Consider the following 230,686-nt stretch of genomic DNA (forward strand, 5'->3'; position numbering starts at 1 on the left):
GATCGCCGACGCGCCCTCGACCACGACCCCGTCGGTCGCGATCCTCTCACCCGGGCGCACCACGAACTCGTCGCCGACGGCCAACTCACCGATCGGAATCCGACTCTCGGTGCCGCCTCGTCGGACGACGACGTCTTTGGCGCCGAGGTCCATCAGCGCACGCAGCGCGTCGCCGGCGCGACGCTTGGCCCGCTTCTCGAAGTAGCGGCCTGCCAGCAGGAAGGTCGTCACGCCCGCGGCAGCCTCTAGATAGATGTGCGACGCCCCGTCGGCGCGTTGGGGCAGCAGGTCGAAGCCGTGAGTGAGTCCGGGCGTGCCGGCCGTACCGAGGAAAAGGGCATAGAGCGACCAGCCGAACGCGGCGAGCGTGCCGACCGAGACGAGGGTGTCCATGGTCGTCGCACCGTGACGCAGATTGATCCACGCCGCGCGGTGGAACGGATAGGCGCCCCACACGACCACCGGCGCGGCCAACGTCAGGGACAGCCACTGCCAGTAGGTGAACTGCCAGGCCGGGATCATCGCGAGCGCAATCACCGGGACCGACAGCACCGCGGACACGATCAGCCGCTGACGCAGCGCGTCGAGTTCCGCGTCGGCGGTCGTCGCGGTGCCCGCCACGTTCGCGTCCGTCGATCCGGCCGGCGGTTCCGGGAGGATCGGGGACGCGTCATAGCCCGCGGCCCGAACCACCTCGACGAGGTCGTCGGCGGCGAGCCCGGTGGGAACCTCGACGTGGGCACGTTCGGTCGCGTAGTTCACCGACGCGGTGACACCGTCGAGTTTGTTGAGCTTCCGCTCGATGCGGTTCGCGCACGACGCGCAGGTCATGCCGGAGATGTCGAGGTCGACCAGTTGCAGGCCAGGACTCGCAGACATCAGTGATCGCCCCCATTCGTCATGTCACCGTGGGTGTTGCCGCCGGTCGTCTCGACGACACCGTGCGAGGGCGCGTCGTGGGTCACCGGTTCGGATTGTGGTCCCCATGCCCGGCCGACGCCGAAGGCGATCACGAACGCGGCGATCAGCGCGACGACGTAGGCCAGGGGACCCTTGGGGATGCTCATGTCACACCAGTGAGTACCCGGCGTCGGCGACCGCTCGGGCGATCTCCTCCCGCGGGATCTCACGGTCGGCGACGACGCGTACGGCTCCGTCTTCGAGGGTCACGTCGACGCTGGTCACCCCGGAGATCTCGGCGATCTCCTCGCGGACCGAGGCGACGCAGTGGCCGCAGGTCATGCCGGTGACGGTGTAGGTGCTGGTGGTGCTCATGCGTACTCCTCGTGGTCGGTTGATGTCGTGCGCGATGACGTGGGGGCGACGTCAGGACTTCACCAGGCGGGCGATCGCGGCCATGGCCTCGTCCACCTTCTCCTTGCCCGCAGCGTCGCTCTCCTGCGCCGCGTGCACGACGCAGTGGGCCATGTGCTCCTCGAGCAGACCGAGGCTGACCGCCTGCAGAGCCTTGGTCATGGCCGACACCTGGGTGAGGATGTCGATGCAGTACGAGTCCTCCTCGACCATGCGCTGCAACCCACGTGCCTGGCCCTCGATGCGACGGAGTCGCTTGAGATAGTCGTCCTTGCGGCCGATGTAGCCGTGCTGGTGCTCGTCCATGTCGCTCCTGTTGTACGGGTACCCCTCAGGGGTATGCCACTCAGGTATACCAGCATCCGCCCGCCAACGGTACCCCCCTACCGTACTGGCGGCGGGGTGGGCTGCAGACGACTCGGGCGGCACTGAACGCACCGACGTGAGCGCGTCGAACCGAGAGAACCGCGAGTACTAGGCCCGCAGAGCTGCCGCGAGACGCGCGAGGGCGACGGCGACCTCGTCGAGGGCCGCGCTGATCGCAGCGCGGCGGGCGGCTTCGGACTCCGAGTGTTCGTCGGCGGCATCCACCCGCGGACTCGGGCCTGCGGTTCCCGCCCGCGGTGGGACGCCGCCCTCCCCGGCCCTCGCCGGTGCGATCTGCGGCATGTCCGGAAGTGCCGGTGCGGCGTGCGCCGAGGCCACGGGGTTCGGTGCCGGCGGGTTCGGGATCGCGGTGTTCTGTGCCACCCGTGCGGGACCGCCCGGATCCGGTGCGCCGGACCGGTGCCGACGACCGTGGTAGTCCTCGGAGACGAGCGGTTCGGCGTTCGTGGAACGACGCCCTCCCCGATAGGCCGGACCCGGAGCCGACGCTGGCGAGGACCCGTGCACGGGTTCTGGCGATGGTGCCTCGGCCGGAGTCGGGGATGGGGCCGGTTGGTGGGAGTCGGGTAACCGGTGAGACCCCATCCGCTGCGATTGCGGGTTGGGCGGCTGTGAACCCGTGGTGCGCTCGGGTCCGGGAGTCGGACGCTGCTGGTTTCCGGCGCCGGACATCACCGACGGGGCGTGACCGTTCGAGTGCGCATAGAAGTGGGGTCCGCCGTGACCGACGAAGAAGACACAACCAGCACCTTCCGGCGACGGGACCGGACAGGGGTTGCGTTCGATGAGGGACTGGGCGCGATCGTCGAAGTCGTTCCACTCCAGCCACAGGCGGCGGTCATGCCTCGGATGCGTACTCGCATCCGTCGCGTGGTTGCCACGGTGGCCGATCGCGAGACGGCACTGCAGCAACCAATCGGACTCACCCGACAGTCCCAGCGCCGCCCGTTCGGTCGGCCGGCACACCACCGTCGACCAACAGCCTTCGCCGTTCATACGGACTCCCCTTCATACCTGCACAAGTTCACGTCTTCTGCGCGCCATCCCGCCATGCCACGCCGGTCTTCGGAGTGTTTCTCGAGTGCTCGTGCCTACCTCGGCGCGCCCCCCGGCAAGCGCCACGGCGTCCCCCATGCCCGCGGTGCTGTGAAGATCCCGGGCGTCAGTCTACGAAGGAGGCCGGTTCGGTGCCACCCTGTCCGCCTCCGCGCGTCTGGGCGAGAAACATCACGATCCTGCGATGCACCTCCTCCGGGCGATCGAGGTGGAGGAAGTGTCCGGCACCCGCGACGACCGCGGTGGCACTGCCCTCGGGCAGCACGGTGCGCACGTGATCGGTGAACCTCGACTGCATGCACCCGTCGTCGGCGCCGTGTAGATACAGGGTGCGGCAACGGGGTTCACCCAACCAGTCGTCGCGGAGGTCGGCGTAGCGGGCATCGGTGCGTGGGCGGCGCACCGCGCGGTAGTAGCCCAGGGCAGCGGATCGATGCGCGCGGGTCGGCAGCGCGGCGAGCGCATGGTCGATGTCGCCGTCGTAATCGGGCCGCGGGTCGCCGGCACGCCGCAGACGCCAGCGTCGCCACAGCAACGGGATCAACCAGCCCAGACTCCGCTCCGGCAGCCACGGCAATTGATTGAACCCGATGTACCAGCTCATCGTGGCCTGCCGCGCCAGCAGACGGACCGCACCCGGACCGTCGGCGATCGCGCGCCGGATCGCGGGTATCGGCGGCACCGACATCGCGACCACAGCCGAGTACGGATTGTCCGTGCGGTGTGCGAGAGCGTTGACCGTCAGCGCACCCCAGTCGTGCCCGATGAGCACCGCATCCCGCCCGGCTCCGACCGCCCGGTGAATCGCCCGGGCGTCGTAGGCGAGGGCCGCGACGTGAAAGTCCTTGTCCAGCGGTATGTCCGACGGCGAGTATCCGCGGGTGAACGGCGCGACGACGCGATAGCCGGCGGCGACGAGTTCGGGGGCGAGCAGACGCCACGTCCACGCCGAGTCGGGAAAACCGTGAAGACACACCGCAACCGGTCCGTCGACCGGGCCCCACACCAGTGCACGGAGGGTGATGTGCCCGAGGTCGATGGCCTCGTGTCGCGGAGCGTCCGGGGTACCGGCGGCGCGGCGCTCGGTGTCGCGTGGGTGTCGTGAGCTCTGGGTCATCGGCGTCAATGTAGCGCCCGGGTCCGACGAGCGCATCGACTTGCACGCATCGCTGCGCGTGCATCGGGTCAGACCGCGATGCCGGCGAACCCCGTCTCGCGGATCTCGCCGTCGACGAGTCGGAACGTGTGGGATTCCCCGACCTCGGCGGTCTGCGGGAAGTCCGTGCGCACATGCGCGCCGCGCGACTCGGTCCGGGCGGTGGCCGCCGCGATGACGGCCGACGCGGTCAGCGTGAGCGCCGCATCCTCGACCTCGCGCACGGTCCGGGGGACACGCCGCGGCGCGTTCGCGACCACCTCGGCCGCGACCGCCAGTCCGTCGGCGGACCGGCGGAGCGCGACCCGGCGCGACATCACGTCCTGCAGCAGGTCGCGGTCGAGGACCGGCATCGGTCCGGGCGCCTGCGGGGCGGCCGCGGTGGCCGGCCGCAGAGCACGCCGGCCGAGGGCGACCGCGGCAGCACGACGACCCATCACGAGCCCCTCGAGCAGGCTGTTGGACGCCAGCCGGTTGGCTCCGTGCAGGCCGGTCCGCGCGACCTCGCCGGCGGCGAGGAGGCCGTCGACGGCGGTGCGCGCCTCGTCGTCGGTCACCACTCCGCCACAGAGATAGTGCGCGCCGGGCACGACGGGGATGCGGTGGTCGGCCGGGTCGAGGCCGGCCGCTCGGATTCCGGCGCTGACCGTCGGGAATCGGCGCTCGAAATCGTGTACCCCACTGATGTCGAGGTAGACGCAGGGATGCCCGGTCAGTTCGATCGCGGTCTCGACGGCGTTGGCGACCACGTCGCGAGGCGCGAGGTCGCCCATCGGGTGCACGCCGTCGGTCACCGACCGTCCGTACACATCGACGAGTCGGCCGCCCTCGCCCCGGACCGCCTCACTGATCAGCGTCCGACGCCCGCGGGCGCCGGGTGTGTAGAGCATGGTCGGATGGAACTGGATGAACTCGAGGTCGGCCACCTGCGCGCCCGCCTGGAGCGCCAGCGCGATGCCGTCGCCGGTGGCACCCGCCGGATTGGTCGTTGCGGCGTAGAGATGACCGGCACCACCCGTCGCGAGCAGGACCGTCGGCGCGTCGACTGCACCCCACCCCCCGTTTCGCAGGTAGGAGACACCGGACACCTGGTCGTCGCACACCCGCACCTCGGTGACGATCGCGTCGTCGAGGAAGCGGATGGATGCACCGGCACCGGCACCGGCACCGGCACCGGCACCGGCACGCTGCGCGACGGCGTCATGGAGGGCCCGCTGGATCGCGGCACCGGTGGCGTCACCACCGGCGTGGATGATGCGCCGCACCGAGTGGCCGCCTTCACGAGTGCGCAGCAGCTCCCCGTCGGCATCGCGGTCGAAGTCGGCGCCCCACTCGATCAGTGCGGACACCGACGACCATCCGTCGGCGAGGATCGGACGCGACGCGACCGCGTCGCTGAGGCCGCCACCCGCGGCGAGGGTGTCGGCGAGGTGCAGATCGATCGAGTCGGTGACGTCCGAGTCGGTGGGACGGACCTCGGGCATGACCACCGCGACGCCGCCCTGGGCGTAGAACGTCGACGTCGGCTGCTCGCCGCGATCCGGACGCCAGCTCGGCCCCTTGTTCACGACGACGACCGACAGTCCGCCTTCCGCGGCGCAGAGCGCGGCGGTCAGACCGGCGATGCCGGCCCCGACCACGACGAGATCGGCACGGTCCGCGGCAGCCGCGTCCCGCCCCAGTCCATGTGTGGACGTAGTCATGTCATCCGCCTTTCGCCGGTCGTACTCTCGACAACCCCGGCGGGGGGTATTCGATTCCCAGTCGAAAACCCTACCCCGCAGCTCCCCTCCGCGAAATGTTTGATCGCGCCGGATCGAGGCAACCCGAGCTCCATGAAAACCCTCTGGTTCGACCCGGCGAATGACACCGACCACGCAGGGCTCCCGGACGTGCGTCCCGAAACCACACCGTTCGGGACCGTCGACACCTACGACCAGGTCGTCGTGGGCGGTGGGATCACCGGTCTGACCACCGGACTCCTGCTGGCTCGAGCCGGTCAGAAGGTCACTGTTCTCGAGCGACGCCACATCGGCGCCGCGGCCACCGGACACACGACGGGCAAGCTCTCCCTCCTGCAGGGCACTCGATTGTCGTCGATCTCGAGTCGTCACGGAAAGGCCGCGGTCCACGACTACGTCGAGGCGAATCGCGAAGGCCAGGCATGGCTGCGGCACTACCTCGCCCACCGGGGACTGCGGGTCGACGAGCGGGCGGCGCTGACGTTCGCAGCCACTGCCTCGGGCGCGAAGACGGTGGAGAAGGAGTTCGAGGCCTGCCGAGCGCACGACATCCCGGTGGAGCACGTCGACTGTCCGGAGCTGCCCTTCGACGTCCACACCGCGATCCGTCTGGAGGGACAGGCGCAGATCGACCCTATGGTGGTGCTGCGCGCCCTCGCCGACGACTTCCGCGCGCACGGCGGCCACCTCTACGAGGGTGTCCACGTGCAGGGACTGCGCAATGGCTCGCCGCACACCGTCACCACCGACGCCGGCGACCTGCGCGCGGAGTCCGTGATCCTCGCGACCGGCGTCCCGTTCCTCGACCGCGCCGGGTTCTTCGCCCGGGTGCACCCGCAGCGTTCGTATGCGGCGGCGTTCGTCGTCGACGGGGAGATCCCCCGCGAGATGTACCTCGGCGCCGACAACCCGTCGGTCTCCCTGCGAACCGCTCCGCGCCACGATCACGACGGCGAACTGCTACTGGTCGGCGGTTTCGGTCACGAGGTGGGCCGGACCAAATCCGAACGCCAACACGCGCTGGACATGATCGCCTGGACCGAGAAGCACTTCCCGACCGCGCGAATGGTCGCGCGGTGGTCGGCGCAGGACTATACGACGATCGACGAATTGCCCTACGTCGGGCAACTTCTGCCCGGCATGGAGACCGTCCAGGTGGCCACGGGATTCGCGAAGTGGGGACTCACCAACGGTGTCGCGGCCGCGCTGTCGATGACCGGACGCATCCTGGGGTCGGAGCCGCCCTGGTCCAAGACCCTTCGCCCCTGGCGCACCTCGGAGGTCACCAAGCCCGGCTCACTGGCGTCGGCGGTGTCGGCCAACGCACAGGTCGCGGCATACATGGCCGGCGGCTACCTCGGCCTGCTGAAACCCGCGGACACCTCACCCGCCGAGGGCGACGGCAGCGTCGGGCACTCCGGCACGACACCCAAGGCCGTCTGCACGGTGGCCGGACAGACCCGATCCGTCGCGCCTCTGTGTACCCATCTGTACGGCGTGCTGCGCTGGAACGACGCCGAGCAGTCCTGGGACTGTCCGCTACACGGGTCGCGCTTCAGCCATACCGGTGTGGTCCTCGAAGGACCGGCAACGCGAAACCTGTACTCGCAGGAGGCATCCGACGACTGATCCGGGCCGGACTATCCCGCACCCAAGATCCGCCGGAACACCGGTCGCGTCATCGTCGCCACGGGGCGCTGCAGGGCTCCGGCCAGGATTCGTACACCCAGATCCAGGGTGTATGCGTCGAACCCGACGAGTATGCGGTCACGATTGCCGAGCACACCGGCGAGAATCGAGATCGCCGCGGCATCCGGTCGGGTACCTGGCAACCGGCGGTCGAAACCCTTGGTGACATAGTCACGCACAGCGGAATCCACGTACCGGGCCCGTCGTGCGATGGCGGTGTGGACCACGCCAGGGTAGACGATGTGGAGCCGAACACCGGAGTCATTGTCTCGCAACTGTTTCTGAACGGTTTCCGAGTACCCGCGGGTCGCGAACTTCGACGCCGAGTACGCCGATTGGGCGGGCGATCCCATCAGCCCGAACGCGCTCGACGTGTTCACGATGCGCCCTCCCCCCGCGGTATGAAGGTGCCGGAGGAATGCGTCGGTGCCGTTGACGACCCCGCCGAAGTTGACCGCGAGGATCCGCCGCGCATAGTCGTCGTCCTCGTCGAGGACGGACGCGACCATCGTGATGCCCGCGTTGTTGAACACGAGCGCCGGCGCGCCGTACCGTCGGACCACCTCATCGGCATAAGCCGTGACGGCCGCGGTGTCGGCGACGTCCACCTGGGCGGCGTCCACCGTCGCTCCGTTCTTCGCAGCCGAGTCCGCGGTCTCGGCGAGTGCCTGCGCGTCGACGTCACTGAGCAGCACCGGCACCCCGGCCGCCGCCAGTCTGTTCGCCAGAGACCGGCCCATTCCCGAAGCGGCGCCGGTGATGACGGCAGGCCGTCCGGCACACAACCGCCGAAGGCGATCGTCGGTGACCTGCGGATGCCACAACCGACCGAGACCCAGGGAAACCTTCACGTTCACCGGACTACCCCGACCGTCCCGTCCTACACCTTCACCGCGTTTATCCGGCCTCTGCACGGGTACCCCTTTTCACCGTGGGCTCGACCCACCCGAACGCAGCGCATCACGGAGAGGGAAACGAGTGTCAGACGCAGTCGTGGTGGGCGCCGGACACAACGGGCTCATCTCCGCCATCCGGCTCGCCGACGCCGGATGGGACGTGACCGTCCTCGAGGCAGCGCCCGAGGTGGGCGGGGCGATCAAGAGCGCCGAGCTGACCCCCGGTTACGTGACCGATCTCTTCAGCGCCTTCTATCCCCTCGCCGTCGCCTCCCCGGTGTTCGCCGACCTGGATCTCGAAGCCCACGGCCTGAACTGGAGCAGAGCGCCATTGGCGTTCGGACATCCGGCGGGGCCGGAGGACGACGACGCACCGGTCGTCCACCCCGACGCGGCCGACACCGCAGCCCAACTCGCCGCCTTCGACCGACATGACGGCCAGGCGTGGCTCGATCTCGTCGAGCAGTGGGAGATGCTGCGGCCCGCCATCCTCGACACGTTGTTCGGCCCGTTCCCGCCGGTCCGCGCGGTGCTGTCCCTGCTGCGTTCCGTCGGCACCGCGGAGGCTTTGCGCCTTGCCCGGTTCTTGATCCTGCCCGCCGATCGGATGGTGCGGGAACTGTTCCACAGCGAGAAGTCGGGACTGCTCATCCTGGGCAACGCGCTGCACGCCGACATTCCCCTCCATGCACCCGGCAGCGGAGTGATGGGCTACCTGCTGACCATGCTGGGCCAGGACACCGGATATCCGGTCCCGGTGGGTGGTGCGGGCGCGCTGTCTGCCGCACTTCGGCGTCGCGCGGAAAGTGCTGGCGCGCAGGTACATTGCGATACCCGGGTGACCGAGATCGAGGTCCGGGGCGGCCGTGCGGTAGGTGTCGTCGACAGCGGCGGACGCCGCTGGCGGGCCGACCGGGCCGTTCTCGCCGATGTCTCGGCGCCTGCGCTGTACACGGACCTGCTCTCCCCGGCCGACGTGCCCGGGCGCGTACTCGACGATCTGCAGAAGTTCACCTGGGACACCCCGGTCGTGAAGGTGAACTACGCGATCGATGGGAAGATACCTTGGCGCAGCGCCAATCTCGGCGGCGCGGGCACCGTGCACCTGGGCGCGGACGCGCGCAACATCGCCTACTCCACCGCCGACATCGAGACCGGGAACATACCCGAACACCCCTTCCTGCTCTTCGGTCAGATGACCACCGCCGACGCCGGAAGATCACCCGCCGGCACCGAGAGCGCATGGTCCTACAGCCATCTGCCCCGCGGGGTCACCGACGACGCGGCCGCACGACTTCTCGCCGCCCGGATGGACGAGGTACTCGAACAACACGCTCCGGGCGTCTCGGACATGATCATCGGCCGCCACGTGCAGACCCCGCACGACCTGCAGACCGCAGATGCCAACCTCGTCCACGGGACGGTGAACGGGGGAACGGCACAATTGTTCCAGCAGTTGATCTTCCGTCCATCGCCGAGTCTCGGGGGCGCCACGACACCCGTGGACCGCCTTTATCTCGCGGGATCGGCCGCACATCCTGGCGGCGGGGTACACGGGGCCTGCGGCAACAACGCCGCACGCGCCGCCCTTGCCTCCGACGGCATACGCGGAACGCCGCGAAGAGCGTTGAACCGCACCATCACCAGACACCTCACGAAACCATGGAAACCACAAGGGAACGGAGATCATTCATGAATCGCGTCGAACGCCACACATCCGCAACCCCCGCGCAGGTCTGGTCGGTGTTGTCCGACGGCTGGCTCTACGCCTCTTGGGTCGTGGGCGCATCACGCATCCGCGACGTCGACCCCACCTGGCCGCAGGCGGGAGCGAAGATCCACCACTCGGTGGGCGTCTGGCCCGTGCTGCTCAACGACGAGACGACGTCGGTGGAGTCCAAGGCGGGATTGCTGGAGATGTCCGCAGCCGGCTGGCCGTTCGGTCGCGCCCGCATCCGGATGACGATCGAGAAGGACGGCAACGGCTCCCTGATCGGCATGGAGGAGTTCGTCGAGACGGCCCCGCTCAAGTGGGTTCCGCCGGTGGTGCAGCAGACCGCCATGTCACCCCGACTGAACGAGTGCCTGACTCGCCTGGCGATGCTCGCCGAGCGTCAGCCCGGCTGAGAGCCGGGATTCATCCGACTCGTATCGGGTAACCGCCCGACATGACCACAGCACTCGCCATCACCTGCACCCTCAAGCCCTCACCGGCATCGTCGAGCAGTGACCTCATCGCCCGCCACCTTCTCGACGCACTGGCCGAACAGGGCGTTACCGGGGATGTCATCCGTGCGGTCGACCACGACATCCGGCCCGGTGTCGAACGGGATATGGGGGACGGTGACGAGTGGCCGTCGATCCTCGAACGGATCCAGGCCGCCGACATCCTCGTGATCACCACCCCTACCTGGCTCGGCCACATGTCGAGCGTTGCTCAGCGAGTGCTCGAACGCCTCGACGCCGAGGTATCGGAGACCGACGGCCACGGACGCCCGGCGATGCTGGGCAAGGTCGCGATGTGCGGTGTCGTCGGCAACGAAGACGGTGCCCACAAGATCATCGCGGACATGTTCGGCGCACTCGATGACATCGGTTTCACCATCGCCGGACAGGGCAGCACCTACTGGAACGACGAGGCGATGGGCAGCCGCGACTACAAGGATCTCGACGAAGTCCCCGAGCCGGTCGACAAGACGACCCAGGCCGCCGCACGCAACGCTGCACACCTGGCACGGGTGCTGTCGGACAACATGTTCCCGGCTTACGAGTAGCTCCGCTTCGGTGAGGACGCTGGAGCACGCGAGGGCCGTCACGAGGGGCGGCACACCACCTTGATCGTGTCCAGGGCGTCGTCTGCGGCATCTGGCAGGTTCATCCCGGCGTTCTTCCCGGTCCGCAGGTACTCGACCACCGGCTCGTTCAGCACCTCGCCGGGTATCACCACCGGGATACCGGGCGGGTACGGTGTGATCTGTTCGGCCGCAATACGTCCCGGAGCCTCGTCGAGGGACACCGACTCGGTGTCGCCGAAGAAGGCGTCACGGGGGAGCATCCTGTTCTCCAGCTGCAGCTCGTCCGGAGACGGCTGGCGGATCTCCCGAGGGGGATCAAAGGAGTCTGCGGCGGACGAGAGATCGCGCAGCGCGGTCAGCAACCGATCCGCGGTGTCCTCGTCGTCGGCGTGCGAGATGGTCGCGAGAATCCGTCGATGGTCGCTCAATCCGAGGTCGACGCAATGGTGTTCGCGGAGCCAGTCGGCGCATTGATAACCACTGACCCCCAGCCCGTCCACGTCGATCAGGACCTGCATCTCATCCAGATCGTGGCTGGCCTCTTCACGGAGCAGTTCGTCATGTGTCACCGCCAGACCGTCTATCTCGTCGACGCTGCGACGGATGGTGCGCGCCAACTCGAGTCCTCGGCCGAGCACTTCTCGTCCAGACCGCACCATGTATCGACGCCAGCCGTCCAACGCGGCATAGATCGGCACGCTCGGGCTGGTGGTCATCAGCAGGTCCGCGCACTGTGACAGCCGGGAGCGGTCGACCAGGTCGCCCTGGACGTGGAAGACAGACCCCTGCTCGAAGCCCGCGCCCATCTTGTGGACGCTGACGACGCAGACATCGGCTCCGGCATCCATTGCCCACGTGGGCAGTTCGTCGTGGAACGGCAGGTGCGCGCCCCACGCCTCGTCGACGATCAGCGGCTTGCCGTACTCGTGGCAGACGTCGGCGATGGCCCGGATGTCCGCACACGTGCCATATGGCGTCGGACTCACGATGAGCAGGCCCGACGCCTGCGGATCCGTCTCCCACGCCTTACGCACCTCGGCGGGCGACGGAGGATGCGTCAGGTGGAGCGTCTCGTCCCATCGCGGACGTACCCACCGCGGACGTAGTCCGGAGAAGATCAGCCCTGCCACGATCGACTTATGGGCATCCCGGGTGATGAGGAGTTCCCCACCTTCGCCACCGGCCACGGCCATCATCGCGGCCTTCACCGACAGCGAACTGCCGCACGTGGAGAAGAACGCGAGTTCGGCGCCCACCGCGTCCGCCATGAGTTCCTCGGCGTCGGACAGGTAGGCGTTGGTCATCCGACGGTCGTCGAGACCGCCCGACGCGAGGACATCCGATTCGAACGCGGCCGCTCCGATGGTCGTGCGCGTGCGGTCGTCCACGCCACGACCCTGTCGGTGGCCGGGCGGCGTGTAGCCGTACCGGTTCTCGCGGCGGTAGGCGTCGAGTGCTTCGAGTAATGGTGCTCGAGATTGATCCAGAGACATCGTGTCGGGGCTCCGATCGTGTCTTGTGATTGAACAGGGTTGCGGGTCAATGGGATTCGCTCATCGCGCCACTGTGTGACGACTTCGCGGCGCGGCGTCGCAGACGTTCTCGGTAGCCGTATGTCGCCCTGAGCACGTCGTCGTGGCTGTCGGCGCTGGAACCGAGCGCACCGGCGAAGATCCCCATCGACGTCGCCAGCCATGCGAGGTTGACGTAGTTGCCCAGCCCGGCCCGGAAGCCGAGTTGCGAGGACAGAAAGGTCTCGTCTATGACGGTCATGGCGGCGATGAGGACCGCGACGAACAGGCCCACATAGAGGACCGCCGCGCTGAAGACGACGGTGCAGACCGTGGCCATGTTGTAGAGCCGGGCGCGTGGTCGGTAGGTTTCGGTCGTCCTTTCCCAGAGGCGGTTGTTGACGATCAACCACAGCGTTGCCAGGACCATCGACAGTATGGAGATGGCGGCCAGACGCCATGGACTGAGCGCGTTGGCCATCGACCAGATGGTGGAGAAGTAGACACCGAACGACGCCGCCGCGGCAGCGGCCGCCGTCATGCCCGTGAGCGTCGGGATCAGTCGCCACGGCCGGTTGCCGCGTACCATTCCCGCCGTCAGCCGCATCCGAGGGGTGATACCAGGGGCCACAACATATTCCGTCTCGCCATCGCGTTCGACCAGCAGTCCGCGGGACCGCTCGAACGACTCGGTCGAGGAATCCCTCAGCGAGGACACCACCGTCGCGATGAGGTTGCCGAGCCGCCGCCGGGGGGATGGCCCGAGCGCCGGCAGCGAGATCACCGCGGCCCCACGTTCCCGGTCGAGTTCGGCCAGCACGACGCTGTCCCGGGTACGCCGGCCACCGCCGAGACCCCCGCGGACGGCGAACAGGCGGGGCATCTCGGTCACGAACACCACGATCTCGTCCGGGACCCGGTCGGCACCCCAGACGGTCTCCAGATCGCCGCGCGGGGTCATCTGGAGTGTGGTGTCACGGGTAACGGTGACTCCGCGGAAATCCATCCCGAATTGCTCGGCGATCCCGCGAATCCGGTCCTCGCCGTTAGTGATCAACGTCTCGGGCAACCCGTGTTCGGCCACCATTCGCAGACTCGAGATTCTCCTGCCCTCCTGGCGCTCGACGGTTGTTCATCCACCGACGGTCGGTCCGCCGGGGTCAGTCCGGCGGCTCGGGCTCGCCGGCGGCCGGCGACTCGAGGTCCTCCTCGTCGCCCGACGTGGGCTGAGCCTCGTTCTCCTTCTCCGTAGGCTCGTCGACGTGTTCTTCCTCGAGTTCGTCCACCTTGCGGCGGGCGTCGTCGGGGGTCTGGTCCGGTGAACCGGTCTCGGCCGGCTCCATCGGTAGTTCTTCGGACATCTAGGTGTGTTCACCGCCAATCCGTTTCGGGTATCCGGACATGTGCGACTTCCCGGGGTGTTCGGTTTCTAAACACCGGAAATCCGTGAGGACGGCCTCCCACGAGGTGTAGGCCCTTCGTGACGTGGGTATGCCACGAGCATGTCTGACGAAGAGCGCAAGTCCATGGACCCAGCGCCGGAGGAGACACCCGATCTGGAGTCCGGTGGCGGTGTGGCACCCGGCGACACTCCACCCGACACCCCCCAGACGTCGGGGCTCTCGCACGAACAACCCAATCGGACGAAACACTTTCCGGCCGGCGGGGTCGGCGCCTTCCTCGGCGTCGGTCTCCTGGTGATCGCGATGCTCGTCATCATCGTCGGGCTCATCGTGATGGTGCTGTGACGACCTGATCAGGCCCCCGTCGCCAGGTGGGGATCGGCGACGGGCTTGGATTCCGCCGAATTGCGTTGTCGCAGTATGACCGACAATACGACGATCGCGGCCACCGCCACGAATTCGCTCTGCCAGTTCTGCATCGACTCGAACCAGAACTGCGATGTGGTGAGGTACTGCCAGACCGTTACCGCGGCCTCACCGTGTTGCTCCTGCTCGGTGCTGTACGCACGCGCGCCGCCGACGGCGTGCAGGACGAACGAGGCGAGGAACAGCGCGAAAAACGCTATCGACAACGAGTTCTCGTATACCGCCAGAACCCACCCACCGCGGCGGATCGGCCATGGGGCACCGGCCTGGTCCTTCTCCGCGCGAGGGTCCACGTCCTGCGGCGCTTCGGAATCCACGGGTTTGGACTCCGACGAACCCCGTTGATACAGAAAAGCCGTCAACACGACGTACATGCCCATCTGGAGGAACTCGGATTCCCAGTTCTCGAACGTCGCCTCGACGAATTCGCCGGTGCGCAGGTACCCCGACAGCGAGACCGACGCGGCGCCGTGGGACATCTGCTCGGCGTTGAAGGCATGCCAACCGGACACGATCATCCCGAACATGAAGACGAGAAACAGCGCCGAACAGGCCAGGAACAGCCCGTTGTCGCGTAAGACGCGGCGCATCATCAGAACCGGCCCCTCTCCGATCACCGACGCCGGCCGGGCCTCAGCCCAGGGCCGGAGAACGAGGCGAATACCTCAACACCGCACCCACCCCGTCACGCGGGGCGATCCGTTCGTCCACTCGCACCAACTCGGCGCCGATCATGACCGCCGCGAGCGGCAGCGCCTCGTCGGCCAGGAGCGTCCGCTCGGGTGCCAGTCCGAGCTCCGAGAGATTCTCCGGAGTCGGTGCGAGAGTTGCGACCCCACCCGCGTCCGGTCCGCCGTCGACGACCGTCGCGCCGTCGAGGTCACCGATGATCAGCGTTTCGACCTCGCCGTTCCGCAGCGCGCCGCAGACGGCGGTGAGACCTTCGACGGCGAGTGCCGGATCATGACCGAGCCCGGCCTCGAAACGTTCGGCCACATCGGCGATCAGCTCGTTCTGGCGCCGCGCGAATTCTTCGGCGACAGCACGGCGGACGTCGGCGTCGGCCACTCCGCCGCGCCGCGCGCCCAGGTGCAGATCGACGAGTCGCGTGGCCAGCCGCTCGGGAGCCGCGGCGGTCAGATCGGCGGTCGAGGATGTCTCGCCGATGACGAAGACGATCTCGGGGTCGTCGGCGTCGACGATGGCGGTCAGGCGCTCGGCCACCGCCCGGATGTTCTTGCGTCTTTCTTCGTCGCTGCGCTGCTGCGGGTCGCCGTATCCGGGGGACTCGGCACTTGCCGCGTGATGCACCGGATACCCTTCGCCCTCAACGGTTTCGGTCTTCACGGACACCCCACCGGTAGCGAAGACCTCGATGTCGGCCCCGGTGTGGTCGACGGCGGCGACCACGTGGCAGGGCGACGCGGTGCCGTGCTCGATCAGCGGGACCAGATAGGGCACCGGCGAGTAACGGGCCGTCGGGGTCACCGGTGGACGGATGAGCTGCTCGTCGAGGATCACTCCGTCCGGACCGGCGATCACCGCTCGACCACTGACACCGACCGACGGCACCTGGCCGAGGAGGGCGGTGCCGATCGGATCGACGACAGCGGGTTCCGCTCCGGCCGAGATCAGTTCGTCGCGCAATGCGCGCCAACGCAATTCCATCGCGTGCGCGGCATCTTCGGTGTTGTGCGAATCGTCGATGTAGACCGAGGCGAACGGACCTGTCGTGGTCGTCAGCGCTCGAAGTCGGGTCGAGTTCATGCGCGGTCTCCTCACGGGTTGTTCGGGCACGTCGACCCTCTACGGGTGCCCAGCGAGGAGGCCCTCAAACATCCCGGCCCGGCCGCCGGTCGGCGTGCCGGGCAACAGACGGGGGTCAGAGCGTGGCGGCGTCGATCACGAACCGGTAGCGCACGTCCGACGCGACCACGCGGTCGTATGCCTCGTTGATCCGATCGGCCGAGATCACCTCGATCTCCGCACCGATGCCGTGCTCGGCACAGAAGTCGAGCATCTCCTGGGTTTGGGCGATCCCCCCGATCATCGAACCGGAGAAGCTGCGCCGCTTGCCGATCAGCGCACCGGCCGCGACGTCGATCGGATGTTCGGGCAGACCGAGTTCGACGAGGGTGCCGTCGAGGGCGAGCATGCCCAGGTACTTGCCGATCGGCAGGTTCGCGGACACGGTGTTGAGGATCAGGTCGAAGGAGTTGCGCAGGTCGCGGAAGGTCTGCGGATCACTCGTCGCGTGGTAGTGGTCCGCCCCGAGACGCAAGCCGTCCTCCATCTTCTTCAGCGACTGCGACAGCACCGTCACCTCGGCGCCGAGCGCGTGGGCGATCTTGACCCCGACATGTCCGAGGCCACCGAGACCGACGATCGCCACCTTCTTGCCGGGACCCGCACCCCAGTGCCGCAACGGCGAATACAGCGTGATCCCCGCGCACAGCAGCGGAGCCGCCTCGTCGAGCGCGATCCCCTCCGGGATGCGGCAGACATAGTTCTCGTCGACGACGATCGAGGTGCTGTAGCCGCCGTGCGTGGGTTGCCCGTCCCGGCCGAGCGCGTTGTACGTCCCGGTGCTGCCGCGCTCGCAGTACTGCTCCTCACCGAGTCTGCACGGCTCGCATTCACGGCAGGAGTCGACGAAACAGCCCACGCCCACGCGATCCCCGACCGCGTACCGGGTGACGCCCTCACCGACGGCGGAGACCGTACCGGCGATCTCGTGCCCCGGGACCACCGGGAACCGGGTGCCACCCCATTCGTCGCGTGCGGTGTGGATATCGGAGTGGCAGATCCCGGCGTAGGCGATGGCGATCGCGACGTCGTTCGGGCCGAGGTCGCGCCGTTCGATCGTGGTCGGCTCGAGCGGGCGATCTGCTGCCGGGGCGATGTACGCGTTGACCGTCGTGGGCATGCGGGGGACTCCTAGGGCTGGATGTTCAGGGACTGAAGTGTTCGCGGGCTGATGTGTGTTCGGGTGCTGATGCGTTCGGGGCGACCGATGCGCAGGTGTGCATGGGTCGGCACGTGACAAGTCTGCCGTCGCGCGTGCGTCATCGCCAGAACGGCACGTCGGGAGCCGACGCAGCACGTACGGACACTGGATCGGCCTTCGAAGATCGTTACAATGGACGACGGTGACGATCAACAGCTCGGTCGACGACGGCCGGCGCACGCAGTTGCATCCGGTGTCGCCCATCGCCGAGGTCACGCGATTCGGGGCAACCACCGCCCACGCGGCTGCGGGCCTCGGGCGGTTCGTCCTCCACACGGCAGGCGACGCGATTCGCGGTCGCGCGCCCAATGCTGCGCGCGCGGCGCATGAACTGCGGGCCACCTTCGAGCATCTGGGTCCGACCTACGTGAAGCTCGGGCAGCTGATCGCCTCGAGTCCCGGCGTCTTCTCCGACGCCCTCTCCTCGGAGTTCGAGACGCTGCTCGATCGCGTGAAACCGGCCGACCCCGACGAGATGCGTGCACAATTCGTCGCCGAACTCGGCCGCCCGCCCGAAGAGGTCTTCGCGCAGTTCGATCCGGTGCCGATCGCCTCGGCGTCGATCGCGCAGGTCCACACCGCGACCCTGCACAGCGGCGAAGAAGTGGTCGTCAAGATCCAGCGACCCGGGATTGCCGACCGGCTCGCCCCGGACGTCGCGATCCTCGAACGTCTCGCCGGTCTCGTCGAGGTCTCCGAGTACGGCCGGATGCTCAGCGCGCGCCACGTCGTCGAGGATTTCGCGGCCGGCCTCGATGCCGAACTGGATTTCCGGATCGAGGCGGACACCATGCGGGAATGGTTCGAGTGCCTGCAACCGGGCCCCTTCGGGGATCGTGTCCGCGTCCCGCACGTGTACGACGAGTTCACGACGCCGCGCGTCCTGACCATGGAGCGCATCCACGCGGTCCGGATCGACGACGCCGCCGCGGTTCGGGCGGCCGGTCACGACGGCGTCGCGCTGTGCCGGAACCTGTTGCTGTCGCTCCTCGACTCGGCATTCCACGGCGGCCTCTTCCACGGCGATCTGCACGCCGGCAACGTCCTCGTCGACGAAACCGGGAAGATCGTGTTGCTCGACTTCGGCATCGTCGGCCGGTTCACCCCGCGTACGCGCCGGATCCTTCGCCAGCTCGTCGTCGATCTGGTGGTCCGGGCGGACTACGAATCCGCAGGCCGCGCGATCTTCCTGCTGGGCGCCGTCCACAAGCCGGGGTCGACCGCCAGGGGCGCCGAGGACATCAAGAAGGTGACGACCCCGCTGTCGACGACCGATCTCGGTTCGATGTCCTACACCGACCTGGGCCGACAACTCGCCGCCGTGGCCAAGGCCCACGACGCCCGGCTGCCGCGCGAACTGGTTCTCGTCGGCAAACAGCTGCTGTACGTCGAGAAGTACATGAAGCTGTTGGCGCCACGATGGAAGGCCATGTCGGACAAGGAGATCTACGGCTACATGGCCGGCATCCTGAAGGAGGCCGAGCGCGATCGCCGGGCCGACCGTGAACGAATGAGCTGATGCACGGTGGTAAATCGCGGCATGTCGGGCCTACTGACGCGTACGGAGCGCGAATCGACCGCTAGGGTGAGAGCGATTAGCTGCTGATTCACAGGAGTCACACATGAGACGTTTCGTGCCGGCACTGCTGGCATTCTTTGGCGCCGCGTTCATCGCGGCGGCCATCGCCATCCCGCTTTACCTGGTGCCGCAACTGAAGGTGGTGCCGCTGGACCTGGACATCACCTCCGACGCGACGACGGTGGCGGCCGACGGTTCGACGGGCGACCGGTTCCCGGCCGTCATCTTCGACCGTTGCTCGGTGGCCGAGGACCGTGCCCGCACACTCGAGGCGCACCTCACCCAGCAACGCCGCTCGATCATCACCGAACCGTCGGACAGCCGCCAGGCGAGCCTGCAGTCCGCGCAGACCGTTCTGATCGACCGGCTCCGTGACGCCGACGGTCAGGAGACCGAGCCGAGCGTCGCCGCTGCCGGTGAGACCCGCACCTGCAAGGACGGCTTGCTCGCCGCGTCCATCGACCGCGTGTCGGTGAACCGGAAGACCTCGGTTCCCAACGGCGCCGTGAGCTCGCTGCAGCTCGAGGCCGTCCCGCCGGGCGGCAACGTCAACGACGTGTCGGTCGCCCTCGACAACCGCACCGGCTTCCAGTACAAGTTCGGCTTCGACGTCCAGAAGCGCGACTACGCGTACTACGACCTGAACACCCGCCAGGACTGCGCGGCCAAGTTCCAGGGCGAGGAGGAGATCGACGGGGTCAAGACGTATCACTTCGCGTGCGACGTCCCCGAGACCGATCTGTCGTCGCTGCCGAACGCCCAGGGTGAGGCCGCTCTCGGCACCATGCTGACCATGCCCGCCAGGTGGTGGGGCATCACCGGCCGCGGCGTCCGCCCGAACGATCCGGTCACCATGCACCGCTACGCGGCGGCGACCCGCCACGTGTGGGTCGAACCCGAGACCGGCACCATCGTCGACGGTCGCGAGGACCAGCACCAGTACTTCAAGTCGCCCGACCAGAGCGAGGCCACTCCGGCGCCGGTTCGTGAATTCCGGATGGACGCGCTCAAGGGCACGTTCAAGTGGGCCGACCAGACCGTCGCCAACCAGGCCGACAAGGCCAGCGGCTACCTGAACCAGCTGAAGGTCGGCGGCACCTGGGTGCCGATCATCCTCGGCGTCATCGGCGCCATCCTGCTGGCCGCCGCGGTCCTGCTGTTCCTCCGCGGACGTCGCGACGACGCCGTCGTGGCCACCGCCGGTCCGGTCGGCGCCCCGCCCGCCGCGGACGACCGCGACACCCGACTGATCAAGCGGGATGTCCCTCCGGCCGGTGCCGCACCGTCAGCGGGTAACCCGTGGGAGCGGCCGACCGAGCAGATCCCGAAGGTCGACGGTGGCGAGCCCCCGGCCGACGATTCGTCGACGCGCACCTTCCGCAAGCAGCCGCCGCCCGAGTAGGGCCCAGCTGCACGGCGACCCCCGCGGGCGCATCCGGTACCCACCGGATGCGCCCGCGGTGTTTTGTCTGTGGCAGGTGCAGCACTACGTGTCGGCCGGCGACACGAACTGCTGAATCTGGCCCTCAGAGGCGCGAGGCTCCTCTGCCCACTTGATGTGCGAGGACCGCGCCACCCCCTCAGGTGCGAGGGCTCGCCACCCCGCCCCTCAGGTGCGAGGCTCGCCACCCCGCCCCTCAGATGCGAGGACCGCGCCACCCCGCTCCCGTAGCCAGGCAGGGCCACACACACAACACGGGCCGGTGACCCCGAAGGTCACCGGCCCGTGCCGTTGTTGTCTCTATGGAGTTGCGAGACCGTTCACTCGGCTCAGAAGAACGCCGGGCGGAAGGTCTTGGCCCACGACTCCTTGAAGGTGCTCGACCAGTAGTCCCACCAGTGCGCACCGTCCGGGGTGATCCGGGTGGTGAGCTTGACGCCGGGGACGAGCGCCACGCGGCCGACGTACAGCTGGCTGCTGGTCGAGGCGGCGACCTCGAGCGGGATCATCTGCGCGAACTTGACCGGGTCGAAGTTGCCGCTGGTCGGGTTGACCGACGAGTCGTACTTGCTGCCGACGCCGCTGCCGGACGACACGTAGACGTACTTGCCGGCCAGGTTGCCCGCGCTCAGGAACGGATCGTTCTGGAACCAGCTACCCGCCGGGTAGAAGCCCCACATGTTGGTGGGGTTGCCGCCCATCTCGATGACGGAGGCCTGGATGCCCTGGGTGAAGCCCGGCATGGTGACCGTCGGGTAGCCGCTGTAGGACGCGACCGCCTTGTAGAAGTTCGGGTGACGCGACGCGAGGTTGAGCGCCGAGGTGCCCGACATCGACAGGCCGGCGATGCCGTTGCGACGGTTGTCGCTGCCATGGTTTGCGGCCATGTAGCCCGGCAATTCGCGGGTCAGGAAGGTCTCCCACTTGTTGACGCCCAGCTTGGGGTCGGCCGACTGCCAGTCGGTGTAGAAGCTGCCGCCGCCGCCGAACGGGATGGCGACGTTGGTGCCCTTGCCGGCCATGTAGCGGGCGACATCGGTGTTGATCAGCCAGCCGCTGTTGTTGTTGGGGGCGCGGAGTCCGTCGAGGAGGTAGAGCGTCGGCTTCGGTCCGCCGCCACCCGCCGAGACGATGCACACCGGCACGGTCCGGTTCATGGCGTTCGAGCGGACATACTCGACGTTGCAGCCATTGGCTGCGGACGCCGGCGGAGCTGCGACCAGCGTGGCACCTGACACGGCCACGAGAGCCACGAGTCCGGCGACGAGGCGCTTACGGGCGCGAGTCAGCATTCGTCAGTTTTCCTTTGGATCTCGGCCGGAGTCGGCCGCTGTCTGGGTCTTGCCTACCGGGTACTGCGGAAGTGGTACGAGGGGGATTGTATTGATCCCCCTCCGGCGCGGTACCCGTCGTCGTGAAGTGTAACGGCACGATAACGTCGCGGCAAAGGCTGGAACGTGCTTCGTGACCCCGGATGGCAGTGGCACATCTCACATCTGCCGCGATCTGAACAGCCCATATGGCCCATACGCGGCATCCTTGCCCGATTTTGCCCTCTGAACGGATGAAATTGCCGCGACCGCACCGTTATTCGTTTGGGTGGTTAACGGTGATACGGAGATCTGCCACGAGCTTCGGGGCCGGCCATGTCGATCAACCACCCGCGATTCGACGCCTCGATCACTAGGGTCAGGGCGGTGGACATGGGTGAATACCTCGGCGCCGACGCCACCGCACTCGCCGGACTCGTCGCCTCGGGCGAGGTCACGGCAGTCGAACTCCTCGATCTGGCACGGACACGTGCCGCCACGGTGAACCCCCACCTGAACGCCATCGTCATCCCGATGGAAGCCGAGGCCGACCGCCGGGTGCACACCGAGCTCGACGGACCGTTCGCCGGCGTCCCGTTCCTGATCAAGGACCTCGCCCAGGACTACCGCGGCTACCCGACGACGCGCGGCTCCCGGTCACTCGCCCGGCACGTGGCCACCGAACACGCGACGGTCGTCCAACGCTTCCTCGACGCCGGGCTGGTCATCTTCGGTAAGACCAACACCCCGGAGTTCGGTGCCAAGGCACAGACCGAATCCGTCCTCTGGGGCCCGGCGCGCAATCCGTGGAACCCCGACGTGACCCCCGGCGGCTCGTCCGGTGGCAGCGCGGCCGCCGTCGCCGCCGGCATCGTGCCCGCGGCCGGGGCCAACGACGGCGGCGGATCCATCCGCATCCCGGCGGCGTGCAACGGCCTGGTCGGCCTGAAGGCCTCGCGCGGTCTGATGCCGTTCGGCCCCGCCACCGGTGAACCGCTCTTCGGGATGGGAGTCGAGGGCGTCGTGACCCGGACCGTGCGCGACGCGGCCGCCCTCTACGACGCGATCATCGGCCCCACCTCGTCGTCGACCTATCCCGCTCCCCTCCACACCGAGTCCTTCACCACCCGCATCGCCACGCCGCCGCGACTGCTGCGGATCGGGTTCACCACCCGTTCGGCGATCAACCCCGCACCACACCCCGAGGCGGTCGCCGCCGTCGAGCACGCCACACGCGTGCTCACCGGACTCGGGCACCACGTCGAGGAGGTGGACCCGCCGCACGACGACGCGGAACTGGCCCGCGACTTCCTCGAGATCTGGTTCGCGAAGGCGGCGGCCCAGGTCGACGAGGCGCGACGCCTGTCCGGCGCCGGTGACTCCGAGTTCGAGGCGGACACTCTCGCCCTCGCCGAGATCGGCCGTGCGGCCGGGGTCGTGCCGCTCTTCCGGGCACTCGATCACGTCAACGACCACGTCCTCGCGCTCGAACGCTTCCACCAGAATTACGACCTGCTGCTGACCCCGACCCTCGCCGTACCGCCACCGAGGATCGGGTCCATGACGACCCCACCCCTCCTCCAGCGGGCAGCGCGTCTCGCGGCTCACGCCCGCGTCGGCCGGGTGATGTCGCGGATGGGAATCGTCGACCAGCTCATCGAGGAGAACCTCGACTGGGTTCCCTACACCCAGCTGGCGAACCTGACCGGGCGTCCGGCGATCAGCGTTCCCCTGCACTGGACCGACACCGGCCTGCCGCTCGGGGTGCAGTTCGTCGGCAAGCTGGGCGCCGACGGCGATCTCCTCGCCCTCGCCGCATCGCTCGAAGATGCCGCGCCGTGGTTCCACCGGTACGCCGACATCACCGTGTGACGCGGCGCTAATGTCTTCTCGAGATCGCGAGTTCTCGTGGGGACGAGCGGCACATCGAACGAGGTGAGGAGTTGTCGTGACTGAGCAGGTGGCCGACGCGGTGGTCGTCGGTGCGGGTCTGGCGGGTCTGGTCGCGACATACGAGCTCACCAAGGCCGGCCGGCGGGTGGTCGTCGTCGATCAGGAGAACCGCAACAATCTTGGGGGACAGGCATTCTGGTCGCTGGGCGGACTCTTCATGGTCGACACCCCCGAGCAGCGCCGACTCGGCATCTCCGACTCCGCGGACCTCGCCCTGCAGGACTGGATGGGGTCAGCCGGATTCGACCGTGACGACGAGGACTACTGGCCGCGGCAGTGGGCCCGGGCGTACGTCGACTTCGCGGCCACCGAGAAGCGGCAGTATCTGCACGATCTCGGGCTGCGCATCACCCCGATCGTCGGCTGGGCCGAACGCGGGGGCGGTTTCGCCGACGGGCACGGGAATTCCGTGCCACGCTTCCACCTGACCTGGGGCACCGGGCCGGAGGTCGTGCGGATCTTCGCCGAACCGGTCGTCGAGGCCGAGAAGCGCGGGCTGGTCGAGTTCCGGTTCCGCCATCGCGTCGACGAACTCATCGTCGAAGACGGTGTCGCCGTTGGCGTGCGGGGCGCGACCCTCGCACCGACCGACCTCGGGCGCGGCAAGGCGTCGAACCGCGATGTGACGGGCGAGTTCGAGGTCCGCGCCGGCGCGGTCATCGTGACCTCCGGCGGGATCGGCCACAACCACGACCTCATCCGCAAGAACTGGCCGGTCGACCGTCTCGGACCGGCACCGAAGACGATGATCTCCGGCGTCCCGGCCCACGTCGACGGACGCATGCTGGGGATCAGCGAGGACGCCGGCGCGAGCATCGTCAACCGGGACCGCATGTGGCACTACACCGAGGGCATCCACAACTGGGACCCGATCTGGCCGGACCACGCCATCCGGATCATCCCGGGCCCGTCGTCGTTGTGGCTCGACGCCAACGGCAACCGCCTCGCGCCGCCGAACTTCCCGGGCTTCGACACGAACTCGACGATGAAGGCGATCGTCGCCGCCGGTCACGACTACTCGTGGTTCATCCTCACCCAGTCCATCGTCGAGAAGGAGTTCATGCTGTCGGGTTCGGAGCAGAACCCAGACATCACGTCCAAGGATCTCCGGCTCGCCGCCAGGAGCCGCCTCGCCAAGGGCGCCGCCGGTCCGGTGGATGCCTTCCTGCGCAACGGTATCGACTTCGTGGTCGCCGACAACCTGCCCGAATTGGTCAGCGGCATGAACGCGATCGCCCGCGGCCCCGAACTCGATCTCGCCCACATCGAACGCGTCATCTCCGCCCGCGACGCCGAGGTGGACAACAAGTTCTCCAAGGACGCCCAGTTGATGGCGATCAACAACGCGCGACAGTTCATCGGCGACAAGATGGTTCGTGTGGCCAAGCCCCACCGCATCCTCGATCCCGCACACGGTCCGTTGATCGCGGTGCGGCTCAACATCCTCACCCGGAAGACCCTCGGCGGCCTCGAGACGAACCTCGACTCCCAGGTGCTGCGACCCGACGGCAGCGCGTTCGACGGTCTGTTCGCCGCCGGCGAGGTCGCCGGCTTCGGGGGCGGCGGTGTGCACGGTTACAACGCTCTCGAGGGCACCTTCCTGGGCGGGTGCATCTTCTCCGGACGAGCGGCCGGACGGGCCGTCGCGCGCAGCTGACCCCGGCCCTCGACCGGGTGGCGGCACGTCTACGAAAAGGGCTGCCTGCCCTACTTTTTCGCGACCCCATCCGCGATCCCGTTTCGGATATGCGTGGGCTAGGGTAATGGGCGTGCCGGTGCCGCAGACGATCCTGACGCGAAAGACCAAGTCGGCGATCTTTCTCGTCCTCACCATCGACGACGGTGGTGAGGACACGGTCCGCGATGTGCTGGCGGAGATCCCGGGACTGAACAACGCGGTGTCCTCGCGTGCCCCGGAGGCGGCGCTGGCCGGCATCGTCTCGATCGGTTCGGACGCGTGGGACCGGTTGTTCGACGGCCCCCGTCCCCGTGCGCTGCGTCCGTTCGTGCCCTATGAGGGCGACGTCCACACGGCTCCGGCCACCCCGGCCGATCTGCTGGTGCACATCAAGTCCGACCAGATGCACCTGTGCTTCGAACTCGGCCGCCTGATCACCGACGCACTCGGCGATGCGGTGACGGTCGTCGACGAGGTCCACGGCTTCCGCTATTTCGACCTGCGCGACCTCATCGGTTTCGTCGACGGCACCGAGAATCCGGTCGGGCAGGCCGCGGTCGAGGCGATCACCGTCGGCGACGAGGACCCCGACTTCGCCGGCGGCAGTTACGTCGCGATCCAGCGCTATGTCCATGACCTCTCGTCGTGGAACGGGCTGAGCACGGGTGAACAGGAAGCCGCGATCGGGCGGACCAAGCTCGACAACGTGGAGATGTCCGACGACGTGAAGCCGGCGAACTCCCACATCGCGCTCAACAAGGTCGAGGACGAGAACGGCGAGGAGATCGACGTCGTCCGCGACAACATGCCCTACGGCGACGTCTCCGGGGCCGGCGAGAACGGCACCTTCTACATCGCCTACTCCGCCGGACCCGACGTCACCGAGGAGATGCTGCGCAAGATGTTCATCGGCGATCCGCCGGGGACCTACGACCGCCTTCTCGACTTCACCACCGCCGTCACCGGTGCGCAGTTCTTCACCCCGACCATCGACTTCCTCGAGGATCTGCCGCCCGCACCCCAGACATCCGAACCCGCCGCCCAGGTCCCGCCCCGCCGCGGCGACGGTTCCCTGGGGATCGGCTCCCTACGCTAGTCCCCCCGGGAACCAGTCCCTGCAGACAGACCCACCGCCCGACACCACCGCATCAGGAGGCCACCATGAACAACCTGCACCGCGAACTCGCGCCCATCTCCGAGGCAGCCTGGGCGGAGATCGAGGAGGAGGCGACCCGGTCGTTCAAGCGGAACATCGCGGGCCGTCGACTCGTCGACGTGAAGGGGCCGATGGGTCAGGACACCGCGGCGGTCACCCTGGGCCATCGCAGCAAGATCGACTCGCCGGCCGACGGCATCCAGGCGTTCATCCGGCGCACACAGTCGCTGGTCGAGTTGAAGGTGCCGTTCACCGTCTCCCGTGAGGCCATCGACGATGTGGACCGCGGCGCCCAGGACTCCGACTGGGATCCGGTCGTCGAGGCCGCGCGCCAGCTCGCGCTCGCCGAGGACCGGGCGATCTTCGAGGGCTACGCGGCTGCCTCGATCGCCGGTATCCGCTCCGAGGCCACGGCGACCCCGATCCAGCTGCCCGAGGACGTCCGCGACTACCCCGAGGCCGTCAGCCAGGCACTGACCACGTTGCGACTCGCCTCGGTCGACGGGCCGTACTCGGTCGCCATGTCGGCGGAGGTGTACACGCAGGTCAACGAGACGTCCAACCACGGCTACCCGATCCGCGACCACATCAAGCGGCTGGTCACCGGCGACATCGTGTGGGCGCCCGCCATCCGTGGCGCGTTCGTCATGAGCACCCGTGGTGGCGACTTCGAGCTGACGATCGGGCAGGACGTCTCGATCGGCTACGACTCCCACGACGCCGACGTCGTGAACCTCTACTTCCAGGAGTCGTTCACCTACCTCACCCACACCGGGGAGGCGGCCGTCGCGCTGTTCGGCGGTTGATCGACGGAGACCGACGCACCTCACTTAGCCGGGGCAACTAGTCTGACGCAGGTGATCGCAGTGACCTCCGCCCCGCTCGCCACGCGGGCTACGCTCCCGGCGCCGGGCCATGACCTCGGCCCGCTCGCCACGCTCCCGGCGCCGGGATGCTGACCCGACTCATCCGCACGTACCTGCAGCGGTACCGCATCAACATCGTCATGGTGGTGTCGCTGCAGCTCGTGGCGACCGCGGCGATGCTGTACCTGCCCAGTCTCAACGCCGACATCATCGACAACGGCGTGGCGACCGGCGACACCGGTTACATCCTGCGTATCGGCGGCTGGATGCTGCTCGTGAGCATCGTGCAGATCGTCGCGACGGTCATCGCGCAGTTCTTCGGCGCACGCGCCGCCCTCGGTGCGGGCCGCGACATCCGCAGCGACCTGCTGCACCGGGTGAACTCGTTCTCCGCCCGCGAGGTCGGCACCTTCGGCGCACCGTCACTGATCACGCGCACGACCAACGACGTCCAGCAGGTACAGATGCTGATCGTCATGAGCAGCGCGATCCTCGTGATGGCGCCGATCATGTGCTTCGGCGGGATCATCATGGGCATCCGCGAGGCCCCCGCACTGTGGTGGGTCATCGCGGTGGCCGTGCCGGTCCTCGGCCTGTCGATGGGGCTCGTCATCGCCCGCATGATCCCCGGTTTCCGCTCGATGCAGGAGCGCATCGACGCGGTGAACCGGGTTCTGCGCGAACAGATCACCGGTATCCGCGTCGTGCGCGCCTTCGTGCGCGAGGACCACGAGCGGCAGCGCTTCGGCGTCGCCAACGACCGCCTCGCCGACGCCACCCTGCGGGTCGGCAAGCTGATGGCCCTGATGTTCCCGCTGGTCATGGTGATCACCAATGTCACGGTCGTCGCGGTCATCTGGTTCGGCGGGCACGCCGTCGCCGACGGCACCGTCGAGATCGGCGCGCTCACCGCGCTGATGACCTACGTCATGCAGATCCTGATGTCGGTGATGATGGCGTCGTTCCTGGCCATGATGGCGCCACGCGCCGCGGTCTGCGCCGAGCGCATCTCCGAGGTCCTCGACACCGAGACCTCGGTGCATCCGACGACCGATCCGGTCGGTTTCGCCGGCCATCCGGGCACCGTGCAGTTCGACGACGCCGAGTTCCGCTACCCCGGCGCCGACGATCCGGTGCTGAGCGGCATCAGCTTCGGCGTGACGCCCGGGACCACGACCGCCATCGTCGGTTCGACCGGTTCGGGCAAGACAACGCTCCTGGGACTCGTCCCCCGACTCATCGACGCGACCGCCGGGGAGGTCAGGGTCGGCGGCACCGACGTCAAACGTCTCGATCCCGACGAGCTGAGGGCGGTGGTCGGTCTCGTCCCCCAGCGGCCGTACCTGTTCTCCGGAACCATCCGGTCCAACATCCTGCACGGCAAGGCCGACGCGACCGACGACGAGATCTGGGAGGCACTGCGCATCGCGCAGGCCGACGAGTTCGTCTCGGCGATGCCCGACGGCCTCGACACGAAGGTCTCGCAGGGCGGCACCACGGTCTCCGGCGGGCAGCGGCAGCGGCTGGCGATCGCCCGAGCTCTCGTCCGGCGTCCCGCCATCTATCTGTTCGACGACTCGTTCTCGGCCCTCGACCTCACCACTGACGCCAGACTGCGCGCGGCCCTGCGCCCGGCCACCCGGGACGCTTCGGTGATCGTCGTCGCCCAACGCGTCTCGACCATCGTCGACGCCGAGCAGATCGTCGTCCTCGACCGCGGACGCGTCGTGGGCATCGGCACCCACGACGACCTGCTGGCCTCGTGTCCCACCTACGCCGAGATCGCCGAATCGCAGATGGCCATGGAGGAGCGCGCATGACCCGCCCAGGTGGGCCACCGGCGGCCGGCAGCCCCGAGTCCAAGCCGCGCTCGTTCTGGCCGTCGATCAGACGAGTTGTCGCCCAACTCGGTTCGTACCGGGGCCTGATGACGGTCACGCTCTCCTCGATCGTGGGTTCGGTCGTCCTGCTGGCCATCGCCCCGCGCGTCCTCGGGCACGCCACCGACCTCGTCTTCAACGGGGTCATCGGCCGGATGCTGCCCGCGGGCCAGACGAAGGACCAGGCGGTCGCGGGCCTGCGTGCAAGCGGTGACGACACGTTCGCCGACATGGTGTCGTCGATGGACGTGACACCCGGCGTCGGAGTCGATTTCGGCGACGTCGGCCGAGTCCTCTTCATCACCTTCGTGATGTACGTCGTGGCGTCGGGACTCGGCTGGCTGGCCGCCTATCTGCTGAACATCGTCGTCGTGGAGACCATCCGGGAGCTCCGTGCCCAGGTCGAGGAGAAGGTCCACCGTCTGCCCCTGCGCTACTACGACACGATGCCGCGCGGTGAGCTGCTCAGCCGGGTCACCAACGACCTCGACAACCTCTCGCAGAGCCTGCAGCAGACCATCGCCCAGTTCGTGAACTCGGCGCTGACGGTGATCGCACTGCTGGTGATGATGATCTGGATCTCGCCGTTGCTCGCGCTGATCGCGGTGACGACGGTCCCGCTGGCGGTCCTCGCCACCGCCGTCATCGCGAAGCGTTCCAAGCCGCACTTCTCCGCGCAGTGGGCATCGACCGGGGCACTGAACGCCCAGGTCGAGGAGGCCTTCACCGGTCACGAGCTGGTGACTGCATTCGGGCGTCAGCGCGAGATCGAGGCGACCTTCGACGAGCGCAACGAGAAGCTGTACGAGTCGAGTTGGCGCGCGCAGTTCATCTCCGGCGTCATCATGCCGACCATCATGTTCCTCGGGAACCTCAACTACGTGGCCGTCGCCGTCGTCGGTGGCCTGCGGGTGGCGTCGGGTTCCCTGAGCCTCGGCGAGGTGCAGGCGTTCATCCAGTACTCACGCCAGTTCACTCAGCCGCTGACCCAGATCGGGTCGATGATCAACCTGATGCAGAGCGGTGTCGCCTCGGCCGAGCGCATCTTCGACATCCTCGACGCCGACGAGCAGACCCCGGACGCGGCGAACCCGAAGACCCCCGCGGTCGACAACGGTCTCATCGAGTTCGACGACGTCTCGTTCCGCTACGTCGAGGACAAGCCGCTGATCGAGAACCTCACCCTGACAGCGCGTCCCGGACACATGGTCGCGATCGTCGGGCCGACCGGCGCCGGCAAGACCACCCTGGTCAACCTGATCATGCGGTTCTACGACGTCGACTCCGGAACCATCCGCGTCGACGGTGTGGACTCGGCCGAGATGACCCGCGACGACCTGCGGGAGCGCACCGGCATGGTGTTGCAGGACTCGTGGCTGTTCGGCGGGACCATCTACGACAACATCGCCTACGGCGACCCCTCGGCATCCCGCGAGGAGGTGCTCGAGGCCGCGCGGATGAGCCACGTCGACCACTTCGTCCGCACCCTTCCAGACGGTTACGAGACCGTCCTCGACGACGAGGGGGGCGGCGTGAGTGCCGGTGAGCGGCAGCTCATCACGATCGCCCGGGCGTTCCTCGCCAAGCCCACGATCCTCATCCTCGACGAGGCGACCAGTTCCGTCGACACCCGCACCGAGCTGCTCATCCAGAAGGCGATGGCCAACCTGCGTACCGATCGCACGAGTTTCGTGATCGCACACCGACTCTCGACGGTACGCGACGCCGACGTGATCGTGGTGATGGAGAACGGCCACATCGTCGAGCAGGGCAGCCACGAGGAACTCCTTGCCGCCCGCGGTGCGTACTGCCGTCTCTACGAGAGCCAGTTCACCGGGGCGCTCGAGGCGGGCTGACGTCAGTCCCCACGACCCCGCTCGAGCGCACCGGCGATCTGGCGCTCGAGCCGTTCGGCCGCCGGCGGCGGGATGTCGATGAGTCCGTCGAGTTCGGCGCGCGCCTTCTTGTAGGCTGCCTGGCGTTCCGCAGCGGTGGCACCTGAGTCGGATGCGACGCTGATGAGCTTGCGGGCGCGGTCGAGCGCTTCGCGTTCGACCGGTGAGAAGCCGACCTGTCTGCGGCGGCGTGCCTCGCGTTCGGCGGCGTCGAAGGCCGCGGCGTAGTCGCCGACCGCCTCCCGGTAGTCGGCGAAGTCGGCCGGTGCGATCGTCGACTCGGTGTCGCCGGGACGTGGAGGGTCCGGACGAAGGTCGTCCGCGTGGACTCGCGCACGATGAAAGGCGAGGGTGAGCGGCTCCCGCATGTCGGTCATCAGGGGGTACTCGATCAACGTGGCCAGGTCGACTTCGTAGGCGAACCACTTCTCGTTGAGCGCATCGTGCTGTTTCAGCGTCTTGCGCAGCTGCTCGGCGGACGTCGTGGTCAGCTTCAGCTGCTCGGTCTGTGCGGCCGCTTTGATCCGGGCCAGCTCGATCTTGTCCTTGCGTCGCTTCTCGTTGTACTTGGCGATCGACCCGGCCCAGCCACCGACAACTCCACCGATGGGAAAGATCAGCCACCAGTTGTTGCTCGCGAACTCGAGAATGCCGGTCACAGCCCAACTGTACCGAGACCGACCGTCCGCGATTAAGTTGAACGCATGGCCGATCCGGGCGCGCCTCAGCTCGTTCTCGACACCGTCGATGACTGGCGAGAGTGGTTGCGCGACAACCATCGGACCTCGTCAGGCGTATGGCTGGTGTTTTGGCGCAAGGGTTCCGGACGCGAGCCGCTCGACTACGACGAGACGGTCCGGGAAGCGCTCTGCTGGGGATGGATCGACGGCCACACCCGCGTCTTCGACGAGGCGCGGCGCGGCATATGGTTCACCCGGCGCGGCCGCAACAGCCCGTGGGCGGCGTCGAACAAGGCGCGGATCGCCGATCTCGTCGAGTCCGGACGCATGCAACCGGCCGGCCAGGCGGCCGTCGACGACGCCAAGGCCCGTGGCCTGTGGTCGATCTTCGACGACGCCGAGGCGGGCATCGAGTCCCCCGAACTCGCCGCGGCCCTCGACGCCGACCCGACGGCACGAGCCAACTGGGATGCGTTCCCGCCGAGTGCCCGCAAGATGGGACTCGCCCAGATCGCCCTGGCGAAGAGAGCCGAGACCAAGACCAAGCGGATCGCGACGATCGTCGAGCAGGCCGCGCGGAATGTCCGCCCCTGACTGCTGGTTGAGCCCGTACCACTGCTGGTTGAGCCCCGTCGAAACCCCGACTACAGATCCGGGATCGGCAGGTCCAGGTTGGGGGCGATGATCCCGCCGTCGACCTCGAGGATCTTTCCGGTCACGTACGCACCCGCCGGGGAGGCGAGGTAGAGCGCGGCGGCGGCGATGTCCTCGGGTTCGCCGAGCCGGTGCATCGGGGTGGCGTTCTCGACGGCGGTACGCATCTCGTCGTTGCCGGCGACGATCTCCAGGGACGACGTGAGGATCGCGCCGGGCGCGATACCGTTCACCCGGATCTTCGGGTTGAGGTCCATCGCGGCGATCCTCGTGTAGTGCGCGAGAGCAGCTTTCGCGGTGCCATAGGCGGCGTACGCACGGCCCGGCACCCGGCCCACGGCCGAGGTGATGTTGATGATCGAGCCGTGACCCGTCGTCGCGAGCATCTGCTTGGCCCCGGCCACGACGAGAGCGTGAGCATTGGCCACATTGAAGTCGAAGGCGTCGACCAGGTGTTTGGGAGTCGTGTCGAGCAGCGGGCGTGGCATCGCACCGCCCACGTTGTTGACGACCGTGTCGAGCCGCCCGAACTCGTCGACCGCGGTCTGCGCGAGGGCGGCCGTGGCGTCGGCGTTGCTGAGGTCCACCGGGACGACGTGCGCCCGGCGCCCGGCGTCGGCGATCTGTCCCGCCACCTGGTCGAGGTCGAATTCGCTACGTGCCGCGATCACCACGTCGGCACCCGCCTGCGCGAAGGCCACGGCGATCGCCGCGCCCAGCCCGCGACCGGCACCGGTGACGACGGCGACATGGTCATCGATTCGGAATCTGTCGAGAATCACTCCCCGACCTTGCCACGAACCGCCAGAAAACGAGAACGTGTTCTAGAAAATCGCCCGGATCAGTACTCCCGGCCGGGGGTGATTACGGAGATCAGCTCGTCGCCCGCCGCGAACCGGCGGAGATTCTTCGCCAGCCACGGCGCGAATTCGCGAGTCAGACCGGACGCGGGATTCGCGACATGCGGCGTGATGATGACGTTCGGCAACGACCACAGCGGATGGTCCGCCGCCGGCGGCTCCGGGTCGGTCACGTCGAGCGCCGCCCCGGCGATCTCGCCGGCGACGAGTGCGTCGTACAACGCCTCCTCGTCAACCAGAGGACCCCGTGCGATGTTGACGATCCATGCGTGATCCGGAAGTGCCGCAAGGCTTTCGGCGTCGATCATATGCCGCGTCTCCGCGGTTGCCGGCGCGGCCAGCACCACGTGGTCGGTCGAGGCCCACACCGCGTCGAGGTCGGTGGAGCGTCGTACCTCATCAGCCCCCGGCACGTCGCGGCCCGACCGGTTCACCGCGATCACGCGCGCACCGCACGCCTGCAGCCGCGGCCCCAGGGATGCACCGATGCCGCCCGCTCCGACGATGGCGACCGTCGAGCCGTGCAGCGACCGCACCGACGTGTCGATCCGTTCCTTGTCCCAGTGCCGGATGACGGCGGTGTTGATCTGGCGCAGCCCGGCGAGGAGCAGCGCCAGCGCATGCTCGGCGACGTTCTCTGCGTAGAAGCCCGAGGCGTTGGTCCAGACCCGACGGTCGTCGACGATCCCGGCGTCGAAGAAGTCCTCGATGCCCGCCGACTTCAGCGCCACCCATTCGACGGCATCCGACAGCTCGGGGAAGTCGTCGGGCAGTCCGATCCAGACCAGCACCCGCGCCTCGTCCAGGCCGACGATCTTGCCGCCGGCGCGCTCGACGGCGGCGACGAGGTGCTCGTCGTGGTTCGGTTCGATCGCCACCGGAATGGAGGCGCCCGGCCCAGCGGTCATCGGGAGACCGCCCGCGCCGCGTTGGTGGCGAGTTCGTCGGCGATCTCGTTGAAGTGGTCACCTGCGTGGCCCTTCACCCATCGCCACTCCACCTCGTGACGCTCCTCCTCCTCGATGAGGCGGCGCCACAGGTCGGAGTTCTTCACCGGCTTCTTGTCCCTGGTCTTCCAGCCGTTCGCCTGCCAGCCGGCCACCCACTTCATGATGCCGTTCCGCACATAGGTGGAGTCGGTGTAGATGATCACCTTCGACGGCCTGGTCAGCGCGGCGAGACCCTCGATCGCCGCGGTGAGCTCCATCTTGTTGTTCGTGGTGTCGGGTTCCGACCCGGAGATCCGCTTCTCGCTGCCCTTGTACCGGAGCACCGCACCCCACCCACCCGGGCCCGGATTGCCGAGGCAGGCGCCATCGGTGGAGATCTCCACGACCGCCATGCCATCGGCGCCGGTCGGGTTCTCGAGAGCGGGGTTCACGGGATCTGTCACGCAGGGTAGCCTACGTCAGCGGCGTGACGGCTCCCCAGACCGCTCACATCCCGAACCATGCTGCGCCGAAGCCGTCTTCTTGCTGACACGACCACCGCCGACCCCTAGGGTGGACACATGGCTGTCTGGGATCCAGCACGCTATCTGCAATTCGCCGACGACCGGGCGAGGCCCTTCCTCGACCTGATCGCGCAGATTCCCACCAACCCGACGACGATCGTCGATCTGGGGTGCGGTCCGGGGCACCTGACCAAACACCTGCGCGCTCAGTGGCCGTCTGCCGAGATCCTCGGCATCGACGAATCCGCCGCGATGGTCGACCGCGCCATCACCGACAACTTCGATCCTCGCGCGAACTTCGACGTCGCCGACGTGGTCGAGTGGGCACCGCACCGCCCGTACGATCTGATGATCTCCAACGCGATGTTCCAGTGGGTCCCCGATCAGTTCGGCGTCATCGACCGCCTCCTGGGCCATCTCTCCGACGGCGGCGCCTTCGCGATCCAGGTGCCCAACGGCCACGACGCCCCGTTCCGTACGGTACTGGCCGAGCTCGCCGCCACCGAACCGTTCGCGGAGTCGCTGAGCGACGTCCGCCCCTTCCCCCGCCTGGACGCCGAGGACTACCTGAGGTTCTTCTTCGATCGCGGTTTCCGCGTCAACGCCTGGGAAACCACCTACCTGCACGTCCTCGCCGGCGACGATCCGGTCTTCGACTGGATCGCCGGTGGCGGGATCCGGCCCTACATCCAGGCCCTGCCCGCCGACCTGCGTGAACAATTCGTCACCGAACTCAAACGCCGCCTCGCCGAGGCGTACCCGCGCCACGAATGGGGCACGCTCCTCCCGTTCCGGCGCGCGTTCGCGGTCGCCACCCGGCACTGAATCTGTCGCCTGCGCAGCCGGGAAGGCTGCAGGGCGAATCGAAGGGTCACATCCCGGTCAAGCTTCGGCCACCTCCACCGGTCGGACCGGCTACTTCTGCAACACTGGCAACAACCAGTAGTCACAGGGGGTACGCATGTCCCGACGCAGCCGTGAGCGCCTGCGCCCGCTCTCGCCTGCGCGCCGCACTCTGGTGATCGGTGGCCTCACCATCGGACTCGCCGCGGGCCTTCTCTCGGCGGCTCCACCGGCCGGCGCGGCGGTCTGCAACGTCACCGGAATCACCGGCGGCGACGTCGGCAGCACGGGCAGCACCGGGTCCAGCGACCTCGGCTGGGGCAGTGTCGATTTCGGCAGCTACCGCGCCGGCGGCAAGAAACCGCAGGGACCATTGCCGAGGCTCAGGGGCGCGACGACCGCCGTCTCCTGGGTCACCGGTCCACGGAGCCCCGAACGCACGGACACCCGCTTCGGGATCACGGCCACCGATGTCGGCGTCCCCTGGGAGAACGGCTCCGGCCAGATCCTCATGGCCTTCGGCGACACCTGGGGCAGATGCGCCGGTCAGATGGTCTGGCGGCACAACACGATGCTCCGCAGCGATGCGAGCTCGAATCTCGACAAGGCCATCCGCTTCCCGACCGCGATACCCGGAGCCGTCCGTTCCGGCGCATCGGTGACACCCGCGCATCCCACGTATTCGCAACCGATGTTCAACGCGGTCGGCGTCCGCAACATCGAGGTGGGACGCATCCCGACCGGCGGCATCTCGGTCAACGGCATCCAGTTCCTGAGCTTCATGTCGATCCACAAGTGGCTGGGGCCGGGACGCTGGAGCACCAACTACTCGGCGATCGCGGTGTCGCGCAACAACGGTCAGACCTGGACCGTCGACAACAACACGATCCGCGTGAACCTCGACCTCACCGTGCCCGGCGTTCCGCAGATCGCGCGCGGTCACAGCCGGTTCCAGATGGGCGCGTTTCTGCGCAGCGGGGAGTACATCTATCAGTACGGCACGCCGAACGGTCGGCACGGATCGGCGTTCGTGGCCCGCTTCCGGCCCGGCGACATCCTGGATCTCAGCCGCTACCAGTACTTCCGGGGCGGTGATGGATGGTCGCCGAATCCGGCCGACGCCGCCCCGATCGTCGGGTTGCCGGTCAGCGAGATGTCGGTGGCGTACAACGCTTACCTGAAGAAGTTCGTGATGCTCACCGAACGTGCCGGCACGATCATGATGCGCACGTCCCCCACCCCGGTCGGCCCGTGGAGCGGCGAGCGCGTCCTGATCCCCAGCGCGCACTCGAGCGGTCTGTACACGCCGTACATCCACCCCCGCTCGAGCGGCAAGAATCTGTACTTCGTGGTGTCCCGCTGGGACGACTACAACGTGATGCTGGCGCGCACCGACCTGTCCAAGTTGTGAGACCGCTGCCATCATGGACCGGTGAGTGAATCAGAGACGACGCGCATCGTTCTCATCCGAGCGGTCAACGTCGGCGGCGCCATGCTGCCGATGGCCGAACTGCGGGAGATCGCAACCGAACTCGGGGCCACGGACGTCTCGACGTACATCGCGTCGGGCAATCTCCTCTGTTCACCACCAGGTGATCCCACCGAGTTCGACCGTGCGCTCGAGGCCGTGATCGAAGAGCGCTACGGCTTCTTCCGCGAGGTCATCAGCCGCACCCCCGCCGAAGTGAGTGCCGCGCTCGACGCGCACCCGTTCGAGATCGTCGACGACAAATACTCCTACATCTACTTTCTCGTCGCCCGACCGGACGCCGACAAGGTGGCGGCGTTCGAAGAGAAGGAGTTCGGCGGCGATGTCCGGCAGGTGATCGGCTCCGATCTCCACATCCGATACGCCGAGGGTGCGGGCCGATCGAAGCTCACCGCGCCCGCGATCGCCCGGGGTCTGGGTGTGCAGGGAACCGGCCGCAACCTGCGTACGGTCCGAAAGCTGCTGGATCTCACCGAGGCTTGAGCAGCCCGGTGGCCGGACCGCAGGTGCGGGCGTAGCGTCGGAACAAGGACACCGGACGCGTACGTCGAGAGGAGTCCCCATGGACCGCCCGGAATCGGACCCGACAGTAACGGACCCCACGCGTGGGAATCAGCCGGTACCTCAGCCCCCGCCGCCTCCGGACCCGGTTCCGGTGCCGGAGCCGATCCCCGAGCCTCCGCCGGAACCGCCTTTCCCGACGCCCACGCCGCCGCCCGATCCCCAACCAGGACCGCCCGATCCGGAGCCGCCTCCGCGTCCGGTGGTCATCTGAGCGTCAGCCGCGCGACAGGACCCGCGTCACGCGATCCAGGTCGGCGAGTTGATCCGACTTCGGCGCCTCCCACAGCTTCTTCGGTAGCTCTTCGAGGGCCTTGACCGCCGATTCGGCACTGTCGAGGATCTCGACGGCTGCGTCGCCGCCGGTGTCGGCGGCCGCGATGAGGCGATCGTCGAGTTCGAAGACCGCGTCGTCCAGCCGGTCCCGCGCCGACACGAGTTCATCGTCGTGCGGAATGGCGGGATTGGCGTGCACGTCGGCGATCGCGTAGCGGATACGCCGGTGCAGCAACGCCTCTAGGGTGTTGTCGGTGGTCCAGCTCTCCGGTGCGCGGCCCGGCCGGCCGGGGATGAGATCGGTGGACCGGGCAAACCGGCGCACCCGTTTGTCGGAGTCGTAGGCGAACCACGCGGCCCCACCGAGGATGAACAGCGCAACCACCACGGTCACGACGATGACGATGACTGCGATCATGGCCGGCTCACCTCGTCCGACACGGTTCGCACATGATCTGGCATACGGCCCAGCCTACTCAGGACGTGCGCACACCCTTGGGAGCCTTGCCGGACATGAAACCGAACAGGTATCCGGCGACGCGCCGCATCTGGATCTCGTCGGCGCCCTCGGTGATGCGATAGCGCCGATGGTGACGGTAGATGTGCTCGAACGGTTCATGCCGCGAGTACCCGCGTCCGCCGAACACCTGCATCGCCTGGTCGGCGGCGTCGCAACACAGCCGGTTGGCCTGGTAATTGCACATCGAGACCTCGGCCGAGGCGGCGAAGTTGCCGTAGGTGTCCATCTTCCAGGCCGTCTCCCGGATGAGCGCACGCACCATCGCACATCGAGTGTGCAGATCGACGAGCGGGAACTGGATCGCCTGGTTGGTCGAGAGCTTCTTACCGAACGGAGCCCGCTCGTTGGCGTACTCGACCGCCCGGTTCACGCAGTACTGCGCGGCACCGAGACTCGACGCCGCCTGACGAATCCGGTTCTCGTTGAAGAAGTGCTGCACCACCTGCAGGCCGGCACCCTCCGCCCCGAACACGGCCGAGTTCGGGACCCGCACGTCGCGCAGGGAGATGTGGGCGTGATCGGTTGGCATGTTGAACGTCCAGAGGTACTCCTCGACGCGGAAGCCGGGCGCCTGCGGGTCGACGAGGAACGCGGTGATCCCGCGTGCGTCACCGGGTTCTCCACTCGTACGGGCAAAGACGATGTCGCGGTGGGCGGCGTGTATTCCGGTGTTCCAGGTCTTCTCGCCGTTGATGATCCAGTCGTCACCGTCGCGGACAGCGGTTGTCTCCATGTACGTCGCATCGGAGCCGTGCTCCGGTTCGGTGATCCCGAACGCGAAGAACTTGGTGCCGGCCGCCAGACCCTCGATCCACTCCTCCTGCTGCTCGGGGGTGCCGTACTCCAGCATCAGCAGAAGCCCGATGTTGTTGCCGACGATGGCGTGCTCGTTCTGCAGATCGCAGTGCAGGCCCAGCCCTTTCGACGCGAGGTGCTCGCGGATGATCGCCATGGCGAGATTCGATCCGTCGCGCCCGCCGAACTCCTCGGGGAACGGATACCGGAAGTGTCCCGCGGCGTCGGCCCGCCGCCGTGCCTCGCCAAGCAGCGCTTCCCACTCGGCGTTCGGCAACCCACCGCGTTCCCAGTCCGTGCGCGAGTCCTCACGCCGGTGGTCGAAGAACCGGATGTTGTCGTCGGCCTGCTCGAGAGGCTTGATCTCCGCCTCGATGAAGGCGTCGAGTTCATCCAGGTAGTCGCTCAGCGACTCGGGCAGTGCGAAATCCATGGTGAATCCTTCTCGTTGGTGATCGGCTGTCGTGTGGTCATGTCACGGGTGCGGGACCGCGAAGTACTTCGGATTGGCGACCACCAACCGCGCCCGCACGTCGGCCGCGATCGCGGCACGCACCTTCTCGTCGGTGCCGTCGAGTTCGCCGGATCGCAGGGCGTCGCACAGTGCTCGCTGATCGGTGACGCCCAGGGCGGCCAGTCGTTGCGCGCTCTCCGCGGCGTGGGTGGGCCCGAGCAGGACCTGGCGTCGGACGACGTCCACGACGTTGCCGGCGACCCGCGTGTGGAACTTGACCTGCGGTGACATCTCGGAGGTCACCGAATCGGAGCGGAGGAATCCACCGAGCGCTTCGAGCAACTCGAGCGACGACGGCGAGCCGTGCGGCTCCTCGTCGGGGCCGGAGGTTTCGACGCTCAACGGGTCCGGCACCACCTCGGGCGACACGATTCCGAGATCGAGCAGGGCGTCGAATTCCTGTTCGGCACTTCGTCGTCCGATCGCGGCGAGCTCGACGGACCGTTCGATGCCGTCGAGGTGCCGGTTGGCCTGGAACGCGCAGATCAGGCCCCACTTCACCGTGGCGTACAGCTCCCACCAGCGCAACGCCTCTTCGGCGGGTCGCCACCCGGCCACCTCGGCGTAGGCGTCGAGCAGCGCAGCGCGCTCGCCCATCCCGGCCACCGGGGTGGAGCCACCGAACCGCCAGGCCTTGGCGCACAGCCAACCCAGGTCCTCGACCGGGTCACCGATGTGGACCAGTTCCCAATCAAGCACCGCGGCAACGCCATCGGCGTCGACGAGGAGGTTGCCGAGCCGGAAGTCACCGTGGACGACACCGGAACCGGGAGACGACGGCGGTGGATTGGCCACGAGCCACTGGGTCGCGAGGAGGAGCCCGGCCGGCATCGCGTCGAACTCGCGCGGGAACAGTGCGCGCAACGCATCGACCGGATCGACGAGTTCTTCGAGACCCGGCGTCGCAGCGGCATCGATCTGATGCACCCGCGCCAGAATCCCGCCGCACTGTTGGACGAACCGGTCACGCGCAGCAGCATAGGTGTCGTCGCGGAGTATCCGACGCGGGATCGATTCGCCACCGATGAAATTCATTGTGAGGTAGGGAAACCCGAGAACGCTGTCCTCGCCGAGGCCGGTATCGAGGATCGCCGGCACCGGAACCCCGGCGTCGGCGGCGGCCCGCAGGACCTCCGCCTCCGCCCCGAGTCCGCCGTCGTCCTGCGCCGCCGGTACGGCGCGGATGATGATCGCTTCGGGTCTGCCCTCGCTGTCGACGAGGGTCGCGGCGTAGGTCGCGCGGCTCGCACCTGCGGGTAGTCGCCGGGCGGAATCGACCGACACCGGAGTGCCTCGTGTCGCGCTGAGCCGCTCGGCGACTCGGGTGGCCACATCCCGGGCCTCAGGCACTCCCACGCAGATCCGTCCCTTCGCGCCTCACCCGGTGACCGACGCCATCACCGGTGTAATCCCCGACACAGCGAAGCTAGCACGGAAGCTGAATCCGCTGTCAGAAAACTCCCGTGTCAGGCGCGCTCTCCGGTTGTGGGGGTCTGGAACTCCGGCTGATCGATGATGCGGACCCAGGAGCCGTCGGGACGACGGGTGACGACCTGCGCACGGGCCCCCGCTCCGTCGCGCGGCGGTGTCGAGGTCAAGGCCAGGTCGTCACCGAAGGCGAGCGTCGGCAGCGGCGACTCCGGGACGAAGGTCGGACGGTGTTCGAGGACCGACGCCCAGAGGTCGCGGATGGCCGCGCGACCCCTGGTCACCCGCCCCGGCGGAAACGCCATGACGGCGTCCTCGTGGTAGAGCGAGGCGACCGCGTCCGCGTCGCCGGCGTTGGAGTACTCGACGAACAACCTGGTGAGGTCTTCGGGAGTTCGGGCGGTCTCGTAGGCGGTCACAACGATTCCTCTCGGGCGGAGTCACAGGGACCTCTTCACGGTGCGTTGCCAGCCAAAATAAGTCCAAGTGATTGTCCTGATGGTCGCTATCATCGAAAGTTATGGAGATGCGGCAGCTCGAGTACTTCGTGGCAGTGGCCGACGAGGAGAGCTTCACCGCCGCAGCGCAGCGGGTGCACACCACGCAGCCCAACATCAGCGCACAGATCCGCAGCCTCGAACGCGAACTCGGATCGGCGCTCTTCGACCGGTCGGGCAGGTCTGTCCGCCTCACCGACGCCGGGCGGGCACCACTCCCCGCGGCGCGCACGGCGCTGGCAGCCGCCGCGGGCGTGATTGATGCGGTGTCGGAGGTCCGCGGCCTGCTGCGCGGAAGCCTGGCGGTGGGCATGGTCGAGGGCTGTACCGTCGCACCGCTGTTCACCGCGCTGGGCGCGTTCGGTTCCGCCCACCCGAAAGTCGCCTTGAGCCTGCGTGAGTCGCCGTCGGACCGGCTCATCGCATCGGTGGCCGACGGCAGTCTCGACGTGGTGCTCGCCGGCTACGGCGACGAGTTGCCGCGCGGCATCGAATCACTCACGGTCATCTCCGAACCCGTCGTCGCCGTTGTCCCGGCCAACACATCGGGAAAGGTCGAGGCCACGCAACTCGACGACCTCCGGCGCCGGTCCCTCATCTGCCTGCCGCGCGGCGCAGGCATCCGAACCGTCTTCGACGACGCGGCGGTCGCGCATGGCGGACCCATCCGGCCGGCCATCGAGGCGTCATCCCCCGACGCGATCGTCGAATTGGTGTGCAGCGGCATGGGAACGGGCATCCTGAGCGCGTCCATCGCGGCTGCCGACGAACGCGTTGCCGGACTCCCGATCGACGGCGTCGACGTCGACGCACGGCTCGGTGTTCTCTGGAGAACCGACCCTGCCCCCGCGACGCGACGGTTCGTCGACCTCGTACGCGAGGAATTCCGCCTCGCCGACCCGGAGTGACGCTCCGAGCTCAGCTCGCCAGCGCGTCCCCGGCCTCGTCCGCCGACTCCTCCGGCAGCGCGGGATCCACCGCATCGTCGGTCGGCTTCCCGGCGATCCAGTCGCCGATACTCAATCCTCGACGCCCCCAACGCTTGTCGAAGTGCCGCGCCCGCGCGGTCGACTTCTCCAGCTTCGCCGGCGAGTAGCGGCGCCGGGCCCAGGTGGATCTCGGTCGTGCCAGACGGATGGCACCGGCCCAGGCGAAGATCGGGATGAACACACCGACGATCGCCGTCGAGTACTTGCCCTTGACCACGCAGAAGATCGCGGCGGCGATGTTGATCGGCGCGGTCAACGCGAACGCCACGGGTCCGAACTCGACGTCCGCCTCGGCATTGAACGGGTTGAAGCCGAGAAGGACCATTCCCAGCGCGGCGACGGTGAGGGCGACCACCTGCACCGAGAGTTGGCCTTCGCGTGACCAGTACACGTCCTGGAGACGAAGGATCAGCGCGAACTCGTCGAGCACCAGCGACGCGCCGATACCGACCAGGACGGCACTGATGGACGCGCCGGGCTCGACGCCGTTGACGCCGACGGAGACGAACGCTCCCACGAGCAGCAGAATCAGTCCCGGGACCATGTGGTGGACGTGCAGACCGCCGGACACATTGTTCTTGAAAGGCCCCTTGCCCGCCCGGATCAGTCGGGTGATCACCCGCGTCACGACGAACGTCACCGTGAACGAGGCGAACAGGAGGAACAGCGGAAGTCGTTGATGCGTCAGGTCATCGAGTAATTCCACCGTCGGTCACTCTCTCGTCATGCCGGCACGATGCCGGTGCGCCGCTGCTCGATGATCAGGCAGCGGTCCTCGACGTAGAGCAGTCCCGCGTCCTCGGCGATCTTCCGTGCCTCCTCCGAACGGATTCCGAGCTGCAGCCACAGCGCCGTCGCGCCTGCCTCGACCGCGGCACGCGCGACGTCGGCGCACTCCGGACCGGGACGGAACACATCGACGAGGCCGACCTGGTCGGGGATCTCCGAGAGCGACCGGAACACCTTCTCACCGACGATCTCGTCGGCGGTGGGGTTGACCGGGATGATCCGCCAGCCGAGGTGTTTCATGTGCGCGGGCACCTCGTTGGCGGCCTTGGCCGTGTTGGCGCTGGCACCCACCACGGTGATGGTGTCGTAGGTGGACAGGATCTTCTCGACGATCTCGTCCGTCGTGCGGGGGTCGGCGGAGTCTTGGGTAGCCATTCTGAGAGTGTATGTGCCGACGTCGGCTGATTCGGCACGTCGGCGGTGTTCGCCGGCGTCAGCGCATCACGCCGTGCAGGACGATGGCCACCAGCCGCTCGGCCCAGGCATCGTCGAACTCCTGGTCCCGGAGCAGCAGGATGTGCAGCATCGCCGATCCGCCGACGACCTCGATGAGACGGTCCGGGTCGACGTCGGGGTGCACCTCGCCCCGCTCGACCGCCACCACCAGCCGTTCGCGTACCCCACCGAACACCTCGGCGAAACCGGCGTGGACGCGGGCGGCCAGGGCCGGATCGGCGGACATGTCGGCGATCAGACCGGGCAGCGCGACCCGAGTCACCGGTCTGGCGAACAGGTCCCGGGCCGCGTCGACCATGGACCGCAGGTCGGACTCCATCTCGCCACTCGACGGCGGTAGACGCGTCATCTGCGCGAACACGACGTCGTGGACGAGTTCGGCCTTACCCGACCATCGCCGGTACAGCGCGGTCTTGGTGGTGGCGGCCCGGTCGGCGATCGCGGCCATCGTCAGGCGGCGGTACCCCACCTCGACGACGAGTTCGGCTGCGGCGTCGAGCACGGCGGAGTCGATCCGCGCGTCACGGGGACGCCCGGCGACGGTCTCGATCAGTCCGGTGCCGTCGAGACCGGTGCCGGCGAGATCAGCGCCGTCGGGTCCAGCGTCCATGAGACCAACTCTCGTAGCAGTCGCGATTTTGCCGAAGTCCCTGCGCGCTCCGCGACCCGTCTGCTGTCATTACGCTACTCACCGTAGCGAATATTGGGGGTGCGCCCGTGGCCACCGAACCGGCGGTCGAACACATCGACCATCTACAACGCTCCAGCAGGGACACCACCTCGGTCCCGGACATCCTCGCGTCCTGGCTCGCCGAACAACCCGACACACCGGACTCGGCCCCCGAGGTGACGGTGAGCGCGGGTGGCGACACCAACGGCATGTCGTCGGAGACCATCTCGGTCACTGCGACCTGGCCGGGGACCGAAACCCTGCACTGGGTGATGCGGATGGCGCCTTCCGCCGCCGACATCCCGGTGTTCCGCACGTACCGGATGGACCACCAGTTCGAGACCATGCGCCGTGTCGCCGAACTGACCGACGTGCCGGTCCCGCGGGTTCACCACCTCGAACCGACCGGATCGCTGCTCGGTGCGCCGTTCTTCCTCATGGACCGCATGGAGGGCGACGTGCCGCCCGACGTCATGCCGTACACATTCGGCGACAACTGGTTTGCCGATGCCGACGCCACCGACCGGCGTCGTGCGCAGGACTCCGCGATCCACGTCATCGCCGACCTGCACTCCATCCCCGACGCGACGGAGAACTTCGGGTTCCTCCTCGACGACCTGCCCGCCGGGGACTCCATCCTGTCGCGGTTGCTCGCGTGGCTGCAGGACTGGTACGACCTGTCCGCCGAGGGAATCGGCCGCTCGCCTCTCGTCGAGCGCGCACTGACCTGGCTCACCGCGAACTTCCCCGACGAGGCCGCGTCCGCCGACCCCGTGCTGTCGTGGGGCGATTCCCGGTTGGGCAACATGATGTTCGTCGACTTCACGCCGACCGCCGTCCTCGACTGGGAGATGGCACGGATCGGGCCGCGTGAACTCGATGTCGCCTGGGTGATCTTCGCGCACGGCGTCTTCCAGGAGCTCGCGACGATGGCCGGCCTGCCCGGCCTTCCCGACCTCCTCCGCGAGGAGGACGTCCGCGCGACGTACCGGGAGCGGACCGGGGCCGAACTGGGCGACCTGCGCTGGTTCTACGTCTACGCCGCGGTGCAATGGTGCTGCGTCTTCATGCGGACAGGCGCGCGACGCGTGCACTTCGGCGAGCTCGAACGTCCCGATGACATCGACGGCACGCTCTTCTACCACCGTCCGTTGCTCGAACGTCTCCTCGAGGAAGGCTGACCACATGTCCGGTCTCGGACCGCTCGACGAGTTCCCGATTCATCAACTGCCGCAACCGATCGCCTGGCCCGCGAACTCCGACCGCAACTTCTACGATCGTGCCTACCTCAACGCCCACGACCGCAGCGGCGACATCTTCCTCATCACCGGCATCGGCTATTACCCCAATCTCGGGGTCAAGGACGCCTTCGTCCTGATCCGGCGCCGGGCGGCCGACGGCCCGGACACCCAGACCGCGGTCCACCTGTCCGACGCCATCGACGACGCGCGTCTGGACCAGCACGTGGGCGGTTATCGGCTCGCCGTCGACGAACCGCTGCGCACACTGCATCTCACGCTCGAGGAGACCGAGGGCGTCGCCGTCGACCTGCGCTGGGAGGGTCTGTTCGATCCACTCCTGGAACAACCTCATGTCATGCGTCAGGGCACCAAGGTCACGCTCGATGCGCAACGCTTCGCGCAGGTCGGTACCTGGCGAGGGTCCATCACGATCGACGGCGAACAGATCGCGGTCGACCCGACCGCCTGGATCGGAACCCGGGACCGGTCCTGGGGCATCCGGCCGGTGGGCGAGCCGGAACCCGCAGGGAGACCGGCCGATCCGCCGTTCGAGGGCATGTGGTGGCTCTACGTGCCGATGGCCTTCGACGACTTCCAGCTCGTCCTCATCGTCCAGGAGGACCCGAGCGGATTCCGCACCCTCAACGACTGTTCCCGCGTGTGGAAGGACGGCCGCGTCGAACAGCTCGGATGGCCGCGGATCTCCGTGCACTATGCGTCCGGGACCCGGATACCCACCGGCGCAACCATTTCCGCCACCGCATCGGACGGTTCGGCAGTGACATTCGAGGTGGAGTCACTGCTTCCCGTCCCGATCCACGTCGGCGGCGGGTACGGCGGCGACCCGGACTGGTCCCACGGCGTGTGGCGCGGTGAGGATTTCACCGAGCGACTCACCTACGACATGACCAGCCCGGAGGTCGTCGGGCGAATACCGTTCGGAGTGATCGACCATGTCGGACGGGCGGTCTGCCGGGAAGGCGACGGCACCACCCGCACCGGCTGGGGCCTGTTCGAGCACGGTGCGCTCGGCCGACACGACCCGTCGGGCTTCGCCGACTGGCTGACCGTCGCCCCGTAGTCCCTGCAAGGCTTGTGCGCACCGCACGCCCCCTGAGTAGCGAGCTCGCGAGCGTATCGAAGGGTCAGTCCAGACCGGCGAGGAACTCGTCGATCCGCGGCCAGGTCTGTTCCACGGCTGCCGACCCCGCGATGAGTCCGAGGTGGCTGGTCTCGACGGTCGTGAACTCCACTCGCGGCGATCCGGTGAACAGGTCGACGCCGTGGTGGGCCGCCGCCCAGCTGACGATGGCGTCCCGGTGGCTGCCGAACAGCTGTACCGATACCGCGACCTTCGAGAGGTCGACGGTCACGTCGTCGAATCGCAGGACGCCGCGGGCCAGTTCACCGCGCATGATGAAGTTCTCCCACATCTGCTCGGACGCTTTGCCCGGGTAGCCGGGCATCGTCTCCTGGAAGCGGTCGATGGCCTTCATCCGCGTCAGCGCCTCGGTGTCGTCGGCGTTGCGGATGATGTAGCCGGGCTTCTTGAGTTCCCGCTGCCAGGCGGTACCCCGGTAGGCGGTCCGCACGAAGAATGCGGGGATACCTCCCAGGACGCGCAGCGCAAGTGACACCGGCTTGGTACCGATGGGCCGCATCAGCGCCTTCACCAGGGGGTACGGCGGGACGCGGTCATAATCGAGTGGGGTTCCGACCGCGGTGATCGACCGCACCGGCAGACCCGGATCCGCGGCGACGGTGAGGAACGAGATGGTGCCGCCCAGGCTCCAGCTGAGCAGGTCGATCCCCTCGCCGGTCGACGGGCCGGCGTCGAAGTCCGCAAGGGTTGCGGCGATCGCGCCGGGAACGATGTCGGCGAAGAAGTCGGCGAACCCCAGGTGCCGGTCCTCGCGGGTCATCTCCCCGAAATCGAGCACATACGGCACCCGGCCGGTCGACAGCAGGAACTCCACCAGGCTCAATCCCGGAGTGAGGTCGTAGCAGTCTGTCGAGACCGCGAGCGGCGGGACGAGCAATACCGGCCGCTGCGCCGACTCGCGGGACGACGTCAGCTGCTCGACGGTGCCGTAGCGCCGCAGCTGACGATGTGGTGCGTCGACGACGACGGTGTGCGGCGACTTTCCGGACTCACCGATCTCCCCACCGCGTGCCAGGTGAAGCAGTGTGGCGACGCCGTCGAGACCACCCATGACAGTCCTCCCCGTGCAACTCGTTCGCAGACTCCTCACGCACCCGCGGGCGCGTGATCGCTGGTCATTCAACACGGTGCGCCGGCTCGGGTCGTGGTTGGGGCCGAGCGCAGGTGGGTATGTCCGGATCGAGGCATCGCGGCTACGGCCGATGCCAGGCGATCAAGACGCGGTCGAATCGATCAGCCCGCAGGGCGGTCCCATCCCCCGACCGTCCGCGCGTACGAGGAGGAGACATCATGGCCGAAGAACTCAACAACGTCACCGTCGCATTCCTGGTGGCCACCGAGGGCGCCGAACAGGTCGAACTCACCGAACCGTGGAAGTCGATCGAGGCCTGCGGCGGGAAGCCGGTACTGGTGTCCACCGACTCCGGCACCATCCAGGCCTTCGACCACCTCGACAAGGCGGACACCTTCCCCGTCGACGTGACCCTCGAAGACACCCGCATCGCCGATTTCGACGCCCTGGTCCTACCGGGCGGCGTCGCCAATCCCGACTTCCTGCGTGCCTCGGCACCGGCCGTGCGCTTCGTGCGCGGCTTCTTCGAGGCGGGCAAACCCGTCGCCGCGATCTGTCACGCGCCGTGGACGCTCATCGAGGCCGACGTCGTGCGCGGACGAACGCTGACATCGTTCCCCAGTATCCGGACCGACGTCGTCAACGCCGGCGGCAACTGGGTCGACGAAGAGGTCGTCACCTGCCGAAGCGGCGACAACGTGCTGATCACCAGCCGTAAGCCCGCCGACCTGCCGGCGTTCAACGCGGCGATCGTCGCCGAGTTCGCCCACAGCCGGGTGCCGAGCTGACCGACGGTCACACGACCGAGATGGGGCCCTGGCCGCGTCCGGTGAGGATCAGCAACGCCTGCTCGCCCTGCCCGGTCAGCTCGGCCGCCCCGACGGCCGTCGCCAGTGCCGAGGCCAGCACCGACTGCGGCAGCGTCGGCGCCGATCCGATCGCGCGTGCGATGTCGAGACCGTGGACGGCCAGCTCGAAGGTTCTCGTCGGCAGGTAGTGGGACAGCAGGATTCCACCCCATGGGGTGGCGACCGGTCGGTCGGCGACGCCGGTGATCGCCGCGACCGCACGGTCCCGGCGTTCGACCGCGGCCCGCAGCGGGTCGTCGCCGAGATCGACTCCGGCGGCCACGCCGCGGGACGTCACCTCGGGCGAGGAGGCCAGTCCCTGGATGCGGGCGTAATACCCTGCCACCGAATCGATCTCGACGGTGTCCGGCTCGGGTTGGGCGAGATAGTCGGCGACCGTCGTCAGCGAGCGACTCGTGTGTCCGATCAGCGAACGAACCGACCATTCCCCGAGGCCGGGCCGGTCCCACTGCTCAGGGCTCACCGCGGAGACCAGCAGGAGGAAGTGTTCGGCCCCCGCGATGTAGTCCTCGATGGCCCTGCTCAGACGCTGCTCGTCTGCCATGGTGTCTCCCTGGTTCTCCGGCGGAAACCGACTGCACAGCACACGATATTCGGCTGTCTCGCCGCGGTCGTCGCCACCGCCGAGGCCGACCGTCAGGTCCTCAGCTGTGGGGGTCGGACCTGACGGTGTCGTCGACGCCGGCCGTGTCGGCCTTGCTCGGTACGACGCCGCTGGCGGTGGCGAGCTTGGCGATGCGGTCGTAGAGCAAGGCGACCACGCCGGCGAACACGATCACGCCGAGGATCTGAGCCCAGGTGTCGAAGCCGTCGCCGACGATGGCGAGGACCGAGTCGTCGCCGGTGGCGGCGACGATGCCCGCGAAGACCACACCGAACAGGGCCTCACCGACGATCAGGCCGGTCGCGAGCAGAACACCCATACGCTTCTTGTGTTCGACTGCGCCGCCGCTTCGTTCGGCCCAGCGGTTGTAGAAGTGACCGAGGAAGGCACCCACCGGGATGATGAGGGTGACCGACATCGGCAGGTACATGCCCATGCCGACCGCCAGCGGCGGGAGCCGGAACCTCCCCGCGCGACCGAGCAACTCGTCGATGAGGATGACGACCGCGCCGATGAGGGCACCGATGCCGATCAGACCCCAGTCGAGGTCGGCCCCCAGCACGCCCTTCGCGAGCGTCGACAACAGGCCGGCCTGCGGTGCCGCCAGTGCGTCCTCTCCCGCTCCCGGAGCACCCACGAAGCCGAAGACGTCGTACATCAGTCCGAGGATCGGGGGGATGATCGCGGACCCGAAGAGCACGCCGATCACCAGCGCCACCTGCTGTTTCCACGGTGTCGCACCGACCAGTTGACCAGTCTTGAGGTCCTGCAGGTTGTCATTGGAGATCGTCGCGACGCCGAAGACGACCGCGGCGGTGAACAGCGTGTAGGCGATCAGCGCGTCTGTCTGGGAGGAGTCGGCGGTCCCGAACGTCGCCTTGATGAGGATCGCGGCGATGAGGACCACGAGGATGCCGACGCCGGAGATCGGGGAGTTCGACGAGCCGATGAGACCGGCCATGTAGCCGCAGACCGCCGCCACCGCCAGACCGATGACGAAGACGAAGACGATGCTCACCGCGATGATCCCGGCGGCGCTGCCCTCGAGGGCGGTGTCGTGCACGAAGTCCCACAGGAGCAGGCCGATGGGGATCAGCAGCACGAGGATGCTGCCGCCGACGATGTTGAACGGGATGTCGCGTTCGGTGATGTCCACGGTCACGCCCTCGCGACGTGAACGCGACGAGGCGAGTGACCCCTTGATCCCCCGCGCGATGGGCCCCATCACCTTGATGAGGGTCCAGATCGCAGCGACGCGATGGCGCCCGCGCCGATGAGGCGGACGTCGTTCGCGAAGACGCCGGAGACGATATCGCTGAGTGACTCGCCGGCCTCACCCTGGTTCTGGCTTTCGATGGGCAGCAGCACGCCATAGGAGATCAGCAGGCCGACGAGCATCGCGACGCCGACGGTGACGCCGACGAGGTGCCCGATGCCGATCAGTGACATCGACAGGCCGGCGCTGAACAGTGTTCCTCCCGCACCGACCTTGATCGTCGCGGAGATCGAGTCGCTCAGGACCTTCAGCTTGGCCAGGAGAGCGAAACCCGCCGACGCGATCGAGCCGATCACGATCGTGCGCAGACCGGCCTTGTTCTCCGTGGCACCGCCGGCCGAGTCGCCGACCTTCAGGACCTCGGCTGCCGCAACGCCTTCCGGGTATGGCAGGTCCGACCCCGTGACCAGCGCGCGGCGCAGCGGGATCGAGTACATCACGCCGAGGATGCCGCCGATCGCGCACACGGCGACTGTGATCCAGTACGGGAACCCCGTCCACCAGCCGATCATCACCAGGCCGGGGATCACGAAGATGATGGCCGACAACGTGCCGGCCGCGGACGCGATCGTCTGGACGATGTTGTTCTCCACCACCGAGTGATTGGCGAAGTACCGCAGGATGCTCATCGAGATGACGGCCGCCGGGATGGCGGTGGCGAAGGTGAGCCCGACCTTGAGGCCGAGATAGACGTTGGCCGCGGTGAAGACGAGGGTGATGACCCCGCCGAGGATGACCCCTCGCAGCGTCAGTTCTCGCAGACTTGCCGTGGCCGTGGCCGTGGGCGCTGTCGCCATCAGGTCCCCTCACACAGATTGTGAACGGCCACGCCATGGCTGGACGCAAACCGGATTCACTCGAGTACAGTCGATCCACCTTATGGCCGGGCAGTCGCTCCCACGCAAACCCGGCCTGGTGTCGCCGGGAACAGGTCCCAAACCCGGCACCGGACGCCGGCGAGCGTAGGGCATGATTTATCCATGACCGAGGGGAAGACGGAGCAGTCTGCCCGTACCCGTCAGGCGCTGATCAGCGCGGCGGAGGAGCTGATCGCCCTGCACGGGGTGTCCGCGGTCTCCAGCAGGCAGATCAGCAAAGCCGCCGGTCAGGGCAACAACTACGCGGTCGGTCACCACTTCGGTTCCAAGGACGACCTGATCCGGGCCACGCTCACCACACACAACATCCCCATCGACCGGTTGCGCCAGAAGGCCGTCGACGAGGTCGGCCAGAACCCGCAGGTCCGTGACTGGATCCGGTGCCTGGTCTGTCCGGAGATCGAGTACCTCGGCAAGCTCGGCGCACCGACCTACTTCGCCCGGTTCTTCGCAAATGTCTCGAGCGATCCGGCCACCACCATCCTGCTGTACGAGCAGATGGGCGAGTCGAAACCACTGCTGGCGATTCTCGAGGGTTTCTACGGCGCGCTGCCGGAATTCCCCGGCGACGTCCTCGAGATCCGCAACAACATGACGCGTCACATCATCGTGAACACGCTGGCCGACATCGAACGCGCTGCCGAGAGCGGTGATCACCCGGTGACGTCCTGGCAGCATCAGTGCGAGATCGTCGTCGACGCGCTGACCGGCATGTGGCTCGCCCCGATCACCCCCCTCGCTCCCTGAGGGCGAGCGAAGCGAGCCGTCCCTCGCTCCTGAAGTGCGAACGAAGCGAGCCACACTTCGCTCCCGGATCAGATGAGGGTGCCCACGTCCTTGGCCACGATGTGGTCGAGTGCCCGTTCGGCGACCGCGGCGATCGTCATGGACGGATTGCATGCTGCGGTGTTACCCGGCATGAGGGCGCCGTCGAGAACGTAGAGTCCACGCTGCCCCTTGACGCGCCCCTCGAGGTCGCAGACCGTCCCCATGTTGGCACCGCCGAGCGCGTGCCAGGTCGACGGGAAGAACGCGTTGGTGTCGGTGAGAATCGCGTCGGGTCCGGCGATCTTGCGCACGGCACCGTCGATGTGTTTGGTCTGGATCTCCGAGTCACCCTCGTGCGGCCACTTGATGATCGCGTCCCCCGCCGCGGAGTCGTAGTCGATGACGCCGCGCCCCGAGCTGACGCCGAAACCCACCATCATCGTGGTGCCGGCGTAGACCGGGATCGGGGGCAGCGACGCCTGGATGATGGTGAACGCACTCTTGGGGTTGTTCCAGTTGGGACTGCCGTACACCACCGGACCGCCCTGTACCGCACCGAAATCGATGCGCGGGCTGGTCCAGGTGTAGATGCGATCCGCGTTGGTGCCCCACCCGTGTCCGAGTCCGTCGGGCAGGTCGGTGATCGTGCCGGCCTCACGGGCGCGGACGAGGAGTTTGGTGGTGTTGACGCTGCCGGCGGCCATGATGAGCGTCTTGGTGACGATTTCCTTGTGTTCCAGTACTTTTCCGGTTTCATCGGTCCGTTCGACGTCGAGGGACCACTTGCCGTCGGGGCGCCGGGTGACCTGTCGGACGGTGTGCAGGGTCCGCACGGTCACGAGTCCGGTGCCCTCGGCCTGCCGGATGTAGGTGACGTCGACGCTGTGCTTGCCACCGTTGTTCACGCCGATGGACCCGTCACCGTTGGTGTAGGCCGGTCTCATCTCGCCGCGGAGCTCCGCCTCGGCATATCCCCAGTCGATGGGCATCGGGATCTTCTGTAGTGGGAGTCCCACGGCGCGAACACGTTTGGCGAACTGTCGCGGCGCCAGGTACTGCGGCGACCGCACGACCGAGTCCGGTGCCACCGCGACCTTGAGCATCCGTGCGACCCGCGGGTAGTGCACGCGGTCCATCAACCGCCAGTCGAGCGCATTGGGGAAGTGTTCGTCGAACACCGCCTCGCTCGGCTGCAACGTCATCCCCTGATAGACCAGCGACCCACCCCCGAGCCCGGCCGGGCACAGTGCCGTCATGTTCGCACCGGCAACCGATTCGAACAGTCCCACATAGGGTTCGACGCTGAGCGGCTTGCCGAACAGGTTCGGGGTGGACTCGTGCCACAGCATGCGCTTGTCGGGTTCGACGCACGCGGAAAGGTCTCCGAGTTGGGCCCGGTCGGCCACCGACGGCCCCGTTCGAGCAGCAGCACGGGCACACCGGCCTGCGCGAGTCGGAGCGCCGAGACCCCTCCACCGAAACCGGAGCCGACGACCACCACCCGATGCTCCTCACGGGTGTGCCGAATCCGGCGCGCCGGCCGCGGTGACCGCCGCGGCCTTGAGGAAGGTACGTCTCGTTGGGTACGCCCCGGACATGGGTCTCCTGTCATCAGTGCACGAGAACGTCCCGCGCAGACGTGCTGGGTAGCTCGCGGCCTGCGAAGGGAACGACCGCGAGCGGGAGAACGACGTACGGCCGCGAGGGATGCAGCCGTCCGAAGAAGACTTTGGCATCGACCACCGCTGTGTCAAGGGCAACAACGGATTTCGGCCCTGATTCCGACATCGCGGCGTGGCACGCTTGACAGATGCTGAGTCATGTGACTGAATCGAGCGCAAGCGGGTCCGCACCACGGACCCCACCAGCGGACACCGACCGGGACCGGTCTTCCGAGCAGGCCGCCGATCCGGCCTCTCGAGTGTTGCGTTGCCTCGGCCACGGTGTGCAGAGGGGTGCGCACCGTGGCGGGGCCGCGAGTCGCTGCCGGTTCGTCACCCGCTGTTAGGATGACCCGACCACATCGCGGCCGGGGGAAGTACATGTCAGATCACTTGCAGGACAAGACCATCGTCATCACCGGTGCCGGTGGTGGATTCGGCAGGGTCATCGCCGAGAAATGCGCTGCTCGCGGCGCTCGTGTCGTCGGCGTCGACATCGACGCCGATGGTCTGAACACTGTCGTCGGCGGCATCGTCGCCGCGGGCGGTTCGGCACTCGCCCAGGTCGCCGACGTGACCGACATGGCGCAGATGCGGGCGGCCGCAGCACTGGCCGTCGAGGAGTTCGGGGCGATCGACGTCATCGTCAACAACGCCGGGGTCATGCCGCTGGCGTTCTTCGCCGACCACGAACGTGCGTGGGAGAAGTGGCACAAGGCCATCGACATCAACATCAAGGGCGTCGTGAACGGCATCTCCGCGGTCTACGACCAGATGATCGCGCAGGGCCGCGGGCAGGTCGTCAACATCGCGTCCATCTACGGCAACGGCGGATTCGAGGGCTCCGGCGTCTACAGCGCGACGAAGGCCGCGGTCACCATGCTGTCGGATTCCCTGCGCATCGAGGCGAAGGGCAAGATCAAGGTCACGACGGTCAAGCCCACCGGTGTCGCCGGCACCAACCTGGCCAGCTGGATCGTCAACGATCGCGCGATCCGCGGCATCGTCGGCCAGCGGGTGTCGTCGTACAAGGAGCACGTCACCCAGATGCTGCAGGGCGAGTTACCGGACGAGCTGACCGACGCGGACTCGATCAAGTACTGGCTCATCACTCCCGAGGATCTGGCCGACGCCGTAGTCCACGTCATCGACCAGCCCTGGGGCATCAGCCTCTCGGACGTGACCGTGCGCGCGAGCGGCGAGGACTACCTGTACTGAGAGGACTACCTGTACCGACCTGGGTGCGCGGCCATATCGAGATCAGCCGCGACGCTCGCCGCGGTACTTGCGGTGGTACTCGTCGTAGAGGTCGGAGTTCTTCTCCCGCTCCAGGCGGTTGACCAGGTCCGGGTTGAGTCCATGCTGGGCCAGTCGGTGCCGGCGGTACACGCGGTTCAGTGCGATCGAGAAGAAGAGGTAGGCGATGAGGATCGGCGCGGTCATGGTGAACCGGACGCCCCAGTCCGCCGGGACGAAGAGCATCGGGATCAGGATGATGATGCACGGGATCGCCCAGCGCACGACCATCCGAAGCGAGGCCCTGGGTCCTGCGAGGTCGTTCTCGACCCAGTCGGTCATCGACTTCGGCAGGGGTGCCCAGTAGCAGTACTTGACGTACTCCCAGGCGTTCGGGGTCGTGCGTTGCGTGGTGCTCACCTCTCGATCGTGCACCATGTGGTTGCCGCTTCCCAAGCAAGTTGTCGCACGCCACACTGACCTCGGGTGGCCGCATCCGGATCGACACGAGCGAACTCGTCGCCGAATCGGGCATATCCACCACGCTGCGTGTGCTCGAACACAGCGCGGTCGGTAATCTGACCGCGTCTCGGCACGGCGAACCGGCGAAAGGACTCCGCGATCATGGGCTCGGACCCGACCACCGACGCCTCCTCCACCGACGCCTCCTCCATCGACGCCTCCTCCATCGATTCCGAGGCCATCGGCGGCCTCGAAGCCGAACTCAACGACTTCTGGCGACGTAGCCGTATCCGCACACGACTGCGGGCCCGCGAGATCGATCCCCGGCTCGACCCGTCCTGCTATCCGCTCATGTCCGTGCTCACCCGCCACCACTCGATGCCGATGTCCGACCTGGTGAGCGCCGTGGGCATGGAGAAGTCGACGGTCACGCGGCAGATCGACGCGGTGGTCCGACTCGGGCTCGCCGAGCGACACCCCGACCCCCGTGACGCGCGGGCACGCGTGATCACGCTCACCGATCACGGGCGCGAGCGCGTCGACGCCGTCCTCGCCTCGGCGGTCTCCGATTGGCGGGCCCGCCTGGCCCAGTGGAACCCGGACGACATCCGGACCCTCACGAGCCTGCTCCACCGACTCGGCGAGGCGACCAACGACCCGGTCGTGGACCGGGAGTCCTGACGGGCCCCGACCAGGGCAGGCAGTACGGTTCCCCACCGGTTTCCGGCCGCCGGGAATAACCCGGTTAGTTGCGCGTTACACCTTTCACGCCCTATGGTTGCAGCATTCAACTAAACGGCGGCGGCCCACGTCCGGTCCCCGTTTCCATCAGCCCTTTTCCGGCACCTGTGTCCACGAGGTCGACGAGGTCCTTCCGTCGATGTTCTGTGGTCGCCGCCATTCGGCTCCGTCCACACGGTGCACGCACGACTTCGGAGGTAGCCCCGTATGACAACGTCCCCGCCACGCGTGGAACCCGTCGACACACCGATGACCCACAAGCAGCGCATCAACGCACTCGTCGGTCTGCTGCTCGGTATGTTCGTGGCCCTGACCTCGGCCACGATCGTGTCCAACGCACTGCCCACGATCATCACCGACCTTCACGGCACGCAGGATCAGTACACCTGGGTCGTGACGGCGACGCTCCTCGCCTCGACGGCGGCCACCCCGATCTGGGGCAAGCTGTCCGACGTCTTCAGCAAGAAGCTCCTCGTCCAGCTGTCGCTCGGCGTCTTCACCCTCGGCTCGGTGCTCTCCGGTCTCTCGACCTCGGTCTCGATGCTGATCGGCTTCCGTGTGGTCCAGGGTCTCGGCCTCGGCGGCATGCAGTCGCTCGTGATGATCGTCATCGCGTCGATGTTCAGCCCGCGTGAGCGCGGCCGCTACCAGGGCGCCATCGCCGGCGTCATGTCCATCGCGACCGTCGCCGGACCGCTGATGGGTGGCGTCATCGTCGACACGAGCTGGCTCGGCTGGCGCTGGACGTTCTACGTCTGCGTCCCGCTCGCCGTCATCGCCATGGTCGTCGTCCATCGCACCCTGAACCTGCCGGTCATCCGCCGCGAGGTCCACATCGACTACGCGGGCGCACTGCTCATCTCGGCCGGCGTCAGCACGATCCTGATCTGGGTCACCTTGGCAGGCAAGAACTTCGACTGGGCCTCGGCCACGTCGTTCGGCCTCGTCGCCCTCGGCCTCGTCCTGCTCGCCGCCGCGGTGTGGGTGGAGTCCAGGGCCAAGGATCCGATCATCCCGCTGCACCTGTTCAAGGAGCGCACGACCACCCTCGCGACGATCGCCAGCATCGCCGTCGGCGTGGCCCTCTTCGGCGGCGCGGTGTTCCTCGGCCAGTACTTCCAGATCGCTCGCGGCTACTCGCCCACCGCGGCCGGCCTGCTCACGCTGCCGATGGTGTTCGGTGCGGTGGTCTCGGCGACGCTGTCCGGGCGCCTCATCACCAAGTACGGCCGCTGGAAGAACTACCTGCTCGCCGGCTCGGTGATCATGGCCATCGGCTTCGGGCTCCTGTCGACGATCGACGCCCACACCAACATGGCGGTCCTCAGCGGCTTCCTGTTCGCCCTGGGCCTTGGCATGGGCATGACCATGCAGAACCTGGTCCTCGCGGTGCAGAACACCGTGGAGCCGCGCAACCTCGGTGCGGCCACGTCGACCGTGACGTTCTTCCGCTCACTCGGTGGTGCGGCCGGCGTCTCGGTGCTCGGCGCGGTGCTGTCCAGCCACGTCACCGACCTCATCGGCCAGGGACTGCGCGCCATCGGCATCACCCAGACGGGCTCCGGCGGAGGCGCAGGCCTGTCCAACCTCAACGAACTACCCGCGCCGATCGCGGCGATCGTCCGCGGTGCCTACGGCGACGGAACGGCCCGGATCTTCCTGGTCTCGATGGCGATGGCCGTCATCGGCACGATCGCGGTCCTCTTCATCAAGGAGGTCGCCCTCAACAGGCTCAGCGGTGAGGATCAGCGACGCGCCGCCCAAACGGCCGCCGACTCGGCCGATGCCGAACTCACGCAGGTCCTCGCGGGCGAGAACCTCGACGGCATGGACGCCGACCTCGACCGCCGGGAGGTCATCGACCCGGCTGTGGAACCGGTCGACCGAAAATCATGACCTCCGCCCGCGCCGCAGCGCGCCGACCGTGACGCGGGACAACTGAGGGAAGCCGATCGCGGCCGCCACCACGGCGGCCGCGATCGTCGTCATGACGTGCATGGCGGCGGGGTCTCGTTGACGAACCGGACGGGCGCGGGTGATCCTTGGCCGGTGAATTCGGACCAGTCGCCCACCTCGGGCCGTGCCCCGCTGCCGCACTCCACCGACACTGCCACGCTGCCACTCGCGGGAATCACCGTCGTCGCCCTCGAACAGGCCGTCGCCGCCCCCCTGGCCACCCGGCATCTGGCAGACCTCGGTGCGCGGGTGATCAAGGTCGAGCGCGTCGGCGAGGGTGACTTCGCCCGCCAATACGACTCGGCGGTGCGCGGCGGCGCGGGTTCACATTTCGTCTGGCTGAACCGAGGCAAGGAATCGGTCGAACTCGACCTCAAGAGCGACGCCGGGCGCGATGCGATCAGGACGCTCATCGCCGGTGCGGACGTCTTCCTGCAGAATCTCGCCCCCGGCGCCGCGGCCCGACTCGGGCTGGGCGCCGACGTCCTGCGCGCCGACCATCCGGAACTGATCGTCATCGACATGTCCGGCTACGGCGACGCGGGACCGTTCCGCGATCGCAAGGCCTACGACATGCTCGTCCAGGCCGAAACCGGTCTCATCTCGGTGACCGGCACCCCCGAGGACATGACCAAGACCGGCATCCCGTCCTCCGACATCGCCGCCGGCATGTACGCCCTCACGTCGGTGCTGTCGGCACTGTTCCGCCGGGCCACCACCGGCGTCGGCGCACGGGTGTCGGTGTCGATGTTCGACGCCACGGTCGAATGGATGGGTCACCCCATGTACATGCGGCTCTACGGCGGACGCCAGATCGCCCGGGCGGGCCTCGGCCACGCAGCGATCGTGCCCTACGACAAGTACCCCACCCAGGACGGCACCATCCTCATCGGCGTCCAGAACGACCGCGGGTGGGACACGCTGACCCGCGTCGTGCTCGAACGCCCCGACCTCGCCGAGGACTCGCGGTACAAGACCAACATCGACCGCGTCTCCCGTCGAGCGGAGGTCGATGCGATCATCGCCGCGGAGACCAAGCGGTTCACCACCGAAGAACTCGACCGCCGCCTCGCCGACGCGGGGGTGCCCGCCGCCGAGATCCGTGACCTCGAGGCCGTGGTGGCGCATCCCCAGCTCGGCGAACGCGACCGCTGGCGGGATGTCGACACCGAGGTGGGCCCGATCAAAGCGGTGCTGCCGCCGATGACCTTCGACGACGTCGAACTGGCGATGGGACCGGTACCGGCACTCGGCGAACACACCGAAGCGGTGCTCCGCGAGTTCGGGATCACCGCCGACGAGCAGCCGTGACGATCATTCCCTCAGCGTAGGATCGGCAAAGCGGACCTGCAGCCCTCGGGTCGCGCATTTTCTGCACGGATACGACGACCTCTCGGAGGCGATATGTCCGACGATTCGCTGTACACAACCCGGGACTCGGGTGCACCGGCCGGGAGTGACGAACACTCCCTGACGGTCGGCGCCGGAGGACCCATCGTCCTGCACGATCACTATCTGATCGAACAGATGGCCCAGTTCAACCGCGAACGAATTCCCGAGCGACAGCCACATGCCAAGGGCAGCGGCGCATTCGGGACGTTCGAGACCACCGAGGACATCTCGGCCTACACCAGTGCCGCATTGTTCCAGCCGGGTGTGAAAACCGAGATGATGGCGCGGTTCTCGACGGTGGCCGGTGAACGGGGCAGCCCCGACACCTGGCGTGATCCGCGCGGATTCGCGCTGAAATTCTATACATCCGAAGGCATCTACGACATGGTCGGCAACAACACGCCGATCTTCTTCGTCAAGGACCCGATGAAGTTCCAGCACTTCATCCGCTCCCAGAAACGCCGCCAGGACAACAACCTTCGCGACCACGACATGCAGTGGGACTTCTGGACGCTGTCGCCCGAGTCCGCTCATCAGGTCACCTGGCTGATGGGCGACCGCGGCATCCCGAAGACGTGGCGACACATGAACGGCTACAGCTCGCACACGTATCTGTGGGTCAACGCCGAGGGCGTGAAGCACTGGGTCAAGTATCATTTCAAGTCCGATCAGGGCGTGGAACACCTGACTCAGCACGAGGCCGACCAGATGGCCTCTGCCGACACCGATTTCCATACCCGGGACCTGTTCGAGAACATCGCCGCGGGTAATCATCCGAGATGGACGCTCAAGGTCCAGCTCATGCCGTTCGACGACGCGGTGAGCTACCGCTTCAATCCGTTCGACCTGACCAAGGTGTGGCCGCATGGCGACTACCCGCTCATCGAGGTCGGCAAGATGACGCTGCACACCAATCCGGTCGATCACCACACGCAGATCGAGCAGGCCGCCTTCGAACCGAACAACGTCGTCCCGGGTATCGGCTTCAGCCCCGACCGGATGTTGCTCGGACGGGTGTTCTCCTACGCCGACGCGCATCGACATCGACTCGGCGGCAACTACAAGCAGATCCCGGTGAACGCGCCGAAGAACGAGGTCCACTCGTACTCCAAGGACGGCGCGATGCGTATCCACAACGTCACCGACCCGGTCTACGCGCCCAACTCCAAGGGCGGCCCCTCTGCGCTGTATCCCGGTCAGGGCGAACCGCAGTGGGCGGCCAACGGTGAGATCCTGCGCAGCGCCTACGTCGACCATCCCGAGGACGACGACTGGGGGCAGGCCGGCACGCTCGTCCGCGAGGTGTTCGACGACGACGCGCGAGAGCGGTTCGTCGACAACGTCGTCGGCCATCTCCTCAACGGTGTCTCCGAACCCGTGCTGCAGCGCGCATTCGAGTACTGGCACCGGGTCGATCCCGACATCGGTGCTCGCATCAAATCGGGTGTCACCGAGAAGAAGGACGAGTCCGACCCGAAGAAGGACGACCAGGGCAACCCGGCACGGTCGTCGGCGCAGGAGAAGGCGAAGGCCGAAAAGGCTTGATGCGCAACGCCACTGCTCCTTGGCCACGAGCGACAGCGCCCGTCGCTCCCTGAGGTGCGAGGAGCGACAGCGCCACCCCCGTCGCTCCCTGAGGTGCGAGGAGCGATAGCGACGACCCCCTCGCTCCCTGAGGTGCGAGGAGCGATAGCGACGAGCCTCGAAGGGCCTGGTGAGATGAACTCGCCAGGCCCTTCGAGACGCGTCCTCCGCAAGGCCCGGATTCGACACCAGGCGACACGCCGGTTGAGCCGACACCGAGCGAAGCGAGGCGTCGCGTCGAAACCCGGCCCCACCGATCCCAGAGACACCACCGCTGGTCCGCCGCCGACTAGGCTCGATCCCGTGAGTGTGCGCGCAGGCATTGTGGTGACCGGAACCGAGGTTCTGACCGGGCGTATCGCCGACCAGAACGGGCCGTGGCTGTCCGAGCAGCTCCTCGAGCTGGGGGTGGACGTCGCCCACATCACCATCTGCGGTGACCGGCCCGCCGACCTCACCGCCCAGCTGCGTTTCCTCGCCGACCAGCAGATGGATCTCATCGTCACCAGCGGAGGCCTCGGTCCCACGGCCGACGACCTCACCGTGGCGACGGTTGCCGAGTTCTGTGGACGCGACCTACAGCTCGACCCCGCACTCGAGGACCACATCGCCGGAATCATCCGGCGCTGGCGGCCCGACACCGTGGACCTCGACGACGGACCGACCCGCATCGGTATCCGCAAGCAGGCCCACGTTCCCGCCGGCGCCACCGCGATACCGCCCACCGGCACCGCACCGGGCGTCGCCGTCCCCGCGACACCCGACGAGCCGCTGCCGACGATCCTCATCCTGCCCGGCCCACCCGTCGAGCTGCAGGCGATGTGGCCGACCGCGATCGCCTCACCCGCCATCGCCGAGGTGCTGTCCCGGGCCGACGACCTCACGCAGGAGACCATCCGGGCGTACGGACTACACGAGGCCGAACTCGCCGAGACATTGCGTCGTGCCGAGGACTCGATCCCGGGATTCGACGCCCTCGAGATCACCACCTGTCTGCGCCGCGGGGAACTCGACATGGTCACCCGCTTCGCCGCCGACGGCGCCGAGATCTACCGGCAATTGCTGACGTTCCTCACCGAACACCATGGGCGACAGATCTTTTCGACCGATGGCTCGACCATCGAGGATCAGCTGATCGCGACGCTCGACGGACGGCTGATCGCCACGGCGGAGTCCTGCACCGGCGGGCTCATCGCGGCGCGGCTCACCGACCGCCCCGGTTCTTCCGCCTACGTCACGGGCGGCGTCGTGTCCTACTCGAACGAGGCGAAGTCCGACCTGATCGACGTGCCCGCAGAACTGATCGCCTCGCACGGGGCGGTCAGTGAGGAGGTCGCCGCGGCGATGGCCGAGGGAGCCCTGAGTCGCCTGAAGTCCGATGTGGCGGTCTCGACCACCGGGATCGCCGGACCCTCCGGCGGCACCGAGGCCAAACCGGTCGGCACCGTCTGCTTCGGCGTCGCCGTCAAGGGCCGCCCGACCTACACGGTCACGCGACGTTTCCCCGGCGACCGGGAACGGGTCCGCTCCCTCACCACCACCGCCGCGCTGCACCTGGTCGTCGCACAGCTGGAGAGAGACCCCGCCGCCGGTTGACCTCCCTTGTCGAGTTGTCCCCTGCTACTGGTGGAGCGGCCCCTGTGTGGCGGTTGCTCGTCGTTTCGACGCGGTGGCTCGCTGGCGCTCGCTACCGGCTCAACGAGCATGGACACGTGGCAGTATCGACTCGCCGCCGCTCGCTAAGCGTGGTCACGTGGCAGTATCGGCTCGCCGCCGCTCGCTAAGCGTGGTCACATGGCAGTATCGACTCGCCGCCGCTCGCTAAGCGTGGTCACATGGCAGTACCGGCTCGCCGCCGCTCGCTAAGCGTGGTCACGTGGCAGTATCGGCTCGCCGGCGCTCGCTACCGGCTGCCGTTTGAGCTGTCCCCCGCCGGTTGAGCTGTCCCCCCGCCGGTTGAGCTCGTCGAAACCTACAGCGGCCCGGTGGGCAGCTGCCGGCGGACGAGCTTACCCGTGGGGTTGCGCGGCAACTCGTCGACGAAGACGACGTCACGTGGCACCTTGTACCGCGCCAGATTGGCCTTCACGTGCGCCTTGATGTCCTCGGGTGACGGGTTCGCGTCCTGCGCCGCGACGATGAAGGCGCGCAGACGCTTTCCGAATTCGTCGTCGTCCACGCCGATCACCGCGACGTCGTCGATGTCCGGGTGTTCGGCGAGGAGGTTCTCCACCTCGAGCGGATACACGTTCTCGCCGCCGGAGACGATCATGTCGTCGTCGCGGCCGTCGATGTGCAGCAGGCCGTGCTCATCGAAGCGCGCCATGTCACCCGTCGACATGTAGCCGTCGATGATCTCCTTGTTCCGTCCGTCGGTGTACCCCTCGAAGGGTGCGCCGTTACGGACGAAAAGTCTTCCGCGGACGTTGGTTCCGGAGATCCTACGGCCCTCGTCGTCGAAGAGTGCGAGCCGGCTGGTGACCGGCGGGCGGCCCACCGTGCCCGGCGCGAGTCGCAGCTCCTTAGGCTGCGCGACCGAGGCGACGGCCACCTCGGTGGACCCGTAGAGGTTGTAGAGGACGTCACCGAAAGTGTCCTGCACCGCTTCCGAAAGCGCCGGTGACAGAGCCGATCCCGCGATGACGATGATCCGCAGCGCGGACGTGTCGTACTTCTTGATGACATCGGGTCCGAGAGCGAGCATGCGGTGCAGCATCGTCGGCACCGCGACCAGCACCTCCGCCTTGTGCTCGGCGAGCGCGGCCAGGGTCTTCTCCGGGTCGGACCGTCGCATCACGACGGTCTTGTTGCCCAGCGCTGTCCCCACACCCCAGAGGGCGAAACCGGTGGAGTGGAAGATCGGCGAGACGATCACCATGGTGCCGCGCTGCGGGAACGGGATGCGGTCGAGCAGGAGGGCACTGGAGAACGGCGACAGCTTGGAACGTTGTGCCCCCTTGGGCAGACCGGTCGTGCCGCTCGTGAGGATGACGAGTCCGGTTCCGGAGGCGTCGCCGTGTCCCCGTCTGCGACGATGTCGTCGAGGGTGCGAACCCCCTCGGGGACCGGACGCTCGCCGTCGACCCAGGTCACGATCCGGAGCGTCTCGGCAGGCAGAGCATCGGCGAGGTCGGTGAACTCCTGGTCGTAGAGCATCGCGACGATCTTCTCGCGTTCGGCGACCTCGACGAACTGGGTCTTGCCGAATCCGGTGTTCATCATGGCCAGTCGGTAACCGGCCTTTCCCGCGGCGCTCATCGTCGTCAGCAGGCCCCGGTGATCGCGGGCGATCACTCCGATCACCGAGCCTCGCTCGACGCCGGAGGCCTCGAGGTGGTTCGCGAGCGCGTTGGCGTTCGCGTTCAACTCGCCGTAGGTCAGTTCGCCGCGTTCGTCGGCGACCGCACCCGCTTCCGGGTACTCGTCCGCCCCGTGTGCCACCACCGAGGCGCAGGGTCCGATGATCTTCGCGCGCTTGACCGTTGTCAGGAGCTCCTTGGGGCGTGTGGGGTCCAGCAGCCCCGAGCGCTTGAGCACTTTGAACGCTCCGACGGCGTCCTGCACCTGTTCGACGGCAGTCCCGACCGCACCGGTCACCGAGACCATGTCCACCCACCTTTCGCGGCGGGAGCCGCTGTCCGCGCCCACGGGTCGGCTCGGGTGACCCCGCGGTTGGTCACGGGCGTCACCAATGGCCGAAGCAGGTGCCAGAGTAGGGCGCCACTCGGCGGTCGATGTCCGCTTCGCCGAAATCGGTTCGGTGCCAACGCTTGCCGGATCACCGGACTTTCCCGGCCCGGATACCCGGCGAACGTTGCCGGAATCGGATTACCGATTCGTTGCGATTTCGCGACAACTCTGACAACATCTGTCATCAGATCGAGGGCGGAGGAACATGTTCAGTTTTCGACGGTTGACGACGATCGTCACCGCTGCGGTGGCATGCACGATGACAGCGACGCTGGGTCTGTCCGGAGTGGGTGCGGCCGGGGCCGCGCCGGCGAAGAAGTACCCCGTGTCCTGGGACTTCCGGTCCGCCATTCCGAACGTGCTCAACCAGACGCTGGACGCGAACTGGTCCCCGCCGGGCACCAACGACCCGTCGTGCAAGCTGACGAAGGAACGCCCGAACCCCGGTGATCCTGCTGAACGCCACGGCGACCACGCAGTGGGCCTACACCGCGGGCGCTCCGTACCTGGCCAACCGTGGGTACTGCGTGTACACGTTCAACTACGGCAACATCACGCCGATCCCCAGCTTCCCGATCCAGGGTCTGGACGACATCGAGAGGTCGGCCCGCGAGGTCTCGCGCAACGTCGACCGGATCATGCGTCAGACGGGCGCGAAGAAGGTCGACCTGGTCGGCTGGTCGCAAGGCGGTGGCCTGTTGCCGCACTACTACGTCGATTCCCTCGGCGGCGACAAGAAGGTCGACAAGGTCATCGGCATCGCGCCCGGCAACCACGGGTCGACCGGCGACATGCTCACGTACGTCAGGTATTTCATCCCGCCGTTCGGACCTGTCGGCTACGACATCTTCAAAGCGCTGTTCCCCGCTTTCGCGCAGCAGGCGCAGTATTCGGATCTGGTCCGGAAGGTCTACGGCAACGGTGACACCAAGCCGGGCCCGCACTACCCGACGATCGTCACCGAGTACGACGAGATCGCGACCCCGTTCACCAACGGCTTCCTCGAGGGCGACAATGTCACGAACATCCTTCTGCAGGATGACTGCCCGGTCGATCTGTCCGAACATCTGTCGATCAACTTCAGCGAGCGCACCTGGCGGCATGTGCGAAACGCGTTGACACCAGCAGAGGCCACGCGCGTACCCTGTTTCCAGGTCGACCCCTTCTATCCCGGAATGAGTGAAGGCAGATGACGGCAGATCCAGCCCCCGCTCGACACGATGCCGCCGACACCGAGATCGCCACAGACGACATCGCAACCGACGGTATCGCGCCCCTGGGCCCGGATTCGGTGGCCTGGAAGGTTTTCGGCGATCTGACGTTCGTCCTGGGCGCACCGCGTCGTCTACTCATCGATGTCGCCCACCCCGTGGTGGCCACCGGCGTGCGCGAGTTCTCGGTGTTCGAGACCGATCCGTACGGGCGCGCCGAACGCACGCTCGACATGATCATGGGTGTCGTCTACGGCCAAGAGGACGCGCTCGACATGGCACGCCGACTGCGTGAGCGCCACCGGGACATCAAGGGCCAGAACCCCGACGGCTCGCGCTGGAGTTCACTGAATCCCGAAGCGTTCCACTGGGTTCACGCGAGTCTGGTGCACGGGATCTATACCCAGCAGAAGGAACTCGGTCGCGGTTGGAAGCCGGGCGAGGTCGAGCAGTTCTATCTCGAGATGCGTCAGGTCGGACGCATGTACGGGGTGCGCGAGCAGGACATGCCGGAGAACTGAGCGGCCTTCTGCACCTGGTTCGACGAGATGACCCGCACCAGGCTCGAGCGGTCGGACATGACCGATCGGGTCTTCGGTGTGGTGACGTCTCCCAAGCCGCCGCCGCACATCCCGGTCCTGCGGCACGCGCTCGTGTGGAACACGACGGTTCGTCCCGTCGCCGGCCTCGTCCTGGCCACCGTCACCGCGGGTCTCCTCACACCGGAACTGCGCGAGTTGCTCGGCATCGACTGGGGCACCGGACGACGTGTGCTCTTCCGCCTGATCTCGTTGCAGTCGCGGCTGGTCATCCCGCGGCTGCCCAGGGCCATCCGGATGGTGCCGCACGCCCGCGCCGCCTACCGGTGACGACAGACACCTCGTCCCCACCCGCGAACGGCGGGTGGGGACGGGGTGTTTCGTGGCTCAGAAGGCGCGCAGGTTCTCCCTCAGGGTAGAGCCGGTGTACTCCTCGCGGATGAGTCCGCGGCGGCGCAGCTCCGGTGCCAAGCCGTCGGAGATCATCGCCAGGTTCATGCGCGTGGTGGGCAGGTAGAACAGGAAGCCGTCACCACCCGCCTCCTCCATGATCTCGCCCATCTTGTCGGCGATGGTGGACGGTGAACCGATGAGACCCATGTCCTTGACCTGGAAGCTGCTCGCGACGACCTCACGAAGCGTCTCGTCCTCGCGGCCACCGAACAGTCCGGCGATCGAGGTGTACTCGCCGTTCTGCTTGGACAGGTCGATGTCGCCGACCTTGGTGTCGGGATCGATGGCACCGAAGTCGATGCGACCGCCCGAGGTGTAGGACATGTTCCACAGGTTGTACTCGATGGCCTTGTCCGTCTTGCGGAACGCCTGGGCCGCTTCGTAGGCGGCCTGCGCCTCCGCGTCGGTGGCCGCGATCGTCGGGGTCGCGATGAAGAGGACCTTGATGTGGTCGGGGTTGCGTCCGGCGGCGGCCGCCCGGGCACGGATGTCCTCGCGGTAGGCCTTTGCGTCTGCGGCGTCCTTGACGATGGCGATCTGGGTGTCGTCGTAGTTGGCGGCGAGCACACGACCCGGCTCCGAGCTACCGGCCGAGCAGATCGGTACCTCACGCTGCGGACCCGGGATGGTGTTCAGCGGGCCGCGGCACTTGAAGAACTTGCCCACGAACTCGATCGGGTTGACCTTGGTGTGGTCGGCGTAGACACCGGCGTAGGGATCAGCGATGACGGCGCCCTCCTGCCACGAGTTCTGCAGTGCCTTGACGACGTCGATCCACTCCATCGCCATCTCGTAGCGCTCGTCGTGCTCGAGATGCCGTTCGTAGCCGAAGTTCTGGGCGACGCGGTCGGTGACGCTGGTGACCACGTTCATGCCCACGCGCCCCTCGGTCAGGTGGTCGAGCGTGGTGAAGGCGCGGGCAGCCAGGAACGGCGGGTACTGGATGGTCGAGACGGTCGGGATGATGCCGATGTGCTTCGTTGCCTGCGTCATCAGCGGGACCAGCGGCAGCGGATCGTTCTTGGGGGCCATGAAACCACGGCGCAGCGAGGTCTCGGCGGAGTTCTGGTAGGAGTCCTCGACCATCGAGGTGTCCTCGATCAGGATGTAGTCGAAGCCGGCCCGCTCGAGGCTCTTGGCCATGTCGACGTGGATGTCGGGCTTCATCCAGTCCAGGTGGTTGGTGCCGGTCCACGGACCGTCACCGTTCGTGGGGCTCCAGGGGTGAATGCCGAAGCCGTCTCCGAGGAACCAACCCATGTGGAACATTGCGATCTCCTGTCGTGCGAAGTGGTTGTGAGAGGTGTTGTCCGCCGACCGGGTCGGCCGGTGAATCGTTGGGTCAGGCCGCTGTTTCCATGGCCTGGTAGGCGCCGACGAGCGTCTGTGTGTAGTCGTTCGACGGCGCGTCGAGAATCGACATCGTCTCGCCCGATTCGACGACCGTGCCGCGGTTCATCACCAGCAGGTCGTCGGTGATGAACGCGGTGGCCGGGAGTCCGTGCGAGATGAAGACCAGGCCCAGTGAGTGCGTTTTGACGTAGTCCTTGAGCAGGTTCAGGACCACCGCCTGCGCCGAGACATCGAGGGCGCTCACCGCCTCGTCGCAGACGAGGATGTCCGGACCGACGACCAGCGCGCGGGCGATCGAAAGACGTTGCCGCTGACCGCCGGAGAGCTGATGCGGATACCGCTCGACGAGTTCGGGCGCGATGCCGAGTTCGGCGACGATCGCGTCCACGGCGACGTCGGCCGCCTTCGCGTCCAGCCCCCCGAGGATCTGCGCCGGACGTCGGATCGCCTCGCGGACGACGCGGCGCGGATCGAACGTGGTGGTGGTGTCCTGGGCGACGAGCTGCACCTTGCGGCGGTACTCGAGACGACCCGGGCGACGTTCCAGCAGGCGGGAGAGGTCGCGGCCGTCGACCAGGACCTGACCCGAGGTCGGCGCGGTGAGACCGACGATCATCTTGCCGAGAGTCGACTTGCCCGAACCGCTTTCGCCGACGATACCGGTCGCGCGGCCACTCTCCAGCTTGGTGGTCACCCCACCGACCGCGGTGACCTTGCGCCCGTACTGCTTGTGCACGTCGACGACCTCGATGATCGTGCTCATGCTGCTGCCTCCTCTCTCATGACCGTGTCCAGGGTCGGAAGACGTTCCAGCTGAGCCGAACTCAGCGTGGGCATGCATTCCAGCAATCCCCGGGTGTACGGGTGGTTCGCGTGGTCGAGGTCCTTTGCGGCGACGGTCTCCACGACGCTGCCGGCCCGCATGACGAGCACCTTGTCGGCAAAGCGTCGAGCGAGAGCGATGTCGTGGGTGATGAAGACGAGCGACGCCCCGTTCTCGATGGTGAGACCGGTCATGAGTTCCATGACCGACACCGCCAGGGACGCATCGAGAGCACTCGTCGGCTCGTCGGCGATGAGAAGTTCCGGCTCGGAGGCCAGCGCGATCGCCATCATCACGCGCTGACGCATGCCGCCGGAGAGCTGGCCGGGTACCGACGACATGACCCGGCGCGGTTCGACGATGCCGACCTGCTCCAGACGGACCTCGGCGGCCGTGGCGCGGTCCTTACGGGAGCCGTACCTGCTCTTCGGCAGGACCGCGGTGAGCTGGCTGCCCACCGACCAGATCGGATCGAGGGAGCTCATCGCATCCTGGAAGATCATCGAGATCCCCTGGCGCCGAGCCGGAATCCGCTGAGCCTTCGCTGCGAGCAGCGAGCGGCCGGACAGCGACATCGTCGTCGCCGACACCTCGCCCACACCCGGCGGGATGAACCCGCCGAGCGCGTTGGCGATGCTCGACTTTCCCGAACCGGACTCGCCGACGATCGCGACCCGCTCGCGCCGGCCGATCGTGAACGAGGTCGGGTGGACCTTCTCCACCCCGCCGTAACGGATCGTCAGATCGATGACCTCGAGGACCGGGGCGGCATCGCCCGACGCGTCCTCTGCGGTTACCGCGACCTGGTCGGTGAGCGTGGTCATGGCTTGAGCTCCGAGTAGTCGATCACGCTGTCGGTGCGGAAGACGTAGCCCTCGACACCGTTTGCGAATGCGTTGAGCGGCTGCACGTATCCGATGTAGACGGTCGGCATCTGGTCCTGCAGGATGCGTTCGGCCTCGTTCCACTTGCCCCATGCGGCCGGGGTGAGAGGCTCGCCGGAGGCGTTGCCGGCGGCGATGGCGTTGTTCAGCGGTGCGTAGTCGAAGTCCGGCCAGTTGATCGGCGATCCCGGGGTGTAGAAGAGGGACAGCACGTACGGCGGGGACTGCACGACCGCGTAGTCACGGCCCATCGATGCCTGGAACGTCTTGTTGGCCAGTCCCTCCTGGAACACCGCCGAGTTCACCTCGTTGAGGGTGACCTCGAATCCCGCGGCGCGAGCAGCAGTCTGGATCTGGACCGCCGTCTCCTTGAGATCGGGCACGGCGTTGTTGACGGTCAACTCGAACTTCACCGGGGTGGTGATCCCCGCGTTGCGCAGGATCTCCAGCGACTTCGCCGGGTCGGTGGTGTTGCTCTTCAGTCCGTTGCCGTTGTAGTCCGGGAGCGTGTCGTTGAGGATCGACGAGATCGGGCCCAGCCGGCCCTTGTAGACGTCCTTCATGATCGCGTCGTAGGGAACCGCGTAGGAGAAGGCGCGGCGGACCTCGACGTTGTCGAACGGTGCCATGGTGGTGGTCAGCGGCACGTACACATATGCGTTGCTCGGCACGGTGAAGATCTGGGCGGCGTTCGCATCGCGCAGGGCGACCTGGTCGGCGGGACGCAGCTGGGTGGCGACCGATGCGTCACCGCTCTTGACGAGGTTGGACCGCTGGCCGGCGTCGGCGACGACGCGCTGGACGACGCGTTTCACCTCGGGCTCACCGAGGGCGTATCCGGGGTTGGCCTCGTAGACCATCTGCTGGCCGGGGGTGTAGCTGGTCAGCTTGTAGGCCCCGAAGCCGAAGTCCGCTTTGGTCTTCGAATACTCGACGCCGTACGGGTCGTCGGCGGTGGCGTGTGCTGTCAACACCTCGGAGTCGTAGATGGAGTACGGGGTGTTCGCCAGCAGCGACAGCAGTGTGAAGCCGTGAGACGGATCGGCGATGCTGATGGTGACAGTCGCGTCGTCGACCTTCTTCACCTGGTCGGTCGAGGTGATCACGGGAGCGCTGACGAACGACACGATGCTGGTGTCGACCTCGAACTTGCGCTTGAACGAGAAGATCACGTCGTCGGCGTCGAGGGCGTTACCCGCAGCGCTCTTGGCCTCGGTGTTGAGATGGAAGGTGTAGACCTTGCCGTCGGGGCTCACCTCGTAACTCTTGGCCAGCACCGGCTCGAACTTGAAGAGCTCCTGGTGTGCCGAGAGTCCATCTGTTCCTGCGACGTACGGGTTGCGGATGAGGGTCGCGCCGGTGTTCAGGAAGAACTCCGCGGCCTCGTAGCCGGTGGCGCTCGTCTCGTAGCTGAAGCTCGGGGGCTGGGCCGCGGTGACGATGACCACGCCGCCCTCGGCGGAGTTGTTCGACGACCCGCCACCGCACGCGCTGAGTGTCAGTGCGGCGGCGAGGGCGAGCGCGGTTCCGCTCACCAAGGTGGACAGTCGTTTCATGGGTATCGGGTACTCCGTTCTGGGAATGAATGGGATGCAGAGAGGGCCGGTTGACGCGCGCCGGTCAGGTCAGACGCGGCGACGACGGGAGATGAAGGTGGTGACCCGGGAGGCCGCCCACACCGAGTAGGCGAGGGCGATGACGGGGAACAGGGCGGGCCACCAGCGTCCGACTGCTGCGTCGGCGGCCCCGTCGGCGAGCATGTTCCCCCACTCCGCGGTCGGGAGCGGGATGCCTACGCCCAGGAAGCCGAGGCCGGCGCAGAAGATGATCCCCATCCCGAAGATCGCCGAAGCGTTCTCCAGGACCGGTGCACACGAGTTCGGGATCACGTGGCGCAGGAGGATTCGGAACTCCGATTCGCCACTCATCCGCGCGGCGGTGACGAAACCGTCGTTCCGTGTCCGCAACACCTCGGTACGCATCAGCCTGCCCTGGAAGGGCATGAGCACCAGGGCCAGTGCCAGTGCGATGACCACCGAATTGCGTCCGAAGAAGGACACGATGACCAGCCCGCCGATCATGACGGGCAGTGCCTGGACCAGATCGATGGTGCGCCCGAGCGTCGCCGCGATCGCGCCGAGCAGGCCGCCCTTCGAGCCGTACATGCCCGCGATCGATCCGATCGCGATGCCAACGGCGGTCGCGAGGAGGGTCACCCCGATCGCGATGGCGATGTCGAGGCGGAAGGCGGTGAGCGTCCGGGACAACACGTCGAAACCGTTGGAATCGGTGCCGAACCAGTGGTCCCCCGAGGGCGCGCTCGACGGGGTTCCGACCACCTCGGTGGCCGATTGCGGTGCCAGCATCGGTCCGAACACCGCGAGGAGGAGCAAGAGTGCGAACGGGATCAGACCCGCGTAGTCGCGTAGTCGGGCTGTCTTCCCGAGGCGCGGGGCCGTGTGGGAGGTTTCGGCCGTCGTGGAGAGCGGCGCCATGACCATGTGTCAGACCTCCTGGTTGCGCGAGTCGCGTCGGCGGGAATCGAGAAGACCGGTGGCCACCTCGGTGAGGAAGTAGACGATCAGACACAGGCCGGCGATGACGACCAGGAATGACCGGAGGGCGAACACATCCGACGACCGGACCGCGTCGACCGCGTACTGGCCCAGCCCGCCGAGTCCGAACAGCGATTCGAGGACCACCGCGCCACCGAGGAGCAGGCCGAAGATCATGCCGAGCATCGCGACTGCCGACGGCAGCGCCCTGCGGTAGACGCTCAGGACGACCACCCGTCGTGGTGCGCCGGAGGCGATCCGGAATCGAGTTGCCGGACTGTCGATCTCGGTGTCGAGGGCCAAGACCAGCGACTTGACCAGGATCGCCGAGTGCGACACCGTCATCACCGCGACCGGCAGGATCAGGTGGGCGATGTAGGAGTTGGCCGCCGCGGTGTCGCCCGCGATGACGGCGTCGAGGATCGGAAACCCGGTGACCTCGGCCGGCGGCAGGAGGATCGGGTCGAGCCGTCCGGACGGGGCCGGAACCCAGGCCAGCGTGGCGAAGAAGACGAACAGGAACAGGATGCCGACGACGTATTCGGGGATCGCGCCCGCCGAACTGGCGTAAGAGCGAAGCACTTTGGAGAACCGGTTGGTCGGCCGGGTCACGATCAGGTAGGACATCGGCAGGCTGATCAGACAGGCGAAGAACAGGCCGGCGCCGATGAGCTCCAGGGTTGCCGGGACTCGCGTGGCCATGTCCTCGGCGACCGGCCGGCCGGTGGCGATCGAGTTGCCGAGGTCCAGGCTGAACAGCGAGGTCAGATAAGTCCAGAACTGCGAGACCGGAGAACCGTTCAGTCCATACGATTCTCGCGCCTGTTCCAGTGCGGCACCGGACAGGCGGCCACCGGAGGCGGACACCAGCGGATCACCGGGGATGAGCTGGACGAGGAAGAACGCGACGACGACGAAGATCAGGAAGTTGACGACGCCGCGGCCGGCCGCGCGTCCGATCCAGGCCCACTCGGACAGTCGTGACACGACTCCCCCGAACGCGGAGCGCTTCGTCCCGGTGCTGCCGCCTCCCGCGGCAGTCGCCCCACGTCGTGCATCGAGGTCACCCGGGTCGACAATGCCTGGCTGGACACTGATATCGACGGTCATTCGATCCCTCCCATCTACGGCTCGAGTTATTGGGTCCTGATCCTCAGGCCGATTTGTTTCGAAACCCGCGCCCTGGCGTGACTGATCATTTGCGCGGGTTCACACTCGCGCTCATCGAGGTGTTGTCGCAGGTCACGAGGTCGTTCGGCATCGATGCGGTCGTCTTTGCGCCGGATGTGACGCGCACAACTTGCCCGCGCCGATGCCGACAAGAGTCCATAGACTCACTACGCATCGGCAGTTCGACCCCCGTTGTCGCAAGATCGGAAGTCATACCCATGACGACACCACCCCCCTATCACCCCCGCTCGCGCGGCGGCTCCGCACGCGGTCGTCAGGTCTCCTCTCGACGCGTCCGCGACCTCATCCTCGCGTCAATTCGCAACGGCACCATCGACATCGACGCGCAGCTGGTCGAGGAAGATCTCATGATCATGTTCAACTCGAGCCGCGGATCGGTGCGAGCGGCACTGAACGAGCTGAGTGAGACCGGTGTCGTCATCCGCCGGCCTCGTGTCGGCACGCGGGTCAACCGGCGGGATCTCGGTGTCGCACTGGACGACATCTCCGCGACCGGCGGCGAACTGGTTCACATCCAGGTGACCGACCAGTGCATCGTGCCGACCTTCCCGCTCATCCGCGAACGTCTTCGAATCGACGACGACGTGGTCCGTCTCGTCGAGAACTCGTTCATCGCGCACGACGAGATCATCGGGATGCGTAGTGCCTACTTCTCTCCGCGTTTCAATGCCGACCCCAATGATCTTCGGGACAAACCGATGTCGATGGCACGGACACTCGCCGAGTTCTTCGGCGTCGCACCGGGTGGCGCCTCGGTCTCCATCGGTGCCGAACGCGCCGACGACCGAACCGCGCGTCTGCTCGACGTCCGCCCCGGCGAGACGCTGCTGTCACGCGAGATCCTCTACACCACCGCCGATGGAACACCGGTGGAGATCGTCTTCGACCGCTTCCGGGCGGACCGGATCCGGTTCGAATCGCAGATCGACCACTCCGATGTGACCTGGTGTCCGGAGCCCGACCAGATTCCCTCTCCGGAGGAATCGTTGAGCACCAATGAGTTACCGCAGGAATCACCTCCCGGCGCGACCGGTTCTCTCGCGCAATCTGGGTGAAATGATCGCTTGACGATTCGGCAATATCACCCGCGCACCCTGCAGGAGAACGCATCTCGCGACATTCGAAGGGGAGCATCGTGATCGTTTCCGTAGTGGCAGGCAATCCGAAGCCTGCATCGAGGACACTGACGGCGGCAAGCCTGCTGGCGTCGACCCTCACCGGCAAGGACCCCGATCACGTCGTCGACGTGGTCGACCTGGGCGCGGGTCTGCTCGGTTGGGGCGACGCCGCGGTGGCGGAGGCCGTCGAGACCGTCGCCGGCAGCGACCTCGTCGTGTTCGCCTCACCGACCTTCAAGGCCACCTATACGGGGTTGCTCAAACTCTTCCTCGACCAGTTCTCGACGAGTGACGGCCTCCAGGACGTCACTGCCATACCTCTGATGCTGGGTGCCGGCCCCGCCCACTACATGGCGCCGGACCTCCTGCTGAAGCCCGTTCTCGTCGAACTCGGCGCGATCGTTCCCGCCGCCGGCCTCTACGTCGTCGACAAGCTCTACGACGACACCGAGGCGTTTGCGCCCTGGATCGATCGCTGGGGTGCCGTCGTGCTCGCCTCGGCGAACGCAACGGTGCCGGCGGGTGACCGATGACCGCGAACGTCACCCCGACCACGGGGATGGACAGCACAGAACTGCGAAAGGCGTTCGGCGCCTTTCCTACCGGCGTCGTCGCGCTGGCCGGGATGTCGGGTCCCGAGCCGACCGTCATCGTCGCCTCGTCCTTCGCGGTCGGGGTCTCCCAGGAGCCACCCCTGGTGATGTTCGCGGTGCAGCAGAGTTCGACCACCTGGCCGATCCTGCGCGACCTGCCCAGTCTCGGCGTCTCGGTTCTGGGCGAGAGCCACACCGACGTCATCCGGCAGCTGTCCGCCAAGGACAAGACACAGCGCTTCGCCGGTGTCGGCACCACGGTGCTGCCCAGCGGGGCGTTGCTCCTCGACGACGCCCCGGTTCATTTCGAGTGCGCCATCGAGAGTTCGCACGCCGCCGGGGATCACGAGATCGTCGTGCTGCGGGTGACCGGTCTGGCGAACGATCACTCGAAGCAGCCGATCGTCTTCCACCGCTCCGCATTCGCGCGTCTCAGCGCCTGACTCGGCCGGGTCGCCGCACGACGGCGTCTACGGGCGCGTCCTCTGTGTCGTTGCCTGACCGGAAACAACCTGTACACCCCACGCACCGGAGCGCATACTGGCACGCAGGTCGGGGACGAGGCCAGCCCCGGGAGCCTGTCATGACACACCTGTCCGTCGTCGGCGCGCGCACCACACCCGATCTCACCGGAAAGGTCGCGTTGATCACCGGTGCCGGAAACGGGATCGGTTGCGCCACAGCGCACCGACTCGCCGCTGCGGGCGCGCGTCTGATACTCGTCGACATCGATCGATCTGCAGTCGAGACGGTGGCCGCGGCGATCGGCACACGGGCAAGCGCTCAGGTCGCCGACGTCACCGACTACTCGGCTCTGGAGGCCGCGGTCCGGGCCGGTGTCGAGCGGTTCGGCGGAATCGACATCGTGGTGGCCAACGCCGGCGTCGCGACATACGGGTCGTTCCGCCACCTGGACCCTCAGGCCTTCCGACGGGGAATGGACATCAACGTCACCGGCGTGTACTTCACCGTCCGGGCGGCCCTGCCCTCGATCATCGAGCGCCGCGGGTACCTGTTGCTCGTCTCGTCCATGGCCGCGTTCCTCCCCGGCCCGGGGATGGGGCCGTACGCACCCAGCAAGGCCGCGGTGGATCACCTGGCCACGTCGTTGCGCGCCGAACTCCGACGACGAGGCGTAGCGGTCGGGTGCGCGTACATGACCTGGATCGACACCCCGCTCATCCGCGACGTCCAGGCAGATCTACCCGGATTTGCCGACTACCTGAAACAACTCGGGCCGCCGTTGGACCGCATCGTCCCCGTCGACGTCTGCGCCGACGCCTTCGTGCGTGGGATCGCGCGACGACAGCGACGGATCTTCGTGCCCTGGTGGATCGTCGTCGCCGCGTGGGGCAAGCACCTCCTGGCCAGTCGACTCGGCGATCGATTCTTCGGTCCCGAGGTCGACGACTTCATCGACCGATCCGACGCGGCGGTCGCGGAGCACCATCGCGCGACCAGTGCGCGCAATCTGCGGAACGCGAACATGCCCGCCGTCGACCGCTCTGGGCTGTGATGCCGGACCGGCACCGTCATCTCCCGCACCTCTCGCGGAGTTCTCGGCGAAGAAGGCGGAACTGCTCGGCCGGCTCTGATCCGAGATCCGGCCCCGGACGCCGAAACGCCGGTTCACAAGACAAGCGCTAGTTGGAAACAGCGCCTTCGCCACAGAAGTGACGATCGTGCGGTGCGCCGAGGCCGGATGCGGCGCCCAGCAGGTGCCCGAGCCGGCGGCGCTTGGCATCGAGATAGCGGACGTTCGCCGGCATCACACCCACGACGAGCGGGACGCGCTGGGTGACCTCGATTCCGGAGTCGGTCAGACCACGTACCTTGTCGGGGTTGTTGGTCATCACCCGCGCCCGGTCGATTCCCAAGTCTGCGAGAATCGCTGCGGCTGCACCGTATTCACGTCCGTCGACCGGTTCGTCGAGTTCGAGATTCGCCTCGACCGTGTCGAAGCCCTGATCCTGCAGCCGGTACGCGGCCAGTTTCTTGAGCAGCCCGATGCCGCGACCCTCGTGGCCACGCAGGTAGACCACCACACCGCCCTCGTGGCTGATGCGTTCCAGCGCCGTCTCGAGCTGAGGTCCGCATTCACATCGCTGGGACGAGAATGCCTCTCCCGTGAGGCATTCGGAGTGGACCCGCACCAATGGGACGCCCTGGTCCAACCCTTGGCCGGTGACGCCCGCGCTCACGAGCGCGATGTGTTCGGCACCGGTCTCGGTGTCGCGGTATCCGATCGCGCGCAGCTCGCCGGTCGGCGTCGGCAGGACCGTCTCCGCGCCGCGTCGTACCCGGGGCGCCACCGACCAGCGGTCCGCGTCGTGGATCCGGCGGTAATTGACCAACTCCTCGATGGTGAGCACCGGGAGGCCCATGCGGGACCCCATCGCGGCAACCTGCGGATACCGCATCATCGAACCGTCGTCGGCGACGAGTTCCGCGATCACCCCGACCGGAGCGACGTCGGCCAGCGTGCACAGGTCGACGGCCGCCTCGGTGTGGCCGGGACGCTCGAGAACCCCACCCGGCCGGGCACGAAGGGGTAGTACATGCCCGGGCCGGGTGAAGTCTCGGGGGCCGGATGCGGCCCCGGCCAGCATGCGCAGTGTGAGCGCACGGTCGGCGGCCGAGATGCCCGTCGTGACCCCTTCGGCAGCGTCGACGGTCACCGTGTACGCGGTCGCCTTGGGATCTTCGTTGTTGGTGACCATCGACGGCAGTTCGAGCATGTCCGCCCGCTCGGAGGTCATCGGCGCGCACAACAGGCCGGAGGTGTTCCGCACGGTCCAGGCGGTCCACTCGGTACTGACCCGGTCGGCAGCCAGGATGACGTCGCCCTCGTTCTCCCGGTCGGCGGCGTCGGTCACCAGCACCGGGCGGCCCGCTCGCAGGGCATCGATGGCGTTCTCGATGGCGTTCATCAGATCTCCTCGACGTCGACGAAGCATGGTCGTCGTGGTCTCCCACGACCTCCCACGCCATTCGACACCGTCTCCGTGTCGGCACGGAAACCCGCTCGTGGCCGGAGAATTTCGCCGGTCGGCATCGTGGATTTCGCAGGTCACCACCCGTCGCGGGGCACAATCCGCCACGTATAACGACCGGTTTCGGACATTCCGCCACATCCCTGAGCTGCCCCGCCGTGAGCGCCCACCGTCGTGGCATCGCAGGCGGGGGCATACTGTTCGATGACTCGGATTCAGACCAGGAGGTTCCCGTGGCCGGTGGTCTCGTCGCATTGCTCGACGACATCGTGACTCTCACCAAGGTGGCCGCGGCGTCACTCGACGACGTCGGGGCGGCGGCCGGCAAGGCGAGCGTGAAGGCCGCCGGCGTGGTGGTCGACGACACCGCCGTGACGCCGCGGTACGTCCACGGATTCACCCCGGACCGTGAGTTGCCGATCGTCCGCAAGATCGCGGTGGGTTCCATCCGCAACAAGCTGCTCGTCATCCTTCCGGTTGCGATGCTGCTCAGCCAGTTCCTCCCGCAGGCGTTGCCCTACCTGCTGATCGCCGGCGGCCTGTTCCTCTGTTATGAGGGCGCGGAAAAGGTCTACGAGGCGATCGGCGGCGGACACCACGCCGAGGAGGAGGTGGCCGCCGAGCGTGGCCCGGAGTTCGAGAAGACGATGATCAGCGGCGCCATCCGCACCGACCTCATCCTCTCCGCCGAGATCATGGTGATCTCCCTGTCGTCGGTCGAGGACGAACCGTTCTGGACCCGCTTGGCAGTTCTGATCGTCGTGGCTTTCCTGATCACCGCGCTCGTCTACGGCGTCGTCGGGATCATCGTGAAGATGGACGACATCGGACTCGCGCTCGCCCAGCGGGAGTCGACGTTCAGCCAGAAGGTCGGCCGCGGCCTGGTCACCGCGATGCCAAAGATCATGTCGACGCTGACCGTGGTCGGGATCGCCGCGATGCTGTGGGTCGGCGGTCACATCCTCATCGTCAACGTCGGCGAGGCCGGCTTCCACTGGCCCGCGGATCAGCTCCACCACATCGAGCACTGGTTCGGCGACCTCGTTCACGGCGGCTTCGGCGGCGTGCTGTCCTGGACGGCCGGAACGGTCCTGTCCGCACTCGTCGGACTGGTCGTCGGCGCGATCGTCGTAGCGATCCTGCACGTCATCCCGAAGCGGAAGAAGAAGGACGCGGCGGCGCACTGATCCCGACCGCTCCTACCTGAAATGCGCCCCTGAAATCCGCCCTCAGCAGCAGCGTCGACGACGATATGTCGCCGGCAGCTCCGGGCCGGGCGCACTCCGGGGGCGCATTTCACCGCCCCGGTGACCGCACCATCCGACGCACCGGGCACCCTCAGAGATCGTGAGCACATGGGAACTGTTCGCCGTTCTGCTGGCCGGTATCGGTGCGGGCGCCATCAACGCGGTCGTCGGTAGCGGCACCCTCATCACGTTCCCGACGCTCGTCGCGTTCGGCGTCCCACCGGTGAGTGCGACCATCTCCAACGCGATCGGCCTGGTCGCCGGCGGCGTGTCCGGGACCTGGGGCTATCGGCGTGAACTCGAGGGACAGTGGCCGCAGCTGCGGTGGCAGATCCCCGCGTCGTTCCTCGGCGCGATCGTCGGGTGCTGGTTACTGCTGCATCTCCCGGAGACGGTGTTCGAGGCGATCGTTCCGGCTCTCCTGGTGGCCGCGCTGATCCTCGTGGTGGCGCAGCCGTGGATTCAGAAGTGGGTCGGCCACCGTTCGATCTCGCCCACCGGTGCGGGTCGGCCCCACCTGACCGCTCCCCGCATCGCCGCGATGGTGGCCGGGACGTTCGCGGTCGGCATCTACGGCGGCTACTTCACCGCCGCCCAGGGGATCATGCTCATGGCGGTTCTCGGCGTCGTCGTCCCCGACCACCTGCAGCGGATGAACGCGGCCAAGAACCTGCTGTCCCTGGTCGTGAACGTCGTCGCGGCGGTCACCTACACGTTGGTCGCCTTCGACCGGATCGACTGGTCGGCGGCCGGACTCATCGCCGTCGGCTCACTCCTCGGCGGCGTGGTCGGGGCCCGTTATGGACGACGCCTCTCACCCCGAGCACTTCGCGGGGTGATCGTCGTCGTCGGTCTGATCGGGTTATGGCGGCTACTGGCCTGACTCAGACCAGGCGATCCCCGGTCGACGGGTCGAACAGGTGAACAGCCTTGTCGGCCTGACGCAGTCGGATGCCCGCGCCACGCTTGGCCGGTGAGCGCTCGGCGGACCGCGCGACCATGACCATCGGCTCGCCGTCCAGATTCCGCACGGACTGGTCGGCGAGGTTGGCGTAGATGTAGGTCTCGCTGCCGAGTTCCTCGAGCAGCGCCACCTCGGCGTCGATCCCGGTGCCGTCGGCGAGCGCGAGGTGTTCGGGGCGGATGCCGACGATCACCGATTCCAGACCGGACCGACGCAGTGCCGCCTCGGATTCCGCGTCGATGTCCACCGTGCCACCGGAGACGGTGATGGCACCGTCGACGACCGGTGCGGTGAAGAGGTTCATTCCGGGCGAGCCGATGAACCCGGCGACGAAGGCGTTGACAGGCTTGTCGTAGAGGTCGGTCGGGGTCGAGAACTGCTGCAGCTGACCGTTCTTGAGGACCGCGACCCGGTCACCCATGGTCATGGCCTCGACCTGGTCGTGGGTGACGTAGACCGTCGTCGTGCCGAGACGACGCTGCAGCGCCGCGATCTGGGTGCGGGTCTGGACGCGCAGCTTGGCGTCGAGATTGGACAGTGGCTCGTCCATGCAGAACACCTGCGGCTCACGGACGATGGCTCGCCCCATGGCCACGCGCTGCCGCTGACCGCCCGACAGCTTGGCCGGCTTGCGGTCGAGGAAGTCGGTGAGGTCGAGCAGCTTGGCGGCCTCGGCGACCTTGCGCTTGCGTTCCTCGGTGGGCACGCCGCGCATCTTGAGCGCGAAACCCATGTTCTCGCCGACGGTCTTGTTCGGGTAGAGCGCATAGTTCTGGAAGACCATGGCGATGTCGCGGTCCTTGGGTGCGACGCCGACCATGTTGTCGCCACCGATCCGGATCTGCCCGGAGTCGATCTCCTCCAGACCGGCGAGCATCCGCAGCGCGGTGGACTTGCCGGAACCCGACGGTCCGACGAGGACGACGAACTCGTCGTCGATGTCGAGGTCGAGCGAGTCGACGGCCAGCTTGTCCGCGCCCGGGTAGACGCAGCAGGCCTTGTCGTAGGTGATGGAAGCCATGATGTTCTCCGGTTCTCTCAGAGGTTTTCGAGTCGGTGGGCGTGGGCGGTGGTCACTTGATCGCGCCGAGCCGGGACAGGTGACGCCCTACGCGACTGCTGCATCACTTGATCGCGCCGAACGAGAGCCCGCGGACGAGTTTGTTCTGGGCGATCCAGCCGCAGATGACGACCGGCAGTGCGGCCAGGACGGACGCCGCGGACAGCTGCGCCCAGTAGAGGCCCTGTCCGGACATGAAGCCGGTCAGGAACACCGGCATCGTCTGCGCGTTGACCGCGGTCATGTTGACGGCGAAGAAGAATTCGTTCCACGAGAAGATCACGCAGATCAGTGCGGTGGCGGCGATCCCAGGGGAGATCAGCGGGAGGATGACCTCACGCACCGACGTCCACAGGCTTGCGCCGTCGATGCTGGCTGCCTCGAGCAGTTCGCCGGGGACCTCCAGGAAGAACGACCGCATCATCCACACCGCGATCGGCAGATTCATTGCGGTGTAGAGGATCACCAGCGTCCAGATGTTGTCGAGCATGCCGATCTCGCCGACGATCACGTACAGCGGGATGATCGCCGCGACGATCGGCAGCATCTTGGTGCTGATGAAGAAGAACAAGGCGTCCTTGGTCTTCCGCACCGGCCGCAACGACAGGGCGAAGGCGGCGGGTACGCCGAGCAGCAGGACCAGGATCGTCGACACGATCGTCGCGAACAGCGAATTGAGCAGTGGTGTCGCGATTCCCGCGTCGAAGACGTCGCGGAACTGTTGCAGGGTGGGCTCGAAGAAGAACGTCGGCGGGTTGGTCGCGGCGTCGCTCTCCTGTTTGAAGGCGGTCATCACCATCCACAGGACCGGGAAGAAGAATCCGATGGCGATGATCCAGGTGACCGCGGTCAGCAGACCCTGTCGCGGATTGCCGCGGCGCCGGATCTCGTTGCCGGGCTGTTTCTCTGCGTGTCCCGCCGCGGTGCGGTCGGGACGGATGTCGGTGCTCATCAGGCCGGCTCCTCTGTTCCGGTGAATGACTTGAAGATCAGACGCAGTGCGAGTGAGGCGACCACGATCGTGCCGATCACCGTCACGACACCCATCGCCGCCGCCTGACCGATGTCGAAGCCGAGGAAGGCGCGCTGGTAGATGTAATACGAGAGGTTGGAGCTCGAGACACCCGGACCACCCGAGGTCATCATGTACACCGCGTCGAAGGTGTTGACCAGGTAGATCGCGCCGAGCACGGCACCCAGCTCGATGAACCGTCGCAGGTGCGGCAGCGTCAGCTCGCGGAACAGTCGGAAGCTCGTTGCGCCGTCGACGCGGGCGGCCTCCTGGATGTCGCGGGGCATCGACTGCAGTCCGGCGAGGATGAGCAGCATCATGAACGGCGTCCACTGCCAGACCAGTTCGGCCATGACGCTCATAAGCGGGAACTCGGAGAGCCAGTCGGTCTTGATGCCGAACGGGCTCAGCACCCAGTTGACCAGTCCGTTGGTCGGCGACAGCAGGCTGGTCTTCCACAGCAGTGCCGCCGCCACCGGGGTCACCAGGAACGGAGTGATCAGCAACGTCCGAACGACGCCGCGCCCCAGGAACTTCCGGTCGAGGAGCAGCGCGAAGATCAACCCGAGGATCACCGAGATGAGCACGGTGCCGACGATCAGCAGGATCGTGTTGACGGTGACCCGCCAGAACTGGCTGTCGCCGAAGACCGCGACGTAGTTGTCGAGGCCGACGAATGCCCGGGAGTCCGGCCGGACGAGGTTCCACGACTGGGTGGAGTAGTACAGGGTGAACACGAACGGGATCTGCGTGACCACGATCATGAAGATCAAAGCCGGCAGCAGCGGGCCGCGTCGGCGCCAACCCTCCGCCCGCGAGATCCGGTCGCGTGACGACGTCAGGGGTGTCCGCTCGGGCGAGGATTCCTCGGGCGAGCGCGTGGAGACTGCGGTGGCCATGATCACTGCTCCCTCTGGTAGGACTTGCCGACGACCGCGGCGTACTCCTGGGACTGCGCCAACGCGTCCCGGACGCTGATCTGTCCGGCGATCGCCGCCGAGATCTGTTGGCTGACACGGGTACCGAGGTCCTGGAACTCGGGAATCGCGAGGAACTGCACTCCGGTGTAGGGCACCGGCTCCAGCGTCGGCTTCAGCTGATTCGCCGCCTGCATCGCGGTCAGGGTCTGCTCGGCGAACGGTTTCGCGAGCTCCTTGTACGCGGGTAGTTCATAGGTCGATAGTCGACTACCCGGCGGGACGTGGCTCGGACCGAGCTTGTCCGACACGTACTCGATGTAGCTCTTGCTGGTCATCCAGCGGATGAACGACCACGCCTCGTCGGGATGCTTGCTGCTCGACGGGATGCCGAGCGACCAGGTGTAGAGCCAGCCGTTGTCCTGCTTCGCCATACTCGGCGCCGGGAGGTAGCCGACGTCGCCGGCGATCGACGAGGTCTCCGGGCTCTCGAGTACCGACACCGCCGACGTGGCGTCGTACCACATCGCCACCTGCCCCTGAGAGAGCAGGTTTCCGCATTCCTGGAAGCCCGACGACGACGCGCCGGCTTCTCCGTGGTTGCGGACGGTGTCGACATAGAACTGCACCGCCGCTTCGACTTCCGGGCTGTCGAGCTGGGCGTTCCACTCCTCGTCGTACCAGCGGCCACCGAAGGCGTTGATGACGGTGTTGAGCGGTGCGAGCACCTCACCCCAGCCGGGCTTGCCGCGCAGGCAGATGCCCGCGGTGCGGTCGTTGTCGAGCTTCTTCGCGGCCTCCGCCACCTCGGGCCAGGTGGGATTCGCCGGGAGTGAGACGCCGGCCTCGGCGAAGAGCTTCTTGTTGTACATCAGGAAGGACGATTCGCCGTAGAACGGTGCCGAGTACATCGATCCGTCATGTGACAGTGCGGTTTTCAGCGTCGGGATGAAGTCGTCGGCGTCGTACTCGGGATCGGCGTCCATATAGGGACTGAGGTTGACCAGCCACCCGTACTCACCCCACATCGGGGTCTCGTAATTGCTGATCATCACGACGTCGAACTCGCCGCCGCCGGTGGCGACCGACGCGGTGATCTTCGCGCGGGCCTCGTTCTCCGAGAGCGTCACGAACTTCACCGTGACACCGGGGTTCTGCTCTTCGAACTGGTCGGACAGCGCGACCGCGTCCTGCATCTGGGAGTTGGAGACCATCGCAACGGTGATCTCGCGCCCGCCTCCGCCGGTGAGTGAGCCGGCGCCGGAGCAGCCGGTCATCACCAGGGCCGCGGTCGCCAGGAGAGCGCCGAGCATTCGGGGTCGGGAGAACTTCATTGTTCACCTTTCTCTTTCGAGACAAGCCATTCCGCCGTCGCGACGTCGGTGACCAGGATGGTGGTGTAACCACCGCGGAGAGCGCCGAGGATGGATTCCTGCCGGTGCTCGCCGCCGGAGACGAGGATCGAGGTAGGGCACGCCCGGACCGCGTCGAGGGGGACCGAGACAGTCCGGTCGACGAGGCTGGATGCCACCGCATCTCCGTTCGCGTCATAGAAGCGGCCGCCGATCTCGCCGACCGCGCCCAACTCGACGAGTTCGTCGAGCACGATCGCGTCGATGAAGGACCCTTCGAAGAGGGTCGTCGAGGTCGACACGGACCCGACCCCGAAAAGCATGACCTGCGCACCCCGTGCGGCCGAGAGCGACTGCGACAGAATCGAATCACGGTTCACCGCGGTGACGGTCTCTGGATCGACGTAGAGCGGCGCGACCAGCCGCAGGGGCCGGGCGTGGAGGCGTTCGGAGAATCGCGACAGCGCGTGGTCGACACCCGTGTGGTACTCCACCGAGGTCATCGAACCGTCCATCTGTACGACTCGCTGGCATGATGCCGACGCGCCCATGGCGTCGGCAACCGCGACCTGCTCGGGTCCCCAGGTGAAGCCGAAGGTGTCGGTGGCCTGGATGCGTCGGGTCAGCACCGAGGCGCCGGCCCGGCCCAGTGCGGCGTTTCCGGTGGTAGATCCGTCGGCGACCTCGTCGATGACCAGAACCTCGTCGAGACCGAACGTTTCCTCGACCGCACGCTCGAGCTCGGTGTGGATCGACGACGACAGATGTGCCGGTGCCGACACGGAGACGTGGACCAACCCTTGCGCCCGCGCCCGGGCGACGAGGCGGCCGGCGGTGGGTCGGGAGACACCCAGCCGGGCGGCGATCTCGGCCTGGGTGAGGCCTTCGAGGTGGTACATCGTGGCGGCGCGGACCAGAAGCCGCAGGTCCTGGCCGGTGTCGTTGCCGCGTGGGCCGACTGAACGCCCCGACGAACCCTGCTGGTCGTCGGCGGTGTCGGCCGCCTGCTTGCGAGGTGCCATCGGTGGCCTACCCCCGTTCTCTGTGAGCAGATGCTCACTGGCGGTGAATGTGCTCAATAAGCTAGCATCCGATGTGTGACCCACGCAACAACCGATACGAACGTCCCGGGCACCAACGAGGTGATGCGGGCCGGCGTTCTCCACCCGGATCTGTCGGTCGGCACCGAGACCCGCCGGTCGCCGCATCCGGCGCCCGGGGACGTGCTCGTGGCAGTGCGGGCGGTCGGCGTCTGCGGCTCCGACACCCACTACCTGAGACATGGACGCATCGGGGACCACGTCGTGCGCGACCCGCTCGTTCTCGGCCATGAGGCATCCGGCGTGATCGTGGCGGTGGGCGACGGTGTCAGCCCTGGCCGGATCGGCGAACGCGTGTCGATCGAGCCGCAACGACCCGACCCGAGGACCGCCGAGACAAAGCGCGGGGACTATCACCTGTGCCCGCATATGGAGTTCTACGCAACGCCGCCGATCGACGGCGCCTTCGCCGAATACGTCACCATCGGAGCCGACTTCGCACACCCGGTTCCGCCGGAGGTCTCCGACGAGGCCGCGGCACTGTTCGAGCCGCTCTCCGTGGGAATCGCCGCACTGCGCAAGGCGGACGTCGCGGCCGGTGACTCCGTCCTCATCGCCGGCGCCGGGCCCATCGGGTTGCTGATCGCCCAGGTCGCGCGGGCATCGGGCCTGGCACGCATCGTGGTGAGCGAACCCGACGAGCAGCGCCGTGCGCGGGCGACGGAGTTCGGTGCGACCGACGCGATCGCACCCGGTGAGGACATCGACCCGGTCGACGCCTTCGTCGACGCGAGCGGTGTCGGGGCAGCCGTTCGTGACGGCATGGCCCGGGTACGCCCCGCCGGACACGTCGTCCTCGTCGGGATGGGCTCCGACACGATGGAACTACCCGTGACGCTCATCCAGAACCGCGAGCTCGTCGTGACCGGCGTCTTCCGGTACTCCAACACCTGGCCGACCGCCCTGGCACTCGTCCGCACCGGCGCGGTGGACCTCGACGCCATGGTCACCGCACGGTTCGGCCTCGACGAACTGACCGACGCACTCAACGCCGACCTCCGGCCCGGGAACATCAAGGCCGTCGTCTATCCCGGTATCTCGCAGTGGCAGAACATCGATCATCCCGGATCCGCCCACCCCGGATCTGTACAGACAGGAGAGGCTCGCCGATGAGCATCCCGCTGAAGGCCGACACGCTGACCCGGATCCAGAACGCCGAGGTCCCTGCGTACGACCGCCCGGCTGTCACCCCGGGCATCGTGCACTTCGGTGTCGGCGCTTTCCACCGTGCCCACCAGGCCATGTACCTCGACCGACTGCTGGCATCTGATCCCGCTGCCGCGGTGTGGGGAATCTGTGGTGTCGGGGTCCGTCCGGCGGATGCCGCCATGCGCGATGCACTCGTCCCGCAGGACGGCCTGTTCACGCTCACACTGAAACATCCACACGGTGACATCCAGACGTCGGTGATCGGCTCGATCGTCGAATACCTTTACGCCCCCGACGATCCCGAGAAGGTTCTGGAACGCCTCAGCGATCCGTCGACCCGGATCGTGTCACTGACCGTCACCGAGGGTGGGTACAACTTCTCCCCCTCGACCGGCGAGTTCGACGCCACGAACCCTGACATCGTCGCTGACCTCGAAGGTTCAGCACCTCCGCGCACGGTGTTCGGTCTCGTCACCGAGGCACTCGCCCGGCGTCGCGAACGTGGTGTCCCCTCGTTCACCGTGATGTCCTGCGACAACATCCAGGGCAACGGGCACATGGCACGGTCGACGTTCCTCGCGTATGCACGGCTCCGCGATCAGGATCTCGCCGGTTGGATCGAGCTCAACACCTGCTTCCCCAACTCGATGGTCGACCGCATCACTCCCGCAACACCTTCCGGTCTCGCCGCCGAGGTCGCCACACGTACCGGGATCGTCGACGCGTGGCCGGTGGTCGCCGAACCCTTCACCCAATGGGTCCTTGAAGACGACTTCTCGATGGGACGCCCCGCCCTCGAGACGGTGGGGGTGCAGGTCGTCGACGACGTCACTCCCTACGAGCTGATGAAACTGCGGTTGCTCAACGCCGGACACCAGGCGCTCTGCTACTTCGGTCATCTACTCGGCTACCGCTACGTCCACGACGCCGCGTCGGACGACGACATCCGTAACCTGCTGCGCCGCTATATGACCGAAGAGGGCAAGACGACCCTGCAGGAACTGCCCGGCGTCGACGTCGAGGCCTACATCGACACCCTGCTCGAGCGCTTCGCCAACCCGGCGATCGCCGACACGATCGCCCGGCTGTGCCAAGACTCATCGGATCGGATCCCGAAGTGGTTGCTGCCGGTGATCCGGGAGCGCCTGGCGGCCGGCCAGCGCAGCGAACTGGCAGCGGCGGTCGTCGCGAGCTGGACCCGGTACGCCGAGGGCGTCGACGAACAGGGTGCACCGATCGACGTCGTCGATCCCCTTGCTGCGGAGCTTGTTCCGCGGGCCAGGCGATCGCGCACCGACCCGTTGGCGTTCGTCGCCGACAGCGACCTCTTCGGCACCCTCGCCGACGAGGAACTGTTCACGACGCCCTATCTGTCCGCACTGGAATCCATGCGCACCAAGGGTGCCCGCGCCACACTCACCGAGCTGCTCTCATGACCCTGGTCGCCGGGATCGATTCGTCCACCCAGTCGTGCAAGGTCGTCATCTGTGACGCACGCACCGGTGCGGTCATCCGGTCGGCGAGTGCACCGCACCCGCCCGGAACCGAGGTGCACCCCGATCATTGGTGGGATGCACTGTGCGCGGCCGTTTCCGCAGCCGGCGGATTCGACGGCGTGTCCGCGGTGTCGGTCGCGGGACAGCAGCACGGGATGGTGTGCCTGGACAGCTCCGGACAGGTGGTACGAGATGCCCTGCTGTGGAATGATATTCGATCGTCGTCCAGCGCCGCCGACCTCGTTGACGACCTCGACGGCCCGGCAGCGTGGGCGGAGGCGGTGGGCGTCGTCCCCGTCGCCGCGATCACCGCGGCCAAACTCCGCTGGCTCGCCGACAACGAGCCCGAGAACGCCGATGCCACGGCCGCCGTGTGCCTTCCACACGATTGGCTCACCTGGCGTCTGCGCGGCTGTACCGACATCGCCCGGCTGACCACCGATCGCAGCGACGCGTCGGGAACCGGATACTTCGACGCGGCATCCGGCGAGTATCGCAAAGATCTGCTGGAGTTGGCTTTCCATGGCCGTCGTCCGGCTCTGCCGGGCGTCGTCGGACCGGGCGACCGGGCGGGAACCACTCCCTCCGGCGTGGTCGTCGGCGCGGGCGCCGGTGACAACGCAGCCGCAGCCCTCGGACTCCATGCCCGAGGGGGAGATGCGGTGGCATCTCTGGGGACGTCGGGCGTCGTCTGCGCCGTCTCGGACACCGCCCCCAGCGACCCTGCCGGCTTGGTCGCCGGTTTCGCCGACGCGACCGGCCGGCACCTGCCGCTGGTCTGCACGCTCAACGGTGCGCCGGTTCTGGCGTCGACTGCGAAGATGCTCGGCGTGGACCTCGACGAGTTCGCGCGACTGGCGATCTCGGCAGAACCGGGCGCCGGAGGGCTGACGATGGTGCCATGGTTCGCGGGCGAACGCTCCCCCAACCTCCCGGACGCCAGCGGGACCCTGACGGGCATCACGGCCGGCAACTTCACCTCCGCGTCGATCGCCCGCGCCGCGATCGAGGGGCTGGTCTCGTCCCTGGTGTATTGCCGGGAGAAGATCGAGGAGCAAGGAGTGCACGTCGACCGTGTCCTACTCACCGGTGGTGGCGCGAAATCGGCTGCGGTACGGACCATCGCGCCGGCGCTCTTCGGCGGCGAGGTCGAGGTCCCCTCTGAGGGGGAGCACGTCGCGCTCGGCGCCGCGCGTCAGGCGGCCTGGGCCCTCACCGGCGAGCTGCCCGAATGGGACGTACCCCGCGAAACCCTCACCGCTCCAGCCAGTCCTGAGGTGTACGACCGTTATCGCGAGATCGCGGACACGGTTGCCGGCGTTGTTCCCGCCGGAGTGTCTCCTTCGCGCTGATCGGATCCGATCAGCGGCTGGAAAGCGGTCGCGCGGGATGGAAACCTGCACGCAGGAGCACACGGATGTTGCGAATGCCATGTCCCGGCGCGGTCGGCGGTGGACCATGAACGCCGATGCTCGACGACGGGAGATGCGATGGTCGACTGGGACGGTGAACGGTACGCGGAGGTGAGCGGCCTGCAGCGGATGGTGGCCGAGGAGTCGATCACCGGCCTCGCGCTCGCAGGTGACGAGCGACTCCTCGACGTCGGATGTGGGGACGGCTTCATCACGATGCTGCTGGCCGAACGGTTGCCCGACGGCTCGGTGGTGGGGGTCGACGCCTCGCACCGGATGATCGACCGTGCCTCGGCCCGGGTGCCGTTCGACATGCTGCGCGTCCAGTTCCACGTCGACGACGTGCTGGCGCTGCCGTTCGACCACGACTTCGACATCGCGGTCTCCTTCAACGCCCTCCACTGGGTCCACGATCAGCGGGAGGCGCTGCGACAGATCGGGAGAAGTCTCGTCGACGGCGGACGCGCGGTGCTGCAGATGGTCTGCGCGACCGAGCGCCCGAGCATCGAGGACGTGGCGATGCAGGTCGCGACCGATTCGCGCTGGGCCCCCGCTTTCGACGGATTCCGCGCACCGTACGTTCACGTCGAACCGGCCCATTTCGGCCACCTCGCCGAGGCGGCCGGGTTCACCGTCGACGACCTGACGGTGAAAGACCTGTCCTGGCAATTCGATTCGGTCGACGATTTTCGCGCCTGGTTCGCGGTGGGCGCCTCCGACTGGACCAGCCGACTACCCGACACGGAGATCGATGCGTTCGTCGCCGCCGTGGTCGACCGATACCAGTCGGTGGTCGGGGAACCCGCGCTGTTCCGCTTCGGCCAGCTGCGGGCATCGCTCCGGGTTCCCTGATCGGCCGGTCAGCAATGGGTTTCGCTCAGCGATACCCATTGCTGACCGGTTGCCCTGACGAGGGGCGCGACGGTCACTCCGGCACGTAGTTGAACGTATCCGGATCGGGACCGATACGGGCATCGGCGTTGAGGGCGTCGATGGCCGAGACCTCGTCTTCGGACAGCTCGAAGTCGAAGAGCGCGAAGTTCTCCTCGACGCGGGAGCGCGTCACCGACTTGGGGAAGACGATGTCGCCGCGCTGGATGTGCCACCGCAACGTGACCTGGGCGGCCGAGCGTCCCTTGGCCTCCGCGATCTTCGCGATGACCGGGTCGTCGACGACCTTGCCCTGCGCGATCGGCGACCACGCCTCGGTGGCGATGCCGTGCTCGAAGTTGAAGACACGCAACGGGTTCTGCGACAGATATGGATGCACCTCGATCTGGTTCACCGCAGGAACCACGTCGGCCTCGTCGAACAGACGCTGCAGGTGCGCCTGCTGGAAGTTCGAGACGCCGATGGCACGGGCCTTGCCGTCGGCGTAGGCCTTCTCCAGGGCCTTCCACGTCTGGACGTAGTCGCCCACCTCCGGCAGCGGCCAGTGGATCAGGAACAGATCCACCTGGTCGATCCCGAGGTCGGCGTTCGTCTTGTCGAGCGCCTTGAGCGCGTCGTCGAAGTCGTGGAATCCGTTGTTGAGCTTGCTGGTGATGAAGACTTCGTCACGGGAGAGGCCGGAATCGCGCAGCGCTTCACCGACGCCCTTCTCGTTGCCGTACATCTCGGCGGTGTCGATGTGGCGGTAGCCGACCTCGAAGGCCGTCAGCGTCGCCGCCCGCGTGTCCTCCGGCGGAACCTGGAAGACGCCGAAGCCCAACTGCGGAATGGTGATGCCGTTGTTGAGTGTGATGTTCGGGACTGTCATACGCGATCTGTCCTTTCGTTGCGGCGAGACGAGGGCGTACCTCGGCACCGGGTCGCCGATGATGGCGCAACCGAGCCCGAGGGATGCACGACCGTGTTCGGTTCAAGGCACGCCCGGACCGGGGATATTCCTGCACATGGCCTGACCTGCTGAGCAAGCCTCGAGCTGCTCGGTCTGCGATGACGGATCGACGACCCAGGTGCGTGGCGACCTCTGTTCGATTGCCGGTCAGATCGGACCGCCTTGGAGGCGGGGGTGTTCGAGTCGATGGCGACGTGGTCGAGAGGCACGAGCGCGGCGTTGATGAAGAGCGCGCGCCGTCCACCGTCCACCGTCCACGCACCGATACCTGTCGGACAGTCCGCAGATCGTGGTGTTGTACTGGTCGTGGCTGCGCATGGTCTGAAGGACCGGTCGTCCTTCGGGGACCGGTACCCACTGCAGCTCGTTCACCGCGAACCGCGCTTTGCCGCTTGCGGTTTCGAACCGGTGCTCATCACGGGGTGCGGGAAGGACGAACCCGTCGGGTTGCCGTACCCGAGCGTTGAGGTCGGGTTTCAGGCCAGACGGACCACCGACATCGAATGCTCGACGGGGACCAGCTGGCGCTGCCCTTTCCGCACGTCTCGGTCCGTGCGGTCCAGCGACGGCAGGACGAGCGCGGCGCGCCCGTCTCGTATGCCCCGGATCGAGTCGACGGCGTCGAGTCCGTGACGGCGGGGTGAGCGGATGCCGAACTCGGTGTCGAGCGCATCGAGGAAGGCGTCCGGCATCTTCTCCCAGATAGCCACCGTCCGGTCGCCCTGCACGTTGGAGTGCCCGCGCACGGGACACACGCCGGGCGAACTGTGCTGCACCTTTCCCCGGATGCAGCGCGGCGGCCCGGCAGATCGACCTCGACCACACCCGGCCGTTCGACCATCAGTAACCCCCGACGCGCCGAACACCGGTGGAACCAAGCCAACCCACCACCGTCATCCGTTTGCCGAAGCAGACGGACTGACGCGACCCGCAAAACCGCCATTGTGCACCTGTTTTGTGGAAATTCGCACCCACCGTTTCCCAGGACACATTTTCTGTGCCACACTTGTCGAGCGGTCATCAGTTTTGGTGGCTGCTGAACTGAAGAAAGAAGTACAGCAGTATGGCACAGGGAACCGTCAAGTGGTTCAACGGCGAAAAGGGCTTCGGCTTCATCGCACCCGACGACCAGGGCGCAGATGTCTTCGTCCACTACTCCTCCATCACCGGTAGCGGCTTCCGCAACCTCGAGGAGAACCAGCGCGTCGAATTCGACGTCGAGCAGGGAGCCAAGGGCCCCCAGGCAACCAACGTCAGCGCGCTCTAAGCACACCTGACTTCACGAAGCGCCTCATCCGACTCCGGTCAGATGGGGCGTTTCGTCGTTTCCGGGACATGATCACCACCGCCGTCGATGGCGCTCCCGATATCTGATAACCTCCGTTTCCAGATTTGGGGGATGTGCCGGACGAAGGATGGCGATCATGACACTCGACGAACACTCGCTTCTGTGGCGCTATGCCGGTGACCGCCGATTCGTGATGTCGATCTGCCGCGCGGTGTCGTTGCAGATGCTCCATCCCTCGATCGCATCCGCCACCCACGAGTTCTCGATGGTCTCCAACCGCGTGTTCATCCACAAGAAGCGGACCGCGCCATGCATCGTCAGGTCCGCCTACGAAGACGACTTCGACGCCGTACGCCTGATCCGCTACAGCCACGACCACTTTCACGGCCACCGACCTGATGGGCAGAGGTATCACGCACTCAACCCCGACGTCTTCTTCTTCGAGCATGCCACCTATGTCGACGCCCTGTTCACCTGTGTGGACGTGTTCTTCGGCGGACTCGGAGCCGACGACCGCGAGAAGCTGTATGCCGAGACCTGCGAATGGTACGGGCGCCTCGGCATCTCGGCGCGCGCGATGCCGGCGACGCTGCACGAGTTCGACGAGTACTTCGACGACGCTCTCGCCACTCAGCTGGACCCCGACCCCGGCATGGGCTGGTACCGCACACAGCTCCTCCGCCCGGACTACTGGCTGTTTCGCAACCTCCCCTCCGGGGCGGTCCGTGCGATCCAACATCCAGTGGCGGCAACGCATCTCGGGATAACCGTATCGGCGGCCGATCGGCGGTCGCTGGCGCGCACCGCGACGATCCTCTCAGCGGTGGATGCCGTCGCACCAGCGCGGAACATCTGGCCCGTCGAGGTCCGCGAGAAGGTCCTCGCCGCGCGGCGGACCCGCTGAGAGCACCTGGGATCTGCGTCTTCTCCTACCGCAGCGCGCGCGGCAACCGTGACACGGGGACGACGACGGTTCCCTCGATGGTTGCGGACGACAGTATTCCGACGACCTGCCCACGACTGTTCCGAACACCAGCACCACTGTCTCCCGACTCCGACCGAAGACTCGTCTGAATCGAATACGAGTCGTGGCTCGTCAGGAACGGCGGCGTGAGTGAGACGCCGTGCGAAGTGCGCAGCACCTCGGCTGGGTCGGTGACCTTGCCCGTTCCGTAGCCCGTGGTGATCCCCGACTTCCAGACCAGTTGACCCCGGTGGAACTTCGCATCCCAGTTCACCGTGTCGATCCGGGCAGACACACGCGGCGCCAGGCGGATCACCGCGATGTCGAGTTGTCGCGCGATGCGGTTGGCGGTGATCGTCCCGATTCGGTGTCCCTTCTGGTCGTACACCGGCCTACCGACGTCGCCGCAGTGCCCCGCGGTCAGCGCCTTCGTTCGAGAGATCACCGCGCCGAGAGTGCAACTGTTCGCTGTGACCAAGGTGTCGTCGATGCTGACCGCCATCCCCGACCTCACGGTGAGCACCGCGGCATCCGCCACGACAGCGGGCGCTGCGAACAGCGCCGTCGATGCCCCCAACGCCAGCAACACGCGCAACCGAATCCTCATGTTTCCCTCCCCAGGCAGCGTGAACAGCCTAACCGTGCCGGCGACGGGCGGCGCGACCCCGTCGCGACTGCTGCCGCCGCCTGCCGCGGTCGCCGAAACCCGCACCGCCCGATGTAAGCCACGTCACAATGAGGTATGCGGCCGGGTTCGCCCGGCGGCTATCCCCCTATGGGGACGACGGGACGTGCGAGACACCGGGGCATGGAGCAAACCGGCGCGGTGTCGACGATGAGACGTGAGGGTGATGCAGATGTCCGATCCCGTTCTGGTCCTGACGAAGGCCCGCACGTCGTGCGAGATGCGAGCGGTCACCGATTGGGCGGCGAAGGCCTACCCGGATGCCGAGATCCGTCAAGGTGCCGACGTCGACTTCGATGCACTCTCGCCCAGCACGCTGCTCGTACCCGTCCGGCCGGTCTGGCTGCCCGCGGCCCGCCAGGGTGAGCGGCGGGTCACGCTCGGCGACGTGCTGGTGCTGTCGAATCCCCGACGCCCCCTCGGACTCATGCAGCCCATCATCCGCAGGCGCCGCCCGGACGCCCTGCGCGTGGTGGCGGGGGAACCGGCCACCATCGCCGAACTTCGCGAACGGCAGGCTCGCGAGCAGGCCGAGAGCGAGCCTTTCGACCAGTTCGTCCGACTCCAGGCGTCGGTGTCGGCCGAACGGGCGGAACGTCAGATCGTCGGCGACCGGTACAAGGTCCCCCGGCTGGTGGCCGAACAGATCAGCAGCTCGGCGCGGTTCCAGAGCGGGGCGGCCAAGCTCGCCGCCGAACTGGGCCGACCGACCGATGCGGTGGTCTCCGAGGCAATCGACAAGCTCGCGGGTTTCGTCGCCACCCAGAGCAGGCTGATGGACGACATCTTCTCCGCGACGTTCAACAGGCTCCACGAACTCGCGTGGAATGTCACGGTCGACGTCGACACCCTGAACTCGCTACGGACGCTGAACAAGTCGACCGGCCTGATCTTCCTGCCCTCTCACCGTTCCTACGTCGACCCATTGGTGCTGGCGAAGGTTCTGCGTAACAACGACTTTCCACCGAATCTCGTACTCGGGGGCAACAACTTGTCGTTCTGGCCGGTGGGACCGATCGCCCGTCGCGCGGGGATGATCTTCATCCGCCGCAAGTTCGGTTCGGACCCGGTCTACAAGTTCGCGATGCGGTCCTATCTGGCCTACATCATCGAGAAGCGGTTCAACCTGGAGTGGTACATCGAGGGTGGTCGCAGCCGAACGGGAAAGCTGCGCAAGCCGATGCTCGGGCTCCTGAACTACGTCGTCGACGCGGTGGGCCAGCTCGACGACGTCGATGTGTCGATCGTGCCGACGTCGATTGTCTACGACCAGCTGCAGGAGGTCGGCGCGATCGCCGCCGAGGACGCGGGCGGGGTCAAGAAACCCGAGGGCGTCGGCTGGCTGCTGCGCTATGCCAAGGCGCAGCGCAGCTACCTCGGCGACGCGCGAGTCCGTTTCGGCACACCGATCTCGCTGCGGGAGGCGCTGGACGAAGCGGGTGAAGGGCCGGCACGTCTGGAGAAGGTCGCCTTCCGTGTGATGGACGAGATCAATGCGGCCACGCCGATCACGGCGACCTCCCTGGTCGGCTTCGCAGCACTCGGCGCACAGGACCGTGCGTACACCTTGCCCGAGATCGAAGCCGTGCTCGCTCCCCTGCTCGACTACATCGAACGTCGCGGACTGCCCGGACCCGATCCCGCGCTGTGCCGCGGCGTCGGGCTCGTCCGAACTCTGCGAGTGCTGGCCGGGAACGGCGTGGCGACCTGTTACGACGGTGGTTCCGAACAGGTCTGGTCGGTGGTTCCCGAGAATCGGGCCGTCGCCGCCTACTATCGCAACGGCGCGCTGCACCATTTCGTCGACCGCGCGATCGTCGAGATGGGGTTGCTCGCGCTGGCCGAGGGCGAGGTGAAGGCCGGGAGCACGCCGATCCGTAGCAACCATGTCGGGTCCCCGCCGGCTCCGGATGAGAATCTTCTGACCGCGGCCCAGCGCGAGGCCCTCCGCATCCGGGATCTCCTCAAGTTCGAGTTCTTCTTCCCGCCCAAGACCGAGTTCCTCCATCGCCTCGGCATCGAACTCGATCTCCTGGCTCCCGGCTGGCGTGCGGTCACCCCCAGCCAGGAATGGACCTACGAGGTGCTGCACGGTCACACCGGAGCACTTCTCGCGCGGCGCACGCTGCAACCGTTCTTCGACGCCCAGCTGGTGGTCGCGACCAAGCTGGTGGAGCTGGGCAACACCGCCGAGGAGAAGGATGCCCTGATCGCCGACTGCCTGGGTCTCGGACGGCAACTCGCACTGCAAGCCGTTCTTCGTAGCAAGGACTCGGTGTCCAAGGATCTCTACGACGGGGCCTACCGCCTCGCCGACAACCGCGGTCTGATCCACGGTGAGGAGGTCGTGGATCTGCGGGCCGCTCGCCAGGACTGGCTCGACGAGGTCGAACTGATGCGGGATCGACTGGCACGTATCGCGGCGATCGAGGACCTACAGCCGGTCGGCGTGCAGGAGGAGGAGCAATGAGCGCCTTCACCGATCGCATGCGGACGATCCGTTCCGCGCCGACGGGCACGAAGGTGGCCGCGCTCTTCGACTACGACGGCACGCTGATCGAAGGTTTCTCCGCCGCCGCGATAATGCGGGCGCGGCTGCGCAGTATGGAGTTCGGGTTCGGGGAACTCGCCGACTTCCTGTTGATCGGTCTGCGCGGCGTCGTGTCGGAGCAGGACTACGCCGAGGTTCTCGCGGCCACGAGACCGACGTTCGCGGGTAAGACATATGCGGAGCTGACCGCCTTCGGCGAGCACCTCTTCAAGTACGAGACCGCGGCCAAGCTACGTCCCCAGATGTGGCAGATCCTGCGTGCCCATCGGGAGATGGGGCACACCATCGTGATCGCGTCGTCGGCCACGCGATTCCAGATCGAACCGATCGCCCGCGAGATCGGGGCGGACTTCGCGCTCGCCACCGACGTGGAGGTCGTCGACGGCGTGGTCACCGGAAACGTCAAGGGACGTCCGCTGTGGGGACCGGGTAAGGCGGCGGCTGTCCGAGAGTTGGCGCGCGCGAACGGCATCGATCTCGACGCGTCCTTTGCCTACAGCGACGGCAACGAAGACATCCCCTACCTCGAGTCCGTGGGAAATCCGGCGGCCGTATCGCCGCGCCGAATCCTGCGCGCGGAGGCGGAGTCCCGCGGTTGGCCGATCATCGATCTGAAGAACCCCACGTACAACCGCTTGGGGATGCTGGCCCGGACCGGTGCGTTCTACGCGTCGTTCGTCGGCGCGGCCGCCGTGGGCGCGGCCGCGGGTGTGGTACGCCGCGATCCGCACGCCCTCGTCAAAGCGCTCCCCACCGGTAACGACGTCGGATTGTCGTTGGCCGGCGTTCATGTCCAGGTGCTCGACGGTGGCGAATACCTGTTCTCGGACCGGCCGTGCGTCTTCCTGTTCAATCACCAGTCGAAGCTGGACCTCCCGGTCATGATCAACCTGGTCCGGTCGGATGCGACCGGCGTGGCCAAGAAGGAGGTGCAGCGGGTACCGGTCCTCGGCGAGATCCTGCGCCAGGCGGGACTCGTCTTCATCGATCGCACCAACCGGGGCAAGGCCATCGAACAACTGGCACCGGCCGTGAAGGCGCTGCGTGATGACGGCATGTCGCTGATCGTCGCGCCGGAGGGCACCCGGTCGCCGACCCCGCGGATCGGGGGATTCAAGAAGGGTCCGTTCCACATCGCCATGCAGGCCGGCGTGCCGATCGTCCCGGTGGTGTTGCGCAACACTGGTGAATTGATGTGGCGCGGTGCGCAACTCATCAGACCGGGGACCGTCGAGGTGATGGTCCTGCCACCCGTCGACACCAGCGAGTGGACCGCCGACGAGATCGGCACCCGCGCCGAGGAGGTGCGGCAGATGTATGTCACGGCACTCGCCGACTGGCCACTGGAGTCGTTCGTCGACGACGCGGTGGAGTCGCTGCGCAGACAACCGGAGGAAGACCGATGAGCGACGACCCCGATCTGGCCGAGGGCATGGACCGGCCCCTCGACTGGGCAAGCGACCCCCACATGAGTTCGGTGGACACCATCATGTGGCGCGGTGACACCGACCGTCGTATGCGCGGCACGATCTGCATGCTGGAGATCTACGACTGCGACCCGGACTGGGATCGCCTGGTCGCCGCCCACGAGTGGGCGAGTCGGATGGCTCCGCGCTTCCGTCAGCGGGTCGTCGACTCCCCGTTCGGCACCGGAACACCCAGTTGGGCCGTCGATCCCGACTTCGACCTGCACTACCACCTGCGCCGGATCCGGCTGGGCGGCGACGGCAGCATGCGGGAACTGCTGACCACCTGCGAACAGCTCGCGATGACCGCACTCGACGCCGCCCGTCCGCCGTGGGAGGGCACGCTGATCGAGGGTTTGCCCGACGGCCGGGCCGCGTACTTCCTGAAGGCACACCATGCACTCACCGACGGTCTGGGCGCGATCATCGGCCTGGCGCAACTGCATTCGCCGACGCGTGAACACAATCCGAAGAAGCCGCAGCCCCCGAGTCCCGACCCGGTGAACATCACGCCGCTCGATCTGCTCCAACGGCAGATCGCCGAGGAGGTCCGCCGGGTCCCGCATCGCATCGACACCACCTTCCGCGGCATACGCGCGCTGGCAAATCCGCGTCAGGCGCTGAGTACCGCTCTGCGCTATGGCCGTTCGGTCCCGAGGGTCGCCGGTCTGGTGAGTCCGCCCGGATCACCACTGTTGGCTCACCGCAGTCTGTCGTGGCGGTTCAGCGCCTTCGAGGTGCCGTTTCCGGACTTGAAGGCGGCCGCGACCGCTGCCCGCTCGTCGGTCAACGACGTCTACCTCGCCGGACTCATCGGCGGGTTCCGGCTCTACCACGAGAAGATGGGTTCACCTGTCGACACGATGCCGGTGGCGATTCCCATCTCGGTGCGGCGTCCCGAAGATCCCGCGGGAGGAAACCGGATCGCGGTGGGCCGCCTGGCCGGTCCGGTCGGCATCGCCGACCCCTTCGAGCGCGTGCTCACCATCCGCGAGCAGGTGCGTCAGGCCCGTCATGAACCGGCGGTCGACATCTTCAACACCCTCGGATCGGTGATGGCATGGCTACCCGGCACGGTTCTCATGCGCTTCAGCGGCACGACGACTCAGAACGACCTGCAGGCCAGCAACGTCCCCGGAATCCCCTGGGACACCTACGTCGCCGGTGCGAAGGTCGAGCGCATGTTCCCGTTCGGCCCGCTCCCGGGCTGCGCCATGATGGCCACCATGATCACCCACAACGGAACCGCCTGCCTCGGAATCAACTCCGACGGTGCCGCGGTGACGGATCAAGAACTCTTCGCCGACTGCCTGGTCGCCGGATTCGGCGAGGTGCTCGCACTGGCGGCGGACAACGACGCGGTGCCCGGGGAACTGAAGCGGGTGGTGTGAGCCTCCGACTCACAGACCTCATTTCGACGCTGCGACTTCGATCGAGGTCGCAACGTCGAAATGAGTTCTGGCAGTGCGGAGACGATGGGGCGCGCTGGTGAACATGGTGATGCTGGTCCTCGTCCTCGCCACCGGGGTGATCGCATCGGCGTGCGCGATCATGGCGGCCTTCACCTACCTGCGCCGAGGGCGCGATCCGCTGACCGCCGATCGCGGCGCCCGCCGATGGCTGGTCGCCACCGCGATCTTCGGGATCAGCGCCATCGTGCTGCGGTTCGTGTGGTTGTGGATGCTCTGAATGTGAACCTCACCGGAAGTACGGCGCCTCCTGCACCCAGTTGAACCCACGACTCCGTAGCGTCAACGCGTCGTGGTCCATACGGTGCGCGACGATCGAGGTCGGAGTTGCGTCGAGCTCGCCGGACAGCACCAGGGTGTCGTCGTCGGGGCGCTCGATGACCAGCGAGGCGAGCGGCTGTTGCATCTGCAGTGTCTCGTCCGCGATGTCGGCCGGCACCGGCACCAGCGCACCGTCCATCATCTGCAAGGTCGTCGCTCCGCCGGTGTCGAAAACGATTCGTTGCCAGCGCTTCTCGTCGGTCGTGAGCGGGGGAAGCAGAGTTCCGTCCACGCGGAAGTCCTGGACCGACCAGATGCCGTACAGTTCCGGTTTCGGTGCCCCGGCACCGTATTCCTGGTACCCGGTCCAACTGATCTGAGCTGCTCCGATCGCAACCCAGACGCCCAGCACCACCTGCAGTCCCGCAGCCCACCTGTTGAAGCCGGCGCGCCGGAACAGTGCAGTCGGAGTCAGCGGCTTCGCTGCTTGTCCGAACACAAACAGCTCCAGCAGGTTCCGCACATGCGGCGCCAACAGGATGAGCGAGAGGACCACCAGGTGGAAGGACAGGATCTTGACCGGAATGTCGAAGGTCATGTTGAGGATGAACACCTGGACCACTGCGATGAGACTGATGATCGCCCCGAGTGTGGCCGTCCGGGTCCAGAACAACAGGAGGCCACCGAGTACCTCGACACTGCCGAGCAGCATCTCGTAGACCGGCGAACTCCCGACCTGTAGCCACAGCATCGACGCCGGGCTGAAGTCCCCGAACGGTTCGAGCAGTGCCGCGAGCGGAGGCGGACCCATCTGCGACGGGATGAGCTTCGCGAAACCGTAGAACAGCATCTGTCCCCCGAGTGCGAGCCGCAGGAGCAGCGCCGTCCAGGACCACAGCCGTGCGTAGTCGGGACGTCGACGATCCAGAATCGACCACAGCGCGGCGACGACAAGGGCGATCGCCACCATGAGGAACAGGTAGATCCAGATCGCCATCTGGTCCTCGCTCCCGGAATTCACATCGAGGATCGCGCCAACACCGAAGACGTTGCGGCCCAGCCACTCCAGGGCGGGCGCGAGCGCTTTCAGCTGCCACAGGATCGCGCTGTCCGGCAGGAGGCTCCCCGCCGGGCCGAGGAACACGAAGGTGATCTGTGCGAACGTCAGGCAGAACAGCGCCGTGTAAGTGAAGGTGAACCGGAACAGCACCTTCTTCGCCGGACTCCAGTCGCCGGACGGGATCGGGGGTTCGTTGGTGGAGTCCTTCGCGCTCGGGGCCGTGTCGATCACAGTCATACCGCGACGCTAAGGGGACGAGGGTGTCGCGCACATCAGTGAAGAGACCGAGTCCGCCCCCTGCTTTCGGGCGGCCTCACCTCCGGGGTGACTCGGGGTTGACCACGACCTCGGATATGACGGATAGCATGGCGCCCATGGCAAACCGAGGGCACCCGTGACCGACTCCGCATCCCGTCGACTGTCGGCCGGCGATTATTTCGATGAGGCGATGCGGGTGCTGGAGGACTCCGGCTTCCCCACACTGACCGCCGCCGGATTGTGTGAGCGTCTCGGCGCCACCCGCGGCTCTTTCTACCACCACTTCAAGAACTTCGACGACTTCGTGGCCAAGTTCTTGGACTACTGGGAAGAGCGCTACAGCCGCGACCTGATCGCGCGGCCCGAAGCGCCCGATCTGTGGTCACAGATCGACGAGCAGGCCAACCTGGCGATCGGGTTGCCACATGCGGCCGAGGCGGCGTTGCGCGCCTGGGCCACCGTGGAGCCACGGGTGGCGACAGCGCAGCGTCGAGTGGATGAACTGCGCCGACAGGGACTGGCAGCGTCGCTGCAACGCCACGGCATACCGGAGACACAGGCCGCGGCGTTCGCCGCCATCGCGATCGCCGCCCTGGCGGGGATCCAGGTAACCCGGCAGCCGCTCGATCAGAGCGAGATGCGCGCAATGTATTCAGAGCTCGCACGAGCACTCCGCCAAGGCGGCCCCTCCTAAAAGCCGGTTGGGGCATTGACGCAAAGAGCTAACTGAATGTACCGTCGCTCCCAACATACAGGTGTGTATGTTCCGCTCGCTCCGTGAGCGGCAGCCGCCAGGAGGGACCGGCCGATCCATGACTACGAAGGATTCCCCCGATACCGTTGAAGACCGGACAGAACTGCCGTTCGGCGGTCGGCTCGGCCGTGTGGGCCCAGACTCGCCTGCTGTCGTGTGGCTCGCCAGGCTCGGCGCGGTCTTCCTCGTTCTGGAGCTCTACATCTTCGGCCGGTGGGTGACGTCGGACAGCTTCCAACGCGTCATGCCCGGTACCGACGACGGCACCAACATGGTGTGGATCTACCTCTGGGACGGGCTGAGCATCGTCGGCAGCATCGTGTTCGTCACGTGGATCGTGCGAAAACGCATCCGCGACGGCGAGCTTCCGCCGGTGGCGATCGTGGCGATGGCGTGGATGCTCACTGCCTGGCAGGACCCGCTGGTCAACGCTCTTCGTCCGGTCTACTCCTACAACTCGCACTTCCCCAACTTCGGCACCTGGGCTGAGTTCATCCCGGGTTGGGTCGACAACGGCGGCGTGAATCCCCAGCCCATCTTCTGGTGGGTCGGGATCTATCTGTTCTTCGTGCCGCTGAACATGATGGGAGTCGACGCGTACCTGAAATGGGTGCGCAGGCATGTGCCCCGGATCAATCGGGCCGGACTGATCGCCTTCGTGATGGTGCTGATGTTCGCCCAGGACGTCATCGGCGAGCTGATCACACTCCTGCAAGGCGTGGACCGCTACGTGTGGGTCGGCGGCAGCATCTCACTCTTCCCGGGTACCGATTACCAGTTCCCGCTGTACGAGGGACTCGTATGGGGTTGCGGCATGGTCGGATTGAGCGCGTTGATCTACTGCTTCCGAGACTCGCGCGGACGCATGATCACCGACCGCGGCCTCGATCGACTCAAGATTCGCAGGGGACGCACATTCCTCCGCGTGCTCTCGCTCGGCGCCGTGTTCAACATCGCGATGCTGGTCTTCTTCCTCGGGTACAACGTGGTCAACCAGCACGCCGACACCACCCAGCCCACCGTGCCGAGTTACATCGAGAACGACATGTGCGGGCTCGGCGACAACCCCAAGTGCGTCCCGTTCTGGTCGACCACGACGCCGGCCGAGCCATCGCGCTGAGGCGCCGGGTACGGCGCGTCAGCGTAGGTTCTCACGTTCAGCTGCACATGGCCGCGTCTGACAGTCGACTATCCGGCTGTTCCGTTCGGCCCGCTCCCCGGCTGCGCGATGATGGCCACGATGATCACGCACAACGGAACCGCCTGCCTCGGAATCAATTCCGACGGTGCCGCGGTGACAAATCAGGAGTTGTTCGCCGACTGCCTGGTCGCCGGCTTCCGTGAGGTGCCGGCACTGGCCGCCGATACGACCAGACCCCCGGGGAGTTGAAGCGAGTGGTGTGAGGCGCCAACCGGTACACCTCATTTCGACGATGCGACTTCGATCGAGGTCGCATCGTCGAAGCGACGTCTGGGTGTGTGACGACGATGGGCCGAGCTCGTGAATGCGGTGATGTTGACGCTGGTCCTCGCGACCGGAGTGATCGCGTCGGTGTGCGCACTCATGGCTGCCTACACCTACCCGCGCCGAGGACGCGATCCGTCGGCAGCCGCTCGTGGTGCCCGCCGGTGGATGGTCGGCGTCGCGATCTTCGGGATCAGTGCCGTCGTGCTGCGGTTCGTGTGGGTACTGCTGAGTTGAAGTGGGTACAGGCCATTCGGACTAGTTCGACTGGTCCGACGATTTCGACCGTCCACTCCCCGACGACGAGCTCGACGCCTGGGGAAACCGATACCAGCTCGCCTGGGACCATCCGACCCGTTCGACCGCATGATCGTCGCCCAAGCCACCCGCCGCGGGCTGACCATCGCCACCGGCGATGACACCATCCGGAGCGGAACGACGGTCCCCGTCATCGACACTCGCCGGCGACCGTGACGACGATGTTCGCGCCCGGGCATCATGCCCAATCCGCCTCACCGGCGTCCCGGAACCGGGCGGCCGGACTGGCGTGACCACTGCTCGGGGTCGTCGCGCAACAAGCGTGCACGTCCTTTACGGCGGTAGCGCCAGATCTGTGCCGCGCCGAGTCCCCAGAGCAGGAACTGGGCGGCCATCGCCCAGGTGAAGGCTTCGGCGGGATAACCTTCGACGCCATCCGGGGTGCGCCAGTCGAGGATGAGACCGATCAGACCCGCGGTGACGAGGGTGGCCACAAAGCCGGCCTGATTGATGATCCCGGTGGCGGTACTGGTGCGCGAAGCCGGGTTGGATGTGCGGCCGAGATCGAAGCCGACCATCGACGCGGGACCGCCCATCCCGCAGACCACCACCAAGACGACGAGGACCCAGAAGGGTGCCTGACCCGGCCACGCCAGCACCACTGCCCAGGCGGTCGCGATGCTCGCGATCACCAGCAGAACCAACGTCGACCGGTGCCACGGCGAGCGGGTGATCAGCCACGCGAACACCGGCCCGAAGCCCATGATGGCCAACACCATGATCGTGAGCAGGAGCCCGGCCGCGCCGGCGCTCAGGTCCTGGCCCTCCACGAAGAAGGGATAGCCCCACAGGAGACCGAGGACGTTGGTGCTGAACGGAGTGGAGAAATGCATCCAGAAGCCCAGACGAGTGCCGGGATGAGACCACGACTCACCCAGGCTCTGCCGGATACCCGCCAATCCGAGCATCGGTCCCGACACCGAGCGGGCCTCCGCAGAATCTCGGACCACCAGCAGGGTGGCCAGCAGCAACACCACGCCGAGCCCCGCGGTGGCGATATACGCGCGGGTCCATCCCCAGCCGGACAACGCCCACGTCATCGGGATCGCTGCCGCCACAGCGCCCAGCTGACCGAGCACCCCGGTGAGCTGCGTCATCAACGGTATTCGACGGACCGGGAACCAGGTGGTGACCAATCGCAGGACACACACGAAGGTCATCGCGTCGCCGATCCCGACGAAGAACCGGGACGACAGAGCCCACGGATAGGTGTCGGCGAAGGCGAAGCTGAACTGCGCTACCGTGAGAATCAGTGTGCCGGTAAGCAATACACGACGCGGCCCGAACCGATCGACCAGAAGTCCCACCGGAACCTGCATCAGGGCATAGACCAGCAGCTGCAACACGACGAAGGTCGACAGCTGCGACGCGGTGATGTCGAAGCGTTCCGCCGCCAGCAAACCGGCCACAGCGAGCGAGGACCGCTGCAGGACCGCGACGAAGTAGACCGTGAGACCCACCAGCCAAATGGCCATCGCCTGGGTCGAGCGCGAGGGTGCGGTCATCGTCGGGGGCCGGAGACCGATCGGGCGGACAAGAATCCTTCGTTCACCTAACCCATTGTCGGGGGTAGGCCCACAGCGCCGTCCAGAGACCTACGCGCGTCCGGTTTCGACGCACACTGATCGGGCGTCGACCGGAAGACATCGTTTCGACGCCGCGACCTCAATCGAAGTCGCGCGACCGAGATGACGTCGAGCAGTCACGCGTCGGATGACCGCCGCCTACGTGCCCGATCCACTCGTTCCGTTGTCACGACTTCGATGGCGGCGACAGAGTTCCTGAACTGCTTACCCAGGACGCGGGAGCCCACGGCTCCGAGCACGCCCGCGAGGAGCCGGCCCTTGAGGTTCTTCCCGACCTGGTCCGAAGTCGGTGAGTCCTGCAAGAAACTGCTCGGGCGTCACGGTGGTCGTCTCGTGCATGTGGCTCGTGGTCACGGCATGTACCTCGACAAGTTGGAGATCCGCCCCGTCCATCGGCGCACTACCCCCGCGCCATGTCCACGAACCGGTTGGGATGCAACTGGTGCGCGACGGCGTTCGTCGCGCACTGTCAGCGACGAGCACTGCAGCACCAGATGGCCATTGCGTAAGTCGAGCGCGATGGTGCTGCCATCGTCGGAGACCTACCCCGAGGACCGAAGGCGGTTCATTGTGTGCTGCTCGGTCATCCAGTGCCGATCGATCTGCTGTACGAAGTCCGGACGGACGAGCTTCGCACGCCGCTGCGGCCCGGTGGAGGCCGCAGAGCGAGCGACAACACCCTCCATCTGCTCATGCCCCACCCGGCTCCGCTGTATCAACCCCGTCAATGTGTCCAAGGTGAAGTCTCCGACAGCGAGGAACGGGACGGTGAACAGGCCGACCTCGTCGGCAAAGGCATCGCGCATCTCTGGGTCCCAGAATCGTCCGGCCGTCTTCTCGTAGACGTCGAATATCAGAAACCAGTCGGGCAGTTGGTCATAGCTGACGCTGTGCGTGATCGCGCACCACTCGCCGAAGAGGACGAGTTCGGTGCCGAGCGCGCTGGCGAGTCGTCGTCGACGAGGCTCGATCCAGGTGGACAGTCCGCGGAAGTGGCGGCCGCCGGGCTGGACATAGCTGCCGCGCGCCTGAAACAGCAAACCGTCTTCGCCGCCCGAGATACCGAGATTCTGTCCGTCGATCTTCTCTTCGACGTGCAACGGACCGGACAGAAACTCGTCCCGCTCTGCTTCGTCCAGCACCTTGTCGTCGCGCACGTCGACACCCCGCGGCCGGACGAGGTACGGGGTCGACGGGAATCGCACGAAGTCGGTCACGGCGCGTCGCACCCGAACTTCGCACGGTAGGCGGCGCGGATCGACGGTTCGTGGACGTACTCGACACGCACACCGTGGCGACTCAGCACCTCGCCCCAGTTGAGCCATTTGGTGTCAGTGGCCTGCAGGACGGGGACACCGGCGACTTTCGCCGCCGCGACCAACTTGCGGTCCGACGGGTCGATCTCGGCATCGTCACCACCGAGCACCGCGTAGCTGTTCGGCGTGGTCGTATCGGGTTCGATGTCTGGTCGCACCGCTTCGTCCCAGCTGTGGCGATTGTCGTAGACGTACTTGGCGAAAGCATCACCCAAGGTGGGTTGTCCACCGCGACTGAGCTGGTGGAAGTACTCTTCGATGATTTCGCCGAGTTCATCGGTGACAACAGGAAGCCCGTTCTCGATGATCTCCTCGAGAATCTCCTCGCACGCCTCGACGAGTGCGATCGGCCGGTCGTCGGGAAACTTGACGACGAGCGGCACGTTGGTGTCGATCACTTTGCTCATGTGGACCGGCCTTGGCGTCGACGTCGAGCACTTCGTGACTGGGCGACCAGATCTGCCGCGGGGTCGCCGAAGAAGTTCGCGGGCCAGTTCCGCACGTTCCCGTACTCGTCGACGTCGAGCGCCTCGATGGTCGACCCCCGTTCGTCGAAGTTCACGGTGTAGCACCGCACATCGGCAGCGTCGACTTCTCCCTCGGCGATCCGACGGAGGAGACGCCGCAACAGGTGTTCGGAGTGGGATTCGACGATGAACTGCGTGCTGCGCGGCTTCCCGTTCTCACGAGCCGATGTCGCAGCGAGGAACAGGTCCGCGAGCCCGGCCTGCACGGATGGGTGAAGGTGGATCTCCGGTTGCTCCACGACAACCGTCGAACCGGGGGCGGAGTAGAACGCCTCCACGAGCACCGGAAGCACCTGCGAGACGCCGAACCCGACATCGGTGAGCAGAACTTCCCGACTACTGCCCGGCGTCGTCACTCGAACCTCGTACTCGTCACGACCGGCTCCGATCGGAGTCACCGCGAAGCTCTCGATCACCCCCAGCGTTCTCAGCCACTCGGCGACCAGTACTTGAAGGTGCTTCGTCTCCTGCTCGGGGTCGAAGTTGTACCGCCGGGACTGGCCGGCCAACAATGCATCGACCGTGTACTCACCGCTCCAGCCAACGTGGCTGACCTCTTCTCCGGACCATCGATACGTCCGACGGGGTTGTTTCCGCAACGGCCCGAGGTAGTTGACCGCCAACAACTGCTCCTCGAGCGCCAGCGTGAGATCTGCGGCGAAGTCGAGGAACTGATAACGAGTCGGTAGGTCATCGGGGAACGCATGGAAGTGGGAGGGAGCCGACACCGGCCACTGTCGTCCGAGCGTCCTGACCAGTTCGATGCCTTCGGCATGAACGGAGTAGTCTCCACTGCCGGCGTCACGCGCACTTCCCAGCGACAACGTGTCGCCGGAGTCGCTCGAGGTGAGGCGATACTCGTAGCTGTCGACGTGCAAGCGCGGTGGTGTCTCAGAAGTTGCACTGATCGCCGCACGAAATCCCATGTCGGTGCCATGGAATCTGGTTCGACTGTGTTCGTGATCCACGGTCAGCGGACGATCACGCCGCCAATCGAACTCAAAGGCCAAGGGCGCCTCGATGTTTCCGTTGCGCAGCACACTCGCGTACGCGCCGAGATCGACGGGTGTCCGGTCGTCCCCGGTGTGGAGGACCCGTCGGCGGTCCGGCGATTCGACTGTCTGCTGAAGCATGAGCAGGAACTGGTGCAGGCTCGACTTCCCCGACGAGTTGGCTCCGAACAGCACGGTCAACGGGGCCAGCTCGATGTCGCCCGTGTCCTCCCATGCCTTGAAGTTCTTCAGCCGTAATCGGGTGAACACGCCATTCCCTTCCTTCGCGAGCACTCTGCGTTCAGCGCAGTCACCTCCGCGGCCGCCCATCGCCGTGGAGAGTGCCGGCCAGCTCTCGAGAGAGTCGGTGAACCTCCGAGTTGCGGTGAGCAGAGTACCAATTCTGGACGCCTTGTTCGTCCAGGCAGCGGCTTTTCTCTGGCTGCGGGTGTGGCCGAACCCGCGTCGCCTTCGCTTCGCTCTACTTCGGCAGTCGCCGCGTCAACCCCGCGCCATGTCCACGAACCGGCTGAGATGCAGCTGGTGCGCGACGGTGATCGTGGCGGTCGGGCCGTTACGGTGCTTACCGACGATGATGTCGGCCTCACCGGCGCGCGGGTCGTCGCGCTCGATCGAGTCGGGGCGGTGCAGCAGGATGACCATGTCGGCGTCCTGCTCCAGCGAGCCGGACTCACGAAGGTCCGACACCTGCGGCTTCTTGTCGGTACGTTGCTCGGGACCACGGTTCAGCTGACTGATCGCGATCACCGGAACCTCGAGTTCCTTCGCCAGTAGCTTGAGTTGACGGGAGAACTCCGAGACCTCTTGCTGACGCGACTCGACCTTCTTACCCGAGGTCATCAGCTGCATGTAGTCCACCGCAACGACTTTGAGGTCGTGACGCTGCTTGAGACGACGCGCCTTGGCGCGGATCTCCATCATCGTCAGGTTCGGCGAGTCGTCGATGAAGAACGGCGCATCCGAGATCTCGCCCATACGACGAGCCAACCGGGTCCAGTCGTCGTCGCTCATGGTGCCGGCACGCATGTCGGCCAGCTTGACCTTCGCCTCCGCCGACAGCAGACGCATGACGATCTCGGTTTTACTCATTTCCAGCGAGAACATGGCTGCGGTGAGGCCGTGTCCGATCGCCGCGGACCGCAGGAAGTCCATGGCCAGCGTGGAGTTGTGTGTGGGGACCATCGCCTCGCCGGCGAGGTAGAGGTGTTCGTCGTTGTCGACCTCGACGCAGCGCACCGGCACCGAGTCGACCGGCCGCACCGCGACGACGCGTCGAACACCGGCATTACGACGAAGTTCCTTGTGGCGCAATGCCTTGTGGTGGACGGTGAAGACATCCTCATCGGCGTCGACGCGCAACCAACCCGTCGCCGAACGCTTGTAGTTGAAGCCCAGACCGGCAACGAGATCGGCCACGACCCCGGTCATGTGCCGGGTCGCGGCGGGCACGGTGATCCACCCGTCATCGTCGACGGTGGCACGCGCGTCGAGGAGGCCGGCCAACAGCGCGCGACGCTGAGCGATCGACCCGCGCAGGTACTCGTAGGGGATGCGACCACCCAGGTCGGCCATCAACGTCATGACGTCGACGGGACCTTCCGCGTCGATACGCATGCTGATCTCGGGATCGTCGAACGCCATTCCCGCGAGCGCGGCGACGGTGTACGGCCCATAGGCAAAACGCTTGCGCGGCAACTCGAGTGGCGCGGTGTTGCGGATGACGGCACATCCGACGTGGGCGCGCAGACCCGCCGTGGTGACGACCTGACGCTCGCCGTCGATCTCGGCCGCCCACTGATGCTGCTCGTCGGCGACCAGCACGGCACCGTCGTTGAATTCGACCTCGTAGCAGGGACGCTCGGTCATGACGTCGGTCGCCGCGACCACCGTCGTCGGCCGGCCGTGGGCGTCGAGTAGCTGGTCGCCGACCCCGACCTTGCCCATCGTCGTCCAGCCGGTGGGCGTGGGCAGCGGGGTGTCGAGGGCGAGCGCCTTGCCGACGCCCGGTCGTGCGGCGACGATGATCATCTGGCCCGGATGCAGACCGTTGGTGAGCTTGTCGAAGTCCGCGAAGCCGGTCGGGACACCCAGCGAGATACCGCCGCGCGAGGCGATCGAGTCGATCTCGTCCATCGTCGGCTGCAGGAGCTCTTCGAGCGGGAGGTAATCCTCGGCCTGGCGGCGTTCGGTGACCTCGTACACCTCGGCCTGTGCGCGGTCGACGACCTCGGCCACGTCCTGGCCGTCGTTGCCCGCGTAGCCGTACTGCACGATGCGGGTACCGGCCGTCACCAGACGACGCAGGATGGCCTTCTCGGCCACGATCTCGGCGTAGTAGCCGGCATTGGCCGCGGTGGGCACCGTCGAGATCAGGGTGTGCAGATACGGGGCGCCGCCGATGCGCTTGAGTTCGCCCGACCGCTCCAGTTCGGCGGCAACGGTGACCGCGTCAGCCGGTTCACCCTTGCTGTAGAGGCTGAGGATCGCCTCGAACACGGCTTGATGCGCCGGCCGGTAGAAGTCGGCCGTGCGGATCTTCTCGACGACGTCGGCGACTGCGTCCTTGGACAGCAACATGCCGCCGAGTACCGACTGCTCGGCGGCGAGGTCCTGCGGGGGTTGGCGACCGAAATCCTCGGTGGGGAGAGCGTCATCACCCCGACCCCTGTCCTGGTCGCGGTCTCCGGCGGCGGGACCGCGCCCGCGGTCATCCACAACAGCCACGCGTGTCTAACCTCTCGCAACGCTCGATCCATTCGCCCGGGGCGGATGGGTACGACCTCTGTGGTGTCGGCCCCGGTAGGCCACCTCGCGAGTCCCCGGTGTCGACGTCATGCCCTGTCACTTGATGCTCTGTCCGTCTCCATTCCTATCGGCTCGCTCCGACAAAGAGTGCTGTCGTGCGCGCGAGACGGGACTGAGACCTGAGCCGAGACATTAAGACCTCGACGCCGCCGACTCAAACCGGACTGTTAGCAAATCTGGGGAGGACTTGTGGACGAGGTGTGAGTGATCGGGGGAGCGATTGTGCAACCGTTGTGGACAACCTGAGGAATTAGGGTGTGAACAACCCTGTTTGACCAGGTCAGCGGCCTGATTAGTTTCCACAATCACGAAACTGAAAATCCTTCGGTACTCTTCGGCGCGTCGTCGTGCGGGCGTGTTGCGACCCACTGTTCAACTACGTGTGGCAAACAATTCGGTGAATTTCCCGGGTGATCTGCGTAACAGGTCCGCATACCTCCGATCAGTCGCCCGACTTATCCACAGTTAGTCGACGAGGACACGAACGCGTGTGATGCAATGTCGATCGTGTCGCCATTGGGGTTGGGAACCGGGATCATCCGTCGAACAGTCGGTGCGCTTGCGGCGCTGACCGTCGCGGCCGGGATCGCGGTGGGAGCACCGGCGGTGAACGCAGCACCGGGTCCCACGATGCCCGTCGAATTCGATCTGTCGCGCTACCAGCCCGTCGACCCGACGACGTTCCGGTCACTCGCCTACGGTGACAACGGCCGATCGTTCTTCACCACGGGCCGCTGGATGTGCCAGATCGGCCAGGCGTACCGCTACGTGGGCTGCCAGGGTCGTCCCGCGACCGCCCCGCCCACCGCGACGGGCGCCGCCATCGCCGGCGACCAACAGGGACCGTGGTGGGTCAACCGGGAACAGACCTATCGGTTCGGATCCACGACCGGTTTCCGGCCGCCGCTCCTCGGGGTCGGCAAGCGCGTCACGATCGCCGGTGTCACCTGCACCGTGCCCCGCCGCGACGTCGTCGCCTGCCGCACCGGCGAGCGGGCGCTGATCTTCACGCCCGCGTGGCACAAGTTCTTCTTCCCGTCCTGGGACACGCTCGGACCGGGCAACAACGCCGTCGCACACAGCGCGAACCCGGCACCGCGATACCTCCCGCCCGGCCTCCAGTACTGGAATCAGCTGCCCGCCAACCCGCCTGCGCCGAAGTAGGGGACCTCGATACGCGGCGTCCTCGCTCCGCTCGGTCGTCGCTACTCGGCCGGCGGTCGGGGCGCATCCTCGCTCCGCTCGGTCGTCGCTACTCGGCCGGCGGTCGGGGGGCCTCCTCGCCCCGCTCGCGTCGCTACTCGGCCGGCCGGGGCAGACACGACAAGGCCGGGTGGAATCTCTTCCACCCGGCCTTGTGAGTTCGACGCTGCGGTCAGCCGGCGGCGACGACCGCGAGCTGCACGGTCGCCGAGACCTGCGGGTGCAGGGTGACGGTGACCGGGTAGCTACCGGTGGCCTTGATGTGACCCTTGGGCAGCACGACGTTGCGCTTGTCGACAACCGGTCCGCCGGCGGTCTTGATGGCACCGGCGACGTCTGCCGCGGTGACCGAACCGAACAGCTTGCCCGAGTCGTGGGTCTTGACGTCCAGCGAGACCGCCGCGAGGCCCTCGAGGGCCTGCTTCAGCTCGTTGGCGTGCTCGAGACCGCGAACCTCGCGGGCCTCCTGCGCACGGCGGATGCCCTCGACCTGCTTCTCGGCGCCGCGGGTGGCCTTGATGGCCAGGCCGCGGGGCAGCAGGTAGTTGCGGCCGTAGCCGTCCTTGACCACGACGATGTCGCCGGCTTCGCCGAGATTCTCCACGGCGGCGGTGAGGATGAGCTTCATGTCAACTGATCCTTTCCGCTTATCGGCTGGTCGAGGTGAAGGGCAGCAGGGCCACCTCACGCGAGTTCTTGACGGCCACGGCGACGTCGCGCTGGTGCTGCACGCAGTTACCGGTCACGCGACGCGAGCGGATCTTGCCGCGGTCGGACAGGAAACGACGCAGAAGCGCGGTGTCCTTGTAGTCGATGACGGCCTTTTTGTCCTTGCAGAAGCTGCACGCCTTGGTCTTGGTGACCTTCTCGACGCGAGGCTTCCGGCTGGGCTTTGCCTTTGCCATGTGTGTATTGCTCCAGTCATGCAATCCGGGTGGCCGCCGACGGGCGGGACCCGGGAGTTATCAGAATGGTGGTTCGTCGTCCCCGCCACCGAACGATCCGCCGCTGCTGGCAGGCGCGCTGCCCCAGGGATCGTCGGCGACCTGCTGGTTCGATCCGCCGCCGCGGCTACCGCCGCCGCCACCGGATCCGAATCCACCGCCGCCACCGCCACCGCCGCGCGAGGCGCGATTGACCTTGGCGGTGGCGTAACGCAGCGAGGGGCCGATCTCGTCGACCTCGAGTTCCACGACCGTGCGTCGTTCGCCTTCTTTGGTTTCGTAGGACCGCTGCTTGAGCCGTCCCTGCACGATGACCCGGGATCCCTTGGTCAGGCTTTCGGTCACGTTCTCCGCGGCGTCGCGCCAGATGTTGCAGCGGAGGAACAGCGCTTCGCCGTCCTTCCACTCATTGGTCTGACGGTCGAACGTGCGCGGGGTGGAAGCCACCGTGAAGTTGGCAACCGCTGCTCCCGACGGCGTGAACCGCAATTCCGGGTCGGCGGTGAGGTTGCCGATGACGGTGATGACCGTGTCGCCTGCCATGTGTGTTTCCCCTCGGGTCGTTGGTGGGCACTCGCTGATCGACATGCACCGGGAGTTTCTGGGTCAACCCTAGAACCCGGTACCGACGTCTTCAGACGTTCAAGAAACCCTGTGGATTACTTCCGCAGGACCTTGGTGCGCAGAACCGACTCGTTCAGCTTCAGCTGACGGTCGAGCTCGGTAACCGTGGCGGGCTCGGCATTGAGATCGATGACGGCGTAGATGCCTTCATTGTGCTTCAGGATCTCGTAAGCAAGGCGGCGCTTGCCCCAGATGTCGACACCATCCACCGAACCGCCATCCTTGCGGACAACATTGAGGAAAGTATCGAGTGAGGGTGCGACGGTGCGCTCGTCCAGATTCGGATCGAGGATGACCATCAATTCGTAGTGACGCATAAGACCACATCACCTCCTATGGGCTAGGTCGGCCACGGACTGTCCGTGGCAGGAGGGTCGCCTGCGTCGGCAACCGGTCCAAGATACATGACCAGGACGTTCTCCCGGAAATCCGAGGTCACCGGTACCGCCCCGTCGTGGCTCGTCGCTCACGCTCCTCGCACCTCAGGGAGCAAGGGTCGGGCACGACGACCTACTCTGTTGGCCATGTCGGAGCCGCGGACCAGTACGCCTCGACGGATCACGTGGTTGTCCGGACGCGGTGAGACCGCGGTCATCGTGCTGGTGTCGTTGCTGGCGACCGCAGCGACGATGTTCTGGAGCTACCAGGTCAAGGTCCGCTGCGGTGGAGCGCCGTTCGATGCCGACGGACGCAGCGCCAACTGGCCCTCCGGCAATCCGGCCGGCATCATCCCCTGCTACTCGGACCTGATGTACCTGTGGCTCGGCCGGGACATCAACAACCACGTGTTTCCCTACATCCACGGCGGGATCGGTGGCGACGGCACGCTCTTCGGCGGCGTCGTCGAATACCCCGTGCTGTCCGGGCTGATGATGTACGCCGGGGCGATCGGCGCCCACACCGACACAGAGTTCTTCAACCAAACCGCATTGTTGTTGGCCCCCTTCGGTTTTGCGATCACTGTCATGCTGGCGCTGATGGTCCGCTGGTGGGCGCTGCTGTGGGCGGCCACTCCCCCGCTGGTCCTGTACTCCTTCCACAACTGGGAGCTGCCGGTGGTCGCGACCGCCGTCGCCGCGATCGCGGTGATGACGTGGGGTGGCTCGATCGATCGGGGCACGGGCCGACGAAGACTCCCCCTCCGGACCGCGGCCATCGTGGCCTCGGTCCTGCTCGCGATCGGCTTTTGTCTCAAGCTGTATCCCGGGATCTTCGTGCTGCCGCTGGCCGCCTATGTCCTGACCGGCGGTGCCGGTGGACTGCGGCGCGTCGGGCGCCGCGGCCTCGACTGGGTGGGTGCCGCGTGGGTTGCGGGCGCCGCGGTGGTCACCGTGGTCGCCATCCAGTTGCCGTTCATGGTCCTCGGATTCGACGGTTGGAAGGCGGCACTGACGTTCCAGGGGCGTCGGCGTGCCGACGTCGACACCAACTCCATCTGGTACTGGGGTCTGCGCTACCTCACCGGCACGACCGACACCTATCACTCGCTCGTCGGGGTCGCCTCGCCGCTGTTGATCCTTGTCACGTTCGCGGTCGCGATGTACCTCGGGTGGCGGCATTACGGCCGGATCGGCGTGTTTCCCTGGATCGGTGTCAGCGGAGCAATGCTCGCCGGGTTCATGCTGTTGCACAAAGTGCACTCGCCGCAGTACACCCTGTGGATTCTCCCGTTCTTCGTGCTGATGCGAGTGCGGTGGCAGGTCATCGCGGTGTATCTGGTCACCGACATCGCTCTGGACCTGACGATCTTCCGCCTGTTCCCGATCCGCGACGCCGGCGACCCGCTGCCCTGGTGGGTGCTCACCGGTGTCGCGGGCTCGGTCTGGGTACACGCGTTCCTGCTCGTGTACCTGATCGGCACGCTGGTCCGCACCCCGCTGCGTGAACCACTCGCGTCGATGACGATCCGCGACGACGCGCGCGTCGATCGGCCCGACGAACAGACCGCTCGCCCCGTACCGGCGACGGACAGGGCCTGACATGAGTTCGTGGCTGGGTACCGGACCGCTCGTCGGCGATCGGGTCACGTTGCGGCCGTTGACGATCGACGACGCGCCGGCACTCGCTCGGGTGGTCGGCGACCCGGACAGGTTCCGCTGGTCTCCGGGTGTGCCCATCGATCTCGCCTCCGCCCGTCGCTTCATCGAGACCGCCACCGCCGACCCCGGCGCACGCATGGCGTTCGCCGTCGTCGACAACATCGACGGCACCGTCGTCGGATCGACGAGTTTCTACGAGATCGACGAGGCCAACCGCAGCGTCTGTATCGGCTACACCTTCTACGCCGAACGCGTGCAGGGAACGACGGTCAATCCGACCGCGAAGTATCTGCTGCTGCGGCGCGCTTTCGAGGACTGCGACGCCGTACGGATCACGTGGCACACCCACGAGCACAACACGCAGTCCCGCGCCGCGATCGCGAAGCTCGGCGCTCAGTTCGAAGGTCTGCTCCGCAAACACCGGCGGTTCGGCGACGGATGGCGGACCACCGCGCTCTACTCGATGATCGACGACGAGTGGCCGGACGCGAAAGCCGCACTGCTACAACGGATTAGCTGACACACCGGGCATCATGGCTCCTTCGAGTGGTCCGGATGACCATGCGTCCGGCGCTCTTCTTTCATCCGCGCCTCGTACAGATGCCGTTCCCCGTCGGTCAACTCGTTGCGCACCCGTTCCGTATGGGCCCGGAACGGGTGCCAGTACGTGTCGTCGAATTCCTCGATGACCTGAAATGTCCAGCGGCCGTTGATGACATTGCGTCCGACCATCTCTGATGCGAGGATTTCCGCAATGTCGGCGTGTCCGTCTTTACGTAGCGCGTCCACGGCCTCCCCGAGCAGAAGATCCGCATGCCCGATGAGCTGGTGGAAGCTGTAGAGGTGACCACGGGCGCGTTCGACGTACTCGAGCGCCTCACCCACTTTTCCGACCGCCTCGGCGGTCGTATCCGGGACCTGTTCGCCACGCTCAGCCATGTCCCGACAATACCCACGCCGAGGGTGCGTCAACCTTCAAATTCGCCGACCGATGTAGCTGCCGTAGACGCGATCCTCGTCGAATCCGTCGTAGATCTCACTGACCTCACCATTGAGCGCCTGGCTGATCTTGTGACCCAACTGCCTGAATTCAAGTTGTGCCTCAGCGGATCTCGGCGCCAGGGCGGAGAGAGTGCACAACCAGCGGTGGATGATGCGCAGATCGTCGGTGGACAAGGGGCCGCGTACCCAATTCGCCTTTTCCCAGGTCTGGCGTTCCCACGCCTGCCACGGATGGTCCCATCCGCTCGGCGGCGAGATCGCGAAGAGTCCGCGCACGATGACGTCGTTGCGATCGATTTCGGTCTCCGTGCGCCAGCGGTCGACGATCCGGGAATAGGTCAAGTAGTCGGCGGCGGTCCAGACGCCGTCGCGCAGGCCCTTCCAACCGGCACGCCGCAATGATCGGCCGACCTTGGCCTCGAGCACCGGGCTCGGATGTTTCGGATCGCCGGCACCCGCGAAGTACAGGTACCACGTGAACCCGGCCGGGCCGAGCTTCTCGATGGTGTTGCCGCCCTTGTCCGGTCGCAGCATCGCGTACGCCGCGCCGGGGTCGTCGCGACTAGCCAGGGCGGCCTCCTGGAGGAGTCGGCCGAGACGTTTGCGGTCTGCGGCCACGGCGGCGATCCGCTTCTTCCCGTCTGCGTTCTGACGGCCCAGGCAGAATGCGACGACGTTCCACAACAGCGCGATTGCATCTTCCGCGGACTCGCCGGCGACGGCGCCGAGGGCGAACAGGTCTCCTCTACTGATCTTGCTGCCGTGCAGCGTGTTCGGCATGTCGAACTCGGCGAGATGGTCGATCCACCACTGCTGGTCGACCAGGACGGAATCGGTCAGGAGTTCGGTCGCGCGATCGCCGTCGGCGAGCCAGTCGATGAGGTCGTCGGGAACAGCGAGTTGTGAGGGATTCATGCTGCATTGGACGCGCCGACGCGGAGTTCGGTTCCCTCCTTCCGATACGCCAGCTCGGCCGGCGCGGTCAGCTCACGTACTCCCGGCCGAAACGGGCTCGGCCACTTCGACTTCGGCGCGCCGCCGCACGAGCCGCGACGGGAGGCGTAACCGGATCCGGTCCGGTGCGCCGTCGAGCACACCACCGGCCGGATCGTCGTACAAGCGACCGTCGTTCCCGCGCCGGACGAGGTCCTCCTGCGGATGCCAGATCTGCCAGATCACGACCGCACACAGCACGATGACCATCACTCCCCGGAGCACCACCGCGGCCGTGAACCACTGGTCGGGCAGCCAACGGCGTTCCGCATCCAGGAAGAGGCTCATCCGCGGAATCCAGATCAGCGCGTCGATCGTCATCCACGTCAGCAGCAGCCTGGTGTGTGGGATCGCGAGTACTGCCAGCGGCACCAGCCACAGCGAGTACTGCGGGCTCCACACCTTGTTGACGAGCAGGAAGCCGGCGACCGCGAGGAACGCCAGCTGCGCGACACGGGGTCGGAACGGCGCACTCAGGCCGATGAAGGCGACAGCCACCATGACGAGGACCGTCAGCCCGACCGACAGCGCGTTCAGATGGTCGATGTTCCATGTGAAACCAAGCGTGTCGGCGAGGATGCGGTAGATGGTGTCGGCGTCGGCGGACCGGTCTGCGTTGAACCGGAAGAACTCCCACCACCCGGTCGGATACGGGATCAGGATCGGGAGGTTGACCAGCAGCCACGCGGCGAGGGCTGCGGCGGCCGCGGCCCCGAACTCGCGGACTCGGCCGGTCCGCAGACACAGCGCTCCCAGTACCACCAGCAACAACGCCGGATAGAGTTTCGCCGCGGCGCCGACGCCGATCGCCACGCCCGCAATCCACGGCCGGTCCCGCGACCACGCGAGCAGCGCGACCGCGACGGCCGCGGTCGCGATGGTGTCGAAGTTGGTGAAGGCGTGGACGAACACCAGCGGCGACAGCGCCGCCAGCCAGACCGTCCACATCCGGGTCCGCGCAGTGAGAGCCGTCGCCCAGATGGTGACCAGCCAGAACAGTGCCAGGCCCAACGCGACGATGGTGAAGAACAGCACCACGTCCAGCGCGCCGGGGACACCCCAGTTCTCCTCGGCCCACACCCAGCCGCGCGTCAACTGCGCGGCACCGTACATGAACATCCCGGTGAGCACGGGATACTCCATGTACCGCTTGATGGTCTGGCCCTGGGAGTCCTCCTGGAACCAGAAGTCGCGGTACGGCAGCGCCCCGATGTTGAGTCGTTCCGCGCCGTACAGGCTGATGACGTCGCTGTAGCAGAGGTTGGTGAACTGTCGCTGATCGTCCCAGTCGAGTCGCATCTCGGCGCCGGGGCGTCCGGACGAACCGCCGTCGGCCGGGGCCTGTTGCAGGCAGCCCGCCTTGCCGAACCAGCCGATGGCCAATCCGCACAACGCGAGCGCGAACAGCACGCGTAGCGGGGTCAGGTGGCGGCTTCGGCCGATGACTGCATGCGCGCCCGCCGGTCCGCCGATGAGTGAACTCGCCTCGCGGACCGAGTTGTCGGTACGCGTCGGGAGGACGCGTTCGGTGTCGACGCGACCGTCTCGCGCCGTCGGCGCAGGGCTGTCCCAGGCAGGGTCGGCTACATCGTCGGAGTCAGCCGATACGTCCTGGTCAGCCGACCGGCGGTTCAGGGACTCCTCCGCCGTCCGCACCGCCGGGCACGTTGCCTCCGCCGTCCGGCGTGTTCCCGCCACCGGAGTCCCCACCGCCGGGCGAGTTGCCACCACCGGAGTCGCCCCCGCCTCGGGGAGCGCCCGGGAGTGGGATGGTGACGCCGGGTGCGAGTGTCAGGTTGCCGTCGCCGCCCTGGTCGGGGATGTCGAAGGTCGGTAGGGATGGTCCCCGCGAGCGTGTGGACGGAGCGTAGGTGGTCGCCGGGGCCTCGTAGGGGATGCCGGCCACGCCGCCGATCGCCTCGGGCTCGGGGAACTCCTTGATCTCCTTGCCCTCGAGCGCGGCGTTCATCGCCGCCTTCCAGATCTGCGCGGGCAGACCACTGCCGTAGATCGACGCGCCGCTGTAGTTGGTCAGCGCCGTACCGTCGTTCGTACCGACCCAGACCGCGGTGGACAGCTGCGGGGTGTACCCGACCATCCACGCATCCTTGTTCTTTCCGGTGTCGCCGAGCTGCACCGTGCCGGTCTTGGCGGCCGACGGACGCGAGCCGAGCGACGAGTCGTAGAGCGAGTTGCCGTTGGAGTATGCCGCGATCGGCTCCAGCGCCGCGGTCACGTTGTCGGCGACTTTGGCGGGGAACACCCGCTTGCCCTCGGACTTGCGTTCGAAGAGCACCTGTCCCTCGGAGTCGACGACCTTCTGCACGAAGTACGGCTCGTGGTAGACACCGGACGCCGCGAGGGTGGCATATGCCGAGGCCATGTCGATGACGCGGGACTGGTACTGACCCAGGACGACGCCGCCCTCCGGGGAGCCGTTCGCCTCCTGGAGGGTCTTGTCGATGTTGCCGAAGGATTCGGCCACGCCGGCTCGATGCGCTGCGTCGGCGACGTCCTCGGCGCCTCGCTTGAGGTCCATCATGAGTCGGTAGTAGACGGTGTTCAGCGACATCTTCATCGCTGTTGCGAGGTTGCACGAGCCGCAGCTCTGACCCTCGGAGTTCTCGACCGTGAGTCCACCGCTGGCCTCGAAGGGTGCGGAGCTGTAGACCTTCGACAGCGGGATGTCCTGTTCGAGCGCCGCGACGAGCGCGAACACCTTGAACGACGATCCGGTCTGCAGGCCCGCCTGTGCGAGGTCCCACCCGCCGGCGTTGTCACCGCCGTAGTAACCGCGGACGGCGCCGGTCTGCGGGTCGATGGACACCGCCGATGCCAGGAGGTCGTCGGGTTCGCCGTTGAGCTGGCCGTCCGGGCATTTGTAGATCTTGTTCTTGCGGCAGGCCGCCTGGACGACGCCGTTCTGCACCTGTGGATCGATGGTGGTGCTGATCTTGAGACCACCGGTCTGCAGCTGCTTCTCGGTGATGCCGACGCTGTTGAGTTCTTCCAGCACCCGACGTTTGATCAGGCCATTGGGGCCCGGTGTCTCGTCGGTACCGCTGACCCGCGGCTTGATGGTCTTCGGGAAGACCGCGTTGTCGGCCTGCTGCTTGGTGATGGCGCCGGTGGCGACCATGCCGCTCAGCACGTAGCGCCAGCGGGCCTCGGTCGCCTCCCGGTTGTTCTCCGGGTCGTAGTACGACGGCGCGCGAATGACCCCGGCCAGCAGTGCCGCTTCCTCGAAGGTCAACGGGTTCTTCGCGGCCCGCGCCTTGTCGGTGATCGACTTGTTGAAGTACTTCTGGGTGGCGACGGCGACGCCGTAGGCGCCTCGGCCGAAGTAGATGGTGTTGAGGTAGGCCTCGAGGATCTTCTCCTTGGACCAGCCGTGCCGTTCGTTCATCTTCGCGGCGATCGCGAGTTCCTTGAACTTGCGGTCGAAGCTGCGTTCGTCACCGACGATCGCATTCTTGACGTACTGCTGGGTGATCGTCGATCCACCGCCGGCGGACTGGTTGCCGGTGATCTGACCGATCATCGCGCGGGACAGGCCGCGCGGCGAGAAGCCGTTGTTCGTCCAGAACTCGCGGTCCTCGGCGGCGACGATCGCCTGGATCATCGTGTCGGGGATCTCGTCGAGCGGCACCACCGTGCGGTTGCCGTCGGGCTGGGTGATGTCGGCGAGGGTGCGGCCGGAGGTGTCGACGATGGTCGCCTTCTGACTGACCTCTGGTTCCGGGATCTCCGCGGTGAAGTAGGTGAAGGCGAACGCGAAGATCAGCACCAGCACGATGGCCGGGACGACGGCGCCCACTGCGCCGAGCGCCCACGCGAACCGCTTGTGCCGTTCCTCCGCTGCCTGCCTGCTGTTTCGCCGGTTGCCACTGCCACCGTTGCGACCGGGACGGGTTCCGGTACCGCGCGGTGTGGGCGAAGAACCGTACGCCTCGCTCATCGTCCACCTTTCCTACCGGGCGTGCGGCGCGTCACACACCGCTGACCTCGGTCACTTTCTCGAGCCTCGTGCCACTCCACTTTGACAGCACGTGCGGGGCCTCGGCAAAAAACCGCAGGCCAGCGCGCTACTTGGCCACGCGTCGGGTGCGACGCGTGGTCCGCGGGGGCAGCCCGGCAACGTAGGACTGCACCAAATGGTTCCAGCTACACGTCCGGCACACCTCGACGACATGCACCGAGAACTCCTCGTCGGTGGTCGCCAGCCGGGCGATCTCCTCAGTGCTCCGCGCTGAGCCACTCACTTGGCCAAGGCGTTCGCCGAACACCCAGGAAACCAGCGTGACCTGCTCTTTTCGGCAGATCGGGCACATCGTGTCACTGGGCCGACCGTGGAACTTCGCCGCGCGCAGAAGATATGGACTCGCATCGCACACATCGGCCACGGCGGTCCGGCCCGCGTGGACCGAGGACAGCCGAGCGCGCCGCTGCAGGGCGTAGTCGACGATCTGGCGTTGCACGGTTCCAAGCGTACGTGGTCACACCTCCACCGTCGGCGCGACGGGTCCGGCCGCCGACGGGGCGGGTTCGGTCGCCAACCCACGACACGCGGGGTAGCTTCCTCGATCGACCTCATCGTGGACACAGTTATATCGGTGCGATACATTGACAAACACATCGGAGCGAGGTGTTGCGCTGTCAGCACGCTCCGACACATCGAGGAAGGAGGGGGTGACGAAGTGCTCGAATTGGCGATTCTCGGCTTGCTCCTCGAATCCCCCATGCACGGCTACGAGCTGCGCAAGCGGCTGACCGGGCTTCTCGGCGCCTTCCGTGCTTTCTCCTACGGTTCGCTGTATCCGACCCTGCGCCGGATGCAGGCCGACGGATTCATCGACGAAGCCGACGCGCCCATGGGTGTGAAGGTTCGTCGTGGTCGTCGGGTGTACCAACTCACCGATGCAGGTCGTGCTCGGTTCGCCGAGCTCGTGGCCGACACCGGTCCGCAGAACTACACCGACGACGGTTTCGGTGTTCATCTGGCGTTCTTCAGCCGGACTCCCGCGGTGGCGCGCATGCGCATCCTCGAGGGACGTCGCCGGCAGGTCGAGGAGCGCCGAGAAGGGTTGCGGGAGATCGTCGGACGGTCCAACCGGGCGGTCGATCGCTACACCCGTCAGCTGCATCAGCTCAGCCTCGAGTCCAGTGAACGGGAGGTCCGCTGGCTCAACGAGCTGATCGCCGCCGAGAGCTCCCAGCAGCAAGACGGGACTCCCAGTCCGTTCGACCCACCAAATCCGTTCGACACCGACGCATTCGATCCCGACGACGCCGTTCGGGACACCGCCGGAACCGAACAGTCACCTGTCGATCCGGGGCCGGGCAACCGGGACCGGGACGAACCGATGGCGAATATCGAAGAACCGGACTCGACGCCGAGCCGGGACGAACAGCTCGGGCACCCGAGCAAGTGAAAACACCGGTGGCGCAGCGAACGTCTGCGACGCCGCAACAAGAAGGAGAGCCCGACCATGGGTGAGCCCAATAAGGTGCGCGTTGCCATTGTGGGCGTAGGAAACTGCGCTTCATCCTTGGTGCAAGGCGTGCAGTACTACAAGGACGCCGACGAGAACGCCAGCGTGCCGGGTCTGATGCATGTGAAGTTCGGCCCGTACCACGTCCGCGACGTCGAGTTCGTCGCCGCGTTCGACGTGGACGCCAAGAAGGTCGGCTTCGACCTGTCCGACGCGATCTTCGCGAGCGAGAACAACACCATCAAGATCGCCGACGTGCCGCCGACCGGTGTCACCGTTCAGCGTGGCCACACCCTCGACGGCCTCGGCAAGTACTATCTCGAGACCATCACCGAGGCAGACGGTTCGGGTGTCGACATCGTCCAGGCCCTCAAGGACGCCGAGGTCGACGTCCTCGTCAGCTACCTGCCGGTCGGCTCGGAGCAGGCCGACAAGTTCTACGCACAGTGCTGCATCGACGCCAATGTGGCGTTCGTCAACGCACTCCCGGTCTTCATCGCCTCGGACCCCGAGTGGGCCAAGAAGTTCACCGACGCCGGTGTCCCGATCGTCGGCGACGACATCAAGAGCCAGGTCGGCGCCACCATCACCCACCGCGTGATGGCGAAGCTGTTCGAGGATCGCGGCGTCACCCTCGACCGCACCTACCAGCTGAACGTCGGCGGCAACATGGACTTCAAGAACATGCTCGAGCGTGAGCGCCTGGAGTCCAAGAAGGTCTCGAAGACCCAGGCCGTGACCTCCAACCTGACCGGCTCGCTCGCCGGCAAGGTCGAGGACAAGAACGTCCACATCGGCCCGTCGGACCACGTCGCATGGCTCGACGACCGCAAGTGGGCCTACGTCCGCCTCGAAGGCCGCGCCTTCGGTGACGTGCCGCTGAACCTCGAGTACAAGCTCGAGGTCTGGGACTCCCCCAACTCGGCCGGCATCATCATCGACGCCGTGCGCGCCGCCAAGATCGCCAAGGACCGCGGCATCGGCGGACCGATCCTCCCGGCCTCGGCCTACCTGATGAAGTCCCCGCCGAAGCAGCTCGCCGACGACGTCGCGCGTGCGCAGCTCGAGGCGTTCATCGTCGAGGCCTGATCCTCGCCGTAACGACTGTCGCCGTCCCCGTTCGGGATTCGTGAGGCACACCCTCACGGTTCCGGCGGGGACGTCGTCGTTTTCGGCGACACGGGTTCGGTGAATCCACGCGTGGTCACTCGTGCTGTGGTCGACAATGATTCCTCATACCGCCTACTGCCGCGGCAGGTTACGAGGAGGAGACCACGATGGGTTCGAGAATCATCCGGGTGTGTGTGACCGCGGCGATCGCGGCCACGTTGGGACTGTTCGGTGTCGCGGGCACCGGGACTGCGGTTGCCGCACCGTCTCCCACCCCGGCCGTGACCGTCGTCGGTGGCTGTGACGGTGCGAAACTTGTTCAGCCACGGACACTCTCGTCGATCTTCTGCGCCGACGTGGGGGTCATCGTCTCGGACATCACCTGGCTCGCGTGGACCGATGGCTTCGCCGCCGGCTTCGGGACCGAGAACCGCAAGCTGTGCAAGCCGGACTGTGCGTCCGGGAGCATCGCGAAGTATCCGGTCGGCATCTGGCTGTTCGCGCCGAAGAATGGCGCGTTCACTCAGGTCTCGCTGTACTCGTCGATCGCGGGCCCGCCGGAGACCTACCAGTTGACCGGGCACGTGCGCTGACGCTCAGCTGATCTCGCCGCTGTCCTGCAAGACGGTCTCCTCGGCCCGATGTTCGTCCGGGTGTTCCTCGGCGGCGAGGCGTGGGATGAGACCGCCGGCGAGGACGTCGGACACCTGACGCTTCGAGAGCCGGTGCCGGACTTCGAATTCGCGGTCCTGGGTCACGTTGCGAACGGTGAGGACGTCCCCGTCGCCCAGGGCATCCCGCAGCTTCTCTAGCCGCAGGGTATCGCCCTGCTCGACGGCGTCGTAGTCGGCGGGGTCGACGAATTCCACTGCCAGCACACCGAAGTTCGCGAGGTTCTGCCAGTGGATGCGCGCGAACGACTTGGCGATCACCACCCGCAGGCCGAGATGGCGCGGCGCGATGGCCGCATGTTCGCGTGACGAGCCCTGTCCATAGTTGTCACCGCCGATGATGATGTGGCCGGTGTCCGCGGAACGTGCACGTTCCGTGTAACTGTCGTCGATCCGCGTGAAGCAGAACTCGGCGAGCTTCGGGATGTTCGACCGGTAGGGCAGAGCTCGTGCGCCGGCGGGCGAGATGTCATCGGTGGAGATGTTGTCGCCGACCTTCAGCAACACCGGGGCCTCGACGACATCCGGCAGCGGATCCAGGTCCGGCAGGTCGGAGATGTTGGGGCCCTTCACCGGCTGGATCTCCGCTGCTTCGTCCGGCGGCAGCGGCGGCACGAACATCGCGGTGTTGACCGAATGTTCGCGGGGAAGGTCGAGCTCGGGGTACGCGACCTCGTTGTCGGCCGCCCAGTCGCGGGGGTCGGTGATCACACCGGTGAGTGCCGAGGCCGCTGCGGTCTCCGGCGAGCACAGCCACACCTTGTCGTCCTTGGTCCCCGACCGTCCGGGGAAGTTGCGCGGCATCGTTCGGAGTGAGTTCTGCCCGGTCGCGGGTGCCTGTCCCATGCCGATGCACCCCATACATCCGGCCTGGTGGATGCGGGCGCCACCGATGACGAGGCTGGTCGTGGCGCCCATCTTGGTGAGGTCGGTGAGGATCTCGCGCGAGGTCGGGTTGATGTCGAAGCTGACGCCGGCCGACGTCTGCCTCCCCTCCACCATCGCTGCGGCGATCGCGAAGTCGCGGAGGCCGGGGTTGGCGCTCGACCCGATCACCACCTGCGAGATCTCCTCCCCGGCGACCTCGCTGACAGGCACGACGTCCCCGGGAGAGGAAGGTTTTGCGATCAGCGGGACGATCTCGGTGAGATCGATGGTCTCCTCGGCGTCGTAGCCGGCGCCGTCGTCGGCGACGAGCTCGATCCAGTCGTCCTCGCGGCCCTCGGCACGGAGGAACTCGCGCACCGCGTCGTCGCTGGGGAACACCGTTGTCGTGGCACCCAGTTCCGCACCCATGTTCGCGATCACGTGGCGGTCCATCGCCGTCAGACTCGCGAGCCCGGGACCGTGATACTCGATGATCCGGTTCACGGCACCCTTCACGTCGTGCCGTCGAAGCATCTCGAGAATCACATCCTTGGCCGAACACCACTGCGGCAGTTCGCCTTCCAGGCGAATACCCCAGATCTCGGGCATCCGGATGTTCAACGGGCGACCGGTGATGGCGAGGGCAACCTCCAGACCTCCGACGCCGACCGCGAGCATGCCGAGCGATCCGGCCGCAGGTGTGTGGGAATCGGACCCGACCATCGTCTTGCCGGGCACGCCGAACCGTTGCATGTGCGTGGGATGGGAGACACCGTTGCCCGGCTTGGAGAACCAGAGGCCGAAGCGCTCGCACGCGGTGCGTAGATATTCGTGATCCTCGGCGTTCTTCTCGTCGGTCTGCAGCAGGTTGTGGTCGACGTACTGGACGCTGACCTCGGTACGGGCGCGATCGAGACCCAACGATTCCAGCTCCTGCATGACCAGCGTGCCGGTGGCGTCCTGGGTGAGGGTCTGGTCGATGTGGATCGCGATCTCTTCGCCCGGGGTCATGTCCCCGGCCTCCAGATGGGCTTCGATGAGCTTGCGGGCAACGTTCTGGGCGGGCATCGCACACTCCTGATCGACTCACGCCCGAGCCACATCGGCTCGGGACTGAACCGCGCCAGAACCTGTCCGCCGATGTCGACACCGCGACACGCCTGGCGCTCACGCTCGGACTGGTCTCCATGGTCGCAGTGATGGACCCCACACACCAGGGGCACTACCCGCTCAGCCCAACGTGTCGAGGCGGGTGGGGTCGCGAACCAGGAATCCGCAGGTCATCCAACCAACTCAGTGACCGACCCCCACCCTTCACATAGAGTGTTGTCGGTTGCTCCGAGAGTCTGAACCCCGGACGAATCGGACATCACCAGACCACGTACCAACAGAAAGGCACAATCTCATGGGCGTGAGCCTGAGCAAGGGTGGAAATGTCTCGCTGACCAAGGAGGCCCCGGGACTGACCGCAGTGTCCGTCGGCCTCGGCTGGGACATCCGCACCACCACCGGCACCGACTTCGACCTGGACGCCAGCGCCATCGCGCTCGGCGCGAACAAGAAGGTGCTGTCCGATCAGCACTTCATCTTCTTCAACAACCTGCGTTCGCCCGACGGCTCGATCGAGCACACCGGTGACAACCTGACCGGCGAGGGCGAAGGCGACGACGAGGTCATCAAGGTCGACCTCGCCGGTGTTCCGCCGGAGGTCGACTCCATCGTCTTCCCGGTCTCGATCTACGACGCCGACGCACGTTCGCAGTCGTTCGGACAGGTCCGCAACGCGTTCATCCGCGTCGTCAACCAGGCCGGTGGCACCGAGATCGCACGTTACGACCTCAGCGAGGACGCCTCCACCGAGACCGCGATGGTCTTCGGTGAGCTGTACCGCAACGGCGCGGAGTGGAAGTTCCGCGCGGTCGGTCAGGGCTACGCGTCGGGGCTCGCGGGCATCGCTCGCGACTTCGGCGTGAACGTCTGACCCCGGTTTTCGCCGGCTGTTCCCGCAGCGGATTCCCGTGGATGCCGCACCTCTCCTAGAGTGGGTGCGGCATCCTCGTGTCTCCACCCTCCGACGTCGCCGTCGGCAGCGGTCCCTTGAACACCTCAGAAAGGCCACCAACCAGTGGTAGTAAGAATTTTCGGCCTGTCGGTGGTCGTGACGATCGTGTCACTGATCATCGCCTTCCTCTACGGCGGCGTCGAAGCGCTGATCCTGACGGCCATCCTGGGCGTCTTCGAGATCTCGCTCTCTTTCGACAACGCAGTCATCAACGCCACGATCCTCCGCCGGATGAGCGAGTTCTGGCAGAAGATCTTCCTCACCGTCGGCATCCTGATCGCCGTCTTCGGTATGCGCCTGGTGTTCCCGCTGGTCATCGTGTGGCTCGCATCGGGTCTGAACCCGGTCGAAGCGCTCGACCTCGCACTCAACCCGCCACCGAACGACGCGGCATACTTCGCCAACGGTGACCCGAGCTACGAGACGATCATCACCGACGCCCACCCGCAGATCGCGGCGTTCGGCGGCATGTTCCTGCTGATGCTGTTCCTGGGCTTCGTCTTCGAGCAGAAGGAACTCACCTGGCTGACGTGGATCGAACGGCCGCTCGAGAAGATCGGCAAGCTGGAGATGCTCGAGGTCGTCATCGCGATCACTCTCCTCGTGCTCACCGCCACGTACATCGCCCCGGCAGACGAACGATCGACGGTGATGATCGCCGGCGCACTCGGCATGATCACCTACATCCTGGTCAACGGTCTCGGCGAGTACTTCAACGTCGAGGTCGAGGAAGAAGAGGAAGAGCACGACAAGGCAGCCGGATCGGAGTCGACCGCCGAGAAGTCCAATGGCCGATCGGGTCCCAGCGACCTGGCCAAGGCGACCGGCAAGGCCGGCTTCTTCCTGTTCCTCTACCTCGAGGTGCTCGACGCGTCGTTCTCCTTCGACGGCGTCATCGGCGCGTTCGCCATCACCGCCGACCCGATCATCATCGCCCTGGGCCTCGGCCTCATCGGCGCGATGTTCGTCCGTTCGCTCACCGTGTACCTGGTCCGCAAGGGCACGCTCTCCGAGTACGTCTACCTCGAGCACGGCGCGCACTGGGCCATCGGCGCACTGGCGTTCATCCTGCTGTACTCGATCGGCACCCACGTGCCGGAGATCATCACCGGCCTGATCGGTGTCGCGCTGATCATCGCAGCGCTGGTCTCCAGCATCATTCGCCGAAATCGCCTCGCGGCGAGAGGCGAGGAGGAGAAGGTCGAGGTGTAGCCCTTCGAGGCTCGTCGCTTCGCTCCTCGCACCTCAGGGAGCAGAGACGAGCCGCCCGCTCCTCGCACCTCAGGGAGCAGCGACGAGCCGCCCGCTCCTCGCACCTCAGGGAGCAGAGACGAGCCGCCCGCTCTCGCACCTCAGGGAGCAGCGACGCGCCGCCCGCTCCTCGCACCTCAGGGACCAGAGGCAGGCACCGCACAAACAACTGCGCCGCAGATCCATTCGGATCTGCGGCGCAGTTGTCGTATCCGTCTGTCTCAGCCCTGATGCTGCGTGAGCTGCTGACTGATCTGCTGGTTGATCTGCTGCAGGCCCGGCACCGAGAGGCCGGGAAGCTGGCCCTGGATGGTGCGCAGGACCGACGAATCGTCGCGCACCTTCTCGCTGGACTGCACCAGAACCGTTCCGGCACCGGTGAAGTCGAACTGCCGCTCTTCGCCGGAGTTGATGCCGAACCGCTGTCCGGCGGCCGCGATGAAGCTGTTGACCCACGCCTGGTCGTAGTGGTGGCTCGGTGACGGGCAATCCGACCATCCGACAAGCGCTTCCGGGTCGACGCGCACCGGCGGTTCCACGAACATCACCGGCCCGTTCGACGATGCGAGGAACTTACCGGTGCCGATCAGGGTGAGGAAGCCGGGCACGATCGACTGGTTCAGTGACAGATTCGGCTGGAAGGCCAGCAGATTCGAGGCACGGATCGTGAGATTGCCGTCTTCGAGGTCGTAGGCGTTGATGTCGTACCCGCGGTCGCCGATGATCAGCTTGCCCTGGCCCTCTGCCACCACATAGTCCCCGAGGTAGAGCGGCGCCGAGAACTGTTGCGCCACCATCTGCAGCAGCTGGCCCTGCAGGCCCTGCTGGAGGGAGGTGAACTGCATCTGACCGTAGTAGGCGATCATCGCGCCCTTGGACATGAACCAGGGCTGGTTCAGGTCGATGCAGAACGAATAGTTGTTGTCCGGAACGTTGTCGTCCGATGGCAGGTTCATCGGACTCCACACGGTGTTGAGTTGGCTCACAGCTTCTCCTCCGATGCCTGCACGTAGACGATGCCCTGTCCGGAACACTCCAATTGCATTGCCTCGCCACCGGTACGGCCGACGTTGCGCCAGCTGACGGTCGAGCGGAGGTTGGTGTTGACCTGTCCCGTGGAGCCGACGAAGGCCTGCGGGTCGACGGTCACCGGCGGCTTGTTCGGCGTCACCTCGAGTTCGAAGACCCCGCCGTGGCCGAGGATCACCGCGGACCCCGGGCCGGAGAGCTGCGTCGTGAACATGCCCTGACCGGTGACGGCGCCGGCCGCCGCGGATCGCAGGGCACCGAAGAGGCCACCACCTCCTCCCCCGCCTCCGCCACTCCCGCCCTGGGAGGCCACCGAGACCACCGACACCTGCAGGTTCGCGCCGTAGGCGAGCAGTCGGGAGGCCTCGACGCGGATGGTTCCGCCGACCGCGCCCAGATCGACGACGTGCACCTCGATGCCGAGGAATCCGTAGTGCACCTCGCCCTGCCCCTGCGCGATCATCGTCGACTCGTGCTCGCCGGCGAGCATGCGGCCGGCCATGCCGCCCATCGCACCCAATCCCGGCATGCCGCCGCCCATTCCGGCGCCCGCGATCTGATGCGGCTGGAAGAAGACGTTGCCCTTGTACAAGATCATCGCGCCCTTTCGGGCGACGACGGGCCCGCTTCGACCGATGTCGACGGAGACGATCTTGCTGTTGACCTTGGTGAACATTCGCTACTTCACCCTCACCGCTCGGCCGGCTGGATCGATACGACGCCGCTGCCGTCCCACCGTAGGGAGAAGGCTTCGCCGCCTCCCTGCCCCATGACGGAGCGCCACGAGACGTCGGTGACGAACGACTGGTTCAATTGCCCACGCGCACAGACGAATGCATCCGGATCGACGACCAGCGGATACTGCGGCGACACCTCCAGATGGATCAGCGGACCACCATTGGACAGCAGAGCTATCTGGCCGTACCCACTGACCGTCGTCGTGAACAGTCCCTGGCCCGACGAGGCGCCGCGCACACCTGCGAACGCCACGTTGGTCTGCAGGTTCCCGTTCAGCACCATGAGCTGCTGGGACTCGACCTGCAGTGTCTCGTTGTTGAGTTCGATGATCGTCGTCTCGGCCGCGTTGTGGGCGAAGTAGACGATGCCGTTTCCCGAGGCCTCCATGAGGGACAGGGCTTCACCGGTAGCCCGCTGTTTGAGGCCGGCCAGGACGCCGTCGCCACCACCGAAGCCGGCCGATTTGAACGCGACCTGGCCCTCATAAGCCACCATCGATCCGCTGATCGCGCGGACCGCGGTGTTGTTCAGCCTGGCCTCGACCACGCGTTTGGAGCGTTGTACCAACTGCATTCGACGTGCCTCTCTCGAGCCGCCGGGAGGTCGCCGCTCGACCGCCCTCGTGTGTTCCCCGACGCCATCTCCGCTTCCCGGCACCGGCCCGCGATCGACATCCGGCGCCGCGAGGCGGCCGATTCGACTCCGTCGCGGGTCGGTCGCTCCGGCCACATACCGAGTTGAAAATAGCCGATAGCATCGTGTGGTGCCCGGAAACTTCGTACGTCGTTGGTTCGGCAACGATTCACGCACGAATTCCGCCTCACCTGCATCATCGGAACAAATGACAGCGGCCTTCCTCGAGTCCGAAACCGTCCTCGCCGAGATCGATCCGGCCGTCGGTGTGGTGGCCGCCACCGACCCGCGTTCACAGCTGCGCGGCGAATGGTCTGCGCTCCGCGAACGGCACGCTCAGGTGACCGCCGACTACCTCCGGTTGGTCTCCCCGCCCGCGGGCACACGCGTGGCCCGCCAGGACCTCGAGCGGACCACCGAGGCGCTTCGCACGGTCACGGCGACGATGCGCGGCTTCGCGGAGGCGAACTCAGGTGCACTGCAGCGAGCCCGGGCCACCATGCAGGCAGCAGAAGCCCAGGACCATGGGGCACGCGTCGCCTCGCACCGGGCGATGACGGCTCTCGAGAACGCCGGTCCCGCGGTCGGCCGGCTGCAGTCGGTCACCAAGGCCACCGACGAACTCGACCGTGCCTTGAGAGTTTTCGAGCAGGCTTCGGGCCTGCGTGAACGCCAGTCAGCCGCTGCGACGATCATCACATCGGCACAGCGGCTGGAGAACCTTCTCCGCGAGGCGCCCGCGTTCGCCGACCGCGCGCGCCAGGTCATCCGATCGGTGGAAACCCGTCGCAGCGCCATCGCCACCCGCAGAGCGCAGGTTCCCGACACCCTGTCTGCCTTGCGCCGCGAATTCAGCGCGGACTGTTCGACCGACCTGCAGCGCACCGAGGTCGTCGTCGACGAGCGTCTGGCCCATGCGGATACGGCGATCTCGGCGGCGCGCACGATGCTGGCCGACGCGCCCGACCAGGCAATCGATCAGGCCGATGCCGCCCGAGACGACCTGTCCGTCGCCGAGGCCGCCGTGGACGCCGTCCTGGATCGGCTGCGTCTGCTGCGCGAAGTGCGTGCCGATCCGCAGGGAGCCGAGCGGCGCGTCCGATTCCGACTCCGCGACGCTCAGCTCTTCGCGGTGAATCACTCTCTGGTTGACGAATGGGGCTCGGTACTCGATGCTCAGGCCGACCGGATCGAGCGTGCGAGGGGGGAGCTCGATCGCGTCCACCCTGACTATTGGGGATATCTGACCCAGTTGCGGGCTGTGGACGACCGGATCAGCGAGATAGTTTCCCGGATGAGAGGACAGGTGGCCGCGCGATGACCACCACGGCACGCCACGACGACACCGGGCTCGAGCCCGGAACGATCCGGCACTTCGATCATCTGGGCTTCGCGCTGCGCGAACAGCTCTTCTTCCGGCAACCGGAGCCGATCGATGACACCTGGCCCGCACAGCGACTGGCGATCGCTCTCGGCGCCACGCTCTACGTGCCCGCCACCCGCCCGGATCTCGCCGACGTGATCCGCAAGCGGCGGGCGGAGGGCGTGATCTCGATGGTCATCGACCTCGAGGACGCGATCGCCGACCACGAAGAAGACGACGCCATCGAGCACACGGTCGCCGCTCTCCGCGACATCGCCGAAAAGCCCGGCGATCCGATGCTCCTGTTCGTCCGTCCGCGGTCGGCCGACCGCATCCCGCGGATCGCTGCCGCGCTCGACACTCCGTCGGCCCCGAACACTCCTCCGGCGCTGACCGGCTTCGTGATCCCGAAGTTCAACTCGGCCAACGCCGATGAGGCGCTGGGTGAGGTTGCCCGGGCGAGCGAACTCCTGGGCCGGCACCTGTGGGTGATGCCTGTCCTCGAGTCCGCGGCGGTCGTGCACCGCGAGACGCGCGACGACGAGTTGACCGCCCTGACCGCCAACCTGAGCGAACACCGCGCCAACGTGCTCGCCGTCCGCATCGGTGCCACCGACATCTGCGGCTATTTCGGCATCCGGCGCGACCGTGACCTCACGATCTACGACGTCCGGGTCGCCGCCGACGTGATCGCCGGCATCGTCAACCACCTCGGCCGCAGCGACGAATCCGGTTTCATCGTGACCGGACCGGTGTGGGAGTACTTCGCCGACCACGAACGCATGTTCCAGCCGACGTTGCGCCACACACCTTTTCGCGAGAGTGACGCGGTGTACTTCCGGCAACAACTGGTCAGTCGGGACATGGACGGACTGCTGCGCGAGATCACGCTCGACCGCGCCAACGGGCTCCACGGCAAGACGGTGATCCATCCCGCCCACGTCGCCGCCGTGCACGCCCTGTCCGCGGTGACCCACGAGGAGTACCACGACGCCCTCGACATCCTCGCCGGTGATACCGGCGGTGTGCGGGCGTCCTCCTATCGGAACAAGATGAACGAACTGAAGCCCCACCGGAATTGGGCTCTGCGCGTGATCGACCGGGCGGCCGCGTTCGGCGTGACCCACCAGGGTGTGAGCTTCGTCGATCTACTCACCGCGCTCGCCGACCCGGGACCGGCCGGCCGACGAACGGCGACGCAGTGAGCAGCCACCGGATCGACCGTGAACCCGATTGGGTCACCACCCGTTTCGGCGTCCAGGTGGCGTCCGACGGCACCGGGTGTGCGGGACACGAACTGCGCGACCTGGTCGTCCTCGGTCTGCGCCACAACCGCAGGCGCGCACATCTGCTGGTCTCGACCGTGCTCGGCAAGCACATCCCCACACCCCCCGGTGTCGTGCGCGGCGCGGCCGACGCCCTCGGTGCGGCGATCACCGGCCAGATCGGCGCCGATGCCGCACGGGATTCCGTGGTCTTCGGCTTCGCCGAGACCGCCACGGGACTGGGGCACTGTGTCGCCCAGCGGATCTCCGCGTCTCGCTACCTACATTCGACGCGCCGGCATCTTCCCGGTGTGGTCGTGTCGGGGACCTTCGAGGAAGGGCATTCGCACGCCACCACCCACCTGCTGCAGCCGAGCGATCCGGCATTTCTCGACGCTGCGACGCCCGAGGAGACACTCATCCTCGTCGACGACGAGATCTCCACCGGCACCACGGCCCTGGTCGCGATCGAGACGATCGTCGCAACCCGTCCACGCACGCGGTTCGTCGTGGCCTCGCTCGTGGACATGCGCACACCCGATCAGCGCGCCGAATGCGCCAAGGCCGCTGCGGATCTCGGCGTGGAGGTCTCCTACGTCGCCCTGGCGCACGGCTCGGTCACGTTACCGCCCACGCTGCTCGACGACGTGTGGGAGCTGACCTCGGACGATCTGAATCCCGTGGCACCGGAACGCGCCGACGCCGCCACGCTCACGCTCGAATGGCCGGCGGGAACACCGGACGGTGGCCGTCACGGTTTCGAGCGATCGGATTCGGAGCCGTTCCATCAGGCGACCGAGGCGGCCGCGGAGAGGATCGCACACCACCTCGACCCACAACGGCCCGTCGTCGTGATCGGTCATGAGGAGCTGATGTACGCACCGCTGTGCATCGCCGAGTGCCTCGAGCTGCGCGGCTTCGTGACCGGCTATCAGACCACCACGCGGTCGCCCGCACAGGTCCATGACGTGTCCGGTTACCCGCTGCGTCGCGGATTCCGTTTCGTCGCACCAGAATCCGATCCGGACACGCCGCGCTACGTCTACAACGTCTCGTCGAACGCATTTGCCGATCCCCAGGTCGTGGTCGTGGTCGACACCCCGGCCGACACTCCCGAGCTCCGCGCCCCGGGTGGCCTGCTCGACGTCCTCACCGCCGCCGGCCATCCGGTGACGCTGGCGGTGCTCCCGGCGACCGGGCAGGCACAGCTCGGGGCATCACGGGAGGAGGCGCGCCGATGACCGAACCTGTGACGTCGACTCCCCCCTTGCGCGGTCCGCACTTCGGTTCCTACGCGCCGGACGAGGTGACGTGGTTGCTCAAGGATCTCTCCGATGTCGCGCTCGAAGGTGACCTGCACGAGCGGGAGCGTCGTATCCAGTCGGGTAAGGCGCATTACGCCGAGTCCCTGCCGATCGAGTACCAGCCCGGTCGCGAGTACCAGGATCTCTTCCGGTCGACCTTGCGGTCATCTGCGCAACGACTCGCCGAAGCTGTCGGTGTGGTTGCCGAACTGATTCTCGCCGAACGCCATTCGTCTCCGACGCTGGTGTCGCTCGCGCGCGCCGGCACGCCCGTCGGCATCCTGATCCGCCGATGGATGCAGACGGCCCACGGGATCGAGCCGCAGCACTACACCATCTCGATCGTGCGCGACCGCGGGATCGACACGGTCGCACTGGATCACATCGCGCGGCGCCACCCGGCCGAGTCGGTCGTCTTCGTCGACGGGTGGACCGGGAAGGGCGCGATCCAGCGCGAACTCACCGCGGCCCTGTCCGAATACGCGCAGCTTCCCGGCCGTCCGCACCTGCACGACGAGCTGGCCGTGCTCGCCGACCCCGGCTCCTGCACCACGCTGTACGGCACCCGGGATGATTTCCTCATCGCCTCGGCATGTCTGAATTCGACCGTGTCGGGTCTCGTGTCGCGCACGGTCCTCAACGCCGACCACATCGGTCCGGGAGAGTTCCACGGCGCCAAGTTCTACCGGAATCTGGCGGAGTTCGACGTCTCCGGCGAACTGCTCGACGCGGTGAGCGCCGAGTTCCCCGCTGTCACCGAACGGGTCGGCGCCACCCTGGCCGCCATGACACCGCAGGAGCGGACACCGACGTGGTCGGGCTGGCGCTCCGTCGAACGGATCCAGCTCGACTACGGACTGTCGTCGATCAACCTGGTCAAGCCCGGCGTCGGTGAGACGACACGCGTGCTGCTGCGGCGGGTGCCGTGGCGCGTCCTGGTCCGCGACGACGACCTGCCCGAACACCGCCACATCCGGCTACTGGCCGCCGAACGCGGAGTGCCGGTGGAGGTCTCACCCGATCTCGCCTACTCGTGTGTCGGGCTGATCAAGGAGGACGCGTGAACGTGCTGGTCGCCACCGACCTCGACCGGACGATGATCTATTCGCAGGCCGCCATGGGCGAGGCACAGTTCGCCACGGTCGACGCCGTCTGCGTCGAGATCTACCGCGACGCCCCCCTGTCGTACATGACGACCACCGCCGTCGAACTTCTCGCGCGCCTCGCCGCCGAGGTACCGGTGATCCCGACCACGACTCGGACGCCGGCCCAGTACGAGCGAATCGCACTGCCCGGCAATCCGTTCCGATACGCCGTGGCGAGCAATGGTGGGCGCATCCTGGTCGACGGAGCGGACGACCCGGACTGGCGCCGTGCGGTCGAACGTGCGGTGTCCGAATCCGGCGCGGGGCTCGACGAGGTGCTCACCGAACTCCGCAGCCGCATCGACGAGTCCTGGGTGCGGTCGCTGCGGATCGCCGACGACCTGTTCTGCTACCTCGTCGTCGACCCGGCGGGCCAGCCAGATGAGTTCTTGCCGGCCTGGCAGGACTGGTGCGCGGCGCGCGGGTGGACCGCCTCGCAGCAGGGCCGCAAGATCTACGCGACTCCCGGGTCGGTCACCAAGTCCGCGGCGATCGCCGAGGTCCGTCGCCGGCTCGTCGACGACGGGACGATCACGACCGACGCCGAGCTGTGCGCCGCCGGCGACGGATGGCTGGACACCGATCTCCTGTCGGCCGCCGACCACGCGATCCGACCCCGCCACGGCGAACTCGAGTTGCTCGGCTGGTCGGCACCGGGGCTCACCGTCACCACGGGGACGGGAGCCCTCGCCGGCGTCGAGATCCTCGAATGGTTCCTCGACCGGTGTTCGGTCAGGACGGCATCGGACCCAGGACGTCCGAATGCCCGTGCCGTCGGCACCAGCTGATCAGATATCGCGCATGAAGGCCGCACCAGCGGTACACCGCGGCTTGCGTCAGGGGAGACGATACCGGCTGCTCACCCCGCTCCTCGATGATCGGGCCGAGGTAGTGGCTCGTCACCTTGTTCGCGGTGTTGGGTGAGACCTTGGCCGCGCGTGCCAGGCTCGCGCCATCGGACGCGTTACCCGAGGCGATCGCGCCTGCCAGCCGGCCCGCGGTGTGACCGCGCTGCCCGGCGAACAACTCATACAGCGGGGTTCGACGCGGAGGTCCCGGCTGCTCGGCCACTCCCTGACCCACCGCGACCGCGCGCACGGCGCTCATCAGCGTCGCGAAACCCTCGGACTTCTCGATGACAGCGGCAACCTCGTTCCGCAACCGGGCCTCGTCGACGTGGTCGTCTTCGAGTCCGTGCCCATGGGTCGCGAGGATGACCGGTGCCTGCCGCGCGTGTTTGTCCAGGGCATCGATGGCGTCGAGACCGTCGAAACGCCATTCCAGATCCGGACGGTTCCAGATGAGATCGGCGACCACGACGTCGAAGCGGACATGGCCGGCAACAGAGCGGGTGAACTCGTCCTCGGTGGTGGCCACGGTGACGACAGCCTGCTCGAGGAAACTCTGCAGAGGCCCGGCCACCACGTGACCAAGCGGTGACGCGACCAGCACACGCAAACGGTTCGGCACGTGCATAATTTTGCCCGATACCTGTGACGCATGCGCGATCACGCATTAATTGGACTCATTCGAGCGCATTATGGCCCGAATCGTTGTCAATCAGGCCACCCAGGCAGTGACTTAGCGGTGCAAGTTCGTGACTCTAGAAAAGTAGACGTTGAGAGCAGTTCATCTCTTCGCCCAACCGATCGCAAGCAAGGTCGATCACGGCTTCCGGGGACGCCGGTCCGTCGACCTCGGCGATGTCGGGAGCCGGTAGTGATTCTGTCGACAGAAGGACGGTACCGATGTCAGCCACTCTGGACGAGCTCCGCCGCCCGCAGGAAGCCACCCCCCAGCCCAACGTGTCCCGGATGGCCTCCGTCGGCCGAACCGTTTCGCAGGCCACCGCCCCTCATCCTCACCCTCACCACAGACGCCTCGCCGTTGTCATCGCCGAAGGCGATCTGTTCGACGCCGCACTCGTGGCCCTCGTCGAAGGCGCCGGCTACGGCGCAACACTCGTCGAGCCCGCGCAGATCCGCGCCCTCCGCAACCCAGCCGTCCTCCTCGTGCGTTCGACCGGGATGCTGGCGCTGGTCCGGCGGGCGCCGATGCTGCGCAACGTGCGCGTCGTCTTCCTCGGGGACGGGGTCGCGGGCCGCGACCACATCCGCATCGCGCCCCGCTCACCCGGTGCCGAGTCCGCACTCCGCCAGGCGCTCACCGCGACCATGGGCCCACCCGGACCGTCTACTCCGCCGGCAGCCCAGAACCGGGTGCGCGTGACCGAACGGGAACGCGAGATCCTGCAGACCTACACCCTCGGTTCCACTCTCCGCGAGACATCACAGACGCACCAGATCGCCGAGAGCACGGTGCGTGAGCACTACCGTCGCGTCGTGCGTCGTTATGAAGAGGCCGGGCGTCCCATCGGTAACAAGGCCCAGCTGCTCCTCGAGTTCATGGCCGACGGCTGGGTCCGACCCTGATCGGCACCGTCGAAGGTGACCTAGTGCCCACGACGGGAACGCGGTCAGCGGCGCAGACTGGGGTCATGAGGTCTATGCGGGGCCTCCGACGCCCGTTCACCGTCGCGGCCGGATATCGACGTACCTGGGCCGCCGGGATTCTTGCGCTCATCGAGATCCTCGTCGCATATCAAGCCGTCGACGGTGGACTCGCACTCGCCGACGACCGGTGGCAGATGCCCCGGGAGTGGTTGCACAACACGCCTTTCGACACCTGGACCGGCCCGGGGTTGGTGCTCGTCGCGGCGATCGGCGTGCCCCATGCCCTTGCCGCGATCGCGATCGTCTTCCTGCCCGTCGATCCCCGACTCGGGATAGTCGGTGGCGTGCTGGCCGGCGTATCGCTGGTCACCTGGATCGTCGTCCAGATCGCGGTGCTGCAGATCTTCTTCTTCCTGCAACCGGTGATCGCGGTCATCGGGGTGATCGAGCTCGGCCTGGCTGTTGTCTGGGGTCGCACGCTCGCCCACCGCGGTAGACCGGCACCCGCAGACTCATATCCCACTCGTCCGCTGTCCGCCGCTGCCGAGCGCGGGGCGAAATGACGACACGTCCGTTCCTCGTCGGCATCGGGCTCGCCGCGGCCATGGGCGCGGCGACCATCACCTACTGCACGTGGATCCGACCATGGGTGATGACCTGGGGCGCGACCGACGACGAAGTGGCAGCAGAACTCCCGGGCGACGAGTTGCTGCCGGCCGCCGACGGCGTGGCCACCCGCGCGATCACCATCGACGCACCGCCGGAGGCGATCTACCCATGGCTCGCTCAGATGGGTCCCTCGCCTCGCGGTGGCGCCTACACGTACGACTGGATCGAGAATCTGCTGGGACTCGACATGCACAGCACCGATCAGGTGCTCGAGGAGTTCCAGCACCCCGCGGTGGGCGACACGATCGGCGTCGGGCCCGAGGCATCCCGCGTCGAGATCGCCGATCCCGGCCGGGCGTTCGTCACCCGTACTGCCGACGGCGACTGGGTGTGGTCGTTCACGCTGGTCCCCGCCGGGGAGTCGACGCGGCTGATCAGCCGGAACCGTTTCCGGCTGCCCGGTGTGGGCAAGAAGCTGGCGATGATCCCGATGGAACCCGGGTCGCTGATCATGGAGCGCAAGATGCTCCGCGGGATCAAGGAGCGGGCCGAGGCTCTCGCGCACGCCGGGTGACCTCGCAGGTCGCGGGGGTCCACGGGACGGCATGATCGTCGTGGCACAGTGGGAGGGTGCTGCTGCCGACGTTGACCCCCACTGCCCCGGACGATCCCGACGTGATCCGGATCGGCGAGGATCGGCTCTCACGTGAGGATCTCGTCGGAGCGGCCACTGCCGTGGCGGAGCGGATCGCCGGCGCACGCACCGTCGCGGTGCTGGCGCAGCCGACGGTCGAAACCGTCCTCGCATTGGTCGGCGGCCTGATCGCCGGAGTGCCGGTGGTTCCGGTACCGCCCGACTCGGGTCCGCGCGAGTTCGCGCACATCCTGGCCGATTCGGGCGCCCAGGCCTGGCTGGGGCAGGCACCCGCCGACACGACGTTGCCCGTGGTCCCGGTCCGGCGCTACGCGAAGTCGTGGCACCGTCATCCCGAACCGCACGCCGATTCGACTGCGCTGATCCTCTACACCTCCGGCACCACCGGGCTACCCAAGGGCGTACCGATCACCCGGCAGGCGATCGCCGAGGGACTCGACGCACTCGCCGACGCCTGGCTGTGGACCGCCGATGACACTCTCGCCCACGGTCTTCCGCTTTTCCACGTGCACGGACTGATCCTCGGTGTCCTCGGGCCGCTTCGTCGAGGTGGCCGTCTGATCCACACCGAGAAGCCGACGGCCGCGGGTTACGCGCAGGCCGCCGAAGCCGGCGCGAACATGTTCTTCGGGGTCCCGACCGTGTGGAGCCGCGTCGGTGCGGAGCCCGAGGCGGCCCGTACCCTCTCCGGCGCACGCATTCTCGTGTCGGGCAGTGCACCGCTACCTGTTCCCGTCTTCGACCGGGTCCGCGAGCTCACCGGCCACGAGATCGTCGAACGCTACGGCATGACCGAGACCATGATCACCCTCAGCACCCGAGTCGACGGCGAACGTCGCCCGGGCTGGGTGGGGCTGCCCCTGGCCGGGGTCGAGACCCGTCTCCGGGAGGGCGACGCCGAGGTGGCCCATGACGGCGAATCGGTCGGCGATCTCCACGTACGCGGACCGATGATGTCGTCGGGCTACCTCAACCGCCCCGAGGCGACGGCCGAATCGTGGCTCGAGGACGGGTTCTTCGCCACCGGGGATGTCGCCGTCATCGATCCGGACGGCATGCATCGCATCGTCGGCCGCCGGGCCACCGACCTCATCAAGTCCGGCGGCTTCCGCATCGGCGCCGGCGAGATCGAAACCGTCCTGCTGGCTCATCCGGCCGTGCGCGAAGTCGCGGTGATCGGCGTACCCGACGACTATCTGGGCCAGCGCATCGTCGCGTATGTGGTGGCCGACGAGGTCGCCGACACCGAACTCATCGAGTTCGTCGCCGGTGAGCTCTCCAATCACAAACGGCCGCGCGAGGTCCGCTTCGTCGACTCCCTACCCCGCAACGCGATGGGCAAGGTGCAGAAGAAGCTGCTCGGCTGAGCCTGATCGCTGGCCCCGAAATCCGCCCCGGAAAAGCGCCCCTGGGATCTGCCCCCGAAAAGCGCCCTCAGCAGGGAGTTCGGCGACATATCGTCGTCGTGCGGCCTCTGGAGGGTTGATTTCAGGGGCGGTTCTCGACGCAGTTATCCACAAGACCTGTCTGCGGCGGCCCGACCACGCCAGGTCACCCGACACTGTCCCTCATGGACTACGAGCAACTCGTCGCGCGCTTCGGAGGTGTCTTCTCGACGAATCAGCTGCTGGGAACCGGAGAGACCGCCGAGCAGATCCGACGCGCCGTCGAATGCGGTGCGATCCAGCGGGTCCGGCACGGGTGGTATCAGGTACCCGACGCCGACCCCGAAGTCGTTGCCGCAGTCGCCGACAACACCGTGGTGTCGTGCGCGAGCGCGCTTCGACGTCACGGGCTGTGGATCCCCGAGCATCCGATCGCATCGCACACCCGCGTGACGCGGTACGAGCGTCGCCGAGCCCCCGACCGTTGCCGACGCCACGGCCGCCCGACACCGGCTGGTGCCGCCGTCGACGACGTGGCAACCGCTCTGCAGTACGCCGCGCGCTGCTTCGACGAGGAGGGCTTCATCATTCTGTGCGACTCCGCACTTCACCACGGCAAGCTGAGTGTCGACGACCTCCGCGCCGAATTCCGGCTCGCGCCGTTCTACCTCCGGAAGGCCGTCGAGAAGTGCAATCGACTCGCCGCGTCCGGAACGGAAACCGCCGCTCGTCTGCGGCTGATCAGCGCCGGCCTCGAGGTCAAGGTGCAGCATGAGGTGCCCACAGTCGGCTGGATCGATCTCCTCGTCGGCAACCGGCTGGCCATCGAACTCGACAGCCGGACGCACCACACCGGTGAAGAGGACTACGAACGCGACCGGATCAGGTCCCGCAAGCTCATCCCGCTGGGCTACCTACCGATGCGGCTCACCTACGCGCAGGTGTTCGGTGACTGGGAGACCACCTACGCCGACATCGTGGCCACGGTCCGGAAGGGCTATCACCGCAGCCGGGCCGCCGAATACGAGAACCGCCCCTGAGACCCGCCCTCCAGAGGAGGCCCGACGACACTGTGTCGCCGACGCCGCTCCCGAGGGCGCATTTCGAGGGCCGGTATCAGGGGCGCTTTTCGGGGGCGGTTTTAGTGCCCGGCGCTCAGTTGGCCCAGCCCCGCTCACCCATCCAACCCGTGATGATACCGACCGCCTCTTTGAGGTGCGGGATCTGATCGCGGCCCGAATAGTAGTGTGTCGCACCGGTTATCGTGTGCAGAGTCTTGTCGGGGTGGCCGACGGCGTCGAAAAGCCGGTGGGTGTGGCTGGGTGTGCACGCGTTGTCGGCCGAGTTACCGATGACCAGCGTCGGGACCTCGAGATCCGCGGCACAGCGCGGACCGTCGCCGTGTGCGTCGTCATAACTCCACTGCGACAACCAACTTCGCAGCGTCGTGAACCGTGCCAGGCCGACCGGTCCCATGTTCACGATGCGTGGATCCCCCAGGTAGCAGCCGAGTTCACGGTCGCTCGGGTCGACGGACAGGTCGAGCCACCGCGGGTCGGCCATGGTGCCGTGGACGATGAACCCGCGTTCCATCAACGGCTCACCGCGGCCGCGGAGGTCGGCGAGTTGCTCCTTGACCCACGCGGTGATCCGGCGGTTGCGATCGATCTGCGCGGCCCGGTACCGCTCCAGGAACTCCGCGGTGTAGGGCGGCTGGTTCGGGTTCGCCGGGTTGTAGAGATCCAGCTCGGGATCACGCTTCTCCGGATCGTTTTCGTCGAGGATCGACGGATCCATCCACTCCGTCAGCGTTCCGTGGCGGGACACGTGTGCGGCCAGGAGCATCATGCCGTCGGCCGCAGGCAGATCGAGCCGGGTGAGATCCGGCGGCTCTCCGGCGGGAGTCTCCGTGACCGTCGCATGCTGGGCCTGCTGCTGGTAGTACAGCGACAGCGCACCTCCACCACTCCAACCGGCCAGGATCACCTTCTCGTAGCCGAGCCGTTCCTTGGCGTCCTTCACGCAGGCCCCGAGGTCCTGGACGACCTTCTCCATGATCAGGGCGCTGTCGACGCCGCGATACCGGCTGTTGCAGTAGATGACGTGATGACCCGCGCGGGCCAGCGCATTGGTCATCGGCAGATAGGCGCCGCCACCGATCGGGTGCATGAAGACGATGACGTTCTTCGACGGCACGCCCACCGGTTTCAGGAGGTAGCTCTCCAGGACGACGCTCTCGGTGACGCCGCCGTAGGTGTCCTGGTAGGCCGACGTGTCGTCGAAGACGACGAGGTAGGGAATGCGCTCGTACTCGTGGCGCGGCAACGTGTTCGCCGAACTCATACCTGTGCCTCCTCCTGGACCTCGGCCGATGCCGACCCGGTCATGACCGGGGTCGCGATGAGACGACGACGCGTGTCGATCGCGATGACCTTCCACTCGACACGGTCGAACTCGTCGAACTTCCGGCGCGACCGTTCGCGGGCCTTCTCCGGGATGCCGTGGTGAATACCCTGCGGCGCATGCGAGATCAGGCCGGGAGGCATGCCGATGCCGAACATGCTGCCGCCGTGGAAGAACGCGATCTCGTCAAAGTCGGTGTTGCGGTGGAACCAGGGCAGCCGTTCGGCGCCCTTGCGGGCCTCGGCGGGACGCGGCAGGAAGTTCATCACGTACACGCCCGTAGCCTGCATGAACAGATGCACGGTCGGCGGGAGGTGCACCGACTCCGAGGTGATGACGTCGTAGTCCTCGAGGTTGAAGGTGAACGGGAACAGATCGCCGCGCCACCCCTCGACGTCGAGCGGATGGAACGGATAGAACAGCGTCGTCTGCCCCTCGCGCTGGCGGAACCGAACCTCGTACTCCTCGCGCCCGTCGCCCTCGAAGACCTCGGCCTCGGGGACGGCGACCAGCGACGAATCGAAGGGGAAAAACCGTCCGAGCACGCCCGGCTCCGGGACCCGGTATTCGTCGACAGCCTCGATGATGAGCAGCAGCGACTGGTCGTCGGGGATTTGCCGGTACGTGCATCCCTTGGGGATGTAGACGTAGTCGCCCGGCCGGTAGGACAGCCGGCCGAACTCCGTCTCGAAGTGGCCGGTGCCCTCGTGGACGAAGATCAGTTCGTCGCCGTCGACCGGGCGGAACCAGAATGGCGCGGCCTGGCTGCGGCGGCTGAGCGAGATCCGGCAGTCGTCGTTGTAGAACATCAGCAGCGGCTCACCCGACGGGTCGATCTGATCGGTCGGGGTGAGTTCGGTGACGAAGCGGTCGACGCCGGTGTGGGTACCGACCGCGCGGAACTGCGTCGGATCGTTGCGCCGGTAGAGATGCGCCGTCCGGCCGGTGAATCCGTAGCGGCCGAGCTCGTCGTCTTTGAGGTCCTCGAGGTCACGGTGGACCTGTCGCGGCGTGCGACCCTTCCGGTGCTGGATGAACGATTCCACTGGCTGACTCCTGGTGTGAGCGATCGAGAGCGGACAGACGGGGCGCGGCCTGGCCGGGGAGCAACTCCCGGTGGTTCCCGCGCAGACTTTTCTGATGCTAGATTCAGGTTCAGAATATGACAAGGACCACATCGTTCATCCCGACCTTGCCCGACCGGAGCGAAATACATGCTTCGATGAACGAATCAGTCCTCGGAAGGAGTGTTCGGTGCCGCCGACGAACAAGGGACGCCAGACCGAGGCCGCGTTTCTCGACGCAGCGCGTCGTTGTTTCGCCGACAAGGGCTACCTGAACACCAAGATCTCCGACATCGCGGCCGCCGCGGGCCGCTCCACCGGCTCGTTCTACAACTATTACGACAACAAGGATCAGCTCCTCGAGGCGCTGCTGGACCAGTTCAGCAGCGAAGTCGTCGAGGGTTCTCTCGCCACGAGACACTCGGATCCCGAAGCGGGGGTGCGTGCGGCCGTCACCGCCTACTGGACGACATACAAGAAGTACCTGCCCGAGATCATCGGACTGTTCCAGATGTCCATGCTCGACGACGAGTTCCGGGATCGCTGGCACGCCAACCGTGCGTCGGGCATCAAGCAGGTGCTGGCGGGACTGCACAGCGCGGAACGGGCCGGGTACCACATCGGCCTGCCCCTCGAACCGCTCGCGTCGGCGCTCGTGAACACGCTCGAATCCTCGTGCTGGTCTTGGCTCGCCGTCCGCGGAGGTGTGGTCGGGTCCATCCCCGACGACGACACGGCCATCGACATCCTCACCACCATCTGGTACCGGACGGTGTACCGGTCGGTTCCACACATCCAGCGCTGAATCCGTACAGGATCTGGCTCTTGCGGCACATCGTCGCCGGTTGTGATGCTGGGACGCATGACGATCGACGTCCGGCCCGCAACGACCTTCGCCGACATCGCGACGATGGTCGGGCCCAAGAAACCGACCTCCAACGTGTGCTGGTGCCTGAGTTACCGCATCCCCAGCACGGAGAATCGGGCCCTGCTCCGCGAACAGCGCGGTGAGTTCGTGAAGGAGTTGTGCGACAGCGGGATTCCACTCGGAGTCCTGGCGTACGAGACGATCGACGACACCGAAGAAGTGGTGGGTTGGGCGGCGGTCTCACCGCGTGCCGACACGACCTTCGCCCGCAACCGTAAGATCCCGCACGTCGACGACCTCCCCGTGTGGTCCGCGTGGTGCCTCCGCGTCCGACCCGGCCACCGCAAGAAGGGGATCTCGCGCGCGCTCCTCCAGGGCGCTGTCGAGTTCGCCCGGTCGAACGGGGCGCCGGCCATCGAGGGGTACCCGCTCGACAATCGCGGTAAGAAGGTGGATCTCACGATGGCTTACGTCGGCACCCGCGGGTTGTTCGAGAAAGCCGGGTTCGAGTGGGCGGCCGACACCACCTCTGTGCTGGACGGGTTTCCGCGGGTGGTGATGCGGAAGTCGTTGCGGTGAGGGTGGTTTCGATACTGGTGGTTGAGCCGGTAGCGAGCGCAGCGAGCCACCGCGTCGAAACCTCGCGTCCCTGCAGGTTGAGCCGGTAGCGAGCGCAGCGAGCCACCGCGTCGAAACCTCGCGTCCCTGCAGGTTGAGCCGGTAGCGAGCGCAGCGAGCCACCGCGTCGAAACCTCGCGTCCTGCAGGTTGAGCCGGTAGCGAGCCGAGCGAGCCACCGCGTCGAAACCTCGCGTCCCTGCAGGTTGAGCCGGTAGCGAGCGCAGCGAGCCACCGCGTCGAAACCTCGCGGTCTTGCTGGTTGAGCCGGTAGCGAGCGCAGCGAGCCACCGCGTCGAAACCTCGCGGTCCTGCTGGTTGAGCTGGCCGGGTGGGGTGTGGCCGGCGGGGTTTCGACGCGACGCCTCGCTTCGCTCGGTGTCGGCTCAACCGGCGTGGAGTTGCTTGGTGAGGTGTGGTGGCGGATGGGTTTCGACGCGACGCCTCGCTGCGCTCGGTGTCGGCTCAACCGGCGGGGCACGGCTCGTCGCCTACTCAACCAGCGGGGCACGGCTCGTCGCAGGCTCCTCGCCTACTCAACCAGCGGGGATGAGTCCGCCCAGATCGCCGTTCGGGACATGAATCCAGCCCTCCCGCGACGCAACCGCACGGTCTTCCGCTGATGGCAGCGATGTCCGCCCCAACGCTGCGGCGCGGGCGATCAGCGCGGTGATGACGGCGTCGAAGGCGTCGTCGTCACGAACCATGAGGTCTGTGTGAGCGCCCGGTTCCAGCCACGGCGCCGCCGTCCGTAGCGCATCGACGAGCTCGGTCAACACGGTCCGGTTGGCGGCGCGTTTGTAACCCCGTGAGATGAGTCCCCAGCGTTTGAGTGCTCCGGCCGGGTAGGCCTCGACCGCCCAGCCGTCGACGCGGTCCCGGACACCGAGATCGGCGAGGAGGCCCGCACAGCGGAAGGCGACATGGGCGATCTGGTCGGCGGACACGCTGAGGGGTCGACCCAGCCCCGACTCGGCGATCCAGAGGTCGGTACGACGCAGCGCCAGCGGACGTCGATTCGCGATATCGTCGAGCCGACGGCCCGGTTTCGACTCTTGGTGATGATGTGCGACAACGAATTCCACGAAGTCATCCGGCCAGCCGAAGGGTGAATCGATTCCGATGCGGGTCGCACCGTCGACGAGGCGTCGGATCTCGGCGTCGTCGGCTCCGACGACCAGCTCGGTCAGTTCGGCCCGGTCGTCGAACCAGTCGAGGACCGCGACCGCGGTCTTGGCCGGCGATGCGGACAGGTCGACACCGACCGTCCGCATCGCCGGGGGCATGCTCAGAATTTGCCGTCGAGGAATTCCGCGTAGGCGGGAAGATCGAGCTGGCCGTGGCCCGACAGGCCGATGACCACGACCTCTTCCTTGTCACTGTCGGCGACGTGGGCGGCACACGCGGCGATGGCATGCGTCGACTCCGGGGCCGGGACGATACCCTGCGTCCGCGCGAACTGCACGCCCGCGCTGAACGCATCGTGCTGGGTGATCGCAACGCCCTGAACGAGTCCGAGCTCGACCGTGTGGCTCAGCGCCGGTGCCATACCGTGGTAGCGCAGACCACCAGCATGGATCGGATCCGGAACGAAATCCATTCCGAGCGTGTGCATCTTGAGCAGCGGCGTGAGACCGGCGACATCGCCGTGGTCGTAGCGGTACTCACCCTGGGTGATGGACGGGCAGGCGGCCGGCTCGGCCGCGACCACGCGCGGGTTCGACCGTCCGTGCAGCTTCTCCCGCAGGAACCGGAAGGAGAGTCCCGCGAGATTGGAACCGCCACCGGCACAACCGAAGACGATGTCCGCTCCGCCGGGTTCGACGGCGTTGAGCTGATCGACGGCCTCCACGCCGATGACGCTCTGGTGCAGCACGACGTGGTTGAGCACGCTGCCGAGTGCGTAGCGGGTGTCCGGATCGGAAGCGGCGACCTCGACCGCCTCACTGACCGCCATGCCGAGGCTGCCCGTGGTGTTCGGGTCCTTGGCGAGCATCGCCCGTCCCGACTCGGTCAGGTCCGAGGGGCTCGGGTGGATCGTGCCGCCGTAGGTGCGGATCAGGAAGCCACGATACGGCTTCGAGCTGTACGAGGCGCGCACCTGCCAGACCTCGACGTCGATGCCGAACTGCGCACCCGCGAAGGCGAGCGCGCTACCCCACTGCCCGGCACCGGTCTCGGTCGTCAGCTTGGTGACGCCGTCGAGGCTGTTGTAATAGGCCTGCGCGACAGCGGAATTGGTTTTGTGGCTGCCGACCGGGCTGACGCCCTCGTACTTGACGTAGATGCGCGCCTTGGTGTTGAGCGCCTGCTCGAAGCGACGTGCGCGGATCAGCGGCGACGGGCGCCACATCTGGTAGATCTCGCGGACCGGTTCGGGGATCTCGATGTAGGCCTCAGAGGAGACCTCCTGCGCGATGAGTCCGCTGGGGAACAACGCGGCGAGATCCTCGGGACCCACCGGCTCCTTGGTGCCGGGATGCAGATGCGGGGGAATCGGTGTCTCGAGCTCGGCGGCGAGGTTGTACCAGTGCGTCGGCACACCGACCGTCACCAGGTCGGGATTGGTGGCGTCTACTTGCGTGGTCATGGTCGTCCACTCTAGTGCGCGCGGCCTGTGACGTACCCCGGCCGTGGCATTCTCAGGTCACGATTTGGGGGGTCGATGGTCCTGGCGAGGACGGCATCGACGATCGGTAGAAGAAGTGGTGCCCTGGCGCGCGCTACCTCTGCGAAATCCCTAATCGGGGAGCATCGGGGCGTCGTCGCCGTGGTGACGGCCGATCAGCACGGCGCGGGTGACCGAATCCCGGCCGAACCGGTCGCGCAGAAGATCCATCGTGGCGTCGAGCTGTTCGGCATGATCGGTGTCGAACGGCAGGGTCAGCTGAATGTTGTCGTGGTCGTCGAGGTTGGTCAGCGACAATCCGACGAGAGTGCAGCCGCGCTCCCGGATGATCGGCATCGCGTCGGCGAGGAGGCCACGCGCCGACGCCATGATGAGGTCGGTGCGGTCGGTGGGCTCAGGGAGGGTGCGGGAGCGGGTCGCGCGGGCGAAGTCATCGAAACGCAGCCGCAGAACGACTGTGCGACAGACCCTCTCGGCCGTCCGCAACCGCTTACCGAGGCGTTCGACGATCGCCACGATGGTCGCCTCGAGGTCGGCCTCGGACTTGGGCCGACGCCCGAGCGCGCGTTGCGAACCGATCGAGGACCGGCGCTTACCGGTCTCGACCCGACGCGGGTCCTGCGCCATCGAGAGGGCGAACAGGTGCCGTCCCGCGCCCGATCCGACGACCGCGCGTAGCGATCGCTCACCCATCGCGGCCAGCTGACCGACGGTCTCGACTCCGGCGTCGTGCAGCTTGGACTCCGTCACCGGCCCGACGCCCCACAGCCGACGCACCGGCAGGGGATGGAGAAACGCGAGCTCGGTGCCGGGCGCGACGATCAGCAGACCGTCGGGCTTGCCGACGGCGCTCGCCACCTTCGCCAGGAACTTGCTGCGCGCACCACCGACGGTGATCGGCAGGCCGACCTCCTCACGCACTCGAACCCGGATCGTCGAGGCGATGTCGTGCGGGGTCCCGCTGATCCGGCCCAGGCCGCCGACGTCGAGGAATGCCTCGTCGACCGAGATGCCCTCGACCACCGGAGTGGTGTCATGGAAGATGTCGAAGACCTCGCGGCTGGCCTCCATGTAGGCGTCGAACCGGGGCCGGACGACCACGGCATCAGGGCACAGCGCCCGAGCCTCGTGACCGGGCATCGGCGACCGCACCCCCCTCGCCTTCGCCTCGTAGCTCGCGGCCAGCACAACTCCCCCGCCGACCAGCACCGGGCGACCGCGCAAGGACGGGTCGTCCCGTTGCTCCACCGATGCGTAGAAGGAGTCGAGATCGGCATGCAGGATCGTTGCCTCCTGCCGCTCCCGCCGCTCGATCCGCATAGAACATATGTTCGCATACCGGTGCGACAACCCGGCCCTACCGGCGATGACACTCGGCCGGACCACCTCAGGTCGGTTCGGCCTCGTCGATCTCGTCGAGCACGCAGTCGCGGATCGCCGTCAGATCCATCTCGTACCTCACTCCGCCGGCGTTCTCGTACTCGACGAGTCGCGCGGCCGCCCGATCGTAGAGGCGTCGGGCACCGACAGTGTTTCCGCGTCGATGATGCGTCAGCGCCACGCAGAGCTGGGCGAGCCCCTGCCACAGGGGACGTTCCTTGGCCGGACAGGACTTCCATCGCGTCTCGAACACCTCGTGGGCGGAGAACGGCCGGCCGTCCTCGAGCAGCCGCCACGCGAATGCGATCGTCTCGTGCGGTGGCAACGGCTCCTCGGGCACCGGCTCGACGCCCGGCGCACCGTACGGCAGCGGGCGACCCAGTTCGTCACGCGGCCGAGCCTGTCGGGCGCGACCGTCGGGATCCCGATCTCGGTCTTTTCCCATGGGCCACATCTCCATCGCGTCGATCTCCGATTCGTGCTGTCCTTCGACTGTGACAGACGCCCTGCGCAGGTGCCGGACGCGGCAGGGGGTGTGTGCCACCGCCGGGATTGCAGCAGTCATTCTGATGAGGTGATGACCCCCACTTCGAACACCGTCGACGGAGTGCTGCGCCGCACTGCCGCGAGATTCCCCGACCGCGCCGCCCTGCATTTCGGCGACGACACCCTCACCTACCGCGAACTCGACGACGCGGTGACCCGCGCCGCCGCGCACCTCCTCTCCCTCGGCCTGGCCAAGGGTGATCGCGTGGCCGGCTACGGCACCAACTCGCACGCCTACGTCATCGGCTACCTCGCCGCGGCGCGTGCCGGACTCGTGCACGTGCCGATCAACTACGCGTTGCGCGGCGGCGAGCTGAGCTACCTCCTCGAGCAGTCCGGTGCGCGGGCCGTGCTCGTCGACCCGGGTCTCACCGACAACCTCGACGCCGTCATCGACGTCGTGCCGGCCGAGTTCGTGCTCCCCCTGCGCGACGCCGATGATTCGCTGATCGCCATCGCCACCGCGGGAGACGTGCCCGCACTGGACGTCGCGGTGGAGGACACCAACCTGGTCCAGTTCCTCTACACCTCGGGCACGACGTCGAAACCCAAGGGCGCCATGATGACCCACCGCGCGCTCATCCACGAGTACACCTCGTCGATCATCGCCCTGGATCTCGACTCCGAGGACAACCCGCTGATCTGCATGCCGCTCTACCACTCGGCGGGAATGCACGTCTTCATGGTTCCGTACCTGGCGGTGGGCGCCACGGTCCGGCTGATGCCGGCACCGGACATCCCCGAGATCCTGCGCCTCGTCGAGGAATACAAGATCGGTTCGCTGTTCCTGGCACCGACGGTGTGGGTGCCGTTGGCCGCGCATCCCGACCTCGAGACCCGCGACCTGTCGTCGTTGCGGAAGGCGCAGTACGGCGCGTCGATCATGCCGGTCACCGTCCTGCAGCGCCTCCGCGAGCGCTACCCCGATCTGGGCTTCTACAACTGCTTCGGCCAGTCCGAGATCGGTCCGCTGGCAACGGTTCTCCGCCCCGAGGAGCACGACGCCCGACCCGCCTCGTGCGGCCGGCCGGTGTTCTTCGTCGAGACCCGCGTCGTCGACGCCGACGGCAACGACGTGCCCGTCGGTGAGCCGGGTGAGATCCTGTACCGCTCACCGCAGCTGTGCCAGGGCTACTGGGACAACCCGGCCGCGACCGACGAGGCCTTCCGGGGCGGCTGGTTCCACTCCGGTGACCTCGTCACGCGCGACGAGGAGGGTTACGTCACCGTCGTCGACCGCATCAAGGACGTCATCAACACCGGTGGCATCCTCGTCGCCTCACGCGAGGTCGAGGATGCGATCTACACCCACGACGCCGTGGCGGAGGTCGCGGTGATCGGCACCCCGGACGACAAGTGGATCGAGGCGATCACCGCGGTCGTCGTGCTGCGCGCCGAGGCTGCGGTCACCGAGGCCGAGCTGATCGACCACGTCAAGCAACAGCTCGCGCCGTTCAAGGTCCCGAAGCTGGTGAAGTTCGTCGAGGAACTGCCGCGCAACCAGAGCGGCAAGCTGCTCAAGCGGGAGCTGCGCGCCTAGAGATCCGCTGTCCGACCAGATCAGGTTGCGTTTGTGCCCGCACTCCGGGATCAAACGCAACCTGATCACTTTCGCGGGCCACTACGGTGGGTTCATGACCAACCGAACAGAGACGGGCGTCGAAGCCGACATCAAGCCGCGCAGTCGCGACGTCACGGACGGCCTGGAGAAGACCGCCGCCCGTGGCATGCTCCGCGCGGTGGGCATGGGCGACGACGACTGGGCGAAACCCCAGATCGGAGTGGGGTCGTCGTGGAACGAGATCACCCCGTGCAACCTCTCGCTCGACCGGCTGGCCAAGGCCGTCAAGGGCGGCGTCCACGAGGGCGGCGGTTATCCCCTCGAATTCGGCACCATCTCGGTCTCCGACGGCATCTCGATGGGTCACGAGGGCATGCACTTCTCGTTGGTCTCCCGCGAGGTGATCGCCGACAGCGTGGAAACCGTGATGAGTGCCGAACGGCTCGACGGTTCGGTGCTGCTCGCCGGCTGCGACAAGTCCCTGCCCGGCATGCTCATGGCCGCCGCCCGGCTCGATCTCGCGTCGGTGTTCCTCTACGCCGGGTCGACGCTGCCCGGATACGCCACGCTGTCCGACGGCGAAGAACGTCAGGTCACCATCATCGACGCCTTCGAGGCGGTGGGCGCATGCGCCCGCGGGCTCATGAGCCGCGAGGACGTCGACACCATCGAACGCGCCATCTGCCCGGGTGAGGGTGCGTGCGGCGGCATGTACACGGCCAACACGATGGCCAGCGCCGCCGAGGCACTCGGGATGTCCCTACCCGGCAGCGCTGCTCCCCCGGCTCCGGACAAGCGACGGGACCAGTTCGCCCGGCAGAGCGGAGTGGCCGTCGTCGAGATGCTGCGCCGCGGAATCACCGCGCGCGACATCATGACCCGCGAGGCCTTCGAGAACGCGATCGCCGTCGTGATGGCGTTCGGCGGGTCCACCAACGCGGTGCTCCACCTGCTCGCCATCGCCAACGAGGCCGAGGTCGAGTTGTCGCTCGACGATTTCATCCGCGTGGGCGCCCGCGTCCCTCACCTCGCCGACGTCAAACCGTTCGGGCGGCACGTGATGACCGACGTCGACCGCATCGGTGGTGTGCCGGTGGTGATGAAGGCCCTCCTCGACGCCGGGCTGCTGCACGGCGACTGCCTGACGGTGACCGGCAAGACGGTCGCGGAGAACCTCGCGCACATCGCCCCGCCCGACCCCGACGGACAGGTCCTGCGCGCCACCAAGTCGCCCATCCACCCGACCGGGGGCATCACCATCCTCAAGGGATCGCTGGCTCCGGAAGGGGCCGTGGTGAAGTCGGCGGGCTTCGACTCCGACGTATTCGAGGGCACCGCACGGGTTTTCGACCGCGAGCGCGCCGCCATGGATGCACTCGAGGACGGCACGATCACCGCCGGCGACGTCGTCGTCATCCGCTACGAAGGCCCCAAGGGCGGACCGGGGATGCGCGAGATGCTGGCCATCACCGGCGCCATCAAGGGCGCGGGCCTCGGCAAGGACGTCCTCCTGATGACCGACGGCCGGTTCTCGGGCGGCACTACTGGTCTGTGCGTGGGCCACGTTGCACCGGAGGCCGTCGACGGTGGCCCCATCGCCCTGGTCCGCGACGGGGATCGCATCCGCCTCGACGTGGGTCGCGGCCTCCTCGACCTTCTCGTCGACGACGCCGAACTCGAGGCTCGCGCAAAGGAGTTCACTCCCCTGCCACCCCGGTACACGCGTGGCGTCCTGGCGAAGTACTCGAAGCTGGTCACGTCCGCTTCGCAGGGAGCCGTCTGCCGCTGACGGCCCCCTGCGGAGCTGCTCTACCGGCGAGGCTCGATCAGTCGTCGACGACGATGACGTTGACGTCGATGTTGCCGCGGGTGGCGTTGGAGTAGGGGCAGACCTGATGCGCACGGTCGGCGAGAGCCTGCGCCTGGTCCTGGGGAAGGTCGGGGATGACGACCTCGAGAGTGACAGCGAGCTGGAAGCCGCCCTGCTCGTCGGCGCCGATGCCGACCTTGGCACCGACGCTCGAATCGCCCAGCGTGGCCTTGGCCTCGCGCGCCACCGCCTGCAGGGCGGAGTGGAAGCAGGCGGCATAACCCGCGGCGAAGAGCAGCTCGGGGTTGGCGGCACCGCCGGCACCACCCATCTCGCGCGGAATGGCGAGGTCGGTGTCGACGAAGCCGTCGGTGGTGCGGACGTGGCCGTTGCGCCCCGCGCCGGTGGCCAGGGCTTCTGCGGTGTAGAGGGTGTTCATGATTGTCTCCTTCAACTGGTTGGCGATGACTTGACTCCCTTGATCAGTTACGCGGCAGCCGGCCGCGCGCCTGATCGGTGACCTTGTGCGCCAGCGCATGCAGGGTCGACGCCTCGTCGTAGGTGAGGTCCAGGTTGTCCACCAGGCATCCTTGGATCCGGCCGCCCTGGCTACGCAGCGCATCCCCTTCCCGGGTCAGGTGGACATGAACCACACGGGCATCCTCGGCCGAAGGTTCGCGGGCGATGTACCCGGCCCGCTCGAGACGACGGAGTAGCGGCGACAACGTGCCGCTGTCGAGCTGGAGCCGCTCGCCCAGTTCCCGCACGGTGAGCCCGTCCTGTTCCCAGAGGGCGAGCAGCACGAGGTACTGGGGAAACGTGAGCCCGAACTCGGACAGCACCTCTCGGTAGAGGCCGGTGACAGCCCGGGTGGCGGCATACAACGAGAAACAGAGCTGTCGGTCGAGGGGCTCCGGATTGGTGGGCACGTTCCAGAACAGTAGTGCACAACTTAATTGTGCACAACCTAGTTTCCGCCTGCGCGTCGCGACGACATCACCCGTCCGTGTCCCAAAGTCGGAGTTTGACCGACCGCCTCCCGGGACATGACCAAGATGTGCATACTTCGTCCATGACAACAAGCGATGGCACGTCACTCCATCTCGCCGCCGAGGGCGGCGGTGCGGCGCTCGACCAGGTGTTCCTGATGTCCGCGGCAGCCGCAGTCGTGTCGATCGGTCTGCTCTGGATCGGATACCTACACCGCACGCGCAAGATCACGTGGCTGACCACCCTGGCCGACTGGGCGGCGCGCCGCGTCAACCGACCCCCGTGGGCGGCGCTGCCGATCTTCCTGTTCACCAGCACGATCATCTGCGCCCTGTTCGGCTTCCTCTGGGACGTCAGCCTGCACATCGGTGACGGCCGCGACGAGGGACCGCTCGCCAACCCGGCGCACTACTTCATCCTGGTGGGCCTGTTCCTGCTGTTCATCTCCGGCATGCTGTCGGTCTTCCTGCCCTTCGACAAGCCCGGCCGCGCGGCCGTCCGGATCACCCGCCACTGGTACGCGCCGGTCGGCGGAATCCTGTTGGCGGGCTGCGGCTTCTATGCCCTGGTGGGCTTCCCGCTGGACGACGTCTGGCACCGTATCTTCGGTCAGGACGTCACGCTCTGGGGTCCGACGCACCTGATGCTGATCGGGGGCGCGGGACTGTCGCTCATCGCGGTCGTCATCCTCGACCGCGAGGGCAGGGCCGCGATGGGCCCCGACCTCCCGCCGGACGGGCGCGGGCAGTGGCTGGTCCGCTGCCTGGCGTTCGGTGGCCTGGTGATCGGCATGTCGGTCTTCCAGATCGAGTACGACTTCGGTGTCGAGCAGTTCCGGCTCGTGCTGCAGCCGATGATGATCGCCGGTGCCGGTGCGTTCGCCCTCGTCGCCGCGCGGATCAGCCTCGGGCCGGGTAGTGCCCTGGTCGCAGCGGTGTTCGCGATCCTGCTGCGTGGCGTCGTCGCGGTCGTGGTCGGGCCGGCGCTCGGCGCGCCGATCAACGTGTTCCCCCTCTACCTCGGCGCGGCCGTGGTCGTCGAGTTGCTCGCGTTGACGCCGCTCATCAAGCGCCGCGTGCTCTTCGGTGCGGTGGCGGGCCTGGGGGTCGCGACGATCGGACTCTGGATCGAATCCTGGTGGATCGCCGCGGCATATCCGTTCCCCTGGGTCACCGGCATGTGGGGCGAAGCGCTGGCGATGGCCGTCCCGGTCGGCGTGGTGGCGGGTCTGTGCGGCGGCCTGCTGGGCCTCGTCTCGGTCGGTGAGCGACTGCCGCGACGCTGGATCAGCATCACCGCCGTCGTGCTCTCGGTGGTGGTGATAGGCGGGGCGGTCGCAAACGGCCTGCGGGTCTCCGTACCCGCCGACATGACCGCCCGGGTCGTCCTGACCCCCGCCGGACCGAACGATGCCGCCGAGCAGAACGTCACGGCCGAAGTTTTCCTCGATCCGGCCGACGCGATCAGCGGTGACCCCGAGTGGGTGACGCTGATGTCCTGGCAGGGCGGGGTCGACAACGATCGCGGCATCGTCATCGACCGGCTCGAGCGGGTAGGCCCCAACCAGTTCCGGTCCACCGAACCGATCCCGGTGTCGGGGTCGTGGAAGACCATCCTGCGTGTGCAGGACGGCACCACCATGGCCGGTGTGCCGGTGTATCTGCCGGCGGACCCCGCGATCGGTGCGGAGGGTGAGCCGGCCCAGCAGACGTCGACGAAACCGTTCGTCTCGGAGATCTCGATCCTCCAGCGCGAGCGCACCTTCGACTATCCGTCGTGGCTGTTCGGCGCCGCAGCCGTGGTGGTGCTGGTCTGTTCACTGTTGCTCATCGCCGCGCTGTCGTGGGGAGCCGGCCGGGTCAACTCCCGTGAGGCGACCTCGGGCGCGCGGAAACCCGAATTGCAGCCCCAACAATGATCGCCGCCGCACCGGACCCGGTGGTCCACCACCTCGCCACGCATCCCCTGATACTGGCGCTGCCCGCGGTGATCCCCGCGTTCATCCTGGTGGGCGTCATCATCGCGATCGCGATCGCCGATCGTCGTCGAGGAGATGACGACGAGGACCCCATCGAGGATTCCACCGGAGATCGCACCGAGAACCCCACCGACGCACCGACCTGGAACGAGGCCGATGACCCCGACCGCGAGGCCGACTGAGACTCTGCTCGCCCACGGGCTGGGCGGCTCGGAGTTCCTGCCCGTCCCGCTGACCGCGGTCCTGATCGGCGGTGCGTGGGCGCTGACCATCTCCTTCGCGGTGATCGCCTTCGCCTGGCGCACTCCGCGATACGGGCGATCCGACGCCGGGCGCGAGCTCCCCGGGTGGGTGACCTCGACCGTCGACAACCGATGGCTTCGTGGGGTACTCGCCGGTGCCGCACTGATACTCACCGCGTGGCTGGTGGTGGCCGCGTTCGGGCCGTCCCACGACAACCCCCTGCCGGGCTCGTTCTACGTACTGCTGTGGGTGGGCATGATCGTGCTGTCGGTGCTGATCGGCCCGGTGTGGCGACTGCTGTCACCGATCCGCACCGTGCTGCGGATCGCGCGCGGGATCTTCGGGTCCCGGGTCGTCGGCCTGACGGACTATCCCCGACGCCTCGGCTGGTGGCCGGCTGCGTTCGGACTCTTCGCCTTCGTCTGGCTCGAACTGGCCTCCCCGGAACCGAATTCGGTCTCATCGGTGCGGATCTGGCTGCTCTGCTATCTCGCGATCACCCTCGTGGGCGGCATCATCTGCGGGCTTCGCTGGACCGAGGATGCCGATCCGTTCGCGGTCTACAGCACGGTCGCCTCCCGCCTCTCCCCGTTCGCGAAGAACCCCGACGGTCGCGTGATCGTGCGCAGTCCGATGAACTCGCTGACCACCCTGCCGATCCGGCCCGGCACCGTCACCGTGCTCGCAATCCTGCTCGGGTCCACCGCATTCGACAGCTTCTCGGCCTTCCCCCAGTGGCAGGACTTCGTCGCCGAGCAGGCCGGTGGCGACGGAGCCGACGGCAACCAGGCGATCGCCACCCTGCTCTCGACCGCCGGGCTGCTGGTGTTCGTCGGCGTTGTCGCGGTGACGTTCTGGTCGGCGGCACGCGCCGTCGGCGGTGTGCAACCCGATCTGCGCCGTCGGCTACCGGGCCTGATGGCACACTCACTCGTCCCGATCGTCATCGGCTACATCCTCGCCCACTATCTGCAGTCGCTCGTCGAGCAGGGGCAGGAAGCCATCCTGGCCCTGGGCGATCCGCTGGGCCGGGGATGGAACTTGTTGTGGCTCAGCGATGCCCACCCGGTGTACATCATGTCGGATCACCCGACCGTCACGGTGACGCTCAAGGTCGTGTTCGTGGTCGGCGGACACATGCTGGGAGTGGCCGCCGCGCACGACGCCTCACTGCGGCTCCTGCCGCGACGACATCAGCTGACCGGACAGCTCACCATGATGGTGACGATGGTCTGCTACACGTTCCTCGGGCTGTATCTGCTGTTCGGCGGCTAGGGATCACCGGCGTCGTGCCCGGAACACGACGTCATGCGTGTGGTGACCGCCGCCGGCGGCCTTGCCGCGTTCGCGCGTCTCGTCGGTGACGATCTCCCAGTCGTCGTCGAGAAGTGTCGCGAAACCGCCCGGCTGCACGAAATCGTCGGGATCGAAGCCGTGCGCCCGCACACCCTCCGGCGCATGTGCGACCACCAGCAGGGATCCGCCCGGGCCGACCGCGGCGACGAGCTTGCGCGCGACCTCGATCTCCGCGACGGGGATCGGGAAGTAGTGCAGCGCGACCAGACCGAAGTCGTCACCGGGGACGGGATCGACAACGAGGTCGGCACGGGTCCAGGTGATCGGCAGGTCGCCGCTGATCTCGCGTGCTCGGTCGAGTGCCACCTGCGAGATGTCGACGGCGGTCACCTGCCAGCCGCGTTTCGCCAGCCAGCGGGCGTCGGCGCCCTCCCCCGACCCGACGTCGAGCGCGGTGCCGGGCGCCAACCCCTCGGTCTCGGTGATCAGCGCCGGATTGACGTCCGCGGTCCACAACCGCTCCGCGTTGCCGTATCGCTCGTCCCACTCGGCGGCCCGCTCGTTTCCCATTCCCGATTCATAGCACTTCACCGCGGCAGGCGCGGGTTCGAGCTATGAAACGGGCGAGTTGTCGACGACTCGGGCGATCCGCTCGATCGCCTCGGTGAGCACCTCCGGCGAACACGCGACGTTCAGCCGCGCGAAACCCCTACCCGGCGAGCCGAACGCGGGGCCGTAGTGCAGCGCGACCCGGCCGTGTTCGAGGATCGGCAGGCCCGGGTTGTCGCCGAGGCCGGCGTCGCGGAAGTCGAGCCACGCCAGGTACGACGCACTCGGCCGTGCATAGCCGACAGCCGGAAGATGCTCGGCCAGAAGCTGATCCAGGAGATCCAGGCTCTCGCCGATGACTTCCAGGGTGGCGTCGAGCCAGTCGTCGCCGTGAGCGAAGGCCGCTTCGGTCGCGGCGCGACCGAGGATGGACGTTCGATAGTGCACCTCGTCGGGCTGGCCTGCGACGATCGTCCGGGTCGTATCGGAGGTGGCGACCATCAGCGCACACTTGGCCCCGGCGAGGTTGAACGCCTTGCTCGCCGAATGCGCCGCGATGCCGACCTCGCGCGCGGTGTCGCTCACCGTCAGGAACGGGACGAACCCGACCCCGGGATGGACCAGCGGTGCGTGGATCTCGTCGCTGACCACGATCGCACCGTACGACGCGGCGAGCTCGGCCAGCCGTTCCAGATCGGATGCGTCGTGGACGAGTCCGACGGGATTGTGCGGGTGACACAGCAGAACCGCTCGCGCACCCGACTTCAGTGCCGCCTCGATGCCGTCGAGATCCATCCGCCGGACCAGGTCGTCGAGCAACGGCACCTCGACGACGGTTCCGCCGGCCTCCGGGATGAGCTCGAAGAACGGCGGGTACACCGGCGGCATCAGGATGACGCCGGCACCCGGGCCGATCGCCGAGCGCAGCGTCTCGACGATCACGACACTGACATCGGTGGTGAGCGCGACATCGTCCGCACCGACCTCCCAGTTCCATCGCCGATCCGCGAAACCGGCGAAAGCCGTTCCGACGCCGCCCGAGTCACCGGCATACCCGACATCCGACGCCCGGATACGGTCGATCATCGCCTCCGCGACCACAGGTGCGAGCTGGTAATCCATCTCCGCGATGAACAGCGGCAACACGTCGTCGGGATGAGTGGACCACTTCGAGCTGGTGCGGCGTCGGAGTTCCTCGAGCGACGGTGCGGCGGGTCTCGGTGTCACGCGGTCCTTGGTACCACCCTTCGAGACGCCCTCCGCAAGCTCCGGGCTCCTCAGGGAGCAAAGAGACGGCCCACGAGCTCCGGGCTCCTCAGGGAGCAAAGGGACGGCCCACAAGCTCCGGGCTCCTCAGGGAGCAAACGGACGGCCCACACGCTCCGGGCTCCTCAGGGAGCAATGACATCGACGCCGTCGCCGGAAGCAGGCAGACTGGTCGCCATGGCGTTTCCTCTTCGCATCGGTGTCCAGATCCAGCCCCAGCACGCTCCCGAATACGGCCTGATCCGCGACGCGGTCCGCCGCGCCGAGGATGCGGGCGTCGACGTCGCGTTCAACTGGGACCACTTCTATCCCCTCTACGGCGCTCCCGAGGGTGAGCACTTCGAGTGCTGGACGATGCTCGGTGCGTGGGCGGAACAGACCTCGCGGGTGGAGATCGGCGCGCTGGTGACCTGCAACTCCTACCGCAACCCCGAACTGCTGGCCGACATGGCGCGCACCGTCGACCACATCAGCGGCGGCCGACTCATCCTCGGTGTCGGTGGCGGGTGGTTCCAGAAGGACTACGACGAGTACGGCTACGAGTTCGGCACCGTAGGGTCGCGACTGAACGCCTTCGGCGAGGCCCTGCCGCGCATCAAGTCACGGCTGGCCAAGCTCAATCCCGCGCCCACCCGCGACATCCCGATCCTCATCGGCGGCAGCGGCGAGAAGAAGACACTGCGCTACATCGCCGAGCACGGCGATGTCTGGCACGGGTTCAACGACCTCGAACAGTACCGCCACAAGTCGAAGGTCCTCGCCGAACACTGTGCAGCAGTGGGCCGCGACCCGGAGACCATCGAACGGTCGTCGGGCCTGCAGTTCGGCGGCGACGTCGACGCGCTGCTCCGCGATGCCGACGCGCTGGCCGCCGAGGGCGTCACCCTCCTGACAGTCGGCGTGACGGGCCCCGACTACGACCTCACCGCCGTCGAGGCCCTGTGCCGGTGGCGCGACGCTCGACGCTGAGACGTGCCGGTACCGATCGAGGTCAGGGACGGACATACACTCACCCGAATGCGGCGGCTGATTGGATTCGTGATCATGCATCGGTTAACTGCGATTCGTGGTGGGTGGGGGCACGTCGTGGCCCGGCGCATCTCGGCAGTTCTCGGGGCCGCCGGCCTCGCGCTCGGCATGACTCTGCTGCTGACGGGCATCGGAGCCGGCACCGCCGCCGCCGAACCGCCCACGCGCCTCCCCACCTATGTCGTCGACTCGGCCAACGCGATCTCGCCCGCCCAGCGGTCCGAGTTGGAGGCCGCCGTCGACAAGCTGTACAACGACCACGGAATCCAGATGTGGATCGTCTACGTCCGGGATTTCGGGGGTCTGACCAGCGAGCAGTGGGCCGACCAGACCGCGGTGGCCAGTGAACTCGGCGACCACGACGCCCTACTCGCCGTCGCCACCGAGGACCGCGCGTATCGACTGTTCGCCCCCGACAACATCGGTGGTCTGGACCAGTCGACCCTCGAGGGCGTCGCGAACGACGACGTCGTGCCGCAACTGCGCGAGGGCAACTGGGCCGACGCCGGACTCGCGGCGATCAACGGGCTCTCGTCGGAACTCGATCCCAGCTACACCGGCGTCATCGCCGCCGCAGTCGTCGGCGGAGCCGTGGTGGTCGGCGGAGGCGGCGCGTACCTCTACTCGCGCCGCCGCAAGCAGCGTCGGATCGAGGGCGGCCTGGAGACACTGCGCGAACAGGAACTGACCGTCGATCAGCTCGCGGAGCAGCCGCTCGACGTGCTCGATCCGTGGTCGCGTGAGGTCCTCACCGATCTCGACAACGCCGTCCGCACCAGCGAAGAAGAGTTGCGCCTGGCCGTCGGAGAATTCGGCGAGGCCGAGACGGAACCATTCACCACGGCACTCGAGCGCGCGAAAACTGCTCTCGCACAGTCCTTCACCCTGCGGCAGCGGCTCGACGACGACGTCCCGGAAACCGACGACGAGCGCCGCTCGATGCTCGTCGAGATCATCACGTCCTGCACCGACGCCGACGGCACGCTCGACGACCAGGTCGAGGCCTTCGATGCGATGCGCAACCTCCTGATCAACGCCGATGCGCGGTTCGACGCGATCACCCAGCAGCTCATCGGCCTGCGCGCCCGCCTCGACCCGGCGACGCGGCAGCTCGCCGAGCTGACCGAGAAACACGGCGAACAGACACTCGCCTCGATCCTGTCGAACGTCGAACTCGCCCGGCAGCAGATCGATTTCGCCGAGGCGACCGCCGACCAGGGTCGCGCCGCGAGTGCGGCGCCGGTCGGACAGCAGGGTCCCGCGGTCGCCGCGATCCGCTCGGCCGAGGGCTCCATCGAGCAGGCCACCGTGCTCCTCGACGCGATCGATCACGCGGACGCGAACATCGCCGCCGCCCAGTCCCGCATGCCGGCACTGATCGAGGAGGTGGAGGCAGAACTCGCCGAGGCGGCGTCACTGACCGCTGATGGCGGACCCGCGCTGGCGACTGCCACGGAAGCCGCGAAGACTGCTCTCGACGCCGGACGTACCGGCTTCGACGCCGATCCGCTGGGCACCTTCACCGCCCTGGTCGACGCCGATGCGGATCTCGACGACGCCCTCGACGCCGCGCGGGACTCCGCGGCCGAACGCACCCGCCGCGCACAGGTGTTGAGCGCGGCCCTCGAGTCGGCGTCGGCAAAGGTGACCGCGGCGTCGGACTTCATCGGCACGCGGCGCGGCGCCGTGCAGTCGACCGCCCGGACCCGGCTGGCCGAGGCGCAACGCCTCCTCCAGACCGCCCAGCAGGCCGCCGCAGCCGATCCGGCCGCGGCGACCACGTCGGCGCGGCGAGCCGGCGCTCTCGCCGACCAGGCGCTCATGGCCGCTCAAGGTGATGTCGTGAACTGGCAGCAGTCGCAGCAGCCGCGCTCCGGCGGCACCTCGACCGCGGGTGCCGTTCTCGGTGGCATCCTCGTCGACAGCTTCCTGCGCGGCACCATCAGCGGCGGTCGCGGCGGATACCGGGGTGGATACCCCGGCGGCTTCGGTGGTGGCTTCGGCAGCGGCGGACGGAGCCCGGGCTCGTTCGGCGGCTCCGGGTCGTCGGGACGCATCGGTACCGGCGGGCGGTTCTAGCGGTCTCGACACGGCTCGACCAGCAGAAGGCACCGTGCGTTGGGTGTCCGTTCACATTCGAGTACCCAAGGGTTCGCTTCGCCCCCCTAGCGTCCTGCGGGTGCGAATCCAGTTGCCGCTGTTCACCTCCGCCGGCCACGATGCCGGGCGTTCCTCGCGCGCATATGTGACGTGCCGCTACAAGTGCGGCGACGCCTGCCGTCACGATCCCGGTAACCGCAGCGACAACGCGTACTTCCGCGACGTCGTGCGCACCGCGGTGTCGCGTCGGAGCGTCCTCAAGACCTCGGCGGGTACGGCGGTCGCAGTCGGGGCGGCATCGGTGCTCGCGGCCTGTGGCGAGAGCGGATCGGGGACCGGCACCTCGACGACCGGATCTGCCACCGGAGATGCGCTGCCGGGTATGAAGTTCACGGCTGTCCCGGCCAACACCGAGGACGCGGTGGTGATCCCCGACGGATACCGCCAGGAGGTCGTGATCCGGTGGGGCGATCCCGTCCTGCCCGGCGCCCCGGAGTTCGACTTCGCCAACCAGACCCCCGAGGCCCAGGCCGGGCAGTTCGGCTTCAACAACGACTTCGCCGGGCTCATCCCGGTCGACGGCGTGCCCGACCACTTCTACCTCGTCGCCAATCTCGAGTACCCCACCGAACCGTTCATGTTCACCGGGTACAAGGACGGCCAACCCACCGAACAGCAGGCCCGCATCGCGATGGCCTCGGTCGGTATCGCCGTGGTCGAGGTGACCGCCCAGCCCGGCTCCGGCGCGCTCAAACCCGTTGTCGGCCAGCGTAACCAGCGACTCACCGCGTCGAGCCCGTTCCGGCTGACCGGTCCCGCAGCGGGCACCGAGTTCGTGAAGACGGCCGCCGATCCGGCCGGCACCACTGTCCTGGGGACGATGGCCAACTGCTCGGGCGGGCTCACCCCGTGGGGCACCATGCTCTCCGGCGAAGAGAATTTCAACGGTTACTTCAGCAACGCGAGCACGGTGACCGACCCGAAGACGGCTGAACGTCTCGAGCGCTACACCTTCGAAGACGATGCCGACGAACACCACTGGGGTCGCTTCGACAAGCGCTTCGACCTGGCCGTCGAGCCCAACGAGGCCAACCGCTTCGGCTACATCGTCGAAGTCGATCCGCACGACCCGAAAGCTGTTCCCGTCAAACACAGTTCGATGGGCCGATTCAAGCACGAGTCGGCCAACATCTATGTCGTCGACGCCGGGCCCGACAAGGGTACGGTGGTCGCCTACAGCGGTGACGACGAGAAGTTCGAGTACATCTACAAGTTCGTGTCGAGCCGCAAGATGAAGAGCGGACTGTCGAAGACCGCACGCGAACACAACATGCGCATCCTCGACGAGGGGACCCTGTACGTCGCAACGTTCACCGCCGAACCCGTCGACGGCTCCGGGGCTCTGCCCGCGGCGGGCAAGTTCGCGGGCAAGGGGTCGTGGAAGCCCCTGCTCACCGTCAACGCCGACGGTACGGCCCGGTCGTACATCGCCGGCATGTCGCCGGCCGAGGTCGCCGTCTTCACCCGCGCGGCGGCAGATTCCGTTGGTGCCACCAAGATGGACCGTCCCGAGGACATCGAGCCGAACCCGAAGACCGGCAAGGTGTACTGCGCACTGACCAACAACAGCGACCGCGGCACCGACGGCAAGGCCGCCGCCGATCTGGTGAACCCGCGCAACGAGAACAAGAACGGTCAGATCCTCGAGATGACCGACGACCACACCGGTACGGAGTTCACCTGGGAACTCCTGCTCGTCTGCGGCGACCCCGCCGCCGCGGACACGTACTACGGCGGCTTCGACAAGACCAAGGTCAGCCCGATCTCGTGTCCCGACAACGTCGCCTTCGACCCGCACGGCAACCTGTGGATCTCCACCGACGGCAACGCCCTCGACTCCAACGACGGCCTGTTCGCCGTCGCCCTCGACGGTGACCGCCGCGGTGAGACGAAACAGTTCCTGACCGTCCCCAAGGGTGCCGAGACGTGTGGACCGGTCATCGACAGCAACCGCATCCTGATCGCGGTACAGCATCCGGGCGAACTCGACGACCACTCCGCGGACAACCCGGCATCGCACTGGCCCGACGGCGGGAACTCCCAGCCGCGGCCGTCGGTGGTCGCGGTCTGGCGCGACGGCAGGAGCCCGATCGGGGTCTGACGCCTCACTGCAGAATCGCCACTTCCGCCTCTCCCGGCGCTGGTCCGACCGGCGCTTGTCGGGTGGCGGCGGCGATCTCGTCTCGGCGTGCACGGCGCATAGGTGCGCGTGCCCGTTGTGACCGCCTCCGGATTCGCGGTGGGGCTTCGACGCGGTGCCTCGCTACGCTCGGTACCGGCTCAGCCGGCGGGGTCGGTGCCGGCGGGGTCGGTGCCGGCGGGGTCGATACCGGCTCAGCCGGCGGGGTCGGTGCCGGCGGGGTCGGTGCCGGCGGGATCGATACCGGCGGGGTCGGTGCCGGCGGGATCGTTACCGGCGGGGTCGGTGCCGGCGGGATCGATACCGGCTCAGCCGGCGGGATCGGTACCAGCTCAGCCGGCGGGACCGGTACCGGCTCAGCCGGCGGATCGGTGGCGATTCCGCATTGGCCGGGGCGGCGATGTGTCGGCAGTGTCACATGCACGCCCGGTATTACTTCGAACTTCGAAGTATTAGGCTTTCTAAGCGTGTCCGCTTCCGATCCCGCGCAACTCGCCCTGACGCTGCGTCCCACGATCACCAGGCTCTACCTGGCGCTTCGCCGGCGCGCGCCGAGGGTCGAGCTCACCGCGGCGCAGACGTCAGCCCTCAACGTCCTCGCCGACACCGGGTGGATGCGCATGGGTGAACTCGCCGATCGTGAGTCCATCCGCATGCCGACCGCGACATCGGTGATCGACGGACTCACCAAGCACGAACTGGTCGAACGCAGACCCGACCCGGCCGACAGACGCGCCGTCCTGGTCGGACTGACCGATCACGGCCGCGCCGTCGTATCGCAGATCCGCGAGGAACGCGACGTCGTCCTCACCAGTGCACTCGCCGCGCTGAACGACGAGGACCGGGCCGCCCTCGCCGCCGCCGGCCCTGCTCTCCGAGCCCTGCGCGACCGACTCGACGAGACCCCGACGCAGCCGCCGAGCGCCTGAGTCCACGGCGCCCGGCCACATCATCACTCCGCGATCGAAAAGGACCTCATGACAGACACCGAGAACACGCCGACCACCGACACGGCGTCTTCTGAGAAGTCGCTGCTCGTCACGTTCCGCGAGCAACCCCGTACCGTGTGGATCACTGCTTTCGCCGCCACGATCGCCTTCATGGGGATCGGCCTCGTGGACCCGATCCTGCACAGCATCGCCGAAGCGCTCGAGGCGCCGGCCGAGAAGGTCACCCTGCTCTTCGGTGTGTATGTGGGTGTCCAGTGCGTCGCGATGCTCCTGACCGGTTGGGCCGCATACCGTTTCGGTCCCAAACGCACACTCACCGTCGGACTCGCGCTGATCGTCGTCGCCGCCGGGCTGTCCGCCTTCGCCGACGACATCGACCAGCTGATCGCCTTCCGGGTGATCTGGGGTCTGGGCAACGCGCTGTTCCTCGCGACCGCACTGGCGTTCATCGTCTCGTCCGCTGTCGGCAGCCGCCAGGGCGCGATCATGATGTACGAGGCCGCACTCGGTCTCGGCCTCGCGGTCGGACCGTTGCTCGGAGCGACCCTCGGCGAATGGACCTGGCGCGCGCCGTTCGGCGGGACCGCGCTGCTCATGCTCTTCGGTGCCGTCCTGTGCGCGGTCATGCTCCCCGCCGACTCACCGCGCACCACTCGCGACCGGGTGCGGATCGTCGATCCGCTGAAGGCCCTCCGCAATCGCACCCTGTCGACCTCGGGCATCGGTTCGGCCTTCTACACCGGTGCGCTGTTCACCGTCATCGCGTGGGCGCCGATTGCCATGGGGCTCCGGCCGATCCACGCGGGACTCATCTTCTTCGGGTGGGGTCTGCTCACCGCGCTCGCGGGCGTGTTCGTGGCACCCGCGTTGGCCAAGTCCGTGGGCGAGAAGGCCGGTGTGCTGGTGGCGATCTTCGCCTACGGTTCGATCATGGTCCTGGCCGGCGTCGGCACGGTGAGCGATCAGGTGTGGCTCATCGGGCTCGCAGTCGTTCTCTCCGGCCTCCCGTCGGGTGTGCTGAACACCCTCTTCACCGACCTCGCCATGTCCTCCGGCGGGACCGACACCCCGCGCTCGGTGTCCAGCGCGGGCTTCAGCTTCCTGCGCTGGATGGGGGCCGCGATCGCCGCGGTGCTCGTGGCGTACCTCGCGAAGTGGTTCGGTTCCGATGCCGCTCCCTGGTGGTTCGCCACCGCCTACTGCGTCGTCGCACTCGGCGCCGTCGCACTCATCCAGGGCGTTGCGGACGACGAGATCGACGACGACGCCGCGCTGATCGGTGCCGAGGAGTTCTGACCCCGGACACCGGCTCGTCCCGGTACCGTGCGCGAGGTGACGTACTCGAAGGTGATCGTGGCGGTGCGAGGTGGTGGACTGACGCGCGTCGGTGCCGAGACACTCGTCGAACGATGCGCGGCAGCCGGTGCCGTTCGCGTCCAGCTCAACATCGACGACGACCCCGTCTCCGGTGCGATGCGCATCGACGAACTCGATCCGGCGATCGACGCGGTGGTGACGTACTGGGCCGGGGACGTCGACGCCGTACTCCCCGCGGTCACCCGGAGTGTCGAGGTGCCGTTCGCGGCCTGGGAGGTCACCGCGCGCGCTCCCCTCGACCCGGACCTTCCCGCCGACGGAACGCGCATCGAGGCGCTGTCCAACATCGCATTCCTACGCCGCCCGGCCGAGCTGGACCGCGAGGAATGGTTACGGCGCTGGCTCGAGGACCACACCCGGGTCGCGATCGACACTCAGGCCACGTTCGGATATGTACAGAACATCGTCCAGCGGGCACTCACCGGGGACACACCGCGAGTCGACGCGATTGTGGAGGAACTGTTCCCGATGGCAGCTGTCACCGACATCCACGCCTTCTACGGCAGCGACGGCGACCAGGCCGAACTGGAACGTCGAATGACGCTGATGCTCAACAGCGTCTCGCGGTTCGGTGCGGACCGACACCTCGATGTGGTCCCGACCTCCCGGTACGACTTCGATCTCTCCGGGATGGTCTCAGACGGCTGAATCCGGAAACGCGATGACCGAGAGGAAGCGTATCGGCAGTTCGACCAGTTCGACCGGCCCGTGCGCTCCCTCTCCGTCGAGTTGCAACGCGTCGCCAGGATGCATCCGGTACACCGAGCGGCTGTGCGCGTAGTCCATCACGCCTTCGAGGACGTACAGGAATTCGGTACCGGCGTGCTGGAACAGCGGCTGCGTCACCGATTCCTCGGTGAGGGTCACGAGCAGACATTCGAGCCGTTTGTGTTCCCCGCGAAGCGATCCGAGCAACTCGTACTCATGTCCCTCGCGTGAACCCTCACGGACGATCTCGTTACCCTCCCCCGCCTTCACGAAGACGGCCGAACGCTCCATCTCCGCGCCGCGGAACAACGACGTGACCGAGACGTCGAAGCCGTTGGCCAGGCGGGCGAGGGTGCTGAGACTGCAGGAGGTCTGCGCGTTCTCGATCTTCGACAGCATCGCCTTGGAGATGCCGACGCGGGACGCCATGTCGCCCACCGACAGTCCCTGCTGGCGCCGCAGCCGACGCACATTGTGCGCGATCGCGGTCTCGAGCTCGAGTTCCTCGACCGACTGGTCGACGGGGCGTTCCCGTGCGATGCCAGACTGGTTCCGGATCAATGGGTCGTCGGTCACCTCGCCAGCATAGTGAGCGAGGTCGTTCACTGTCAGTTGACACATGTTCTCGCGCCCTCTCGTCGGTTGATCCCCGCTGCACACCGCTCGGGAACGCTCAGCGCATCTCCCCCGCTCCCACGTAGGGGAACCTCGTCTTCAGCGGATCGCCCTCGGCGAACCGGGTGAAGCGGAAATCGGACTCCGGGATCCGTGGGTCCGAACTGCGTCCGTCGACGACCAGATCGGCGATCAGCCGTCCCACCGCCGGCGAGATCTTGAACCCGTGACCGCTGAAGCCGACCGCCAGCACCAGACCGTCGAGCGGGCCCGCCGAGATGATCGGATTCCAGTCCGGCGTCACGTCGTAGCAACCGGCGTAGCTGCTGGTGATCGCGGGTTCGGTGAAGCCGGGGAACCGGGTGCCGACCTTGTCGACGGTGAGGTCGACGAAGTCGCTGTCGACACGGTTGCTGTAGTTGTCCGGGTCGGCGATCTGGAGTTCCTGGAGATCGCTGTTGCCGAACAGGATCTCGCCTCGAACGTCCGGTCGCACGTACTGGAGTGAGACGAGGTCGGAGAACACCGGGACCTCTCCGAGATCCTCACCCGGGTGGATCATCACGATCTGCTCGCGGTGCACCGAGATCGGGATGTCGATGCCGTGCCGGCCGAGGAACGGCTTGGACCACACTCCCGTGGCCACGACGACGGTGTCGGCCGAGATCGTCGAGCCGTCGGCGAGCCGCACGCCGGTGACCCGGTCGCCGTCCTCCAGCAACTCGGTGACCGTGGTGCCCTGGCGGATCCTGATGCCGGTGGCACGTGCGGCGGCGGCGAAGGCCTGGGCGGTCTGGTAGGCGTCCCCGTACCCGCCGCGCTCCTCCCAGCCGAAGGCCGCGAACGGCTCCAGATCGGCCGTCGGCCACATCCTCGCAACCTCGGCGACGTCGATCTCCTCGGCCTGAACGCCCACTTCGCGCTGTGCTGCTAGGCTTTTGCGCAAGTTCTCGACGTTCTGTTCACCGACGCCGACGACGTATCCGGTCTGCCGGAAGCCGATGTCGGTACCGAAGATCTCCTCGGCCTTCTCGAACACCTCGAGCCCCACCGCCGCCATCGCGGCCAGCGAGCTGACGCCGTAGTGACACCGGACGATGCCCGACGACGTGCCGGTCATCCCGCCGCCGACGGTGTCGCGTTCGCACACGACGACGTCGGTGATCCCCCGCTGCCCGAGGGCCCACGCGGCGGCAGCACCTTCGAGACCGCCGCCGACGATGATGACCGACGCTGTCGAATCCCGTTCTGTCACAGCCCAGTCCCCGGAATCCAGTTGGTACCGGCCATCGGGACCCGCGCCATCGCCGCGGCCTCGATCGTGATGGCGACGAGGTCCTCGGGCTCGAGGTGCTGCAGGTGCGCCTTGCCGCAGGCACGGGCGATGGTCTGGGCCTCCATCGTCATGACGCGCAGGAAGTTGGCGAGGCGCTTGCCTCCGAGGACCGGGTCGAAGCGCGCCGACAGTTCCGGGTCCTGCGTGCTGATGCCGGCCGGGTCACGCCCGTCCTGGAAGTCGTCGTAGTAGCCGGCGGCCGAACCCAGCGCCTCGTACTCCTCGGCATAGCGGGGATCGTTGTCTCCCAACGCGATCAGGGCGGCGGTGCCGATGGCCACCGCGTCAGCGCCGAGGGCCATGGCCTTGGCGGCGTCGGCGCCGTTGCGAATGCCGCCCGAGACGATGAGCTGCACCTCACGGTGGACCCCGAGTTCCTGCAGCGCCTGGACCGCCTGCGGGATGGCGGCCAGGGTCGGGATGCCCACGTGTTCGATGAACACCTCCTGGGTGGCGGCAGTGCCGCCCTGCATGCCGTCGACCACGACGACGTCCGCGCCGGAGTGCACGGCCAGCTTCACGTCGTAGTAGGTGCGGCTCGCGCCGACCTTGACGTAGATCGGCTTCTCCCAGTCGGTGATCTCGCGCAGCTCGTTGATCTTGATGGCAAGGTCGTCGGGGCCGGTCCAGTCGGGGTGCCGGCAGGCACTGCGCTGGTCGATGCCCTGGGGGAGGGTACGCATCCCGGCGACACGCTCGGAGATCTTCTGCCCCAGCAGCATTCCACCGCCACCGGGCTTGGCACCCTGGCCGAGGACAACCTCGATGGCGTCGGCCTTGCGCAGGTCGTCGGGATTCATGCCGTAACGCGACGGCAGGTACTGGTAGACGAGGTGCTTGGACTGTCCGCGCTCCTCGGGAGTCATGCCGCCGTCACCGGTGGTGGTCGACGTCCCGACCTCCGACGCTCCGCGGCCGAGTGCCTCCTTGGCGCCGGCCGACAGCGCACCGAAACTCATACCGGCGATGGTGACCGGGGTAGACAGGTGCAGCGGATACTTCGCGTTGCGGCCACCCAGGACGACGTCGGTGTCGCAGCGCTCGCGGTAACCCTCGAGCGGGTAGCGCGACATCGAGGCACCCAAGAACAGCAGGTCGTCGAAGTGGGGGAGCTTACGCTTGGCCCCCCAGCCACGGATGTCGTAGATGCCGGTCTCGGCGGCGCGCTGGATGGCGGCGATGGTGGTGCGGTCGTAGGTGGCGGATTCGCGGAGTCCGCGCTGCTCGACGCTGAGTTTCTCGGTCATGGTGATGTCACTTTCGGTGTGTGCTCGATGTGGGGTTGCGGCCCTTCGAGGCTCGTCGACTTCGATGCGCTCCTTCGTCGCTTACTCAGCCCGGCGGCTATCGCTCCTCGCACCTCAGGGAGCAAGGGGGGCTTCGCTATCGCTCCTCGCACCTCAGGGAGCGAGGGGAGGATTCGCTCGCTCCTCGCACCTCAGGGAGCAACTCCGCTCCCTGAGGAGCCCGGAGCTTGCGGAGGGCGTCTCGAAGGGCTCAGTAGGCGGAAGCGTTGTCCACCTTGAAGTGGTAGAGCTCGCGGGCCGATCCGTAACGGGTGTAGGCGGTCAGGTCGTCGTCGCCGTAACCGGCGGCCTTGAGCAGACCGGCGAGTTCCTCGAGGTGCTCCTCGCGCATCGGCTTGGCGATGCAGTCGGCGCCGAGGGAGGCGACCTCACCGCGGACGTAGATGCGGGTCTCGTAGATGGAGTCGCCGAGGCCGTCGCCCGCGTTGCCGCGGATGACCAGGCGGCCGGCCTGCGCCATGAAGGCGCTGTTATGTCCGACGTCGCCGCCGATCACGATGTCGACACCTTTCATCGAGATGCCGCAGCGGGCCGCCGCATCACCCTCGACCACGAGGAGTCCACCGTGAGCGGTGGCACCGGCCGACTGCGAGGCGTTGCCCTTGACGATGACGCTGCCGCTCATCATGTTCTCGGCGACACCGGTGCCGGCATTGCCGTTGATGGTGACCTCGGCCTGCTGGTTCATCCCGGCGGCGTAGTAGCCGACATGACCGTTGACGGTGATCTTGACCGGCGCGTTGACGCCCGCTGCGACACTGTGCGCGCCGGCGGGGTTGTCGATGACGATCTCCCCGGAGATGTCGCCGTGGAGTACCGAGTTGATTTCTCGCAGTGCGGTGTTCGCGAGGTCGAAGTGGTGGTTGGGGCTCATCGTCTCCGCTTTCGCCGGGTCGGTAGGGGACTGGGTGGTGGAGTCGAGCGTCATCGTGTCCATGCGTAGACCACTTCCGGCTCGGGCTCCCAGATGCGGGCGTTCTCGACCCCGGGCAGCTTGGCGAGGGCGCGGTACTCGCTGGCGATCGCGACCCAGTCGTCGGTCTCGGCGATCACCGCGGGCTTGCAGGCGATGGCGTCGCGGACGACGGCGAAGGAGTCACGGTTGGAGACCACGAGGGTGTAGAAGCCGTCGAAGTTTGCGCAGACCTCCTTGAGGGCGGTCTCGACGTCCTTGCCGGCGGCGAGCTGGTGGGCGACGAAGCGGGCGCCGACCTCGGTGTCGTTCTCACTGTCGAATTCCACACCCTGCGCGCGCAATTCGCGTCGGATGGTGGCGTGGTTGGCGAACGACCCGTTGTGCACGAGACACTGCTCCGGGCCCACCGCGTAGGGATGTGCACCCGACGGGGTCACGGCCGATTCGGTGGCCATCCGGGTGTGGCCGACGCCCTGCCAGCCGGAAGCAGTTGCCAGACCCCAGGATTCGGCCAGGTCTCGCGGGGCGCCGACACCCTTGAGGACGGTCAGATCCGAGCCGAAGCCGGCGACCAGCGCATCCGGGTAGGCGGCGCGGGCCGCGCCGAGGAGTTCTTCGGCGCCCACCGGGGCCGACGCGACCAGCGTGGCATCGACAAGCTGGGCCGCGACCGGCACACCGAGTGCTGCGCCCAGCGTCGCCGAGACCTCGTCGGGCAGGACATCGAGTTCGAGCAGCGAGACACACCCGTGGCCGGAAGGTGCCCATTCGGGGTTGCCGTACACCGCGATGCCGGCCGAATCCGCACCGCGATCCTGCATCTCGCCGAGCATCACGGCGAGCATCGCGCCGAGTCGGGGATGAAGATCGGGATTACGCAGATGCAATCCGACGATTCCGCACATGGTCGAATCCTTTACGTCGAAGGGGAGTTGGGATGTGGTTCGATCGACGCAGCCTGGGCCGGCCGCGTCAGAAAGCGGTGAGGTAGTGGTCGACTTCCCAGGGGGACACCGCCGCGTGCCAGTCGAAGAACTCCTCGCGTTTCAGGTTGGAGAAGTAGGTCGACACCTTGCCCTGGTCGGCGGGCCAGTCCTGGGGGAGTGCGGCGTCGAGGGCACCCATGACGACCGCGTCGGACTCGAACGCCTCGACGGCGTGCAACAGGGTGAGTGGCAGATCCGCGATGTGGCTGGGAGCCCCGCCGACGGCCCCGGGGTCGAGGCTTCGCTTGATGCCGTCGAGACCGGCACCGAGCAACGCGGCCGCGGCCAGGTACGGGTTGGCCGACCCGTCGCCACCGCGCAGTTCGACGCGCTGGTCGTCGGGAACCCGGATGTAGTGGGTCCGGTCATTGCCGCCGTACGTGGCCTTGCGCGGCGCCCAGGACGCACCCGATCGGGTCGCGGTGGCGCCGGTTCGCTTGTAGGAGTTGACGGTCGGCGCGATGACGGCCTGCAGAGCCGGTGCGTGCTCGAGGATGCCCCCGATGAACCCGTAGGCGGTCGCGGAGAGCCCCAGCCCGCGATCGTCTTCACTGACCTGCGGGAAGACCGGCTCACCACCCTTGGTGAGGGAGAGGTGGAAGTGCAGTCCCGAACCGGTGCGATCGGCGAACGGCTTCGGCATGAAGGTGGCGATCATGCCCTTCTCGGTGGCCATCGCCGAGAGGAGGTAGCGGAGGGTTACGACCCGATCGGCGGTGGTCAGCGCGTCGGCGTACTTGAAATTCTGCTCGAACTGCCCGTTGCCGTCCTCGTGGTCGTTGGCATAGTTGCCCCAGCCGAGCTGGTTCATGGCAGTGGACACCGTGGTGAGGTGCTCGTACATCCGGGTGAGACCGCGGACGTCGTAGCACGGCTGGTCGGAATCGTCGGCGGCGTCGGCGGTGACCAGCGAACCGTCCTCCGCGCGCTTCAGCAGGAAGTACTCGACCTCGGCGCCCACCCACGGCTCGAAGCCTGCGTCGGCGGTCTGCGCGATGAGGGTCTTGAGGATGTTGCGGGGAGCGAACGGCCACGGCTTGCCCTCGACGTGCGGATCGCACTGGACGACGGCCAGGCCTTCCTTGATGAACGGGATGGGGAGGAAGGAGCTGACGTCGGGAACGGCGACGAGGTCGGGGTCCTTGGGCTCCTGACCGATGGCACCGACCGCGTAACCGGCGAAACCGACTCCCTCCGTGGCGAGTTCGTCGACCGCCTCGACCGGCACCAGCTTGGCGCACGGCTTTCCGCGGAGATCGACGAACATGGCGAGGATGAACTTGGTGTCATTGGCCGCACACAGCTCGGCGAGGGTGCCGGTGTCGGGGGTTTCGTTGGTGGTGGTCATGATGCGCTCCGGGGGTCGACTCTAGGTGTTGCCTGTCGGGATGTCCACTCGTGTGAATCACTGTCTACCGTTAGTAGACTGCCCGATTGTTTCGAGTCTGTTTCCGCTCCGTGAGCGGTCGGTGTCGTTTCGAGCCACCCTCGCCGCCTGACGAAAGAACCCGGAGGTCCACCGTCTGACGGTGGACCCCCGGGCCGTTGTTCGTCTTCTCCGCGCGGTCAGACCTGCGCGGATGGTGCCGATGCCGGCATCGACTTCTCCACCGATTCGGCAGCTGCCGACGGCGACAGACCGGCCAGCCCACCGCCGGGCCGACCCACACTGGCACTGGGGATCTCGTACGCGGTCTCGGCGTGCAGCGTGGTGTCGAGGCCCATCATCTCGGTCTCGTCGTCGACGCGCAGCCCGATCAGCTTGTCGAGTCCCTTCGCGATGAGCCAGGTCATCACGAACGAGTAGGTGCAGGTGATGGCGATGCCGGCGAGCTCACGCCAGACGATGTCGACCGGACCGCCGAACAGGACGCCCTGGACACCGGCCGGAGCGGCCTCGGTCGCGAACAGGATGATGCAGATGGTGCCGACGATGCCGCCGATGCCGTGGACGGCGAAGGCGTCGAGCGTCTCGTCGATCTTGAGCCTGCTCTTGAAGCTGAGCAGGAACGCGACGACCGCTGCGGCGAAGATGCCCACGCACAGTGCACCCAGCGGCGCCATGCTGCTGGCGGCGGGGGTGATGCCGACCAGGCCCGCGACGGTGCCGGTGATCAGGCCGAGCGACGTGACGTGACCCTCGCGCCACCGCTCGATGATCGCGAACCCGATCATGCCGGCGGATCCGGCGAGCAGCGTGTTCAGGATGACCGCCTGCGCAAGGAAGTTCGCACCGAGCGCGCAGCTGCCGTTGAAACCGAACCAGCCGAAGAACAGGATGCCGCCGCCCAGCATGGTCATCGGGAGGTTGTGCGGACGCTCCATGCGGCGCTTGCGTGCCCCGAGGACGACGGCCAGGGCCAGAGCCGCGACACCGGAGTTCATGTGGACCGCGGTTCCGCCCGCGTAGTCGACGATCTCCAGCTTGTTCAGCAGGAAGCCGCCCTTGTAGTTGTCGTCGACGTCGGCCGAGAACACCCAGTGTGCGACCGGGAAGTACACCACCAGGAGCCAGATCGGCGCGAAGACCAGCCAGGCAGAGAACTTCATCCGGCCTGCTGCACCGCTGGCGACGATGGCAATGGTGATGGCCGCGAACAGGATGAACCACGCCGCGAAGTACAGCGTCTGGGTCGCGCCGGAGGCGTCGTCGGTCAACCAGTTGGTGAGACCGATGAAATCGGTGGGGTTGCCGATGAGACCCCACCCGCCCACCGACGGACCGGACACGAGTCCGTAGCCGATGACGACGTAGAGCACGGCGGTGATGGCGAGGGTCGACATGACCATCGACATGATGTTCAGCACGTTCTTCGAGCCGACCATGCCGCCGTAGAAGAAGGCGAGGCCGGGGAACATGAGTAGGACGAAGACGAATGCCGCCAGCATCCAGGCCAGGTCGGCGTTGGCCGCGAGTATCGGTTCCATGGGCGATCTTTCGGTTCGGAGACTGAAGAGGTCGGTGGTTTGATGCACCAGCAGCTCACGGGCGTCATTGACCGCGTAGATACGCGACGACGTTGTCGCGATAATCGAGAAATCCCTTGTAGGCGGCGATGTCCTCACCGAGCGACTCGATGACGGTCGCCAACTGAGCGGCCCACTCGGGTATTCGTTTCACGTCCTCCAGCGAGGCCATGAATGTCCGGATATTGAACGTCACGGCACCCGACATCGGCAACCGGACGAAGTGTTCGAGCTCGATTCGCAGGCGTGCCCTGGCGAAATCGCCGTCGGCAACCATGGCCGGGACGTCGGCCGCCCATGCCGGCAACTCTTCGAGGCTCACGTCGAGTTTGTGCGAATCCGACGCCGACAGAGTCCAGTTCACCCTGCGGTACACCTGATCTGCCGGTAGCCTGCGCAGGAATTGTTCGGCGCGGGCGACGATGCCCTCGCGAAGCATGCGTGGTACCGGGGCGTGGATTTCGTACATGTCCATGCCCACGTCGAAGGAGACCGACCAGGCCGCGGCGAAGGTCACGACACCGGCGTCGAAGTACAGATGTCCATCGCGTTCGGTGACGAGGAGCAGATCGTCGGGCACCTCGCGGGCCAGGAACTCCATCGGTCCGCACGGCAGGGTGTCGGGGTCGCCGAGCACGAATTCCTGGTCGGTGCCCAGAATCTCGTTACGCCAGTGGAAGCGCCCGTCGCCGGACTCGTCGAGGTGCATGAGGCCGGGGTACGAGATGCCGAGGTCGCGCAGATAGTAGAGCAGCAGATCCCAGCACGCGATCTCCATCCCGGCACGGACCCGCACCCGTGAGGGGTCGTTGTCCAGGATTCGGCGACGTTCGGCCATGATCTCGGGATACTCGGCACCACCGAGATCGACCAGGTACCTTCCCCATTCGCCGCCGCGCGTGCACCGCGGGATGCGTGCGGGCTCGACGTTGACGCTGTAGGTGAACTCCTCGAGGTCGTCGGGGAACGGCCACGGCAGGTTGGACAGGTGGTCCACCGGCCCAGTGAGGAAATCCCGGATCGATGCGGTCGGTATCGCTTCTGTGGTCACAGGTCCACCTCGATGTTCTGACCCCGGGAGACGCAGCACAGCATCGCGTCACCGAGGGCTTTCTCCTCCTCGGACAGAACGAGGTCGCGATGCTCGATGATGCCGTCGCGCACCGGTATCCGACATTCGCCGCATACACCCTGGCGGCACAGGTTGGGCACCTCGACACCATGGTCGAGGAGTCGTTGCAGGAGGGACACTCCCGCCGGGACGTCGATCTGACTGCCGGTGGAGGACAACGTCACGGTGAACGGATCGCCCGGGTCCTGCTCCGGCGCGGAGAACCGCTCGAGATGCACGCGGGCGGAGGGCCATCCGGCCCGGGCCGCGAGTTCGGTGTAGGTCTCGAGCAGAGCTGCCGGCCCACAGGCGTAGGCGTGGGTTCCGAGCGGCTGGGAGCGGAACCTCTCGGCGAGCAGGTCCGCGGTCTCGTCCACACCGGACACCTCGTGCAGGGTGATGTTCGGTTGCTGCGCGAGCGCGCGGAGATCGTCGAGATGGGCTCCGCAGCCCGGACGGTACGAGTACACGATGTCGGCACGAGATCCTCCGCGCGCCAGGGCCCGGGCGTGGGACAGGATCGGGGTCACGCCAATCCCGCCGGCGACGAGCAGTGCGCCGCGCTGGTCGAGGATCGGCGCGAACATCGACCGTGGTCCCTCCACCTCGACGACGGAATCCTCGGAGAGATTGTCGTGCAACCAGTCCGAGCCGCCGCCGGCGCCGCGTCGGAGCACCGAGATGCCGTAGGTGTTCGGGAACATGCCGTCGTCGACCAGCGAGTAGGCATTGCGGTGCTCACCCGCGGTGACGATCAGATGGCTGCCCGGCTGATAGGGCGTCAGAACCTGCGGCGCGTCGTCGAGCGGCGCGAACCGGAAGTGGGTGATGTCGTCGGTCAGCCGCCGAACGGTGACGACGCGCATAGGGCGCGCCGAGGTCGTGTAACCCGGGTGCAGGTGTGCCGCGATCGCAGCTGCCGTCATACATCACCTCCCGCTGCCGATGCGAGGAAACTCCCCATCGTCGGCGAATGATGCTCGTGAACCTCCAGATCGCGGACACAGCCCGGACAGGAGACGACCCCGCCGGCACGGCCGTCCACCCGGAAGGTGTTGCGGCAGTGCGCACAATAGAGCGGGAGGTCACGGGTGTGGACGACGTATGACGACAACTCCGCGGGAACCGCCCCGGCGTCACGTGCCATCGCCAGCGCGGTCATCACGTCGTACTGACCGCCGGTGACGAGGATGCGCGTGCCGGTGAGCGCGGCATCGAGGGCGGCGTTCAGGGACCGGCGATCCTGCTCGTCGGTGAGGGTGTCGAGCACCAGGAGTCGGGTGGCTCCGACGACCTCGGCCGCCGCGACCCAGTCCCGCGACACGTGAGCGGTCTCGGCGTCGTCGCCGACCGCGACGACGAGGAAGGCCGCCCCGGTGGTGTCGACGGCCGGCGGGGTGGCCGGCCAGACCGGCATGCCCGGCCCGGTCGGCGCCGACTGCCGAGCGGCGTTGCGCAGCCACCGGGCGGCTCGGTCCCGGTACTTGATGATGCCCTTGTAATCGGCCATGTCCTCGGGCAATTCGGCCAGGACCTCGGCGGCACGACGACGCCAGGGGTCGACGGTGGCCAGCAGCTCGAGGGGGAGCAGGTAGGTGCGGATGAGGAACATGACGGCACCGGAGTCGGGGAGCCGGATGAGGTGCTGCACCTCGACGCGCAGGTGGACCCGGCGACCGAACTCGGCGTCGTCGACGAGCAGGATGGCCTCGCGGTCGGGTCCCCACTCGGGGTAGATCTCGGTCGAGACGTCGAGGCGGCGGTCGATGGTGAGTGTCCAGTTGGTCCGCCGGTAGGGCTGGTGAGGTTGCAGCCGTTTGAGGAACTCGTGGGCCCGGGTGATGACGCCTTCCCTGCGGACCCGTGGGACTGGCCCGTGGATCTCGAGGAAGCTCATGCCGACGTCGAAACCGAAACTCCAGTCCGCGGCGAAGGTCACCACCCCGGCGTCGACGAACAGTTGGCCGTTGCGCTGGTCCAGGAGCGCGATGTCCTCCTGGACCTGGGAGGTGATGTACCGCAGCGGTTCGTCGGGGAGCGTGGTGGCGTCGCCGTACCGGAAGTGCTGTTCGATGCCGAGGATGTCGTTGCGCCACAACCATTCGTCGGGACCTGCCGAGCGCAGCTGCATCTGCTCCGGGTAGGCGGCATCGAGTTCGCGCATGAGGGTGAACATCGCGTCCCAGGCGGCGGGGACCATGTGGGGGAGCACCGCGTGCCTCGTCGGGTCGGCGGCGAGGATCGTCGCACGCTGGTCGATCTCGGCGCGATACTCGCAGTCGATGTCGACGATCGCGGTGCCCCACTGGCCCGCCGGTGTGGTGACGGACTGCTCGGCCGGTTCGACGTTGGTGCTGTAGCGATACCGGTCCTCGAGGAAGGGGAACGGGAATCCGGCGACCAGGTCGGCGTCGTCCGGCGTTGTGGGAGTGGTGTTCTGGATTGTGCTCGTCACAGGGGAACCTCCAGGCTGCAGCCGTCGGCGGCGCGTGAGACGCACGGCATGATCGCGTCACCGGCGTCCTTCTCCTCGGCGCTGAGATAGAGGTCGCGGTGGATGGGTGAGCCGCCGGCGAGGGGGATGCGGCATTCACCGCACACGCCCTGACGGCACAGATTGGGGACCTCGACGCCCGCCTGTTCGAGGGCCTCGAGCATGCTCGTCCCCGACGGGACGTCGATGCTCCGACCGGATTCGACGAGCTCGACGCGGAAGGGATCCCCGGCGTCGAGCGCATCGATCCCGAACCGCTCGAAGTGGATTCGGGAGTCGGGCCACCCGGCCTGCACCGCCGCGTCGACGACGGCGTCGATCATCGCCGACGGCCCGCACACATAGAGGTGGGTGCCGACCGGCTGGGCGCGGAGAGCTTCGTCGAGGCGTTCGATGAACGAGACTCGATCGGTGAACAGTTCGGCGCGGGCCCGTGCAAGCGCGGTCACGTCGGCCAGGTGGGCGGCCGCGTCCTTCCGGAAGACGTAGAGCAACTGGACGTCTCGCCCCCAGCGCACGGCTGCGCGCAGATGGGACAGCATGGGGGTGATCCCGATTCCGCCGGCCACCAGCAGATGCTTGCGGGCGCGGGCGATGGGCGCGAACGCGCTCCGGGGGAGTCCGACGGTCATCAGGTCGCCGACCGCGAGCACCTCGTGCAGCCAGCGGGATCCACCGTTGCCATCCGCGACCTCGAGGACCGAGATCGAGTAGTGACCCGGATGCGTGCCGTCGCCGGTCAAGCTGTAGGCGTTGGTGTTCTCGCCGGCATGCACCACCAGATGGCTACCCGGAATGAAGCCGGGCAGCGCACGTCCGTCCGGGTGGGCGAGGGTGATGCCGCGGATACCCGCGACGGTCGTGTCGATCGAGGTCACGACGAGTTGCATCGTGACGGCCCGATCGGCGCGGCGATTCGTCGACGCCGTACCGACATCGGCCGAATCAGGTTCTGCGACTGTGATGCTCACAGCTCGATCTCCTCGGTGGTCAGGAACTGGGTCTCGGCGTCGACCATGAACCCCAGGTACTGACCCGTTCGACGGGACACGTGGTGGTACACGAGCAGGTCGCGTCGACAACCGGCGCAGGGGATGACGTCGTCGATCGCCACTCGGGCGCGTGTGACCGTCCGGCAGTGCGAACAGAACACGTCCGCCTCGGTCCGTTCGACGGAACCCGTTGTGAGGAACTCGATCTCGTCGTCTTCGAGACCGGCGTTCACGGCGACGGCGCGCAGCCGCAGTGCCGAGCCGGCGTCGGCTACGATCCAGACCCGGACCCCGACGGTGGCCTCGGCAAGCGCGTCGGCCAGCAGGTCGGCGGCCGTGTCGGCGTCGCCGTGGATTCGGGTGGTGGCCAGCGGCGCGAGGTCGGCTTCCCAGCGACTCAGTGCATCGGCGACGTCCCCCACACCGACCAGCAGGTAGGAACCACCGGTCGGTGTGGGAGTCGACGTCTCGACCAGGTCACCAGGTCGCGCCCACACCGGCACGCTGGAGTACGCGATCTGCGACATGGCGGCCGCTCAGAGGAGAGTGGCGTCGCGCTGCCCGGTGTAGAAGGCGAGCGCATAGTCCGGGGTGCTGAAGTAGATCTTCGAACCCTTGGGGAAGAAGATCGCATCCTTGGCCTTGGCGACGGTCTTCTGTCCGGTTTCCTTGTTCTCCAACAGGAATTCGCCCTCGAGCACGACCTTCATCTCGTCGTATTCGTACTCGTAGTAGAGCGGTTCGTCGGTGTGGCGGAGCTCGAAGTATCCGCTGCACATCGGGCTGCCGTCCGGGTTCTCATAGACGTCGCCGATGAATCCCGCAGTACCCGGGTACTCGGCCTCGGGCATCTTCGGCAGGTCTTTCCAGCCATCGCTGGTCACGCGGAACTCCAACGCCTTGGCACTCTCGATCGTCACGAGGCTCCTCCATGTCTCACTCGGGCGCGTACGCGCTCGTCGGGGTAGGTGCTCGGCGTCCACCGCTGCCAACCGCGGTTTGCGGTGACTCTTCGGAGTGGACGCCGTCCCCTGTTATGAAACAAGTGGCGTGTTTCAGCAGTGTGACGGCTTTGTAATGGTGTGCAACGCGGCGAGTCCGCGACCGAGACATTCGCTCAACAATTCCGTTCCCGCTCACTTTTATCGGGTGAGCGGGAACGGAATGAGTGAGCGGTTCTTCAAGCCCGTGGCGGGTGGTAGTCGAGCAGTCTGAACCAGTACTCGTCGGGAAGCACGTCGCCGGAACGCAACACGCGTGCGAGTCCGACAGCCATGAACACCCCGAGCAGGCCCAGCCAGAGTCCGCACAGGGAGATCGTCACCAATGCGATGGTCCTGGCGACCGGCCACGGGTCGAGGATCAGCAGGAGTGGTGCGAAGAGGAAGCCGGCCGGGACGAACCAGAACGACAGCGCCTTGTCGCACTTCATCACTGCGGTCAGCCACGTCGGGCTCGACGCCACGGGTCGCGGTGGGGCCGCTCGGTGTCTGACGCGGATCGTCGTGGCAACCGGTGGAGTGGCAATCGGTCGAGTGGCAACCGGTGGAGTGGCAACCGGTGGAGTGGCAATCGGTCGAGTGGTCATCGGACACCTCCTGTGAGGATCGCCGTGACTCCAGACTGCGCGCCTGAACGCGGGAAGGCCACTACCTCGCAGGTAGTCGACTCGTGGGGCTCAGTCGAGCCAGTCCAGCACCGATGCCGCGGTCCAGCTCTGCTGCATGCTGCCCAGGGGTTCGCCGGTGAAGGGTTCGTAGTACTCCGCGAACGAGCCGTCGGTGGCCTGGCGCAGGCCCTCCTCCCGAAGGCGCGCGGAACGCTCGGTCCAGCCGCGGCGCCCGAACGCCCAGCTGAACAGCCAGGTCATGACCGGCCACACCGGACCGCGCCAGTATTCGCGCGGGCGGAAGTCGCCCGAGATCGGCGACGTCGACGGCGGGACCGCGTACCGGAGGTCGGGGTGCCCACAGAATCGCGGACCTTCGAACAGCCGGAGCAGAGCCCGTTCCCGGTCGCGCGGGAGACCTCCGCAGATCAACGGGGCGAACGCGGCGATCGTCTCGGTCGGAATCCACGAGTTCGCGCGCAAGTCGAAATCCCTTGCCGCGCCGTTACGGTCGTTGGCTGCGGCCACGACGCCGGAACGGAAACGGTCGGCCCATGCGCGCAGGTCGCGGACGTCGGCGAGCGGCTTGGAGTAGTCCTCACCGATCGTCGCGAGCACATCGCAGGCCACGGCGAAGATCGCACTGACGAAGACGTCCTCGACCGCGAAACTCATGACCTTCGGCAACACGTCGTCGTCGTAGTTCGCGCGCTTCATCTGTTCGACCAGCCAGAGGTAGCGGTCGTACTCGAGGTCGGTCGGCCGCATCGACAGATCCGACACGTGGTCGAGATCTGCCCGAGAGTACGGCGGCAGGTCCAGTCCCGGAACGACATTCGCGTATGCCGAGTCCCAGCGCGGCGAGTTGTCCATACCGGATTCCCAGCCGTGGAAGATGGTGATCCGGCCGCGCCCCATGGGATCCCGCGCATGAGCCAGCCACCGGTGCCATCGCACCAGGGAACTCCACCGGCGGTCGATGAACTCGTTGGCCACCGCCCGCGTCGTCCGGCCGTGGCGTCGGGAATGGTCGAGGATGCGCTGCACCGCGATCGCGTGGACCGGAGGCTGGGTGATCCCCGAGGTGTCGGGGAAGTCGGGGGCGCACTCGGCCAGTCGCGCGCACTCCCAGCGGGCCGGGCCGGGGAAGTACCCGTCCCGACCGTTGGCGAACACGATGTGCGGGATCATTCCGTTGCGCCACTGCGCCGAGAGCAGGGTGTCCATCTCGATCACCGCTCGCTCGACCGACAGCGGTGCGAGACCGACGGTGACGAAGGCGGCGTCCCAACTCCACATGTGCGGGTACAGCTTGGGTGCCGCACTGGTCATGGTGCCCAGGTCGTTGCCGCGCAGCAGATACGCGGCACGTGCCGACAGCTGCGTTGGGGTGAATCCGTACCTGGCCACGCCGACGATTCTGCCCCGCGGCGCCGTCGTGTGCTCATCGAGGTGACCTCGATACGCGTCGTCCTCACTCCGTTCGGTCGTCGCTACTCGGCCAGCGGAGGGTGGGGGGCGTGACGATTTCGGCATCCGGGTCGTCGCTACTCGGTCGGCGGAGGGTGCGAGGCGTGACGATTTCGGATCCGGGTCGTCGCTACTCGGCCAGCGGAGGGTGGGGGGCGTGACGATTTCGGCATCCGGGTCGTCGCTACTCGGTCGGCGGAGGGTGCGAGGCGTGACGATTTCGGCATCCGGGTCGTCACCACTCGGCCAGCGGAGGGTGGGAGGCGTGACGATTTCGGCATCCGGGTCGTCACCACTCGGCCAGCGGAGGGTGGTCAGCATGACGATTTCGGCATCCGGGTCGCCCAGTAGGGTGGGCAGAGTGCCCACCGCTTTGATCACCGGGGCCAGTCGCGGCCTCGGCGCCCAGATCGCCCGACAGCTCGCGCCCACCCACGACCTGTTGTTGGGTGGACGCCCCTCGCCCGAACTCGACAACCTCGCCATCGAACTCGACGGCGCGAGCACTTTCGCCGTCGAACTGACCGACTACGACGAGGTCGCCGGCGCCGTGGAAGCGATCAACGAACTCGACGTGCTGGTCCACAACGCCGGCGTCGGCAGCAGTCTCGAGCATGTGGCCGACACCCCCGTCGAGGAGTGGCATCACGTCCTCGAGATCAACCTCGTCGCCGTCGCCGAACTGACGCGGCTCCTGCTGCCGGCGCTGCGGCAGGCAGAAGGGCACGTCGTCTTCGTCAATTCCGGGGCAGGACGAAACGCCAAACCCCGCTGGGCGCCGTATGCGGCGAGCAAGTTCGGGTTGCGGGCACTCGCCGACTCGCTGCGCGCCGAGGAACCGACACTACGGGTCACGTCCGTCTACCCCGGGCGCATCGACACCGACATGCAGCGCGAACTCGTCGCCCTCGAGGGACGGGACTACGACGCCTCACAGTTCCTGCGCCCGGAGTCCGTCGCGGCCGCCGTCGTACACGCCATCCAGACGCCCGTCGACGCCCATCCGCAGGACATCGTGCTGCGGCCGACGGGGCGGGGTTAGCGGGTCAGAGCTGCGTGAGGTCCTCCGGACGCCAGACCGCGCGCATCGACGACACCTTGCCGTCGGCGTTGAAGACCATTATGTCGACCGGAGTGATCTCGAAGGCCAGTCCGGAGGTCTTGGTCACCAGGGTGAACTCGAAGACGGCGGTGTCGCCGGCGACCTTCTTCCACTTGAGGGTCGCGGTGCGCTCGTCCATGCCGGTGATCACCGAGTAGAACTCGACGAGCTCTTCGCGGGTGTTGCGGATGTCGGCGCCGATCGGGTCCTCGACCGTCGCGTCGGGCGCGTAGAGGTCGGCGATCTGCTCGGCGGTGCCGGAGTTCAGCAACTCGATGTAGGCGTCCACCGCCGCGTCGATCTGGTCGGCGAGGCCGGCTTGCTCCACGGTCATGAATCCTCCAGAAATTAGAACGTGTTCTAGTTCCGCACCGTAGCACGCGCGTCCGTCGACCGGTGGATGTTTTCGGTGCTTGCACACCGTTGTTTGATACGTTCGCCGCAAGAGCCCCTCGGGCATCGAGTCCGTCGAGTCCGTCGAGGTCCCAGCAGCGCGGAAAGGCCGGTATCCGTGACGATGTCCGACTCACCGCACGACCCGCGGCCGGGTGCGCGGTGACCCCGATCCTCGCCGCACCCCTGGAACCCGGCAACGAGCAAGCCCGCCGGTGGGCCGAGGACGAACTCTCCCAGAACGCCTACCAACCGCCGGAACCGTCGTGGTGGGACCGGTTCAGCGACCGGGTCTGGGGATGGATCGCCGACAACGTCCTCGACCTGGTCGGTGGGTCGGACACGATCCGGGCGATCGTCATCGTGATCGCCATCCTCCTGGCGCTCGGACTCGCCGTTCTCGTGATCCGCCGCGTGCGCCGCACGCCGCGGATCCCGAAGACCACCGAGAACGCCGCAGCGAAGGTGGTGTTGTCCGGAAGCCCGCGTTCGGCGAAAGAACTCCGCGCGGAGGCCGAGACCCGCTATGCCGCCGGCGATTACGACACCAGTGTGATCACCGCCGTCCGCGCGCTCGCCCAACGCGGCATCGAACGAGGTCTGCTCGCCGACGAGCCGTCCCTCACCGCACATGAGGTGGCGACCGAACTGGCGTCCCGGTTCGAGGAGCACGGCGTCGAACTCCGGAGCGCCGCAGACCTGTTCGATGCGATCGCGTACGGCGGTCGCCATGCGGCGGCCGGGTCGGCCCGTGCGGTGCTCGACCTCGAGCGCACCGTGTCGTCCGCCCGACCCGCCGGGGTGGACACATCTGGTCCGCGTCGTCTGGCGGTGCCTCGATGACCACGACGGCACGTACACCGTCGATCGCGCCCGCCCCGCCGAAGCGCGGCACGCCACGATGGATCTGGGTACTCGTGGTGGTGCTCGTCGTCGCGGTGACCGCAGCGATCGCCCTGCTCGGTGTCTCCGCGCTGACCGTGTTCGGTGCGGAACCGGGGCCTGGTGTCAGCTACGACCCCGACAATCCACGGCCCCAGGGTGCGCGCGCCCTCGCCCAGATCATCGACGACCACGGCGGCGACCTCCATCAGGCCCGTGGACTGGACGAGCTCACCGATTCGCCGCGCCCCGAGAGCAGCACGACGGTCGTCGTGTCATCGGTCGGCGCGCTGAACCCCGGTACCGCACAACAGTTCCTGGATTGGGTCTCCGACGCACACCGGGTGATCCTGATCGCGCCGCAGGACAACGCTCTGTCACTTCTCCGGCTACCCGTCCGGCTGGAGTACGGCGGTGCCCCGACCGCGGTGCTCGCCGGGTGCACGACCACCGAGATCGCCGACGACGACACCATCACCGGCGGCGCGCTCGGCTACAGCACATCCGCACCGGGCGCGACGTCGTGCTTCACCACCGGCACCGCGTCGAATGTGCTGATCGTGCCGGCCACATCGACCCGCCCGGAGATCGTGGTCGTCAGTGGCGACATGCTGATCAACGAGAACCTCGCGCTCCGGGACAACGCGGGCGTGGCCACCCGTCTCTTCGCAAGCGCGCACGACATCCTCTGGTATGTACCTCTTTTCACCGACGAAGTCGCGTCGGCGCAAGAGGAATCCGACATCCCGGAGGCGCTCGGGCCGCTGGTCGTGCTGGCCGCGTTCGCAGTCCTGGTCCTGATGCTCTGGCGAGGTCGCCGTTTCGGCGCGCTGGTCACCGAGCCGCTGCCGGCGGTCGTCAAGGCGATCGAGACCACCCAGGCGCGGGGCCGGATGTACCACAAGGCTCGCGCCGACGCCCGCGCCGCCGCCGCGCTGCGCATCCACACCCTGACCTCGCTCGCCTCCTACCTCGGCCTCCCGTACGACGCCGGTCGGGCCACCGACGAGTTGGCGGCACCCGAATGGGAAACGATGGTGGCACCGGGGGAGACCGCCGACTCCGCCGTCCACGCCATCATCACCACCGTCGTGTCCGTCACCGGCCGCGACCTTCCACAGGTACGGACCCTGCTCGCGGGGCCGCTGCCCACGACCGACACCGGCCTCGTCGTCTTCACCAGTGAACTGACCGCCCTCGAGAAGGAAGTCCGGCACACACCATGACCGTCGATCCATCCCGCACCTTCGGCCCCGGTCCGTCCGAGAAAGCGGCCTCATCGCCGCAGAATCCGCACGGTGGACCCGCCCCGTCGTCGAACAAGGCACGCGAGGCACTCGGTGCGGTGCGTGCCGAGGTCGCCAAAGCCGTTGTCGGGCAAGACCCGGCGGTCGCGGGCATCCTCATCGCACTGCTGTGTCGCGGACACATCCTGCTCGAAGGCGTTCCGGGCGTCGCCAAGACCCTCCTCGTCAGATCGGTCGCGGCGGCGCTCGACGTCGAGACCAAGCGCGTGCAGTTCACCTCCGACCTGATGCCCGGAGACGTGACGGGTTCGCTTGTGTTCGACTCCGCCGGCTCGGAGTTCACGTTCCGCGAGGGACCGGTGTTCACGAACCTCCTGTTGGCCGATGAGATCAACCGCACCCCACCGAAGACGCAGGCATCGCTGCTGGAGGCGATGGAGGAACGGCAGGTGACCGTCGACGGCGTCGGCCGTCCGCTGCCCAGCCCGTTCCTGGTGGCAGCAACGCAGAACCCCGTCGAGTACGAGGGCACCTACCCGCTGCCGGAGGCCCAGCTCGACCGTTTCCTGCTGAAGGTGACACTGCCCGTGCCGCCACGTGAGCACGAGATCACTGTCCTGACCCGGCACGCGGCCGGGTTCGATCCGCGGAATCTCGCCGCCGCCGGACTTCGACCGGTCGCCTCGGCCGCCGACGTCGAAGCCGGCATCGAACAGGTCCGCCGCGTCGGTGTCGCACCACAGGTGGCCGCCTACATCGTCGACATCGCCCGCGCGACAAGGTTCTCGCCGTCCCTGGCACTCGGCGTCAGCCCGCGCGGCGCGACCGCGCTACTCGGGACCAGCCGCGCGTGGGCGTGGCTGAACGGCCGTGACTTCGTGACCCCCGATGACGTTCAGGCCCTGGCACAGTCGACGCTGGCACACCGGCTGTCGCTGCGGCCGGAGGCCGAACTCGAAGGCGTGTCGGTCGGCTCGGTCCTCGATGCCGCCGTCAACTCGGTTCCCGTGCCGCGCTGATGTTCCTCACCGGCCGGTTTCTGGTACTGGTGCTGCTGGGCGCAGTGCCGATCCTGGTGTGGCCGAACTACGCCGTCCCCGTGCTGTGGGTTCTGTTCTGTGTGCTGCTGATGTGCCTCGACCTCGCGCTCGCCGGATCGACGAAGACCATCGCGATGACACGGTCGGTGATCGGACCGGTCCGGTTAGGGGAGAGCACCTCCTGCTCGATCACGGTCACCAACACCGGGACCGGGACCTTTCGCGGCGTCCTGCGTGACAGCTGGCAACCGTCGGCGGGCGCCACCGGCGCCATCCACCGCCTCACCGTGCCGCGCGGTGAGACCACTACGGTGACCACCACTCTCACCCCCACGCGACGTGGCGACCGACTCGCCGTGCGGGTGACGGTGCGCCGTCTCGGTCCTCTGGGACTGGCCGGACGGCAACGCAGCGTCCCGCTTCCCGGTCGGGTCCGCGCGCTCCCGCCGTTCGGGTCACGGCGGTTCCTGCCCTCCCGACTCGCCCACCTCCGCCAGCTCGACGGCCGGTCGGCGGTCCGGATACGCGGGCAGGGCACCGAATTCGACTCTCTCCGGGACTACGTCGAAGGAGACGACGTCCGCAGCATCGACTGGCGGGCGACCGCACGACGCCGGTCGACCGTGGTGCGGACATGGCAACCGGAGAAGGACCGACACATCGTCATCGTGCTCGACACGTCGCGCACCTCGGCGGGGCGCGTCGGCGATGTCCCCCGACTCGACGCCGCGATGGACGCCGCCCTGCTGCTGGCGGCGTTGGCATCGCATGCGGGCGACCGGGTCGACCTGATCGCCGGTGACCGACGCGTGCACCGTCGAGTCGTCGGGGAGGGCCGGACGACGCTGCTCAGCAGGCTGGTCACGGCGATGGCCGACCTCGAACCGGCACTGCTGGAGGCGGATTGGCCGATGCTGGGCGCCGAGGTCGCGAAGATCAGCCGCCAGCGCGCCCTGCTGGTGTTGCTGACCCCGATGGAACCGGCCGCCGTCGAGGAGTCACTGCTGCCCCCGCTGTCGGTTCTCGCGCAGCACTACAAGGTCGTCATCGGATCCGTCGCCGATCCGGCGCTGGAGGAGATGATCGCCGTCCGGGAACACCCGGAAGCCGTCTACGACGCGGCCGCGGCAGCCCGGACCCTCACGTTGCGCAATCGGACGGCCACCGCCGTCGGTCGGCTCGGCGTCGACGTGGTGGATGCCCCGCCCCACGCGCTGCCCGCTCGGCTGGCAGATCACTATCTGCTGCTCAAATCACGCGGGTTGCTGTAGCGCTGCGTCGAGCTAGCTCTTCGCCTGCACCGCCCGGTAGCCGAGGAAGCCCAGGTAGCCGGCCAGGCCGACCAGGCCGAGGCGTCGGGTGCGGCGTGACACCAGCGCGATGCCGATCGCGGTCTCGCAGGCACCGTTGCGGTAGGTCCACGTCGTGGTGTCCTCGGGGAACACGGGTGCGGTGATGGGAGCGAACACCTCCGGCTTGACGAAGTGCGTCAGACCGACCGCCGCCAGACCTCCTCCGATCAACGAGACCGCGTCCAGAGACTTGTCGTTCTTGGCCATCCTGGTGTTCCTTTCGGGGTAGCTGCACTCCCGTTCATTCCTACACGGTCGGTGCAGTCAATCCGCGATCCAGCTCGGCGAGGTCGCCGGTTTCACCGGCTCGGTGCGCGCGGCGCCCGGCGACGAAGACGTAGGTCATGAACAGCAACCAGGCGGTCACCCCGATCCCGATCCGCGCCCACGTCGGCAGCGGCGAAGGGGTCACGAAGGCCTCGATCACCCCGCACAGCAGGAGGACGGCGACGAGACCGAGCGCCACGCCGATGGCGGTCCGACCCTCCTCACCGAGAGCGGCTGCGCGCGTTCGGTTCCCGGGTGACACCCAGGACCAGAAGATCCGGAGTCCGACTCCCGCGGCGACGAACAGGCAGGTCAGTTCGAGCATGCCGTGTGGCAGGAGCAGACCGAAGAACAGGTCTCCGCGACCGTGCCGGATCATGATCGACGCGATCACCACCAGGTTCAGGATGTTGGTGTAGAGCATCCAGATCACCGGCAGGCCGAAGACGCCGACAACGATGCACATCGCGGCCAGCCAGAAGTTGTTGGTCCACACCCGCGCCGCGAACGACGTCGCCTCGTATTCGCTGTAGTAGTTCTCGAAGTCGTTGGTGACGAGCCGCTCGATCTCCTGCGCCGAGGCGAACGAGCTCTCGATCCGCGGATGCTCCAGAACCCACCAGGTCATGACGGCGGCCGCGAGCAGACACACGCCCATCACCGTCAGCCACCACCACCGCATCCGGTACAGCGCAGCGGGGAACGACACCGCGAAGAAGTCGATGAACGTCGACCAGGTACTCACCCTCGTCCCCGACGCTCTACCCCGGGCCCGCGCCAGCAACGCCGACAGGTACGCGACGAGCGATGCGTCGGGCGCCGACGAGCGGATCACCGAAAGATGCGTCGCCACCCGCTGATAGGTGTCGATGATCTCGTCGGCCTCGGCTCCGGTCAGACGCCGCCGGCGCGACAACTCATCGAGACGTTCCCACGTCGCGCGGTGCGCGGAGACATAGGCGTCGAGGTCCATTCGGCCAGGGTAACCGGCATCCGGGTCAACGCAGGACGTGTCATTCGACGGGTGTCGTCCCTGTGCACGGGTGAGGGTGCGAGCCGCGGTTCGCGTCGTATGGTGAGGCGTGCCATCCGTACCGCCGCCGCCAGGACCCCCGCGACTGGCGGGTGTCCCGACCGGCCCGCCGCCGACCGTCTGGGGTGCAGGTGCGTCGGCCACGGTCGGCGTGGGACGCGACGATCTGGTCTCCGGTGAGGCGGTGGCACTGGCGCTGCCGCCGGGCGGTCTCGGCTATCGGATTCTGTCGGGGATGATCGACGTCGCGCTGGGGATCGCCCTCTGGTTGATCCTCTGGTGGCTGACGTACCAGGTGGCCATCGACCTCAACGAGGCCTGGCGGGGCGCCGTCAACACGATGCTGCCCATCGTCAGTGTCATCGCCCTGCCCACCGTCGCGGAAACCCTCACCGGGGGCAAGACCGTCGGTCATCTCGTCGTCGGCCTGCGTACCGTCCGAGATGACGCCGGGCCCATCGGTTTCCGGCATTCGCTCACCCGGGCGCTGGTGGGGTTCATCGAGATGTACGCCTGCCTGGGTCTGCCCGCGCTCATCAGTGCCGCGATCTCGCGGAAGAACAAGCGGCTCGGTGACCTCCTCGCCGGCACCTACGTGATCCGGGACCGGCACAAGATCGAAGAACAGCATCCCATCGAAATGCCCGCCGGACTCGTCTCGTGGGCGGTGGCGGCCGACATGGCGGCCCTGCCCGACGGCCTCGCCGTGATCATCCGCCAGTTCCTCAACGGCCGCCACGGCATGAAGCCCGAACCCCGGGCCGCCGCAGCGCGTCGGCTGGTCTTCGACGCGGCGCCGTTCGTGGCGCCCGCGCCGCCACAGGGCGCGTCGTTCGAGGATGTGCTGTCGGCGATCATGGCCGAACGTCGACGCCGCGACGCCGAACGACTCGAACGTGAAGCACTCCTGCGGGAAAGGTTGTTGCGATGAGAACATCCGCCCGACACCGCGCAAAGATTTTCTGCGCCCTGATCGCCGGGGCCCTGATGACCATCGGGGGTACGGCGCCGGCGCCCCCCGCTTTCTCGGCACCCGCGGACTCGGTGCCGCACATCGTCTCCTCCGAGACCGTGCACACCTCCGTGGTTGCACTCGACGCCGCGTCGTCGACGACCCGGATTCGCTACCGCTCGACGTCGGTGCGCGGCACACCGACCGAGATGACCGGGACCGTGCTGCTACCCCGGTCCGCGCCGCCGCGTGACGGCTGGCCGCTTGCGGTGTGGAATCACATGACGGTCGGCGCGGCGGACTCCTGCGCTCCGTCCGGCGGTCATGCGGGGCATCCCGAACTCCCGCGGATGACGTCGGGTGACCTCATCGTCTCCCACCTGCTCGACGCCGGATTCGCCGTCGTCCGGCCTGATTTCGAGGGAATCGGTGGTCCCGGACCGCATCCATACCTGATCGGCGATTCGCTCGCCCGGTCGGCGATCGACATGGCGGTCGCGGCGTCACGCGAGGACTCACGGATCGGTCGGGACGTGGTGGTGGCCGGACACTCCGAGGGTGCGGTGGCCGCGCTCTTCGCGGCATCTCGGCCCGAATCCGAATGGCGGGGATTGCAACTGCGAGGCGTCGCGGCGCTGGCACCGCCCACCCAGGTCGCGCGGATGCTCGACGCCGTCTCCGCCGTTCCCGTTGCCGGTCCGGCCATCAACGAGTTGATGGGTCTGGCGGCGTTGATCGGTTACGGCGCTGCCGCCGCAGATCCGGACTTCGGGCAGCTGATGCTCAACGGCGGTCTCAGTCCGGCGGCACGCCGTCTCGTTCCGCAGGTCGAGCAGCGGTGCTATGTCGGGCTCACCGGGTTCGATTCCTTCGGCGGGCTGGCCCCAGCTCAGCTACTCGGACCGCGCGGCAGCCAGTTGAAGACCGATCTGATGAGCATCCTCGATCGCAACGACGTTGCGCACCTACGTTTCTCCCCGGGACTTCCGGTGCGAGTCGAAGCCGGGACGACCGACACCGTCTCCCCGCAACCCCTGGTATCCGAACTGGTGCAAACCTATCGGCGAAGCGGGGTGCGAGTGACCTACAACGAACGCCTCATCGGGCATGCCGGCGTGGCGACCGAGCCGGGTGGCGCCGAAGGTGTTGCGCGGTGGCTGATCAGGCAGGTTTGATCGCCGGTCACCTCAGATCGGCGCTGGACTTCCCGAGGGCCTTCAACATGGCGGCCTCGGTGGAGTTGGGCTGTTTCCCAATCGGATTCGAGGCGGATGAACTCGGCGACGGTCGCGTGCTGGGATACGGCCGGTGAGCGGCGGTTCGCCCTTTCGGAGTGGCTAACCCAACCAGGTACGGGCCGCGATGACCAGCGCTCGGACTCCCGTCGCGAGCGTCGGATCGATCACCGGCGCGTAGTGCGGTGAGTGGTTGGACGGTACTTTCAGCAGCGCCGGATCCGTCATGTCACCGGTGGTGAACAGGGACGGATCGGCTCCGCCGAGCAGCCAGTACGAGAGGGGTGCGCCACAGCTCGTGGCCAAGATGCCGACATCCTCGCTGCCCGCGCCGGCCCCCGGATCGAGGATGTTGGACGCGCCCAACCAGTCCGCGAAGGCGCTCAGCGTCTTGCCCAGCGCGTCCGGATCATTGGTGACCACCGGGAACCGTTCGATCTCGGTGATCGTCGGCTCGTCTGGCACGCCCGACGCCGCCGCCTCGCCGCGCACGATGCGCTCGACGCTGTCGAGGATCTTGCCGCGCACGGTCTCGTTGTAGCTGCGGATGTTCAGCTGGATCTCGGCCTCCCCGGGAATCACGTTCGCGGCGTCACCGGCGTGGATCGACCCGACGGTGAGCACAGCGGTGGCGGTGCTCGGGATCTCCCGGGAGATGACGGTCTGCAGCCTCAGGACCGTGGCAGCGGCCAGCACGATGGGATCCACGGAGGCCTCGGGCATCGAGCCGTGTGCACCACGACCCACGAGTCGCACCCGGAGTGAGTCCGACCCGGCGTACGACGCGCCGGGGTGCCCGGCAATCTTGCCGGCGGGCAATGGCGAGACATGCTGACCGAGCACGACGTCGGGTGTGGGGAACCGATCCCACAGTCCGTCGTCCACCATCGCCTGAGCGCCGGCACCGAGCTCTTCGGCGGGCTGGAAGATGACGACGACGGTGCCCGACCATCCCGATATATCGGATGCGAGGATTGCCGCCGCACCCAGGAGACATGTGGTGTGCAGATCATGACCACACGCATGGGCGACCGGGACCGTCTTACCGTTCTCGTCGGTCGCCGTGACGGTGCTGGCGTAGTCGAGTCCGGTGTCCTCGAGAACGGGTAAGGCATCCATGTCGGCGCGCATCGCGATCGTCGGACCATCCCCGTTTCGCAGGATGCCGACCACTCCGGTCCTGCCGACGCCGGTCGTGACATCGAAACCCGCCGATTCGAGCCTTTCGACAACCAAGCCGACGGTCCGTTGTTCCTGGAAGCCGAGTTCCGGGTGTCTGTGGAGGTCTTTGTAGAGGTCGACGAGCGAAGGGTCGATCGGGATGTCTACAGGAGTGGTCATGCCACGACCTCCAACGGCGGGCGTCTGGACCGGATCTCCGGCCCGACCCCATCGTCACACGCGGCAGGGTCCGCATGCGTCGGTTTCATCCTTCCCGGACGGACAACCCGGTGCGCCTCACTTCAGGTCGGCGCTGGACTTCCCGAGGACGCGGCGCGCGATGATCAGCTGCTGAATCTGTTGGGTTCCCTCGAAGATGTCGAGGATCTTGGAGTCCCGGGCCCACTTCTCCAGCAGCGAGGTCTCCGAGAAGCCAGCTGTCGCACCGATTTCCACCGCTTTGTTGGTGATCTCGGTGACCGTACGACCCGCCTTCGCCTTCGACATCGAGGCCTCGGTGGAGTTGGGTTGCCTGTTGTCGGCCATCCACGCGGCGCGCAGGGTGTGCAACCACGATGCCTCCCACTCGGATTCGAGTCGGATGAACTCGGCGACGGTCGCATGCTGGGATGAGGCCGGGCGGTCGTAGTCGATCTCGTGGCCGGCCTCGTCGAGCATCCGGCGCAGTTCCTCCAGTGCGGCACGGCCGAGGCCGATCGCCATCGCCGCGACGACCGGGCGGGTGTTGTCGAAGGTCTGCATGACCCCGCCGAACGCCTTCTTGGTGTCGATCTCCGGTGATCCGAGCAGGTTCTCGGCGGGCACGCGGGCGTTCTCGAAGCGGATCACGGCGGTGTCGGAGGCCTTGATGCCGAGCTTGTGCTCGAGCCGGGCGACCGTCACCCCCTCGGTCGTCATCGGCACGACGAAGCTCTTGATGGCCGCACGACCGACGCTCTTGTCGATGGTGGCCCAGACGACCACGTGATCGGCTCGCGAGCCGGCGGTCACGAAGATCTTCTCCCCGTTTAGGAGGTAGTCGTCGCCGTCGCGGGTCGCAGTCGTGGAGACGGCTGCCGAGTCCGACCCGAAGCTGGGCTCGGTGATGGCCATCGCCGCCCACACGTCCGAGAACTTCTCGAGCTGTTCGGGGTTGGCGACCGCCGCGATGGCGGCATTGCCCAGACCCTGGCCGGGAATGGAGAGCAGCAGGCCCACATCGCCCCAGCTCATCTCGAGCGCCGAGATCAGGCCGCGCATGTTGGCGCCGTTGACCGACGGTCCGTCGTCGCCGCTCGACGAGTCGGCCGACTGCTCCGACCCGCGACCCTGCTTGGCCAGTTTCGCGAGGTCGTCGAGTTCGACGGGGTACTCGTGCTCGGCCTTGTCATACTTCCGTGAGATCGGCCGGAAGATGTGCTCGGCAGCCAGGTGGGTGCGCTCGACCGTCGAATCGAACTTCTTCGGGAGCTCCAGGTTGATCGCCATGGCATGACCTTACTGCTGGGTAAGTTAGTTGCCAAGTCCTTCCCCGTCACACCCGCCGATAGCCTGGGGACGTGGCTTACGACGAGGAACTCGCCTTCCGCATCCGCGCGTTGCTCGCGGCGGAGGCCGGCGTCGACGAGGTTCCCATGTTCGGCGGCCTGGCGTTCCTGATCAACGGCAACATGGCCGTGGCCGTGAGCGGCAAGGGCGGGATCATGGTGCACGTGCCGCCCGAGGAGACCAACACCCTTCTCGAGTACCCCCACACCGCGCCGATGTACATGTCGGCGCGCGAGACCCTCGGCTGGCTCCGCGTCTTCGAGGAAGGGATCGCCAGCGATCGTCAGCTGACCCGCTGGGTCACCATCGGCTCCGACTACGCCAGGAAGCTGCCGCCGAAGTGAGGGGCGGGCGGCCCCGCCCCACGAACTCCCTGATCCTGCTGTCACAGCCCGGCCGGTGGGCGATACTGTGACCGCAACTGGTGTCAATGGTGTCGGGAACCGAACATCGATCTGATCCGCGCAGTCCGCCGAGCCTGCCGGAAGAGGAGATCCGATGCCTGCCGATTTCTCCGACCGAACAGACTTCGACAACGCCAACCGGGGTTTGATCGGGGTCCTGGAACCCGCTGTCGTCCACGGTGGTGACGGCCGTGTCGTCTACGACGCCGCGGGTTTCGCGGAGGCAACTGCCGGTCACTGTCCCGACTCCGTCAACCCGAATCTGTGGCGGCAGGCCCAGCTCACGTCGGTTCACGGATTATTCGAGGTCACCGACGGCATCTATCAGATCCGCGGCTACGACCTCTCGAACATGACGTTGGTCGAGGGCGACACGGGGGTGGTCGTGATCGATCCCCTGGTCTCGTCGGAATGCGCGGCGGCCGGCCTTGCCCTCTACCGTCGGCATCGCGGTGAACGACCGGTGAGCGCAGTCATCTACACCCATTCCCATGTCGATCACTTCGGCGGCGTTCTCGGCGTCGTCGATGTCGACACCACCGTGCCGATCGTCGCGCCCGAACACTTTCTCGAACATGCCGTCTCCGAGAACGTCTACGCGGGCACCGCGATGCTGCGGCGGAGCATGTATCACACGGGGATCGTGCTGCCGGTCGGCGCGACCGGGACCCTCGGCGCTGGACTCGGTCCCAGCACATCCACCGGGACAGTGGGTTTGATCGCCCCGACGCTCGACATCACCCACACCGGACAGGAAGAGACCTTCGACGGTGTCCGGATGATCTTCCAGGTGACGCCGGGTACCGAAGCGCCGTCGGAGATGAACTTCTGGTTCCCCGATCACCGAGCACTGTGTCTGGCCGAGAACGCAACTCACAATCTCCACAACCTGCTGACATTGCGGGGCGCACAGGTGCGCGACGCCCGCATCTGGTCGCGATACCTCACCGAGGCCATCGAGATGTTCGCCTACGACTCCGATGTCGCCTTCGCCTCCCATCATTGGCCCACCTGGGGCACCGACGAACTGCTCGTCTATCTGACCCAGCAGCGCGATCTGTACGCCTACCTCCATGATCAGACGCTGCGGCGAATGAATCAGGGATACGTGGGCAGCGAGATCGCCGAGGACTTCCCGATGCCGCCGGTCCTCGACGCGGCCTGGCACGCCCGCGGGTTCTACGGCTCGGTCAGCCACAACGTGAAAGCGATCTATCAGCGGTATCTCGGTTGGTACGACGGCAATCCGGCCCATCTGTGGCAGCACCCACCGGAGGCGTCGGCCGCTCGGTACGTGCGTGCGCTGGGCGGGGTCGAGGCAGCGGTCGCGAAAGCGCAGGAGTTCGCCGACGAGGGAGATCTTCGATTCGCCGCGGAACTGGCCGGCCACGCGGTGTTCGCCCAGCCGGACCATGCGGGCGCGAAAAAGCTCCTCGCGCAGGTGTTCACGAAACTGGGATACGGATCCGAGTGCGCCACCTGGCGCAACAACTTCCTGGTCGGTGCCGACGAGCTCGTCGGCCGGCCACATCCCGCACCGGTCAGCGGGTCCGGAATCGCGAGCGCGCTCACCATCACCCAACTCTTCGACAGTCTCGCCATCCGCATCGACGGCCCGCGAGCGTGGGACCTGTCGACGTCCATCCGATGGCACTTCACCGACACCGACGAGACCTATCGGATGGAGCTCTCGAACGGTGTCCTGATCCACCACCCGACGCGGCGACAGGATCCCGCCGATCTCGTCGTGACACTCACCAAGCGCGATCTGCTGGGCCTTCTCACCGGCACGGCAGCCAGTGGTGCCACCTTGGAGGGCGATACGTCCGCGATCTCGACCATCACCGGATTGGTCGATGACCCCGATCCCGGGTTCGCCATCGTCACACCGTGAGCGAAGTCATTTGGCGGCAACGCAGTTCGGGTCGCGAGCCCTTCGAGGCTCGTCGCTATCGCTCCTCACACCTCAGGGAGCGAAAACGGCACGCCACCATCACTCCTCACACCTCAGGGAGCGAAAACGGCACGCCACCATCACTCCTCACACCTCAGGGAGCGAAAACGGCACGTCGCGATCGCTCCGAAGTCGCGAGGCGTCAGGGGACGATGTTCACCATCCGGCCGGGCACCACGATCACCTTGCGCGGTTCGGCACCGTCGAGGAGTGCGGCGATCTTCTCGTCGGCGAGGGCAGTGGTGCGCAGGGTGTCCTCGTCGGCGTCGGCGGCGACCGTGATCCGGCTGCGGACCTTGCCCTTGACCTGCACCGGGATCTCGATCGTGTCCTCGACCAGCCACGCCTCGTCGGCGACCGGGAACGGCGCGCGGACGACGAGGGTGTCGTGGCCCAGGCGATGCCACAGTTCCTCGGCGATGTGCGGTGCCAGCGGCGCGAGCATGATCACCAGCGCTTCGACGGCATCCCTTGGCGCACCGGCCTTCTCGAAGTTCTTGGTGAGGTGGTTGGTCAGCACGGTCAGCTTGGCGACGGCGGTGTTGTTGCGCAGTGCCGCGTAATCCTCGCGGACACCGGCGATCGTCTTGTGCAGCAACCGCTTCGTGTCGTCGTCGGACTCGGCGTCGGCGACGCGCAGCTCACCGGACTCCTCGTCGACGACCAGGCGCCAGATGCGCTGCAGGAACCGCTGCGAACCGACGACGTCCTTGGTCGCCCAGGGGCGTGACTGGTCGAGCGGACCCATGAACATCTCGTAGACGCGCAGGGTGTCGGCACCGTAGTCGCGGCAGATGTCGTCGGGGGTCACCGAGTTCTTCAGCGACTTGCCCATCTTGCCGTACTCCTGGCGCACCTCTTCACCGTTGTAGAAGAACTTGCCGTTCTCCTCGGTGACCTCCTCGGCCGGCACATAGATACCGCGCGAGTCGGTGTACGCGTACGCCTGGATCATGCCCTGGTTGAACAGCTTTCGATACGGCTCGCGGCTGGTGACGTAGCCGAGGTCGAACAGGACCTTGTGCCAGAACCGCGAATACAGCAGGTGCAGCACGGCATGTTCGACGCCACCGATGTAGAGGTCGAGGCCACCCGGATCGTTCGGACCATGCAATTCGGGACGCGGACCCATCCAGTAGGCCTCGTTGTCCTTGTCGCACAGGGTTTCCTGATTGGTGGGATCGATGTAGCGCAGCTGATACCACGAGCTGCCCGCCCACTGCGGCATGACGTTGGCGTCGCGGGTGTAGGTCTTGGGACCGTCTCCGAGATCGAGCTCGACGGTCATCCACTCGCCGGCCTTGGCCAGCGGGGGCGACGGCTCGCTGTCGGCGTCGTCGGGGTCGAAGGAGACCGGCGCGTAGTCCTCGACCTCCGGGAGTTCCACCGGCAACATCGATTCGGGCAACGCGTGCGGCTGGCCGTCGGCGTCGTAGACGATCGGGAACGGCTCGCCCCAGTAACGCTGACGGGCGAAGAGCCAGTCACGCAGCTTGTACTGGATCTTGCCGGTGCCCACGCCGCCTGCCTCGAGGCGTTCGACGATTGCGGCCTTGGCGTCCTCGACGTTCTTGCCGTCCAGGAAGTCCGAGTTCACCAACGGGCCGTCGCCCATGTAGGCCTCGACCTGCACGTCGGTGTCCGAGCCGATCACCTCGATGATCGGCAGGCCGAACACGGTCGCGAACTCGTGGTCGCGGGCGTCGTGCGCCGGGACCGCCATGATGGCGCCGGTGCCGTAACCCATGAGAACGTAGTCGGCGATGAAGACCGGAACCTGGTGTCCGTTCACCGGATTGATCGCGAAGGAACCGGTGAAGACGCCGGTCTTCTCCTTGTTCTCCTGGCGTTCGAGGTCGGACTTCGCCGCGATCGACGACCGGTACTCCGCGACGGCCGTCGCGGGATCGCTGCCGCCGCGTGTCCACCGGTCGTCGGTGCCCTCCGGCCAGGCGTCGGCGGTCAGCGCGTCGACCAGCGGATGCTCGGGGGCCAGCACCATGTAGGTGGCACCGAAGAGCGTGTCCGGGCGGGTCGTGAAGACCTCGATGTCGCCGACACCGGGCGCCCCGAACCGGACCTGCGCACCCCGCGAACGGCCGATCCAGTTGCGCTGCATGGTCTTGACCTTCTCCGGCCAGTCCAGCAGGTCCAGGTCGTCGAGCAGCCGGTCGGAGTAGGCGGTGATCCGCATCATCCACTGCCGCAGATGCTTGCGGAAGACCGGGAAATTGCCGCGATCACTGCGCCCGTCGGCGGTCACCTCCTCGTTGGCCAGCACCGTGCCCAGACCGGGGCACCAGTTGACCAGCGAATCACTCAGGTACACCAGGCGGTGGTCGTCGATCACTGCGGTGCGCTCGGCCGGCGTCAGATCCGCCCAGGACTTGCCGGCGTTCTCGCCGGTGAGCTCACGTGTGCCCGCGGCGAACTCGTCGACCAGCTCGGAGATGCGCCGGGCCTTGCCCTGCTCGGCGTCGAACCAGGCGTTGTAGATCTGCAGGAAGATCCACTGCGTCCAGCGGTAGAAGTCGACGTCGGTGGTCGCGACGCGACGACGCTCGTCGTGGCCGAGGCCGAGTCGTCGGATCTGGCCGAGGTAGCGCTCGATGTTCTGCTCGGTCGTGGTCCGCGGATGGGTGCCGGTCTGGACGGCGTACTGCTCGGCCGGCAGACCGAAGGAGTCGAAACCCATCGTGTGCAGAACGTTCTTGCCGGTCATCCGCTGGTAGCGGGCGAAGACGTCGCTGGCGATGAACCCCAGCGGATGGCCGACGTGCAGACCCGCACCCGAGGGGTAGGGGAACATGTCCTGGACGAACAGCTTGTCGGGAGCGTCGGCGCTGCCGCCGCCGAACGCGCTCAGGTCACCGGCGAGCGGTCCGACGGGATTCGGTGCCTCGTAGGCATGCTCGTCGGACCAGGCCTGCTGCCAGCGCTGCTCGAGCTCACCCGCGACCTCCGCGGTGTAGCGATGAGCGGTCGCCCCGGCGGAGCCGTTGGTGCTGGTGGTGTCGACTGAAGTCACCCGACCAGGGTAAATCCTGTGCCCGACCAGCCTGAAATCCGGTCAGCTCGTCACCCCGCCAGCGCAGGCACGTCCATGAGGTGCAGTTCACCCGGGCACGCTCGATTCGGTTGCACAGCGGACGCAGTCGTATGCTGTGGGTCGTGAATGCCCTGTCCGTCGTCGTTGCCGTCCTGCTCTTCGCACTGGCCGGGCTCTGGACCACGGTCGGGGTCCGCGGTCTTCGCGGCTCTCTTCCCCGCAACCGCCGTCTCGGTGTTCGCACCGACGAGACCATGCGCTCCGATGAGGCCTTCCGCGTCGCGAACCGCGTCGCGGCACCCGGAACGCTCGGCGCGAGTGTGATCCTCGTCCTCGGTGCGGTCGCCACCCTGGCCGTCGACGGCGGTTGGTCCATCCTCTTCGGTGTCGTCGCCCTGGTGGCCGCGCTTGTCATCATCGGCCTGGTCAGCGCCATCGGCGTGCGCGCGGCTGCGACCGTACCGGCCGAGGACGCGGGCTGCTCCTGCTGCTCGGGTCATGACGACGCGCATTCCGCCGAGAAGCCGGCCGGGGCGGAGTCCGACCCGGCTGCCGACTGCGGCACCAGCAGCTGCGGTGCGTGCTCGCTGCGCGGCGTCTGCGCGAACGACACCGCGCAGGCCTGAGCGTCACCCGCCGTCGGCAGCTCTCACATATGCGCGCGCTCAAGAACCTCCTCGACCGTTCGCCGATCGACGGATTCATCCTCGCGATCGTGGCCGCGGTCGTCGTCGCCGCCTTCCTGCCCGTCCGCGGGGCCGCCGGGGACGCATTCGAGTGGATCGTCGTCGTCGCGATCGGTGCTCTGTTCTTCCTCTACGGCACGCGGCTGCACCCGCGCGAGGCTCTCGACGGCCTCAAGCACTGGCGGCTGCACCTGACGATTCTCGCGTTCACCTTCGTCGCGTTCCCGATCATCGGTCTGGCCCTCAAACCGGTCGTCGAGCCGCTGATCGGTGACGACCTCTATGCCGGGCTGCTGTTCCTGTGTCTGGTGCCCTCGACGGTGCAGTCGTCGATCGCGTTCACCTCCATCGCCAAGGGCAACGTCGCCGGCGCCATCGTCAGCGCCTCCGCGTCGAACATCCTCGGTGTGTTCCTCACCCCGGTACTCGTCGTCGCACTGATGCAGAACACCGGAGACGCCACCATCGACGCGTCGGCGATCCTGAAGATCGTGGCGCAGATCCTGGTGCCGTTCGTCGTCGGTCAGCTGGCACGACCGTGGGTCGGGCCGTTCTTCGCACGCCACGCCCACATCACCAAGCTGGCCGATCGCAGCGCCATCGTGCTCGTCGTCTACGTCGCCTTCAGCGAGGGCGTCGAGAACGGCATCTGGTCGTCGGTCGACGCAGTGCAGGTGATCGCCGTGTCGCTGATCTCGCTGGTGTTCGTCGTGGTCATGCTCGTGGTCACCGGATGGCTGCCCACGAAGCTCGGCTTCGACCGTGCCGACACCATCGCCATCCAGTTCTGCGGCACCAAGAAAAGCCTCGCCACCGGGCTCCCGATGGCCACCGTGCTCTTCGCCGGTTCGACCGTCGGCCTCATCGTCCTACCGCTGATGATCTTCCATCAGATCCAGCTCATCATCTGCTCGTGGCTGGCGACGCGGTACGGACGTGAGGCGGAGGCTGCGGAGACCTCCTGACGATTACCGGGGTCCACGGTCGAAAAAGTCACGGGCCGCGGCCTGTTCGATGCGGTCAGGTACGGATACGGGCGAGCACACGGCACGCCTGACTGTTTTGCCCGGTTGTCAGTTGCCACCGTGAAGGGACCACCGTGAGCTGATTTTTGCCACGAGGATGGGACCACCTGGATTGCCAGTTATGGGACCACCGGCGCGTCGCGTCGGTGGTCCCTTCGTTTTGCTCGTTGACTCAACTGCAAGATTCGCAGGAGGGGCGGCGGGCATGGGCTACCGGGAGGTTGCAGTGGAAGAGATCAGAGAAGTACTGCGTTTGTGGCTGGGCCTGGCGGTGGGATTGCCCTCGCCGGGACTACGCACGATCGCCGCTCACGCCGGAGTCGACCGCAAGACGGTGCGACGGTATGTACAGGCCGCGCAAGCGGCAGGATTGGTCCACGGCGCCGGTGCCGACGCGTTGACCGATGAGCTGATCGGGAGAATCGTGACCGCGGTACGCCCGGTCCGGCCCAACGGGCACGGGCAGGCATGGGAACAACTGGCCGGGTTCACCGATCAGATCAGAACCTGGGTCGCCGGTGATGGCGACCAGAAACCGTTGACACTGACTAAAATTCACATCCTGCTTGCCCGTCAGGGATGCCAGGTGCCCTATCGGACGTTGGTGAGGTTCGCGACCGAGCAATGCGGGTACCGGCGAACAACATCCACCGTGCGCGTGGACGACTGCGCTCCGGGTGCAGAATGTCAGCTCGATTTCGGGTACCTCGGGCTGCTCGATGACCCTGCCAGCGGCAAACGCCGCAAGGTCCATGCCCTGGTGATCACCGCGGTCTACTCGCGGCACACGTTCGTGTGGCTGACCCATTCACAAACCCTGGACGCGGTGATCACCGGCTGCCAAGCGGCGTGGGAATTCTTCGATGGGGTGTTCGCCGTCATCATCCCCGACAACATGAAACCCAGTGTCGCCCAGGCTGATGCAGTCAACCCACGGCTGAGTCGGGGATGGCTGGACTACGCAGCCCATGCCAGGTTCGTCACCGATACCGCTCGGGTGCGCACCCCGCAGGACAAACCCCGGGTCGAACGCACCATCCAGTACGTGCAGAAGAACTTTTGGGCCGGGGAAACCTTCACCGACCTCGACCATGCCCAGCAAGCAGCACGCACCTGGTGTGCTCACACCGCCGGCATGCGGGTGCACGGCACCACCGCAACCCAACCCGCGGTCGTCTTCGCCGCCGAGGAACACCGGCATCTGCTGCCGGTACCCCAGCAGCCCTACGATGTTCCGGTCTTCAAACAAGTGAAGGTGCACAAAGACTTTCACGCCTGTGTGGGTAAAGCGTTGTACTCGCTTCCAGAAACGTGGATCGGTACCACCGTCGATGTTCGCGCCGACTCCGAGACGGTGAAGTTCTATCACCGCGGCGAGCTGATCAAACAACACCCCCGACAAGGCGCGGGTGGTCGCAGCACCGATCCGGCGGACTACCCGGCAGATCTGGGTGCCTACGCCACCCGCAACATCACCGCCCAGCTGCAGCAATGCGAACGCTACGGCCCACATATCGGTCTCTACGCTGCGCGCATCGTTGATGACCCTCGCCCCTGGTCGCGCATGCGGGCGGTATACGCACTGATCGGGTTGGTCTCGACCTACGGAGCCGCACCAGTAGATGCGGCCTGCCAGTCAGCCCTCGCTCTCGATGTCATCGCGGTCACCAAGATCCGTTCCATGCTCGAACGTGGCACCGAAACCACCAGCCCAGCACTGCCCCGAGCCGCCGGTCACGCCCCCACCAGATTCACCCGTGACCCTTCCGAATTCGCCGCTGCCGCAGCAGCACTGACCCTCATTCCAGGCACCAAGGAGAACTAGAGACCATGACCACCCAACCAATCGGTGCTGACCTGCTCCGCTCACTCAAAGCCCTCAAACTCGGTGCGCTCGCTGACACCCTCCCGCAACGCGCCGCGTTGGCACGGCAACACAAAACCTCACACATCAACTTCCTCGAACAGCTACTTGCCGACGAAGTCTCACGCCGCGAATCACGCTCTGCCGCACTGCGATCAATCAAAGCAGGCCTGGACCCAGCCATGCGCATCGATAGCTGGCGGGCCGAAGACGACCTGCGTTATGACCGGGAACTACTCGAAGAACTGGCCACACTGCGATTCATCGAAGCCAAACAGTCAGCCATCATCCTCGGACCCGTCGGGGTCGGCAAAACACACCTAGCAACAGCTTTGGGCCACATGGCAATCGGCCGACGCCACACCGTCCTGTTCGCCCGCGCAGACAAACTGTTTCACCGACTCAAAGCCGCGCGCCTGGACAACAGCACCGACGCCGAACTCCGCAAACTCACCACCACCGAAGTCCTCGTCATCGACGACTTTGCCCTACGGCCCCTCGACGCCACCGAAACCAACGACTTTTACGAACTCATCGTCGAACGCCACCACACCAAGACCACCATCATCACCTCGAACCGAGAGCCCGCCGAGTGGCTGACCATGACCACCGACGCACTGCTGGCCCAATCGGCCATCGACCGATTGACCTCTCGAGCTCACACGCTGGTCGTGGAAGGCCCCTCGTACCGCCAGCGCCAACGCCCCGGACTTGACCGCCACGACCCCACCGCGCATCCTCAATAACGCGCCAAGGTGGTCCCATGCTCGTGGCAAACAGGTGGTCCCATAGCGGTGGCAAATGACACCCGGTGTTTGGCGGCATCCTGATCGGGGGACCCTGAGATGCACAGAGGTGCACCTTCTCCGGGGTCACCGGAGAAGGGTGAGCAATTCGAGGAAAGGCCTTCTCATGACCAGCCCCGAACCGTACCGGCAGCCCAATCCCGGTGCCGCGCCCGGCAATTCTGCGCCCCCGATCGCCACGCCCAACCCCGTAGGGTTCCGCCGAAATGTAGAGACAAAGGCTTCGACGAAGACGAGTGAACTGATCGCGTATGGGCTCGCCGTACTCGCCGTGGTGATCACCGCGCTCGTGGTGGGCGGTGGAGATGGCGACGTCGATCCGTTCGGTGCTGCCGACGCGCTCAAGTACATCACGTGGCTGACCGTCGGTTACATGATCGCGAGAGGCCTGGCTAAGTCGGGCAGTCCAGAACCGCAGGACGACGCTGGTGGGTACTGATCCGAACGACACCTGAACCGCGGACGCACACCGGCATCGCAGTCGGCGAAACCGCGCCCGCACAGATCGCACACGCTGGAGCCGTCGACCAAAAGGTCGACGGCTCCAGCGGTGTCGTCAGTGTGTTGGTCCGTCTCAGATCGACTGTCGCCGAGCGACCCTCGCCGTGTCAGTCACCGATTGGCGTGTCAGCCACCGACCGGCGTCGACAGCGGCAGGTTCACGAAGCTCGGCCGGCTCGGGTCGAGCTGGATGTGCTGCGGCTTCAGGCCCGACTCGTTCAGCAACGGGCGTAGCGGCAGACCGCGCGGGAAGTTCATCGCGAAGACGTCGACCCGCAGGCGATGACCCGGCTTCACGATCGCCTCGGTGGGCAGCAGCCCGATGTCTATGCTGACCGGACGTCCCGGAGCCACCGGCTGCCGTGAGGACAGTGTGAGGTTGTAGAACGGGTCGATCACGTCTCCGTTCGGCGCGAATTGCGATGCCGCGCGGTCGTATCCACGAAGCGACGCCATCACCTGTCCCGACGAGATCACCTTCGACGTGCCGTCGGGCGCGACGTCGTTGAGGGTGGCCGTCCAGTAGCCGTCGGTGGCGTCGAGCACGGTGTTCAGCCGAATGTTGGAGTACCCGGACACGCTGCGGGTCGTCGTGAGCGGGGGAGTGGTGAACGACAGTGCCGCGCGTTCGGAGATGCGGGCATCGTCGGCGCAGAACGGGAAGATCGCCAGCGCACCGGCCAGTTGCTGTGCCGCGTCGCGGGAACACATGGGGGCGAGGCCGGGGGCGATGGACATGCGTGCCCGCGACCGCGGGGCCTTCGTGGTCAGGCTGCCGTCGCGGACCGCGTGTGCCGCGGTACCGCTACGCCGGTCGCTCAGATAGAGGCGCTGACGCTCCATCCCGGCGCGCGGGAACTGCCGGGCGGTGATCCAGGAATCGCCCACCTGCTTGAGGTTCACCGGACCATAGGAGTCGATGCCGTTGTCGATTCCCTTAAGCCACTTGTCGAACCACGCCTTCTGCAGCACGTCGAGTCGCGGCGGCGTGCCGTCGCGACCCTGTTGCCCGCCGCCGATGGTCAGGTGATAGCCGTCGCCCATGATCAGCTGCTTGCGGCCCGGCGGCAGCGGGATCTTGTTGTACATGCGGACTTCGGAGTTGGTGAAGAGGTCGAACCAGCCGCCGTAGATGAGGGTCGGCGTGGTGATGTTCTCGGCACGGTCGAGCCAGGCGGACCGCGGTTCGGAGTTGTTCTCCAGCAACGCCTTCAGCTCCGGCGGCACCGACGCGACGTCGGGTGTGAGCAGTGCTGCGAAGAGTTGCGGATAGAAGGTCAGCGGGTCGGAGATCCGGTCGGCCAGCCACTTCCAGTCGAAGGTGCCGTTGAGCATCGACGCCACGTTCGGGATCATTTTCGTGGTGTTGACCAGAGTCAGCCACAGCGGCAGGAAGCCGACACCCAACGCCCCACCCGGCGCCACGATGTCTCGGATGAGATCACCGCCCGGTTCGACCGGGAAGATCGCCTTCAGTGCCTTCGGGTTCTTGTTGGCGGCTTGGATCTGGTTGATCGCGGAGTAGGAGACACCGGACATGCCGACCTTGCCGTTGGACCACCGCTGCTTCGACGCCCAGTTGATGACCTCGATGGTGTCGCGTTGCTCGCGGTCCTGGAAGACGTCCCACTTGCCCTGGGAGAAGCCGGTTCCGCGCACGTCGACGACGACCTGTGTGTAGCCGCTGCGGACGAGGTCGAAGTCGACGAGGAAAGTCTTGGCGCCCCCGTCGCGCAGGGTGTGCGCGATGTCGTTGATGCCGTCGATCGGCGTGCCGGACAGGTTGATGGACCGGGCGATCTGCAGCAGGAACGGCTCGAGCACCGGATGCTGCGTGACCGCGGATCCGACCGTGGTGATCAGCTTGGTGTACGGGGTCATGTTGACGATGACCGGCGTCTTCGTCGACGTCGGTCGTTCGCGGGCATCAGCAGGCCGATAGACGTTGGCGCGTAGGACGGTGCCGTCACTCATCCTGATCGGCACGTCCCAGCTGACGTTCACGCCGGCATAGGGTTGCGGGCCGTCGTGGCCCGCGGCCCAGCGCGCGGCGGCGGCCCCTCCCGTGGGTCCGCTCGGTGCGGCCCCCGCGACCGCGGTCGGCGCGACCAGCGCCGCGACGAGTGCGATCACCCCCGCCAGCAGACGAACGCTTCTCGACGACTTGCCCATGCACACCCCCGCGTGTGATGCGCCGCGACGACGTCAGAGCGTCGACGCGGCGGGAACCTGATCAAGCGATCACAACTTAGCATCGGGAGTGATGCGGGTCACGAGTCCTTTCGATACGCCCCTCCGCAAGCTCCGGGGCTACTCAAGGAGCGGGGGTCAGTTGAGGTCGATGGGATGCGTCGCGAGGAGCGGGGGTCAGTTGAGGTCGATGGGATGCGTCGCGAGGAGCGGGGGTCAGTTGAGGTCGATGGGATGCGTCGCGAGGAGCGGGGGTCAGTTGAGGTCGATGGGATGCGTCGCGAGGAACGGGGGTCAGTTGAGGCTGAGGTCGATGGGGTGAGTCGCGAGGAGCGGCAGCGGCCAGGGCTGCCGGCGGAGGATGTCGAACCAGACGTCGGTTGCGGGCGGGGCCAGCAGGTCGCGGGGGAGTGCCGAGGCGAGCATCCAGCTGAACTGGTCGAGTTCGTCGTCGAGCTGACCGATACCCCATCCGCTGTAGCCGGCGAAGATGCGCACGCCTTCGAGCACCTCGGCGAGCGGTTCCGGGTCGGCGTCGAGATCGACGAGCACGACGCGGCCGTCGACCGGGCGCAGAGCGGGATGGTCCTCGACGTCGTGACCGTGCTTCATGACGCCCAGGCACAGTGCCGCGTCCTGGTTGACCGGACCGCCGACGTAGAGCGCGCGCGGGGACGCCGCGATGTCCGTCCACTGGGGCAGCAGATTGTGCACCGCGGTCTGGCTCATGCGGTTGAGGATCACGCCGAGACTGCCGGCCTCGTTGTGCTCGATGACATAGATGACCGTGCGCGCGAAGGTCGGCTCGATGAGATCGGTCGACGCGATGAGTGCGGTTCCGGGCCGGACGCGATGGGTGGGATCTGCATCCCACGGGACCCCCGGCATGCGGCCACCGCCACCGCTGCCCGCCGAAGGATCCCCGGAGCGGAATTCCGGTGTGGGATCCTCTGCGTCGTCACCGCCCGCCACTCAGCCATCATCGCACGTCCGTCGAGTCCCGAACACGCCACAGTCGACGGACCCGCAACCCGTCGGTGAGTACGCTTGAACAAGTGAACAGCACCGAGGTGAGCCGCCGCCGAGGCTGGTCGGTGTTCATCGATTCGCTCCGTCATTCACCAGGCCTGGGACGGTTGCTGTTCGTCCGTCTCTCCAGCCAAGTCACCGACGGGATCTTCCAGGCCGCACTCGTCGGAAGCATCCTCTTCAACCCCGAACGCCACGCGGATCCGCTCGCCGTCGCCGGGGGTCTCGCGGTGCTGTTGTTGCCGTATTCGCTCATCGGACCGTTCGCGGGAGCACTGCTCGACCACTGGGATCGACGCAATGTGCTGCTGTACGCGAACCTGTTGCGCGGCGCGATCATCGGACTCGTCGCGATCGCGGTCGCCTCCGGGGCCCCCGATGTCGTGGTGCTGATCTCGGCGCTCGCCGCCACCGGCGCGAGCCGGTTCGTGGCCGCCGGCCTGTCCGCCGGACTCCCGCACGTCGCCCGGCGCGAGGTGATCGTGGCGACCAATGCGCTGTTCACCACCCTCGGTGGCGCGATGCTGAGCGTCGGGCTCGGGATCACGCTGGGTCTGCGCGCGATCTTCGGCGACGACAATTCGGGCAGTGCACTCACCATGCTGGCAGGCATCGCACTCGCCGTCGTGTCCGGCGGTCTGGCCCACCGATTCCGACCGCTGCAGCTGGGTCCCGACGTACCCGACGATCCGGGCAGGTCGGCGTTCCACGCGGTGTCGGTAGGTCTGTGGCACGGCGCCCGGGCGGTCGCGCACCACAAGACCGTTGCGGCCGCACTCACGGCCATCGGCGCCCACCGGCTCGTGTTCGGCATGAACACGCTCATGATCCTGGTGCTGACGCGGCAGATGGGACCCGGAGACGGGCTCGACCGCGTCAGCCTCGTCATCGGATTCACCGGAGCCGGTGCCCTCCTCGCCGCGGTGGTCACCCCGATCGCGGTGGCCCGCGTCGGGCGGTACCCGACGCTGATGTGCGCGCTGGCCATCGGGGCGATCGCCGAGGTCACGGTCCTCGGATTCCACTTCGCGGTGATCTGTGGGTCGGCGTTCGTGCTGGGGTTGATCGGTCAGGTCGCCAAGTTGTGCGGCGATGTCGCGATGCAGGTCGACGTCGGCGACGCGGTGCGAGGTCAGGTGTTCTCGGTGCAGGACGCGGTGTTCAACATCGCCTACGTCGGCGCGGTCACCGTGGCGGCCGTGGCGATCCCCGTCGACGGTCATGCCACCGTGCTCGTCGTCCTCGGCGTGGCGCTGTACCTCCTGGGCATGGTGGCGGTACGTGCCCTGTACAACCGCGCCGTGGCGGTCGGTGAGCCGACGGCCGGCCCACAGGCCCTCACCGACCCCGCCGCGTGAACCGCGGATCGCGCCTGTCATAGGCGGCGTCGGCGACCCCGTCCCCGTTCAGATCCACCACCACCGTGTCGGTCGTGCCGTCGCCGTCGGCGTCGACGTACAGGCGCTCGGCCACGACCCGACCGCCCCTCTCCGCCCCCACCAGTTCGGCATCGGCGTCTCCGTCCGCGTCCAGGTCGAGTCTCAGGAGGCGTGACCCGTCGGGTTCACCCGAGGTGTGGTCCTCGGGCGCCGGGTCGTGGGGAGCACCGGCACCCAGGGCGTCACGGGCAACGGCCCGGTCCCACAGACCCGCGCCGGAATCGCGGTAGAACGCGTCGGGCACGTCATCGTCATCGGTGTCGAGCGCGGCCGCGTCGGCGATGCCGTCGGCGTCGGTGTCCCACATCGCGTCGTCGCGCCGACCGTCACCGTCGAAATCGAGTCGGACCGCGTCGGGCCCGGCATCGCCGAGAGTGGTGTCTGCAGGAGTGGACCAGCGCGTCGTCGAACCGTCGCCGGGCCCGAAGAGATACTCGATCACCGGGTCCATGCGTTGTTGGACGCAAGCACCACCCCGCCCGGTTCCATCGATCGCATGCCACATCACACCCGGCGTGTGACCGAGACCGTCCGTACCCGGTAGGTTGAGGCCCTATGTACGTCAGCGACCTCGGCGAGCAATGGCATGCAGCGCGGCTGAAACCAGCCCTCGCGCATCTCGACTCCGCCTCCGCCGGCCGATCGTCGTACGCGGTGATCGGTGCGATGACCGCGCACCTGTGGCGTGAGACCGAGCGCGGTTCCTACGTCGCCGCCGACGATCGCGCCGAGGAAATCGCCCGCGACACACGCAATCTCGCCGCACTGCTCGGGCACACGGCGGACGAGATCATCTTCCGCGAGAGCGCCCGTGCAGCACTGCGCGCACTGCTCACCAACTGGAGTCTCCCCGTCACCTCGACGGTCTGGGTGGCCAAGAACGAGTTCGGCCCCAACCTCGAGGAGTTCGAGCGTCGGGGTTACGCCGTGCACACCATGCCCGACGGCGACGTGTACGGCCACATCGACACCGATGCGCTCGAGAACATGCTGCAGTTCGAGCAGCCCGACTTCATCCACGTCTGCCACATCGGGTCGATGTCCGGCGCGGTGCAGCCGGTTGCGCGGATCGTCGAACTCGCCCACCGAGCCGGCGTGCCCGTGGTCGTCGACATGGCCCAGTCGGTCGGTCACGTCCCCACCGTGACCGGCGCCGATGTCGTCTACGGCACCAGCCGCAAGTGGCTGACCGGCCCGCGCGGCGTCGGTTTCGTCGCGGTACGCCGAGACTCGTTGCGGCCGGTCGAGATCGACGGATCAGATGCCTTCATCGCCGGCCGTCTCGGGCTCGGGATCGCGGTCCGCGAACTCCTGGACATCGGACAACAACGGGTCTTTCGTGAGCTGGCGACGATCGGCAAGGCCACCCGCGAGCGGCTGCACGGCATCGCCAGCTGGGAGGTCCTCGAACCCCTCGACGAGCCGTCGGCGATCGTGACCCTGGCGCCGCCCCCCGGTTGGCAGTTCGACGACGTTGCCGCCGCGCGGGACAAGTTGCTCTCCCTCGGCATCCTGGTCACCGCGGCCGACGCCTGGCGGGCCCCGCTGGCAACCGAGACGCCCGTCCTCCGGCTGAGCCCACACCTCGACGTTCAGCGAGAAGACCTCGACCGTCTCGCAGATGCGTTGCGCACCATGGGTTATTGACAGATCGATCAGCCTCTCAGGGATCCAGGACGGCCACGTGAAATCCGACGAAGACGGCGCTCCGCGCCGCAGCGACGACATGTCCGAACCGAGAGACGACCTGGGTGACGACGAAGATCCGCGTCGAGTGCGTTCCCGCACACGACTCGTCGACGCGGCGGTGTCGTTGCTGAAGAGCGGTGGAGTCGAAGCGGTCACCGTGAACGCCGTCAGCCGTGCGTCCAAGGTCGCGCGAACCACCCTGTACCGGCATTTCGGCACCACTGGCGATCTGCTCGCGGCGGCCTTCGACCGTCTGCTTCCCGACGCGATCGAACCCACGGAACTCACCGGCTCGTTACGAGACCAGCTCGTCGAACTGATGCATCAGAACGCCGCGCTCGCCGACAGCGCGCCGATGCACACGACCGTGCTGGCCTGGCTGGCCATCAGCACCGACTCGCCGGAGCACACCACCGATCGCGAACGCCGACTGGCCGAGTTGCGAGAGCGGGTCATCGCCCAATATCGCGCACCACTCGACCACTTCCTCGACAGCGACATCGCACAGGCCGAGCTCGGGGACGTCGACCACGACCTGGCTGTCCTGCAACTCGCCGGTCCTCTGGTCTTCGCCCGCCTTTCCGGAATATTGACCCTGACCGCAGCCGATCGTGAGCGGATCGTCGACGACTTCCTCGCGGCCCACCGGAAGTCCTGATTTCCCGCGCCACAACCCCCTTCGCAAGTTTCGATACATCCTGTAGCGTTGCGATCCAGTATGTATCGGATCGGGGAGGTCGTCGTGGACGCTGTCAGCAAGACCGATCACGTGCCGCCCCCGACCGGCGGGCGGCAGCCGAAACCGCAGCGACGTGGCGAGTACAGCCCGACCCTGGAACGGCTCGCTCGGTTCACACTGCGACACAAGCTCGCCGTGGTCGGGGCGTGGATCGCGACCGCGGCTGCGCTCGCGATCCTGTTCCCGCAGCTGGAGGCAGTCGTCCGAGAGCAGTCGCTCGATCCGCTACCTCGCGACGTGGCGTCCTTCCAATCGCTGGACCGGATGGGGGAGGCCTTCGACGAGAAGGGCGCGACCAACTCTGTCTTCGTCACCATGGAGAACCCGGCAGGACTGTCCGAAACCGTCCGGGATCGCTACGAGACGATGGTCGACCGGCTACGTTCCGATTCCGAGCACGTGCTGTCGGTCCGTGACCTCGTCGGTGATCCCCAGACTGCGCGTCAGGCCACCAGCGCGGACGGGCAAGCGTGGTACCTGCCGGTCGGTGTCGCCGGAACAATCGGCGGCACCACCTCCACCCTGGCGATCGAAGCGGTTCGGGAGATCGCGCGGGACGCGTTCGACGGCACCGGAACGTCGGTGCACGTTACCGGACCGCCCGCCACCTTCAGCGACCAGATCACCACCGCCGAAGCCGATCTGACCGTCATCACCCTGGCGACGATCGCGCTGATCGTGACGATCCTGCTGATCGTCTACCGCTCGGTGTTCACCGCGCTTCTCCCGCTCATCGTCGTCGGCATGAGCCTCGCGGTGGGCCGAGGACTGTTGTCGTGGTTCGGCCAGTCGGGTTTCCCGCTGTCCCAGTTCACCATTGCGTTCATGACGGCGATCCTGCTCGGCGCGGGGGTGGACTACTCGGTCTTCTTCATCAGCAGATTCCACGAGAGACTCCGACAGGGCATGGATCCCGACGATGCCATCGTCGACGCCGCCGCCTCGATCGGACGAGTCATCCTCGCCTCGGCGGCGACTGTCGCCCTGGCGTTCCTCGCGATGCTTCTCGCGAAATTGAGTGCGTTCGCGTCGGTCGGTCCCGCCTGCGCGGTCGCGGTCGTCGTGGGGTTCGCCGCAACGGTGACCTTGTTGCCGCCTCTGCTGTCCACGGCAGCGCGCCGCGGCATCGGTCTGCCCCGCACCGAACTCACCAGGAAGTACTGGAACAGGGTGGGCGTCTTGGTGATTCGTCACCCGGGCCCGCTCTTCGCCGTCAGCATGGTCACGCTCCTCGCGCTGAGCGCTGTGGCCGCGACCATGCAGGTCACCTACGACGACCGCACCGGTCAGCCCACCGGATCCGACAGCAACCTCGGCTACGCGTTGCTGGACAGCCACTTTCCGCGAGATACCGTGATCGCGGAGTTCCTCCTGATCCAGTCACCTCGGGACATGCGCACCGCACGCGGACTCGCCGACCTGGAGCAGATGGCGACGCGAGTCGCGCAGATGCCCGGGGTCACCAGAGTCGTCGGGATAACCCGACCGACCGGCACCCGTCTCGAACAGGCCGAGTTGCCCTGGCAGAACGCTCGAATCGGCGACGAGGTGCAGAAGTCCGTCGATGCCGGCACTTCCCGACGTGGCCAGTTGGAGACCCTCGCAGGCGGGGCCGACCAACTTGCGGACGCTCTGGCACTCCTCGATCGGCAGATCAGCGAGGGCCTCGCACCGCTCGCGCCGTTACTGACCCAGGTGCAGTCCACGGGTTCGGCTCTGGCACAGTACGAACCGATGTTGTCGGTGCTGGGAGACAACGCACCTGCGATCGACAACCTGATGCGTACGAGCAACTCGCTACGGCCGGCAGCGGAAAGCGTCGACAACGCGATCACCGCACTCGCGCCTGTGGTGCCCCAATTGGACACGCCCTGGTGCGACGCGGTGCCGACGTGTGTCCAGCTCCGCACCCGGGCACGCGATCTGGTGCGCACACACCGCAGCGGGCTCTTCACCGAGATGGCCCGGCTCGGCGACGATCTTCAGTCCGCAGACACCCCGGTATCCGAGGTGGTCGGCCGATTGCAGAGTGCGGCAAAGTCATTGAACCAGACGGTGGGTTCGATCCCGGCCGACCTGTCCGGACAGCTGACACAGTTGCAGAGCGGAGTACATCAGCTGGCCGAGGGGGCCGGACTCCTCGCCGACGGGGTACGATCCCTCGTCGACTCGAATCTCGACATGCTCGGGGGCATGTCACAGCTCGCCACCCAGCTACGCGCAGCCTCACGAGACGTCGGCAGCACCGATTCGGCCGTCGGCTTCTACCTACCGTCGAACGCCTTCGATGACGACCGATTTGCCTATGCTGCACAGCAGTTCGTCTCTCCGGACGGCAAGACCGTCCGGTTCATCGTGCAGACATCCAGCGATCCCTACTCGGCCGACGCGATGCGCCTCAGCGACGGGATCCGGGGCGTCGCCGAAAGTGCGTTGCCCAACACCACTCTCGACGCCGCCGAGGTCTCCATGGCGGGCTTCCCGGCGATCAACTCCGACCTCCAGGAGTTGATGACCAGGGACTTCTGGGTTCTGGCCCTTGCGACGCTCCTCATCGTCGGACTGATCCTGATGGCCCTGCTCCGCGCAATCGTGGCACCGCTCTACCTGTTGATGACCGTAGTACTCAACTACGCCGCAACACTCGGAGTGGGAGTCGTGTTCTTCCAGTACATCCTGGGCGAATCCATCCACTGGACGGTTCCCCTGCTGGCCTTCATCGTCCTCGTCGCCGTCGGCGCCGACTACAACATGCTCCTGGTCTCACGACTGCGGGAGGAGTCGATCACGAGCACCAGGGTCAGTGTGCTGCGCACCATCGTCAAGACCGGATCCGTGATCACCTCGGCCGGGATCATCTTCGCGGGCAGCATGTTCGGGCTCATGGCCGGGTCGGTGTCCACGCTGGTGCAGGCGGGCTTCATCATCGGAATGGGTCTCCTGCTGGACACGTTCGTCGTCCGGACAATCGTCGTCCCCCTCATCGCGGCGAGGCTCGGCACCGTGAACTGGTGGCCGAGAAAACCCCACCAGCGCGCGCCACACCGCCGACAGGCGACCTCGCTGGTCGGAGCGACGCCGGCCGGCGATGTCAGGCGAGTGTGACGCCCACGATCGTCTCGATCTCGGGCCGGGCCAGGTCCGCGTCGCGCCGGACCAACCCGATCCGCGTCCGCCTGTGCAGGACGTCGTCGACGTCGACGGCACCCTCGTGCGTGACCGCGAACTCGATCTCGGCGCGGGTGACGTCGATACCGGGCGCGACCGGCTCCAGCGGTCGGTCGACGGTGGCCGACTCGACTACCGTCGGCGCCTCCCCGCCGAAGCGCGCCACCAGCGACGGTGGGAGTCCCGACTCACGCGGGGCGCGCAGAGCTCCGACCAGCGCAGTCGTGGTGGTGACACACTCACCCGCGGTCAGTTCGGTGGTGGCCAGGGCGGCGTCGACCGCATCCTCGGCCATCCGGCGGTAGGTGGTGAGTTTGCCCCCGAGCACGGTCACCAAGCCGTCGCCGCGCACTCGGACGTGGTGCCGGCGGGAGACGTCCGCGAGGCCTTCCGATGCCACGCCATCGGCGGTCCCGCGCTCGTCGATGAGCGGCCGCAGACCGGCGAACACGCCGGTGATGTCGGAGCGATCGAGGGGCCGTGTCAGTGCCGGGCTGATCGCGTCGAGCAGGAAGTCGATCTCGGCGTCGTCCGGGGTGGGGACATCCGGGATCGGGCCCGGGGCAGCGACATCGGTGATACCGATGTAGACGCGACCCAACTGGGCGGGCAGAGCGAAGACGTACCGGGACAACGAATTTCCCACCGGTACGGTCAGCGCGGCGGTCGGGTTGCCCAAGGTCGCCGCGTCGACGACGAGATGTGTTCCGCGGCTGGGTTGCACGGCGATCGAGTCGTCGACCGATCCGGACCACACCCCGGTGGCGTTCACCACCATCCGTGCGCCGACGTCGAAGCTCTCCCCCGAGAGGAGATCGGTGAGCGTGGCACCCCGACCGTCGACCCGATCGGCTCGGGTGTGCGTGCAGATCAACGCGCCGTACGCGGCCGCGGTGCGCGCCACGGCGACGACGAGCCTTGCGTCGTCGATCAACTGGCCGTCGGTGGTCGACACACCGCCGCGGAGTCCGGCCGGCGACAGGGTCGGGCACCGCCCGAGGGTCTCCATGACCGACATCCGCGACGGCGGCGGCAACAGCGAGCTCGACGTTCCCGCAGTGCGGCGCAACAGATCTCCCGCACGCATACCGGCGCGGAGAATCGAGGTCTGGCGCTCGCCACGATCGGGAAGGATCTGCCGAAGCGGCGAGATCAGGTGTGGGGCAATCGACGTCATCAAATGGTGTCGCTCGACGGCACTCTCCCGGGCGATTCGCACGTCACCTTTCGCGAGGTACCGGAGTCCGCCGTGGACGAGTTTGCTGCTCCACCGCGAGGTGCCGGACGCGAGGTCACCTTGCTCGACGAGGGCGACACGGAGACCACGGGTGGCGGCGTCGAGCGCGACACCGACACCGGTGATCCCGCCGCCGACGACGAGGAGGTCGACCGGTTCGGCGGTCGACGCCAGCGACTCGAGAGCCCGTCGGCGGGTTCGCACGGACAACGTGGCCATCAGAACGACACCCTCACGGCATTGGTCGCAGGTAGCCGACGACCACGCTGTGGAGTTCGGTACCCCATCCCTCGGCCAGGATGTCCGACACCAGCGCGCCCGACTGTAGGAAACCCTGCGCGATCAGCAGCACCATCGACGCCATCCGCTTGGCGTCGCCGGCGCGTACCTGTTTGCGACCCTGGCCGTGCGCGAGCATGTCCGCCAGCAGGGCCAGCATCCCTTGCTGACTGGTGCCGAGACGTTCGAACACATAGGGCGCCATGAAGTCGCGCTGTTCACGCCACAGCGACGAGATGAGCTCGCTGTCGCGCAACGCCCCGACCACCGTCACCACCTGGTCGGCCAGTGCGTCGAGGTCCTCGGGCTCACCGCGCTCGCCGACCACGTCGTCGACGATGGTGAGAACCTCGCGGGTGAGCAGATCACGGATGATCTCGGTGATGTCGGACCAGCGCCGGTAGACAGTGGGACGACTCACCCCTGCTCGGCGGGCGACCTCGGAGACGGTCACCTTGCGACCGCCATTACGCAGCAGGCAGACCCTGGCCGCGTCCAGAACGAGATCCCCGATCTCCTCGTTACGGATTGACATGATGTGTAACACTGTAACGGATCACTCAATCGGCGGGGGGCCGACCAGATGACCATCGAACACGCCACGATCGTGGCCAGCCCATACGCGCGGCACGGAACCGGCATGCGCGTGGCCCATCACGCCGCCGACCTTCTTAGGGCTCAGGAGATCGAGGTCGAGGTCATCGTCGGTGAGGACATGGCCGACGCCGCCGACCTCGCCGGAAAGGCCGCCCGGGGTGACACCGACGTCCTGGCCGTCGCGGGCGGGGACGGCACGATCCGGCTCGCGGTGGAGGCCAGCATCGGCTCGGGCAAACCCCTTGCCGTCATCCCCGCCGGCAGCGGCAACGACTTCGCCCGCAATCTCGGCATCCCGCTCGACACCGCCGAGGCCGTCAAGGTGATTCTCGGCGGCCACCGGCAGCCCGTCGACCTGGGCCGCGTCAGCTTCCCCGACGGCCGGACCGCGCTGTTCGCCACGGTCGCCGCCACCGGTTTCGACGCGGCGGTGACCGCACGCGCCATCGACATGCGCTGGCCCCGCGGACAGGCGCGCTACACGATCGCCGCGCTGCTCGAACTCATCGCCCTGCGGTCACGGCACTATCAGGTCCGTGTCGACGACGAGACCGTCGAGGCCGACCTCATCTTCGCCGCCATCGGGAACACCACGTCGTACGGCGGCGGGATGCGGATCACCCCGACGGCATCGGTGTCCGACGGACTGCTCGACGTCACGCTTGCCAAGAACCCGCCGCGCCTGGCCCGACCGACGCTCGCCGGCGTCTTCCCGAAGGTGTTCACCGGCAAGCACGTCGATCACCCCCTGGTCCAGACGATGCGCGGCTCAGAGGTCGAGCTGTACTGCGATCCACCCGCACTGGTGTCCGTCGACGGCGATCTCGTCGGGGAACTGCCCGCCGTGTTCGAGGCGGTCCCGCACGCGGTCGAGGTGTTCACGCCGGCGGCGCAGCATCACTCCGGGAGCTGACACCCACTTCTCGCCGCGCCCAACTTCTGTCCGCGCCTACTTCTCTCCGCGCCTACTTCTCCCCGCGCCTACTTCTCTCCGCGCGACGCCCACCACTCCCGTAGAGCCTGCTCGGCCTCCTCGTGGCTCAGCGGCCCCCGATCGAGGCGGAGTTCCTTCAGATGCCGCCAGGCCTGGCCGACGATCGGGCCGGGCGGCACGCCCAGCATCTCCATGATCGCGTTGCCGTCGAGGTCGGGACGAACCTTCTCGAGATCCTCCGCCGCCTTGAGCGCTGCGATCCGCTGTTCGAGGTTGTCGTAGTTCTGCTGCAGCCGGCGGGCGCGGCGCTTGTTCCGCGTGGTGCAGTCGGCTCGCACCAGCTTGTTGAGCCGGTCGAGCAGGGGACCGGCGTCGTTGACATAGCGCCGCACCGCGGAATCGGTCCAGGCACCGTCGCCGTATCCGTGGAACCGCAGGTGCAGGAACACCAGGTCCGCGACGTCGGCGACGACAGCCTTGGGATACTTCAGCGCTCTCATCCGCTTGCGCACCATCTTGGCTCCGACCACCTCGTGGTGATGGAAGCTCACCCCGCCGCCGGGTTCGTGGCGTCGAGTCGCGGGTTTGCCGATGTCGTGGAGAAGTGCCGCCCAGCGCAGGATCAGGTCGGGATCGCCCTCCTCGAGGTCGATCGCCTGCTTCAGGACGGTCAGCGAATGCTGGTAGACGTCCTTGTGCTGGTGGTGCTCGTCGATGGTGAGCTTCATCCCGGGGATCTCCGGCATCACCCGCTCCGCCAGGCCCGTCTCGACCATCGCGTCGATCGCGTCGATCGGGAACTCACCGCAGATGAGCTTGTCCAGCTCGGCGCGGATACGTTCGGCGGTGATGCGGTCGATCTCTCCGTTCATCTCGGTGATGGCCTGCCACACGCGCGGCGCGAGCCGGAATCCGAGCTGGGAGATGAAGCGGACGGCACGCAGCATCCGCAGCGGATCGTCGCCGAAGGACTGCTCCGGTGTCGCCGGAGTGTCGATGACACCGGCCAGCAACGCGGTCATCCCGTCGAGCGGATCGCAGAAGTCCTCGGCGCCCCGGGCACCGATACGCACGGCCATCGCGTTGACGGTGAAGTCGCGGCGGACGAGATCGTCTTCGAGGGTCTCGCCGAAGGTGACCTCCGGATTGCGGCTGACCTGGTCGTACGTGTCGGCGCGGAATGTGGTGATCTCGATCTGGTGGTCGCCCTTGCGGACGCCGACCGTGCCGAACTCGATCCCGACATCCCAGAACGCGTCCGCCCACCCCTTGAGGAGACGGGACACCTGTTCGGGACGCGCGTCGGTGGTGAAGTCCAGATCGTTGCCGAGGCGGCCCAGCACGGCGTCGCGCACCGAGCCGCCGACCAGGTACAACTCGTGACCCGCCGACGCGAACAGCTCACCGAGAGGAGCCAGGACGTCGTCGAGCTCCCGGAGGGCTATCGCCGCCGCGGCCATCAGCCGCACCTTGCGGTCCGGATCCGACACCGTCGGCCGTACATCCGACGGAGAAGAGTCATTCACGGCTTGCCACCCTACCGTCGTCACCCGCGGCATCGACGCCGTGGAGGAGACCGGCCCACGGCCGGGTCGTGGTCACCTGTCGATATCCGTCGTACACCGTGTCCGTGGGTTCCGTGGCCGGGCGTCCACATCCTTCTCGCACTACGAGGCGTCCGGGCAAACTGCAGGTGACATGCCGCTAGCATCGTGGAGTGTCCACCGATTCCTCGACCAACCCTTCAGACGTCAGCGACGTCTCGTCGGGTTCGCGTGGGGACGGCACCGGACAGGCAGGTCAGAACCAATCCGGCCAGGGACGTCGTACCCGCCGTGGCCGGCGCCGTCGAGGACGGCGCAAGGGCGAGGGTCGCGGAACCGCGACTGCGCACAACAGCGGTGGTCACGCTGCCGCCGGACACAAGCAGTCCGGTTCCAAGCAGAGCGGGCCGACACCGAACGGCCACAAACCCGGCACCCACAAACAGCACAATCCGGCCACGCCACCGGCGCCGACGACCGGCCGGCCCACGCCGAACGATCTCGTGCGCGCCCGGACCGCCGATCCCGCATGCCCCGACCCCGTCGAGGCCGAGTCGGTGGAGAAGCTGCCCGTCGACCCCGACCGCGCACGTCCCCGGGTGACGCCACCCAAGCCCTCGGACATGGCCACGGTCACGGCGACCATCACCACCAAGGGCCTGACGCAGGCGACCGGAAAGAACGGCAAGGGTCGACGCCGCTCCGCGCGGGCCGATCGCACCGCCGACCGGACCGCCGATCGCACGAACACCGACAAGCTGCGGACCGTACGGGAGACCTCGGCCGGCGGACTCGTCATCTCCGATCTCGGGCTGCCCATCGACGAGTTGTCCGCCGCACTGATCGGGCGGGTGGATCGTCGCGGCCGGATGATGTGGTCACTGCCCAAGGGGCACATCGAGACGGGCGAGACCGCCGAGCAGACCGCCATCCGGGAGGTCGAGGAGGAGACCGGGATCCAGGGCACGGTCGTCGCACCGCTCGGCAAGATCGACTACTGGTTCGTGAGCGAGGGCCGTCGCATCCACAAGACCGTGCACCACTACCTGCTGCGTTGTGTCGGTGGTGAATTGTCCGACGCCGACTACGAGGTCAGCGAGGTGGCGTGGGTGCCGTTGCACGAGTTGCCGCGTCGCCTCACGTACTCTGACGAGCGGCGACTCGCCCGGATGGCCCGCGGTGTGATCGCCGATCTCGCCGCCGACCCGACCCGGCTCGCCCAGTCCGAGGCCGACAGCATTCGCACCGAACCCAACGCCTATGAGAAAGCCGCCGCAGCGCGCAATCAGCGCCGCAACGAGCCCCCGCCCGCGGCTCGTCCCCGCCGGCGCCGACGCCGTCCCCGACGGCCCGCGGCCGGCGATGGCTGACCCGCGTCAGTTGCCTGCCCGGTCCGGTCCGTTCCCCCGACTCTCTCGCCGCAGACCCGAGCGACGTCACGATGGTCGCGGCGGGATCCTCCGACCCCGGCGGGTGCAGATCGTGACCGCGTTGGCAGCAGTGCTGGGGATCGTCGCACTGCTGTCCCTGCCGGGCATCGCAGCACCGGCTTCCGCCGTGCCCGAGACGAATGCCACCGGGTCGGCCGGCGCCGCACAGCAGTCGACGCCGCGGTTCGCGCGCATCGTCATCGACTCGATGACCCCGTCGATCATCACCACCACCAGCCTTCCGGTGGTGACGGTGAGTGGTCGCGTCGACAACATCGGCGACCGCTCGATCAGCAACCTGTCCATCCGACTCGAGCGCGGTGATGCGGTCGCCGCTGCGTCGGGACTGCGCACCGAGCTCGCCGATGACGACCCCGCGGTCGCCGTCGCGGGCCCGTTCGAGGCGCTCAGCGAGTCCCTCGCACCGGGGGAGAGCGTCGGCTTCCGGATGTCCATGGCGCTGTCCGCGGGCTCCGGGCCGGACGGCCGGGGACTCGGGATCTCCGAGACCGGGGTCTACCCGATGCAGGTCAACGTGAACGGCACCCCCGACTACGGCAACGCGGCGCAGGTCGCAGGATCGCGGATGCTGCTGCCGGTCCTCTCGTTGCCGCCCGACGAGATCCGCGCCCGCGACTACGTCGACCCGACGACCGACGACACGGGATCGCCGGCCGTCCCCGGCCTGGGACCCGACGGTTCCATCTCCGCCGACCTCGCCAGACCGGCCCGGATGACCCTGCTCTGGCCGTTGGCCGCACCGCCACAGCTCGCCCCCGGAGTCCTCGGCGGCAACACCGAACCCGTCCGTCTCATCAACGAGGACATGGCCCGCTCCCTCGACACCGGTGGGCGACTGAACGAGCTGCTCACGGCACTCCAGAAGGTGGTCGGGGAACCACCGCGGGAGGAGTCCGGCCCGCCCTCGTCCGAGCCCGCCGCCGCGGATTCGTCGGAACCGACGCCCGCTGCGATGCCCGGTTCGGAGAAGCTCGCCGACAGCATGTGCCTGGCCATCGACCCCGACCTCCTGGTGACCGTCCGCGCCATGTCCCTGGGCTACGAGGTGTCGACCAACCCCGCCGACCCGACCTCGGCCACCCGCCCGGGCAACGGTTCCGACGTCGCTCAACGCTGGCTCGATGCGTTGCGCTGGACCGCGAGCCGGATGTGCGTGGTGGCCCTGCCGTTCGCCCAGGCCGATCTCACCTCGCTCAGCCGGATCGGCATCCCGGGACTCACCGAGGCCGCACTGCGTGGTCCCGCCGACATCGTCGACGTGATCCTGGACGTCCGGAGCGTGCGTGGACTGTCGGTGCCCGCTCTCGGCGCGATCGACGACGCCGGTGCCGACGCCCTCGCGCAGGCCGGGATGACGTCGACCGCCTTGGCGTCGAACTCCGTCGTCCCGACCGGCCGCCGCGACGACACCGGTCGGTACCGCGTCGGACGCCTCACCGCTCAGACCTTCGACGCACCGATCACGGCCTCGCTCGCCGCGATCGGCACCGCGCCGCGCACGCCGGCCCTCACACCTGATTCACAGCAGGTGGACCTCACCGACGAATCGGTCGGTAGCCGGCGCCAGAGTGCTCTCGCCGCACTGGCCTATCCGGCGATCGCGGCGCCGGAACCGGATTCGGGAGAGGACGGTTCCACGCCCCGCAATCCGGTGGTGGGCCGATCAGCGTTCCTCGTCCCGCCGACCTACTGGTCCCCGACGGTCGCCGATTCGGATGCGTTGTTCGCGACCGCCCGCCTGCTGCTCGAGTCGGGTGCCGCGACCCCGACACCGTTGCCGACCCTCGTCCAGGAACTCGGCGCCACGACCGCCACCGGCCGCCTGACGAACCCGCCGGGTGTGGGACCGGTGGGCCGCCTCGGATCCGTGCTCACCACGCAGGCCACCGCCGCCATCCGGCGCAACGTCGAGGACAGCTGGCAGTTCGAGGGCGCGCTGGTCCGGTCGGCCGATGTCGCGGCGACCCCGGAGCGGTACATGTCGCCCCTGCGTGAGGACCAGTTGCGCGCCATCAGGTCCCCCGACGCCGAGGGATCCGCCGTCTACACGCATCTGCGCCGGCTCCAGGAGGAGCGCGTCGACGCTGTCGCGTCGACCCTGCACCGGCTCGGTCAGTCGGTGACGATCCTCGACCCCGGCGGCCGCTACACGCTGGCCTCCGAACGCAGCCCCGTTCTGCTGGCCGTCCGCAACGACCTCGCCCTGCCGGTCCGTGCCCGCCTGACCACGTCGGCACCCGAAGGTGTGGAGATCGGCGATCTCGGGGTGATCGAGATCCCGGCCCGCGGAACACGCCAGATCCAGCTCCCCACACGTGGTGAGACGTCCGAGGCGATCACCATCGACATCCGACTGGCCACGGTGACCGGGGTGCCACTCGGCCAGCCGATCACCCTCCAGGTGCACACCAACGCCTACGGCAAGCCGTTGTTCTACATCACGATCGTCGCGGGCGTGGCGCTCGTGCTGCTGACCGCCCGCAGGTTGTGGCACCGATTCCGCGGTCAGCCCGACCCCGCCGACGCCGACCGTCCCGAACCCGACGAACTCGAGCGAATGCTGGCGGGAAGCGGGTATCAGGAGCGACGCCGTACCCTGCAAGGCGAGGGTCGGCCGCCCGGCGAGGAGCCGGAAGACCACCCGCACGACCCCTGATCGAGCACAACCCGAGGACGGCGAAACAGTACGTGAACTGGAACGATGAGCCGCGCGAACCGCGGCCGGGGACACCCGGTGCGGTGCCTCCCCAGCGTCCGGAACGCGCCGCTCCCCGCCGGATTCCGCCCGGCTCCGGGCCCGTACCGCCGCCGCCCCGTCCCGGCCGACCGGCGCCGCCACCGCACCACCCCGGTGCCCGGCACGTCCCTGGCCCCGTACCCGGTGGTGTCCGCGTCGACGCCCCGCCGGCGGCTCGTCCCGGTCGGCTCGATGCCGCCGGATACCGCGAACGACACAGTGGTGAGACGGACGCTGTCCACACCGGCTCGTCGAAGAAGGTGACCGCCGGCGACGACGGGGCGTCGTCGACCGGTCTGGCACGTGACTCCGACTCGAGCATCCTGCGGACAAGTGGCTCGATCGCGATCGCCACCCTCTTCAGTCGCATCAGCGGCTTCCTGCGGACCGTGCTGATCCTGGCCATGCTGGGATCGGGCATCGCCTCGGCGTTCCAGGCCGCCGACGTGCTGCCGAACATGATCGCCGAGGTCGTGCTGGGCGCGGTGCTGACGGCCATCGTCATCCCGCTGCTCGCCCGCGCCGAGGCCGAGGATCCCGACGGGGGCCAGGGGTTCATCAACCGGATCTTCACGATCACGGTCGTCGTCCTCGGAACCGCGACCGTGCTCGCGGTCATCGCCGCGCCGCTGCTGACCTACCTCAACCTCGGTGACGGGCAGGTCAACCGGGATCTGTCCACACATCTCGCGTACCTGCTGTTACCGGAGATCCTGTTCTACGGTCTCTCGGCTCTGTTCATCGCGATCCTCAACCTGCGCGGCCTGTTCAAACCCGGTGCGTGGGCGCCGGTGCTGAACAACGTCGTCCAGATCACGACGCTCGTCCTGTACGCCCTCGTACCGGGGGAGATCACGCTCAACCCGGTCCGGATGAGCGATCCGCAGCTGCTCGTCCTCGGCATCGGCTGCACCCTCGGCGTCGTACTCCAGGCGATGATCCTGGTGCCGTTCCTGCGCAAGGCGGGGGTGCACCTGCGACTGGAGTGGGGCATCGACGCGCGTCTGCGCCAGTTCGGCAACATGGCCGTGGCGATCGTCGCCTACGTCGCGCTGCTGCAGGTCGGTTTGATCGCGACCTACCGGATCGCCGCCTCCGCGCAGGCCTCGGGCGTCAGCATCTACTTCACCCACTGGCAGTTGCTGCAGCTGCCCTACGGCGTTCTCGGCGTGACCATCCTGACCGCGATCATGCCGCGACTGTCGCGCAACGCGGCCGCCGACGACACGAAGGCCGTGGTCGACGACCTGTCGCTGGCCACCAGGCTGACGATGGTCGCGCTGGTGCCCGTCGTGTCGTTCATGACCTTCTTCGGGCCGGCGATCGCGATCGCCGTGTTCAACTTCGGTCGGTTCGACGCCTCCGACGCCGCCCAGCTGGGTTCGGTGCTCGCCTGGGGCGCGTTCACGCTGATCCCGTACTCGATGACGCTCGTCCAGCTGCGCGTGTTCTATGCCCGCGAGGACGCCTGGACCCCGACGTTCATCGCCCTGGGCATCACGGTCGTCAAGGTGACGTCGTCGTACCTGGGTCCCGTCCTGTTCGACGACCCGTCGAACGTCGTGCGGTGGCTGGCCCTCTCCAACGGTCTCGGCTACCTCGTCGGCGCGGTCGTCGGACATTTCCTGCTGCGCAGCCGTCTGCACGGCGCGCGGCTGTCGAACGTCGCCCGCACCACGCTGGTCACCATCGCGGTCTCACTGAGCGTCTCGGCGGCGGTCTGGGCGATCGCGAGGATCTCCGGTCTCGACCACATGATCGGCTGGTTCGGCAAGGTCGGCTCGGTCCTGTACCTCATCCTGACCGCAGGTGTGGTGCTGACGGTCACCTACGCCGGCCTCGCCGCCGCGCGGGTGCCCGACGTGGTCGCCATCAGCAACGCGGTACGCCGTCTCCTCGGTCGGTTCATTCCGGCGCTCGCACCGCCGGCGGAGCCCGAACGTGAACAGTCCCCGGCGATCACAGTTCAGTTTCCGCGCGTCTCCGGAGACGAATCGCTCCCGTACTCTGGTCAGGTACAGGTGCTACGCCGCTTCGACAGGGGTACCGCGACGTGGCAGTCGTACTCCGTACATTCCGGTGGCGCGATCGGCGCGGGCCGGGGTGTGCATCCCATCCCAGAGCGTGCACCGGTTCCGCGCGACATCAGATACCGGAGGAAAGGAGTCCGTCGCGTGAGTGACAGCGAGATCGATACGAGTGTGACCACCGGGTCGCCCGTCGAATCCGGCCCCGGCGAACGGCAGGCTCCGCACGCGCCCACTCACGCCAAGTCTCCCGACGCCCAGACTCCCGACGCGGCCGCTGCCGCCGCACCGGGCGGTTCCGCCCGTCCGCGCGGTCCACGACTCATCCCGGGCGCCGCGGTCGCCGGCGGACGCTACCGCCTGCTCGAACAGCACGGCGGCACCCGCGGCCTGCAGTTCTGGCGCGCCCAGGACATCAACCTCGACCGAGAGGTCGCGTTGACCTTCGTCGACGCCGACCAACTCGCACCACCGCTCGAGCGCGGCCAGGCCGTCAAGACGACCGACCAGGGACCTCAGGCCGTCCTCTCACGCACCCTCCGGCTCGGACAGATCACCTCCGACGGGGTGGCGCGAGTCCTCGACGTGGTGCGCGGATCCTCCGGCGGGATCGTCGTCGCCGAGTGGGTGCCCGGATCGTCGCTGGCCGACGTCGCCCGGACGCAAC

General features: G+C 67.2%; 203 protein-coding genes and 6 pseudogenes (2 of these 209 cut by a window edge). 104 read left to right on the top strand and 105 right to left on the bottom strand.

Features of this window, described 5'->3' with window-relative positions:
* The 7 genes from GAA2_RS21775 to nadB all read right to left on the bottom strand — a co-directional run.
* Positions 1-879, bottom strand: partial view of a heavy metal translocating P-type ATPase gene (locus tag GAA2_RS21775; protein ID WP_024498321.1) — the 5' end (the start) only. It extends 1,419 nt beyond the left edge of the window; only the first 879 of its 2,298 coding nucleotides appear in the window; the start codon lies at positions 877-879; the stop codon falls past the left edge of the window.
* Positions 879-1,067, bottom strand: coding sequence for a hypothetical protein (locus tag GAA2_RS21780; protein WP_024498320.1), 189 nt, complete (start codon positions 1,065-1,067; stop codon positions 879-881). Before GAA2_RS21780 ends, GAA2_RS21775 begins: the two co-directional genes overlap by 1 nt.
* A gap of 1 nt (position 1,068) precedes the next feature.
* Complete coding sequence (locus GAA2_RS21785; RefSeq protein WP_024498319.1) at positions 1,069-1,275, bottom strand: heavy-metal-associated domain-containing protein; 207 nt, start codon at positions 1,273-1,275, stop codon at positions 1,069-1,071.
* Between the two features lie 51 nt (positions 1,276-1,326).
* Entirely contained in the window at positions 1,327-1,620 is a 294-nt protein-coding gene (locus GAA2_RS21790) for a metal-sensitive transcriptional regulator (protein WP_005196646.1), read from the bottom strand.
* A 168-nt stretch (positions 1,621-1,788) separates the two neighbouring features.
* On the bottom strand, positions 1,789-2,697 hold the full coding sequence (locus tag GAA2_RS21795) for a hypothetical protein (RefSeq protein WP_024499200.1): 909 nt from the start codon (positions 2,695-2,697) through the stop codon (positions 1,789-1,791).
* 166 nt (positions 2,698-2,863) lie between these two features.
* Positions 2,864-3,874, bottom strand: a complete 1,011-nt coding sequence (locus tag GAA2_RS21800; protein WP_191834608.1) for an alpha/beta hydrolase — start codon at positions 3,872-3,874, stop codon at positions 2,864-2,866.
* Positions 3,875-3,942: 68 nt separating this feature from the next.
* Positions 3,943-5,616 carry an L-aspartate oxidase gene (nadB, locus tag GAA2_RS21805; RefSeq protein ID WP_024499198.1) on the bottom strand — a complete coding sequence of 558 codons (1,674 nt, stop codon included), beginning with the start codon at positions 5,614-5,616 and terminating at the stop codon, positions 3,943-3,945.
* A gap of 132 nt (positions 5,617-5,748) precedes the next feature.
* Here nadB and GAA2_RS21810 point away from each other — a divergent pair, with 132 nt between their 5' ends.
* Positions 5,749-7,284 carry an FAD-dependent oxidoreductase gene (locus GAA2_RS21810; protein ID WP_024499197.1) on the top strand — a complete coding sequence of 512 codons (1,536 nt, stop codon included), beginning with the start codon at positions 5,749-5,751 and terminating at the stop codon, positions 7,282-7,284.
* 11 nt (positions 7,285-7,295) lie between these two features.
* Here GAA2_RS21810 and GAA2_RS21815 read toward each other — a convergent pair whose 3' ends face one another.
* Positions 7,296-8,195 carry an SDR family NAD(P)-dependent oxidoreductase gene (locus GAA2_RS21815; RefSeq protein ID WP_024499196.1) on the bottom strand — a complete coding sequence of 300 codons (900 nt, stop codon included), beginning with the start codon at positions 8,193-8,195 and terminating at the stop codon, positions 7,296-7,298.
* 127 nt (positions 8,196-8,322) lie between these two features.
* Between GAA2_RS21815 and GAA2_RS21820 the strand changes: the two genes are divergently transcribed.
* From GAA2_RS21820 to GAA2_RS21830, 3 genes are read left to right on the top strand one after another with little or no spacing between them, the layout of a single operon-like run.
* Positions 8,323-9,936 (top strand): phytoene desaturase family protein, encoded by a 1,614-nt coding sequence (locus GAA2_RS21820; RefSeq protein WP_024499195.1) that lies wholly within the window; start codon positions 8,323-8,325, stop codon positions 9,934-9,936.
* The gene (locus tag GAA2_RS21825; RefSeq protein WP_024499194.1) at positions 9,933-10,367 is read left to right on the top strand and encodes an SRPBCC family protein; all 435 of its coding nucleotides are present in this window, start codon (positions 9,933-9,935) and stop codon (positions 10,365-10,367) included. Before GAA2_RS21820 ends, GAA2_RS21825 begins: the two co-directional genes overlap by 4 nt.
* A 41-nt stretch (positions 10,368-10,408) precedes the next feature.
* Positions 10,409-11,014, top strand: a complete 606-nt coding sequence (locus GAA2_RS21830) for a flavodoxin family protein (RefSeq protein ID WP_024499193.1) — start codon at positions 10,409-10,411, stop codon at positions 11,012-11,014.
* 38 nt (positions 11,015-11,052) lie between these two features.
* On the opposite strand, the gene GAA2_RS21835 is transcribed toward GAA2_RS21830, so the two are convergent.
* The 3 genes from GAA2_RS21835 to GAA2_RS21845 all read right to left on the bottom strand — a co-directional run bounded on the left by GAA2_RS21835 (position 11,053) and on the right by GAA2_RS21845 (position 13,907).
* A complete protein-coding gene (locus GAA2_RS21835; protein ID WP_191834609.1) occupies positions 11,053-12,528 on the bottom strand; it encodes an aminotransferase class I/II-fold pyridoxal phosphate-dependent enzyme in 1,476 nt (491 codons plus the stop codon).
* Between the two features lie 46 nt (positions 12,529-12,574).
* Positions 12,575-13,633 (bottom strand): hypothetical protein, encoded by a 1,059-nt coding sequence (locus GAA2_RS21840; protein ID WP_051349629.1) that lies wholly within the window; start codon positions 13,631-13,633, stop codon positions 12,575-12,577.
* A gap of 73 nt (positions 13,634-13,706) precedes the next feature.
* Positions 13,707-13,907 carry a hypothetical protein gene (locus GAA2_RS21845; protein ID WP_096274820.1) on the bottom strand — a complete coding sequence of 67 codons (201 nt, stop codon included), beginning with the start codon at positions 13,905-13,907 and terminating at the stop codon, positions 13,707-13,709.
* Between the two features lie 141 nt (positions 13,908-14,048).
* Here GAA2_RS21845 and GAA2_RS21850 point away from each other — a divergent pair, with 141 nt between their 5' ends.
* Positions 14,049-14,294 carry a DUF6480 family protein gene (locus GAA2_RS21850; protein ID WP_096274821.1) on the top strand — a complete coding sequence of 82 codons (246 nt, stop codon included), beginning with the start codon at positions 14,049-14,051 and terminating at the stop codon, positions 14,292-14,294.
* A gap of 8 nt (positions 14,295-14,302) precedes the next feature.
* Here the strand turns inward: GAA2_RS21850 and GAA2_RS21855 are convergent, their stop codons facing one another.
* The 3 genes from GAA2_RS21855 to GAA2_RS21865 form a co-directional block, all read right to left on the bottom strand.
* A complete protein-coding gene (locus GAA2_RS21855; RefSeq protein ID WP_096275046.1) occupies positions 14,303-14,968 on the bottom strand; it encodes a DUF6766 family protein in 666 nt (221 codons plus the stop codon).
* A 40-nt stretch (positions 14,969-15,008) separates the two neighbouring features.
* Positions 15,009-16,142, bottom strand: a complete 1,134-nt coding sequence (locus tag GAA2_RS21860; protein WP_159405749.1) for a hypothetical protein — start codon at positions 16,140-16,142, stop codon at positions 15,009-15,011.
* Between the two features lie 115 nt (positions 16,143-16,257).
* Positions 16,258-17,301, bottom strand: coding sequence for an NAD(P)-dependent alcohol dehydrogenase (locus tag GAA2_RS21865; RefSeq protein ID WP_159405750.1), 1,044 nt, complete (start codon positions 17,299-17,301; stop codon positions 16,258-16,260).
* 223 nt (positions 17,302-17,524) lie between these two features.
* Between GAA2_RS21865 and GAA2_RS21870 the strand changes: the two genes are divergently transcribed.
* Positions 17,525-18,901: an ABC1 kinase family protein gene (locus GAA2_RS21870; RefSeq protein WP_159405751.1), complete on the top strand. Its 1,377-nt coding sequence runs from the start codon at positions 17,525-17,527 to the stop codon at positions 18,899-18,901.
* 103 nt (positions 18,902-19,004) lie between these two features.
* Positions 19,005-20,363 (top strand): DUF3068 domain-containing protein, encoded by a 1,359-nt coding sequence (locus GAA2_RS21875; protein ID WP_159405752.1) that lies wholly within the window; start codon positions 19,005-19,007, stop codon positions 20,361-20,363.
* A 368-nt stretch (positions 20,364-20,731) separates the two neighbouring features.
* Here the strand turns inward: GAA2_RS21875 and GAA2_RS21880 are convergent, their stop codons facing one another.
* A complete protein-coding gene (locus GAA2_RS21880) occupies positions 20,732-21,694 on the bottom strand; it encodes an alpha/beta hydrolase (protein ID WP_006436577.1) in 963 nt (320 codons plus the stop codon).
* 411 nt (positions 21,695-22,105) lie between these two features.
* Here GAA2_RS21880 and GAA2_RS21885 point away from each other — a divergent pair, with 411 nt between their 5' ends.
* From GAA2_RS21885 to GAA2_RS21910, 6 genes are all read left to right on the top strand, one after another.
* On the top strand, positions 22,106-23,584 hold the full coding sequence (locus GAA2_RS21885; protein WP_159405753.1) for an amidase: 1,479 nt from the start codon (positions 22,106-22,108) through the stop codon (positions 23,582-23,584).
* Positions 23,585-23,660: 76 nt separating this feature from the next.
* Positions 23,661-25,322: an FAD-binding dehydrogenase gene (locus GAA2_RS21890; RefSeq protein ID WP_159405754.1), complete on the top strand. Its 1,662-nt coding sequence runs from the start codon at positions 23,661-23,663 to the stop codon at positions 25,320-25,322.
* 112 nt (positions 25,323-25,434) lie between these two features.
* Positions 25,435-26,439 (top strand): Dyp-type peroxidase, encoded by a 1,005-nt coding sequence (locus tag GAA2_RS21895; RefSeq protein WP_096275047.1) that lies wholly within the window; start codon positions 25,435-25,437, stop codon positions 26,437-26,439.
* 65 nt (positions 26,440-26,504) lie between these two features.
* Positions 26,505-27,305, top strand: a complete 801-nt coding sequence (locus GAA2_RS21900; RefSeq protein WP_006436573.1) for a family 1 encapsulin nanocompartment shell protein — start codon at positions 26,505-26,507, stop codon at positions 27,303-27,305.
* A 146-nt stretch (positions 27,306-27,451) separates the two neighbouring features.
* A complete protein-coding gene (locus tag GAA2_RS21905; RefSeq protein WP_159405755.1) occupies positions 27,452-29,185 on the top strand; it encodes an ABC transporter ATP-binding protein in 1,734 nt (577 codons plus the stop codon).
* Positions 29,182-31,101, top strand: coding sequence for an ABC transporter ATP-binding protein (locus GAA2_RS21910; protein ID WP_191834610.1), 1,920 nt, complete (start codon positions 29,182-29,184; stop codon positions 31,099-31,101). The genes GAA2_RS21905 and GAA2_RS21910 overlap by 4 nt, the downstream gene beginning before the upstream one ends.
* A gap of 2 nt (positions 31,102-31,103) precedes the next feature.
* Here the strand turns inward: GAA2_RS21910 and GAA2_RS21915 are convergent, their stop codons facing one another.
* A complete protein-coding gene (locus GAA2_RS21915) occupies positions 31,104-31,799 on the bottom strand; it encodes a hypothetical protein (protein ID WP_024499178.1) in 696 nt (231 codons plus the stop codon).
* Between the two features lie 45 nt (positions 31,800-31,844).
* Between GAA2_RS21915 and GAA2_RS21920 the strand changes: the two genes are divergently transcribed.
* Positions 31,845-32,414 carry a YdeI/OmpD-associated family protein gene (locus GAA2_RS21920; RefSeq protein WP_024499177.1) on the top strand — a complete coding sequence of 190 codons (570 nt, stop codon included), beginning with the start codon at positions 31,845-31,847 and terminating at the stop codon, positions 32,412-32,414.
* 50 nt (positions 32,415-32,464) lie between these two features.
* Here GAA2_RS21920 and GAA2_RS21925 read toward each other — a convergent pair whose 3' ends face one another.
* From GAA2_RS21925 to rnhA, 3 genes are read right to left on the bottom strand one after another with little or no spacing between them, the layout of a single operon-like run.
* Positions 32,465-33,256, bottom strand: coding sequence for an SDR family oxidoreductase (locus GAA2_RS21925; protein WP_006436567.1), 792 nt, complete (start codon positions 33,254-33,256; stop codon positions 32,465-32,467).
* A gap of 59 nt (positions 33,257-33,315) precedes the next feature.
* Positions 33,316-34,242, bottom strand: a complete 927-nt coding sequence (locus GAA2_RS21930; protein WP_024499176.1) for a D-isomer specific 2-hydroxyacid dehydrogenase family protein — start codon at positions 34,240-34,242, stop codon at positions 33,316-33,318.
* The gene (rnhA, locus tag GAA2_RS21935) at positions 34,239-34,676 is read right to left on the bottom strand and encodes a ribonuclease HI (protein WP_375295700.1); all 438 of its coding nucleotides are present in this window, start codon (positions 34,674-34,676) and stop codon (positions 34,239-34,241) included. Before rnhA ends, GAA2_RS21930 begins: the two co-directional genes overlap by 4 nt.
* Positions 34,677-34,844: 168 nt before the next feature.
* Between rnhA and GAA2_RS21940 the strand changes: the two genes are divergently transcribed.
* The 3 genes from GAA2_RS21940 (at position 34,845) to GAA2_RS21950 (ending at position 37,602) form a co-directional block, all read left to right on the top strand.
* Complete coding sequence (locus GAA2_RS21940) at positions 34,845-35,612, top strand: methyltransferase domain-containing protein (protein WP_024499174.1); 768 nt, start codon at positions 34,845-34,847, stop codon at positions 35,610-35,612.
* Between the two features lie 136 nt (positions 35,613-35,748).
* Positions 35,749-37,041 carry a DUF4185 domain-containing protein gene (locus GAA2_RS21945; RefSeq protein WP_024499173.1) on the top strand — a complete coding sequence of 431 codons (1,293 nt, stop codon included), beginning with the start codon at positions 35,749-35,751 and terminating at the stop codon, positions 37,039-37,041.
* 21 nt (positions 37,042-37,062) lie between these two features.
* Entirely contained in the window at positions 37,063-37,602 is a 540-nt protein-coding gene (locus GAA2_RS21950) for a DUF1697 domain-containing protein (RefSeq protein WP_006436562.1), read from the top strand.
* A gap of 295 nt (positions 37,603-37,897) precedes the next feature.
* Here the strand turns inward: GAA2_RS21950 and GAA2_RS21955 are convergent, their stop codons facing one another.
* From GAA2_RS21955 to GAA2_RS21970, 4 genes are all read right to left on the bottom strand, one after another.
* Positions 37,898-38,374: a hypothetical protein gene (locus tag GAA2_RS21955; RefSeq protein ID WP_006436560.1), complete on the bottom strand. Its 477-nt coding sequence runs from the start codon at positions 38,372-38,374 to the stop codon at positions 37,898-37,900.
* Positions 38,375-38,432: 58 nt separating this feature from the next.
* Positions 38,433-39,704 (bottom strand): acyl-CoA dehydrogenase family protein, encoded by a 1,272-nt coding sequence (locus GAA2_RS21960; RefSeq protein ID WP_191834611.1) that lies wholly within the window; start codon positions 39,702-39,704, stop codon positions 38,433-38,435.
* A gap of 42 nt (positions 39,705-39,746) precedes the next feature.
* The gene (locus GAA2_RS21965; protein ID WP_159404688.1) at positions 39,747-41,141 is read right to left on the bottom strand and encodes a phosphotransferase family protein; all 1,395 of its coding nucleotides are present in this window, start codon (positions 41,139-41,141) and stop codon (positions 39,747-39,749) included.
* Between the two features lie 110 nt (positions 41,142-41,251).
* A complete protein-coding gene (locus tag GAA2_RS21970) occupies positions 41,252-41,632 on the bottom strand; it encodes a YybH family protein (protein WP_024499168.1) in 381 nt (126 codons plus the stop codon).
* A 101-nt stretch (positions 41,633-41,733) separates the two neighbouring features.
* Between GAA2_RS21970 and GAA2_RS21975 the strand changes: the two genes are divergently transcribed.
* Entirely contained in the window at positions 41,734-42,618 is an 885-nt protein-coding gene (locus GAA2_RS21975; RefSeq protein WP_159404687.1) for a LysR family transcriptional regulator, read from the top strand.
* A gap of 10 nt (positions 42,619-42,628) precedes the next feature.
* Here GAA2_RS21975 and GAA2_RS21980 read toward each other — a convergent pair whose 3' ends face one another.
* Genes GAA2_RS21980 through GAA2_RS21990 form a run of 3 tightly spaced genes read right to left on the bottom strand, consistent with a single transcriptional unit; the run spans position 42,629 to position 44,554 of the window.
* A complete protein-coding gene (locus tag GAA2_RS21980; RefSeq protein ID WP_006436555.1) occupies positions 42,629-43,405 on the bottom strand; it encodes a hypothetical protein in 777 nt (258 codons plus the stop codon).
* Between the two features lie 17 nt (positions 43,406-43,422).
* Positions 43,423-43,863 (bottom strand): CoA-binding protein, encoded by a 441-nt coding sequence (locus tag GAA2_RS21985; RefSeq protein WP_006436554.1) that lies wholly within the window; start codon positions 43,861-43,863, stop codon positions 43,423-43,425.
* Between the two features lie 58 nt (positions 43,864-43,921).
* On the bottom strand, positions 43,922-44,554 hold the full coding sequence (locus tag GAA2_RS21990) for a TetR/AcrR family transcriptional regulator (protein WP_006436553.1): 633 nt from the start codon (positions 44,552-44,554) through the stop codon (positions 43,922-43,924).
* 107 nt (positions 44,555-44,661) lie between these two features.
* Between GAA2_RS21990 and GAA2_RS21995 the strand changes: the two genes are divergently transcribed.
* Positions 44,662-45,795, top strand: a complete 1,134-nt coding sequence (locus tag GAA2_RS21995; RefSeq protein WP_006436552.1) for a phosphotransferase family protein — start codon at positions 44,662-44,664, stop codon at positions 45,793-45,795.
* Positions 45,796-45,799: 4 nt separating this feature from the next.
* Complete coding sequence (locus GAA2_RS22000; protein ID WP_096274828.1) at positions 45,800-46,936, top strand: hypothetical protein; 1,137 nt, start codon at positions 45,800-45,802, stop codon at positions 46,934-46,936.
* Positions 46,937-47,000: 64 nt separating this feature from the next.
* Here GAA2_RS22000 and GAA2_RS22005 read toward each other — a convergent pair whose 3' ends face one another.
* Entirely contained in the window at positions 47,001-48,068 is a 1,068-nt protein-coding gene (locus GAA2_RS22005; RefSeq protein ID WP_006436549.1) for an alpha/beta hydrolase, read from the bottom strand.
* Between the two features lie 239 nt (positions 48,069-48,307).
* Here GAA2_RS22005 and GAA2_RS22010 point away from each other — a divergent pair, with 239 nt between their 5' ends.
* Entirely contained in the window at positions 48,308-48,877 is a 570-nt protein-coding gene (locus tag GAA2_RS22010) for a type 1 glutamine amidotransferase domain-containing protein (protein WP_006436548.1), read from the top strand.
* Positions 48,878-48,884: 7 nt separating this feature from the next.
* On the opposite strand, the gene GAA2_RS22015 is transcribed toward GAA2_RS22010, so the two are convergent.
* Both GAA2_RS22015 and GAA2_RS22020 read right to left on the bottom strand, forming a co-directional pair.
* Positions 48,885-49,502, bottom strand: coding sequence for a maleylpyruvate isomerase family mycothiol-dependent enzyme (locus GAA2_RS22015; RefSeq protein ID WP_006436547.1), 618 nt, complete (start codon positions 49,500-49,502; stop codon positions 48,885-48,887).
* Between the two features lie 100 nt (positions 49,503-49,602).
* A pseudogene (locus tag GAA2_RS22020) lies at positions 49,603-51,635 on the bottom strand (OPT family oligopeptide transporter).
* Positions 51,636-51,818: 183 nt separating this feature from the next.
* Between GAA2_RS22020 and GAA2_RS22025 the strand changes: the two are divergent.
* The gene (locus GAA2_RS22025) at positions 51,819-52,463 is read left to right on the top strand and encodes a TetR/AcrR family transcriptional regulator (RefSeq protein ID WP_006436545.1); all 645 of its coding nucleotides are present in this window, start codon (positions 51,819-51,821) and stop codon (positions 52,461-52,463) included.
* A 68-nt stretch (positions 52,464-52,531) separates the two neighbouring features.
* Here the strand turns inward: GAA2_RS22025 and GAA2_RS22030 are convergent.
* Positions 52,532-54,096 (bottom strand): annotated as a pseudogene (locus tag GAA2_RS22030) (GMC oxidoreductase).
* Positions 53,996-54,220, bottom strand: coding sequence for a twin-arginine translocation signal domain-containing protein (locus GAA2_RS23395; protein WP_157228303.1), 225 nt, complete (start codon positions 54,218-54,220; stop codon positions 53,996-53,998). The pseudogene GAA2_RS22030 and the gene GAA2_RS23395 overlap by 101 nt, the downstream one beginning before the upstream one ends.
* A gap of 306 nt (positions 54,221-54,526) precedes the next feature.
* Here GAA2_RS23395 and GAA2_RS22040 point away from each other — a divergent pair, with 306 nt between their 5' ends.
* Entirely contained in the window at positions 54,527-55,363 is an 837-nt protein-coding gene (locus GAA2_RS22040; RefSeq protein ID WP_006436543.1) for an SDR family oxidoreductase, read from the top strand.
* Positions 55,364-55,405: 42 nt separating this feature from the next.
* Here GAA2_RS22040 and GAA2_RS22045 read toward each other — a convergent pair whose 3' ends face one another.
* Positions 55,406-55,819 carry a DUF5313 domain-containing protein gene (locus tag GAA2_RS22045; protein ID WP_006436542.1) on the bottom strand — a complete coding sequence of 138 codons (414 nt, stop codon included), beginning with the start codon at positions 55,817-55,819 and terminating at the stop codon, positions 55,406-55,408.
* Between the two features lie 186 nt (positions 55,820-56,005).
* On the opposite strand from GAA2_RS22045, the gene GAA2_RS22050 reads away from it, so the two are divergent.
* The 5 genes from GAA2_RS22050 (at position 56,006) to GAA2_RS22070 (ending at position 63,112) form a co-directional block, all read left to right on the top strand.
* Positions 56,006-56,524, top strand: a complete 519-nt coding sequence (locus tag GAA2_RS22050) for a MarR family winged helix-turn-helix transcriptional regulator (RefSeq protein ID WP_006436541.1) — start codon at positions 56,006-56,008, stop codon at positions 56,522-56,524.
* A 267-nt stretch (positions 56,525-56,791) separates the two neighbouring features.
* The gene (locus tag GAA2_RS22055) at positions 56,792-58,480 is read left to right on the top strand and encodes an MDR family MFS transporter (protein WP_159404681.1); all 1,689 of its coding nucleotides are present in this window, start codon (positions 56,792-56,794) and stop codon (positions 58,478-58,480) included.
* A gap of 153 nt (positions 58,481-58,633) precedes the next feature.
* Positions 58,634-59,851: a CaiB/BaiF CoA transferase family protein gene (locus tag GAA2_RS22060; protein ID WP_006436539.1), complete on the top strand. Its 1,218-nt coding sequence runs from the start codon at positions 58,634-58,636 to the stop codon at positions 59,849-59,851.
* Positions 59,852-59,944: 93 nt separating this feature from the next.
* Positions 59,945-61,477 (top strand): catalase, encoded by a 1,533-nt coding sequence (locus GAA2_RS22065; protein WP_006436538.1) that lies wholly within the window; start codon positions 59,945-59,947, stop codon positions 61,475-61,477.
* A 342-nt stretch (positions 61,478-61,819) separates the two neighbouring features.
* On the top strand, positions 61,820-63,112 hold the full coding sequence (locus GAA2_RS22070; protein ID WP_024499149.1) for a competence/damage-inducible protein A: 1,293 nt from the start codon (positions 61,820-61,822) through the stop codon (positions 63,110-63,112).
* Between the two features lie 376 nt (positions 63,113-63,488).
* Here GAA2_RS22070 and GAA2_RS22075 read toward each other — a convergent pair.
* Positions 63,489-65,122 (bottom strand): annotated as a pseudogene (locus tag GAA2_RS22075) (acyl-CoA synthetase).
* Between the two features lie 530 nt (positions 65,123-65,652).
* Here GAA2_RS22075 and GAA2_RS22080 point away from each other — a divergent pair.
* Positions 65,653-66,399: an esterase/lipase family protein gene (locus tag GAA2_RS22080; protein WP_236577587.1), complete on the top strand. Its 747-nt coding sequence runs from the start codon at positions 65,653-65,655 to the stop codon at positions 66,397-66,399.
* Positions 66,396-67,286, top strand: a pseudogene (locus tag GAA2_RS22085) (oxygenase MpaB family protein). The gene GAA2_RS22080 and the pseudogene GAA2_RS22085 overlap by 4 nt, the downstream one beginning before the upstream one ends.
* A 57-nt stretch (positions 67,287-67,343) precedes the next feature.
* Here the strand turns inward: GAA2_RS22085 and GAA2_RS22090 are convergent.
* The 6 genes from GAA2_RS22090 to GAA2_RS22115 form a co-directional block, all read right to left on the bottom strand.
* Positions 67,344-68,678 (bottom strand): NtaA/DmoA family FMN-dependent monooxygenase, encoded by a 1,335-nt coding sequence (locus GAA2_RS22090; RefSeq protein WP_159404677.1) that lies wholly within the window; start codon positions 68,676-68,678, stop codon positions 67,344-67,346.
* A gap of 73 nt (positions 68,679-68,751) precedes the next feature.
* Positions 68,752-69,525, bottom strand: a complete 774-nt coding sequence (locus tag GAA2_RS22095; RefSeq protein WP_006438362.1) for an ABC transporter ATP-binding protein — start codon at positions 69,523-69,525, stop codon at positions 68,752-68,754.
* A complete protein-coding gene (locus GAA2_RS22100; protein ID WP_096274831.1) occupies positions 69,522-70,409 on the bottom strand; it encodes an ABC transporter ATP-binding protein in 888 nt (295 codons plus the stop codon). Before GAA2_RS22100 ends, GAA2_RS22095 begins: the two co-directional genes overlap by 4 nt.
* A complete protein-coding gene (locus GAA2_RS22105) occupies positions 70,406-72,025 on the bottom strand; it encodes an ABC transporter substrate-binding protein (protein ID WP_159404676.1) in 1,620 nt (539 codons plus the stop codon). Before GAA2_RS22105 ends, GAA2_RS22100 begins: the two co-directional genes overlap by 4 nt.
* A 69-nt stretch (positions 72,026-72,094) precedes the next feature.
* The gene (locus GAA2_RS22110; protein WP_006438365.1) at positions 72,095-72,970 is read right to left on the bottom strand and encodes an ABC transporter permease; all 876 of its coding nucleotides are present in this window, start codon (positions 72,968-72,970) and stop codon (positions 72,095-72,097) included.
* Positions 72,971-72,973: 3 nt separating this feature from the next.
* Positions 72,974-74,134 carry an ABC transporter permease gene (locus GAA2_RS22115; protein ID WP_006438366.1) on the bottom strand — a complete coding sequence of 387 codons (1,161 nt, stop codon included), beginning with the start codon at positions 74,132-74,134 and terminating at the stop codon, positions 72,974-72,976.
* Positions 74,135-74,412: 278 nt separating this feature from the next.
* On the opposite strand from GAA2_RS22115, the gene GAA2_RS22120 reads away from it, so the two are divergent.
* From GAA2_RS22120 to GAA2_RS22135, 4 genes are all read left to right on the top strand, one after another.
* A complete protein-coding gene (locus tag GAA2_RS22120; protein ID WP_006438367.1) occupies positions 74,413-75,270 on the top strand; it encodes a GntR family transcriptional regulator in 858 nt (285 codons plus the stop codon).
* Between the two features lie 80 nt (positions 75,271-75,350).
* Positions 75,351-75,866, top strand: a complete 516-nt coding sequence (locus GAA2_RS22125) for an NADPH-dependent FMN reductase (RefSeq protein ID WP_006438368.1) — start codon at positions 75,351-75,353, stop codon at positions 75,864-75,866.
* The gene (locus tag GAA2_RS22130) at positions 75,863-76,369 is read left to right on the top strand and encodes a flavin reductase family protein (protein ID WP_006438369.1); all 507 of its coding nucleotides are present in this window, start codon (positions 75,863-75,865) and stop codon (positions 76,367-76,369) included. The genes GAA2_RS22125 and GAA2_RS22130 overlap by 4 nt, the downstream gene beginning before the upstream one ends.
* Before the next feature lie 140 nt (positions 76,370-76,509).
* The gene (locus GAA2_RS22135) at positions 76,510-77,442 is read left to right on the top strand and encodes an SDR family oxidoreductase (RefSeq protein ID WP_006438370.1); all 933 of its coding nucleotides are present in this window, start codon (positions 76,510-76,512) and stop codon (positions 77,440-77,442) included.
* A 127-nt stretch (positions 77,443-77,569) separates the two neighbouring features.
* On the opposite strand, the gene GAA2_RS22140 is transcribed toward GAA2_RS22135, so the two are convergent.
* On the bottom strand, positions 77,570-78,856 hold the full coding sequence (locus GAA2_RS22140; protein WP_006438371.1) for a bifunctional 3,4-dihydroxy-2-butanone-4-phosphate synthase/GTP cyclohydrolase II: 1,287 nt from the start codon (positions 78,854-78,856) through the stop codon (positions 77,570-77,572).
* 296 nt (positions 78,857-79,152) lie between these two features.
* On the opposite strand from GAA2_RS22140, the gene GAA2_RS22145 reads away from it, so the two are divergent.
* On the top strand, positions 79,153-80,106 hold the full coding sequence (locus GAA2_RS22145) for a DUF808 domain-containing protein (protein WP_006438372.1): 954 nt from the start codon (positions 79,153-79,155) through the stop codon (positions 80,104-80,106).
* A 160-nt stretch (positions 80,107-80,266) separates the two neighbouring features.
* A complete protein-coding gene (locus tag GAA2_RS22150) occupies positions 80,267-81,049 on the top strand; it encodes a sulfite exporter TauE/SafE family protein (RefSeq protein ID WP_006438373.1) in 783 nt (260 codons plus the stop codon).
* A gap of 1 nt (position 81,050) precedes the next feature.
* On the opposite strand, the gene GAA2_RS22155 is transcribed toward GAA2_RS22150, so the two are convergent.
* The 5 genes from GAA2_RS22155 to GAA2_RS22175 form a co-directional block, all read right to left on the bottom strand.
* A complete protein-coding gene (locus GAA2_RS22155; protein ID WP_006438374.1) occupies positions 81,051-82,151 on the bottom strand; it encodes an ABC transporter ATP-binding protein in 1,101 nt (366 codons plus the stop codon).
* A 103-nt stretch (positions 82,152-82,254) separates the two neighbouring features.
* Complete coding sequence (locus GAA2_RS22160) at positions 82,255-83,142, bottom strand: carbohydrate ABC transporter permease (protein ID WP_159404675.1); 888 nt, start codon at positions 83,140-83,142, stop codon at positions 82,255-82,257.
* On the bottom strand, positions 83,142-84,101 hold the full coding sequence (locus tag GAA2_RS22165) for a carbohydrate ABC transporter permease (protein ID WP_159404674.1): 960 nt from the start codon (positions 84,099-84,101) through the stop codon (positions 83,142-83,144). Before GAA2_RS22165 ends, GAA2_RS22160 begins: the two co-directional genes overlap by 1 nt.
* A 2-nt stretch (positions 84,102-84,103) precedes the next feature.
* The gene (locus tag GAA2_RS22170) at positions 84,104-85,453 is read right to left on the bottom strand and encodes an ABC transporter substrate-binding protein (protein ID WP_006438377.1); all 1,350 of its coding nucleotides are present in this window, start codon (positions 85,451-85,453) and stop codon (positions 84,104-84,106) included.
* Positions 85,450-86,493 (bottom strand): sugar-binding transcriptional regulator, encoded by a 1,044-nt coding sequence (locus GAA2_RS22175; RefSeq protein WP_006438378.1) that lies wholly within the window; start codon positions 86,491-86,493, stop codon positions 85,450-85,452. The genes GAA2_RS22170 and GAA2_RS22175 overlap by 4 nt, the downstream gene beginning before the upstream one ends.
* A gap of 123 nt (positions 86,494-86,616) precedes the next feature.
* Here GAA2_RS22175 and GAA2_RS22180 point away from each other — a divergent pair, with 123 nt between their 5' ends.
* The 4 genes from GAA2_RS22180 (at position 86,617) to GAA2_RS22195 (ending at position 91,480) form a co-directional block, all read left to right on the top strand.
* On the top strand, positions 86,617-87,684 hold the full coding sequence (locus tag GAA2_RS22180; RefSeq protein ID WP_051995445.1) for an NAD(P)-dependent alcohol dehydrogenase: 1,068 nt from the start codon (positions 86,617-86,619) through the stop codon (positions 87,682-87,684).
* Positions 87,681-89,156 carry a mannitol dehydrogenase family protein gene (locus GAA2_RS22185; RefSeq protein WP_159404673.1) on the top strand — a complete coding sequence of 492 codons (1,476 nt, stop codon included), beginning with the start codon at positions 87,681-87,683 and terminating at the stop codon, positions 89,154-89,156. Before GAA2_RS22180 ends, GAA2_RS22185 begins: the two co-directional genes overlap by 4 nt.
* Positions 89,153-90,568: a xylulokinase gene (locus GAA2_RS22190; protein ID WP_024499125.1), complete on the top strand. Its 1,416-nt coding sequence runs from the start codon at positions 89,153-89,155 to the stop codon at positions 90,566-90,568. The genes GAA2_RS22185 and GAA2_RS22190 overlap by 4 nt, the downstream gene beginning before the upstream one ends.
* A 138-nt stretch (positions 90,569-90,706) precedes the next feature.
* Positions 90,707-91,480 (top strand): class I SAM-dependent methyltransferase, encoded by a 774-nt coding sequence (locus GAA2_RS22195; protein ID WP_024499124.1) that lies wholly within the window; start codon positions 90,707-90,709, stop codon positions 91,478-91,480.
* A 73-nt stretch (positions 91,481-91,553) separates the two neighbouring features.
* Here GAA2_RS22195 and GAA2_RS22200 read toward each other — a convergent pair whose 3' ends face one another.
* The gene (locus GAA2_RS22200; RefSeq protein ID WP_024499123.1) at positions 91,554-92,387 is read right to left on the bottom strand and encodes an aldo/keto reductase; all 834 of its coding nucleotides are present in this window, start codon (positions 92,385-92,387) and stop codon (positions 91,554-91,556) included.
* Positions 92,384-93,325, bottom strand: a pseudogene (locus GAA2_RS23480) (hypothetical protein); the annotation flags it as partial. The gene GAA2_RS22200 and the pseudogene GAA2_RS23480, both read right to left, overlap by 4 nt.
* 206 nt (positions 93,326-93,531) lie before the next feature.
* Here GAA2_RS23480 and GAA2_RS22210 point away from each other — a divergent pair.
* On the top strand, positions 93,532-93,735 hold the full coding sequence (locus tag GAA2_RS22210) for a cold-shock protein (RefSeq protein ID WP_004020476.1): 204 nt from the start codon (positions 93,532-93,534) through the stop codon (positions 93,733-93,735).
* 157 nt (positions 93,736-93,892) lie between these two features.
* On the top strand, positions 93,893-94,660 hold the full coding sequence (locus tag GAA2_RS22215) for an oxygenase MpaB family protein (protein WP_024499121.1): 768 nt from the start codon (positions 93,893-93,895) through the stop codon (positions 94,658-94,660).
* Between the two features lie 25 nt (positions 94,661-94,685).
* Here GAA2_RS22215 and GAA2_RS22220 read toward each other — a convergent pair whose 3' ends face one another.
* On the bottom strand, positions 94,686-95,327 hold the full coding sequence (locus tag GAA2_RS22220; RefSeq protein WP_024499120.1) for a trypsin-like serine protease: 642 nt from the start codon (positions 95,325-95,327) through the stop codon (positions 94,686-94,688).
* Positions 95,328-95,571: 244 nt separating this feature from the next.
* Between GAA2_RS22220 and GAA2_RS22225 the strand changes: the two genes are divergently transcribed.
* The 4 genes from GAA2_RS22225 (at position 95,572) to GAA2_RS22240 (ending at position 101,111) form a co-directional block, all read left to right on the top strand.
* On the top strand, positions 95,572-97,875 hold the full coding sequence (locus GAA2_RS22225; RefSeq protein ID WP_191835038.1) for a glycerol-3-phosphate 1-O-acyltransferase: 2,304 nt from the start codon (positions 95,572-95,574) through the stop codon (positions 97,873-97,875).
* Positions 97,872-99,362, top strand: a complete 1,491-nt coding sequence (locus GAA2_RS22230) for an HAD-IB family hydrolase (RefSeq protein WP_191834612.1) — start codon at positions 97,872-97,874, stop codon at positions 99,360-99,362. Before GAA2_RS22225 ends, GAA2_RS22230 begins: the two co-directional genes overlap by 4 nt.
* Positions 99,359-100,813: a wax ester/triacylglycerol synthase domain-containing protein gene (locus GAA2_RS22235; protein ID WP_191834613.1), complete on the top strand. Its 1,455-nt coding sequence runs from the start codon at positions 99,359-99,361 to the stop codon at positions 100,811-100,813. Before GAA2_RS22230 ends, GAA2_RS22235 begins: the two co-directional genes overlap by 4 nt.
* Positions 100,814-100,922: 109 nt before the next feature.
* A complete protein-coding gene (locus GAA2_RS22240; RefSeq protein ID WP_051995446.1) occupies positions 100,923-101,111 on the top strand; it encodes a hypothetical protein in 189 nt (62 codons plus the stop codon).
* A 9-nt stretch (positions 101,112-101,120) separates the two neighbouring features.
* On the opposite strand, the gene GAA2_RS22245 is transcribed toward GAA2_RS22240, so the two are convergent.
* The gene (locus GAA2_RS22245) at positions 101,121-102,449 is read right to left on the bottom strand and encodes a DoxX family protein (RefSeq protein ID WP_191834614.1); all 1,329 of its coding nucleotides are present in this window, start codon (positions 102,447-102,449) and stop codon (positions 101,121-101,123) included.
* A gap of 157 nt (positions 102,450-102,606) precedes the next feature.
* Here GAA2_RS22245 and GAA2_RS22250 point away from each other — a divergent pair, with 157 nt between their 5' ends.
* The 4 genes and pseudogenes from GAA2_RS22250 (at position 102,607) to GAA2_RS22265 (ending at position 104,926) form a co-directional block, all read left to right on the top strand.
* Positions 102,607-103,164: a TetR/AcrR family transcriptional regulator gene (locus GAA2_RS22250; RefSeq protein WP_159404670.1), complete on the top strand. Its 558-nt coding sequence runs from the start codon at positions 102,607-102,609 to the stop codon at positions 103,162-103,164.
* A 214-nt stretch (positions 103,165-103,378) separates the two neighbouring features.
* On the top strand, positions 103,379-104,344 hold the full coding sequence (locus GAA2_RS22255) for a spirocyclase AveC family protein (protein WP_159404669.1): 966 nt from the start codon (positions 103,379-103,381) through the stop codon (positions 104,342-104,344).
* An 81-nt stretch (positions 104,345-104,425) separates the two neighbouring features.
* A pseudogene (locus GAA2_RS22260) lies at positions 104,426-104,628 on the top strand (hypothetical protein); the annotation flags it as partial.
* A gap of 109 nt (positions 104,629-104,737) precedes the next feature.
* Positions 104,738-104,926, top strand: a complete 189-nt coding sequence (locus tag GAA2_RS22265) for a hypothetical protein (protein WP_159404668.1) — start codon at positions 104,738-104,740, stop codon at positions 104,924-104,926.
* Between the two features lie 275 nt (positions 104,927-105,201).
* Here GAA2_RS22265 and GAA2_RS22270 read toward each other — a convergent pair whose 3' ends face one another.
* The 5 genes from GAA2_RS22270 to dnaB all read right to left on the bottom strand — a co-directional run bounded on the left by GAA2_RS22270 (position 105,202) and on the right by dnaB (position 112,173).
* Positions 105,202-106,512 (bottom strand): MFS transporter, encoded by a 1,311-nt coding sequence (locus GAA2_RS22270; RefSeq protein ID WP_159404667.1) that lies wholly within the window; start codon positions 106,510-106,512, stop codon positions 105,202-105,204.
* Positions 106,513-107,135: 623 nt separating this feature from the next.
* The gene (locus tag GAA2_RS22275) at positions 107,136-107,750 is read right to left on the bottom strand and encodes an RNA ligase family protein (RefSeq protein WP_198362481.1); all 615 of its coding nucleotides are present in this window, start codon (positions 107,748-107,750) and stop codon (positions 107,136-107,138) included.
* 56 nt (positions 107,751-107,806) lie between these two features.
* The gene (locus GAA2_RS22280) at positions 107,807-108,316 is read right to left on the bottom strand and encodes a hypothetical protein (RefSeq protein ID WP_024499109.1); all 510 of its coding nucleotides are present in this window, start codon (positions 108,314-108,316) and stop codon (positions 107,807-107,809) included.
* Positions 108,313-109,698: an AAA family ATPase gene (locus tag GAA2_RS22285; RefSeq protein WP_024499108.1), complete on the bottom strand. Its 1,386-nt coding sequence runs from the start codon at positions 109,696-109,698 to the stop codon at positions 108,313-108,315. The genes GAA2_RS22280 and GAA2_RS22285 overlap by 4 nt, the downstream gene beginning before the upstream one ends.
* Before the next feature lie 231 nt (positions 109,699-109,929).
* Positions 109,930-112,173 carry a replicative DNA helicase gene (gene dnaB / locus GAA2_RS22290; protein ID WP_024499107.1) on the bottom strand — a complete coding sequence of 748 codons (2,244 nt, stop codon included), beginning with the start codon at positions 112,171-112,173 and terminating at the stop codon, positions 109,930-109,932.
* A gap of 579 nt (positions 112,174-112,752) precedes the next feature.
* Here dnaB and GAA2_RS22295 point away from each other — a divergent pair.
* Complete coding sequence (locus GAA2_RS22295; protein WP_035760553.1) at positions 112,753-113,418, top strand: hypothetical protein; 666 nt, start codon at positions 112,753-112,755, stop codon at positions 113,416-113,418.
* Between the two features lie 211 nt (positions 113,419-113,629).
* On the opposite strand, the gene rplI is transcribed toward GAA2_RS22295, so the two are convergent.
* The 4 genes from rplI to rpsF all read right to left on the bottom strand — a co-directional run bounded on the left by rplI (position 113,630) and on the right by rpsF (position 115,342).
* The gene (rplI, locus tag GAA2_RS22300; RefSeq protein ID WP_006438608.1) at positions 113,630-114,085 is read right to left on the bottom strand and encodes a 50S ribosomal protein L9; all 456 of its coding nucleotides are present in this window, start codon (positions 114,083-114,085) and stop codon (positions 113,630-113,632) included.
* Between the two features lie 19 nt (positions 114,086-114,104).
* Complete coding sequence (gene rpsR, locus GAA2_RS22305) at positions 114,105-114,362, bottom strand: 30S ribosomal protein S18 (protein WP_004020662.1); 258 nt, start codon at positions 114,360-114,362, stop codon at positions 114,105-114,107.
* 60 nt (positions 114,363-114,422) lie between these two features.
* Positions 114,423-114,944, bottom strand: a complete 522-nt coding sequence (locus tag GAA2_RS22310; protein ID WP_006868586.1) for a single-stranded DNA-binding protein — start codon at positions 114,942-114,944, stop codon at positions 114,423-114,425.
* Between the two features lie 116 nt (positions 114,945-115,060).
* On the bottom strand, positions 115,061-115,342 hold the full coding sequence (rpsF, locus tag GAA2_RS22315) for a 30S ribosomal protein S6 (RefSeq protein WP_004020660.1): 282 nt from the start codon (positions 115,340-115,342) through the stop codon (positions 115,061-115,063).
* 207 nt (positions 115,343-115,549) lie between these two features.
* Between rpsF and GAA2_RS22320 the strand changes: the two genes are divergently transcribed.
* Together GAA2_RS22320 and GAA2_RS22325 are read left to right on the top strand one after the other, a co-directional pair.
* Complete coding sequence (locus GAA2_RS22320) at positions 115,550-117,004, top strand: hypothetical protein (protein WP_051349625.1); 1,455 nt, start codon at positions 115,550-115,552, stop codon at positions 117,002-117,004.
* Between the two features lies 1 nt (position 117,005).
* Positions 117,006-117,584: a GNAT family N-acetyltransferase gene (locus GAA2_RS22325; protein WP_024499103.1), complete on the top strand. Its 579-nt coding sequence runs from the start codon at positions 117,006-117,008 to the stop codon at positions 117,582-117,584.
* 11 nt (positions 117,585-117,595) lie between these two features.
* On the opposite strand, the gene GAA2_RS22330 is transcribed toward GAA2_RS22325, so the two are convergent.
* From GAA2_RS22330 to GAA2_RS22350, 5 genes are all read right to left on the bottom strand, one after another.
* A complete protein-coding gene (locus GAA2_RS22330) occupies positions 117,596-118,003 on the bottom strand; it encodes a hypothetical protein (RefSeq protein WP_024499102.1) in 408 nt (135 codons plus the stop codon).
* 36 nt (positions 118,004-118,039) lie between these two features.
* Positions 118,040-118,981, bottom strand: a complete 942-nt coding sequence (locus tag GAA2_RS22335; RefSeq protein WP_024499101.1) for a hypothetical protein — start codon at positions 118,979-118,981, stop codon at positions 118,040-118,042.
* 72 nt (positions 118,982-119,053) lie between these two features.
* Positions 119,054-120,715 (bottom strand): glycosyltransferase family 87 protein, encoded by a 1,662-nt coding sequence (locus GAA2_RS22340; RefSeq protein WP_035760574.1) that lies wholly within the window; start codon positions 120,713-120,715, stop codon positions 119,054-119,056.
* Positions 120,675-123,017, bottom strand: coding sequence for a transglycosylase domain-containing protein (locus GAA2_RS22345; RefSeq protein WP_024499100.1), 2,343 nt, complete (start codon positions 123,015-123,017; stop codon positions 120,675-120,677). The genes GAA2_RS22340 and GAA2_RS22345 overlap by 41 nt, the downstream gene beginning before the upstream one ends.
* Positions 123,018-123,144: 127 nt before the next feature.
* The gene (locus tag GAA2_RS22350) at positions 123,145-123,537 is read right to left on the bottom strand and encodes a DUF5318 family protein (protein ID WP_006438600.1); all 393 of its coding nucleotides are present in this window, start codon (positions 123,535-123,537) and stop codon (positions 123,145-123,147) included.
* Positions 123,538-123,756: 219 nt separating this feature from the next.
* Between GAA2_RS22350 and GAA2_RS22355 the strand changes: the two genes are divergently transcribed.
* The 3 genes from GAA2_RS22355 to GAA2_RS22365 all read left to right on the top strand — a co-directional run bounded on the left by GAA2_RS22355 (position 123,757) and on the right by GAA2_RS22365 (position 126,254).
* Entirely contained in the window at positions 123,757-124,491 is a 735-nt protein-coding gene (locus GAA2_RS22355) for a PadR family transcriptional regulator (protein ID WP_006438599.1), read from the top strand.
* 57 nt (positions 124,492-124,548) lie between these two features.
* Positions 124,549-125,640 carry an inositol-3-phosphate synthase gene (locus GAA2_RS22360; protein WP_006438598.1) on the top strand — a complete coding sequence of 364 codons (1,092 nt, stop codon included), beginning with the start codon at positions 124,549-124,551 and terminating at the stop codon, positions 125,638-125,640.
* A 188-nt stretch (positions 125,641-125,828) separates the two neighbouring features.
* Positions 125,829-126,254 carry a hypothetical protein gene (locus GAA2_RS22365; RefSeq protein WP_024499099.1) on the top strand — a complete coding sequence of 142 codons (426 nt, stop codon included), beginning with the start codon at positions 125,829-125,831 and terminating at the stop codon, positions 126,252-126,254.
* A 3-nt stretch (positions 126,255-126,257) separates the two neighbouring features.
* Here GAA2_RS22365 and GAA2_RS22370 read toward each other — a convergent pair whose 3' ends face one another.
* Entirely contained in the window at positions 126,258-128,267 is a 2,010-nt protein-coding gene (locus GAA2_RS22370) for an aconitate hydratase (protein WP_024499098.1), read from the bottom strand.
* Between the two features lie 337 nt (positions 128,268-128,604).
* On the opposite strand from GAA2_RS22370, the gene GAA2_RS22375 reads away from it, so the two are divergent.
* Together GAA2_RS22375 and GAA2_RS22380 are read left to right on the top strand one after the other, a co-directional pair.
* Positions 128,605-129,180 (top strand): TerD family protein, encoded by a 576-nt coding sequence (locus GAA2_RS22375; protein WP_024499097.1) that lies wholly within the window; start codon positions 128,605-128,607, stop codon positions 129,178-129,180.
* Positions 129,181-129,324: 144 nt separating this feature from the next.
* Positions 129,325-130,473, top strand: a complete 1,149-nt coding sequence (locus GAA2_RS22380; RefSeq protein ID WP_024499096.1) for a DUF475 domain-containing protein — start codon at positions 129,325-129,327, stop codon at positions 130,471-130,473.
* Positions 130,474-130,733: 260 nt separating this feature from the next.
* On the opposite strand, the gene GAA2_RS22385 is transcribed toward GAA2_RS22380, so the two are convergent.
* From GAA2_RS22385 to GAA2_RS22395, 3 genes are read right to left on the bottom strand one after another with little or no spacing between them, the layout of a single operon-like run.
* Positions 130,734-131,498, bottom strand: a complete 765-nt coding sequence (locus GAA2_RS22385; RefSeq protein WP_024499095.1) for an AIM24 family protein — start codon at positions 131,496-131,498, stop codon at positions 130,734-130,736.
* Positions 131,495-132,217 carry an AIM24 family protein gene (locus GAA2_RS22390; protein ID WP_024499094.1) on the bottom strand — a complete coding sequence of 241 codons (723 nt, stop codon included), beginning with the start codon at positions 132,215-132,217 and terminating at the stop codon, positions 131,495-131,497. The genes GAA2_RS22385 and GAA2_RS22390 overlap by 4 nt, the downstream gene beginning before the upstream one ends.
* A 14-nt stretch (positions 132,218-132,231) precedes the next feature.
* Complete coding sequence (locus GAA2_RS22395) at positions 132,232-132,852, bottom strand: AIM24 family protein (protein ID WP_006438591.1); 621 nt, start codon at positions 132,850-132,852, stop codon at positions 132,232-132,234.
* Between the two features lie 268 nt (positions 132,853-133,120).
* On the opposite strand from GAA2_RS22395, the gene GAA2_RS22400 reads away from it, so the two are divergent.
* The 5 genes from GAA2_RS22400 to GAA2_RS22420 are packed head-to-tail and all read left to right on the top strand — an operon-like array spanning position 133,121 to position 138,777.
* Positions 133,121-134,233: a hypothetical protein gene (locus GAA2_RS22400; protein WP_024499093.1), complete on the top strand. Its 1,113-nt coding sequence runs from the start codon at positions 133,121-133,123 to the stop codon at positions 134,231-134,233.
* The gene (locus tag GAA2_RS22405; protein WP_024499092.1) at positions 134,230-135,480 is read left to right on the top strand and encodes an HpcH/HpaI aldolase/citrate lyase family protein; all 1,251 of its coding nucleotides are present in this window, start codon (positions 134,230-134,232) and stop codon (positions 135,478-135,480) included. Before GAA2_RS22400 ends, GAA2_RS22405 begins: the two co-directional genes overlap by 4 nt.
* Positions 135,477-136,781, top strand: coding sequence for a phosphoribosyltransferase family protein (locus GAA2_RS22410; protein WP_024499091.1), 1,305 nt, complete (start codon positions 135,477-135,479; stop codon positions 136,779-136,781). The genes GAA2_RS22405 and GAA2_RS22410 overlap by 4 nt, the downstream gene beginning before the upstream one ends.
* Positions 136,778-137,908, top strand: a complete 1,131-nt coding sequence (locus GAA2_RS22415; protein ID WP_024499090.1) for a cysteine protease StiP family protein — start codon at positions 136,778-136,780, stop codon at positions 137,906-137,908. Before GAA2_RS22410 ends, GAA2_RS22415 begins: the two co-directional genes overlap by 4 nt.
* Positions 137,905-138,777 (top strand): hypothetical protein, encoded by an 873-nt coding sequence (locus GAA2_RS22420; RefSeq protein WP_024499089.1) that lies wholly within the window; start codon positions 137,905-137,907, stop codon positions 138,775-138,777. The genes GAA2_RS22415 and GAA2_RS22420 overlap by 4 nt, the downstream gene beginning before the upstream one ends.
* Here GAA2_RS22420 and GAA2_RS22425 read toward each other — a convergent pair.
* Positions 138,722-139,465, bottom strand: coding sequence for a response regulator (locus GAA2_RS22425; protein WP_024499088.1), 744 nt, complete (start codon positions 139,463-139,465; stop codon positions 138,722-138,724). The genes GAA2_RS22420 and GAA2_RS22425 overlap by 56 nt on opposite strands.
* A 272-nt stretch (positions 139,466-139,737) precedes the next feature.
* Between GAA2_RS22425 and GAA2_RS22430 the strand changes: the two genes are divergently transcribed.
* The 5 genes from GAA2_RS22430 (at position 139,738) to GAA2_RS22450 (ending at position 144,131) form a co-directional block, all read left to right on the top strand.
* Positions 139,738-140,421: a helix-turn-helix transcriptional regulator gene (locus tag GAA2_RS22430; RefSeq protein WP_024499087.1), complete on the top strand. Its 684-nt coding sequence runs from the start codon at positions 139,738-139,740 to the stop codon at positions 140,419-140,421.
* Positions 140,422-140,486: 65 nt separating this feature from the next.
* Positions 140,487-141,005 (top strand): hypothetical protein, encoded by a 519-nt coding sequence (locus GAA2_RS22435; protein WP_316249308.1) that lies wholly within the window; start codon positions 140,487-140,489, stop codon positions 141,003-141,005.
* Complete coding sequence (locus GAA2_RS22440; protein WP_024499085.1) at positions 141,002-141,625, top strand: SRPBCC family protein; 624 nt, start codon at positions 141,002-141,004, stop codon at positions 141,623-141,625. The genes GAA2_RS22435 and GAA2_RS22440 overlap by 4 nt, the downstream gene beginning before the upstream one ends.
* Before the next feature lie 56 nt (positions 141,626-141,681).
* Complete coding sequence (locus GAA2_RS22445; RefSeq protein WP_024499084.1) at positions 141,682-143,073, top strand: acyl-CoA synthetase; 1,392 nt, start codon at positions 141,682-141,684, stop codon at positions 143,071-143,073.
* A 203-nt stretch (positions 143,074-143,276) separates the two neighbouring features.
* The gene (locus tag GAA2_RS22450) at positions 143,277-144,131 is read left to right on the top strand and encodes a type IV toxin-antitoxin system AbiEi family antitoxin domain-containing protein (RefSeq protein ID WP_024499083.1); all 855 of its coding nucleotides are present in this window, start codon (positions 143,277-143,279) and stop codon (positions 144,129-144,131) included.
* 115 nt (positions 144,132-144,246) lie between these two features.
* Here GAA2_RS22450 and GAA2_RS22455 read toward each other — a convergent pair whose 3' ends face one another.
* Entirely contained in the window at positions 144,247-145,434 is a 1,188-nt protein-coding gene (locus GAA2_RS22455) for an alpha/beta fold hydrolase (RefSeq protein ID WP_024499082.1), read from the bottom strand.
* Positions 145,431-146,540 (bottom strand): homogentisate 1,2-dioxygenase, encoded by a 1,110-nt coding sequence (locus tag GAA2_RS22460; protein WP_024499081.1) that lies wholly within the window; start codon positions 146,538-146,540, stop codon positions 145,431-145,433. The genes GAA2_RS22455 and GAA2_RS22460 overlap by 4 nt, the downstream gene beginning before the upstream one ends.
* A 208-nt stretch (positions 146,541-146,748) precedes the next feature.
* Here GAA2_RS22460 and GAA2_RS22465 point away from each other — a divergent pair, with 208 nt between their 5' ends.
* Together GAA2_RS22465 and GAA2_RS22470 are read left to right on the top strand one after the other, a co-directional pair.
* Positions 146,749-147,363 (top strand): TetR/AcrR family transcriptional regulator, encoded by a 615-nt coding sequence (locus GAA2_RS22465; protein ID WP_024499080.1) that lies wholly within the window; start codon positions 146,749-146,751, stop codon positions 147,361-147,363.
* A 57-nt stretch (positions 147,364-147,420) separates the two neighbouring features.
* Positions 147,421-148,005, top strand: a complete 585-nt coding sequence (locus GAA2_RS22470) for a GNAT family N-acetyltransferase (protein WP_024499079.1) — start codon at positions 147,421-147,423, stop codon at positions 148,003-148,005.
* Between the two features lie 574 nt (positions 148,006-148,579).
* On the opposite strand, the gene GAA2_RS22475 is transcribed toward GAA2_RS22470, so the two are convergent.
* From GAA2_RS22475 to GAA2_RS22490, 4 genes are all read right to left on the bottom strand, one after another.
* Positions 148,580-149,329, bottom strand: coding sequence for a DUF429 domain-containing protein (locus GAA2_RS22475; protein WP_035760549.1), 750 nt, complete (start codon positions 149,327-149,329; stop codon positions 148,580-148,582).
* Positions 149,330-149,331: 2 nt separating this feature from the next.
* The gene (locus GAA2_RS22480; protein ID WP_024499077.1) at positions 149,332-150,633 is read right to left on the bottom strand and encodes a TrpB-like pyridoxal phosphate-dependent enzyme; all 1,302 of its coding nucleotides are present in this window, start codon (positions 150,631-150,633) and stop codon (positions 149,332-149,334) included.
* A gap of 150 nt (positions 150,634-150,783) precedes the next feature.
* Positions 150,784-151,992 carry a DNA polymerase IV gene (gene dinB / locus GAA2_RS22485; protein ID WP_024499076.1) on the bottom strand — a complete coding sequence of 403 codons (1,209 nt, stop codon included), beginning with the start codon at positions 151,990-151,992 and terminating at the stop codon, positions 150,784-150,786.
* A gap of 67 nt (positions 151,993-152,059) precedes the next feature.
* Positions 152,060-152,497, bottom strand: a complete 438-nt coding sequence (locus GAA2_RS22490; RefSeq protein ID WP_024499075.1) for a DUF309 domain-containing protein — start codon at positions 152,495-152,497, stop codon at positions 152,060-152,062.
* Between the two features lie 132 nt (positions 152,498-152,629).
* Between GAA2_RS22490 and GAA2_RS22495 the strand changes: the two genes are divergently transcribed.
* Together GAA2_RS22495 and ilvD are read left to right on the top strand one after the other, a co-directional pair.
* Positions 152,630-154,138, top strand: coding sequence for an acyl-CoA synthetase (locus tag GAA2_RS22495; RefSeq protein WP_024499074.1), 1,509 nt, complete (start codon positions 152,630-152,632; stop codon positions 154,136-154,138).
* A 94-nt stretch (positions 154,139-154,232) separates the two neighbouring features.
* Positions 154,233-155,948: a dihydroxy-acid dehydratase gene (ilvD, locus tag GAA2_RS22500; protein ID WP_024499073.1), complete on the top strand. Its 1,716-nt coding sequence runs from the start codon at positions 154,233-154,235 to the stop codon at positions 155,946-155,948.
* Between the two features lie 37 nt (positions 155,949-155,985).
* Here ilvD and GAA2_RS22505 read toward each other — a convergent pair whose 3' ends face one another.
* Entirely contained in the window at positions 155,986-156,408 is a 423-nt protein-coding gene (locus GAA2_RS22505; RefSeq protein ID WP_024499072.1) for an organic hydroperoxide resistance protein, read from the bottom strand.
* Positions 156,409-156,451: 43 nt separating this feature from the next.
* On the bottom strand, positions 156,452-156,898 hold the full coding sequence (locus GAA2_RS22510; RefSeq protein ID WP_024499071.1) for a MarR family winged helix-turn-helix transcriptional regulator: 447 nt from the start codon (positions 156,896-156,898) through the stop codon (positions 156,452-156,454).
* Between the two features lie 143 nt (positions 156,899-157,041).
* Between GAA2_RS22510 and GAA2_RS22515 the strand changes: the two genes are divergently transcribed.
* Genes GAA2_RS22515 through GAA2_RS22525 form a run of 3 tightly spaced genes read left to right on the top strand, consistent with a single transcriptional unit; the run spans position 157,042 to position 160,455 of the window.
* On the top strand, positions 157,042-158,877 hold the full coding sequence (locus GAA2_RS22515) for a hypothetical protein (protein WP_024499070.1): 1,836 nt from the start codon (positions 157,042-157,044) through the stop codon (positions 158,875-158,877).
* On the top strand, positions 158,874-159,119 hold the full coding sequence (locus GAA2_RS22520; protein WP_035760547.1) for a hypothetical protein: 246 nt from the start codon (positions 158,874-158,876) through the stop codon (positions 159,117-159,119). Before GAA2_RS22515 ends, GAA2_RS22520 begins: the two co-directional genes overlap by 4 nt.
* The gene (locus GAA2_RS22525; protein WP_024499068.1) at positions 159,094-160,455 is read left to right on the top strand and encodes a hypothetical protein; all 1,362 of its coding nucleotides are present in this window, start codon (positions 159,094-159,096) and stop codon (positions 160,453-160,455) included. Before GAA2_RS22520 ends, GAA2_RS22525 begins: the two co-directional genes overlap by 26 nt.
* Before the next feature lie 3 nt (positions 160,456-160,458).
* Here the strand turns inward: GAA2_RS22525 and GAA2_RS22530 are convergent, their stop codons facing one another.
* Both GAA2_RS22530 and GAA2_RS22535 read right to left on the bottom strand, forming a co-directional pair.
* On the bottom strand, positions 160,459-161,046 hold the full coding sequence (locus tag GAA2_RS22530) for a class I SAM-dependent methyltransferase (RefSeq protein WP_024499067.1): 588 nt from the start codon (positions 161,044-161,046) through the stop codon (positions 160,459-160,461).
* Positions 161,047-161,088: 42 nt separating this feature from the next.
* On the bottom strand, positions 161,089-162,252 hold the full coding sequence (locus tag GAA2_RS22535) for a MalY/PatB family protein (protein ID WP_024499066.1): 1,164 nt from the start codon (positions 162,250-162,252) through the stop codon (positions 161,089-161,091).
* Positions 162,253-162,468: 216 nt separating this feature from the next.
* On the opposite strand from GAA2_RS22535, the gene GAA2_RS22540 reads away from it, so the two are divergent.
* From GAA2_RS22540 to GAA2_RS22565, 6 genes are all read left to right on the top strand, one after another.
* The gene (locus tag GAA2_RS22540) at positions 162,469-163,260 is read left to right on the top strand and encodes an LLM class F420-dependent oxidoreductase (RefSeq protein WP_024499065.1); all 792 of its coding nucleotides are present in this window, start codon (positions 162,469-162,471) and stop codon (positions 163,258-163,260) included.
* Positions 163,261-163,335: 75 nt separating this feature from the next.
* Positions 163,336-165,399, top strand: coding sequence for a TPM domain-containing protein (locus GAA2_RS22545; RefSeq protein ID WP_024499064.1), 2,064 nt, complete (start codon positions 163,336-163,338; stop codon positions 165,397-165,399).
* A gap of 100 nt (positions 165,400-165,499) precedes the next feature.
* On the top strand, positions 165,500-167,581 hold the full coding sequence (locus GAA2_RS22550; protein WP_024499063.1) for a PhoX family protein: 2,082 nt from the start codon (positions 165,500-165,502) through the stop codon (positions 167,579-167,581).
* Between the two features lie 506 nt (positions 167,582-168,087).
* Positions 168,088-168,549 carry a MarR family winged helix-turn-helix transcriptional regulator gene (locus GAA2_RS22555; protein ID WP_024499062.1) on the top strand — a complete coding sequence of 154 codons (462 nt, stop codon included), beginning with the start codon at positions 168,088-168,090 and terminating at the stop codon, positions 168,547-168,549.
* Between the two features lie 48 nt (positions 168,550-168,597).
* Positions 168,598-169,866, top strand: a complete 1,269-nt coding sequence (locus tag GAA2_RS22560) for an MFS transporter (protein WP_006438073.1) — start codon at positions 168,598-168,600, stop codon at positions 169,864-169,866.
* Between the two features lie 27 nt (positions 169,867-169,893).
* Entirely contained in the window at positions 169,894-170,595 is a 702-nt protein-coding gene (locus GAA2_RS22565) for an EthD domain-containing protein (RefSeq protein WP_006438072.1), read from the top strand.
* On the opposite strand, the gene GAA2_RS22570 is transcribed toward GAA2_RS22565, so the two are convergent.
* The 15 genes from GAA2_RS22570 to ggh all read right to left on the bottom strand — a co-directional run bounded on the left by GAA2_RS22570 (position 170,584) and on the right by ggh (position 186,398).
* Positions 170,584-171,276, bottom strand: a complete 693-nt coding sequence (locus GAA2_RS22570) for a helix-turn-helix domain-containing protein (RefSeq protein ID WP_006438071.1) — start codon at positions 171,274-171,276, stop codon at positions 170,584-170,586. The two genes, GAA2_RS22565 and GAA2_RS22570, sit on opposite strands and share 12 nt — an antisense overlap.
* A gap of 52 nt (positions 171,277-171,328) precedes the next feature.
* Positions 171,329-172,525 (bottom strand): NAD(P)/FAD-dependent oxidoreductase, encoded by a 1,197-nt coding sequence (locus GAA2_RS22575; protein WP_006438070.1) that lies wholly within the window; start codon positions 172,523-172,525, stop codon positions 171,329-171,331.
* Positions 172,522-173,853 (bottom strand): FMN-binding glutamate synthase family protein, encoded by a 1,332-nt coding sequence (locus tag GAA2_RS22580; RefSeq protein WP_191834615.1) that lies wholly within the window; start codon positions 173,851-173,853, stop codon positions 172,522-172,524. The genes GAA2_RS22575 and GAA2_RS22580 overlap by 4 nt, the downstream gene beginning before the upstream one ends.
* A 250-nt stretch (positions 173,854-174,103) precedes the next feature.
* Positions 174,104-174,850, bottom strand: coding sequence for a glutamate synthase (locus tag GAA2_RS22585; RefSeq protein ID WP_006438068.1), 747 nt, complete (start codon positions 174,848-174,850; stop codon positions 174,104-174,106).
* Positions 174,838-175,734 carry a glutamine amidotransferase gene (locus tag GAA2_RS22590; RefSeq protein ID WP_006438067.1) on the bottom strand — a complete coding sequence of 299 codons (897 nt, stop codon included), beginning with the start codon at positions 175,732-175,734 and terminating at the stop codon, positions 174,838-174,840. Before GAA2_RS22590 ends, GAA2_RS22585 begins: the two co-directional genes overlap by 13 nt.
* Positions 175,735-175,801: 67 nt before the next feature.
* Positions 175,802-177,163 carry a type III glutamate--ammonia ligase gene (gene glnT, locus GAA2_RS22595; RefSeq protein WP_191834616.1) on the bottom strand — a complete coding sequence of 454 codons (1,362 nt, stop codon included), beginning with the start codon at positions 177,161-177,163 and terminating at the stop codon, positions 175,802-175,804.
* A 218-nt stretch (positions 177,164-177,381) separates the two neighbouring features.
* Positions 177,382-178,743 (bottom strand): ammonium transporter, encoded by a 1,362-nt coding sequence (locus tag GAA2_RS22600; protein WP_182155349.1) that lies wholly within the window; start codon positions 178,741-178,743, stop codon positions 177,382-177,384.
* A gap of 64 nt (positions 178,744-178,807) precedes the next feature.
* The gene (locus GAA2_RS22605) at positions 178,808-179,833 is read right to left on the bottom strand and encodes a heme-dependent oxidative N-demethylase family protein (RefSeq protein ID WP_006438064.1); all 1,026 of its coding nucleotides are present in this window, start codon (positions 179,831-179,833) and stop codon (positions 178,808-178,810) included.
* Entirely contained in the window at positions 179,830-180,819 is a 990-nt protein-coding gene (locus GAA2_RS22610) for a PDR/VanB family oxidoreductase (protein ID WP_191834617.1), read from the bottom strand. The genes GAA2_RS22605 and GAA2_RS22610 overlap by 4 nt, the downstream gene beginning before the upstream one ends.
* On the bottom strand, positions 180,816-182,348 hold the full coding sequence (locus GAA2_RS22615; protein ID WP_191834618.1) for a heme-dependent oxidative N-demethylase family protein: 1,533 nt from the start codon (positions 182,346-182,348) through the stop codon (positions 180,816-180,818). The genes GAA2_RS22610 and GAA2_RS22615 overlap by 4 nt, the downstream gene beginning before the upstream one ends.
* Positions 182,345-183,358 (bottom strand): PDR/VanB family oxidoreductase, encoded by a 1,014-nt coding sequence (locus tag GAA2_RS22620; RefSeq protein WP_006438061.1) that lies wholly within the window; start codon positions 183,356-183,358, stop codon positions 182,345-182,347. The genes GAA2_RS22615 and GAA2_RS22620 overlap by 4 nt, the downstream gene beginning before the upstream one ends.
* Positions 183,355-183,906 (bottom strand): dimethylamine monooxygenase subunit DmmA family protein, encoded by a 552-nt coding sequence (locus GAA2_RS22625; protein WP_006438060.1) that lies wholly within the window; start codon positions 183,904-183,906, stop codon positions 183,355-183,357. Before GAA2_RS22625 ends, GAA2_RS22620 begins: the two co-directional genes overlap by 4 nt.
* 9 nt (positions 183,907-183,915) lie before the next feature.
* Positions 183,916-184,299 (bottom strand): cupin domain-containing protein, encoded by a 384-nt coding sequence (locus tag GAA2_RS22630; RefSeq protein WP_006438059.1) that lies wholly within the window; start codon positions 184,297-184,299, stop codon positions 183,916-183,918.
* 260 nt (positions 184,300-184,559) lie between these two features.
* Positions 184,560-184,811: a hypothetical protein gene (locus tag GAA2_RS22635; RefSeq protein WP_006438058.1), complete on the bottom strand. Its 252-nt coding sequence runs from the start codon at positions 184,809-184,811 to the stop codon at positions 184,560-184,562.
* Positions 184,812-185,057: 246 nt separating this feature from the next.
* Positions 185,058-186,398 (bottom strand): glucosylglycerate hydrolase, encoded by a 1,341-nt coding sequence (gene ggh, locus GAA2_RS22640; protein ID WP_006438057.1) that lies wholly within the window; start codon positions 186,396-186,398, stop codon positions 185,058-185,060.
* 421 nt (positions 186,399-186,819) lie between these two features.
* On the opposite strand from ggh, the gene GAA2_RS22645 reads away from it, so the two are divergent.
* Positions 186,820-187,500 carry an SDR family oxidoreductase gene (locus tag GAA2_RS22645; protein ID WP_006438055.1) on the top strand — a complete coding sequence of 227 codons (681 nt, stop codon included), beginning with the start codon at positions 186,820-186,822 and terminating at the stop codon, positions 187,498-187,500.
* A gap of 4 nt (positions 187,501-187,504) precedes the next feature.
* Here GAA2_RS22645 and GAA2_RS22650 read toward each other — a convergent pair whose 3' ends face one another.
* On the bottom strand, positions 187,505-187,894 hold the full coding sequence (locus GAA2_RS22650; protein WP_006438054.1) for a nuclear transport factor 2 family protein: 390 nt from the start codon (positions 187,892-187,894) through the stop codon (positions 187,505-187,507).
* 221 nt (positions 187,895-188,115) lie between these two features.
* Here GAA2_RS22650 and GAA2_RS22655 point away from each other — a divergent pair, with 221 nt between their 5' ends.
* Genes GAA2_RS22655 through GAA2_RS22670 form a run of 4 tightly spaced genes read left to right on the top strand, consistent with a single transcriptional unit; the run spans position 188,116 to position 192,393 of the window.
* A complete protein-coding gene (locus GAA2_RS22655; RefSeq protein ID WP_006438053.1) occupies positions 188,116-188,796 on the top strand; it encodes a DUF4129 domain-containing protein in 681 nt (226 codons plus the stop codon).
* Complete coding sequence (locus tag GAA2_RS22660; RefSeq protein ID WP_006438052.1) at positions 188,793-190,061, top strand: DUF4350 domain-containing protein; 1,269 nt, start codon at positions 188,793-188,795, stop codon at positions 190,059-190,061. Before GAA2_RS22655 ends, GAA2_RS22660 begins: the two co-directional genes overlap by 4 nt.
* Positions 190,058-191,101, top strand: coding sequence for an AAA family ATPase (locus GAA2_RS22665; protein ID WP_006438051.1), 1,044 nt, complete (start codon positions 190,058-190,060; stop codon positions 191,099-191,101). The genes GAA2_RS22660 and GAA2_RS22665 overlap by 4 nt, the downstream gene beginning before the upstream one ends.
* Positions 191,101-192,393 carry a DUF58 domain-containing protein gene (locus GAA2_RS22670; protein ID WP_006438050.1) on the top strand — a complete coding sequence of 431 codons (1,293 nt, stop codon included), beginning with the start codon at positions 191,101-191,103 and terminating at the stop codon, positions 192,391-192,393. The genes GAA2_RS22665 and GAA2_RS22670 overlap by 1 nt, the downstream gene beginning before the upstream one ends.
* Before the next feature lie 12 nt (positions 192,394-192,405).
* Here GAA2_RS22670 and GAA2_RS22675 read toward each other — a convergent pair whose 3' ends face one another.
* Both GAA2_RS22675 and GAA2_RS22680 read right to left on the bottom strand, forming a co-directional pair.
* Positions 192,406-192,681 carry a membrane protein gene (locus tag GAA2_RS22675; protein ID WP_024499047.1) on the bottom strand — a complete coding sequence of 92 codons (276 nt, stop codon included), beginning with the start codon at positions 192,679-192,681 and terminating at the stop codon, positions 192,406-192,408.
* A 40-nt stretch (positions 192,682-192,721) separates the two neighbouring features.
* Positions 192,722-193,714 (bottom strand): stage II sporulation protein M, encoded by a 993-nt coding sequence (locus tag GAA2_RS22680; protein ID WP_024499046.1) that lies wholly within the window; start codon positions 193,712-193,714, stop codon positions 192,722-192,724.
* Positions 193,715-193,823: 109 nt separating this feature from the next.
* On the opposite strand from GAA2_RS22680, the gene GAA2_RS22685 reads away from it, so the two are divergent.
* The 3 genes from GAA2_RS22685 to GAA2_RS22695 are packed head-to-tail and all read left to right on the top strand — an operon-like array spanning position 193,824 to position 196,038.
* Entirely contained in the window at positions 193,824-194,705 is an 882-nt protein-coding gene (locus GAA2_RS22685) for an RDD family protein (protein WP_394854761.1), read from the top strand.
* A complete protein-coding gene (locus GAA2_RS22690; protein ID WP_035760540.1) occupies positions 194,702-195,901 on the top strand; it encodes a lipase family protein in 1,200 nt (399 codons plus the stop codon). The genes GAA2_RS22685 and GAA2_RS22690 overlap by 4 nt, the downstream gene beginning before the upstream one ends.
* On the top strand, positions 195,880-196,038 hold the full coding sequence (locus GAA2_RS22695) for a hypothetical protein (RefSeq protein ID WP_157753411.1): 159 nt from the start codon (positions 195,880-195,882) through the stop codon (positions 196,036-196,038). Before GAA2_RS22690 ends, GAA2_RS22695 begins: the two co-directional genes overlap by 22 nt.
* A 25-nt stretch (positions 196,039-196,063) precedes the next feature.
* On the opposite strand, the gene GAA2_RS22700 is transcribed toward GAA2_RS22695, so the two are convergent.
* Positions 196,064-197,302, bottom strand: coding sequence for an amidohydrolase (locus tag GAA2_RS22700; protein ID WP_024499043.1), 1,239 nt, complete (start codon positions 197,300-197,302; stop codon positions 196,064-196,066).
* Positions 197,303-197,419: 117 nt separating this feature from the next.
* Positions 197,420-198,610, bottom strand: a complete 1,191-nt coding sequence (locus GAA2_RS22705) for an acyl-CoA dehydrogenase family protein (RefSeq protein WP_024499042.1) — start codon at positions 198,608-198,610, stop codon at positions 197,420-197,422.
* Positions 198,611-198,681: 71 nt separating this feature from the next.
* Between GAA2_RS22705 and GAA2_RS22710 the strand changes: the two genes are divergently transcribed.
* Entirely contained in the window at positions 198,682-199,014 is a 333-nt protein-coding gene (locus GAA2_RS22710; RefSeq protein WP_024499041.1) for a TfoX/Sxy family protein, read from the top strand.
* Between the two features lie 154 nt (positions 199,015-199,168).
* Entirely contained in the window at positions 199,169-200,968 is a 1,800-nt protein-coding gene (locus tag GAA2_RS22715; RefSeq protein ID WP_024499040.1) for an alkyl/aryl-sulfatase, read from the top strand.
* Positions 200,969-201,170: 202 nt separating this feature from the next.
* On the opposite strand, the gene leuS is transcribed toward GAA2_RS22715, so the two are convergent.
* Positions 201,171-204,056, bottom strand: coding sequence for a leucine--tRNA ligase (gene leuS / locus GAA2_RS22720; RefSeq protein WP_024499039.1), 2,886 nt, complete (start codon positions 204,054-204,056; stop codon positions 201,171-201,173).
* Between the two features lie 131 nt (positions 204,057-204,187).
* Between leuS and GAA2_RS22725 the strand changes: the two genes are divergently transcribed.
* The 5 genes from GAA2_RS22725 (at position 204,188) to GAA2_RS22745 (ending at position 208,897) form a co-directional block, all read left to right on the top strand.
* Positions 204,188-204,703, top strand: coding sequence for an SdpI family protein (locus GAA2_RS22725; RefSeq protein WP_024499038.1), 516 nt, complete (start codon positions 204,188-204,190; stop codon positions 204,701-204,703).
* Between the two features lie 29 nt (positions 204,704-204,732).
* Positions 204,733-205,728 carry a bile acid:sodium symporter family protein gene (locus tag GAA2_RS22730; RefSeq protein ID WP_024499037.1) on the top strand — a complete coding sequence of 332 codons (996 nt, stop codon included), beginning with the start codon at positions 204,733-204,735 and terminating at the stop codon, positions 205,726-205,728.
* A gap of 265 nt (positions 205,729-205,993) precedes the next feature.
* Positions 205,994-207,613, top strand: a complete 1,620-nt coding sequence (istA, locus tag GAA2_RS22735) for an IS21 family transposase (RefSeq protein ID WP_191835039.1) — start codon at positions 205,994-205,996, stop codon at positions 207,611-207,613.
* Between the two features lie 5 nt (positions 207,614-207,618).
* A complete protein-coding gene (gene istB, locus GAA2_RS22740; RefSeq protein WP_191834619.1) occupies positions 207,619-208,398 on the top strand; it encodes an IS21-like element helper ATPase IstB in 780 nt (259 codons plus the stop codon).
* A gap of 166 nt (positions 208,399-208,564) precedes the next feature.
* Positions 208,565-208,897: a hypothetical protein gene (locus GAA2_RS22745; RefSeq protein ID WP_024497959.1), complete on the top strand. Its 333-nt coding sequence runs from the start codon at positions 208,565-208,567 to the stop codon at positions 208,895-208,897.
* Between the two features lie 188 nt (positions 208,898-209,085).
* On the opposite strand, the gene GAA2_RS22750 is transcribed toward GAA2_RS22745, so the two are convergent.
* Positions 209,086-211,131, bottom strand: a complete 2,046-nt coding sequence (locus GAA2_RS22750; protein WP_024497958.1) for a CocE/NonD family hydrolase — start codon at positions 211,129-211,131, stop codon at positions 209,086-209,088.
* Positions 211,132-211,443: 312 nt separating this feature from the next.
* Complete coding sequence (locus tag GAA2_RS22755) at positions 211,444-212,121, bottom strand: YqgE/AlgH family protein (protein WP_024497957.1); 678 nt, start codon at positions 212,119-212,121, stop codon at positions 211,444-211,446.
* Positions 212,122-212,204: 83 nt separating this feature from the next.
* On the opposite strand from GAA2_RS22755, the gene GAA2_RS22760 reads away from it, so the two are divergent.
* Positions 212,205-213,536 carry an MFS transporter gene (locus GAA2_RS22760; protein WP_024497956.1) on the top strand — a complete coding sequence of 444 codons (1,332 nt, stop codon included), beginning with the start codon at positions 212,205-212,207 and terminating at the stop codon, positions 213,534-213,536.
* Here GAA2_RS22760 and GAA2_RS22765 read toward each other — a convergent pair.
* Positions 213,517-214,068, bottom strand: coding sequence for a hypothetical protein (locus tag GAA2_RS22765; protein ID WP_024497955.1), 552 nt, complete (start codon positions 214,066-214,068; stop codon positions 213,517-213,519). The genes GAA2_RS22760 and GAA2_RS22765 overlap by 20 nt on opposite strands.
* A gap of 104 nt (positions 214,069-214,172) precedes the next feature.
* On the opposite strand from GAA2_RS22765, the gene GAA2_RS22770 reads away from it, so the two are divergent.
* From GAA2_RS22770 to GAA2_RS22780, 3 genes are read left to right on the top strand one after another with little or no spacing between them, the layout of a single operon-like run.
* Positions 214,173-215,264: an aminotransferase class V-fold PLP-dependent enzyme gene (locus GAA2_RS22770; protein ID WP_006438696.1), complete on the top strand. Its 1,092-nt coding sequence runs from the start codon at positions 214,173-214,175 to the stop codon at positions 215,262-215,264.
* Between the two features lie 37 nt (positions 215,265-215,301).
* A complete protein-coding gene (locus tag GAA2_RS22775) occupies positions 215,302-215,964 on the top strand; it encodes a TetR/AcrR family transcriptional regulator (protein ID WP_024497954.1) in 663 nt (220 codons plus the stop codon).
* A gap of 60 nt (positions 215,965-216,024) precedes the next feature.
* On the top strand, positions 216,025-219,150 hold the full coding sequence (locus GAA2_RS22780) for an RND family transporter (RefSeq protein WP_248664844.1): 3,126 nt from the start codon (positions 216,025-216,027) through the stop codon (positions 219,148-219,150).
* On the opposite strand, the gene GAA2_RS22785 is transcribed toward GAA2_RS22780, so the two are convergent.
* On the bottom strand, positions 219,137-220,669 hold the full coding sequence (locus tag GAA2_RS22785) for a glycerol-3-phosphate dehydrogenase/oxidase (RefSeq protein WP_024497953.1): 1,533 nt from the start codon (positions 220,667-220,669) through the stop codon (positions 219,137-219,139). The genes GAA2_RS22780 and GAA2_RS22785 overlap by 14 nt on opposite strands.
* A 13-nt stretch (positions 220,670-220,682) precedes the next feature.
* Positions 220,683-221,264 (bottom strand): TetR/AcrR family transcriptional regulator, encoded by a 582-nt coding sequence (locus tag GAA2_RS22790; RefSeq protein ID WP_024497952.1) that lies wholly within the window; start codon positions 221,262-221,264, stop codon positions 220,683-220,685.
* 48 nt (positions 221,265-221,312) lie between these two features.
* Here GAA2_RS22790 and GAA2_RS22795 point away from each other — a divergent pair, with 48 nt between their 5' ends.
* Complete coding sequence (locus tag GAA2_RS22795; protein ID WP_024497951.1) at positions 221,313-222,239, top strand: diacylglycerol/lipid kinase family protein; 927 nt, start codon at positions 221,313-221,315, stop codon at positions 222,237-222,239.
* Between the two features lie 68 nt (positions 222,240-222,307).
* Here the strand turns inward: GAA2_RS22795 and GAA2_RS22800 are convergent, their stop codons facing one another.
* Positions 222,308-223,750: a CCA tRNA nucleotidyltransferase gene (locus GAA2_RS22800; RefSeq protein ID WP_191835041.1), complete on the bottom strand. Its 1,443-nt coding sequence runs from the start codon at positions 223,748-223,750 to the stop codon at positions 222,308-222,310.
* A 227-nt stretch (positions 223,751-223,977) separates the two neighbouring features.
* On the opposite strand from GAA2_RS22800, the gene GAA2_RS22805 reads away from it, so the two are divergent.
* From GAA2_RS22805 to GAA2_RS22815, 3 genes are all read left to right on the top strand, one after another.
* On the top strand, positions 223,978-225,174 hold the full coding sequence (locus GAA2_RS22805) for an NUDIX hydrolase (protein WP_096274863.1): 1,197 nt from the start codon (positions 223,978-223,980) through the stop codon (positions 225,172-225,174).
* On the top strand, positions 225,167-227,911 hold the full coding sequence (locus GAA2_RS22810; protein WP_394854783.1) for a DUF6049 family protein: 2,745 nt from the start codon (positions 225,167-225,169) through the stop codon (positions 227,909-227,911). The genes GAA2_RS22805 and GAA2_RS22810 overlap by 8 nt, the downstream gene beginning before the upstream one ends.
* A gap of 341 nt (positions 227,912-228,252) precedes the next feature.
* Positions 228,253-230,686, top strand: the 5' portion of a protein-coding gene (locus GAA2_RS22815; RefSeq protein WP_191835042.1) for a murein biosynthesis integral membrane protein MurJ. Its footprint extends 1,193 nt past the window's final position; 2,434 of the gene's 3,627 nt are visible here — the first part of the coding sequence; its start codon is at positions 228,253-228,255; the stop codon falls past the right edge of the window.

The organism is Gordonia ajococcus, from assembly GCF_012974285.1.
In the GTDB taxonomy this organism is placed as follows: Bacteria; Actinomycetota; Actinomycetes; order Mycobacteriales; family Mycobacteriaceae; genus Gordonia; species Gordonia amicalis.

Coding starts and splice junctions, on each gene's coding strand:
- GAA2_RS21780 (WP_024498320.1), bottom strand. CDS start 1,067: ATGAGCATCCCCAAGGGTCCCCTGGCCTACGTCGTCGCGCTGATCGCC.
- GAA2_RS21785 (WP_024498319.1), bottom strand. CDS start 1,275: ATGAGCACCACCAGCACCTACACCGTCACCGGCATGACCTGCGGCCAC.
- GAA2_RS21790 (WP_005196646.1), bottom strand. CDS start 1,620: ATGGACGAGCACCAGCACGGCTACATCGGCCGCAAGGACGACTATCTC.
- GAA2_RS21795 (WP_024499200.1), bottom strand. CDS start 2,697: ATGAACGGCGAAGGCTGTTGGTCGACGGTGGTGTGCCGGCCGACCGAA.
- GAA2_RS21800 (WP_191834608.1), bottom strand. CDS start 3,874: ATGACCCAGAGCTCACGACACCCACGCGACACCGAGCGCCGCGCCGCC.
- nadB (WP_024499198.1), bottom strand. CDS start 5,616: ATGACTACGTCCACACATGGACTGGGGCGGGACGCGGCTGCCGCGGAC.
- GAA2_RS21810 (WP_024499197.1), top strand. CDS start 5,749: ATGAAAACCCTCTGGTTCGACCCGGCGAATGACACCGACCACGCAGGG.
- GAA2_RS21825 (WP_024499194.1), top strand. CDS start 9,933: ATGAATCGCGTCGAACGCCACACATCCGCAACCCCCGCGCAGGTCTGG.
- GAA2_RS21830 (WP_024499193.1), top strand. CDS start 10,409: ATGACCACAGCACTCGCCATCACCTGCACCCTCAAGCCCTCACCGGCA.
- GAA2_RS21835 (WP_191834609.1), bottom strand. CDS start 12,528: ATGTCTCTGGATCAATCTCGAGCACCATTACTCGAAGCACTCGACGCC.
- GAA2_RS21840 (WP_051349629.1), bottom strand. CDS start 13,633: ATGGTGGCCGAACACGGGTTGCCCGAGACGTTGATCACTAACGGCGAG.
- GAA2_RS21845 (WP_096274820.1), bottom strand. CDS start 13,907: ATGTCCGAAGAACTACCGATGGAGCCGGCCGAGACCGGTTCACCGGAC.
- GAA2_RS21850 (WP_096274821.1), top strand. CDS start 14,049: ATGTCTGACGAAGAGCGCAAGTCCATGGACCCAGCGCCGGAGGAGACA.
- GAA2_RS21855 (WP_096275046.1), bottom strand. CDS start 14,968: ATGATGCGCCGCGTCTTACGCGACAACGGGCTGTTCCTGGCCTGTTCG.
- GAA2_RS21860 (WP_159405749.1), bottom strand. CDS start 16,142: ATGAACTCGACCCGACTTCGAGCGCTGACGACCACGACAGGTCCGTTC.
- GAA2_RS21865 (WP_159405750.1), bottom strand. CDS start 17,301: ATGCCCACGACGGTCAACGCGTACATCGCCCCGGCAGCAGATCGCCCG.
- GAA2_RS21875 (WP_159405752.1), top strand. CDS start 19,005: ATGAGACGTTTCGTGCCGGCACTGCTGGCATTCTTTGGCGCCGCGTTC.
- GAA2_RS21880 (WP_006436577.1), bottom strand. CDS start 21,694: ATGCTGACTCGCGCCCGTAAGCGCCTCGTCGCCGGACTCGTGGCTCTC.
- GAA2_RS21885 (WP_159405753.1), top strand. CDS start 22,106: ATGGGTGAATACCTCGGCGCCGACGCCACCGCACTCGCCGGACTCGTC.
- GAA2_RS21900 (WP_006436573.1), top strand. CDS start 26,505: ATGAACAACCTGCACCGCGAACTCGCGCCCATCTCCGAGGCAGCCTGG.
- GAA2_RS21905 (WP_159405755.1), top strand. CDS start 27,452: ATGCTGACCCGACTCATCCGCACGTACCTGCAGCGGTACCGCATCAAC.
- GAA2_RS21910 (WP_191834610.1), top strand. CDS start 29,182: ATGACCCGCCCAGGTGGGCCACCGGCGGCCGGCAGCCCCGAGTCCAAG.
- GAA2_RS21920 (WP_024499177.1), top strand. CDS start 31,845: ATGGCCGATCCGGGCGCGCCTCAGCTCGTTCTCGACACCGTCGATGAC.
- GAA2_RS21930 (WP_024499176.1), bottom strand. CDS start 34,242: ATGACCGCTGGGCCGGGCGCCTCCATTCCGGTGGCGATCGAACCGAAC.
- rnhA (WP_375295700.1), bottom strand. CDS start 34,676: ATGGCGGTCGTGGAGATCTCCACCGATGGCGCCTGCCTCGGCAATCCG.
- GAA2_RS21940 (WP_024499174.1), top strand. CDS start 34,845: ATGGCTGTCTGGGATCCAGCACGCTATCTGCAATTCGCCGACGACCGG.
- GAA2_RS21945 (WP_024499173.1), top strand. CDS start 35,749: ATGTCCCGACGCAGCCGTGAGCGCCTGCGCCCGCTCTCGCCTGCGCGC.
- GAA2_RS21955 (WP_006436560.1), bottom strand. CDS start 38,374: ATGATCGCAGTCATCGTCATCGTCGTGACCGTGGTGGTTGCGCTGTTC.
- GAA2_RS21960 (WP_191834611.1), bottom strand. CDS start 39,704: ATGGATTTCGCACTGCCCGAGTCGCTGAGCGACTACCTGGATGAACTC.
- GAA2_RS21975 (WP_159404687.1), top strand. CDS start 41,734: ATGGAGATGCGGCAGCTCGAGTACTTCGTGGCAGTGGCCGACGAGGAG.
- GAA2_RS21985 (WP_006436554.1), bottom strand. CDS start 43,863: ATGGCTACCCAAGACTCCGCCGACCCCCGCACGACGGACGAGATCGTC.
- GAA2_RS21990 (WP_006436553.1), bottom strand. CDS start 44,554: ATGGACGCTGGACCCGACGGCGCTGATCTCGCCGGCACCGGTCTCGAC.
- GAA2_RS22000 (WP_096274828.1), top strand. CDS start 45,800: ATGTCCGGTCTCGGACCGCTCGACGAGTTCCCGATTCATCAACTGCCG.
- GAA2_RS22005 (WP_006436549.1), bottom strand. CDS start 48,068: ATGGGTGGTCTCGACGGCGTCGCCACACTGCTTCACCTGGCACGCGGT.
- GAA2_RS22010 (WP_006436548.1), top strand. CDS start 48,308: ATGGCCGAAGAACTCAACAACGTCACCGTCGCATTCCTGGTGGCCACC.
- GAA2_RS22015 (WP_006436547.1), bottom strand. CDS start 49,502: ATGGCAGACGAGCAGCGTCTGAGCAGGGCCATCGAGGACTACATCGCG.
- GAA2_RS22025 (WP_006436545.1), top strand. CDS start 51,819: ATGACCGAGGGGAAGACGGAGCAGTCTGCCCGTACCCGTCAGGCGCTG.
- GAA2_RS23395 (WP_157228303.1), bottom strand. CDS start 54,220: ATGCCAAAGTCTTCTTCGGACGGCTGCATCCCTCGCGGCCGTACGTCG.
- GAA2_RS22040 (WP_006436543.1), top strand. CDS start 54,527: ATGTCAGATCACTTGCAGGACAAGACCATCGTCATCACCGGTGCCGGT.
- GAA2_RS22045 (WP_006436542.1), bottom strand. CDS start 55,819: ATGGTGCACGATCGAGAGGTGAGCACCACGCAACGCACGACCCCGAAC.
- GAA2_RS22050 (WP_006436541.1), top strand. CDS start 56,006: ATGGGCTCGGACCCGACCACCGACGCCTCCTCCACCGACGCCTCCTCC.
- GAA2_RS22055 (WP_159404681.1), top strand. CDS start 56,792: ATGACAACGTCCCCGCCACGCGTGGAACCCGTCGACACACCGATGACC.
- GAA2_RS22065 (WP_006436538.1), top strand. CDS start 59,945: ATGTCCGACGATTCGCTGTACACAACCCGGGACTCGGGTGCACCGGCC.
- GAA2_RS22090 (WP_159404677.1), bottom strand. CDS start 68,678: ATGTTCCACATGGGTTGGTTCCTCGGAGACGGCTTCGGCATTCACCCC.
- GAA2_RS22095 (WP_006438362.1), bottom strand. CDS start 69,525: ATGAGCACGATCATCGAGGTCGTCGACGTGCACAAGCAGTACGGGCGC.
- GAA2_RS22100 (WP_096274831.1), bottom strand. CDS start 70,409: ATGACCACGCTCACCGACCAGGTCGCGGTAACCGCAGAGGACGCGTCG.
- GAA2_RS22105 (WP_159404676.1), bottom strand. CDS start 72,025: ATGAAACGACTGTCCACCTTGGTGAGCGGAACCGCGCTCGCCCTCGCC.
- GAA2_RS22110 (WP_006438365.1), bottom strand. CDS start 72,970: ATGGTCATGGCGCCGCTCTCCACGACGGCCGAAACCTCCCACACGGCC.
- GAA2_RS22115 (WP_006438366.1), bottom strand. CDS start 74,134: ATGACCGTCGATATCAGTGTCCAGCCAGGCATTGTCGACCCGGGTGAC.
- GAA2_RS22120 (WP_006438367.1), top strand. CDS start 74,413: ATGACGACACCACCCCCCTATCACCCCCGCTCGCGCGGCGGCTCCGCA.
- GAA2_RS22130 (WP_006438369.1), top strand. CDS start 75,863: ATGACCGCGAACGTCACCCCGACCACGGGGATGGACAGCACAGAACTG.
- GAA2_RS22135 (WP_006438370.1), top strand. CDS start 76,510: ATGACACACCTGTCCGTCGTCGGCGCGCGCACCACACCCGATCTCACC.
- GAA2_RS22140 (WP_006438371.1), bottom strand. CDS start 78,856: ATGAACGCCATCGAGAACGCCATCGATGCCCTGCGAGCGGGCCGCCCG.
- GAA2_RS22155 (WP_006438374.1), bottom strand. CDS start 82,151: ATGGCTTCCATCACCTACGACAAGGCCTGCTGCGTCTACCCGGGCGCG.
- GAA2_RS22160 (WP_159404675.1), bottom strand. CDS start 83,142: ATGAGCACCGACATCCGTCCCGACCGCACCGCGGCGGGACACGCAGAG.
- GAA2_RS22165 (WP_159404674.1), bottom strand. CDS start 84,101: ATGGCCACCGCAGTCTCCACGCGCTCGCCCGAGGAATCCTCGCCCGAG.
- GAA2_RS22170 (WP_006438377.1), bottom strand. CDS start 85,453: ATGAAGTTCTCCCGACCCCGAATGCTCGGCGCTCTCCTGGCGACCGCG.
- GAA2_RS22175 (WP_006438378.1), bottom strand. CDS start 86,493: ATGGCACCTCGCAAGCAGGCGGCCGACACCGCCGACGACCAGCAGGGT.
- GAA2_RS22180 (WP_051995445.1), top strand. CDS start 86,617: ATGCGGGCCGGCGTTCTCCACCCGGATCTGTCGGTCGGCACCGAGACC.
- GAA2_RS22185 (WP_159404673.1), top strand. CDS start 87,681: ATGAGCATCCCGCTGAAGGCCGACACGCTGACCCGGATCCAGAACGCC.
- GAA2_RS22190 (WP_024499125.1), top strand. CDS start 89,153: ATGACCCTGGTCGCCGGGATCGATTCGTCCACCCAGTCGTGCAAGGTC.
- GAA2_RS22195 (WP_024499124.1), top strand. CDS start 90,707: ATGGTCGACTGGGACGGTGAACGGTACGCGGAGGTGAGCGGCCTGCAG.
- GAA2_RS22200 (WP_024499123.1), bottom strand. CDS start 92,387: ATGACAGTCCCGAACATCACACTCAACAACGGCATCACCATTCCGCAG.
- GAA2_RS22210 (WP_004020476.1), top strand. CDS start 93,532: ATGGCACAGGGAACCGTCAAGTGGTTCAACGGCGAAAAGGGCTTCGGC.
- GAA2_RS22215 (WP_024499121.1), top strand. CDS start 93,893: ATGACACTCGACGAACACTCGCTTCTGTGGCGCTATGCCGGTGACCGC.
- GAA2_RS22220 (WP_024499120.1), bottom strand. CDS start 95,327: ATGAGGATTCGGTTGCGCGTGTTGCTGGCGTTGGGGGCATCGACGGCG.
- GAA2_RS22225 (WP_191835038.1), top strand. CDS start 95,572: ATGCAGATGTCCGATCCCGTTCTGGTCCTGACGAAGGCCCGCACGTCG.
- GAA2_RS22230 (WP_191834612.1), top strand. CDS start 97,872: ATGAGCGCCTTCACCGATCGCATGCGGACGATCCGTTCCGCGCCGACG.
- GAA2_RS22235 (WP_191834613.1), top strand. CDS start 99,359: ATGAGCGACGACCCCGATCTGGCCGAGGGCATGGACCGGCCCCTCGAC.
- GAA2_RS22240 (WP_051995446.1), top strand. CDS start 100,923: ATGCTGGTCCTCGTCCTCGCCACCGGGGTGATCGCATCGGCGTGCGCG.
- GAA2_RS22245 (WP_191834614.1), bottom strand. CDS start 102,449: ATGACTGTGATCGACACGGCCCCGAGCGCGAAGGACTCCACCAACGAA.
- GAA2_RS22265 (WP_159404668.1), top strand. CDS start 104,738: ATGTTGACGCTGGTCCTCGCGACCGGAGTGATCGCGTCGGTGTGCGCA.
- GAA2_RS22270 (WP_159404667.1), bottom strand. CDS start 106,512: ATGACCGCACCCTCGCGCTCGACCCAGGCGATGGCCATTTGGCTGGTG.
- GAA2_RS22280 (WP_024499109.1), bottom strand. CDS start 108,316: ATGAGCAAAGTGATCGACACCAACGTGCCGCTCGTCGTCAAGTTTCCC.
- GAA2_RS22295 (WP_035760553.1), top strand. CDS start 112,753: ATGTCGATCGTGTCGCCATTGGGGTTGGGAACCGGGATCATCCGTCGA.
- rplI (WP_006438608.1), bottom strand. CDS start 114,085: ATGAAGCTCATCCTCACCGCCGCCGTGGAGAATCTCGGCGAAGCCGGC.
- rpsR (WP_004020662.1), bottom strand. CDS start 114,362: ATGGCAAAGGCAAAGCCCAGCCGGAAGCCTCGCGTCGAGAAGGTCACC.
- GAA2_RS22310 (WP_006868586.1), bottom strand. CDS start 114,944: ATGGCAGGCGACACGGTCATCACCGTCATCGGCAACCTCACCGCCGAC.
- rpsF (WP_004020660.1), bottom strand. CDS start 115,342: ATGCGTCACTACGAATTGATGGTCATCCTCGATCCGAATCTGGACGAG.
- GAA2_RS22320 (WP_051349625.1), top strand. CDS start 115,550: ATGTCGGAGCCGCGGACCAGTACGCCTCGACGGATCACGTGGTTGTCC.
- GAA2_RS22325 (WP_024499103.1), top strand. CDS start 117,006: ATGAGTTCGTGGCTGGGTACCGGACCGCTCGTCGGCGATCGGGTCACG.
- GAA2_RS22330 (WP_024499102.1), bottom strand. CDS start 118,003: ATGGCTGAGCGTGGCGAACAGGTCCCGGATACGACCGCCGAGGCGGTC.
- GAA2_RS22335 (WP_024499101.1), bottom strand. CDS start 118,981: ATGAATCCCTCACAACTCGCTGTTCCCGACGACCTCATCGACTGGCTC.
- GAA2_RS22345 (WP_024499100.1), bottom strand. CDS start 123,017: ATGAGCGAGGCGTACGGTTCTTCGCCCACACCGCGCGGTACCGGAACC.
- GAA2_RS22360 (WP_006438598.1), top strand. CDS start 124,549: ATGGGTGAGCCCAATAAGGTGCGCGTTGCCATTGTGGGCGTAGGAAAC.
- GAA2_RS22365 (WP_024499099.1), top strand. CDS start 125,829: ATGGGTTCGAGAATCATCCGGGTGTGTGTGACCGCGGCGATCGCGGCC.
- GAA2_RS22370 (WP_024499098.1), bottom strand. CDS start 128,267: ATGCCCGCCCAGAACGTTGCCCGCAAGCTCATCGAAGCCCATCTGGAG.
- GAA2_RS22375 (WP_024499097.1), top strand. CDS start 128,605: ATGGGCGTGAGCCTGAGCAAGGGTGGAAATGTCTCGCTGACCAAGGAG.
- GAA2_RS22390 (WP_024499094.1), bottom strand. CDS start 132,217: ATGTTCACCAAGGTCAACAGCAAGATCGTCTCCGTCGACATCGGTCGA.
- GAA2_RS22395 (WP_006438591.1), bottom strand. CDS start 132,852: ATGCAGTTGGTACAACGCTCCAAACGCGTGGTCGAGGCCAGGCTGAAC.
- GAA2_RS22400 (WP_024499093.1), top strand. CDS start 133,121: ATGACAGCGGCCTTCCTCGAGTCCGAAACCGTCCTCGCCGAGATCGAT.
- GAA2_RS22405 (WP_024499092.1), top strand. CDS start 134,230: ATGACCACCACGGCACGCCACGACGACACCGGGCTCGAGCCCGGAACG.
- GAA2_RS22415 (WP_024499090.1), top strand. CDS start 136,778: ATGACCGAACCTGTGACGTCGACTCCCCCCTTGCGCGGTCCGCACTTC.
- GAA2_RS22425 (WP_024499088.1), bottom strand. CDS start 139,465: ATGCACGTGCCGAACCGTTTGCGTGTGCTGGTCGCGTCACCGCTTGGT.
- GAA2_RS22430 (WP_024499087.1), top strand. CDS start 139,738: ATGTCAGCCACTCTGGACGAGCTCCGCCGCCCGCAGGAAGCCACCCCC.
- GAA2_RS22435 (WP_316249308.1), top strand. CDS start 140,487: ATGAGGTCTATGCGGGGCCTCCGACGCCCGTTCACCGTCGCGGCCGGA.
- GAA2_RS22440 (WP_024499085.1), top strand. CDS start 141,002: ATGACGACACGTCCGTTCCTCGTCGGCATCGGGCTCGCCGCGGCCATG.
- GAA2_RS22450 (WP_024499083.1), top strand. CDS start 143,277: ATGGACTACGAGCAACTCGTCGCGCGCTTCGGAGGTGTCTTCTCGACG.
- GAA2_RS22455 (WP_024499082.1), bottom strand. CDS start 145,434: ATGAGTTCGGCGAACACGTTGCCGCGCCACGAGTACGAGCGCATTCCC.
- GAA2_RS22470 (WP_024499079.1), top strand. CDS start 147,421: ATGACGATCGACGTCCGGCCCGCAACGACCTTCGCCGACATCGCGACG.
- GAA2_RS22475 (WP_035760549.1), bottom strand. CDS start 149,329: ATGCCCCCGGCGATGCGGACGGTCGGTGTCGACCTGTCCGCATCGCCG.
- GAA2_RS22480 (WP_024499077.1), bottom strand. CDS start 150,633: ATGACCACGCAAGTAGACGCCACCAATCCCGACCTGGTGACGGTCGGT.
- dinB (WP_024499076.1), bottom strand. CDS start 151,992: ATGCGGATCGAGCGGCGGGAGCGGCAGGAGGCAACGATCCTGCATGCC.
- GAA2_RS22490 (WP_024499075.1), bottom strand. CDS start 152,497: ATGGGAAAAGACCGAGATCGGGATCCCGACGGTCGCGCCCGACAGGCT.
- GAA2_RS22495 (WP_024499074.1), top strand. CDS start 152,630: ATGACCCCCACTTCGAACACCGTCGACGGAGTGCTGCGCCGCACTGCC.
- ilvD (WP_024499073.1), top strand. CDS start 154,233: ATGACCAACCGAACAGAGACGGGCGTCGAAGCCGACATCAAGCCGCGC.
- GAA2_RS22505 (WP_024499072.1), bottom strand. CDS start 156,408: ATGAACACCCTCTACACCGCAGAAGCCCTGGCCACCGGCGCGGGGCGC.
- GAA2_RS22515 (WP_024499070.1), top strand. CDS start 157,042: ATGACAACAAGCGATGGCACGTCACTCCATCTCGCCGCCGAGGGCGGC.
- GAA2_RS22520 (WP_035760547.1), top strand. CDS start 158,874: ATGATCGCCGCCGCACCGGACCCGGTGGTCCACCACCTCGCCACGCAT.
- GAA2_RS22525 (WP_024499068.1), top strand. CDS start 159,094: ATGACCCCGACCGCGAGGCCGACTGAGACTCTGCTCGCCCACGGGCTG.
- GAA2_RS22530 (WP_024499067.1), bottom strand. CDS start 161,046: ATGGGAAACGAGCGGGCCGCCGAGTGGGACGAGCGATACGGCAACGCG.
- GAA2_RS22540 (WP_024499065.1), top strand. CDS start 162,469: ATGGCGTTTCCTCTTCGCATCGGTGTCCAGATCCAGCCCCAGCACGCT.
- GAA2_RS22545 (WP_024499064.1), top strand. CDS start 163,336: ATGCATCGGTTAACTGCGATTCGTGGTGGGTGGGGGCACGTCGTGGCC.
- GAA2_RS22560 (WP_006438073.1), top strand. CDS start 168,598: ATGACAGACACCGAGAACACGCCGACCACCGACACGGCGTCTTCTGAG.
- GAA2_RS22570 (WP_006438071.1), bottom strand. CDS start 171,276: ATGTGTCAACTGACAGTGAACGACCTCGCTCACTATGCTGGCGAGGTG.
- GAA2_RS22580 (WP_191834615.1), bottom strand. CDS start 173,853: ATGACCGAGAAACTCAGCGTCGAGCAGCGCGGACTCCGCGAATCCGCC.
- GAA2_RS22585 (WP_006438068.1), bottom strand. CDS start 174,850: ATGGACACGATGACGCTCGACTCCACCACCCAGTCCCCTACCGACCCG.
- GAA2_RS22590 (WP_006438067.1), bottom strand. CDS start 175,734: ATGTGCGGAATCGTCGGATTGCATCTGCGTAATCCCGATCTTCATCCC.
- glnT (WP_191834616.1), bottom strand. CDS start 177,163: ATGACCACCACCAACGAAACCCCCGACACCGGCACCCTCGCCGAGCTG.
- GAA2_RS22600 (WP_182155349.1), bottom strand. CDS start 178,743: ATGGAACCGATACTCGCGGCCAACGCCGACCTGGCCTGGATGCTGGCG.
- GAA2_RS22610 (WP_191834617.1), bottom strand. CDS start 180,819: ATGACGGCAGCTGCGATCGCGGCACACCTGCACCCGGGTTACACGACC.
- GAA2_RS22625 (WP_006438060.1), bottom strand. CDS start 183,906: ATGTCGCAGATCGCGTACTCCAGCGTGCCGGTGTGGGCGCGACCTGGT.
- GAA2_RS22635 (WP_006438058.1), bottom strand. CDS start 184,811: ATGAAGTGCGACAAGGCGCTGTCGTTCTGGTTCGTCCCGGCCGGCTTC.
- GAA2_RS22650 (WP_006438054.1), bottom strand. CDS start 187,894: ATGACCGTGGAGCAAGCCGGCCTCGCCGACCAGATCGACGCGGCGGTG.
- GAA2_RS22660 (WP_006438052.1), top strand. CDS start 188,793: ATGACCACGACGGCACGTACACCGTCGATCGCGCCCGCCCCGCCGAAG.
- GAA2_RS22665 (WP_006438051.1), top strand. CDS start 190,058: ATGACCGTCGATCCATCCCGCACCTTCGGCCCCGGTCCGTCCGAGAAA.
- GAA2_RS22670 (WP_006438050.1), top strand. CDS start 191,101: ATGTTCCTCACCGGCCGGTTTCTGGTACTGGTGCTGCTGGGCGCAGTG.
- GAA2_RS22675 (WP_024499047.1), bottom strand. CDS start 192,681: ATGGCCAAGAACGACAAGTCTCTGGACGCGGTCTCGTTGATCGGAGGA.
- GAA2_RS22680 (WP_024499046.1), bottom strand. CDS start 193,714: ATGGACCTCGACGCCTATGTCTCCGCGCACCGCGCGACGTGGGAACGT.
- GAA2_RS22690 (WP_035760540.1), top strand. CDS start 194,702: ATGAGAACATCCGCCCGACACCGCGCAAAGATTTTCTGCGCCCTGATC.
- GAA2_RS22700 (WP_024499043.1), bottom strand. CDS start 197,302: ATGACCACTCCTGTAGACATCCCGATCGACCCTTCGCTCGTCGACCTC.
- GAA2_RS22705 (WP_024499042.1), bottom strand. CDS start 198,610: ATGGCGATCAACCTGGAGCTCCCGAAGAAGTTCGATTCGACGGTCGAG.
- GAA2_RS22715 (WP_024499040.1), top strand. CDS start 199,169: ATGCCTGCCGATTTCTCCGACCGAACAGACTTCGACAACGCCAACCGG.
- GAA2_RS22725 (WP_024499038.1), top strand. CDS start 204,188: ATGCTGTGGGTCGTGAATGCCCTGTCCGTCGTCGTTGCCGTCCTGCTC.
- GAA2_RS22730 (WP_024499037.1), top strand. CDS start 204,733: ATGCGCGCGCTCAAGAACCTCCTCGACCGTTCGCCGATCGACGGATTC.
- istA (WP_191835039.1), top strand. CDS start 205,994: ATGGGCTACCGGGAGGTTGCAGTGGAAGAGATCAGAGAAGTACTGCGT.
- istB (WP_191834619.1), top strand. CDS start 207,619: ATGACCACCCAACCAATCGGTGCTGACCTGCTCCGCTCACTCAAAGCC.
- GAA2_RS22745 (WP_024497959.1), top strand. CDS start 208,565: ATGACCAGCCCCGAACCGTACCGGCAGCCCAATCCCGGTGCCGCGCCC.
- GAA2_RS22750 (WP_024497958.1), bottom strand. CDS start 211,131: ATGGGCAAGTCGTCGAGAAGCGTTCGTCTGCTGGCGGGGGTGATCGCA.
- GAA2_RS22765 (WP_024497955.1), bottom strand. CDS start 214,068: ATGGACCCGGTGATCGAGTATCTCTTCGGGCCCGGCGACGGTTCGACG.
- GAA2_RS22770 (WP_006438696.1), top strand. CDS start 214,173: ATGTACGTCAGCGACCTCGGCGAGCAATGGCATGCAGCGCGGCTGAAA.
- GAA2_RS22780 (WP_248664844.1), top strand. CDS start 216,025: ATGTATCGGATCGGGGAGGTCGTCGTGGACGCTGTCAGCAAGACCGAT.
- GAA2_RS22785 (WP_024497953.1), bottom strand. CDS start 220,669: ATGGCCACGTTGTCCGTGCGAACCCGCCGACGGGCTCTCGAGTCGCTG.
- GAA2_RS22790 (WP_024497952.1), bottom strand. CDS start 221,264: ATGTCAATCCGTAACGAGGAGATCGGGGATCTCGTTCTGGACGCGGCC.
- GAA2_RS22795 (WP_024497951.1), top strand. CDS start 221,313: ATGACCATCGAACACGCCACGATCGTGGCCAGCCCATACGCGCGGCAC.
- GAA2_RS22810 (WP_394854783.1), top strand. CDS start 225,167: ATGGCTGACCCGCGTCAGTTGCCTGCCCGGTCCGGTCCGTTCCCCCGA.